Annotated in this window: 197 protein-coding genes, 1 pseudogene and 1 riboswitch (1 of these 199 cut by a window edge); of the genes and pseudogenes, 103 read left to right on the top strand and 95 right to left on the bottom strand. The window is 62.5% G+C overall.

The features are described from left to right. Both J2858_RS18135 and araD1 read right to left on the bottom strand, forming a co-directional pair. On the bottom strand, window positions 1-168 hold the start of the coding sequence (locus J2858_RS18135; protein WP_210106239.1) for a Gfo/Idh/MocA family protein. The gene continues 759 nt to the left of window position 1, outside the view; the window shows 168 of its 927 coding nt (coding positions 1-168); its start codon is at window positions 166-168; its stop codon lies off the left edge, out of view. Between the two features lie 11 nt (window positions 169-179). Further along, on the bottom strand, window positions 180-1,169 hold the full coding sequence (gene araD1 / locus J2858_RS18130; RefSeq protein ID WP_210106238.1) for an AraD1 family protein: 990 nt from the start codon (window positions 1,167-1,169) through the stop codon (window positions 180-182). A gap of 312 nt (window positions 1,170-1,481) precedes the next feature. On the opposite strand from araD1, the gene ytfQ reads away from it, so the two are divergent. From ytfQ to J2858_RS18100, 6 genes are all read left to right on the top strand, one after another. Beyond that, window positions 1,482-2,441: a galactofuranose ABC transporter, galactofuranose-binding protein YtfQ gene (gene ytfQ / locus J2858_RS18125; protein ID WP_210106237.1), complete on the top strand. Its 960-nt coding sequence runs from the start codon at window positions 1,482-1,484 to the stop codon at window positions 2,439-2,441. Window positions 2,442-2,628: 187 nt separating this feature from the next. Beyond that, window positions 2,629-4,155, top strand: coding sequence for a sugar ABC transporter ATP-binding protein (locus J2858_RS18120; RefSeq protein ID WP_210106236.1), 1,527 nt, complete (start codon window positions 2,629-2,631; stop codon window positions 4,153-4,155). Beyond that, window positions 4,155-5,276, top strand: coding sequence for an ABC transporter permease (locus tag J2858_RS18115; RefSeq protein WP_210106235.1), 1,122 nt, complete (start codon window positions 4,155-4,157; stop codon window positions 5,274-5,276). The genes J2858_RS18120 and J2858_RS18115 overlap by 1 nt, the downstream gene beginning before the upstream one ends. Continuing rightward, window positions 5,273-6,274, top strand: a complete 1,002-nt coding sequence (yjfF, locus tag J2858_RS18110) for a galactofuranose ABC transporter, permease protein YjfF (RefSeq protein ID WP_210106234.1) — start codon at window positions 5,273-5,275, stop codon at window positions 6,272-6,274. The genes J2858_RS18115 and yjfF overlap by 4 nt, the downstream gene beginning before the upstream one ends. Further along, window positions 6,261-6,992 carry a FadR/GntR family transcriptional regulator gene (locus J2858_RS18105; protein WP_210106233.1) on the top strand — a complete coding sequence of 244 codons (732 nt, stop codon included), beginning with the start codon at window positions 6,261-6,263 and terminating at the stop codon, window positions 6,990-6,992. The genes yjfF and J2858_RS18105 overlap by 14 nt, the downstream gene beginning before the upstream one ends. A gap of 156 nt (window positions 6,993-7,148) precedes the next feature. After that, window positions 7,149-7,292 (top strand): hypothetical protein, encoded by a 144-nt coding sequence (locus J2858_RS18100; RefSeq protein WP_210106232.1) that lies wholly within the window; start codon window positions 7,149-7,151, stop codon window positions 7,290-7,292. Between the two features lie 27 nt (window positions 7,293-7,319). On the opposite strand, the gene J2858_RS18095 is transcribed toward J2858_RS18100, so the two are convergent. Continuing rightward, window positions 7,320-9,071 (bottom strand): glycosyltransferase, encoded by a 1,752-nt coding sequence (locus tag J2858_RS18095; protein WP_210106231.1) that lies wholly within the window; start codon window positions 9,069-9,071, stop codon window positions 7,320-7,322. 314 nt (window positions 9,072-9,385) lie between these two features. Here J2858_RS18095 and J2858_RS18090 point away from each other — a divergent pair, with 314 nt between their 5' ends. Then, window positions 9,386-10,942 (top strand): DUF2235 domain-containing protein, encoded by a 1,557-nt coding sequence (locus tag J2858_RS18090; RefSeq protein WP_210106344.1) that lies wholly within the window; start codon window positions 9,386-9,388, stop codon window positions 10,940-10,942. 72 nt (window positions 10,943-11,014) lie between these two features. Here J2858_RS18090 and J2858_RS18085 read toward each other — a convergent pair. The 5 genes and pseudogenes from J2858_RS18085 to J2858_RS18065 all read right to left on the bottom strand — a co-directional run. Further along, a pseudogene (locus J2858_RS18085) lies at window positions 11,015-11,421 on the bottom strand (SDR family NAD(P)-dependent oxidoreductase); the annotation flags it as partial. A gap of 37 nt (window positions 11,422-11,458) precedes the next feature. Next, a complete protein-coding gene (locus tag J2858_RS18080) occupies window positions 11,459-12,628 on the bottom strand; it encodes a zinc-dependent alcohol dehydrogenase (RefSeq protein WP_210106230.1) in 1,170 nt (389 codons plus the stop codon). Between the two features lie 166 nt (window positions 12,629-12,794). Beyond that, entirely contained in the window at window positions 12,795-13,040 is a 246-nt protein-coding gene (locus J2858_RS18075; protein WP_210106229.1) for a PilZ domain-containing protein, read from the bottom strand. Between the two features lie 193 nt (window positions 13,041-13,233). Further along, window positions 13,234-13,854 (bottom strand): response regulator transcription factor, encoded by a 621-nt coding sequence (locus J2858_RS18070; protein WP_210106228.1) that lies wholly within the window; start codon window positions 13,852-13,854, stop codon window positions 13,234-13,236. Further along, window positions 13,847-15,745, bottom strand: a complete 1,899-nt coding sequence (locus J2858_RS18065; RefSeq protein WP_210106227.1) for a PAS domain-containing sensor histidine kinase — start codon at window positions 15,743-15,745, stop codon at window positions 13,847-13,849. Before J2858_RS18065 ends, J2858_RS18070 begins: the two co-directional genes overlap by 8 nt. A gap of 275 nt (window positions 15,746-16,020) precedes the next feature. Here J2858_RS18065 and J2858_RS18060 point away from each other — a divergent pair, with 275 nt between their 5' ends. Both J2858_RS18060 and J2858_RS18055 read left to right on the top strand, forming a co-directional pair. Further along, a complete protein-coding gene (locus J2858_RS18060; RefSeq protein ID WP_210106226.1) occupies window positions 16,021-17,007 on the top strand; it encodes an MBL fold metallo-hydrolase in 987 nt (328 codons plus the stop codon). Between the two features lie 110 nt (window positions 17,008-17,117). Next, entirely contained in the window at window positions 17,118-17,750 is a 633-nt protein-coding gene (locus J2858_RS18055) for a pyridoxamine 5'-phosphate oxidase family protein (RefSeq protein ID WP_210106225.1), read from the top strand. A gap of 17 nt (window positions 17,751-17,767) precedes the next feature. Here J2858_RS18055 and J2858_RS18050 read toward each other — a convergent pair whose 3' ends face one another. From J2858_RS18050 to J2858_RS18020, 7 genes are all read right to left on the bottom strand, one after another. Beyond that, on the bottom strand, window positions 17,768-18,607 hold the full coding sequence (locus J2858_RS18050) for a MurR/RpiR family transcriptional regulator (protein ID WP_210106224.1): 840 nt from the start codon (window positions 18,605-18,607) through the stop codon (window positions 17,768-17,770). A gap of 51 nt (window positions 18,608-18,658) precedes the next feature. Next, window positions 18,659-19,318, bottom strand: a complete 660-nt coding sequence (locus tag J2858_RS18045) for an aspartate/glutamate racemase family protein (RefSeq protein WP_210106223.1) — start codon at window positions 19,316-19,318, stop codon at window positions 18,659-18,661. 63 nt (window positions 19,319-19,381) lie between these two features. Beyond that, complete coding sequence (locus J2858_RS18040) at window positions 19,382-20,350, bottom strand: ABC transporter ATP-binding protein (protein WP_210106343.1); 969 nt, start codon at window positions 20,348-20,350, stop codon at window positions 19,382-19,384. Beyond that, window positions 20,347-21,420, bottom strand: a complete 1,074-nt coding sequence (locus J2858_RS18035) for an ABC transporter ATP-binding protein (protein ID WP_432443373.1) — start codon at window positions 21,418-21,420, stop codon at window positions 20,347-20,349. The genes J2858_RS18040 and J2858_RS18035 overlap by 4 nt, the downstream gene beginning before the upstream one ends. Further along, on the bottom strand, window positions 21,420-22,313 hold the full coding sequence (locus J2858_RS18030) for an ABC transporter permease (protein WP_210106221.1): 894 nt from the start codon (window positions 22,311-22,313) through the stop codon (window positions 21,420-21,422). Before J2858_RS18030 ends, J2858_RS18035 begins: the two co-directional genes overlap by 1 nt. A 4-nt stretch (window positions 22,314-22,317) precedes the next feature. After that, window positions 22,318-23,271 carry an ABC transporter permease gene (locus J2858_RS18025; RefSeq protein WP_210106220.1) on the bottom strand — a complete coding sequence of 318 codons (954 nt, stop codon included), beginning with the start codon at window positions 23,269-23,271 and terminating at the stop codon, window positions 22,318-22,320. Window positions 23,272-23,365: 94 nt separating this feature from the next. Continuing rightward, window positions 23,366-25,021, bottom strand: a complete 1,656-nt coding sequence (locus tag J2858_RS18020) for an ABC transporter substrate-binding protein (RefSeq protein WP_432443370.1) — start codon at window positions 25,019-25,021, stop codon at window positions 23,366-23,368. A gap of 672 nt (window positions 25,022-25,693) precedes the next feature. On the opposite strand from J2858_RS18020, the gene J2858_RS18015 reads away from it, so the two are divergent. Next, entirely contained in the window at window positions 25,694-27,721 is a 2,028-nt protein-coding gene (locus J2858_RS18015) for an autotransporter domain-containing protein (RefSeq protein WP_210106219.1), read from the top strand. Between the two features lie 94 nt (window positions 27,722-27,815). On the opposite strand, the gene J2858_RS18010 is transcribed toward J2858_RS18015, so the two are convergent. The 4 genes from J2858_RS18010 to J2858_RS17995 form a co-directional block, all read right to left on the bottom strand. After that, window positions 27,816-28,607, bottom strand: a complete 792-nt coding sequence (locus tag J2858_RS18010; RefSeq protein ID WP_210106218.1) for a transporter substrate-binding domain-containing protein — start codon at window positions 28,605-28,607, stop codon at window positions 27,816-27,818. Window positions 28,608-28,696: 89 nt separating this feature from the next. Then, complete coding sequence (locus J2858_RS18005; RefSeq protein WP_210106217.1) at window positions 28,697-29,353, bottom strand: amino acid ABC transporter permease; 657 nt, start codon at window positions 29,351-29,353, stop codon at window positions 28,697-28,699. Further along, a complete protein-coding gene (locus J2858_RS18000) occupies window positions 29,350-30,156 on the bottom strand; it encodes an amino acid ABC transporter ATP-binding protein (protein ID WP_210106216.1) in 807 nt (268 codons plus the stop codon). The genes J2858_RS18005 and J2858_RS18000 overlap by 4 nt, the downstream gene beginning before the upstream one ends. Then, on the bottom strand, window positions 30,153-30,779 hold the full coding sequence (locus tag J2858_RS17995; RefSeq protein ID WP_210106215.1) for a DUF1989 domain-containing protein: 627 nt from the start codon (window positions 30,777-30,779) through the stop codon (window positions 30,153-30,155). The genes J2858_RS18000 and J2858_RS17995 overlap by 4 nt, the downstream gene beginning before the upstream one ends. Before the next feature lie 404 nt (window positions 30,780-31,183). On the opposite strand from J2858_RS17995, the gene J2858_RS17990 reads away from it, so the two are divergent. Beyond that, on the top strand, window positions 31,184-32,359 hold the full coding sequence (locus J2858_RS17990) for a M24 family metallopeptidase (RefSeq protein WP_210106214.1): 1,176 nt from the start codon (window positions 31,184-31,186) through the stop codon (window positions 32,357-32,359). A gap of 232 nt (window positions 32,360-32,591) precedes the next feature. Here the strand turns inward: J2858_RS17990 and J2858_RS17985 are convergent, their stop codons facing one another. Genes J2858_RS17985 through pxpB (J2858_RS17950) form a run of 8 tightly spaced genes read right to left on the bottom strand, consistent with a single transcriptional unit; the run spans window position 32,592 to window position 39,434 of the window. Further along, window positions 32,592-33,005 (bottom strand): VOC family protein, encoded by a 414-nt coding sequence (locus J2858_RS17985; RefSeq protein ID WP_210106213.1) that lies wholly within the window; start codon window positions 33,003-33,005, stop codon window positions 32,592-32,594. Window positions 33,006-33,037: 32 nt separating this feature from the next. Then, a complete protein-coding gene (locus tag J2858_RS17980) occupies window positions 33,038-34,222 on the bottom strand; it encodes a M24 family metallopeptidase (RefSeq protein WP_210106212.1) in 1,185 nt (394 codons plus the stop codon). A 12-nt stretch (window positions 34,223-34,234) separates the two neighbouring features. Then, a complete protein-coding gene (locus J2858_RS17975; protein WP_210106211.1) occupies window positions 34,235-34,873 on the bottom strand; it encodes a GntR family transcriptional regulator in 639 nt (212 codons plus the stop codon). Further along, on the bottom strand, window positions 34,870-36,126 hold the full coding sequence (locus J2858_RS17970) for a Zn-dependent hydrolase (RefSeq protein ID WP_210106210.1): 1,257 nt from the start codon (window positions 36,124-36,126) through the stop codon (window positions 34,870-34,872). The genes J2858_RS17975 and J2858_RS17970 overlap by 4 nt, the downstream gene beginning before the upstream one ends. Then, entirely contained in the window at window positions 36,123-37,076 is a 954-nt protein-coding gene (locus J2858_RS17965) for a hydroxyacid dehydrogenase (RefSeq protein WP_210106209.1), read from the bottom strand. The genes J2858_RS17970 and J2858_RS17965 overlap by 4 nt, the downstream gene beginning before the upstream one ends. Further along, window positions 37,073-37,717 (bottom strand): GntR family transcriptional regulator, encoded by a 645-nt coding sequence (locus tag J2858_RS17960; RefSeq protein WP_210106208.1) that lies wholly within the window; start codon window positions 37,715-37,717, stop codon window positions 37,073-37,075. Before J2858_RS17960 ends, J2858_RS17965 begins: the two co-directional genes overlap by 4 nt. Continuing rightward, on the bottom strand, window positions 37,714-38,694 hold the full coding sequence (locus J2858_RS17955; RefSeq protein WP_210106207.1) for a biotin-dependent carboxyltransferase family protein: 981 nt from the start codon (window positions 38,692-38,694) through the stop codon (window positions 37,714-37,716). The genes J2858_RS17960 and J2858_RS17955 overlap by 4 nt, the downstream gene beginning before the upstream one ends. Continuing rightward, window positions 38,691-39,434, bottom strand: a complete 744-nt coding sequence (gene pxpB / locus J2858_RS17950; protein WP_210106206.1) for a 5-oxoprolinase subunit PxpB — start codon at window positions 39,432-39,434, stop codon at window positions 38,691-38,693. The genes J2858_RS17955 and pxpB (J2858_RS17950) overlap by 4 nt, the downstream gene beginning before the upstream one ends. Window positions 39,435-39,661: 227 nt before the next feature. Between pxpB (J2858_RS17950) and J2858_RS17945 the strand changes: the two genes are divergently transcribed. The 8 genes from J2858_RS17945 (at window position 39,662) to J2858_RS17910 (ending at window position 48,069) form a co-directional block, all read left to right on the top strand. Next, the gene (locus tag J2858_RS17945) at window positions 39,662-40,435 is read left to right on the top strand and encodes a LamB/YcsF family protein (protein ID WP_210106205.1); all 774 of its coding nucleotides are present in this window, start codon (window positions 39,662-39,664) and stop codon (window positions 40,433-40,435) included. A 12-nt stretch (window positions 40,436-40,447) separates the two neighbouring features. Continuing rightward, the gene (locus J2858_RS17940; protein ID WP_210106204.1) at window positions 40,448-41,302 is read left to right on the top strand and encodes a D-amino-acid transaminase; all 855 of its coding nucleotides are present in this window, start codon (window positions 40,448-40,450) and stop codon (window positions 41,300-41,302) included. 162 nt (window positions 41,303-41,464) lie between these two features. After that, window positions 41,465-42,373: a LysR family transcriptional regulator gene (locus J2858_RS17935; RefSeq protein ID WP_210106203.1), complete on the top strand. Its 909-nt coding sequence runs from the start codon at window positions 41,465-41,467 to the stop codon at window positions 42,371-42,373. A gap of 123 nt (window positions 42,374-42,496) precedes the next feature. Continuing rightward, window positions 42,497-43,657 (top strand): ABC transporter substrate-binding protein, encoded by a 1,161-nt coding sequence (locus tag J2858_RS17930; protein ID WP_210106202.1) that lies wholly within the window; start codon window positions 42,497-42,499, stop codon window positions 43,655-43,657. 195 nt (window positions 43,658-43,852) lie between these two features. Then, window positions 43,853-44,842, top strand: a complete 990-nt coding sequence (locus J2858_RS17925) for an ABC transporter ATP-binding protein (RefSeq protein WP_210106201.1) — start codon at window positions 43,853-43,855, stop codon at window positions 44,840-44,842. Further along, the gene (locus tag J2858_RS17920) at window positions 44,839-45,792 is read left to right on the top strand and encodes an ABC transporter permease (protein ID WP_210106200.1); all 954 of its coding nucleotides are present in this window, start codon (window positions 44,839-44,841) and stop codon (window positions 45,790-45,792) included. Before J2858_RS17925 ends, J2858_RS17920 begins: the two co-directional genes overlap by 4 nt. Further along, window positions 45,782-46,597 (top strand): ABC transporter permease, encoded by an 816-nt coding sequence (locus tag J2858_RS17915; RefSeq protein ID WP_210106199.1) that lies wholly within the window; start codon window positions 45,782-45,784, stop codon window positions 46,595-46,597. The genes J2858_RS17920 and J2858_RS17915 overlap by 11 nt, the downstream gene beginning before the upstream one ends. Before the next feature lie 47 nt (window positions 46,598-46,644). Next, a complete protein-coding gene (locus J2858_RS17910; RefSeq protein WP_210106198.1) occupies window positions 46,645-48,069 on the top strand; it encodes a gamma-aminobutyraldehyde dehydrogenase in 1,425 nt (474 codons plus the stop codon). 81 nt (window positions 48,070-48,150) lie between these two features. On the opposite strand, the gene J2858_RS17905 is transcribed toward J2858_RS17910, so the two are convergent. From J2858_RS17905 to pobA, 3 genes are all read right to left on the bottom strand, one after another. Next, window positions 48,151-49,389, bottom strand: a complete 1,239-nt coding sequence (locus tag J2858_RS17905; protein WP_245366574.1) for an MFS transporter — start codon at window positions 49,387-49,389, stop codon at window positions 48,151-48,153. Between the two features lie 5 nt (window positions 49,390-49,394). Beyond that, the gene (locus tag J2858_RS17900) at window positions 49,395-50,444 is read right to left on the bottom strand and encodes an NAD(P)-dependent alcohol dehydrogenase (RefSeq protein WP_210106197.1); all 1,050 of its coding nucleotides are present in this window, start codon (window positions 50,442-50,444) and stop codon (window positions 49,395-49,397) included. A 158-nt stretch (window positions 50,445-50,602) separates the two neighbouring features. Continuing rightward, window positions 50,603-51,772 (bottom strand): 4-hydroxybenzoate 3-monooxygenase, encoded by a 1,170-nt coding sequence (pobA, locus tag J2858_RS17895; RefSeq protein WP_210106196.1) that lies wholly within the window; start codon window positions 51,770-51,772, stop codon window positions 50,603-50,605. A gap of 123 nt (window positions 51,773-51,895) precedes the next feature. Between pobA and J2858_RS17890 the strand changes: the two genes are divergently transcribed. Together J2858_RS17890 and J2858_RS17885 are read left to right on the top strand one after the other, a co-directional pair. Then, window positions 51,896-52,789: a helix-turn-helix domain-containing protein gene (locus J2858_RS17890; RefSeq protein WP_210106195.1), complete on the top strand. Its 894-nt coding sequence runs from the start codon at window positions 51,896-51,898 to the stop codon at window positions 52,787-52,789. Window positions 52,790-52,825: 36 nt separating this feature from the next. Next, complete coding sequence (locus J2858_RS17885; RefSeq protein WP_210106194.1) at window positions 52,826-53,164, top strand: hypothetical protein; 339 nt, start codon at window positions 52,826-52,828, stop codon at window positions 53,162-53,164. A 3-nt stretch (window positions 53,165-53,167) separates the two neighbouring features. On the opposite strand, the gene J2858_RS17880 is transcribed toward J2858_RS17885, so the two are convergent. From J2858_RS17880 to J2858_RS17835, 10 genes are read right to left on the bottom strand one after another with little or no spacing between them, the layout of a single operon-like run. Further along, entirely contained in the window at window positions 53,168-53,584 is a 417-nt protein-coding gene (locus J2858_RS17880; RefSeq protein WP_210106193.1) for a hypothetical protein, read from the bottom strand. Window positions 53,585-53,596: 12 nt separating this feature from the next. Then, complete coding sequence (locus J2858_RS17875; RefSeq protein ID WP_210106192.1) at window positions 53,597-54,451, bottom strand: TIGR02587 family membrane protein; 855 nt, start codon at window positions 54,449-54,451, stop codon at window positions 53,597-53,599. A 6-nt stretch (window positions 54,452-54,457) separates the two neighbouring features. Continuing rightward, window positions 54,458-55,222 carry a TIGR04290 family methyltransferase gene (locus J2858_RS17870; protein WP_210106191.1) on the bottom strand — a complete coding sequence of 255 codons (765 nt, stop codon included), beginning with the start codon at window positions 55,220-55,222 and terminating at the stop codon, window positions 54,458-54,460. A 3-nt stretch (window positions 55,223-55,225) separates the two neighbouring features. Beyond that, window positions 55,226-56,275: a UDP-glucuronic acid decarboxylase family protein gene (locus tag J2858_RS17865; protein WP_210106190.1), complete on the bottom strand. Its 1,050-nt coding sequence runs from the start codon at window positions 56,273-56,275 to the stop codon at window positions 55,226-55,228. 16 nt (window positions 56,276-56,291) lie between these two features. Beyond that, entirely contained in the window at window positions 56,292-57,413 is a 1,122-nt protein-coding gene (locus J2858_RS17860) for a CgeB family protein (protein WP_210106189.1), read from the bottom strand. After that, window positions 57,410-58,498, bottom strand: a complete 1,089-nt coding sequence (locus tag J2858_RS17855; RefSeq protein ID WP_210106188.1) for a CgeB family protein — start codon at window positions 58,496-58,498, stop codon at window positions 57,410-57,412. Before J2858_RS17855 ends, J2858_RS17860 begins: the two co-directional genes overlap by 4 nt. Then, a complete protein-coding gene (locus J2858_RS17850) occupies window positions 58,495-59,625 on the bottom strand; it encodes a CgeB family protein (protein ID WP_210106187.1) in 1,131 nt (376 codons plus the stop codon). Before J2858_RS17850 ends, J2858_RS17855 begins: the two co-directional genes overlap by 4 nt. Window positions 59,626-59,627: 2 nt before the next feature. After that, on the bottom strand, window positions 59,628-60,713 hold the full coding sequence (locus J2858_RS17845; RefSeq protein WP_210106186.1) for a glycosyltransferase family 4 protein: 1,086 nt from the start codon (window positions 60,711-60,713) through the stop codon (window positions 59,628-59,630). 26 nt (window positions 60,714-60,739) lie between these two features. Further along, a complete protein-coding gene (locus J2858_RS17840; RefSeq protein ID WP_210106185.1) occupies window positions 60,740-62,770 on the bottom strand; it encodes an NAD-dependent epimerase/dehydratase family protein in 2,031 nt (676 codons plus the stop codon). Beyond that, on the bottom strand, window positions 62,767-63,876 hold the full coding sequence (locus J2858_RS17835) for an NAD-dependent epimerase/dehydratase family protein (protein ID WP_210106184.1): 1,110 nt from the start codon (window positions 63,874-63,876) through the stop codon (window positions 62,767-62,769). The genes J2858_RS17840 and J2858_RS17835 overlap by 4 nt, the downstream gene beginning before the upstream one ends. A gap of 244 nt (window positions 63,877-64,120) precedes the next feature. Between J2858_RS17835 and J2858_RS17830 the strand changes: the two genes are divergently transcribed. Continuing rightward, window positions 64,121-65,119 (top strand): MDR/zinc-dependent alcohol dehydrogenase-like family protein, encoded by a 999-nt coding sequence (locus J2858_RS17830; RefSeq protein ID WP_210106183.1) that lies wholly within the window; start codon window positions 64,121-64,123, stop codon window positions 65,117-65,119. Then, complete coding sequence (locus tag J2858_RS17825) at window positions 65,116-66,198, top strand: Gfo/Idh/MocA family protein (RefSeq protein ID WP_210106182.1); 1,083 nt, start codon at window positions 65,116-65,118, stop codon at window positions 66,196-66,198. The genes J2858_RS17830 and J2858_RS17825 overlap by 4 nt, the downstream gene beginning before the upstream one ends. A 39-nt stretch (window positions 66,199-66,237) precedes the next feature. On the opposite strand, the gene J2858_RS17820 is transcribed toward J2858_RS17825, so the two are convergent. After that, entirely contained in the window at window positions 66,238-67,158 is a 921-nt protein-coding gene (locus J2858_RS17820; RefSeq protein WP_210106181.1) for a LysR substrate-binding domain-containing protein, read from the bottom strand. 182 nt (window positions 67,159-67,340) lie between these two features. Between J2858_RS17820 and katG the strand changes: the two genes are divergently transcribed. Together katG and J2858_RS17810 are read left to right on the top strand one after the other, a co-directional pair. Then, window positions 67,341-69,560: a catalase/peroxidase HPI gene (gene katG, locus J2858_RS17815; RefSeq protein WP_210106180.1), complete on the top strand. Its 2,220-nt coding sequence runs from the start codon at window positions 67,341-67,343 to the stop codon at window positions 69,558-69,560. 213 nt (window positions 69,561-69,773) lie between these two features. Next, complete coding sequence (locus J2858_RS17810; protein WP_210106179.1) at window positions 69,774-70,940, top strand: hypothetical protein; 1,167 nt, start codon at window positions 69,774-69,776, stop codon at window positions 70,938-70,940. A gap of 83 nt (window positions 70,941-71,023) precedes the next feature. On the opposite strand, the gene J2858_RS17805 is transcribed toward J2858_RS17810, so the two are convergent. Together J2858_RS17805 and J2858_RS17800 are read right to left on the bottom strand one after the other, a co-directional pair. After that, entirely contained in the window at window positions 71,024-71,695 is a 672-nt protein-coding gene (locus J2858_RS17805) for a hypothetical protein (protein ID WP_210106178.1), read from the bottom strand. 10 nt (window positions 71,696-71,705) lie between these two features. Continuing rightward, window positions 71,706-72,215 (bottom strand): hypothetical protein, encoded by a 510-nt coding sequence (locus J2858_RS17800; protein WP_210106177.1) that lies wholly within the window; start codon window positions 72,213-72,215, stop codon window positions 71,706-71,708. Between the two features lie 1,187 nt (window positions 72,216-73,402). Between J2858_RS17800 and J2858_RS17795 the strand changes: the two genes are divergently transcribed. The 7 genes from J2858_RS17795 to J2858_RS17765 all read left to right on the top strand — a co-directional run bounded on the left by J2858_RS17795 (window position 73,403) and on the right by J2858_RS17765 (window position 81,674). Then, entirely contained in the window at window positions 73,403-75,274 is a 1,872-nt protein-coding gene (locus J2858_RS17795) for an ArnT family glycosyltransferase (protein ID WP_210106176.1), read from the top strand. 212 nt (window positions 75,275-75,486) lie between these two features. Continuing rightward, entirely contained in the window at window positions 75,487-76,947 is a 1,461-nt protein-coding gene (locus J2858_RS17790) for a UbiA family prenyltransferase (RefSeq protein WP_210106175.1), read from the top strand. Continuing rightward, window positions 76,944-78,281 (top strand): FAD-binding oxidoreductase, encoded by a 1,338-nt coding sequence (locus J2858_RS17785; RefSeq protein WP_210106174.1) that lies wholly within the window; start codon window positions 76,944-76,946, stop codon window positions 78,279-78,281. The genes J2858_RS17790 and J2858_RS17785 overlap by 4 nt, the downstream gene beginning before the upstream one ends. A gap of 11 nt (window positions 78,282-78,292) precedes the next feature. After that, window positions 78,293-79,030 (top strand): SDR family NAD(P)-dependent oxidoreductase, encoded by a 738-nt coding sequence (locus J2858_RS17780; RefSeq protein ID WP_210106173.1) that lies wholly within the window; start codon window positions 78,293-78,295, stop codon window positions 79,028-79,030. After that, window positions 79,030-79,962 carry an NAD-dependent epimerase/dehydratase family protein gene (locus J2858_RS17775; RefSeq protein ID WP_210106172.1) on the top strand — a complete coding sequence of 311 codons (933 nt, stop codon included), beginning with the start codon at window positions 79,030-79,032 and terminating at the stop codon, window positions 79,960-79,962. Before J2858_RS17780 ends, J2858_RS17775 begins: the two co-directional genes overlap by 1 nt. 9 nt (window positions 79,963-79,971) lie before the next feature. Further along, the gene (locus J2858_RS17770) at window positions 79,972-81,255 is read left to right on the top strand and encodes an NAD(P)/FAD-dependent oxidoreductase (protein WP_210106171.1); all 1,284 of its coding nucleotides are present in this window, start codon (window positions 79,972-79,974) and stop codon (window positions 81,253-81,255) included. After that, window positions 81,252-81,674, top strand: a complete 423-nt coding sequence (locus tag J2858_RS17765; protein ID WP_210106170.1) for a GtrA family protein — start codon at window positions 81,252-81,254, stop codon at window positions 81,672-81,674. Before J2858_RS17770 ends, J2858_RS17765 begins: the two co-directional genes overlap by 4 nt. A 204-nt stretch (window positions 81,675-81,878) precedes the next feature. On the opposite strand, the gene J2858_RS17760 is transcribed toward J2858_RS17765, so the two are convergent. Continuing rightward, window positions 81,879-83,327, bottom strand: coding sequence for an aminotransferase class V-fold PLP-dependent enzyme (locus tag J2858_RS17760; protein WP_210106169.1), 1,449 nt, complete (start codon window positions 83,325-83,327; stop codon window positions 81,879-81,881). A 98-nt stretch (window positions 83,328-83,425) separates the two neighbouring features. On the opposite strand from J2858_RS17760, the gene J2858_RS17755 reads away from it, so the two are divergent. From J2858_RS17755 to J2858_RS17740, 4 genes are all read left to right on the top strand, one after another. After that, window positions 83,426-83,905, top strand: coding sequence for an Lrp/AsnC family transcriptional regulator (locus tag J2858_RS17755; RefSeq protein WP_210106168.1), 480 nt, complete (start codon window positions 83,426-83,428; stop codon window positions 83,903-83,905). Between the two features lie 93 nt (window positions 83,906-83,998). Then, a complete protein-coding gene (locus J2858_RS17750; RefSeq protein ID WP_210106167.1) occupies window positions 83,999-84,397 on the top strand; it encodes an acyl-CoA thioesterase in 399 nt (132 codons plus the stop codon). 111 nt (window positions 84,398-84,508) lie between these two features. Then, window positions 84,509-85,039: a cytochrome b gene (locus tag J2858_RS17745; protein ID WP_210106166.1), complete on the top strand. Its 531-nt coding sequence runs from the start codon at window positions 84,509-84,511 to the stop codon at window positions 85,037-85,039. A gap of 28 nt (window positions 85,040-85,067) precedes the next feature. After that, window positions 85,068-85,907, top strand: a complete 840-nt coding sequence (locus tag J2858_RS17740; protein ID WP_210106165.1) for a RibD family protein — start codon at window positions 85,068-85,070, stop codon at window positions 85,905-85,907. Here the strand turns inward: J2858_RS17740 and J2858_RS17735 are convergent. Genes J2858_RS17735 through J2858_RS17720 form a run of 4 tightly spaced genes read right to left on the bottom strand, consistent with a single transcriptional unit; the run spans window position 85,833 to window position 89,141 of the window. Continuing rightward, the gene (locus J2858_RS17735; RefSeq protein ID WP_210106164.1) at window positions 85,833-86,630 is read right to left on the bottom strand and encodes a class I SAM-dependent methyltransferase; all 798 of its coding nucleotides are present in this window, start codon (window positions 86,628-86,630) and stop codon (window positions 85,833-85,835) included. The genes J2858_RS17740 and J2858_RS17735 overlap by 75 nt on opposite strands. Before the next feature lie 10 nt (window positions 86,631-86,640). Beyond that, window positions 86,641-87,684 carry a glycosyltransferase family 4 protein gene (locus tag J2858_RS17730; protein WP_210106163.1) on the bottom strand — a complete coding sequence of 348 codons (1,044 nt, stop codon included), beginning with the start codon at window positions 87,682-87,684 and terminating at the stop codon, window positions 86,641-86,643. Then, the gene (locus J2858_RS17725; protein WP_210106162.1) at window positions 87,681-88,079 is read right to left on the bottom strand and encodes a 6-pyruvoyl trahydropterin synthase family protein; all 399 of its coding nucleotides are present in this window, start codon (window positions 88,077-88,079) and stop codon (window positions 87,681-87,683) included. The genes J2858_RS17730 and J2858_RS17725 overlap by 4 nt, the downstream gene beginning before the upstream one ends. Window positions 88,080-88,136: 57 nt before the next feature. After that, the gene (locus J2858_RS17720; RefSeq protein WP_210106161.1) at window positions 88,137-89,141 is read right to left on the bottom strand and encodes a zinc-dependent alcohol dehydrogenase; all 1,005 of its coding nucleotides are present in this window, start codon (window positions 89,139-89,141) and stop codon (window positions 88,137-88,139) included. A gap of 155 nt (window positions 89,142-89,296) precedes the next feature. Here J2858_RS17720 and ribA point away from each other — a divergent pair, with 155 nt between their 5' ends. Beyond that, window positions 89,297-90,403, top strand: coding sequence for a GTP cyclohydrolase II RibA (gene ribA / locus J2858_RS17715; RefSeq protein ID WP_210106160.1), 1,107 nt, complete (start codon window positions 89,297-89,299; stop codon window positions 90,401-90,403). Between the two features lie 22 nt (window positions 90,404-90,425). Next, window positions 90,426-91,223, top strand: a complete 798-nt coding sequence (locus tag J2858_RS17710) for a CDP-alcohol phosphatidyltransferase family protein (protein WP_210106159.1) — start codon at window positions 90,426-90,428, stop codon at window positions 91,221-91,223. A 20-nt stretch (window positions 91,224-91,243) separates the two neighbouring features. Here J2858_RS17710 and J2858_RS17705 read toward each other — a convergent pair whose 3' ends face one another. Beyond that, window positions 91,244-92,152, bottom strand: a complete 909-nt coding sequence (locus tag J2858_RS17705) for a lysylphosphatidylglycerol synthase transmembrane domain-containing protein (RefSeq protein ID WP_245366554.1) — start codon at window positions 92,150-92,152, stop codon at window positions 91,244-91,246. Between the two features lie 206 nt (window positions 92,153-92,358). On the opposite strand from J2858_RS17705, the gene J2858_RS17700 reads away from it, so the two are divergent. Together J2858_RS17700 and J2858_RS17695 are read left to right on the top strand one after the other, a co-directional pair. Beyond that, a complete protein-coding gene (locus tag J2858_RS17700; protein ID WP_210106158.1) occupies window positions 92,359-94,029 on the top strand; it encodes a sulfatase in 1,671 nt (556 codons plus the stop codon). A gap of 98 nt (window positions 94,030-94,127) precedes the next feature. Then, on the top strand, window positions 94,128-94,376 hold the full coding sequence (locus tag J2858_RS17695; protein ID WP_210106157.1) for a WGR domain-containing protein: 249 nt from the start codon (window positions 94,128-94,130) through the stop codon (window positions 94,374-94,376). A gap of 55 nt (window positions 94,377-94,431) precedes the next feature. Here the strand turns inward: J2858_RS17695 and pcaF are convergent, their stop codons facing one another. The 3 genes from pcaF to J2858_RS17680 all read right to left on the bottom strand — a co-directional run bounded on the left by pcaF (window position 94,432) and on the right by J2858_RS17680 (window position 97,151). After that, window positions 94,432-95,637 carry a 3-oxoadipyl-CoA thiolase gene (pcaF, locus tag J2858_RS17690; RefSeq protein WP_210106156.1) on the bottom strand — a complete coding sequence of 402 codons (1,206 nt, stop codon included), beginning with the start codon at window positions 95,635-95,637 and terminating at the stop codon, window positions 94,432-94,434. A gap of 108 nt (window positions 95,638-95,745) precedes the next feature. Then, window positions 95,746-96,447 (bottom strand): CoA transferase subunit B, encoded by a 702-nt coding sequence (locus tag J2858_RS17685; protein WP_210106155.1) that lies wholly within the window; start codon window positions 96,445-96,447, stop codon window positions 95,746-95,748. Next, window positions 96,444-97,151 (bottom strand): 3-oxoacid CoA-transferase subunit A, encoded by a 708-nt coding sequence (locus J2858_RS17680; RefSeq protein WP_210106154.1) that lies wholly within the window; start codon window positions 97,149-97,151, stop codon window positions 96,444-96,446. The genes J2858_RS17685 and J2858_RS17680 overlap by 4 nt, the downstream gene beginning before the upstream one ends. Before the next feature lie 129 nt (window positions 97,152-97,280). Between J2858_RS17680 and J2858_RS17675 the strand changes: the two genes are divergently transcribed. Then, window positions 97,281-98,036 carry an IclR family transcriptional regulator gene (locus J2858_RS17675; protein ID WP_210106153.1) on the top strand — a complete coding sequence of 252 codons (756 nt, stop codon included), beginning with the start codon at window positions 97,281-97,283 and terminating at the stop codon, window positions 98,034-98,036. Between the two features lie 199 nt (window positions 98,037-98,235). Continuing rightward, window positions 98,236-99,600, top strand: coding sequence for an amidase (locus J2858_RS17670; protein WP_210106152.1), 1,365 nt, complete (start codon window positions 98,236-98,238; stop codon window positions 99,598-99,600). 294 nt (window positions 99,601-99,894) lie between these two features. Here the strand turns inward: J2858_RS17670 and J2858_RS17665 are convergent, their stop codons facing one another. After that, window positions 99,895-102,552, bottom strand: a complete 2,658-nt coding sequence (locus J2858_RS17665) for a nitrate reductase (protein ID WP_210106151.1) — start codon at window positions 102,550-102,552, stop codon at window positions 99,895-99,897. Between the two features lie 107 nt (window positions 102,553-102,659). Between J2858_RS17665 and J2858_RS17660 the strand changes: the two genes are divergently transcribed. Further along, complete coding sequence (locus tag J2858_RS17660) at window positions 102,660-102,854, top strand: type II toxin-antitoxin system HicA family toxin (protein WP_210106150.1); 195 nt, start codon at window positions 102,660-102,662, stop codon at window positions 102,852-102,854. A 5-nt stretch (window positions 102,855-102,859) separates the two neighbouring features. Then, a complete protein-coding gene (locus J2858_RS17655) occupies window positions 102,860-103,258 on the top strand; it encodes a type II toxin-antitoxin system HicB family antitoxin (protein ID WP_210106149.1) in 399 nt (132 codons plus the stop codon). Window positions 103,259-103,316: 58 nt separating this feature from the next. On the opposite strand, the gene nirD is transcribed toward J2858_RS17655, so the two are convergent. From nirD to J2858_RS17615, 8 genes are all read right to left on the bottom strand, one after another. Beyond that, window positions 103,317-103,649, bottom strand: a complete 333-nt coding sequence (gene nirD / locus J2858_RS17650) for a nitrite reductase small subunit NirD (protein ID WP_210106148.1) — start codon at window positions 103,647-103,649, stop codon at window positions 103,317-103,319. A gap of 159 nt (window positions 103,650-103,808) precedes the next feature. After that, complete coding sequence (gene nirB / locus J2858_RS17645; RefSeq protein ID WP_210106147.1) at window positions 103,809-106,256, bottom strand: nitrite reductase large subunit NirB; 2,448 nt, start codon at window positions 106,254-106,256, stop codon at window positions 103,809-103,811. A gap of 5 nt (window positions 106,257-106,261) precedes the next feature. Further along, the gene (locus tag J2858_RS17640) at window positions 106,262-107,059 is read right to left on the bottom strand and encodes an ABC transporter ATP-binding protein (RefSeq protein ID WP_210106146.1); all 798 of its coding nucleotides are present in this window, start codon (window positions 107,057-107,059) and stop codon (window positions 106,262-106,264) included. A 13-nt stretch (window positions 107,060-107,072) separates the two neighbouring features. After that, a complete protein-coding gene (gene ntrB / locus J2858_RS17635; protein WP_210106145.1) occupies window positions 107,073-107,984 on the bottom strand; it encodes a nitrate ABC transporter permease in 912 nt (303 codons plus the stop codon). Window positions 107,985-108,271: 287 nt separating this feature from the next. Continuing rightward, window positions 108,272-109,570: a CmpA/NrtA family ABC transporter substrate-binding protein gene (locus J2858_RS17630; RefSeq protein WP_210106144.1), complete on the bottom strand. Its 1,299-nt coding sequence runs from the start codon at window positions 109,568-109,570 to the stop codon at window positions 108,272-108,274. 897 nt (window positions 109,571-110,467) lie between these two features. Next, entirely contained in the window at window positions 110,468-111,742 is a 1,275-nt protein-coding gene (locus tag J2858_RS17625; protein WP_210106143.1) for a CmpA/NrtA family ABC transporter substrate-binding protein, read from the bottom strand. A 32-nt stretch (window positions 111,743-111,774) separates the two neighbouring features. Then, a complete protein-coding gene (locus J2858_RS17620; protein ID WP_210106142.1) occupies window positions 111,775-112,362 on the bottom strand; it encodes an ANTAR domain-containing response regulator in 588 nt (195 codons plus the stop codon). Window positions 112,363-112,484: 122 nt separating this feature from the next. Then, window positions 112,485-113,186 (bottom strand): GntR family transcriptional regulator, encoded by a 702-nt coding sequence (locus tag J2858_RS17615; protein WP_210106141.1) that lies wholly within the window; start codon window positions 113,184-113,186, stop codon window positions 112,485-112,487. Window positions 113,187-113,477: 291 nt separating this feature from the next. On the opposite strand from J2858_RS17615, the gene J2858_RS17610 reads away from it, so the two are divergent. The 8 genes from J2858_RS17610 to J2858_RS17575 all read left to right on the top strand — a co-directional run bounded on the left by J2858_RS17610 (window position 113,478) and on the right by J2858_RS17575 (window position 124,665). Continuing rightward, window positions 113,478-114,245: a LamB/YcsF family protein gene (locus J2858_RS17610; RefSeq protein WP_210106140.1), complete on the top strand. Its 768-nt coding sequence runs from the start codon at window positions 113,478-113,480 to the stop codon at window positions 114,243-114,245. Further along, window positions 114,242-115,897, top strand: a complete 1,656-nt coding sequence (gene pxpB, locus J2858_RS17605; RefSeq protein WP_245366543.1) for a 5-oxoprolinase subunit PxpB — start codon at window positions 114,242-114,244, stop codon at window positions 115,895-115,897. Before J2858_RS17610 ends, pxpB (J2858_RS17605) begins: the two co-directional genes overlap by 4 nt. Further along, window positions 115,897-117,669: an acetyl/propionyl/methylcrotonyl-CoA carboxylase subunit alpha gene (locus J2858_RS17600; protein ID WP_210106139.1), complete on the top strand. Its 1,773-nt coding sequence runs from the start codon at window positions 115,897-115,899 to the stop codon at window positions 117,667-117,669. The genes pxpB (J2858_RS17605) and J2858_RS17600 overlap by 1 nt, the downstream gene beginning before the upstream one ends. Further along, window positions 117,666-119,492 (top strand): ABC transporter ATP-binding protein, encoded by a 1,827-nt coding sequence (locus tag J2858_RS17595; protein WP_210106138.1) that lies wholly within the window; start codon window positions 117,666-117,668, stop codon window positions 119,490-119,492. Before J2858_RS17600 ends, J2858_RS17595 begins: the two co-directional genes overlap by 4 nt. Window positions 119,493-119,536: 44 nt before the next feature. Continuing rightward, on the top strand, window positions 119,537-121,072 hold the full coding sequence (locus J2858_RS17590) for an ABC transporter substrate-binding protein (protein ID WP_210106137.1): 1,536 nt from the start codon (window positions 119,537-119,539) through the stop codon (window positions 121,070-121,072). Between the two features lie 80 nt (window positions 121,073-121,152). Then, window positions 121,153-122,076, top strand: coding sequence for an ABC transporter permease (locus J2858_RS17585; protein ID WP_210106136.1), 924 nt, complete (start codon window positions 121,153-121,155; stop codon window positions 122,074-122,076). A gap of 5 nt (window positions 122,077-122,081) precedes the next feature. Beyond that, window positions 122,082-122,930: an ABC transporter permease gene (locus J2858_RS17580; RefSeq protein ID WP_210106135.1), complete on the top strand. Its 849-nt coding sequence runs from the start codon at window positions 122,082-122,084 to the stop codon at window positions 122,928-122,930. 4 nt (window positions 122,931-122,934) lie between these two features. Further along, on the top strand, window positions 122,935-124,665 hold the full coding sequence (locus tag J2858_RS17575) for a M14 family metallopeptidase (protein WP_210106134.1): 1,731 nt from the start codon (window positions 122,935-122,937) through the stop codon (window positions 124,663-124,665). Window positions 124,666-124,722: 57 nt separating this feature from the next. Here the strand turns inward: J2858_RS17575 and J2858_RS24135 are convergent, their stop codons facing one another. Continuing rightward, the gene (locus J2858_RS24135) at window positions 124,723-125,286 is read right to left on the bottom strand and encodes a hypothetical protein (RefSeq protein WP_245366532.1); all 564 of its coding nucleotides are present in this window, start codon (window positions 125,284-125,286) and stop codon (window positions 124,723-124,725) included. Between the two features lie 70 nt (window positions 125,287-125,356). On the opposite strand from J2858_RS24135, the gene J2858_RS17565 reads away from it, so the two are divergent. The 11 genes from J2858_RS17565 (at window position 125,357) to J2858_RS24335 (ending at window position 137,315) form a co-directional block, all read left to right on the top strand. Further along, window positions 125,357-126,871, top strand: a complete 1,515-nt coding sequence (locus J2858_RS17565) for an acetyl-CoA hydrolase/transferase family protein (RefSeq protein WP_210106133.1) — start codon at window positions 125,357-125,359, stop codon at window positions 126,869-126,871. A 74-nt stretch (window positions 126,872-126,945) separates the two neighbouring features. After that, on the top strand, window positions 126,946-128,622 hold the full coding sequence (locus tag J2858_RS17560) for a glycoside hydrolase family 13 protein (RefSeq protein WP_210106132.1): 1,677 nt from the start codon (window positions 126,946-126,948) through the stop codon (window positions 128,620-128,622). Between the two features lie 290 nt (window positions 128,623-128,912). Continuing rightward, window positions 128,913-130,019, top strand: coding sequence for a BMP family ABC transporter substrate-binding protein (locus tag J2858_RS17555; protein WP_210106131.1), 1,107 nt, complete (start codon window positions 128,913-128,915; stop codon window positions 130,017-130,019). A gap of 354 nt (window positions 130,020-130,373) precedes the next feature. Then, window positions 130,374-131,483: an ABC transporter permease gene (locus J2858_RS17550; RefSeq protein WP_210106130.1), complete on the top strand. Its 1,110-nt coding sequence runs from the start codon at window positions 130,374-130,376 to the stop codon at window positions 131,481-131,483. Continuing rightward, window positions 131,480-132,412, top strand: a complete 933-nt coding sequence (locus J2858_RS17545) for an ABC transporter permease (protein WP_245366523.1) — start codon at window positions 131,480-131,482, stop codon at window positions 132,410-132,412. Before J2858_RS17550 ends, J2858_RS17545 begins: the two co-directional genes overlap by 4 nt. A gap of 8 nt (window positions 132,413-132,420) precedes the next feature. Beyond that, window positions 132,421-133,155: a biuret amidohydrolase gene (gene biuH / locus J2858_RS17540; protein WP_210106129.1), complete on the top strand. Its 735-nt coding sequence runs from the start codon at window positions 132,421-132,423 to the stop codon at window positions 133,153-133,155. Then, complete coding sequence (locus J2858_RS17535; protein ID WP_245366521.1) at window positions 133,152-134,693, top strand: ABC transporter ATP-binding protein; 1,542 nt, start codon at window positions 133,152-133,154, stop codon at window positions 134,691-134,693. The genes biuH and J2858_RS17535 overlap by 4 nt, the downstream gene beginning before the upstream one ends. Window positions 134,694-134,706: 13 nt before the next feature. Beyond that, window positions 134,707-135,402 (top strand): cysteine hydrolase family protein, encoded by a 696-nt coding sequence (locus J2858_RS17530; RefSeq protein WP_210106128.1) that lies wholly within the window; start codon window positions 134,707-134,709, stop codon window positions 135,400-135,402. Continuing rightward, entirely contained in the window at window positions 135,395-136,174 is a 780-nt protein-coding gene (locus tag J2858_RS17525; RefSeq protein ID WP_210106127.1) for a 5-formyltetrahydrofolate cyclo-ligase, read from the top strand. Before J2858_RS17530 ends, J2858_RS17525 begins: the two co-directional genes overlap by 8 nt. A gap of 2 nt (window positions 136,175-136,176) precedes the next feature. Next, a complete protein-coding gene (gene hpxZ / locus J2858_RS17520) occupies window positions 136,177-136,551 on the top strand; it encodes an oxalurate catabolism protein HpxZ (RefSeq protein ID WP_210106335.1) in 375 nt (124 codons plus the stop codon). Window positions 136,552-136,664: 113 nt separating this feature from the next. Further along, window positions 136,665-137,315, top strand: a complete 651-nt coding sequence (locus J2858_RS24335) for a GntR family transcriptional regulator (RefSeq protein WP_210106126.1) — start codon at window positions 136,665-136,667, stop codon at window positions 137,313-137,315. A gap of 18 nt (window positions 137,316-137,333) precedes the next feature. Here J2858_RS24335 and atzF (J2858_RS17510) read toward each other — a convergent pair whose 3' ends face one another. The 4 genes from atzF (J2858_RS17510) to J2858_RS17495 all read right to left on the bottom strand — a co-directional run bounded on the left by atzF (J2858_RS17510) (window position 137,334) and on the right by J2858_RS17495 (window position 142,160). After that, window positions 137,334-139,067, bottom strand: a complete 1,734-nt coding sequence (gene atzF, locus J2858_RS17510; RefSeq protein WP_210106125.1) for an allophanate hydrolase — start codon at window positions 139,065-139,067, stop codon at window positions 137,334-137,336. Window positions 139,068-139,184: 117 nt separating this feature from the next. Further along, window positions 139,185-140,165, bottom strand: a complete 981-nt coding sequence (locus J2858_RS17505) for a threonine ammonia-lyase (RefSeq protein ID WP_210106124.1) — start codon at window positions 140,163-140,165, stop codon at window positions 139,185-139,187. A gap of 400 nt (window positions 140,166-140,565) precedes the next feature. Further along, window positions 140,566-141,555 carry a glutaminase gene (locus J2858_RS17500; RefSeq protein WP_210106123.1) on the bottom strand — a complete coding sequence of 330 codons (990 nt, stop codon included), beginning with the start codon at window positions 141,553-141,555 and terminating at the stop codon, window positions 140,566-140,568. A 98-nt stretch (window positions 141,556-141,653) separates the two neighbouring features. Beyond that, entirely contained in the window at window positions 141,654-142,160 is a 507-nt protein-coding gene (locus J2858_RS17495) for a MarR family winged helix-turn-helix transcriptional regulator (RefSeq protein WP_210106122.1), read from the bottom strand. Between the two features lie 258 nt (window positions 142,161-142,418). Between J2858_RS17495 and J2858_RS17490 the strand changes: the two genes are divergently transcribed. Continuing rightward, a complete protein-coding gene (locus tag J2858_RS17490) occupies window positions 142,419-143,078 on the top strand; it encodes a peroxiredoxin (RefSeq protein WP_210106121.1) in 660 nt (219 codons plus the stop codon). 78 nt (window positions 143,079-143,156) lie between these two features. Here J2858_RS17490 and J2858_RS17485 read toward each other — a convergent pair whose 3' ends face one another. The 3 genes from J2858_RS17485 to J2858_RS17475 are packed head-to-tail and all read right to left on the bottom strand — an operon-like array spanning window position 143,157 to window position 145,983. Next, a complete protein-coding gene (locus J2858_RS17485; protein WP_210106334.1) occupies window positions 143,157-143,891 on the bottom strand; it encodes an ABC transporter ATP-binding protein in 735 nt (244 codons plus the stop codon). 41 nt (window positions 143,892-143,932) lie between these two features. Then, window positions 143,933-144,958 carry a FecCD family ABC transporter permease gene (locus J2858_RS17480; RefSeq protein WP_348635505.1) on the bottom strand — a complete coding sequence of 342 codons (1,026 nt, stop codon included), beginning with the start codon at window positions 144,956-144,958 and terminating at the stop codon, window positions 143,933-143,935. Beyond that, a complete protein-coding gene (locus J2858_RS17475) occupies window positions 144,955-145,983 on the bottom strand; it encodes an ABC transporter substrate-binding protein (protein ID WP_210106332.1) in 1,029 nt (342 codons plus the stop codon). The genes J2858_RS17480 and J2858_RS17475 overlap by 4 nt, the downstream gene beginning before the upstream one ends. Before the next feature lie 192 nt (window positions 145,984-146,175). Next, window positions 146,176-146,416, bottom strand: a riboswitch (cobalamin riboswitch). A 1,128-nt stretch (window positions 146,417-147,544) separates the two neighbouring features. Here J2858_RS17475 and J2858_RS17470 point away from each other — a divergent pair. The 10 genes from J2858_RS17470 (at window position 147,545) to J2858_RS17425 (ending at window position 160,490) form a co-directional block, all read left to right on the top strand. Next, a complete protein-coding gene (locus J2858_RS17470; RefSeq protein WP_210106120.1) occupies window positions 147,545-147,760 on the top strand; it encodes a hypothetical protein in 216 nt (71 codons plus the stop codon). After that, window positions 147,757-148,902, top strand: a complete 1,146-nt coding sequence (locus tag J2858_RS17465; RefSeq protein ID WP_210106119.1) for an EAL domain-containing protein — start codon at window positions 147,757-147,759, stop codon at window positions 148,900-148,902. The genes J2858_RS17470 and J2858_RS17465 overlap by 4 nt, the downstream gene beginning before the upstream one ends. Further along, window positions 148,899-149,414: a hypothetical protein gene (locus J2858_RS17460; RefSeq protein WP_210106118.1), complete on the top strand. Its 516-nt coding sequence runs from the start codon at window positions 148,899-148,901 to the stop codon at window positions 149,412-149,414. The genes J2858_RS17465 and J2858_RS17460 overlap by 4 nt, the downstream gene beginning before the upstream one ends. Before the next feature lie 224 nt (window positions 149,415-149,638). After that, window positions 149,639-152,329, top strand: coding sequence for a LuxR C-terminal-related transcriptional regulator (locus J2858_RS17455; RefSeq protein WP_210106117.1), 2,691 nt, complete (start codon window positions 149,639-149,641; stop codon window positions 152,327-152,329). 120 nt (window positions 152,330-152,449) lie between these two features. After that, window positions 152,450-154,144 carry a hydantoinase B/oxoprolinase family protein gene (locus J2858_RS17450; RefSeq protein ID WP_210106116.1) on the top strand — a complete coding sequence of 565 codons (1,695 nt, stop codon included), beginning with the start codon at window positions 152,450-152,452 and terminating at the stop codon, window positions 154,142-154,144. Next, entirely contained in the window at window positions 154,141-156,216 is a 2,076-nt protein-coding gene (locus J2858_RS17445; RefSeq protein ID WP_210106115.1) for a hydantoinase/oxoprolinase family protein, read from the top strand. The genes J2858_RS17450 and J2858_RS17445 overlap by 4 nt, the downstream gene beginning before the upstream one ends. A 1-nt stretch (window position 156,217) precedes the next feature. Further along, window positions 156,218-157,303: an ABC transporter ATP-binding protein gene (locus J2858_RS17440; protein WP_210106114.1), complete on the top strand. Its 1,086-nt coding sequence runs from the start codon at window positions 156,218-156,220 to the stop codon at window positions 157,301-157,303. Window positions 157,304-157,367: 64 nt separating this feature from the next. After that, window positions 157,368-158,543: an ABC transporter substrate-binding protein gene (locus J2858_RS17435; RefSeq protein ID WP_210106113.1), complete on the top strand. Its 1,176-nt coding sequence runs from the start codon at window positions 157,368-157,370 to the stop codon at window positions 158,541-158,543. 283 nt (window positions 158,544-158,826) lie between these two features. Continuing rightward, window positions 158,827-159,693 carry an ABC transporter permease gene (locus J2858_RS17430; RefSeq protein ID WP_210106112.1) on the top strand — a complete coding sequence of 289 codons (867 nt, stop codon included), beginning with the start codon at window positions 158,827-158,829 and terminating at the stop codon, window positions 159,691-159,693. Further along, window positions 159,690-160,490, top strand: a complete 801-nt coding sequence (locus J2858_RS17425) for an ABC transporter permease (protein ID WP_210106111.1) — start codon at window positions 159,690-159,692, stop codon at window positions 160,488-160,490. The genes J2858_RS17430 and J2858_RS17425 overlap by 4 nt, the downstream gene beginning before the upstream one ends. A 6-nt stretch (window positions 160,491-160,496) precedes the next feature. On the opposite strand, the gene J2858_RS17420 is transcribed toward J2858_RS17425, so the two are convergent. From J2858_RS17420 to J2858_RS17410, 3 genes are all read right to left on the bottom strand, one after another. Beyond that, on the bottom strand, window positions 160,497-161,564 hold the full coding sequence (locus J2858_RS17420; RefSeq protein WP_210106110.1) for an HlyD family secretion protein: 1,068 nt from the start codon (window positions 161,562-161,564) through the stop codon (window positions 160,497-160,499). Between the two features lie 41 nt (window positions 161,565-161,605). Continuing rightward, complete coding sequence (locus J2858_RS17415) at window positions 161,606-163,213, bottom strand: MFS transporter (protein WP_245366519.1); 1,608 nt, start codon at window positions 163,211-163,213, stop codon at window positions 161,606-161,608. A gap of 61 nt (window positions 163,214-163,274) precedes the next feature. Next, window positions 163,275-163,733 carry a MarR family winged helix-turn-helix transcriptional regulator gene (locus tag J2858_RS17410; RefSeq protein WP_210106109.1) on the bottom strand — a complete coding sequence of 153 codons (459 nt, stop codon included), beginning with the start codon at window positions 163,731-163,733 and terminating at the stop codon, window positions 163,275-163,277. Window positions 163,734-163,939: 206 nt separating this feature from the next. Between J2858_RS17410 and J2858_RS17405 the strand changes: the two genes are divergently transcribed. Then, complete coding sequence (locus tag J2858_RS17405) at window positions 163,940-164,719, top strand: SDR family oxidoreductase (RefSeq protein ID WP_210106108.1); 780 nt, start codon at window positions 163,940-163,942, stop codon at window positions 164,717-164,719. Between the two features lie 11 nt (window positions 164,720-164,730). On the opposite strand, the gene J2858_RS17400 is transcribed toward J2858_RS17405, so the two are convergent. After that, complete coding sequence (locus J2858_RS17400) at window positions 164,731-165,588, bottom strand: DUF1194 domain-containing protein (RefSeq protein WP_210106107.1); 858 nt, start codon at window positions 165,586-165,588, stop codon at window positions 164,731-164,733. Between the two features lie 279 nt (window positions 165,589-165,867). On the opposite strand from J2858_RS17400, the gene atzF (J2858_RS17395) reads away from it, so the two are divergent. After that, window positions 165,868-167,673: an allophanate hydrolase gene (atzF, locus tag J2858_RS17395; protein ID WP_210106106.1), complete on the top strand. Its 1,806-nt coding sequence runs from the start codon at window positions 165,868-165,870 to the stop codon at window positions 167,671-167,673. Between the two features lie 53 nt (window positions 167,674-167,726). Here the strand turns inward: atzF (J2858_RS17395) and J2858_RS17390 are convergent, their stop codons facing one another. Both J2858_RS17390 and J2858_RS17385 read right to left on the bottom strand, forming a co-directional pair. After that, window positions 167,727-169,079, bottom strand: coding sequence for a histidine kinase dimerization/phospho-acceptor domain-containing protein (locus tag J2858_RS17390; RefSeq protein ID WP_210106105.1), 1,353 nt, complete (start codon window positions 169,077-169,079; stop codon window positions 167,727-167,729). Further along, complete coding sequence (locus J2858_RS17385; RefSeq protein WP_210106330.1) at window positions 169,069-169,737, bottom strand: response regulator transcription factor; 669 nt, start codon at window positions 169,735-169,737, stop codon at window positions 169,069-169,071. The genes J2858_RS17390 and J2858_RS17385 overlap by 11 nt, the downstream gene beginning before the upstream one ends. A 207-nt stretch (window positions 169,738-169,944) precedes the next feature. On the opposite strand from J2858_RS17385, the gene J2858_RS17380 reads away from it, so the two are divergent. Together J2858_RS17380 and J2858_RS17375 are read left to right on the top strand one after the other, a co-directional pair. Then, entirely contained in the window at window positions 169,945-170,223 is a 279-nt protein-coding gene (locus tag J2858_RS17380) for a PepSY domain-containing protein (protein WP_210106104.1), read from the top strand. A 1-nt stretch (window position 170,224) separates the two neighbouring features. Continuing rightward, window positions 170,225-170,764, top strand: coding sequence for a cytochrome b/b6 domain-containing protein (locus tag J2858_RS17375; protein WP_210106103.1), 540 nt, complete (start codon window positions 170,225-170,227; stop codon window positions 170,762-170,764). A 67-nt stretch (window positions 170,765-170,831) separates the two neighbouring features. Here the strand turns inward: J2858_RS17375 and J2858_RS17370 are convergent, their stop codons facing one another. Both J2858_RS17370 and J2858_RS17365 read right to left on the bottom strand, forming a co-directional pair. After that, the gene (locus J2858_RS17370; protein ID WP_210106102.1) at window positions 170,832-171,242 is read right to left on the bottom strand and encodes a diacylglycerol kinase; all 411 of its coding nucleotides are present in this window, start codon (window positions 171,240-171,242) and stop codon (window positions 170,832-170,834) included. Then, window positions 171,221-172,852, bottom strand: coding sequence for a phosphoethanolamine transferase (locus tag J2858_RS17365; RefSeq protein WP_245366517.1), 1,632 nt, complete (start codon window positions 172,850-172,852; stop codon window positions 171,221-171,223). Before J2858_RS17365 ends, J2858_RS17370 begins: the two co-directional genes overlap by 22 nt. A 395-nt stretch (window positions 172,853-173,247) precedes the next feature. On the opposite strand from J2858_RS17365, the gene J2858_RS17360 reads away from it, so the two are divergent. Next, on the top strand, window positions 173,248-174,039 hold the full coding sequence (locus J2858_RS17360; protein WP_210106101.1) for a Ku protein: 792 nt from the start codon (window positions 173,248-173,250) through the stop codon (window positions 174,037-174,039). A 25-nt stretch (window positions 174,040-174,064) separates the two neighbouring features. Here J2858_RS17360 and ligD read toward each other — a convergent pair whose 3' ends face one another. The 5 genes from ligD to J2858_RS17335 all read right to left on the bottom strand — a co-directional run bounded on the left by ligD (window position 174,065) and on the right by J2858_RS17335 (window position 179,647). After that, the gene (ligD, locus tag J2858_RS17355; protein WP_210106100.1) at window positions 174,065-176,572 is read right to left on the bottom strand and encodes a DNA ligase D; all 2,508 of its coding nucleotides are present in this window, start codon (window positions 176,570-176,572) and stop codon (window positions 174,065-174,067) included. A 3-nt stretch (window positions 176,573-176,575) separates the two neighbouring features. Beyond that, window positions 176,576-177,430 carry a Ku protein gene (locus tag J2858_RS17350; RefSeq protein WP_210106099.1) on the bottom strand — a complete coding sequence of 285 codons (855 nt, stop codon included), beginning with the start codon at window positions 177,428-177,430 and terminating at the stop codon, window positions 176,576-176,578. Then, window positions 177,427-177,738, bottom strand: a complete 312-nt coding sequence (locus J2858_RS17345) for a hypothetical protein (RefSeq protein ID WP_245366515.1) — start codon at window positions 177,736-177,738, stop codon at window positions 177,427-177,429. The genes J2858_RS17350 and J2858_RS17345 overlap by 4 nt, the downstream gene beginning before the upstream one ends. 70 nt (window positions 177,739-177,808) lie before the next feature. Next, complete coding sequence (locus J2858_RS17340) at window positions 177,809-179,401, bottom strand: S10 family peptidase (protein WP_432443368.1); 1,593 nt, start codon at window positions 179,399-179,401, stop codon at window positions 177,809-177,811. 87 nt (window positions 179,402-179,488) lie between these two features. Further along, a complete protein-coding gene (locus J2858_RS17335) occupies window positions 179,489-179,647 on the bottom strand; it encodes a YqaE/Pmp3 family membrane protein (protein ID WP_210106098.1) in 159 nt (52 codons plus the stop codon). A gap of 278 nt (window positions 179,648-179,925) precedes the next feature. On the opposite strand from J2858_RS17335, the gene J2858_RS17330 reads away from it, so the two are divergent. The 4 genes from J2858_RS17330 (at window position 179,926) to J2858_RS17315 (ending at window position 183,968) form a co-directional block, all read left to right on the top strand. Continuing rightward, window positions 179,926-181,089: a glycoside hydrolase family 25 protein gene (locus J2858_RS17330; protein ID WP_210106097.1), complete on the top strand. Its 1,164-nt coding sequence runs from the start codon at window positions 179,926-179,928 to the stop codon at window positions 181,087-181,089. A gap of 190 nt (window positions 181,090-181,279) precedes the next feature. Beyond that, the gene (locus tag J2858_RS17325) at window positions 181,280-181,639 is read left to right on the top strand and encodes an antitoxin Xre/MbcA/ParS toxin-binding domain-containing protein (protein WP_377298192.1); all 360 of its coding nucleotides are present in this window, start codon (window positions 181,280-181,282) and stop codon (window positions 181,637-181,639) included. Beyond that, on the top strand, window positions 181,605-182,132 hold the full coding sequence (locus tag J2858_RS17320; protein ID WP_432443372.1) for an RES family NAD+ phosphorylase: 528 nt from the start codon (window positions 181,605-181,607) through the stop codon (window positions 182,130-182,132). The genes J2858_RS17325 and J2858_RS17320 overlap by 35 nt, the downstream gene beginning before the upstream one ends. 147 nt (window positions 182,133-182,279) lie before the next feature. Then, window positions 182,280-183,968 carry a flagellin gene (locus tag J2858_RS17315; RefSeq protein WP_210106094.1) on the top strand — a complete coding sequence of 563 codons (1,689 nt, stop codon included), beginning with the start codon at window positions 182,280-182,282 and terminating at the stop codon, window positions 183,966-183,968. Window positions 183,969-184,011: 43 nt separating this feature from the next. Here the strand turns inward: J2858_RS17315 and J2858_RS17310 are convergent, their stop codons facing one another. The 4 genes from J2858_RS17310 to J2858_RS17295 all read right to left on the bottom strand — a co-directional run bounded on the left by J2858_RS17310 (window position 184,012) and on the right by J2858_RS17295 (window position 190,564). Further along, entirely contained in the window at window positions 184,012-186,297 is a 2,286-nt protein-coding gene (locus J2858_RS17310; protein WP_210106093.1) for an FdhF/YdeP family oxidoreductase, read from the bottom strand. A gap of 113 nt (window positions 186,298-186,410) precedes the next feature. Then, on the bottom strand, window positions 186,411-188,762 hold the full coding sequence (locus tag J2858_RS17305; RefSeq protein ID WP_210106092.1) for a mechanosensitive ion channel family protein: 2,352 nt from the start codon (window positions 188,760-188,762) through the stop codon (window positions 186,411-186,413). Window positions 188,763-188,935: 173 nt separating this feature from the next. Beyond that, a complete protein-coding gene (locus tag J2858_RS17300) occupies window positions 188,936-189,880 on the bottom strand; it encodes a 2-hydroxyacid dehydrogenase (RefSeq protein ID WP_210106091.1) in 945 nt (314 codons plus the stop codon). Between the two features lie 162 nt (window positions 189,881-190,042). Further along, window positions 190,043-190,564 carry a MarR family winged helix-turn-helix transcriptional regulator gene (locus J2858_RS17295; protein WP_210106090.1) on the bottom strand — a complete coding sequence of 174 codons (522 nt, stop codon included), beginning with the start codon at window positions 190,562-190,564 and terminating at the stop codon, window positions 190,043-190,045. A gap of 200 nt (window positions 190,565-190,764) precedes the next feature. On the opposite strand from J2858_RS17295, the gene J2858_RS17290 reads away from it, so the two are divergent. The 4 genes from J2858_RS17290 (at window position 190,765) to fhuB (ending at window position 196,362) form a co-directional block, all read left to right on the top strand. Further along, on the top strand, window positions 190,765-192,348 hold the full coding sequence (locus J2858_RS17290; RefSeq protein ID WP_245366513.1) for an AMP-binding protein: 1,584 nt from the start codon (window positions 190,765-190,767) through the stop codon (window positions 192,346-192,348). A 339-nt stretch (window positions 192,349-192,687) separates the two neighbouring features. Next, a complete protein-coding gene (locus J2858_RS17285) occupies window positions 192,688-193,503 on the top strand; it encodes an ATP-binding cassette domain-containing protein (RefSeq protein ID WP_210106089.1) in 816 nt (271 codons plus the stop codon). 7 nt (window positions 193,504-193,510) lie between these two features. After that, on the top strand, window positions 193,511-194,395 hold the full coding sequence (locus tag J2858_RS17280) for an ABC transporter substrate-binding protein (RefSeq protein ID WP_245366510.1): 885 nt from the start codon (window positions 193,511-193,513) through the stop codon (window positions 194,393-194,395). Beyond that, entirely contained in the window at window positions 194,392-196,362 is a 1,971-nt protein-coding gene (gene fhuB, locus J2858_RS17275) for a Fe(3+)-hydroxamate ABC transporter permease FhuB (protein ID WP_210106088.1), read from the top strand. The genes J2858_RS17280 and fhuB overlap by 4 nt, the downstream gene beginning before the upstream one ends. Before the next feature lie 57 nt (window positions 196,363-196,419). On the opposite strand, the gene fhuF is transcribed toward fhuB, so the two are convergent. After that, a complete protein-coding gene (gene fhuF, locus J2858_RS17270; RefSeq protein ID WP_210106087.1) occupies window positions 196,420-197,238 on the bottom strand; it encodes a siderophore-iron reductase FhuF in 819 nt (272 codons plus the stop codon). 11 nt (window positions 197,239-197,249) lie between these two features. Next, the gene (locus tag J2858_RS17265; protein WP_432443371.1) at window positions 197,250-199,391 is read right to left on the bottom strand and encodes a TonB-dependent siderophore receptor; all 2,142 of its coding nucleotides are present in this window, start codon (window positions 199,389-199,391) and stop codon (window positions 197,250-197,252) included. A 475-nt stretch (window positions 199,392-199,866) separates the two neighbouring features. Here J2858_RS17265 and repA point away from each other — a divergent pair, with 475 nt between their 5' ends. The 3 genes from repA (at window position 199,867) to repC (ending at window position 203,981) form a co-directional block, all read left to right on the top strand. Continuing rightward, the gene (gene repA / locus J2858_RS17260) at window positions 199,867-201,135 is read left to right on the top strand and encodes a plasmid partitioning protein RepA (protein WP_210106086.1); all 1,269 of its coding nucleotides are present in this window, start codon (window positions 199,867-199,869) and stop codon (window positions 201,133-201,135) included. Between the two features lie 33 nt (window positions 201,136-201,168). Continuing rightward, window positions 201,169-202,317: a plasmid partitioning protein RepB gene (gene repB / locus J2858_RS17255; protein ID WP_210106085.1), complete on the top strand. Its 1,149-nt coding sequence runs from the start codon at window positions 201,169-201,171 to the stop codon at window positions 202,315-202,317. 386 nt (window positions 202,318-202,703) lie between these two features. After that, on the top strand, window positions 202,704-203,981 hold the full coding sequence (gene repC / locus J2858_RS17250) for a plasmid replication protein RepC (RefSeq protein WP_210106084.1): 1,278 nt from the start codon (window positions 202,704-202,706) through the stop codon (window positions 203,979-203,981). A 68-nt stretch (window positions 203,982-204,049) separates the two neighbouring features. On the opposite strand, the gene J2858_RS17245 is transcribed toward repC, so the two are convergent. Next, window positions 204,050-205,555 (bottom strand): globin-coupled sensor protein, encoded by a 1,506-nt coding sequence (locus J2858_RS17245; RefSeq protein WP_210106083.1) that lies wholly within the window; start codon window positions 205,553-205,555, stop codon window positions 204,050-204,052. Window positions 205,556-205,809: 254 nt separating this feature from the next. Here J2858_RS17245 and J2858_RS17240 point away from each other — a divergent pair, with 254 nt between their 5' ends. The 8 genes from J2858_RS17240 to J2858_RS17205 all read left to right on the top strand — a co-directional run bounded on the left by J2858_RS17240 (window position 205,810) and on the right by J2858_RS17205 (window position 216,327). Beyond that, entirely contained in the window at window positions 205,810-206,541 is a 732-nt protein-coding gene (locus J2858_RS17240; RefSeq protein WP_210106082.1) for a helix-turn-helix transcriptional regulator, read from the top strand. 289 nt (window positions 206,542-206,830) lie between these two features. Then, window positions 206,831-208,540 carry a methyl-accepting chemotaxis protein gene (locus J2858_RS17235; protein ID WP_245366508.1) on the top strand — a complete coding sequence of 570 codons (1,710 nt, stop codon included), beginning with the start codon at window positions 206,831-206,833 and terminating at the stop codon, window positions 208,538-208,540. Between the two features lie 327 nt (window positions 208,541-208,867). Further along, window positions 208,868-211,069, top strand: coding sequence for an ATP-binding protein (locus J2858_RS17230; RefSeq protein WP_210106081.1), 2,202 nt, complete (start codon window positions 208,868-208,870; stop codon window positions 211,067-211,069). Further along, window positions 211,062-211,520: a response regulator gene (locus tag J2858_RS17225; protein ID WP_210106080.1), complete on the top strand. Its 459-nt coding sequence runs from the start codon at window positions 211,062-211,064 to the stop codon at window positions 211,518-211,520. Before J2858_RS17230 ends, J2858_RS17225 begins: the two co-directional genes overlap by 8 nt. Next, window positions 211,507-212,583: a sensor histidine kinase gene (locus tag J2858_RS17220; protein ID WP_210106079.1), complete on the top strand. Its 1,077-nt coding sequence runs from the start codon at window positions 211,507-211,509 to the stop codon at window positions 212,581-212,583. The genes J2858_RS17225 and J2858_RS17220 overlap by 14 nt, the downstream gene beginning before the upstream one ends. A 371-nt stretch (window positions 212,584-212,954) precedes the next feature. Then, window positions 212,955-214,097, top strand: a complete 1,143-nt coding sequence (gmd, locus tag J2858_RS17215; RefSeq protein ID WP_210106078.1) for a GDP-mannose 4,6-dehydratase — start codon at window positions 212,955-212,957, stop codon at window positions 214,095-214,097. Window positions 214,098-214,099: 2 nt separating this feature from the next. After that, the gene (gene fcl, locus J2858_RS17210; RefSeq protein WP_281067745.1) at window positions 214,100-215,062 is read left to right on the top strand and encodes a GDP-L-fucose synthase; all 963 of its coding nucleotides are present in this window, start codon (window positions 214,100-214,102) and stop codon (window positions 215,060-215,062) included. Next, window positions 215,059-216,327, top strand: a complete 1,269-nt coding sequence (locus J2858_RS17205; RefSeq protein WP_210106077.1) for a WcaI family glycosyltransferase — start codon at window positions 215,059-215,061, stop codon at window positions 216,325-216,327. Before fcl ends, J2858_RS17205 begins: the two co-directional genes overlap by 4 nt. Before the next feature lie 136 nt (window positions 216,328-216,463). On the opposite strand, the gene J2858_RS17200 is transcribed toward J2858_RS17205, so the two are convergent. The 6 genes from J2858_RS17200 to J2858_RS17175 all read right to left on the bottom strand — a co-directional run bounded on the left by J2858_RS17200 (window position 216,464) and on the right by J2858_RS17175 (window position 224,437). Continuing rightward, the gene (locus J2858_RS17200; RefSeq protein ID WP_210106076.1) at window positions 216,464-219,262 is read right to left on the bottom strand and encodes a hypothetical protein; all 2,799 of its coding nucleotides are present in this window, start codon (window positions 219,260-219,262) and stop codon (window positions 216,464-216,466) included. A gap of 256 nt (window positions 219,263-219,518) precedes the next feature. Beyond that, entirely contained in the window at window positions 219,519-220,187 is a 669-nt protein-coding gene (locus J2858_RS17195) for an acyltransferase (RefSeq protein WP_210106075.1), read from the bottom strand. Further along, a complete protein-coding gene (locus tag J2858_RS17190; protein WP_210106074.1) occupies window positions 220,184-220,990 on the bottom strand; it encodes a glycosyltransferase family 2 protein in 807 nt (268 codons plus the stop codon). The genes J2858_RS17195 and J2858_RS17190 overlap by 4 nt, the downstream gene beginning before the upstream one ends. Next, a complete protein-coding gene (locus tag J2858_RS17185) occupies window positions 220,991-222,253 on the bottom strand; it encodes an O-antigen ligase family protein (protein ID WP_210106073.1) in 1,263 nt (420 codons plus the stop codon). It abuts the gene before it with no gap. Between the two features lie 97 nt (window positions 222,254-222,350). Continuing rightward, complete coding sequence (locus tag J2858_RS24260) at window positions 222,351-222,716, bottom strand: CatB-related O-acetyltransferase (protein ID WP_281067744.1); 366 nt, start codon at window positions 222,714-222,716, stop codon at window positions 222,351-222,353. Window positions 222,717-223,111: 395 nt separating this feature from the next. Next, window positions 223,112-224,437: a lipopolysaccharide biosynthesis protein gene (locus J2858_RS17175; RefSeq protein ID WP_210106071.1), complete on the bottom strand. Its 1,326-nt coding sequence runs from the start codon at window positions 224,435-224,437 to the stop codon at window positions 223,112-223,114. A 1,139-nt stretch (window positions 224,438-225,576) separates the two neighbouring features. Here J2858_RS17175 and J2858_RS17170 point away from each other — a divergent pair. The 5 genes from J2858_RS17170 to J2858_RS17150 are packed head-to-tail and all read left to right on the top strand — an operon-like array spanning window position 225,577 to window position 230,458. After that, window positions 225,577-226,803 (top strand): glycosyltransferase, encoded by a 1,227-nt coding sequence (locus J2858_RS17170; RefSeq protein ID WP_210106070.1) that lies wholly within the window; start codon window positions 225,577-225,579, stop codon window positions 226,801-226,803. Then, window positions 226,800-227,972, top strand: coding sequence for a polysaccharide pyruvyl transferase family protein (locus tag J2858_RS17165; protein WP_210106069.1), 1,173 nt, complete (start codon window positions 226,800-226,802; stop codon window positions 227,970-227,972). Before J2858_RS17170 ends, J2858_RS17165 begins: the two co-directional genes overlap by 4 nt. Continuing rightward, on the top strand, window positions 227,969-228,532 hold the full coding sequence (locus J2858_RS24330) for a putative colanic acid biosynthesis acetyltransferase (protein WP_210106068.1): 564 nt from the start codon (window positions 227,969-227,971) through the stop codon (window positions 228,530-228,532). Before J2858_RS17165 ends, J2858_RS24330 begins: the two co-directional genes overlap by 4 nt. A gap of 25 nt (window positions 228,533-228,557) precedes the next feature. Then, window positions 228,558-229,550, top strand: coding sequence for a nitroreductase family protein (locus J2858_RS17155; RefSeq protein ID WP_210106067.1), 993 nt, complete (start codon window positions 228,558-228,560; stop codon window positions 229,548-229,550). Continuing rightward, complete coding sequence (locus J2858_RS17150) at window positions 229,550-230,458, top strand: glycosyltransferase family 2 protein (RefSeq protein ID WP_210106066.1); 909 nt, start codon at window positions 229,550-229,552, stop codon at window positions 230,456-230,458. Before J2858_RS17155 ends, J2858_RS17150 begins: the two co-directional genes overlap by 1 nt. Window positions 230,459-230,686 lie beyond the last annotated feature (228 nt).

The following is a 230,686-nucleotide window of genomic DNA, read 5'->3' as shown; positions in this document are numbered from 1 at the left end:
GGACGCCAGAAGCGCATCGATATCGGCAAAACAGTGGATGTTCTCAAGCTTGGCATTGCGGCTGGCAACGGCCACCAGATCGATGCCGTCCGTGGCTGCGATGGCACCGAGATGCTGGTCGCGGGCGATCTTTCCAAGGCCGACAATGGCAAGGCGGATAGAGGACATGCGCACGACCCTTACAGCTTGGCGATGCTGACCGGCGCCTCGGCGGCGACAGCAAGGCGGTTGACAAGCGTCAACTTGAAGGGGGCAGCCGAAATCTCGAACTGGTCGCCGGGCTCGGTCTTGATGCCGTCGGAGAAGGACAGCGTCGCCGTGCCGAAGAAGTGCACATGCAGGTCGCCCGGGCGGCGGAACAGGTCATACTTGAAGTTATGATGCTCGAGGTTGGCAATCGTGTGCGACATGTTCGCTTCGCCGGACAGGAACGGCTTTTCGAAGATCACCTCGTCGCCACGGCGCACCAGCGAGGTGCCCTCGACGTGGTCCGGCAGGTCGCCGACCAGGAGTTCCGGACCAAGCGCTGCTTCGCGCAGCTTGGAATGGGCAAGCCAGAGATAATTGCCCTTTTCCGTCACGTGGTCGGAAAATTCGTTGGCAAGGCAGAAACCGAGGCGGAAGGGCGTGCCGTCGGGGCCGATCAGGTAGATGCCGGCAAGTTCCGGCTCCTCACCGCCATCGAGCGCAAAGGCGGGCGAGACGAGATCCTCGCCGGTTGCCTTCAGCTGAGAACCGTCGCCCTTGTAGAACCATTCCGGCTGGACGCCCGTTTCGCCATCCTTCGGCTTGCCGCCTTCGACGCCCATCAGGAACATGCGCATCGAATCGGTCGGCTTTTCTTCCGACTGGGCGGCCTTGTGCATCTTGTCGCGGCCGGAGGCGGAACCGAGATGGGTCAGGCCCGTGCCGGCAACGATCAAATGGGCGGGGTCTGCATGGGTGATCGGCAGGCCAAGGCGCTTTTCGGCAACGGCGGCATCCAGATCCACCACGGCGCCCTTTTCGAGGCCGGCAAGCGCCTGCTCGAAGGTCTGCCCGGCGGCAATGGCCTTTTCGGCCAGTTCATAGGTCGAGGACACGCCTTCGACGATCCGGGCCTCGCCTTCGCCATCCCAGGCAACAACGCGCAACTGCCCACCAACGGTGACCTGCAAAAGTCTCAACATATTCTTACGCACCTATTTCAAGCCTGACATGGCAAGTGGCCATGCCCTCCTCCCGCGCCCATGACGCGGCTGTGTGAATAATATGACTATTTAACCGCAATGCCTGTTGTCAAGCAGCCAACTGCGGTTTCCCCGCGCCGCACAACAACAATGCACTGCAATAATTTGAGGCGGGCTGCACCAATTAAATCGTTGTAATTGGCGGGTGTGTCACATTTTTTTGCGTTACCGTTAAAATTGCGCTTTTCAAAAGTATTATAATATGATCAGTTCGCGTCGTTCATAACTGGCATCATCTCTGGGAGGATATAGATGAGACAGGTACTTGCGACGATCGCCGTCGCCTTCACTCTCTCTTTGGCATCGAGCGTTTCGGCGCAATCTCTGACGGTCGGCTTCTCGCAGATCGGTTCGGAATCCGGCTGGCGTGCCGCTGAGACGACCGTGACCAAGCAGGAGGCTGAAAAGCGTGGCATCACGCTGAAATTCGCCGATGCGCAGCAGAAGCAGGAAAACCAGATCAAGGCCGTTCGCGGCTTTATCGCGCAGGGTGTCAGTGCCATCCTGATCGCTCCGGTCGTCGCCACCGGCTGGGATGCGGTGCTGAAGGAGGCCAAGGAAGAAAAGATCCCGGTCATTCTGCTCGACCGTCAGATCGATGCGCCCGACAGCCTTTATCTCACCGCCGTCACCTCCGACCAGGTGCACGAAGGCAAGGTTGCCGGCGACTGGCTGGTGAAGGATGTCGGCTCCAAGGACTGCAAGGTGGTCGAGCTTCAGGGCACCACCGGCTCCTCGCCGGCCATCAACCGCAAGAAGGGCTTTGAAGAAGCCATCGCTTCGCACGCCAATATCAAGATCGTGCGCTCGCAGACGGGTGATTTCACCCGGACCAAGGGCAAGGAAGTGATGGAAAGCTTCATCAAGGCCGAAGGCGGCGGCAAGGGAATCTGTGCCGTATACGCCCACAACGACGACATGGCCGTCGGCGCCATCCAGGCGATCAAGGAAGCCGGCCTGAAGCCGGGCACCGACATCAAGGTCGTCTCCATCGACGCCGTGCCGGATATCTTCAAGGCCATGGCCGCGGGCGAAGCCAATGCCACCGTGGAACTGACCCCGAACATGGCCGGTCCCGCCTTCGACATCCTTGCAGCCTACCTCAAGGACAAGAAGGAACCCAAGAAGTGGGTCCAGACCGAATCGAAGCTCTACACGGCCAAGGATGACCCGATGAAGGTCTACGAAGCCAAGAAGGGCCTCGGCTACTAAGCCTTGGAAAGCCGGCGCGGTCGAACAGGCCGCGCCGCAGGCTCAATGCCATGGCCGCGCCGAAAACGGTGCGCCTTGGCCCCTCCCGGACGTTGTGAGACGCCGCCCGCGCCACCGTCCGCTCTCTCCCCGTAAAGCTTCCGGAAGCCCGTATCGTCCGGAGCGCAAGCGTCGCGGAACCTTAGCCATGTCCAGCCAGATCCCCCTTCTCGAAGCCCGCAATATCGGCAAGAGCTTCCTTGGCATCGCAGCCCTTGACGGGGTGGATTTCACCCTGGAGCGCGGCGAGATCCACGCGCTTCTCGGCGAAAACGGTGCGGGAAAATCCACTCTGATCAAGATCCTCACCGGCGTTTACCGGCGTGACCGCGGCAGCATCCAGCTGGAAGGCACCGAAATCCTGCCCGAAACGGTGGCCGACGCCCAGGCGCTCGGCATCGGCACCGTCTATCAGGAGGTGAACCTTCTCGAAAACCTCACCGTTGCCGAAAACCTCTATCTCGGCCGCCAGCCGCGCCGCTTCGGTCTTCTCGACCGCAAGGCGATGACCGCCGGCGCCCGCGCGCTTCTGGCGCGCTACGGGCTCGACATCGACGTGAATGCGCTTCTCTCCAGCTATTCGGTGGCCATCCGACAGATCGTGGCGATCGCGCGCGCCGTCGATCTCTCCGGCAAGGTGCTGATTCTCGACGAGCCGACGGCAAGTCTGGACGGCCAGGAGGTCGAGATGCTGTTTCAGGTGCTGCGTCAGCTGAAGGCAGAAGGGCTCGGCATCGTCATCATCACGCATTTTCTGGCGCAGGTTTATGCGGTCGCCGACCGCGCCACCGTGCTGCGTAACGGGCGCCTCGTCGGCACCCGCGCGCTGTCCGGCCTGCCGCGCATGGAGCTGATCTCCATGATGCTCGGCCGCGAACTTCTGGAAATCGAAAGCGAGCATGCGAGTGACCGTGCATCCGCGGGTGCTGCGGGCGAAGCACCGATTCGCTTTGAAAATTACGGTCGCCGCGGCAGCATTGCCCCATTCGATCTCTCGATCCAGCCCGGTGAAGTGGTGGGTATTGCGGGCCTTCTCGGCTCCGGCCGCACCGAAACCGCCTTCCTGATGTTCGGCATCGACCGTCCCGACAGCGGCGAGGCAAAGATCGACGGACGCGCGGTGGCGCTCAATTCGCCGCAGGCGGCGATTGCGAACGGTTTTGGCTTCTGCCCGGAAGAGCGCAAGACCGATGGCATTATCGGCGAGTTTTCGGTTGCCCAAAACATTGCCCTTGCGCTGCAGGCCCGCGACGGCTGGGCGCGCCCGATCTCCGCAAAGGCGCAGAGGGCGCTCGCGCAGGAGTTCATCCGCTCCCTTGATATCCGCCCGCCGGATCCCGACCGGCCGATCAAGTTCCTGTCCGGCGGCAATCAGCAAAAGGCGATCCTTGCCCGCTGGCTGGTCACGGGGCCGCGCCTCCTCATTCTCGACGAGCCGACACGCGGCATCGATATCGGTGCGCATGCGGAAATCCTGAAGATGATCGAGAAGCTCTGCGCCGACGGCATGGCGCTGGTGGTGATCTCGTCTGAACTGGAAGAACTGACCGCCGTTGCCCACCGCGTCATCGTTCTTTCCGACCGCGCCCATGTGGCCGAACTGAAAGGCGCCGAGGTGACGGCCGACAACATCATGCGCGCCATTGCCGCGCCCGCAACGACGGAGGCCGCGTGATGCAGACCACGCCGATTTCAGCCGCCCTCACCCGCAAGCTGCGCCGCCTTGGCCCCCAGCTTGCCGCCCTTTTCGCCATCCTTGCGCTGATCACCCTGATCTCCCCCGGTTTCCTCAGCATCACCGTGCAGAACGGCCGTCTCTATGGCAGCCTCATCGACGTTCTGGTGCGCGCCGCGCCGGTGGCGCTTCTGACCATCGGCATGACGCTGGTGATTGCGACACGCGGCATTGACCTCTCGATCGGCGCCGTTATCGCCATTTGCGGCGCCGTTGCCGCAAGCCTTGTGGCCGATGGTTATCCGCTGGTGGCCGTGCTTGTCGCCGTCACCGCCGTCGGTCTCGTCTGCGGCCTGTGGAACGCCGTGCTCGTCGCCTTTCTCGATATCCAGCCGATCATTGCGACCCTTATCCTGATGGTGGCCGGGCGAGGCATTGCGCAGCTCATCACCGAAGGCGTCATCCTCACCTTCAACAATGATGATTTTGCCGATATCGGCTCGGGCGCGCTGTTTGGCATTCCGGTGCCGGTGCTGCTCTGGCTTGCCACCGGCCTTCTCGTCGGACTTCTGGTGCGCCGCACGGCGCTTGGCTTTCTCATCGAAGCCACGGGCATCAACCGGCGCGCCGCCATGCTCGCCGGCGTCCAGGCGCGCTTCCTGCTGATCTTCGTCTATGCGGTGTCCGGCGTCATGGCCGCGATTGCCGGCCTGATCATCACCGCCGATATCCGCGGGGCAGACGCCAACAATGCCGGCCTCTGGCTGGAGCTCGATGCGATCCTGGCGGTCGTCATCGGTGGCACGTCGCTGAACGGCGGGCGCTTTTCCATCACCGCCTCGCTCATCGGTGCCTTGATCATCCAGTCGATCAATACCGGCATTCTCGTGTCCGGCTTTCCCCCGGAATTCAACCTCATCATCAAGGCGAGCATCATCATCGTCGTTCTGACGCTGCAATCGCCGGCGCTCGGCTTTATCGGCGGCTTCCTGCGCCCGCCGGGCAATGCCGGCCAACCGATCGGCAAGGCATCCGCTGAGCCGCGTGCGGGCGAGAAGGCGGGCACGACCCGCACCGACCGCGCGCCGACGACCTTCTCCACGCAAGAGCGCACCTCATGAAAAACGCCCGTAACCTGCCATTCCTGGCGACGCTGATCGTCTTCCTGATCGCCTACGCGCTTTGCACGCTGCAGTTTCCCAACATGCTCTCGACGCGAGTGGTGGCGAACCTGCTCTCCGACAATGCCTTTCTCGGCATTGCAGCGGTCGGCATGACGTTCGTCATCCTGTCTGGCGGCATCGATCTGTCGGTCGGCTCCGTGATTGCCTTTACCAGCGTGTTCGTGGCGGTTCTGGTCGGCTCCTTCGACCTGCATCCGATGACCGCCTTTACGCTGTCGCTCGTGCTGTCGACACTGTTTGGCGCCGGTATGGGGCTGATGATCCGCTACCTTGCCATTCCGCCCTTCGTCGTTACCCTTGCCGGCATGTTTCTGGCACGCGGCGCGGCCTATCTGGTCTCCACGCAGTCGGTTCCGATTACGCACCCCTTCTTTGAAACCATCCAGACGGTATCGGTGCGTCTTCCCGGCGGCGGACGGCTGACGGCGATGGCCATGCTGATGCTTCTGGTGTTTGCGATAGGCGCCCTGGTCGCTAGCCGCACCCGCTTCGGGGCCAATGTCTATGCCCTTGGCGGCAATGAACAATCGGCCGCGCTGATGGGCGTGCCGGTTGGGCGCACGATTATCGGAATTTATGCCCTTTCCGGCTTTCTGTCGGGCTTGTCAGGCATTGCCTACACGATCTACACGTCATCGGGCTATTCGCTCGCGACCGTCGGCATCGAGCTCGATGCGATTGCGGCCGTTGTGATCGGCGGCACGCTGTTGACCGGTGGCACCGGGCTTGTGGCAGGAACGCTGGTCGGCATTCTCATCCAGGGGCTGATCCAGACCTATATCGTCTTCGACGGCACGCTGTCGTCGTGGTGGACCAAGATCGTGATCGGCATCCTGCTGTTTGCCTTCATCGCTTTGCAGCGTGCCATCATCTGGTATTCAAACAGGCGCCTGGCCGATGGCGCTGCAAGAGGAGAATTGCGTGGGGCTGCTTGAGACGACGATCACCGGCAAGAAGCGCGGCAGCAGCCATGCGCATGTGGTGGCGGAACTGGGCAGCGCAATCGTTTCGGGCGCCATCGCAGAAGGCGAGATCCTGCCCGGCGATGCCGATCTGTCCCTGCGATTCGGCGTCTCGCGCACCGTGTTGCGCGAGGCGATGAAGACGCTGTCGGCCAAGCGGCTGATCGAGCCGAAGGCCAAGGTCGGAACCCGCGTGCTGCCGCGGTCCAACTGGAATTTCTTTGATCCGGACGTGCTCGGCTGGCGCTGCGATGCGGGCATGGATCTCACTTTCATCGAATATCTGGCCGAAATGCGCATGGCGCTGGAGCCGGCGGCAGCGGCGGCCGCCGCCGAACGGGCGACCAGCGACGATATCGTGGCGCTTTATGCCATCGCGGCGAAGTTCGATGATCTCAATCACACGCCCGAGACTATCGCCAAGGTGGACCTTGAATTTCACCTCGCCATCGCGCGCATTTCGGGCAATCCATTCATGCGCTCGGCAAGCGCGCTGATCGAAGCCGCCCTTGCCATTTCCTTCCGCCTCTCCTCGCCGGCCTCGTCGCCGGAAATGATCGACGAGGTAGCGACGAACCACTTGCGCATCGCCCATGCGATTGCCTCGCGCGATCCGGAAAAGGCCATTGCCGCCATGCGCCACGTCATCGATGTCGGCCGCGGCCGCATCCAGAAGTCTTTTGACGGCTAAAGGCCGGAAGCGACCGCCTGACGGCCCCCTTGGCCCTTGCCGCATAGCCCGTCCCGCGCCGCCCCGCGGCGGACGCTCGCGGAACATTCCCCTCTCCTGCCGGTTGCGTGCAAAGGGTCGCCACGACGCGGCGCCCACCACAAGGAGAGTACGGCCATGGACGCAGAAAATCACCGCCTACAGGACCAGCCTTCCGAAGGCGATCGCGACACGGTGGAGCGCGAACTGAAACGCCAGGACGACAAGCTCAAGCAGGAAAAAGCCGCCAAGGCCGCCGAGGATCAGGCAAAGCCCGCCTGACCAGCGGTGCCATTGAAGCCGGCACGATCATGACCGCCGGGCGACACGCGTGAAGCGCGGCGATAAGGCTTCATTTGCCATGGGCAGGGCCTTGTCGCCAGAGAGAGGGGCGGCCGGAAATGGTGCGAGCGTCGCTCCGGGCCAACTGACGTGTGTGGGACCGCGCTTGCCTTGCGCACTCTCTTCCGGCGCGCCCAGAAGCTCCCCGGACACGAGGATTTCCAGCTGCGGCAGACCAAGCGGGACCACGCCGGCATCGCGCGCCAGCAAGCCGAAACCTTCCGTATCGATCAGGTGTCGATAAGGCCGCTCCGGGAAAAGCAGGCCGGCGCGGTGGCAATCGGCATCGACCAGCAGCATCGTCCTGCCCACCCCGTGCAGCGGCACCGTATCAAGGTAGCGAAGGTCGTGGAGATGGCGGCGGAATTCCCAGCTGTGCGGCGGTTGCAGCAATCCTTGGCGCACATGGCCATAGAAATCCGCGCGCGCCGGCTCGGCGATCATCAGGAAGCTGCCGGTATCGGCACTCTGTCCACCGGGATCTTGCACCGCATGAGGAACGGCGATTCGCGCCCCGGATCGCGTCAGCTGTGCCACGATATCGGGCGGATAATCCATCGCCTCCGTGACGATCCAGAGCACACGGTCATGGCGCGCCTTAAGCGTTGCGGCGAGAAGTTCGTTGCGGATCGCGGCAAGCCTTGAAAGTGCGCCGCGCTTTCCCCGGCCAGGGCCCAAACGCTTGCGCGCGATCCTGACGACACCCGCCGAGGCGAATGTGCCGCCATGGCGGGCGATGAAGTCATCGAGCACATCCGGCCTTCCACCGCCGCCATGCCCGAACCACAGATGCAGCTTGTCGCGCGGATGGCCAAGCGACAGAAGGCGCTCGCAAAAGCTTGAAAGCTGAGGCCCGGCCTTCAGCATCGGCACAAGCACGAGCACGTGACCTTCCTCGGAAGGCTGGCGCGACGCGCGCGCAAGAAGCGCCCGGTCAAGCTGGCCAAGCACCCGGCCCGGAGCAAGCCGCGGGCCGCCCGACAGACGGTCGAAGATCTGGCGCACACGCGCCGTCTTGCGCCGCCACCAGGTTCTTCGGGTGCGCGCGTACCAACTGCCCTTCCAGAGATGGGTCGATAGCGTCAGATGCCCGTAAGGCCCATAGCGAACACTGTCTGAGGGCGCGCCGTGCACATCGGTATCGGCAAACACGCCGCAGGAATTCAGCGCCAGCCCCTCGCGATCGGCATAATCGCGCACGGCGGCCGTCAGAACCAGGGGTCCGGTGGTTTCCAGAACATCGCCGTGACGACGCTCGGCCATCAGGCGGCAAAGGTCGATGACCCCGGACCAGAACGGATGCCCCGGCGGGCTTGCCATGGTGCCATTGAACCACAGCCGGTCGAGGCCGCGCACCAGCGCCGGCTGCCAGTGACGCGCCGGCTCCTCGCACAGGATCACGCGCGGATCGCCGGCGAGCGGCTCGAGCGAGGCGAGGCAGCGCGTATCGACATCGGCATAGAGGCCACCGAAGCGCTGAAGAATGCAGTATCGGGCAAGATCTGCCCGCTGAACGGGCCGCCCATAGGACAGGTAGAGATCAAGAAGATCGGGCCTCTCCTTTTTGAAGAAGGCCAGTAGATCTTCGTCGGTCCAGAAGTGGTATTCCCAGCCGGGATTGTGCGTGATCCAGCTTTCCGGATCGCCCATATCCGGTGGCACCTGACGGGTCTTCCACGTCTGGTGAATGATCCGGGGAATACCGCTGGAAAACGTCAAGACTTTCATCCGGATGAGGTGCGCAGGTTGCTGTGGCGCCTTTCGGCGCCAGCCCCCCGCTTAAAGTGAAGTCCGATACACTGTCAATATTCGGATTTACTTCTGTCTAAGGGTGTTTTCGCAGACCCTTTTGCGCACAATGGTATCAATCTTCAAAATTATGTCTTGGAGATTAGGATTTATAATCGACAAAGCCTGTAAATTCTAATTTAGAACGATTTCTTACACTACCGTGGGTATATCGCGACGAGAATCATCTTGATGCAACACTCGTTTCCCGTCACTCTACCAAGATGAAGGCAGGGGGCGTGGCAATGCATCTTTGTGTGTTCAGTGATGGGACGTGGAACACGCCCGACCAGATGGATGCCGGCCTGCCGGCGCCGACCAATGTCGTCAAACTGCGCAATGCGCTGGTCGAAGAAGGCACGGACGGCGCAGAGCAGCGGGTCTATTATCATCCGGGCGTCGGCACCGATGGAAGCTGGTGGAACCGGGTGGTCGGCGGCGGCCTTGGCGAGGGGCTCGATCACAATATCATGAGCGCCTATGCCTGGCTCTGCCGCAATTACCAGAGGGAGGCCCGCATCTGGTTGTTTGGCTTCAGCCGCGGCGCCTATACGGCGCGCAGTCTTGGCGGCATGATTTCACGCTGCGGGCTGATCGATCCCGAAGCATCGGAGCTTGACGATTCCGCTCTGTGGAGCGCCGTCAAGGAGACCTTCGACCATTATCGCACACCTGCCGACCAAGTGCCGGACCTCGTGGCGAGCGATGAGTTGCATTTTCATGGCGTCGCCACCGGCTCTTCCACACGCCACAGCATCAGGATCCACTTCATCGGCGTGTGGGATACGGTGGGTGCGCTGGGCGTGCCCGATGACATGGGCCTTCTTAACCTCATCGACAATCCCGACAACTTCCGGTTCCACGATACCGATCTGAGCCCCGTGGTGCAGAACGCACGCCATGCCCTCGCGATTGACGAGATGCGGCAAAGTTTTACCCCGACGCTGTGGACGAATGTTGAGGATGATCCGCGGGTGAAGCAGGTCTGGTTTCCCGGCGTCCATGCGGATGTGGGCGGCGGTTATGGCCGGTGCGAGCTGAGCGACGGAGCGCTCGTTTGGATGATGGATGAGGCGCATCCGCTTGGTCTTGGCCTCCGCCCGACCGTTCGCGCCAAACTTGCGCCCCCGAAAGGGCAGGGCTTCCTGCATGATTCCGCCACCGGCATCTTCCAGTCGTTAAAGACACGGCCGCGCGATGTGCCCCTATTCGAAACCGGCAATCCGCACCTGCATACGTCCGCCCTTGCGCGTCATGACGATCCGCCGTTGTCGCAGGGGCCCTATTGGAAAACCCGATTGGTGGTGGCCGGCCAGTCCGAAAGCGTCGATATTTTCGCCCGGCCGCACTGGAATTTTACCGGCCTATATCTCGAAGCCGGGGTGCCTTACACCTTTTCCGCGCAGGGACAGTGGCTCGATTCCAGCCTGAAAAGCGGACCGGCCGGCACGCAGGACGGCCAGTTTCACCTCGGCGAAATTGCCCATGTCGCCTCCTCGCTGATCGGCAAGGGCGAGGCACTGTTTGCCCGCCTCTCCGGCAACCCACAGGTGGATTTCTGGTATACGAAACGCCAGGAAGCGATGCCGTGGTTCGCCTTGATCGGCTTGGTGGCAAATGGCGTCCACGTGCCGCCGGCCGGCACGAAGGTTCCTGACTTTCCGACCCACGAGGTCTTCCTCATCGGCAATGCGGCGCAATTTACGCCCTCGCGCAGCGGCTATCTCTATGCCTTCGCCAATGATGCCTGGCAGGCCTATGATAACAATGCCGGCAGTGTGAGGCTCACTGTCAGCCGGTAGCGTCCCCACCTGTCGACCCTGGCGGGCCATTGCCCGACATGCGATCCGTTTTGCGCGGCAAGCGGCAGGCGTTCAACCGGCCGGCTTGGGCTCCTCCTGCGGTTCGGCCATCTTGCGATGGGCCTTGGCCAGCGCGGCGGCCGGGGTGACATTGGCAAGGGCGGATTGCAGCTTGTTTTTCCAGCCGGTCACCACATCGCCGTCGCCCTCCAGCATTGCCTTGTAGCCAGTTCGGCAACCATGGCGGGATCGTCCTTCTTCATCTGGCCAAGCCGCTTGTCCTCAAGTTCGGCGCGGTCGAAGAATTCGGTATCCGTGGGGCCCGGCATCAGGCAGGTCACGGTGACGCCCGTGTCCTTCACCTCCTCGCGCAGCGCAAAGGAGAAGCTGTTGATGAAGGCCTTGCTGGCATTGTAGACCGCCTGGAAACTGCCGGGCATGAAGCCTGCGATCGAGCCCGTGAGCAGGATGCGGCCTTCGTCTTCGATGTCACCGCTGCGGGTGTCTGATCCGCGCTTACGGCTTCAGCACCACCTTGATGCAGCCGTCCTTCTTGTCGCGGAACGTCTTGTAGAGGTCCGGGCCGTCTTCCAGCGTTCCGCGGTGGGTGATGACGAAGGAAGGATCGATCTGGCCTTCCACGATGCGCTGCATAAGCTCCGGCAGGTAGCGCTGCACCGGCGTCTGGGCCATGCGGAAGGTGAGGCCGCGGTTGATGGCCGAGCCCATCGGCATCTTGTCGACAAAGCCGCCATAGACGCCGACGATCGAGACGGTGCCGAAATTGCGGCAGCAATGCACCGCCTGGCGCAGCACATGCGGACGATCCGTGCCCATGAAGGCGGCCACCTTGATGCGGTCCCAGCGGCTATCCCAGCTCGCCGATGCATCCGCTTCCGTGCCGACCGCATCGATACAGGCATCGGCGCCACGCCCGCCGGTGAGCTCCATGATCTCTTCATAGATGTCGTCTTCGAGGAAATCGAGTGTCTGGGCGCCGGAGGCCTGCGCCATGGTGAGCCGTTCCGGCACGGTATCGATGGCAATCACCCGCTCGGCCCCCAGCATGAAGGCGGATTTGATCGCCATCTGTCCGACCGGCCCGCAGCCCCAGATGGCAATCGTGTCGCCCGGCTGGATGTTGCAGAAGTCAGCCGCCATGTAGCCGGTCGGAAAGATGTCGGAGAGAAACAGAACCTGTTCGTCTGAAAGGCCCTCCGGCACCTTGATCGGCCCGACATCGGCATAGGGCACGCGCAGATACTCCGCCTGGCCGCCGGCATAGCCGCCGAGCAGGTGCGAATAGCCGAACAGGCCTGCCGGCGAATTGCCCCAGAGCTTGGAGACCTTGTCACGGTCCGGGTTCGAGCGCTCGCAGCCGGAAAAGAAGCCGCGCTTGCAGAAGAAGCATTCGCCGCAGGAAATGGTAAAGGGCACGACCACCCTGTCGCCAACCTTCAGCGCCTTGTTGTCTGCCCCCACTTCCACCACTTCGCCCATGGTTTCATGGCCCATCACGTCGCATTTATGCATCTCGGGCATGACGCCGTCATACAGATGCAGGTCCGAGCCGCAGATGGCGCAGGCCGTCACCTTGATGATGGCATCGCGACCATCGAGGATCTTGGGATCATCGACGCTTTCGCAGCGGATATCGTGTTTTCCATGCCAGGTGAGTGCTTTCATGGGGGCGGCTCCTTGTTGATCTCGGGAGTGGATCGAACAGGGGGCAGGAGGGATTGTTCCGAGAAAGATGGCGCGGGATTTTTTCGGACGTGCGCGGGAACGGTCATGGCGCGCGCCGCATCTGCGTGCAGACAGCACCGTCTGGCGCCGCAGCTGACAAGAAATCTTAAGGACCGGGCTGGTCGAGAAAATGCAGCCCGAGTTCCGTCAGCTCCCGGCGCGCCACCCGGCACTCGCGCCGCGTGCCATCGCCAAACAGCAAGGTGAGCGTATCGGGCACGTTGAGCGAGTTCTCCACGCTCACCCGCGCCCCTGTCTGCGAAATGTCCCGCAGCAGGCCATTCATCGTGCTGCGCCCTGCATTGAAGGCCAGCCGAACCCCCTTGAGGACGCGCCGGCGCGGCGCGGGCATCTGCTCTTCCTGCATTTCGGGTCCGTTCGGGCTCTGCATCGGGCCTTTCTAGCGCTGGCAGTTGTCATTGGCCAGAACGATAGGAAACCACGCTTTACCGAAGCTTAACTGGCGAGGGCAGTCAGGTGCGGCGGCGGATCGCCCGTTGGGGCAAGGATTTATCCCGGCGCAGGGTCTCGGGTGCCCCCGGGGATCACAGCAGACCCTCGGCGATCTTGACCAACTGGGCAACCGATGTGGCCTTCATCTTTCGCATCATGTGGCCGCGGTGGAGCTTCACCGTCGGCTCGGCAAGATGAAGTTCTGCGGCGATCTGCTTGTTCAGTTTGCCGGCGATCACCAGGGCCATGATCTGCCGTTCGCGCTCCGTCAACGTCAGATAGCGCGATTGGGTGAGGCCCTTGGCGGTTCGTTCCTCCCGGCGCGCCGCATCGCTTGCGATCGCCCGGTTGACGGCTTCCAAAAGGTCCTGTTCCCGCACCGGCTTGCTCAGGACATCAATAGCGCCGGCCTTCATGGCCCGCACGGCCATCGGAACATCGACATGCGCGCTGATCAGCACGACGGACCTTGGGCTGTTGCTTCTGGCCAGCACTTCCTGGAATTCCAGCCCGCTCTGGCCCGGCAGCCGGATGTCGAGAACGATGCATCCGGCCTTTTCCGGATCGTCCGCGGCGATGAACTCTTTGACCGAGCCATGGGTCTCGGCGCTCAACCCCACCGATTCGAACAATCCTTTCAGCGCCTCGCGCACGCTTTGATCGTCATCGATGACGATCACCGTCGGCCGCCTGTTCTTCCTGTCATCAATCAACGGCCATGTCCTTCAAGGTCGAGAGGGTGAAATGGATCGAGGTTCCGCAAGGCTGGTTGGCCGCAACCCAGATACGGCCGCCATGCGCTTCGACGATGGAGCGGCAGATGGAAAGGCCCATGCCCATTCCATCCGATTTCGTCGTGTAGAAGGGCTCAAAGACCCGGTCGGCCTGTTCGGCCGGGATCCCGTGCCCCATATCGGATACGCTGATCTCGATGTCGCCGGTGGGACCATACGCGCAGCGGACGGTGATGATCGCCTGCGCATCATGCCCGCTCGCCTCGGCGCTGTTCATGATGAGATTGAGAAGAACCTGCTGGAGCTGCGTGCGATCCCCCAGAACCTCGACCGGTTCCGGCGTCAGGTCGGTGACGACCTGGACGCCACGCGTCTGCATCTCTGCCTGGAGAAGAAAGAGCACGTCGCGAAGCGCCTTTTTGACATCGGTCCTCTCCATCCGCAGCGGCGATCTCTGGGCCATGGCGCGAATGCTGGAGACGATGTCGCCGGCGCGGTGGCCGTCCTGCACGATGCGTTCGGCCGCCAGACGGGCCTGCTCCAGGTCGAGATTGCCGTCCTTCAGCCAGCGCAGGCATGTTCCGGCATTGGTCACGATGGCCATGAGAGGCTGGTTGATCTCATGCGCGATGGAGACCGCAAGCTCGCCGATGGTCGTCATACGCGTCACCTGCGCCAGCTGGCTGCGGCTCTGGCGCAGGGATTCCTCGGCGCGTTTGCGATCCTCGATATCGACAACAACGCCATACCAGCGAACGACATTGCCGTCTGCGTCCAGAAGCGGGCTTTGCTGGAGATTGAACCATCGGTATTCGCCATCGTGCCGTCTGATCCGGGCATCCACCGGATTCGGCCGTTTGGTGATGACGATCTCCTCCCAGGTCACGCGCATTCGCTCGACGTCGTCGGGATGAAATACCCGGTAAAAGCCAAACCCTTCGATGTCTTCCATCTTGAGGCCGACGAAGTCGATCAGGTTCTTGTTCCAGTATTCCAGCTGCCCGTCGGGGGTGCAGGACCAGGCCATCGCAGGGATCGTGTTGATGATGAGGTTCAGTTTCTGCTCGCTGTCTCTAAGTTCTGCTTCGCTCGCCCGCAGCCGGTTTTCGGCCCGCTGCAGGTTTTCGATATCGATATTGCAGCCGAACCAGCGGACGACGCCATGGGCGTCGGTGAGCTTGCGACCGGAAAAGTAGAACCAGCGATAGTGTCCATCCGCCCCGCGAATGCGGCCCTTCAGCTGGGTATGGTCGGAGTGTTCGAGATCGCGCTTCCAGGTCTCGACCATCTCCGGAATGTCGTCGGGATGATACAGGTCCAGAAAGCCCCATTCGAGGATCCGCTCGGCAGGCAGGCCGACATAATCGAGCCAGCTCTGGTTGACGAAATCCGCGGCTCCATCGGGGCGCGCCGACCAGACGAGCACGGGAAGCGAATTGATGATGAGCCTTATATTTTCCTCGCTTGCCGCAAGAGCCGACTTCGTCTTCCTGAGCGCCTGCTCGGCCTGCTTGCGGTCTTCGATGTCGAGGACGATCCCGTACCATTTGAGCACATTGCCCGCCTCATCCATCTGCGGCTTTTGCCGCAGGGTGCACCAGCGATACTCGCCATCGGCGCGCCTGATCCTGCCGTCGACCTCCCGTCCCGTCTTGGAGGCCATGATGATCCGCCATTCGCACCCCAGATACTCCACGTCGTCCGGATGGAAGAGACGGTAGAAGTTTTCGCCGGCAATGTCGCAGAGGGAAAGGCCGATATAGTCCAGAAAGTGCTGGTTGGCGAAATCGAGCATTCCATCGGACGTTGTGGACCATGCCATGGCCGGGATGAGGTCGATGATGGCGTCGGAATTTCGCTGCTGTTCCAAGTCGATCCGCCTCCGCTCCCTGCCTGCGAAACAGGTCCTAGAATTACGCCTTTTCGTGGCCGGGCGTTAGCCAAGATTGCTAGACGAAGGTCTATTCGAGCAGTTCCTTCGTCTAGATCGGCGGCACCTAGATCGCAATTGAGCGCAAGCGCAAACCGCCTTACCCATGATGATGAAGCCAGGGGTTGAGTGCCGGGGTGGCCCTGAAGACGCTCCGGACCCGGCCGATACGTTCACCAGCACCCTCATCATCGACCCATCGGGAGGAAACGATCATGCCGCAACTTTCACGTCGTGCCTTTACCGGCGCCCTGCCGCTTGGCCTCCTCGGAGGCGGCCTTTTCACAACGGCGCTCACCTCAGCGATCCCTGCAACAGCTGCGGTGCAGCCGGCCGCCGTCGCGCCGGCCGGGATCACGCCGCTTGCGCAGATCCGCATTGGCCGCTTCACCGTGACGGCCTTGACGGACGGCTATGCCGATATGCCCTACGACTACTTTCCGGGGCGCAGCCCGGCCGAGGTGGAAAAGGCCGCCACCGCGCAGTTTACCGCCCGCAAGAGCGGCGTGCGGTTCCTCTTCAACCAGTATCTCGTCGAGGATGGGGAACGCCGGATCCTGATCGATGCCGGTGCTGCGGGCTCGATCGGACAGACCGGAAAGTTGCCACAGGCACTGCAAAGCCTCGGCCTCACGCCGGACAAGATCGATGCCGTCATCGTCACCCACCTGCATCAGGACCACATGGGTGGCCTGATCCTCGGCGGCAAGACCATCTATCCCAAGGCGGAGCTCTACATCGATCGCCGGGACGTGAAGCACTGGACCGATCCGGCCAAGCGCAGTGGCGCCCCCGATTATCTGCAGACCAGTTTCAAGATGGCGGAAGACGTGGTGCGGCTTTATCCGCGGCTGCAGGCAATCGACGGCGAGCGCGAGATCATCCGTGGCGTATCGATCGTCGACCTCACCGGCCATACGCCGGGCCATATCGGCGTGCGTGTCGAGGATGGCGGGCAGAGCCTGATCATGGTGTCGGACATGATCTTCCCGGTCGTCCATCCCGGCGCGACCGACGTGTTCTTCCTCTTCGAACAGGATCCGGCTGCCGCCAAGGCGATGCGTGACCGCTTCTTCCCTCGCGCTGCCTCCGAAGGTGCGCTGATTGCCGCCACGCACATGCCTTTCCCAGGGCTCGGGCGCGTCATCAAGGACCGGGGAGACCTGCGCTGGCAGGTCGCGGACTGGGCGCTTCAGGAATAGGACCTGCCTTCGACCGCCACGGATGTTTTAGCCAGCGCGTGCAAAGCGGACTGGACGGGGCCGGGCTTGCATTGCACTGTGATGCAAGCCGCCGGCAAGGGAGATCGGACATGCCTTATCATTTTCTCGAGGTCGCCGTGACACCGAGCGTCAGGGCCGCGCAGGCGGAGATGGGGGTCGAGCAAATCTGGCTGGGCCCGCATGACCGCCCCTCCGACGCGCTGACGGATGCCGAGGTGGCCTTCATCGCGTCGCGGGACAGTTTCTACATGGCGTCCGTCTCCGAAACCGGCTGGCCCTATGTGCAACACCGCGGAGGAAAGGCCGGCTTCCTCAAGGTGGTCGATAAGCAAACCCTCGCCTTTGCCGATTACCGCGGCAACCGTCAGTATATCAGTGCCGGCAATTTTTCGGCCAATGACCGGGCATGCCTGTTTCTGATGGACTATCCCCGCCGCGCCCGGCTCAAGATCTATGCGCATGTCGAGCGACTGACACTCGATGCCGACGAGGCGCTGACGGATCTCGTATCCGACGAGACCTACAAAGGCCGGGCAGAGCGCATCTTCAAGCTTCGGCTCGAAGCGTTCGACTGGAATTGCCCGCAGCACATCACCCCACGCTACACTGAGGATGAGGTCGAGCGCGCGATCGTTCCGCTTCGCCAGCGTCTGGCGGAACTGGAAGCAGACAATGCGGCCTTGCGTGCACGGCTGGGGGAACAGGTTCATGACGGAAGCTGACGCCGGATCGATGGACGTCAGAGTTCGTCGAGGCTGTCGTTCAGGAATTCGATGCGGCTGAGGCGCCTGCGGCCCTGGGCGCCGGCCTTTTCGATGCAGCGGGTGATGAGGAGATGCGTGAGCGCCATGACGGCGGTGTGGTTGAACAGCGGTCCCGGCGCCTGCGTGTAGCAGGACAGATGCCAGGTGGCGCGCTTGTCGAACGGGGCACCTTCGTCGCTGATATAAAGAAGCGTCGCCTTTGCGCGCACGATCTGCTCGACCAGCGGCTCGAAACTGGTGGTCCGGCGGCGCAGGCCAAACAGGATCACCACGTCCTCGGGCCTCAGGCTTGCCAGATGTTCGCCCATCGTTTCACCGCTTCCCGGAATGGCGCGGATGTCTTCGATCACCTGCGTCAGCTGCCATTGCAGATAGGCGGCAAACGGGTGGCTGCTGCGAAAGCCGATGACCCAGACCTTGCGGGCTTTCAGTAGCGCCTGCGCAATGAGATCGACCTGCGCGTCGCTGATGGCGCGAAAGGTTTCCTCGATATTGCGCTGACCCTGTGCGGCATGGGCACTCACCGATCGGCGCAGGCCGGCATCCTGTGCGGTGTCGAGAAAGAGCCGCGAGCCAGTCTGGCCTTCCATCCGCGCATGGCGGCGCGCGGCCTCGTAATTCTCATAGCCCAGCCGTTGCACGAAGCGCGAGACGGTGGCCTTGGAGACATGCGCAAGGGCTGCCAGCTCCTGCGCCGAATAGCTCGCAAGCTCGCCTGGAAAATCGGCGATCAGTTCACCAAGCCGCCGCTCGGCCGGATGAAGCTCCGGCAGCAGCTGGCGCACCCGCGTCAGAAATGATTTCTCCCTAGGCACATTCCCCTCCCCGTCTGCAGCCGGCCGGCCACGCCTCGGTGCCCGCCGTCCTCAGGCGCCCCTACCAGCAGCAAGCGCTGCCATCCGTTCCGCCGCGGCGCGAAGCGGCGCAATGACCGGACGCGCAAAGCGGGCCGTCAGCGCTTCGGCCGCCTGCCCGAGCGGCCCTCCCCCGATGATGACCGCGTCGGCCCGATCAAGCTCGAAGCACTGGCGCACGGCCTGTTCCAGAGCCTGTTGCAAGACATGCGGGTCGGATGCAAGCCCCCTTGGGTCGCCTGAGGTCAGGCGCGTGCCGAGATAGCGGTCGGACAGGCCAAGTTCCGCGGCCTTTGCGGCAAAATCATCGACAAGATCGGGCGTGACGGTTGCAATGGCAAAGCGCCGGCCGCCGGCCGCCGCCGCCTGCATGCCCGCCTCGCAGAGCCCGAGGACCGGAACATTCACAATGGCGCGAAGCTCTTTTACGCCCGGATCGCCGAAGGCTGCAACGAGGAAGCCTTGGGCCGTGGCGGAACATTCGATTGCCAGCTCCACGACGCCCGCGGCCGAATCCTTCAGTTCCCGGCTGTTGACGATCATCGGCACGCCGTGGCGTGCCGTCTTCGGCAGAAGCGTCAGAGAGGCCGGAAGAGAGGCGCGCACGATGCTCGTCATCATCTGCGTCGTGGCGGCGGACGTGTTGGGATTGATGAGCACGATCTCAGTCATCCGGCAGAAGCCGCCGCGATGCGCACGGCCTGCATCCGTCTTGCCGATCGTCTCTGCGCCACTCTAGGCATAGTGCAGGCAGGCCACCTGGCCTGCCTCTCCCTTGCCGATGAGCGGCGGCACGGTGTTTCCACAGACATCCATCACCCGGACGCAGCGCGGCGCGAAGGCGCAGCCCTTCGGCATGTCGGTAAGATCCGGCGGAGCGCCCGGAATGGTCACCAGCCGGTCGCGCTCGCCGGCAAGCTCGACGCGCGCACCGAGCAGGCCTTGCGTATAGGGGTGTTTCGGATCGCGGATGATGTCGGCCACGGCCCCCTCTTCGACGATCCGTCCCGCATACATCACCGCGATACGGTCGGCGACTTCGGCCGCAACGCCGATATCATGTGTGACGAAGATGACGGAGAGCCCGTATTCGGCCTGGAGTTCGCGGATCAGAAGCAGGATCTGGATCTGCACGGTCGCATCGAGCGCCGTGGTCGGTTCGTCGGCCAGAAGTACTTTCGGATTGCAGGCGAGCGCCATGGCAATCATTGCCCGCTGCAGCATGCCGCCGGACATTTCATGCGGATAGGTTTTGAGGCGCCGTTCCGGCGAGGGAATGCGTACCTTCTCAAACAGCTTCAGCGCCCGTTCGAACGCCGCCTGACGGCCAATCCTCTCATGGCGCATGATCGTTTCGGTGATCTGCTGGCCGAGCGTGTAGACCGGATCGAGCGCCAGGCGCGGTTCCTGGAACACCATGGAGGTGACGGCGCCGCGAAAATCGGCGATCTGGCGCGCCGATAGCTCCGTCACGTCCTGGCCCGCCACCCGCATGCGGCCGGTAATCGTCGTGCCTTTCGGGTGAAGGCGCAGGAGCGAGCGCATGGTGACGCTTTTCCCCGAACCGGATTCGCCGAGAAGCGCCACCACCTCGCCGGCCTTGACCTTGAGGCTGACGCCGTTCACCGCCTTCACCGGCTTGCGGCCCCGGTTGAAGGTGACGCTCAGATTGTCGATATCGATCATCGGGTCTGCCACGATCAGGCCTCCTCAAGGGCTGGGGCGCGGCTGTGCAGCGCGCCCGGGTCTCGCATGAGACAGGCTGCGGCGTGCTGGCTCTGTCCGGTCGCAAGCCCTGTCACGAGCCTTGGCGTTACCCGCGTGCAGATGTCCTCGGAAAAGCTGCAGCGCGGATGGAACCGACAGCCCTGCGGCGGGTCGATGGGATTGGGCGGATCGCCCGACAGCGGCGGCACCAGGGTACGCTCGCCGGGGTCCATCTTGGGCATGGAGGCGAGAAGCGCCGCCGTATAGGGATGGCCGGGCGCGTCGAAGATCGCATCGCGCGGGCCGATCTCGCAGACTTTTCCGAGATACATCACCATGACGCGGTCGCACATGAAGCGCACCACATTCAGATCATGCGAGATGAACATGTAGGTGAGGCCGAAATCGCGTTTGAGGTCGAGCAGCAGGTTGAGCACCTGCGCCTCCACCGATTTGTCGAGCGCCGACACCGCCTCGTCGAGGATGACAAGGCGCGGCTCGAGCGCGAGAGCCCGGGCAATGTTGATGCGCTGGCGCTGGCCGCCGGAGAGCTCATGCGGATAGCGCCCGGCAAAGCGGCCGGGCTCCAGTCCGACGCGGTGCAGAAGATCATGGGCGCGCCCGATCGCCACCTTGGCCGACACACCGTGCACGCGCGGACCGAAGGCAATGGAATCCTCGATGGTGAGACGCGGGTTCAAGGAGGCGTAGCTGTCCTGGAACACCATCTGCACCTGGCGGCGATAGTCGCGCAGCGGCAGCGTCTCGCCGACGCTTTCGCCGTCGAAAAGCAGTTCGCCGCGGTCGGGCCGCATGAGTTGCATCAGAAGCCGGGCCGTGGTCGACTTGCCGCAGCCGCTTTCGCCGACGACGCCGAGCGTTTCGCCCTTCAGGATATCGAAATCCACGCCGTCGACGGCGGAGACCACCTTCTTCGGCTTCAGGAAGCCGCTGCCCTTGACGGGGAAATGCCGCACGAGACCTCTCACGGAGACCAGCGGCTGGGCGGGGCCGCCACGATCGCGCGGGTCGTCCGACGCAAGCGGCAGGGGCGTGGCAGCATCCATCATGATTTCACATCCATGGCTGAGCGGAGACCGTCGGAAAACAGGTTGAAGCAGATCGAGGTGAGGAAGATCATCACGCCGGGAAGGGCTGCGACCAGTGGATTGACGTAGATTGCGGTGCGCAGCGTGTTCAGCATCAGCCCCCATTCCGCATCCGGCGGGCGAACGCCAAGGCCGAGAAAGGACAGGCCGGACGCAAGGATCATCGACACGGAAATCAGGCTGGTGGCAAAGACGAAGATCGGCCCCAGAACATTGCCCAGCACATGGACGAGGATGATCGTGTGGCCTTTCGCACCCGAAGCGCGGGCAGCATCGACGTAATCGAGGCGGCGCACCTGGGTCGTGACACTTTCGGCAACGCGGGCGATCTGCGGGATGAAAACCACCGTCAGCGATACGAGCGCATTGCCAAGCCCCGAGCCGAGCGTGCCCGACAGGGCCACGGCGAGCAGGACGGAAGGAAAGGCATAGAAGACATCCACCGTGCGCATGATCAGCGTGTTGGTGATGCCGCCGAGATAGCCGGCGATGATGCCGATGGCCGAGCCGATGATGAAGGCGACCGGCACCGGGACGACGCCCATGATGAGCGACAGGCGCGCGCCATAGATGAGGCGCGAGAGCATGTCGCGGCCGAGTTCATCGGTGCCGAGGAGGTAACCGGGCGTGCCGACGGGCTTCAGCCTGCGGATCATGCTCGCCTTGGTCGGATCGTAGGGGGCAAGGTATGGCGCAAGGATGGCCATCGCCACCAGAAGCACGATGAGGCCAAGCGCGATGAGGGCGACGGGATCGCGCGACAGGCGGCGCGCGACGCCGCTCCAGTAGCCCGGCGAGCGTGCGATGCTGGCGCGGGGAAGTGTCGTTTCCTGCGTGATGATGGCGGCCATCGGTTCAGCTCCTCTGGATGCGCGGATCGATGGTGCCCTGCACGACATCGACGATGAGGTTGACCAGGACGAAGAACATGGCAAGCACCAGGATCGTGCCCTGCAGCACCGGCAGGTCGCGGGTGAAGATGGCGCCGTTCAGCAGAAAGCCGGTGCCCGGCCAGGAAAATACCGTCTCGATGAGGATCGAGCCGCCGAGCAGGTAGCCGAGTTGCAGGCCCATGACGGAAATTGCGGTCGGCGCGGCATTGCGGATGACGTGGCGCAGGATCTGGCGCGTCATCAGGCCCTTGGCGGCGAGCGCCTGGGTAAAATCCTGCGACAGGATATCGGCGACCAGCGAGCGGATGGTGCGGGCAATGATACCCATCGGAATGACCGACATGGTGATCGCCGGCAGCACGAGGTAGCGGATATAGTCCCAGCCGACGGCACGGCCGTCCGAGCCGCCCGGCCCACCGCCCATGGCCGGCAGCCAGCCGAGATGGACGGAAAAGACGATGACGAGCACCATGCCCAGCCAGTAATGCGGCACGCTGACGCCGAGCATGGAAAGGCCCGAGGCGATGCGATCGATGATGCCGCCGCGAAAGATGCCGGCGAGGAAGCCGAGGAGCGAACCGAGCGTGAAGCCGATAAGGGTGGCTGCGAGCGCAAGGATGATCGAATTGAGCGAGGCTGCGGCAATCTCGCCGCTGACGGACCGGCCGGTTGCGATGGAGACCCCGAGATCGCCGTGCAGCGCCCGCCAGATCCAGAGCCCGTATTGCACCACGAGCGGACGGTCGAGCCCGTAGAAGCTGCGCATCTGCGCCTGCAGTTCGGCAGAGGCATCCGAGGGAAGGATCGCCGCCAGCGGATCGCCGGGCGCGATATGGATCAGCATGAAACAGACGACGCTGACCCCGAAGGCGACGGGAATGACGTGCAGCAGTCGCTTCAGGCCATAGACGAGCATGGGTGTCTATCCGTTCCGGTGATTGAGGGTGGCGGTTGGACGCCTGCGCCGGACAATCCGGCGCAGGCGCTTGTGGGAGGAGGAACGTTGCGGATCAGGGATCCATGGTGATCTGCGAAAAGTCCTGGAACCAGTTCTGCGCCTGGACATAGCCCTTGACCTTCGCCGACATGGCACGCGGGGCAACGTCATGCGTGACCATCAGGAACAGCGCGTCGTTGACGTATTTCTCGTGGATCGCTTGCAGAACCTTGTCCTGTTCGGCGGCATCAAACGTGTTGCGCACCTTGTCGAACAGCGCGTCCATGTCCGGATCGCAGTAATAGCCCCAGTTGGTGCCGGCCGGCGGAGCAAGGTTGCACTGCAGGTGACGGATGAGGCCGGTAAAGGGATCCTGGATGAAATAGGAATAGTTGATGGCCGTCGCACCCTTGGCGCTCGCATCCTTGGCGCCGGCGCGCCAGATGTTGATGACCGTGTTCCAGTCGGCGACCTCATACTCCACGTCGATGCCGATTTCGGCGAGCGTCTGCTGGATATATTCGTTCATGGCAAGCGGCAGCATCTGCCCCGAGCCGGACGAGGAGATGATGACCTTCGTCTTCATGCGCTTGTCCGGCCCGTAGCCGGCTTCCGCCATAAGCTTCTTTGCGGCCTCGACATTGTAGTCGAGCTTGAAGGCCGGCTTGCCGAACCACTGGTGGCCGGGCGGCAAAAAACCTTCGGCGGGAATGGACAGGCCGCCGAGCAGCTCGTTGATGCCCTGGCGATCGACGGCGAGGTTGGCGGCCTTGCGCACGCGGATATCGTTCCACGGCGAGCCTTCGACCCGCGAAAAATGCCAGGTCCAGTTATGCGGATAGGCATTGGTGACGATATTGAAGCCGGCCCCCTTCAGCGAGGCAACCGAATCCGGCGCCGGCGCTTCGATCCAGTCGACCTGGCCGGACCGCAGCGCCGCGACGCGCGTGTTCGGCTCCGGCAGCGGAATGAGCACGAGCTTGTCGAGCTTCGGCACGCGTTTGGTGTCCCAATAGGCCTTGTTCGGCGTCATCTCGACGCGTTCGCGCGGGGTAAAGCCGCTTTCGATCATCCAGGGGCCGGTGCCCGACGGCTTCTGCGCCACCGCATCCCAGTTCTTGCCCTGGGCTTCCCAATTGGCCTGCGAGGACATGAGGATCCAGCTCAGCTGGTAGGGCAGCGTCGCATCCGGAACCTTGGTGACGATTTCGACCGTCAGCGGATCGACCGCCTTGTAGCTGGCAACGGCGGGAATACGGGACTTGCCCTGCGCCGACTGGCGCTTGTCGAACTGCGGCGCGTCCTGCTTCAAAAGCTTGTCGAGGTTCCACACCACCGATTCGGCATTGAAGGCGCTGCCATCGTGGAATTTCACGCCATCGCGCAGCTTGAAGGTCCATTTCGTCTTGTCCGTGGCATCCACCGCCCAGGACGTGGCAAGGCCCGGCACGAGGCCGGAGGGCTTGTCGGCGCTGGTGAGGTCCCATTCCACGAGCGCATCATAGACCGTATAGCCCATGAAGCGCTGCCCCTCGCCGCCCTGGTCGGTCTGGCCGGTGGTCAGAGGAATGTCGGATGCGGTCATGCCGATGCGCAGCGTGCCGGCGGCAAGTGCTGTGCCGACGCTCAAGGCTGCCAGTGTGAATGCCGTTGCCCCGATGCGCAGTGTCCGCTTCAGGCGCGGCACGGCACCCTTCCATGGAAACACCTGTTTTGAAGTCGCAGTCATCTCGTTCCCTCTTCTGGATGCTGCTGGGTTGATCCCAGTCGCAGGAAGAGACGCAGATTTCGTGCCAGTTTTGGTGAAATTGAAATTTCACAAGGAAACCAGCCGACTCAGGCTCCATATGCCCACGCCGCCTGCATTCTTGCGCATCGTCAAGACATTTCAGCCCGCAGGGAGGTCAGTTTTTATGCATTCGGATGGGCAGGTGCGTTCCGCAAACCTCTTCCGGCGATTCGCAAGAGACCACTCGTACCGGTAAAGGCGCAAGGGTCCGCGAGGGCGAGAAGTCGTGGCGGGCGGCGTACATCCAGAACGTGCATATTTTTGGGGTGGCTGCCGCCATTCGGCTGTATGCCGCAGGCAAAACGTCGAACCTCCAAGGCGTGCAAGTGCGGCGAGTATTGTTTCCATGCAACGCCTTAACGAAAAGAAAAACAGATCCTTATTCGGTGTTGATGCGACGTTTTCCATTTGTTAGCCCGGTTGAAATCGAATGTGATACAGTTTCCGATTTGCGAATATAATCAACCTTTAATGGAGAGGGAAATTCTGATGGGGAGCATCAATAAATTGATATCAAGACGCTTTGTTCGTACGGCATCTTATCTTGCAATGGCACTCGTATGGGGTGGTAATGCTTTCGCCGCGCCGTATGCGGATAATGTTCTTGCCGGCTTGAGCGCAGATGGTTCGACCTATCTGGTCTATAGCAGCGGGTGGGATGACGAAGAGAGGAGCGCTGCGCCCGTCCCAGGCAGCATGAAGGTGGTGTCCACCACGACGGGTGAAGTCACCGACATTCCGCTGCCGGCGACGGCCAATAATGTGTCGGGACACATGAGCAACGACGGCAAGACCGTCGTCGGAGAATATCACGACACCGAACAAGATAAATACTATGTTTTCAGTTGGACAGCTGAAGGTGGGGTGGTCACGTCTGAAGCCTCCAACAGCGCCTCTGTTACGGGTGTCAGCGATAATGGCATCATGGTCGGCTCCTATTACAAAATGCAAGACAGCGTTAGTGTGATGGTAGCGTCCACCTTGGTCGGGGGGGTGAGGACGGATGCGCCAACCGCGTCCGGTTATTATGCCACCCAGGGCCTCGCCATCAGTCGGGACGGATCTACCGTCGCCGGGTCATTGCTGAGAACCGACGGGGATTACAGTTTTCATGCAATGATCTGGGATCTGGCGAACAATCAGGTCACGGATATCGATCCGCAGTTCTACGTTCAATCTGAAGCAAGTCTTGTCAGCGGCAACGGCACGGTCGTCGCGGGAAGAGGGGTAGACGACAACTCGTGGTCTCATGTCTTCCGCTGGACATCTGTCGGCGGAATGCAGGATATCGGATCGCTGGCCCAGAATGCGAATATTTACCTGTCGGCCATGTCGGATGATGGCGATGTTCTGGTGGGCGGTGCCACCCTGAGCGACGGCCATATCCACGCCTATCGTTACGTCGCGTCCGCGGCGACAGACAAGTTGACCGACCTCGGTGTTGTGAACGGCGGTATCGAATCCTGGGCAGCGGATGTGAGCGCCGATGGCCGCTATGTCGTGGGCTCGTCGCAAACCGCAGACTACCTTACTCACGGCTTCCGCTGGTCGCAAGAAACCGGCATGGTGTCGATCGAGGCCTGGCTTGCAGAAAGCGGCGTGACGGCTGACTACACGACCGCAACAGCCGACTTTGTTTCCGACGATGGCTCAGTGGTGATCGGCACGACCAGCGACAATGACGTCTACGTCGCACGCTCCGGCGGCATCGTGACGGCAGAAGAGTTTTACCCGACCCTTGTCCAGGTTGGCAGCAACACCGTGCAGAACAGTGTGTCGAGCGCCAACACCATCATGTTCGGCGCGCAGGGCAATCCCATGCGCAACCTGCTCGGTCTTGGCGAACGGTCCGCCTGGGGCACGGTGGACAGCGGCTATGACAATGGCGAGACGGCAAAGGGTGGTCTGGCGCTCGGCGAGTTCGGCCTTGCCTATGGCATTGCCGATGGCGTCACCGCCCGCTTCTCCGTTGGCGGCACCTATTCCAACCAGGATCTCGATGCCGGCGGCTCGGTCCGGCAGACGGGCTATTACCTGTCGCCGGAAGTGTCGGCCAATATGGGCTCCAACCTCTACCTCACCGTCGGCGGCTATTTCAGCCACGCCAGCATCGATACGGCGCGCGGCTATCTCAACGGGTCTGCCCAGGATTACTCCAATGGCAGCACCAATGCCGATACCTGGGGCGCCAAGATCCGTGTCGATTGGCTGAACGCGGCAACGCTCGCCGAGACCGACATCACGCCTTATGCGGGCCTCTCCTACGCGCGCACCAAGGTCGATGCCTATACGGAAGAGAACGGATCCTTCCCGGTGAGCTATGACGCCACGAGCGATCATTCGACGATCCTGCGCCTAGGTGCCGATTTCGTTCGCCCGATGAGCGATACGGTTCGCCTTCTGGCCAAGAGCGAAGTGAGCTACCAGTTCGAGGATCATGCCGCTGCCACCAGCGGCACGCTGATCGGTGTCAGCGACTTCTCCATTGATGGCCAGGACCTGAAGCAGCTTTGGGTTCGCGGCGGTATCGGCGCCGAATTCGACGTGGCCGGCGGCACCGCCTCCTTCATGGTCAACGCCACGACGCAGGGCCAGGACCCGACCGTCTGGCTGCGCTCGAACTTCACCGTGAAGTTCTGATCCACCACGCATTTGCCTGGACCACAAAAGAGCCGCCGGACCCAAAAGTCCGGCGGCTTGTTTTTGACGGGTCGACCTGAACCGTAACCGGCTCTTATTCCACGCTGCGGATCGGATCCTTCGGCGCCGGGTTGAAGCCGACGAGGTCCGTGGTGATCTTGGCGTAGGTGCCGTCTGCGACGATTTCGGCGAGCGTCTTGTTGATGGCCTTGACCAGTTCCGGCTTGCCCTTCTTGATGGCAAAGCCCTTTTGAACGTGGCTCACATATTCCGGCAGCATTTCGAAGGGCAGTTTCGACTGCTTGATGGCATAGCCGGCGGCGATCGCGTCCGTGATGACGAGGTCGAGATTGCCGTTCGCCATGTCCTGCAGCGCGTCGGATTCGGCCTTGTAGCCCTTCACGACGGCGCCTTTGTCTTCACCGATCTTGGCGAAGGTGGAAGAGACCAGCGCACCGGCGCGCTTGCCCTTCACGTCGTCGACGGACTTGATGGTCGAGCCCTTCGGCACCAGGATGACGCCGCCCGATTCCAGCCAGCCATCGGCGAAGGTCACCTTCTTCTGGCGCTCTGCCGTGATGTCCATGGAATCGCTCGTCATGTCGTACTGGTCGGCCTGAAGACCGATCAGAAGCGAATCCCACTTGATGAGCACCGGCTCGTATTTCAGGCCGAGGCGCTTGCAGATCTCGGTCATCAGCCGGATTTCCAGCCCGTCAAGCTCGCCATTGGGGGCGCGCATGTTGAACGGCGGGAACGTGCCCTCCGTTGCCACCATGAGCTTTCCCGGATGAAGCAATTCCAGCTCGGCGGCCGATGCCGGAACATGCGTGACCAGCGTGGCAAATGCCGCGAAAGCCAGACCCAAAAAACTGCTGCGTTTCATTGTCAGTTCCCTTTGTTATGAGAGTGTATTGCCTGCCTGGTTAAGGCCGGAATGGACGGGTGGAGGTGCAGTCCTTGAGTGGTTTCCTGTCAGGATTGCATCTTGTAGTGGCGCTCCAGCCAGGAGGCCAATTGGGTAAGCACGGTCGTCAGCGCGAGATAGATCAGCGCAACCGCGATGTAGAAGTCGAAGGGCCGGAACGTCATGGCAATCAGCGTCTGCGCATAGAGCGTCAGTTCGACCACGGTGATGGCGGAGAGAAGCGAGGTGTTCTTCAGCGTCGAGATCGCCTCGTTGGTGAGCGACGGCAGAATGATCCGTACCACCTGGGGCAGGATGATGCTGCGCATGGTTTCTCCCGGGCTGAAGCCGAGGGCAAGCGCGGATTCTGCCTGGCCCTTCGGAATGGCCGAGAGACCGCTTCGGATGATTTCGGCGATATAGGCGCCGCTATTGATGCCAAGCGCCAGAACGCCGGCGGTGAAGGGCGAGAGCCGGATGCCGATCTGCGGCAGGCCGAAATAGATGATGAACACCTGGATCAGCAGGGGCGTGCCGCGGATGAACCAGATGTAGAAGGCGGACGTGGCCCGCACGGCCCGCCATTTCGACCTTTGCCCGAGCGCAGCCAGCAGGCCGCAGATCCAGCTGACGACGATCGTCAGGATCGTCAGCCCGAAGACGGTCAGGGCCGCGTCCCAGAAGCCGGGTCCGTAGGTTTGCAGATCCTCGAGAAACCCGTTCATTGCGTCAAACCTTTGCTGTCGCTTTCGCCCGAGCGGGGAAGTTCGTCGTGAAGAATGCGGTGGAGAAACTGGCGCAAGCGATCGCTTTCGGGGTGCCGCAGAATATCCGGCGAGCCGGTTTCAGCCATCACACCCTTGTCGAAGAAGACGACGCGGGACGAGACGTCGCGGGCAAAGGCAATCTCGTGCGTGACCAGCAGCATGGTCATGCCATCGGCGGCAAGCGAGGCCATCAGGACCAGCACCTCATGCACCAGCTCCGGGTCGAGCGCGGAGGTGACTTCATCAAACAGCATGAGCCGCGGCTTCATGGCGAGCGCGCGGATGATGGCGACGCGCTGCTGCTGGCCGCCGGAAAGCCTGCCCGGATAGCTGTGGCGCTTTTCGAACAGGCCGATGCGCGCCAGAAGCGCCTCCGCCTCCTCGATCGCCTGGGCGCGCGGGATTTTGAGGAGCTTGACCGGCGCGTGCACGACGTTTTCGAGCACTGTCATGTGCGGCCAGAGATTATAGCTCTGGAACACCATGCCGACGCGCGCCCGCAATGCCTGCAACTGCGTCTGGCTGGGAAAGAAGCGCGATTCCGGGCGGAAGTCGAAGGACATGTCCTCGAAATCCATGAAACCCGACTGCGGCATTTCCAGCGCATTGATCGAGCGCAGGAAGGTGCTCTTGCCCGAACCGCTGGCGCCGATGATCGAGACCACCTCGCCCGCTGTCACGTCGAGCGAAACGCCCTTCAGCACCTCGTTGTCGCCGAAACTCTTGCGGATCTCCCGCAAGCTCAGAAGCGGTGCGCTCATCGGGCATGTTCCTCATCATAGGCGTCTGTGATGACGACCGCGACATCCTTCGGGGTGCGGGCGGCGCCATTGATCGGGGTAAGGTCCTGCGGGCAGGCCGACAGAACCAGCGTAAGGTCCATCTCGGCGCGCAGGACGACCATGTCGCCTGCCGTCGTTGCCGGCGGCAGGCGGTCCACCGTGCCGTCGGCCTCGACCGGTACGTTCATGAAGAGATTGAGGGAGGCCGGCGTGAACGGCACAGCAAGATCGAGCTCCGCCAGCGCCTCGTGGAAATTGTCGGTGCAGCTGCGGTGCGGCTCCGTGCAGCCGAGCTGCTCGTAGAGTTCGCGGCTGCAGGGGCACAGAAGCGTATCGTGCCGCACGCCTCCACTGTCGGCCACCATCGTGAGCATCGGCCGGCGGCGCGAGGACATGATGCGCATGCCTTGCGTCAGGAAGATATTGCTGTTGACCGAGCGCGTATGATCCATCGCCGCGGTCTCGGTGACATCGTTTTCGGCCACCGCCCAGGTGTCGACCACCTGGTTGCCATGCGTGTTGACGATCCGGGCATATTGCCCCGCTTTCATCGGAAAGGCCCGCCCATGGCTTGCAGCGACAGTCTTTGTATCGAGATCCATATCCATCGTCTTCCTGGTGCCGGGCGCCGAATGGTCGGCGCCTGCACGTCAAAAGCTCCGTCATCAATTTCGGTACACCAAGCCTATTCAGTATACCACTGGAGTTCAAGTAGCATTTTCAACAAATTAACGGTCAAATAATGGACGAAGAGCGCAGGGATTAAACACCGGAAGCCTAAATTTTAAGCGAAAAGGCCGTCGCGCGCCTTCCGTGACAGAAACTGCATTGTGACCGTTCCAATCACGATTGACGGAAGGATACAGCCGGTGTACCGAAATACGAAATGCGTCCAGCCCTTCGATAAGTCAAGCTGCAGGGGCGCGGGCGCGATCCACGGGGCACCGCCTTGGCCAGCATCCTGGCCGGGCTGAAGCCCGCCATCAGGCCGCATTCGGAGTGACGCATGCAACCCTATTTTCCCCTTGAAGAGTATGAAACGCGCTGGGCCCGGGTCCAGGAGGAGATCGCACGGCGCGGCTTCGAGACGGCCGTTGTGTTCGGTCGCGGTGGCGGCACCACGGACAATTGCGGCGACGTTCTCTATCTCTCCAACCACTATGCGATCAGCGGCGGAATGGATTCGCTGATCTGGACCGCCCGCTCCTTCGCCGGCGTCATCCTGCAGCCGGGCCGCGCGCCGCAGCTGCATATCGACGAGCCGGAAGTCCGCCATGACCTCGTCGCCATCGAGGATGTGGTGACGAGCAACCATCCCTTCGAAAGCGTGGCAAAAGCGCTTGTCGCGCGTGGCGTCACGGGCCGGGTGGCGCTGGTCGGCACGAATTTCATCCCGGTCAAGTATTACCGGCAGCTGGAAGCCATCGCGCCGGGGATCGAATGGATACCGGCCGACGACCTCGTGCGCAGCGTGCGCCGCATCAAGAGCACGCGGGAGCTGGACTGTTATCGCTATGCCGGCGAGACCGCGACGCTCGGCATCAATGCGCTGATGGAAGGCCTGGTCGGCGGTCTGTCGGAGCGCGAGGCGGCCGGCGAAGCGGCCCGCGTCGTCGTTGCCCGCGGCGGGCGCATCCAGATGATCGGCACCAATCACGGCGACACTCTCGGATTCGACCAGCGGTTTCCGCTGGCCGGCTATAGCGAGGACGTCCCGGCCATGGGCGACATGGTGACCGGCACGCTGCATGGCCCGCTCTACCAGGGCTATTACCTCGATCCCGGCCGCACCGGTGTCAGGGGGCCGGCCAATGGCGAGCAGAAGCGGTTGATCGAGGCGGCAAGCGGCATCGTGCACCGCCTGTCGGACATGCTGCGCCCCGGCGCGAAGCTGCTCGACGTTGCCGCCGAAGGCGACCGCATGACCGCAGCCTTTGGCGGGTCGATTTCACCGATCATGAAGAATTTCCCGTTTTACGGCCACGGGGTCGGTCTCGGGTTCGAGCTGCCGCGCATTTCCACCACCATGTCCCTGGCCGACGACGTGGTTGAGGAAAACATGGTCTTCGGCGTCGAGGCCTTCCTGTCGCTCGATGGCGTCGGAGCAGCCTTCTACGAGGACATCATCATCATCGGTGAAAAGGGCAACGAGCTCATCACCACCTCGCCCTCGATGTTCTGAAAGCCTTTTTACGCCCTATCTCGCCCGCCCGCCCGGACGGGTGAACGTCCTGCGCATGAAAGAGCCGGGCAGATCATGGATCTGCCCGGCTCAGACTGCTGACAAAAAGCCTTGCGCATCTTACGTCATGCTCGGGCTTGGCCAGAGCATCTTCAACCTAGTGATTTTATTGGCCTTTGGCAGATCCTCGGCACAAGGCCGAGGATGACGTCTTGGTGGGCGCTTTGCCGCCTCAGCGGGCAAACACGCCGTCGAAATCCTTAAAACCCTTGACCTCGATCGGGTTGCCGCTCGGATCGAAGAAGAACATGGTGCGCTGTTCGCCCGGCTCGCCTTCAAAGCGTACGACCGGCGGGATGTCGAAGGCGATGCCGCCCTTTTCGAGACGCTCGGCCAGCGAAAACCAGTCGTCCAGCGGCAGGATGACGCCGAGATGCGGCATCATCACCATGTGGTCGCCAACCTTGCCGGTGCGGGTAACCTCGAAGGGCTTGCCCAGATGCAGGGAGATCTGGTGCCCGAAGAAATCGAAATCGACCCAGGTGTCGGTCGAGCGGCCTTCCTCGCAGCCGAGGATGTCGCCGTAGAAGCGGCGTGACGCATCGAGATCCGTCACATGGTAGGCAAGGTGAAAGAGGGAACGCATGGCATGCTCCGTTTGTCGGGGTGGATGGAAAATCAGCGGATAGTGAGGTGGCGCGGCAGGGTGGAGAGCGGTTCGGCGCCGGTCTCGGTCACGATGACCGTTTCGGAGGCGCCGACGGTCCAGTGCCCGTAGCTGCGCAAGGTGGCCGGCAGGTGGAAGACCATGCCCGGTTCGATGATGCGGGTGACGTTCGAAAACAGGCTGAGGATTGCCCCCTCGCCCCAGTCGGGCGCAAAGGCGACGCCCATCGAATAGCCGATGCGCTTGCGAAAGGCGGCCGTATAGCCGGCAGCGTCGATCACCGCCTGCGCCGTATCGTGAATGTGGGCGCAGGTGGCCCCAGGCCTGATCTTAGCAATCGCCGCATCCAGTGCCCTCAGCGAACAATCCATCATCCGCTGCGCCTCGTCGGGGGCTGAGCCCATCCAGACGGTGCGCATCAGTGCCGCATGATAGCGCGCATGACTGCCGGCAAGTTCGAGGAAGATCGGATCGCCCGCCTGCAGGGCCCGGCGGCGCCAGGTCATGTGCGGCAGGCCGCTGCGCGGTCCCGACGATACGAGCGGTTCCATGGCCATCACTTCCGAGCCGGCGCGGGTTGCCGCCTGCAGCATGTCGGCGGCGATGGCATTTTCATCGGCGCCAAGCGCACAGGCTTCGATGCCAGCGATCATGCCCGCCTGCGCATAGCGCGCCGCGTGGCGGATCGCCTCAAGTTCGGCCGGCGACTTGATCATCCGCAGTGGCGGCAGGATCTGCGAGCCATCGGCAAGGGCCGCCACGCCCAGCCGTTCGGCAATCTCGCCGGCAAGTTTGGGCGACAGGAACCAGCCGGAAAGCTCGATGGCCGGATGTGCGATGCCGCGCCGCTCTAGCAGCGAAACCAGCGCTTCGGCCGGATTGTCGGCATCCTGGTAGGTCACGATATCGGAGAGGAACGTATTGGCAAGCGTGCCGAACAGTTCGAGCTGGCGCACCAGCAGCACCGGCTCGCCGACCGCCGGTAGGACGAGCGTCTGAAAGGCGAAATAGCCGGCCGTCTGGCGTCCGGTCAGCCAGTAGATGGTTTCCGGGCCGATGACGATCAGCGCCTCGTGACCGCTTTCCGCGATGGCGGCGCGGGCGCGCGCCTGCCTTTCGGCAAACTCTTCGGCCGGAAAGGCCGCCTCGATGCCGCGCTCTGCGGTTTCGATGTCGAATGTCGGGTGGAGTGTCATGCGATCAAAATCTCAATTGCGCGTCAGCCAGCCGAGAAAGCGGGTCCTGACGCTGTCGAAATGCACCTCGACAGCCGCACGGGCGGCCGCACCGTCCCGCGCCTCGATGGCATCGATGATGGCGATATGTTCCAGCGCCTGCTGGTCAAAGCGATCGTGGGTGCGGGTGATGGTGCAGCGGCGCGCGATACTGCGCATCTCGGTCAGCATGGTGGCGAGAAGCGGCATGTCGGCGGCATGGGCGAGCGCATTGTGAAAGGCGTCGTCGTCGATCCAGAAGAGGTCGAATTCGATATTGTCGCCGCTCACGAATTCGCGCATCCGCGCCCGCGATCGTGCAAGTTCCTCGGTAAACGGCAGGCTTGCCGCCTTTTCGGCAGCAGCACCCTCGAGAAGCCGGCGCACCTGCACGATCTCCAGCAATTGCTCGATGGTGACGGGGCGCACCATCAGCGCGCCGTTGGGCAGGCGCGAAATGACGTTTTCCTTTTCAAGCCGCGAAATGGCAGCGCGCAGCGGCGTGCGCGAAATACCCGATTCCAGGGCAAGTGTACGTTCCGTCAGCACTTCGTCCGAAGACAGCTGTCCTTCGAGGATACGCTGCTTGAGGTCGCGATAGACCTGCTGTGCAAGGGTTTCCCTGTCGCTCAATGACCGCCTCCTTTGCCGCCATCGCGGATCGCTGCGTGAAGCACCTCGACGGCTGCGGCAAGATCGGCCGGATCCATGCCCTCGTCGGGATTGTGACTGCCGTTCCAGTTGCGCAGGAACACCATGACGCTGTCCCAGCCGGCCTGGGCAAAGGCTGCCGCATCATGGCCGCCGCCCGACAGCATCCGGCGCGGGCTGTAGCCGAGCCTTGCCGCGCCGGCCGCGATCTGGTCGCCGAGCGCCACCGACAGCTTCGTCGGCTGGCTGCGCGATTGCGGGCCGAGATCGAAACGCACGCCGCGCGCTGCCTCGATGCCTGCAATCTGCGCCTTGAACAGGCCATCCAGTTCGTCGAGCACGCCGACGGTGTCGCTTCTCAGATCGACGCAGAAATCCACCCGCCCCGGCACCTTGGCGAAGGCATGTTCCGACGAGGCCGCATCGACACGGCCGAAGGTGACGGCAAGATCCTGCCCGCGGTCGAGCGCGTCCTGCCACTCTTTGTCCATGCCGACGATGAGGTCGGCGAGCGCAAAGACCGCATCGGACCGCTCCGAGCGCGCCGGCCCGCCGGAATGGGCCCAGGTGCCATCGATCCGCGCCTCGCGGTACCGCAAGCCGCCGCGCACGCCTGTGACGATGCCGAAGGGTTCCCTGGCATTGTCGAGCACATTGCCCTGTTCGATATGCAGTTCAATGAAACGGGCGGGCGCAAGGCCGGGCCCGGACAGGATATCGTCCGGCCGGCCGCCCTCTTCGAGGATATGGTCATAGAGCGTGCGGCCGGTGTCGGAACGCTTTGCCTGCAGTTCTGCCGCCGTCAGCCGGCCAAGGGCTGCGCGCGCGCCCGCATAGGAGACCGGAAACCAGACGCTCTCTTCGGCGCGCGTCACCGTCACGACCAGATCGACGGGCGGCGGCTCGCCGCTTTCGACGAAGGCTGCTGCGAGCGCCATGGCGCCCGTCACACCGGCCTGGCCGTCATAGGCGCCGCCCATGGCAACCGTATCGAGATGGGAGCCGATATGGATGGCCGGGGCGTCGCGATCGCGGCCCGGCAGGCGGGCAAAGAGGTTGAGGCCGGCATCGCGCGTCACGGCAAGGCCAAGCGCGTGGGCTTCTTCGGCAATCACCGCATGCGCCTGGCTTTCCAGCGGGCTGTAGGACGGGCGGGTGAAGCCCGGGCCGACATCGCTGATGGCGTTGATGCGCTGGAGCAGTCTGTCGATCGTATCCCTGATGACGGTGCTCATGCGCTCACCCCTTCCATCGCTTGCAATTCTATGGTCGTTTCTGGCCGGCGGCCGGACAGCGCCGTCAGCACATGGGAGGCGGCGGCGACCGCCACGCGCTCCAGCGCTTCCCCGGTCGTGCCGCCGAGATGCGGCGTGAAGATCACGCGGCCGCTTTCCCCGAGCGGGCCTTGCGCAGCACCCGGCGAATAGACGTCGAGGCCGGCGCCGAAAATGGTTCCACTGGCGATGGCTGCGGCAAGGGCTGCCTCGTCGATGAGGCCTGCGCGGGCCGTATTGACGAGGATCGCGCCGCGTTTGACCGCGCCAAACGCGGCCGCGTCGAACAGGTTGCGGGTTTCCTCGCGAAGCGGCGTGTGGATGGAAACGAGATCGGCGGCCGCAAGCCCCTCGTGAAGCGTCGTCACACGCTCATAGGGCAGTTCACCGCGGCTGCGGGGCGAATGAACGAGAATGCGCATGCCGAAGGCAATATCCAGCATCCGCGCCAGATCTCTCGCGATCGCGCCCCAGCCGACGACGAGCGCCGTCTTGCCGAACAGCTCGCGGAAAGTGGCCGTCTCGCGAAAGCCCGGCGTGCCGGAGCGCACCGCCCGATCGGCGGCCGGGATCAACCGGGCAACGGAGAGCGCAAGCCCGAGCGCCAGTTCACTCACCGAGCGCGCATTGGCGCCGGGCGTGTTGCAGACGAGAATGCCGCGTCGGCCCGCCGCCACCTTGTCGATGGAATCGTGGCCGGCCCCATGCGAGACGATCACCTTCAACTGATCGGCAGCGGCAATCGCTTCACCGCCAAGGCCCGCATCGCGGGTGATGACTGCCTGACAGTCGCCGATCAACCGCTTTACCGTTTCAAGGCTGCTGTCGGGGCACAGGACGGCGTCGATGCCGGCCTGTTCCAAGAGGGCGATGCCGGCTTTATGAATGGGCTGGACGATCAGGCATTTCATCGGGATGGTCTCTGTAAAGGCGCGGCAAGGCGGGCGAGGATCGCGTCGCGGGCATGCGCGATATGTGCTGCCATCAGCAGGCCTGCCTTTTCGCCTTCGCCGGCGCGAAGGGCGGCAAGGATGTCCAAATGTTCCTGGCAGCTCACGGTAAAGCGGGCCGGAACCTGTGTGTGGTCGAACATGCAGGTGCGCCGGCGCAGGTCTCCGATGGCGCGCACCATCATCTGGTTGCCCGCAGCGCGCGCCAGCGCATGATGCAGGTCGTCATCGAGACTGCGCTGTTCGTCCTCATCGCCCGGCCCCTCCTTCTGCAGGATCAGGACGCGGCGTTCCAGATCATCCAGAATATGGCGGGAGATGCCGGTCGCATGGCGCGCGCAATGGCTTTCCAGCTGCTGGCGCAGGAAGAAGATTTCCTCGACTTCGGGGATGGTCAGCGTCCTCACCTTGAGGAAGCGGCCTTCCTGAACGGCAAGCCCTTCCGCCTCGATGCGCTTGATCGCCTCGCGCACCGGCGTGCGCGACATGGCAAGCTCGTCGCCGAGCTTGGCTTCCTGCAGGAGGTCGCCGGGTCTCAGCGCCCCGGCAAGGATCATCTCGATAATCTTGCCATAGGCCTGCTTGGCGAGCGGCTTGTTCAAGGCATGCCTCCTTCACTCATCGTGGCACCGGCCCCATGATCGAGGCTCGTGAGAACCTCGTCGAGAGCGCGGGTGTGAGCGATCCACAGATCTTCCGCATGGTCCCGGCTGACACGCTTGAAGCGGATCTGGCAACCGGTCAGCGCCTGGGCGAGCCGCGGCAGATCGACGGAAGCGACGGTTGCGATCTTTGCGTAGCCGCCGCTCGTCTGGCGCTCGGCCATCAGGACGATCGGGCGCCCGGAGGCCGGCACCTGGATCGATCCCATCACCGTTCCGTCGGAGACGACGTCGTGGCCGGCGGCAGCCGTGATCTTCGGGCCGTCGAGCATCTGGGCCATGCGGTCGCGGCTGGCGGAGACGGTGAAGGGCCCGCGCAGGAACTGCTGCCAGGCGGCCTCGTCGAAATGCCCGGCCTGCGGCCCCTCGATCACCCGGATCGGCCCCGCCGAGCGCGACAGCGGCTTGCGCAGGATTTTGCGCGGGGCGGCAAGCGCCGTCTCCTGCGTTGCGCCAAGCGGCAGCACGTCGCCGGCCGAAAGGCGCCGGCCTTCGAGCCCGCCGATTGCCGAGCGCAGATGCGTCGAACGCGCGCCAAGCACCGGTTCGGTGCGGATGCCGCCGGACAATGCCAGATAGCCCCAGACGGCATTGGTGAGTGCGCCGATGCGCAGCGTCTGGCCGGGATCCAGCCGGTAGCTCTCCCAGGTGGCCACGGGTGTCCCGTCGATGGTGACGGACACGGCGCCGCCGGTGACGGCAAGGAGCACGGGCTCGCTTACCTCGAACTGGCCGCCGACATGGGCAAACTCGATCAGCGCATCGCCCTCGTCATTGCCGACGAGGCGATTGGCGATCCGCATGGCGGTGACATCCATCGGCCCGCAGCCCGAGACCCCCATCTGCAGGAGGCCGCTTCGACCGCGATCCTGCACCGACATCATCGGGCCGGCCTGTTTGACGATCAGGCGTGTCATGCCTCCTCCCATTCGATCGGCGGCGCACCGTCCGCGACGGCCGCATCGAGTGCTGCGGCTTCGTCCGCCTCGATGGCGCGAAAGCGGACATGGTCGCCTGCTCTCAAGAGAAAGGGGTCCTTGCGGGCGGGATCGAAAACGCGGATCGGCGTGCGGCCGATAAAGCGCCAGCCGCTCGGCCCCGGCACGGAATTGATGCTGGCCTGCTTGCCGCCGATGCCGATGACGCTTGCCTCGATCCTCTGGCGCGGTGCCGGAAGCCGCGGCGTATGTAGTTTTTCCGGCAGGCCGCCGAGATAGGCAAAGCCCGGCGCAAAGCCGATCATGTGGACGCGGTAATCCGCCGACCCGTGCAGCGCGACGAGGTCTCTGACACTCATGTCCTTCATCTCGGCTAGTTCCGACAGATCCATGCCGGCATCGCCGCCATACAGCACCGGCACGACAAGCCGGCGGGAGCCGGCCGCGTCGATACGGATCGTCGACAGCCGCTCGAGGAGACGGATAGAGAGATCGCGCCCTCGCACGATCAGAGGATCGTAGCACACCAGCAGAGACCGGTATGTCGGCACGGTCTCGACAATGCCGTCGATCGGATCGGCGTCCAGGGCCGCTGCAAGCGCCACGACACGCCTGTTCGTTTCGTCGCAGATCTGGTCGGACAGTTCGACGACGACCGCACGGTCGCCGCTTGCGGCGATGCGCGGATAGGTCAGGTGCGCGTGATCGGGCACGGTCATTCTTCGTTCCAATTCCGCCGGCGCCCTTGGCCTGTCTGCAATCAAAGCGAGCGGCGTTACACCTTGTGTCTTGTCTTCTCATCTGTTCAGTCTGCGCAAATTCGCAGAGCAAACAACGTCCTTGTCATTTCAGTACACCGACTGTATGTCAAGACTGCCGCGCGATTAAGGTTGGCGATATCGCCCTTGGCGACGTGATTGCCGACGACAGGATAAGGATGGGCCGAATGCCTCAGATCGATCTCAACTGCGACATGGGTGAAAGCTTCGGCGCCTACACGATCGGCGACGACGCGGCGATGATGGACATCATCACCACGGCAAACATCGCCTGCGGATTTCATGCCGGCGATCCGAGCGTCATGCGCGATACCATTCTTTCGGCGCGGGAAAAGGGCGTGGCGATCGGCGCCCACCCCTCTTTCATGGATCTTTACGGCTTTGGCCGGCGCCGCATCTATGGCGAGCGGCCGGAAGATGTCGAAGCGCAGATCATCTACCAGATCGCCGCGATCCAGGGCATGGCGGCGGCACTCGGCTGGCCGATCACCCATGTGAAGACCCATGGTTCGCTCGGCAATATCGCCGCCGAAGACGAAACGCTGGCGCGTGTCTGCGTGAACGCCATCAAGGCGGTCGATCCGCGCCTCGTCTTCATCACCCTCCCCTATTCTCAGACGATGCGCGCGGCGGAAGCCGCAGGCCTTGCCGTTGCCTGCGAAGTCTATGCGGACCGCCGATACCTCGAAAACGGCATGCTGGCGCCGCGGCAGATGGAGGGCTCGGTGATCCACGATCTTTCGCAAAGCGTCGATCAGGTCCTCTCCATGGTCTGCGACAACCGGATCCCGACGCTGAACGGCGGGCATCTCGCCGTCGAAGCGGCGACCGTCTGCATTCACGGCGACACGCCGGGCGCGCCAGTGACCGCACGGGCGCTGCGCGACAAGCTCACCGACGCCGGCATCACCATTGCCCCCTTTACCAAACCCGCACCCTGAAAGGCTCCTCCCTTGTCTCGTATTGTCTACCTCAACGGCGCGTGGTTGCCGGAAGCGGATGCCAAGGTCTCGATCTTCGATCGCGGCTTTCTCTTTGCCGATGCGATCTATGAAGTCACCGGCGTCGTCGGCGGCAAGCTGCTCGAATATGAAGGCCACGCGGCCCGCCTGCAGCGCTCCATGACGGAACTCGGCATCACCTGCCCGCTGTCGCCGGACGATCTGCTCGAGGTCCATCGCGAAATCGTTCGCCGCAACGCTCTCAACGAAGGCCTGATCTACCTGCAGATCTCGCGCGGCACCGCCGACCGCGATTTCGCCTATCCCAAGGATCCCACGCCGACGCTGACGCTCTTTACCCAGGCAAAGCCGGTGCTCGACAATCCAAAGGTCGCGACCGGCATTTCGGTGGCCCTGCTGCCGGATCAGCGCTGGGCGCGCCGCGACATCAAGACCGTGCAGTTGCTTTATCCGTCGATGGCCAAGATGGAAGCGGCCTCCAGGGGCGCCGACGACGCCTGGCTGGTGGAAGACGGTTTCGTGACCGAGGCAAGCTCGGCAACCGCGCATATCATCAGCAAGGACGGCAGGCTGATCACCCGGCCGCTGTCGCATGCGATCCTGCACGGCATTACCCGTGCAAGCGTCCTCGACATCGCCGAAGAGGCGGGCATCGCTTTTGAAGAGCGCGCCTTTACGCCCGATGAAGCCATGGATGCGGCGGAAGCCTTCATCACCTCGGCCACCAATTTCGTTCTGCCGGTGGTGTCAATCGACGGCCAGCCGGTCGGCGATGGCAAGCCAGGTCCGCTGACGCTGAAGTTGCGCGCGCTTTACATCGCCCGCAAGACGGCAAGCGCCATCTGAACGCAGCGGAGCTTTGCCTGGTCCTCCCCTCTGCCCATCTCGCGTGAGGGAAGCCCGAACTAGGTCCAGGGCGGAAGGCATGCTGCTTTCCCTTCAAAAAATTTGCCGCAGAGCCTGCTCTGCGGCCTTGTTGATGTCTACCGGGCAGTGTTTTAAGGGGGAATGGCTTTCACATTCCGCCAGCTGCAGTTCTTCATCGCCGTCGCCGAACAGGGCTCGATCACCCGTGCGGCGCAGAACCTCTCCATCTCGCAATCCTCCGTTACCGAAGCGATCAAGGAGCTGGAGGCGGATCTTGGGGTGGAGCTGTTCGAGCGCCATCCGCGCGGGCTGACGATGACGCATAACGGCCACCAGTTCCTGCGTCATGCCACGAAAATCCATGCCAGCGTCTCGGATGCCCGCAACGCTTTTTCCGGCCCAACGCAGATCGAGGGCGGAACGCTGAACATCGGCGTCACCTCCCTCGTGGCCGGCTATGTCCTTTCCGACCTGCTGGCCCGATATCGCCGCGCCTGCCCCGGTGTCGAGGTTTCGGCGGTCGAGGACAACGGCTCCTATCTGGAACATCTGCTGGTCGGCGGGGAACTGGATGTGGCGGTGATGGTGATCTCCAACCTGCGTGACCGCATGGCGCTGCAGGCGGAAATCCTGGAGACCTCCCCCTATCGACTGTGGCTTCCCATGGGCCATCCGCTGGTCTCGGCCGATATCATTACGCCGACCGACGTGGCGCGCGAGCCGCTGATCATGCTGACGGTGGATGAAATCGAGGAAAATACCGGAAAACTTCTCTCGGCGCTTGGCGCGCGCCCGCATGTGGCGTTTCGCACCCGCTCGGTGGAAGCGGTGCGCAGCCTGGTGGCGACCGGCGCCGGCATCGCGCTTCTGCCGGATCTGGTCTATCGCCCCTGGTCGCTGGAAGGCGACCGCATCGAAAGCCGCGATGTCTCCGGCTCGCTGCCGGTGGTGCAGGTGGGCATGGTCTGGCGCAAGGGGTCGAGCCTGCCCCAGTCGGCGCGCGATTTCATCGGCATTGCCGAGGCCATGCGCAGCGGACGCGGGCGTTAGGCTTCAGGTATCGGAAAATCCGATATCGACGTTCTGCCAAATGAATTTGCGAAGGCTCGCATTTCGTCGCAGGTTTCGTTCGGGAACAAAAGTCGAAAAATCGACATCGAACGGGAGCCTTCCATGACATCCTTCCTGAAGACGTGCACGACCCTTTCCGTATTCCTGAGCTTTACCACCGCATCGATTGCGCAAGAGCCGCTGAAGGCCGTCGGCGCCGGTGAAGGCGCGCTCTCCATCGTCGCCTGGGCCGGCTATATCGAGCGCGGCGAGACCGACAAGAACTATGACTGGGTGACGAAATTCGAAACGGAGACGGGCTGCAAGGTGTCCGTGAAGACCGCAGCCACCTCGGATGAAATGGTGTCGCTGATGAACGAAGGCGGTTTTGACCTCGTCACCGCCTCGGGCGACGCTTCGCTGCGCCTCATCGCCGGCAAGCGCGTACAGCCGATCAACACCGCCCTCATCCCCAGTTGGAAGACGCTGGACGAGCGTCTGCAGAATGCGCCCTGGCATACGGTGAAGGGCGTTCATTACGGCGTTCCCTATGTCTGGGGTCCCAATGTCCTCATGTACAATACCGATGCCTTCAAGGGCGAAGCGCCCAAGAGCTGGAAAGTCGTCTTCGAGGAAATGACCCTCCCGGACGGCAAGTCCAACAAGGGCCGCGTTCAGGCCTATGACGGCCCGATCTATGTGGCCGATGCAGCACTTTATCTGAAGGCGCACAAGCCGGAACTCGGCATCAAGGATCCTTACGAGCTCAACGAGGACCAGTACAAGGCGGCCCTCGAACTCCTGCGCGGCCAGCGCAAGCTGGTCGGCCGCTACTGGCACGATGCCATGATCCAGACCGACGATTTCAAGAATGAAGGCGTCGTCGCCTCCGGGTCCTGGCCGTTCCAGGTGAACCTCCTGCAGGCGGAAAAGGCAAAGATCGCCTCCACCTTCCCGGAGGAGGGCACCACCGGCTGGGCCGATACGACCATGCTGCATGCTGATGCCGCGCACCCCAACTGCGCCTACAAATGGATGGAGCACTCGCTGTCGGCCAAGGTGCAGGGTGACGTCTCTGCCTGGTTCGGCGCCAATCCCTCCGTTCCCGCCGCCTGCAAGGGCAATGCGCTGCTGACCGACGAAGGCTGCGCGACCAATGGCTACGACAATTTTGCCAAAATCAGCTTCTGGAAGACGCCGATCAGCAAGTGCGAAAGCCAGGGCGAGTGCGTGCCCTATCACCGCTGGGTGTCCGATTATATCGGCGTGATCGGCGGCCGCTGAGGCATTGCCCGCGGGTGCAATGCCCGCCAGCCTCTTCCCGTCAACGGGAAGAGGCGCCCTGCCCTGACGCCTCCGCGCCCGCTGTCGACGCTGAGCGCCGCGGGAGAGACCGGCGCGCGGTGCCGTCTCTTCATCGGGGGCGGACAGTGGCGGCGGCAGGCGAATGAAGGACACGCCAACAAAACTGGAGCTTCCATGACCGCAGCCGTTTCCTTTTCCGGCGTCTCGCGCCATTTCGGCAAGGTCCAGGCCGTCGATCGGGTGGATCTTGTCGTCGAGCCGGGCGAGTTCTTTGCCATGCTCGGCCCGTCCGGTTCCGGCAAGACCACCTGTCTGCGCCTGATTGCCGGTTTCGAGCAGCCCGATAGCGGCCATATCGAGATTTTTGGCGAGACCGCCGAGGGCGTGCCGCCCTATCGCCGCAACGTCAACACCGTCTTCCAGGACTATGCGCTGTTTCCGCACTTCAGCATTCTCGACAATGTCGCCTATGGCCTGATGGTCAAGGGCATCGGCAAGGCCGAGCGTCACCGGCAGGCTGAGGAGGCGCTGGCACTGGTGAAACTGCCGGATTACGGGGCGCGAAAGCCCGGCCAGCTCTCCGGCGGCCAGCGCCAGCGCGTCGCCCTTGCCCGCGCGCTCGTCAACCGTCCGCGCGTTCTCCTGCTCGATGAACCGCTCGGTGCGCTGGACCTCAAGCTGCGCGAAAGCATGCAGGAGGAGCTGAAAAGCCTGCAACGCAGCCTGGGCATTACCTTCATCTTCGTCACGCATGACCAGGGGGAAGCGCTGTCCATGGCCGACCGCGTGGCGGTGTTCAACAAGGGCCGGATCGTCCAGGCCGGCACGCCGCAGGAGATCTACAATCGCCCGAAGACCCGTTTCGTGGCGGATTTCGTCGGCTCCTCCAATGTCATCGATCCGGACGCCATGCGGTACTTCGGCGGTGAGGCGCGTTGTGCAAGCCTGCGCCCGGAAGCCATTTCTCTGGTGCGCGACGGTGGCGTGCGGGCCCATGTGCGCTCGGCCGCCTTTCTCGGCGCGGCGACCCGCCTTGGCGTCACGGCAGGCGATGTCAGCCTCAGCGTGATGCTGCCGGCCGGCCAGCCGGTGCCGGAACAAGGCACGGAGGTCGGGCTCACCTGGGCGCCCGGCGATGTGCATTACATGGACGATGCGGCATGACCGGAGCGTTTTCCCAAGGCGTCATCAGCGCGCGGCGCGCGGGCCTCTCGGGCCGCCTTTCGGATCTCTTCTGGCGGCGACCGCAGCTTCTGCTCATCCTGATGCTGACCCCGCCGCTTCTCTGGCTCGGCATCATCTATGTCGGATCGCTTTTGGCGCTTCTGGCGCAGAGCTTCTTTGCCATCGACGATTTTTCCGGTCTGGTGACCTATGAGCTGACGCTGGACACCTATCGGCAGCTGCTGAACCCGGCCAATCTCGACATCATCCTGCGCACGCTCGTGATGGCGGTCGCGGTCACGGTGGCCTCGGCCTTCATCGCCTTTCCGATCGCCTATTACGCGGCGCGTTATGCGAAGGGCCGCTGGAAAGCCTTCTTCTATCTCGGCGTGATGATGCCGCTCTGGTCGAGCTATCTGGTCAAGGTCTATGCCTGGAAGCTGATTCTCGCCAAGGAAGGCATCCTCACCTGGATCTTTGCACGGCTGCACCTCTCCTCTGTTCTGGACAGCGTGCTGGCACTGCCGGTGATCGGCGGCAATTCGCTCTCGGTCAGCTATATTGGCACCTTCCTCGTCTTCGTCTATATCTGGCTGCCCTACATGATCCTGCCGACGCAGGCGGCACTCGAGCGGGTGCCGAAAACGCTGGTGGAAGCCTCTGGCGACCTCGGTGCCACGCCGCGCCAGACGTTTTTCACCGTCCTTCTGCCGCTTGCACTGCCGGGACTGGTGGCCGGATCGATCTTCACCTTCTCGCTGACGCTTGGCGATTACATCATTCCGCAGATCATCGGATCGTCGCGCCTGTTCATCGGTCAGGCCGTCTATGCGCAGCAGGGAACGGCCGGCAATGTGCCGCTGGCGGCGGCCTTTTCCGTGGTGCCCATCGTCATCATGGGCGTCTATCTGGCGATTGCCAAACGCATGGGGGCTTTCGATGCGCTCTGATACAGAAGCCACGGCAAGCTTGCCGTTGAAGATTGCAGCCGGCGCCGGCATAGCCTTCCTGCATCTGCCGATCCTCCTCATTTTCGTCTATGCCTTCACCACGGAAGAGAAAAGCTTCCAGTGGCCGCCACCGGGCCTGACGCTCAACTGGTTTTCGGTGGCCTGGAACCGGCCCGACGTGTGGCAGGCGCTTTCCCTTTCGGTGAAGGTCGCAAGCGTTGCAACGGCGATTGCACTTCTCCTCGGCACGCTTGCCGCAGCGGCCGTCTCGCAGACCCGTTTCTTTGGCCGCGAGGCGATTTCGCTCCTGGTCATCCTGCCGATTGCGCTTCCCGGCATCATCACCGGCATTGCGCTGCGGTCGGCCTTTTCGCTGGCCGATATTCCCTATTCGCTCTGGACGATCATTCTCGGCCACGGCACCTTTTGCGTCGTGGTCGTCTACAACAATGCAGTCGCCCGGTTCCGGCGCACATCCGGCTCGCTGATCGAGGCGTCGATGGATCTGGGCGCCGACGGGTTCCAGACCTTCCGCCACATCATCCTGCCCAATATCGCAACGGCGCTTCTGGCCGGCGGCATGCTGGCCTTTGCGCTCTCCTTCGATGAGGTGATCGTGACGACGTTTACAGGCGGCCAGCAAGCCACCCTGCCGATCTGGATGCTGCAGGAACTGATCCGCCCGCGCCAGCGCCCGGTGACCAATGTGGTTGCCGTCGTCGTGGTGCTTGTCACCTTCCTGCCCATCCTTGCCGCCTATTACCTGACCCGCGACACCGACGAGATTGCCGGCAGCGGGAAATGACGGGACAGTCTGCGTCACTATCAACATCATACAAAAGGGAGCGCATCATGAACACGGACATGCTGATCGGGGCATCCTTCGTCGCAGGCACGGAGGTGGAGGAAAAGATCCTCAACCCGCGCACCGGCGAAACCATTCTGGAGCTGCCGGAGGCCTCGCTGACGCAGATCGATGCGGCTGTCGATGCGGCCGAAAAGGCTTTCGATCGCTTTGCCACCACGACACCCGCGGAGCGTTCGGCCTATCTTCTGGCGATCGCCGATGCCATCGAGCGGGATGCCGACGCCTTTGCAGCGCTTGAAGCGCTCAATTGCGGCAAGCCTATCCATGCGGTGCGCAATGACGAAATTCCGGCGGTGGTGGACTGCTACCGTTTCTTTGCCGGTGCGATCCGCACGCTGCAGGCCCCGGTCTCGGGCGAATATCTGCCGGGGCACACGTCGATGATCCGCCGCGATCCGGTCGGCATCATCGGCTCGATCGCGCCATGGAACTATCCGCTGATGATGATGGCCTGGAAGCTGGCACCGGCGCTTGCCGGCGGCAATACGGTGGTGTTCAAGCCCTCCGAACAGACGCCGCTGACCGCGCTCAAAATGGCAAAACTTCTGGCCGAGATTCTGCCGGAAGGCGTGGTGAACGTTGTTCTGGGACGGGGAGAAAGTGCCGGCAACGCGCTGATCAACCACCCGAAGATCAACATGGTGTCGATCACCGGCGATATTGCGACGGGCAAGAAAGTGCTGGTCGCAGCCTCGAAGACCGTCAAGCGCACGCATCTGGAACTCGGCGGCAAGGCACCGGTCATCATCTATGACGATGCCGACATCGAGGCCGCCGTCGCAGCCATCCGCACCTTCGGCTACTACAATGCCGGCCAGGACTGCACGGCTGCCTGCCGCATCTACGCCGCCGACAAGATTTACGACAAGTTCGTCGCCGATCTCTCAAGCGCGGTCTCCACCATCCGCTACAATCTGGGCGATGACACCCAGAACGAGATCGGCCCGCTGATTTCCAAGCGCCAGCGCGACCGGGTGGAAAGTTTTGTGGCGCGTGCGGCCGAACACAGCCATATCGAGGTGGTGACCGGCGGGACGGTGGCGAGCGAGAACGGCTTCTACTATGCGCCGACCGTGGTGGCCGGCGCCACGCAGGACGATGAAATCGTGCGCCGCGAGGTCTTTGGCCCGGTCGTGTCCGTCACCCGCTTCAAGGAGCAGGAGGAGGCGGTCAGATGGGCCAATGACAGCGATTACGGCCTTGCCTCATCCGTCTGGACCAAGGACATTTCCCGCGCCATGACCACCGCCACGCGGCTGCGCTACGGCTGCACCTGGATCAACACGCATTTCATGCTGTGCAACGAGATGCCGCATGGCGGCTTGAAGCAGTCCGGCTACGGCAAGGATCTGTCGCTCTACGCGCTTGAAGATTATACGGCCGTCCGCCATCTGATGATTGCGCACTGAGCCACAGCACTGAAGGATGTCGCCCGGTGGGCGGCATCCCCGGATGATCGACCAACCCAGGCCGATGGCAATCGCCAAGGGTCAGCCCCGGCGATTTCCCCGTTGTTCCAGCAGGAACAGAACCACGCCCAGCACACCGAGCAGGCTGCCGAAGGCGGCGGTGCCGGTCCAGCCGGCGGCGTGATAGGTGAGCGTGCCGAGCGTCGAGCCGATGGCGCCGCCGATGAAGGCAGAGGTCATGTAGATGGCGTTGAGGCGGCCACGCTTTTCCGGCGCGATGGCAAAGATGATGCGCTGGCTGACGATCTGGTTGGCCTGTACGCCGGCATCGATGAGGACGGCGCAGACCCCGAGAAGAACCAGGGCACCGGCGGCGACTGCATAGCCGCTGGCGGCAAAGAAGGCGGCAAGTCCGACCATGGCCGTGAGTGACAGAAGCCGTCCGAGGCCGCGATCGGCAAGCCGCCCGACGATGGGGGCGGCAAGCGCGCCGCCGGCGCCGGCAAGCGCAAAGAGGCCGATCTGGTGCTGGCCAAGGCCGAAGCGCTCGGACAGCGCAAACGGGATGGCCGTCCAGAACAGGTTGAAGGCGCAGAACACGATGGCCTGGTAGAGCGAGCGCCAGCGCAGAACCGGCGTCTCCCGGATGAGGCTTCCCATGGAGCCCAGGATCTGCGGATAGGTCATGCCGCTTTGCGGCTGCTGGCGCGGCATCATGCGGGCAAGCGACAGGCCGATCACCGCCATGAGGGCGGCTGATACGAAGAAAATGGCGCGCCAGCCAAAGCTTGCGGCGACAAACAGCGAAACCGGTCGGGCCAGCATGATGCCGGTGAGGACCGCTGCCATGACATTGCCGACGACGCGGCCACGGCGCGCGATCGGCACCCGGTGGGCGATGAAGGGGATCAGCACCTGCGCGCCAGTGGAGCAGACACCGATCAGGAAGGAGGCCAGCACGAAGGGGAGAACGGTGTTTGATAGCCCCATGGCGACAAGGCCGAGCATGGTGATGGTCAGCGTGATCAGCACCAGCCGCTTGTTTTCGACGAGATCGGCAAGCGAGACGAGGAAGAACAGGCCGACACCATAGCCGATCTGGGTGACGGAGGTGAGCGCGCCGGCAAGATCGGCATTGATGCCGAGATCGGCGGCAATCTCGCTCACCAGCGGCTGGGCGTAGTAGATATTGGCGACGAGCGAGCCCGCCGCCAATCCGATGACGGAGATCAACGCCGCCGAAGGGGCCTCGGGCTCCGCCTCCACCGTTTTGGGGCGGGGCGACATCCCGTTCAAACCTTCGGAGCGTTGGTCCATCATCTGTTTCAGGCCTTCGGCAGCGTTGCCATGTCGATCACGAAGCGGTAGCGCACGTCGCTCTTGATGACGCGCTCATAGGCTTCGTTGATGTCCTTGATGTCGATCAGTTCGATTTCCGGCAAGATGTCGTGCTTTCCGCAAAAGTCCAGCATCTCCTGCGTTTCCTTGATCGAGCCGATCATGGAGCCGGCAAGTGTGCGACGCCCACCGATCAGCGCGAAGGCATGAACCGGCACCGGATTTTCCGGAACGCCGAGCAGGACCATCGTGCCATCGACCTTCAGAAGCGACAGATAGGCGTTCCAGTCGATCTCGGCACTGACGGTGCACAGGATGAGATCGAAGGTGCCGGCCAAAGTCTTGAAGGTTTCGGCGTCCGAGGTCGCGTAATAGGCCTTGGCGCCGAAGGCCAAGCCATCGTCCTTCTTCGACAGGCTCTGCGACAGCACGGTGATATCGGCGCCCATGGCGGCACCGATCTTTACGCCCATATGGCCAAGGCCGCCCATGCCGATGACGGCCACCTTCTTGCCGGGACCGGCCTTCCAGTGGGCAAGCGGCGAATAGAGCGTGATGCCGGCACACAGAAGCGGGGCTGCCCGGTCCAGCGGCAGGTTGTCCGGGATGGAGAGGACATAGCCTTCCTTGACGACCATGCTGTCGGAATAGCCGCCATAGGTCGGCGTCGTGCCGTCGGCCTCATAGGCGTTGTAAGTGCCGACAAGGCCCGGCTGATACTGTTCGGTGTCCAGGTCGCGGCTGGCGCAATGGACGCAGGAATCGACAAAGCAGCCGACACCGACGTGATCGCCGACCTTGAAACGGGTGACGCCCGAACCGACCGCGGTCACGATGCCGGCGACCTCATGGCCCGGAACCATCGGATAGATCGAGCCGCCCCATTCGTTGCGGGCCTGGTGGATATCCGAGTGGCAGACACCGCAATATTTGATGGAGATGACGACATCGTCCTCGCGTGGCTCGCGGCGTTCGAAGGTGAACGGTTCGAGCGGCTTGGACGCATCCGTTGCCGCATAGCCTCGTGCAATAGCCATGGTGATGACCTTTCGGTAGAAGTGATCTCAGTCGTCGAAACGACAACGGCTCCACAGGGCGGGAGCCGTTGTCCTTCATAACGCCCGGGCGCGTCATTCGGTTTGTTTGATCCACCGGAATTCTTGCACGATCCTCCGGCAGTCGTGCCACCCTCCCCTCAGTAGGGCAGGCCGACGTAATTTTCCGCCATGGCGGTGGAGGCGGCCGTGGAATGGGTAAGATAATCCAGCTCCGCCTCCTGGATCTTCTGGCCGAACTCGCCGGTGTCGGGAAAGCGGTGCATCAGCGTCGTCATCGACCAGGAGAAGCGCACGGACTTCCACACCCGCTTCAGCGCGCGCTCGGAATAGACATCGATGCCGGCGGATGATCCATCGCCATAGTGTTCGCGCAGGCCTTCAAACAGATAGAAGACGTCGCTTGCGGCAAGGTTCAGCCCCTTGGCGCCGGTCGGCGGCACGATATGGGCGGCGTCGCCGACGAGGAACAGGCGCCCGAAGCGCATCGGTTCGGCGACGAAGGAGCGCAGCGGCGCGATCGATTTTTCGAACGAAGGACCGGTGACCATCGCCTCGGCGTGTTCTGCAGGAAGCCGGCGGCGCAACTCGTCGAAGAAGCGTTCGTCCGACCAGTTCTCCACCCTGTCGGTCAGTTCGCATTGCACATAATACCGGCTGCGGGTGGGCGAGCGCATGGAGCAGAGCGCAAAGCCGCGCGGATGGTTGGCATAGATCAGCTCGTGGCTGACGGGCGGAATTTCGGCGAGTACGCCGAGCCAGCCGAAGGGGTAGATTTTTTCGAAATTCTGGATGGCATTCTCCGGCACTGCCTTGCGGCTTGCGCCATGAAAGCCGTCGCAACCGGCGATGAAGTCACAGTCGATGCGATGGGTTACGCCATCCATCTCATAGGTGACGTAAGGGGCGGCGCCATCAAAGTCATGGGGCTCAACATTGTGCGCATCATAGAGGGTGACGGCGCCTGAGGCCTCGCGTGCCTCCATGAGGTCGCGCGTCACTTCCGTCTGCCCATAGACCATGACCTTCTTGCCGGTGAGGCCGTAAAGGTCGATGCGATGATCGCGCCCGTCGAAGGCGAGCGAGAAACCGTCATGCGGCAGGCCTTCGGCATGCATGCGCCGGCCGGCGCCCGCCTCGTCGATCAGCCCGACTGTTCCCCATTCCAGAACGCCGGCACGCACGCGGCCCAGGATATACTCCTTGCCCACCCGGTCGAGGATGATGTTGTCTATGCCGGCCTTCGTCAGAAGCTGTCCGAGCAGAAGGCCGGAAGGTCCGGAGCCGATGATAAGAACCTGCGTGCGCATGATGACGAAATCCTCCCGAATTTGCATTTGTCAGGAGAATTGCCCGCGCAAGGGCTCTCAAACAATGGACATTCCCGGCGCGTTCTGGAACAAATCGAACATTGCAAGGGGAGGTGCAAGCGCGTGTCCACGATCCCGACCTACCGGCTCTATGGCGAGCAGCCCGCCGATCCGCACGAGTTTTGGGTGCATTGCGAAACGATCGTCTCGCGCAGCAGCGGATATCGCTTCGAAATCGGCCTTCATCGGCATGAGAGTTTTCTGCAGTTCTTGTACATTCGAAACGGGTCCGGCGATGCCCTCCTGCCCTCGGGCACGGTGGTGCTGAAGCCGCCCTGCGTGATTGCCGTGCCGCCCGGCCCGGTTCACGGCTTTCGCTTTTCGCAGGATATCGACGGGCTGGTTCTGACGCTGGTGCCGGAGCCCATGGGCGCGGATCTGGCGGGCCCGCAGAACCCGCTGTCGGATGCCATGGTGATTGCGCTTTCGCCGGAAAGCCCCGATACGGCCTATCTGGAAGCCACCTTCTTTCGCATCGCCGCCGAATACGAGGCGCAGCGGCCGGCCCGCGACGAACTCCTGGAAGCCCATGTCGCAACCGTCATCCTGATGCTGGGGCGGCTGCTTGCGCCATCGCCGCGCGATTCCGTGCCGGATCTTGCCTTGAGACGGGTGCGGGCGCTGAAGGAACTGATCCTGTCGCATCACCGCGAGCAACTGACCGTCGAGACCTATGCGCGCATGCTCGGCATTACCTCCACCCATCTCAACCGCGTGGTGAAGGAGGTGACCGGCAAGACGGCGCATGACCTGATCATGGACCGGTCGATCGAAGAGGCGCGTCGTGCGCTGGTCTTTACCGGCCACAGCATCCAGCACATCGCTGAAAGTCTCGGCTATTCCGATCCCGCCTACTTTTCCCGCTGCTTTCGTCGCTGCACCGGGCAGACGCCGCGCGGCTTTCGCGACGAGGAACGCCAGCGCCTACGGAACAAAGACGAGCACGCTTCGGTTTAAGCTGCAGATCCCTTTGACCGAAACGGAGAATGTCCGATGAGCGAACACCTACAGGAAGCCTCCAGCAACGGAACGCTGGAAGTCGGCGGCGGCCAGTCGAATGTCGGCTACAAGCTTGTCGCCACCCGCGAACATGACGAGGCCGTGCGTGTGAGGATTTCCGTCATGGCGCCGCGCGACTGGCTGCTGAAGCAGGGCTTCAAGCATGACGCGACGCTGGTGCGCAAGGGCGGTGCAAGGCTTCCAATCATCTTCGACGGCACGCTCGACGTGGGCGACAATATTTCCGTCGAGCTCGACGCCAGCGATACCATCTGCCCGTCGATCGATGAGGCGCGCAAGACATTTCCCGAGCTTGGCCTGATGGCCGGCTGAGCCTCAGGGCTCGGCAAAGCCCGTCGGCCGGACCGTCAGCGTTCCGGCGGCGGGATCGCCTTCAAACAGCAGCCCGCCTTTGGTGCTGGAATGGGCCGGGGCATAGTCGAACGTCACGTCCGACCGCTCCGGCTCCGCCCCCTCGCGTCGCAAAACACCTTCCACTCTGACGGCGGCGGCGGTGGCGTCCGAGCGGTTGGCCAGTGCGAAATCGACGCGGAAATAGCGCCCGGCCTTCTCGATGCCCGTGATCTCGATGTCGAGCTGCGGTGGCGGGCTTTCCTGCATGATCGCCTCGCGCGCCATCCAGGCAATCAAAACGACGATCAGGAGGGCCGAGACGAGCCCGACCAGCCATTCGATGGGGCCGGGCGTCTGCTGTTCGCGGTGGCTGTGATCCTTGCGGCTGGTGATGGTCAAGTGGTCGCTTCCTTATAAAACCAGCCGGGCCGACGCGGCGCCAACGGCGCCCGGGAAATTGAGCACGACCATCGACATCATCACCTGCGTCCAGCCCGTGTCGTCGAGACGGCCGAATGTCCACAGCACGTAGAGGCTGATCAGCGACGTTACGACATAGCCCGGCAGCGTGAAGCGCACGAGCGCATGCCAGTTCGGCGTCTTCTCATCCAGCTGGTGCGTTCCGCGAAAGGCGACCGCATAGACGAAGCCGTGCATGAGCGCGATGGAGACGAGAATGGCGGCCAGACTGTGCCAAGGGGTCATCTTGTAGGAAATGAGGATGATTTCTTCCGTCGGCGCCACGTTGAGGCCGAGAAACAGCGCTCCGATGCCCATCATGAAGAGCTCGCCGAAATAGCCTGTGGAAAGCTCGGGTTCCGGCTCCTCGTCTTCTTCCTCGTCTTCATCCGGATCCGATCCACCAAGCTGCGAGCGGCCGAGCATGGCGCCGATGCTCGCCGGCACCGATTGCAGCGCCACCTTGCCCAGCCACTCATTGGCCGGCATGTCGACCGTGAGGATGCCGAGAAGCGACAGCACGGCAGCGCTGGTGACGATGCCGAGCCCATAGGCGATAGTTGCATCGCGCACGGCCTCGCGCAGGGTAAAGGTGCGTTCAAAGCCGATGCGATGCGCAAGCACCACGAGAAGCGGGATGTTGACGAGAAGCAGAAGCAGAAGTCGCTGGCGCGACATGCTGAAGCCCAGGGACCAGAGTTCCATGGTCATCAGCATGGGAATGCCGAAAATCAGTGCGCCCGCAGCACCCCGCAGCAGGCCGATGGTAAATTTCTGCGTGGGCGATCCGGACACGGACAGTTGCATAAGGGCTCACTGGGTCGATGGGCTGAGCGGCGCTGGCTCCACGGCGTAATGTCGGTCACATTTTTGTAAAAGGTAGACCTCCCGTTCGGGATGTTCGACGATTTTGAATCCCGACGAGCGCAGCATCGCCTCCATGGCTGCGGTATTGGGAATGAACCAATTGCTCGGATCGCCGGCGTAGCGCTCTTCCACGAAGAACAGCTTTGGAAAATCCGGCCTGTCGAACACGCCCCATTCGCCAAAGTCGTAATTTTCCGCAAGATCCGGAACGCGCTCGTCGCCGCGCTGCAGGCATTGAAACAGCATCTGGTCGCCGACCGCATGCTCCCATAAGAGATCGAGCGCCAGAAGCGGATGGCGCAAATGGTAGAAGACGCCCATGAAGATCACGAGATCGAACCGCTGGCCGAGGCTTGCCACGTCATAGACCGACATCTGCTGGAATTGAATGTCGAGGCCCGCCTGTTCCGCGGCAAAGCGCGCCTGCGCCAGATAGTGCGGATCGCTGTCGACACCGACGACGCGGCCGGCATTGCGCCGTTTCATTTCCAGCGAATAGAAGCCGGCATTGCAGCCGACGTCCAGCACGCTTCGCCCCTCCAGATCCTCAGGCAACACATGGGAAAAACCCTTCCACTTGAAGGCCGGGTAATCGCCGAGAAAATGGTCCGGCGCCGTCTTGATGCCGCCGATCTCCATGTTGTGGAACCACGGACCCAGTTCTTCGATCCGTCGGCGGATTTCGGCCGACGGCGCGCGTCTTGCATCCATCGGTCAGGCTCCAAGGCTCAAGGGTGCATCTGTGCGCGGCCGTGACGGGACGATCGGGGGCAGTCCGGCGCGGCGACGGATCTCCGGGGGCATGGTGGAGGAAAACCAATCCACCGTCTGGCGCAGGCCCTCGGCCAGTGCCACGCGCGGCTCCCAGCCGAGCAGTTCCTTTGCCCGGTCGATATCGGGACGCCGGCGCTGCGGATCATCCATCGGCAGCGGGTGGTGAACGATGCGCGAGCGCGTCGGCACCATGGCCAGCACCATGTCGGCCAGTTCGTTGATGGTGAACTCGCCGGGATTGCCGATATTGACCGGCTGGCCGGGATTGGGGTCCACCTCCATCAGCTTGACGAGGCCGGCGACCAGATCGCTCACGAAGCAGAAGGAGCGGGTCTGCTCGCCTGTGCCATAGATGGTGAGCGGCTCGCCCGAGAGCGCCTGCACGACGAGGTTGGAGACGATGCGGCCATCGTCCGGGGCCATGCGCGGGCCATAGGTGTTGAAGATGCGCACGACCCGCGCATCGACGCGGCCGGCGCGCAGCATGTCGAAGCACAGGGCTTCGGCGGCGCGCTTGCCCTCGTCATAGCAGGCGCGCGGGCCGGTGCAGCTGACATTGCCGCGATAATCCTCGCGCTGCGGATGCTCTTCCGGATCGCCATAGACCTCGCTGGTCGAGGCTTGCAGGAAGGAGGCGCCGTTCGCCTGCGCAATCGCCAGAAGATTGCCGGTGCCCACCACGCAGGTCATCATGGTGTGGACGGGATCGGCCTGATAGGCCGGCGGAGAGGCGGCGCAGGCGAGATTGTAGATCTCGTCCACCGGCTCATCGATCACCTTCAGGTCGCAGATATCCTTCTCGATCATCCGGAAATTCGGATGGTTCTTCAGCGGCCGGATATTGGCCTCCGATCCGGTCAGATAGCAGTCGACGGCGATCACCCGGCATCCCTTGGCCAGCAGCGCATCGCAAAGATGGGAACCGACAAAGCCGGCACCTCCAGCCACCAGGACCGTCTTCAATTGTCCGCGTTCTGTTCGTTGCAGCATTCTGGTTCCTCTCTCCTCATGCCGAAATTTTTTCTGGCGCATGATCAGCGCTGGATCTCCTGGACGCGGGCAGTGCCCGCAGGGCAGCTGCGAGTTCGCGCGCGCGTGCAACGCCGGTGTGACCTTCCAGAACCCGGGTCCGGGCAGCCTCTGCAATGGCAAGGCGCCGGCCCTCGTCCATGCCGGACAGGGCTGCCACGACATCCTCGCTGTCGCGGGCAATCAGCAGCGCCTCGCCATCCGGCAAAAGATCCGAAAGCCCCGGCCATTCGTCACTGATGATTGGCGAAGCACAGGCTGCCGCCTCAAACAGCCGCACGCTCGGCGACCAGCCGGCCGCGATCATGTCGGCGCGGGTGACGTTCAGCGTAAACCGCTGGCGGCTGTAGAACGATGCATGTTCGGTGGGCGGCAGATGGTCGATGCGCTCGACATTGTCCGGCCACTCTATGGTGTCGGGATATTGCGGGCCGGCGACGACAAAGCGCATCTGCGGCAGGCGTCGGGCCGGCTCGATCAGCAGTTTTTCAAGCGTCGGCTGCCGGTCGGGGCTGTAGGTGCCGAGATAGCCGAGATCCCAGACGGGCGCCTCGCGGGTCGGGCCGTAGCGGTCGGCGTCCACCGAGCAGTAGAGCGGAAGCGCCTTCGTCGCCCCGAAACGCCGTTCCAGCTGGGTGAGGATCGGGCCACCGGTAAAGGAAAAATAGGCGTCGAACAGCGGGATCTGCCGTTTTGCCAGAAATTCCTCCTCGCCGCGCTCCAGCATGGAAAGCGTAACGGGCGTGTCGATGTCGTAGAAGCCGAAGAGTTTCGGCTGCAGCGCCACGACCTTGTCGATCAGTTCCCGGCCGGAGGGCACGTAGGAACCGATGATGACCGCATCGGCTTTTCTGATCCGCGCGCCGTACTGCGCAAGCATGGCGTCGATATCGCTGTAATAGATGAGCTCGCAGAAGTCGGGCTCGGGCAGGTCGCGGTGGTCCGCATACCAGGGCACGTCGCGCTCCAGAAACAGCACCCGGTGGCCTTCTGCCCCAAGCCCGCGCAACAGGGCACGGTAGGTGGTGGCGTGGCCATTGCCCCAGGAGGAAGAGAGCGCAAGGCCGAGAATGACGATATCCAGCGGTTTCGTGCTCATTCGGCAGCCTCCAGTCGTGCGGCATGGCGCTTGAAGATGCGGTCGGCATCCTCGGCGCGGTGGCTATAGGTGTGCTCGGCCAGAACGCGCGCCAGCGCGGCGCGGCCGATGGCGGCGGCCCGTTCCGGCGTGAGAGCGGCCATGATCTCGGCGACATCCTGCCCGTCACGGGCGACCAGCACTTCCGCATCCGGTTTCAGGAAGAGATCGATGCCCTCCCAGTGATCGGTGATCAGGCAGGCGCCGGCGCCGGCCGCCTCGAACACACGGGTCGCCGGCGAAAATCCGTTCTGCGCCATGCTCTCGCGCGAAATGTTGAGCACGGCCTTCGGCGTCACGTTGAAGGCGTTATGGTCGCGTGTCGGCACATGGCCGACGGCGCGGATATTGCCGGCCATCGGCTTTCCCTCCCAGCCGGAGCCGCCGAGCAGAAAGCGCTCGCGCGGCAAACCGGCCGCAGGCTCCAGGAAGAAATGCTCGACGCGGGCCTCCCGGTCCGGCAGGCGGTTGCCGAGAAAGCCGAGATCGGCGGCAAAGCGCGGATCGGGCGCCACGGGATGATGGGTCTCCGGGTCAAGCGCGTTGTAGATCGGCACGCAGTCTTTCGCGCCAAGGGTGCGATAGGCCGACACGACCGGATCGCCGCCGCCATAGGTCAGCACCATGTCGAGGTTCGCAAGCGCGGCATGCAGCGGATGCGACGGGTCGGCCTTCAGCTCGCCAAGCGTTGCCGGGGCATCCACATCCCAGAAGATCTTGAGCGCGTCGGGTCGGGCATGGCGCAGGATTTCAGACAGGAGAAGATTGTCCTCGAAACCGACGCCGCTTGCCTTGACGACGATGTCAGCCTTACCCGCCTCTGCCGTCACCCGCTTCAGCGCCTCCACGGTTCCGTCATAGACGACGACGCGGGCCCAGTCCGGCGGGTCCATGTCGCGGTTCTTCTGGCGGTCATAGACGTCTGGCTCGTAAAAGGTGATGTCGTAGCCCTTGAGCGAGAGCGCCCGCAGCAGGCCGCGATAATAGGTGGCGGCGCCGTTCCAGTAGGCGGAAACGAGGCTTGATCCGTAAAAGGCGATTTTCATGCGGCGGTCTCCTGGGTCTTGAGCGCGGCGCGGACATCGGTGGTGCCGTGGTCGGCAAGGATGATGAGGAGTTCATCGACGCGGTGGCGGCAGGTGTGGCGCGCCGTGATCGTCTCAAGGCCTGCCGCCACCAGTTCTTCGGCGAGATCCGGATCGGTGAGAACCTGGCGCATCGCCGCCTTCATCTCGTTGCCATCGGCCACGGTCAGAAAATCGCGGCCCGGACGAAACAGCTGCTCGGCATCGTCCCAGGCTGCGGAAATCAGCGGGATGCCGCAGGAGAGCGCCTCGAACACCCGGATCGTCGGGATGCCGGGCAGGTTTTCGACGTAAGGGCGGCGCGGAATATGCACCGTCATGCGGTGGCGGGCGAAGGCCTGCGGCGCGTCGGCATTGGCGATCCAGCCGCCATAGGCGATGCCGGCCGCCTTCAATTCGGCAAGCGCGTGATCGGGATACCGCACGCCGCGCACGGTGGCGGAGAGCTTCAGGTCGCGGGCCGGGGCGATCAGGAATTCGGAAATTTCGGCCGAGCGCTCGTCATCGCCCCAATTGCCGACCCAGATGAGGTCGCCGGTCTTCTCCTCCTCCGGCATGGGGCGAAAGATCGTGTCGTCGGCGGCCTCATGCCAGGTAAACACCTGCTCGCCCCAGCCGGCCTTCAGATAGCGTTCCCGCAACGTCTCGCCAAACGCCAGCACCAGATCGTAGTTGCCAAGGCTCAAGCCGGCGATATCGCCGGCTGCCGAAACGGCACGGTGGTGCGTGTCATGGAAGATCAGCGTGAAGCGTCCGCCACGGCGGCGGGCCTTGCCGATCCGTTCGACAAGAGCCGGATCCGTCCATTCGTGAACCACCACCACATCGGCACCGTCGACGGCGGCCTCATGGTCGAAATCCTCGCTGTACACCTCGGACGTCAGATCGGGAAAAGTCTCGTGGAAAGCGGCAATCGGTGCCTCGCCCTGGTCCCTCACGAGGTTTTCACAGCTCCAGGAGCCTTCCGGCTCGAGAGCCCGTGTGTCGTGGCCGCGCCGCTTGAGGTCGCGCATGACGCCGCGCAGAAAATGCGCATTGCCATGGTTCCAGTCGGAGACGAGAGAATGGGTGTAAAACAGAAACTTCATGTCTACTCCGCAGTAGCGGCCAGGGGGACTGAGAGGGGTGCTGCAAGACCTGCATCGCCATAGATGCGGCCCATGGCGTCCACCTGCCGTTCAAGGGTGAAATGACGCGATAGATCGCGGGCATGACGGGAAAGGGATGAGCGCAGATCCGGTTCCGCAATCAGCCGGTTGATCGCACGGGCAAAGCCTTGCGCATCGCCCGGATCGGCAAATAGCGCCGCACCATCCCAGAGCTCGCGATAGGTCGGAATATCGGAGAGGACGAGTGCCGCCCCAAGACGCGCCGCCTCCAGGGCCGCCAGGCCAAATGGCTCGTAGATGGACGGAGAGACGAATATGGCGGCCCGGCTCATCTCATCCATGGTGGCGGCATGGCCCAGTTCATCGAGCGCGTCGGCATGGGTGAGCGTAATGCCATCGCCGCCTGGCGACCGGGTGGCGCCAGCCATCCGCACCGGCCAGTGCACGGTCTTTGCCGCCTCGTTGAGAACGCTGCCGTTCTTGCCCTCGTCCCACCAGCGGCCGGCAGCAAATACGACGTCTTGCCGGGGTTCAGCGCGCGGCTGAAGGTCACTGCCGTTATAGACCACCGACAGCTTCGTCATCACACCATAGGCGCGGTCCAGCATGTGGCCCTGCGCGCGGCTCGGAACCACCACCGCATCGGCTGCTGCAAAGCCTTGCGCATTCAGCCGGCGGTGAAACTGCCAGTCGGCCGGCACGTCCGATCCGCGCACGGCGGCAAACCACGTGACGACGCAGGAATGCGACACGACGACCACCGGCACATCCGTGGCAAGCCCGGCCGCCTGCGAGGGCAGGTTGAGATGAAGGAGATCGACGCCATGGCGATCGGCGAGTTCCCCGATGAGGCGCGGCACGGCATCAAGTTCGGCCCCGCTCGTCGCCATCCAATCGAGCGGTGCATTAAGCCAGACCAGTTGCCCGATGGATGCCGCTTCCTTTCGCTTGTCGTCGCCGGGCGGCGGGCCGAACCCCGCCAGAACGACCTCGATCCCCTTCTCCGAAAGCCCCTTCGCCAGGTCTATGCCATAGCGCCAGACGCCGCCGACGGCATCAATGGTCATCAGGATTTTACGCGGCGCGGCTGTCCTCATGCTCTCACCCGCAAATCGGGCAGCGCGGAGGACTCGTCTGCGAAGCGATGGGTCCGCAGCCAGTCGGCCAGATGCTGAAGCCCGCTTCTCCAGCGCATGCGCGCCTGCCAGCCCAGGCGATCGGCAAGCTTGCGGGTATCGGCCACGAAAAACAGCTGGTCGCCGGCGCGCCATTCGCCAAAGCCCGTCTCCAGGGGGCGACCGGTGAGCTTTTCGATCTCGCGCAGAACGGCCAGAATGCTGACGCAGTTCTGTGGGCCGCCGCCGAGGTTGAACACTTCGCCCTTAACATGTGCGATGGCCGCATGCACGGCCCGGTAGGCGCCAACCGCATCGTCCACATGCAGGATGTCGCGTACCTGGCGTCCGTCGCCATAGATCGAGACGCCCTCGCCTTTCAGCGCCTGGATGAGGAAATGCGCCACCCAGCCCTGGTCCTCCGTGCCGAACTGGCGCGGTCCGTAAATGCAGCTCATGCGCAGCACGGCGGTCGGGATGTCGAAGGATTTGGCGTAATCAAGCACATACTGGTCGGCCACGCCCTTGGAGCAGCCATAGGGCGTGCAGAAGGAAAGCGGCCGATCTTCGCCGATGCCGAATTCGCGCACACTTGCGTCCGCCGGCACATAGCGGTCGTCCATCGGCAGCATTTCGAGATCTTCCAGCGCGCCATAGACCTTGTTGGTGCTGGCGAAGATGACCGGCGCCTTGTGTCCCGCCTTGCGTACGGCCTCCAGAACGTTGATCGTGCCGCGGGCATTGGCTTCGAAATCATCGAGCGGCGACACCAGGCTTGTCGTCACGGCCGTCTGGGCGGCGAGGTGAAAGACAGCCTTGGCATCGGCAAAGGCCGCCTCGATGCCCCGCAGATCGCGCACGTCCGCGAGGACCGGATGCACTTTGGCGCCATGGTGCTGTTTCAGCCATTCGAGGTTCTGGTCGACGCCGGCGCGGGCGAGATTGTCGAGAACGATGACATCCTCGCCGTCAGCCAGAAAACTCTCGGCAAGATTGGAGCCGATAAAGCCGCTGCCGCCGGTAATGACGATCGGTGCGGCACCGGAGGCCAGGTTGGGGCTTGCGAGCCTTGCCACATCCTGCAGCCGCTCGATGCCACCCTCCATCAGCAGGCGAGCGAGAAGCTTTGGCTGATTCTCGTGGGTCACCATGCCCAGATGATAATGGCGCGGATCAAACCACAGGCCTTCCTGTACCGCGACATTCGGGGGCACGTCGGCGAAGGAATACCAGTAGAGCCGGTCGGCCTGCACCTGCAGCGCCTTCATGAAGCGGCGCGCCTGTTCCATCTCGTCATTGCGCCAGGTGGAATAGCCCGTTTCGGTAATCCAGATCTGCGCATCCGGGTTGTGCCGGTCGAGGATGGAGCGCATTTCGCCGAGATGCATGTCCCAGCCGCCCCAGCTGCCTTCCTCGCTGTCCCAGGTGCCGGGAAAGCCATGGAAGCCGACGGCATCGACCACGGAGAGCACGCCGCGCTCGCCCATCAGATCGAGCCACATCGGATCGAATGGGCACGGGCCGCCGAGCACCGGTTTCCAGCCGCGCTGCTTTGCCCAGTAGGCGGCGCCGCCCACCATTTCGCAGAACAGGTTGAAATCGGCGTCCTCTCGCCAGTCCCAGTCGAGCAGGTTATTGGGTTCGTTCCACAGCTCGACATGCCGGAAGTGCCGGCCGTAGCGCGTCAGCACATGATCGACGAAATCGGCATAGTCCTTCAGCACCACCGGCGCGCCGTTCGAACGGCCCGTGCGCGACAGCGACGGCGGCGTGTAGTGAAGGCACGGCAGGAGGTCGATTTCCTCTCCGAGCTTCGGGATCAGCCAGTCGAACCATTCCTCGCCGCCCGGCGCCAGATATTCGGCCCAGGAGAGATGGGTGCGCAGATAGCTTGCGCCGCTCTTCAGGATATCGGGCAGCAGGCGTTCGGTCCGCTCGAACTCACCCGGGCGGAACCATTCGACGAAGCCGAACTCCCCCTTGGCAGACTGAGCCGCTGTTGACGTCATGATACCAGCCCCCGCTGTTCGAGCTGGCGCTTCATTTCCGCGCCGCGGTCGATGGCGCCGGTTACGCGCACCCATTCGGCAAGCTCGCCGAGCGTGCTTTCCAGCCGGTGTTCCGGCTCGAAGCCCAGAAGCTCGCGGGCCTTGGAAATATCGGCAAAGCAATTGCGGATATCGCCGGAGCGGGCCTTGTTCATGATATCCGGCTGAAGCTCGGGCGCGCCCATCGCCTCGGCCAGCAGGGAGGCAACCTCTGCCACCGAATAGGACTGGCCGCTGCCGACATTGATCACATGGCCGGCGGCGGACGGCTTTTCGAGGGCAAGCCGGAAGGCGCGCGCCACATCGCGCACATGGACGAAATCGCGCCTCTGCTGACCGTCCTCGAAAATCATCGGTGACTGGCCATTGGCGATGCGCGAAGCGAAATTGGCAAGCACGCCCGTATAGGGGTTGGACAAGGCTTGGCCGGGGCCGAACACGTTGAACAGGCGGAGCGCCACCGCATCGACCCCGTAGGCCTCGCCCCAGATCAGCACGGCGCGTTCCTGCACATATTTCGTCAGTGCGTAGATGGAGGCCAGATCGACGGGCTTCTCCTCGTCCGTCGGCGCCGGCGTCAGCGCCTCGCCGTTCGGCCCCTGCGCTTCCCACTGGCCGGCCTTGATGCGGGCCGCCTTGCGGCGCACCTGTCCAAGCCGCGTTCCATCCGCCGTGCGGTAGAGGCCTTCGCCGTAAACGCTCATGGAGGAGGCAACGACGATGCGCCGCACGGAGCCACCGATCATGGCCTCCAGAAGAACGGCGGTGCCGAGATCGTTGCCACCCACATAGCGGGCGATTTCGTACATCGACTGGCCGACGCCCACTTCGGCGGCGAGATGCAGCACCGCATCGATACCGGCAAGCGCCGCGTCCACCGTCTGTCGGTCGCAGACATTGCCTTCGATGAATTCAACGCCGTCCGGAACCGCCACGCTTCCATCGCCATGCACCTGGTCGATCAGGGCATCGAGGATGCGCACCTGATAGCCGGATGCCAACAATTCCTGGGTAACATAGCGGCCGATGAAGCCGCAGCCGCCGGTGATGAGGACCTTCTGAGACACGGAGTTTTCACCTGATCGTTAGAGGGTTGATGCTGCTGCTTTCGAGGGCTGAACAAGCGGAACATGCGATAGTTCCAAACCTAAATTTCCCTTTTGTGCGAGGGTGCTAGGCGGCATCATCTTCAGCTGTCACTTCAATGACTTCATCAATGTCATCTTCTTCAGGAACCCTCACGCCCCTTCCTTGTTAGCCGTTGCGAGCAGGTTTCGTGATCGTGCGGGACGACAGGAAGAAGGGATCGGTATGGACATTTCCAACGCTCGAACAGGCACTGAAACAGCCACCATGCAGGCTGCCGTCGTGACAGGCGCCGGTCAGATGAGGGTTGAGCGCGTGCCGCAGCCGCTGCCCGGGCGCGGCGAGGTCCGCATTCGGCTGGAAGGCTGCGGCGTCTGCGCCTCCAACCTTACCCCCTGGGCGGGACCGGACTGGATGGAGTTTCCGACAGAGCCCGGCGGGCTCGGCCACGAGGGCTGGGGGGTGGTCGACGCGCTGGGCGAGGGTGTGACGGATCTTGCCGTCGGCGACCGGGTGGCCGCCCTCTCCTACCACGCCTATGCCACGCATGACGTGGCAAGCGCCGACGCCGTGGTAGAGCTGCCGTCGGCGCTGGCCGGCAAGCCGTTTCCCGCCGAGCCGCTCGGCTGCGCCATGAACATCTTTCACCGCTGCGATATTTCCGAAGGCCAGACCGTTGCGATTATCGGCATCGGCTTCCTCGGCGCACTGCTGACGCAGCTGGCGAAAAACGCCGGCGCGCAGGTGATCGCCATTTCGCGCCGTCCCTTCTCGCTCGATCTCGCCCAAAAGATGGGGGCGGATGCGGTGATCGAAATGCGCGACCACTGGGAGATCATCGAGGAGGTGCGCCGGCTCACCGACGGCGCGTTCTGCGACCGGGTGATCGAAGCCGTCGGCAAGCAGTGGCCGCTCGATCTGGCGGGTGAACTCACCCGCGAGCGTGGCCGCCTGATCATCGCCGGCTACCATCAGGATGGCCCGCGTCAGGTCAACATGCAGCAGTGGAACTGGCGGGGGCTCGATGTGATCAACGCCCATGAGCGCGATCCCAAAATCTATCTCAAGGGAATGCGCGAGGCGGTGGCAGCCGTTGCCGAAGGCAGGCTCGACCCCTCCCCGCTCTACACGCACAACTATCCGCTGGAAGGGCTCGGCGAAGCGCTGAACGCCACGCGCGACCGTCCGGACGGCTTCCTCAAGGCCCTGGTGACCTACCCATGAACCAGTTCACGACGCAAACAGATTTCACCGGCGCCCTTGCCGCCACAGCGGATACGGGCGCCGACCCTCGTGGAGCGAGCGAACATCGCCCCCTGCGCCTAGGCTTTCTCGGCACCGGCTGGATCGGCCGCCATCGCATGCAGAAAATCCTGGAGACCGGTGTCGCCGAGGCAGTCGTCGTCTCCGATCCGTCCGAGGACATGGCGCGCGAGGCGCTGGCGCTCGCACCGGACGCGCGCCGTGTCGAGCGGCTGGACGAGATGCTGTCCATGGATCTCGATGGCGTGGTGATTGCCACACCAAGCGCGCAGCATGCAGAGCAATCGATCCGCGTGCTTCAGGCCGGCAAGGCGGTGTTCTGCCAGAAGCCGCTTGGACGAACCGCCGGCGAAGTTCAGGCCGTGGTGGACGCGGCACGTGCCGCCGACCGGCTGTTGTCGGTGGATTTCTCCTATCGATTCACCAATGGCATGCGCCAGATCCGCGATCTGATCCGCGGCGGGGCGCTCGGCTCGGTGTTTGCTGCAGACCTCGTGTTTCACAATGCCTATGGGCCGGACAAGCCGTGGTTCTACGACAAGGCGCAGTCGGGCGGCGGCTGCGTGATCGATCTCGGCGTGCATCTGGTGGATGCCGCGCTGTGGTCGCTCGGCTTTCCGGCGGTGTCGCGCGTCGCAAGCCGGCTGATGAGCGGCGGCCAGCTGATTTCCGGCGACAGCGACCGCATCGAGGACTACGCCATCGCAACGCTTGATCTGGAAAGCGGCGCAACGGTTCGGCTTGCCTGCTCCTGGCGGCTGCCGGCAGGACAGGACGCGGTGATTTCCGCCAGCTTTTATGGCAGCGGCGGCGGGGCGAGCCTCTCCAATGTCGATGGCTCCTTCTACGACTTCAAGACCGAGCGCTTTTCCGGAACGACCCGCGAAACCCTGTCATCGCCGCCGGAAGACTGGGGCGGCCGGGCGGCGGCCGATTGGGCGCGACGTCTCCAGACGGGCGAAGGCTACGATCCGGAGGCCGATCGGCTGGTGGATGTCGCCGATATTCTCGACCGCATCTATGCCCGTCACCGCGACTGAGACCCGTGGACGGCCGTGCGAAACGCATGAGCCGTCCACCTAGACGGTAGCGGTTGCCATCCGCAGGCCTTCAGCGGCCCCGCGCACCACCTCCGCCACCTGCATCAGCTGGCGGGCGATGGGGCTGGTCTTTCGCCATACCATGCCGATGGTGCGCGACGGTTGCGGATCTTCGAAACGCGCGATGGAGACCGGTGCCGAGCGGGTTTCCACCGCAACAGCGATTTCCGGGATCAGCGTAATGCCGATGCCCGCCCCCACCATCTGGACGAGCGTCGAGAGCGAACTGCCATCCAGAAGCTCGCGGGGCTTGGGCGAACCGGCGCTGATGTTGCAGAAGGAGAGTGCCTGCTCGCGAAAGCAGTGCCCCTCTTCCAATAGCAGAAGCCGCATTTCGCGCAGCCGCTCGCGGTTCGGCACCGGTTTTGCGGCATCTTCGGCCGGACGCACCAGAAGGAAATTCTCCTCAAACAGCGCAATTTCCGTCAGCGACTCCTCCGAGACCGGCAGCGCGACGATGGCCGTGTCGAGCCGACCCTCCGACAATTCCTGCAGAAGCTTCGGCGTTACGGTTTCGCGCAGGTGAATGTCGAGGCCTGCATTGTCGCGGGTCAGCTGCGAGATCATCGCCGGCAGCAGATAGGGTGCGATCGTCGGGATGATGCCGATGCGAAGCCTGCCGGCGAGCTGGCTTTGTGCGGCGCGCGCCAGATCTCCCAGCTCATCGACCGCCCGAAGGATCTCGCGCACCCGCACGACGAATTCCTCGCCGAAGCTGGTCAGCCTGATCTGGCGGACGCTGCGTTCCAGAAGCGTCACGCCCAGCATTTCCTCAAGCTCCTTCACCTGCACCGAAAGCGCCGGCTGCGAGATGGCGCAGGCTTCCGCCGCACGGCCGAAATGGCCGAAGCGGGCCAGCGCCTCGAAATAGCGCAGCTGTCTGAGTGTCGGACTGATCATAACCCTAGCCTATTGAAACTATCATTTATTCCTAATTACATTAATCGATCCGCCTTGGTAGGGTTGTTGATGAAGATGATGAAGCGGTCGGGGCGAACTGCTTTGTCGCACCTTCTTGAAGGTGTCGCAAAGGGCATCGATCATCACGCAGACCAGAACAACCACTCTCGGAGGGATGGAAAATGGACGTTACCAAGACAGGCACGGGCGGCAAATGTCCCGTTGCGCACGGCGCGACCAGCCAGAGCATGCGCAGCAACCGCGACTGGTGGCCGAACCAGCTGAACCTGAAGATGCTGCACCAGAACACGGCGCTGTCGAACCCGATGGGCCCGGCCTTCAACTATGCGGACAAATTCAAGGCGCTGGATCTGGCGGCGCTGAAGCAGGATCTTTACGCCCTGATGACCGACAGCCAAGACTGGTGGCCGGCGGATTATGGCCATTACGGCCCCTTCTTCATCCGCATGGCCTGGCACAGCGCCGGCACCTATCGCACCGGCGATGGCCGCGGGGGCTCCACCTCGGGCACGCAGCGCTTTGCGCCGCTCAACAGTTTCCCGGATAATGCCAATCTCGACAAGGCGCGCCGCCTGCTGTGGCCGATCAAGCAGAAGTATGGCAACGCCATCTCCTGGGCCGATCTGATGATCCTCACCGGCAATTGCGCGCTCGAATCCATGGGTTTCAAGACCTTCGGCTTCGGCGGCGGTCGCGTCGACATCTGGGAACCGGAAGAAGACATCTACTGGGGTCCCGAAGTCGAGTGGATGACCACCAGCGACAAGGACCACAGCCGCTACACCGGTGACCGCGTGCTGGAAAACCCGCTGGCGGCCGTGCAGATGGGCCTCATCTACGTCAACCCGGAAGGCCCGGACGGGCATCCCGATCCGCTGGCATCGGCCCGCGACATCCGCGACACATTCGGCCGCATGGCGATGAACGACGAGGAAACCGTGGCGCTGGTGGCCGGCGGCCACACCTTCGGCAAGACGCATGGTGCGGGCGACGCCGCCCATGTCGGCCCCGAGCCGGAAGGTGCAGCGCTTGCCGAGCAGGGTCTTGGCTGGATGAGCACCTACAAGAGCGGCAAGGGCGCCGACACCATCACCTCCGGCCTCGAAGGTGCCTGGACGGCCAACCCGACGCAGTGGGACATGGGCTATTTCGACGTTCTCTTCGGCTATGAATGGGAACTGGTGAAGAGCCCGGCCGGCGCCTACCAGTGGCACGCCAAGAACCTTGCCGAAAAGGATATGGCGCCGGATGCAGGCGACCCCTCGAAGAAGGTGCCGATCATGATGTCCACCGCCGACATGGCGATGCGCATGGATCCGGCCTATGAAGCCATTTCGCGCCGGTACCACCAGAACCCGGAGGAGTTTGCCGATGCCTTTGCGCGGGCCTGGTTCAAGCTCACCCATCGCGACATGGGGCCGAAGGTTCTCTATCTCGGCCCGGAAGTGCCCTCCGAGGAGCTGATCTGGCAGGATCCGGTTCCCGCCGTTGACCATCAGCTTGTCGATCCGGCCGATGTCGCGGCGCTCAAGGCCGAAATTCTGTCGTCGGGCCTCACCCGCACGGAGCTGATCCAGACCGCCTGGGCCTCCGCCTCCACCTTCCGTGTCTCCGACAAGCGCGGCGGCGCCAATGGCGCCCGCATCCGGCTTGCCCCGCAGAAGGATTGGGCGGTCAACCAGCCGGAACAGCTCGCCCGCGTTCTGTCGACGCTTGAAGGCATCCAGTCGGCCTTCAACGCCGCCCAGGGTGGTGCAAAGAAAGTATCGCTTGCCGATCTCATCGTGCTGGGCGGTTCGGCGGCCGTGGAAGAGGCCGCCCGCGCCGGCGGCCATGCCATCGAGGTGCCCTTCACGCCGGGCCGCACCGATGCGACGGCCGAGCAGACGGACGTCGATTCCTTTGCGGTTCTGGAACCCGTGGCAGACGGTTTCCGCAACTATCAGAAGGCGGAGTTTACGATCTCGCCGGAAGAACTGCTCATCGACAAGGCCCAGCTTCTGACGCTGACCGCGCCGGAAATGACGGTTCTCGTCGGCGGCCTGCGCGTTCTCGGCGCCAATTACGGCGGAACGCCGCACGGCGTCTTCACCACCCGTCGCGGTGAGCTGACGAACGATTTCTTCGTCAACCTCCTCGACATGGGCGCCAGCTGGAAGCCGCTGTCTCCGGCCGAAACCCTCTTTGAGGCCCGCGACCGCAAGACCGGCGAGGTCAAGTGGACCGCAACCCGCGTCGACCTCGTCTTCGGTTCGAATTCGCAGCTCCGCGCGCTGGCGGAAGTCTACGCCCAGAGCGACAACGGCGAAAAATTCGTCCGCGACTTCGTCTCCGCCTGGGTGAAGGTGATGAACGCCGACCGCTTCGATCTGACGGCCTGACGGCCGCTCCTGCTCCGTTCGACGAGCCCCCGGCGCAAACCGGGGGTTTCCATATTGACTGAGCAATAGACTCTGTCGAGCTGTCCGGGCGCCATTGCTGACGCTTCGCTTGGAGGCAGGATTATCTCCTATGAGAGGATGAAATTTTTCTTGCGCCACCATATTATCTGAACAAGTGCAGCATAGAAAGCTTGTTGCCGAGAAAGGGTGACGATGAAACGGAAAGCGTATCTTACAGAGATCGGAAACATTCTCGGAGATGTTATTGAGGCCGCTGCTTATATCTTGGTTCACAAGCCGCTACTCAAGTCAATGGTCCGAATTCTCCTCGTCGGGGGCGTGACATGCCTCACAGTGACGCCTCTTACGTTGTTTCTTTATAAGATCCTTTTTAACGAACCACTCGACGCCTTGAGCTATCCAGTTGGTATCGCCCTCATAGCCTTGGCCGTTTGCCTTTATGCAGTCGATCGCGTCGTCGCGAAAATAGAAAAGCCGCATCTTGCGGCCGAGCCGGTGGGCTACTTTTTTAACGTCAGTCAGAAAAGTGATGATCGCCGCGATGCCAAATATGAAAACGATCGGGCTTTTAGTATCTGCGCAACCGTACGCCTCAAGGCCGGTCGCAAACCAGTCAAGATACTAAAAGTCGATCTCTTCGGCTTTCACCGAGGCATCCATCTGTTCCAGACAACCCAATCCTTCTTTCTCGGTCCAGAAAGGATCATTGGCGTCGATGCAAATCCTAAAAGCCATGACGAGCGGGTCAATACTGAGCATAGGATAGGCAGCAAATATGAAATTTGCCCGCCCCTCGCGATTGCGAACGACGATTTCGTAGCATTCAGCGTAGAACGGAAATTTGGGCCTCCGCTCCCGGGTAAAGGGGCGCCCATCGACTTTGTCAATTCAGAGTTAGAAATGCGAGTGATGTTCATCGTCGACGGTGAAACCAGAACCCAGTCCTTTTTCTATCGCTCCAACTACTACGCCAATGGTCTCGAACCGATTTTCCGCATTAGTGACGTATGCTATTTTAGCGACCGGCAATTCGCATTTTGGCGATCCCGCGGCGCTATTACTGATGAAGAGTATGCCGCTCTCATGGAGGTTGATCCGGAGGTTCGGATACGTCTTATGGAAGGTGACTACGAAGATAGTCGGGATGCACACGAACAATGGGGCGTTATGCCGTCCACCTATGACCTCATGATCCGATTGCGGAATGCAATTGATGCCCTTCCTGTCTTTGACCCAGATGCAATATGGAAAACCCCCGCAGGAAAAGTCTCCCGATGGTTCATAAGTCGCGCGAACAGTTACAATTGTGGTCAAGGTATGGGCGCCAGACCACAACCACGCAGCTTATCAAACTCATGACATGACGGCCGAAGGTTCAAATCCTGCCCGGTCCCGCACAGCTTACGAACTGGCTACTGATCGCCACCATGGCCTGTACAGCGTCAATAAAGGGTGCACTTCGTGCTGGGCGTCGCGTGATAGGTCACCGTCGTTTCGATGCGCCCGGCATAATGCCGGGACGTTTCGGGGCTGGTTTGCGTGTTGCGTGCATTGAGACGGAATGACTTCAAGGTGCATTTCTTGCCCGAGACCACCACCACAATGCTCTGCTCGTTGGACACGGAATAGCTCGTGGCGTAATCGGGCGCGCTGTTCATCGTATAGGTGCCCTCTTGAACCACCTTGCCCGACAATTCGAGCGTGCCCGCCTCGAACCGCCCCGTCCCCGTCACTCTGGTCCTGAAGCTGCCACGCGAAAACTCGTCCCTGATCGTGCAGTTGAAGGATTCGTTCTGATTGCCGCCGATCTTATAGGCGAAGCTCGGGCTTTGGGACGCTCCGTCTTGCTTGCATGACTCCGACAGAAAAGTGCTGGAGGTGAGCAATGTGCCGCGCTCAAACACCTGGAAGCCGACAGTCAGGTTCTTGCTCTTGCTGCTGTTGCGGGTCGCTCCCGCGTTGGGATTTCCCGCCGAATAATAGGTATAGTCCTGCGACAGATTGGTGATCATCAGGCCGTTGAAGCCGACGGGCTCCGCCCGGGCGCTGCCGCAGGCTGCGCCCAGCAGGATCAGGAGAGACAGCCCGGCGGGGCGTGCGTGCAGCATGGTCATGAGAATGGTCCTATTGGCAGCGCATGACGCCGTTGACGGTCGCGCAATACGAATCGGTCGGGATGACGTCCTTGGCTTTGCCCGACTTGACCGCTTGGCGTGCCAGTTTGTCGTGATGGTTTTGCAATTCCTTGACGAGGCGCTGATCTCCGACCGTTCCAGCCGCAACGATCGCCTGATGATAGGCCTTGCTGGCCGTTGAAACGTCGCCGTCGGTTTCGGCTCTGACAGCCGTCTGCAGGTGCTCGTGGGCCACCGCGATCGCCCAGTTCTTGTCGTTCTCGTCGGCCTCCTTCCAGTTCTGCGCCTTGCGCGCGCTCTCGGCCGCCAACTTGAACGACGTTGCAGCCCGCCGGAAATTGCCCTGCTGCATGTTCTGGAAGCCGCTTCTGTTCATCGCGCGGCTCGCATTTCCCGCTTCGTTGAGGTCCACCTCGGCGCGCCCCACATTGTCCGTGGGGGTCAGTTGCCCTGCCAGCGCTGCGATGACGCCGAGAACCCCCGAGGCCACGCCGACCATGGCCGCCGCATTATTGGAGTAGCCTCCGTTCGAACTCACGCGGGGCCGATTTTGCTTGGGGATACACGCCCACGCATTCGGCGCCAGCTCCCTGCCAGGGCCGCAGATGCTCTCGGCATGAAGCGAGACCGGGGCGACCAGGGACGCGACAACGGCAAGGGCTGCCCCTCGATAACGGATTGACCTTAAACGCACCTCATCCCCCTGAAGACAGTTTCAACGGCATGAACCGGACCCGCCGCCACGTGCTCCAGAGGGCAAAGGTCGACGCTCGTGACACGTCGCACGCCATCGGATGCAAGCGCGGCCATATCCGCACCTCTCTACCCCACGCTCTCACGGTATCTCCCGGCGCGTTAATGCACTCACGAACGTGTCCGGATCAGCTGGCAGCAGGCCCCGCCTGGTCAGGCTGGCCTTGGCTTTTCTGACGGCTGCCAAGGCATGACGGAACCCCGCCGGAAAGACCGGGACAATCCTGTTGTCCCGGATGTACTCCGCAACCGCGTCCATATCTTCTCGGTCGTCCATCATCTGATCCGACAGGCACAGCGAATCGGCCAGTTCCGTCTCACCGTGTGGGGCATGCCCGCAGGCGCGACATGGAGTCCAGCAGCCATGCTTCACCTCTCCGCACCGAATACAGATCGCGCGTGTCATCGTATCGGCGCCCCCCTCCTCCTGATGGTCAACTGACACCCCCGTCAGCTGCACGAAATGTCAAGTGAACATTGTGTTTTTAATTCCCAATGCAACGCAGAACTGAACGCGAACTCCAACCTGCCGATGACGACGCACTATAAATGAGATGAAGTGAACGGAACGGGAATTTCTCCGCCGGTCCATATTCGGAGAGAATAGTATTGCTATCAAGCATCCGCCGAATATTCGTCGTGAAACTTCAAATCACGGCAGTCTGTACTGATATCCAATCATCAATGTTGAAAAATTTCAACAGGAAACACGCGGCGGGGCAGCCCTCGTCCCTCACGCCGCCTGCGGAAAAGAGATCGCGCGGGACGGGGCAAAACGTGGCCCTGGCGTTGCGCTGGGGGCACACCGCCACAGGATATTCGTGTTTGTGTTCTAATTTGAGCTAGATGGCCTGGATGCAGGTCAGCGGGTCTTGACTTGAATCGGCACAGCAGAAAGGAACAGCTTTCCTGTCGCGCAATGCCGGTGAAACAATGACATTTGCAATCCGCTACCAGTCCGCCCTGGCTTTGGTCGTATTTGCCGTGACGGTGGTGTTTGCGGTTCGGTATGCTGCACAACCGCCGCTGGACATGTATGCGTTCCGGCAGACCCAGACGGCGATTTCGGCCTATTGGTTTTTGAAGGATGGCTTTCAGCTGGGCTATGAGACACCAGTGCTCGGCGCGCCCTGGGCTATTCCCTTCGAGTTCCCGATCTACCAGATCCTGGTCGCGCTTGTGACCAAATATCTGGGTGTGCCGCTGGATGTCAGCGGCCGTATGATAAGCTACCTGTTTCTTGTCGCCTGCGTCATTCCGGTAAAATATATCATTGACGCTCTGAAGCTGAACCGGGCGACATTTTTCATCTTTTCTGCGCTGTTCCTGTCGTCCCCGATCTACCTGTATTGGGGACGATCGTTCATGATCGAAACGGCGGCACTGTTTTTCACGCTGTGCTATATCGTTTATTTCACAAAAATATCCCAAGGCGATCGGTCGTGGCGCATCGTTGGATATGCCATCCTGTTTGCAACGCTCGGGATGCTGCAGAAATCGACGACCATGCTGCCGGTCTTCGTCGTCACCGCATGCCTGTTTCTGGTGCAGACGGTTGTGCAGGGCAAGATCCGTGAAGACATTTTTTCCAGGCGCAATTTCTGCCTGTTTTTCCTGCTGGCGACGCTTCCGATTGCGATCGGCGTTGCCTGGGTTTCGTACACTGACCACCTGAAGCTCCTCAACCAGTCTGCGGTTCGCCTGACCTCCGCCAACCTGAGTGCCTGGAACTGGGGAACCTTGGCGCAGCGCTTCGACCCTAAATTCTATGGGGAGGTGATCTGGTCACGGGTCATGCTCGGCAATATGGGCGGCATCCTTGGTCCGTTGCTGCTGATGGTCTTTGTGGGCCACACCTTGGAAAACCGGAGAAAAACGGCGCTTGTCGTTGCGATGAGCAGTCTCGCCATGGGTCTGCTGCCGTTTTTCATGTTTACCAACCTGCATATGGTCCACACCTATTATCAGTCCGCCAACGTGCTGTTTCTGATATTCTCCGTGGCAGTGGCCCTTGGGCACTTCTCATCTTCTGCGCGCGGATCCCTGATCATGTGCGCCGTCACCACGGTGCTGGTCATCTCGAACTACGTCATGTTTTCCGCTACCTATTATCCAGCAATGGCGCAGCGCTTCACCAGCAATGATCGCGACTATTCGATCGGCCTGACCTTGCGCGCGACGCTTCCGGATGCCGGTCAGTTTGTCGCCTATGGCAACGACTGGAGCTCGACCATCGGTTACATGGCGCAGAGAAAATCTTTGACTGTGCCAAACTGGCTCGCAGACAAGAATGAGCCTTTGGCGCATCCGGAAAAATATCTCGATGCCGATCGTTTCGGTGCCGTTGTCTCCTGCCCGCCTCAGGGATTGCAAAGGCAGGCGGTCCTGACATTTGCGCAACAGAAAGGGTGGAACGCGGCAGAAGTGTCTGGCTGCATTCTGGCGGTCGCCCCCGTTCAGCTCACGAATTCGTCTGCGGCCCGGCAGATCTGCCAAGGCGCGATCGACGAGAAAACAGAGGTTACCGAAAACGGCATCCGCTACATCAACATCAAGGGCTGGCTCTACAACAGCGCAAACCCGCAGACGAAGCAGTACACCGTATTTGCGAGCGTGGACGGTTCCAGCTTTGTCTCCGCCGTCCGCATGCCGCGCACCGATGTCAACGATGCTCTGAAATTGCCCGAGGACGACATAGTAGGCTATTCGGTTCTCATTCCGACTTCGCGGGGACTGGATGCGCCTGCCTCCATTCTGGTGGCCGACCCACAACAGCACAGTCCGATATCGTGCACATTCAATTGAACGTGGCGTGCGCGATGGCCCGCCGGCGGCGAGAATCCCTGCTGGGTCTTACCGTCGCGTGCCGCCTCGTTGGCTTCTGTGGCCTTCTATGGTTGCCGCATGACGTCAAACCCTACGCAATCGGGTGTGCTGTGGCATTTCCATAACGATCCCCTTATAGAAGATGTCTGAGATGTTTCATCTCTGAAGGCGAATAACAGATCAGGTTTTCCATGCAGACACCACATCCGCACGACATTGAAGACCCGGTCTTGCGACCGAAGTTGCCCATTGTTGTCGATCTGGATGGAACGCTGGTTCTTTCGGATACTCTGCATGAAACCGCAGCAATTGCGCTGTTCCGCAATCCTCTCGGCCTTGTCCGGGCGCTGCCTGAGTTGCGCCGGGGGCGCCATCTGCTCAAGGCTGCCCTTGCGAGAGAAGTGGATCTGACGAACGAGGTTCTTCCGTTGCGGGAAGATTTTGTCCTGTGGCTGCGCAAAAAAGCAGAGGACGGTCATGAGCTTCATCTGTGTTCGGCAGCAGACCAGACGGTGGTTGACAAGGTGGCGCAACGGCTCGGCATCTTTTCTTCAGCGACCGGTTCTGCAACAGCGAACCTGAAGGGAAAGGCCAAGGCCCTCTATCTCCAGGACCGTTTTCCAGACGGGTTCATCTATGCCGGAGACCACGAGGTGGACCTTCCCGTCTGGCAGGCCTCGCAAGGCATTGTCCTGGTCGGTGTGTCCAGTGATGTGCGGCAGCGGGCTGTCGGGCTCGGCAAACCCCTGCTGGGCGAATTCCACACGGCGCCCTTAACCCCAAAAGAGTTCATGAAGGTCATCCGCGTCCATCACTGGACAAAGAACCTGCTGCTTTTCGTTCCCATTACCCTTGCGCATGAATGGTTTAACCTTGAGGCCGTTCTGCAGACGCTGATTGCCTTCGTCTGCCTTCTGGCGGTGACGTCTGCCACCTACCTCTTGAACGATATCGCCGACCTCAATTCCGATCGACAGCATTGGACGAAGCGAAACCGGGCAATCGCAAGCGGTCGCCTTTCCATCCGGGCCGCGTTCCTTCTTGCGGGATGTCTGCTTGTGGGGAGCTTTGTCACCGCGACCATCCTCTCCTTGCAATTTGCCGCGGCCCTTGCCTCGTATTTCGTCATAACCGGCGCTTACTCGCTGGGGCTGAAGCGTATCCCGCTGCTCGACACATTGATCATCGGCGTGCTTTTTACCACCCGCCTGGTTATGGGGACGGTCCTGCTTGCCGATTCGCGTCCGGCCTGGTTGCTGACATTTGCCGTCTTCTTCTTCTTTTCCCTGGCAACCGCGAAGCGCCATACGGAGATCGTGCGGGCGGCGCTCAGCGGCGATTTCAGCATCAGGAGCCGCGGATACGAGGTTGAAGATGCCGCCTTGACGCTGGCACTCGGTATCGCCGCCGCGCTTGCGTCGCTGGTCGTGCTGATGATCTTCATCCTTCAGGAGATGATGCTTGGCAGGACATACGCACATCCGGAATTTCTAAATGGCATTCCGGTCTTTCTGTCCATCTGGCTTGGCCGGATCTGGTTCCTGTCGCACCGGGGAAAGATGAACGATGACCCCGTCAGCTTCGCCATTCGCGATCGCTCCAGCCTCGGGCTGGGGGGTGTCGTCGTAGCGTTATTTCTGGCCGCCCTATGACGGATTTCGCTCGAGAAGAGGATTTCCGATCCTGGGGCAATGTGGTGCAGGCTGCCCATGCGGTGGCGAGGCCGTTCTGGCGCGACCAGCTGACCGCCACCGTCTCAACCGGTCGTCAGCAGGGATTGGCTCTTCTCGCGACGGGCCTGAGGCGATCGTACGGTGACAGTGTTCTCAATCCGGCAGGGGGCATGATCGACATGACCGGACTTGACCGGATCATCGCTTTCGATCCGGATCGTCGTCTTCTGCGCGCCGAGGCGGGCCTGCCGCTCCACACCCTCCTGGATCTGCTCGTGCGCCGGGGTTTCTTTCCGCCGGTGACGCCCGGAACGCGTTATGTGACACTGGGTGGCGCTGTTGCCAACGACGTCCATGGCAAGAACCACCATGTGAACGGGACCTTCGGTCGATGGGTGCGGCTGCTGGGACTGTTGCGTTCCAATGGGGAGGAGCTGCAACTATCACCGACGGAGCATCCGGATCTGTTTGCCGCGACGATCGGGGGCCTGGGCCTCACCGGCCTTATCACCTGGGTGGAACTTGAGCTTACTCCCATCGACAGCGCATCGATGGATGTCGAAAACATTCCCTTCGACGGGGTCGACGGGTTTTTTGCCCTCGCCAGGGAAAGCGAGGGAAACTTCGACTATACCGTGTCATGGATCGACTGCCTGGCCGCAGGGCCATCGCTGGGGCGCGGCATCTTTTCGCGCGCAAACCATTCTGAGAGCGGCTCGCCCTTGCCGGACCGGGGCAATACACGCTTCAGCATGCCTCTCGATGCACCGCAGTTTGCCATGAACCGTCACACCATCAACGCGTTCAATGCCGCTTATTTCCGGAACGGAAAGCGCAAGAGTGGTCCCGCCCGCGTTGGGATACATCCGTTCTTCTACCCGCTCGATTCGATCGGGCGCTGGAACAGGCTTTATGGCAAGAAGGGCATGTATCAGTATCAGTCGGTCGTGCCGCCGTCGGTTCAGTACGACGCCACGAAGGAGATGCTGGCGGCCATTTCGGCCAGTGGCCAGGGATCGTTTCTCGCGGTCCTCAAGACGTTTGGCGACGAACTTTCGCCGGGTCTCCTGTCCTTTCCGATGGAGGGCACGACGCTGGCGCTGGATTTCCCCAACCGGGGCGAGGAAACATTAAGATTGATGGCGCGGCTGGATGAAATCGTGCTGGCTGCTGGCGGGCGGCTTTATCCCGCCAAGGACGGCCGAATGCCGGCGCGCCTGTTTCAGGCCGGTTACCCCGCTTGGCAGGCGTTCTCCAAACACGTAGACAGCGGGTTCAGCTCCCTGTTCTGGCAACGCGTGTCACAGATGTGAAGGAATATAAAGTGCGCGTCATAATCCTGGGTGCGACGTCGGCGATCGCAGTATGCACGGCCCGGCTCTATGCAAAGGAAGGCGCCAGCCTCCTTCTCGTAGGCCGGGACGAGAACCGGTTGTCGCAGATGGCTGCCGACCTGAAGGTGCGCGGCGCTGAACGGGTCGAGATTGCGGTCCATGATTTGGCGGCCGAAACCGATGTTGGGGCTCATCTGTCTGGTTTCATCACGCAGCTCGGCGGCGTTGATCATGTCCTCATCGCCTATGGCATACTCGGCGACCAGCACGCAGCCGAGCGCGATCTGGTGGCGGCCGCCGAGATCCTGAAGGTCAACTTCAATTCAGCCGCCGCCTGGAGCCTTGCAACCGCCTCTGTCCTCGAGCGCCAGGGGCGTGGCAGCCTCGTGGTCATCGGGTCCGTTGCGGGAGACCGCGGCCGGCGCGCCAACTTCATTTACGGCGCGGCCAAGGCCGGCCTTGAGACGCTTGTGGAGGGTATTGCCCACCGCTTTGCCGACAAGGGGCCGCGCGCCGTGCTGATCAAGCCCGGCCCGACCATCACACCGATGACGGAGGGAATGAACCGCAAGGGCCTTCTTTGGGCGACACCGGAGAAGATCGCCGCCATCACCCATGCCCGCGCCTATCGCGGTGGCTCGATTGCCTACGCACCCGGCTTCTGGCGCTACATCATGCTGATTATCCGCACTCTTCCAGGCGTGATATTCAATCGAATGGACATCTGATGCACAGAATCGTCATCACCGGGGCCGCGGGGCTTGTCGGCCAGAACGTCATTGCCCGGCTGAGGGGTATGCCCGGCGTGCAGATCGTCGGTATCGACAAACATCCGACCAACACGGCATTGCTGCGCCGGCTGCATCCAGAAATCGAGGTCATCGAAGCCGATCTTGCGGTGGAGGGGCCGTGGATGGATGCCTTTGCCGGCGCCCAGACTGTCTTGCTCAACCAGGCGCAGATCGGCGGGCTGGTCGAGCAGGAGTTTACTGCCAACAATGTCGTGGCGACCGAAAAGATCGTGGACGCGATGCGTCGCCACGCCACACCCTATTTCGTCCATATTTCATCGTCTGTCGTTCATTCCAAGGCTGATGACTTCTACACGCGCTCCAAGACCGCGCAGGAGCGTTTCATTGACACCGTCACCGACATTCCCCACATCGTTCTGCGCCCGACGCTGATGTTCGGCTGGTTCGATCGCAAGCATCTCGGCTGGCTTCGACGGTTCATGGATCGCGTGCCGGTCTTCCCGATCCCGGGAGACGGCCGCTTCGTTCGCCAGCCGCTTTATGTCGGCGATTTCGCCAATGTCATCATCTCCGCGCTGCACACGAAACCGGTCGGCACCTATGACATTTCCGGTCTCGAGCAGACCTATTACGGCGATCTGATCCGGCTGATCCACGAGACGGTCAAGCCAAGAGCCCGCATCGTTCACATTCCCTACCGGATGTTCTGGTGGCTGCTGTTTTGCTATGCCAAGATCAGCAGCAAGCCGCCGTTTACCACCAGCCAGCTTGAGGCGCTGGTGATACCGGAAACCTTCCCGGTGATCGACTGGCCGGACATCTTCAACGTCAAGGCGACGCCGTTGAAAGATGCCATTGCGGAGAGCTATCTCGACCCGCGCTATAGCCAGATCCTGCTGGATTTTTAGGAGAATACGATGGTTCGTGTGATTGTCATCGGCGCCGGTGCGATGGGACTGGCGGCAGCCCATCGTGCCGCTCAACTGGGCCACGAGGTCGATCTCGTCGAGGTTGATAGTGTTGCAGGCGGCATGGCAGCCCATTTCGATTTCGGCGGACTTTCCATTGAGCGGTTCTACCATTTCGTCTGCCGATCCGACGAGCCCACTTTTGCGCTGATGCACGAACTGGGCATTGGCGACAAGATGCGCTGGCGGCCGACCTCCATGGGCTACTTCATGAAGGGCAAGATCCATCCCTGGGGCGACCCGATTTCGCTGTTGCGCTTTCCGCATCTCAGCCTGATCGCCAAGATCCGAACCGGGTTGCAGATGTTCCTCACGACAAAAGCGTCGAGCTTTGCCTCCATTGAGGATAAGACCGCACGCGAGTGGCTGGAAAAGGGGTCCGGGCACGAGGTCTACCAGACGCTCTGGAAGCGCCTGATGGAGCTGAAGTTTTATGAGCTGGCCGACAGGGTGTCCGCCTCCTGGATTGCGACACGTGTGCGCCGGATCGGCAACTCGCGCCGGTCCATCTTTCAGGAAGAACTCGGCTATATCGACGGCGGCAGCCAGACCCTGGTTGACGCGCTGGTCCGTGCCTATACCGCCAAAGGCGGGCGCATGCATCTGGCGACATCGGTCGACAAGGTCGAGACCGAGGGTGGCAAGGTGACCGGCGTCATCGCCGGCGGGCGCTTTCTCGCCGGTGACGCGGTCATTTCCACCGTGCCCACCCCGCTGATTTCCAGCATGGTACCGGATCTGCCGGCGGCCTCGAAAGCGCAATACGATGCCATCCAGAACATTGGTGTCGTGTGCCTCATCTTCCGTCTCAAAAAGTCGATCAGCAAGCATTTCTGGATCAATATCGTCGATGACGAGATCGACATTCCGGGCCTGATCCAGTTTTCCAACCTGCGGCCGGTGGATGAGACCGTGGTGTACGTGCCTTATTATATGCCGACCACGCAGGCGAAATGGCAGTGGAGCGACGAGCAGTTTGTCAAGGAGGCCTTTTCCTACATCCGAAAGGTCAATCCGCAGATCACCGAAAGCGATTTGATCGATGCAAAGGTCGGGCGCCTGAAATATGCGCAGCCGGTCTGCGAACCGGGGTTTCTCGACAAACTGCCGCCGATCCAGACGCCGATCACCGGTCTTCAGATTGCAGATACCTGCTATTATTACCCGGAGGATCGGGGCATATCGGAAAGCGTCCGTTATGGGCGCATGATGGCGGAAGCCATCGCGCGATGAACACCGCTCTGAAGAGGGTGCTGTCGAGCCCGTTCATCCGGTTTGCCTTTTCCGGTGGTCTTGCCGCCGGGGTGAACATCCTGTCGAGGCTGGCACTCTCGCAGATCTTTCCCTATTCGGTCGCCATCGCGATCGCCTTCCTGTTGGGAATGGTGACGGCTTTTACCCTGATGAAATTGCTGGTGTTTGAAAAGACAGGTCAGCGGGTCCATCATGAATACCTGCGCTTCTGCCTCGTCAATGCCGTCGCATTTGTGCAGGTGTGGGCGGTGAGCCTTGTGCTTGCGCAATTCGTGCTCCCCGCTCTCGGCGTTCAGGCGTACAGTGAAACGATCGCCCATGTCATCGGGGTCCTAAGCCCCATCGTCACCAGCTATTTCCTGCACAAGCATTTTACGTTTTCGAAAACGGGTTCGTGAGGCGGTACCAGGGCTGATGGAGCGCGCGCTCTCGGAACCTCAGCCTGGTTCATCATCCTTGGCCCCGATACTAAATGTGTTCATAAAGAACAGCGCCTCTGATGCCTCTGCGGCATCGCGCGCGTTCATTCCCGACAATGCCCGGTTCTCTTCACGCATGAGAGAAACGGATCGGGCGCCGCCACAACTTCAAGCCCTTTCCCCTCACGCCGCCTCTGGATAAAAGATCGCGCGGGCCGGGTCGAAGGCGTAGCTTCCGCAAAACTCGGTGGCATCGAAGGCAAGCGCGCTGACGCTTTTGAGGATGTAATCCACCTTGTCCTCGCTCAGCAGCACGGAAAAGTTCAGCCGGGTGAAGCCGGGCTTTTCCATTTCGTGGCCGGCAAGGATGGCGGTACGCAAGAGTGCGGACTGGCTTTCGCTGATCTCGAGCAGCCGATGCACATAGGGGCCGGCGCAGGCGCAGCCGCCGCGGGCCTGGATTCCGAAGCGGTCCGATAGCATGCGGGTGACCAGCTGCTGGTGCAGGAAGCCGTCCTTGCCATCGCGGATGCGAAACGACAGGATCGGCAGCCGGTCTGCCGAGAGGTTGCCAAGAAGCTCAATGCGCGGGTGGTCCTTCCAGGCCGCCAGCGCCCGTTGCGTGAGAGTCCGGTTGCGCTCCGTCATGAGGCTTTCGCCGATCGCGTCCTTGACCAGGAAGGCAAGGCCCGCGCGAATATCGCCGATCACATTCGGCGTGCCGGCTTCCTCGCGCGCTTCAAGGCTTTCTGAATAGTCGTGGCCGGTGGACGAGACGAATTTCACCGTGCCGCCGCCGCTCCAACTCGGCTTGTCGATGACGACGGCATCGCGCCGGACGATCAGCACGCCGGAGGCGCCCGGCCCGCCGATGAACTTGTGCGGCGAGACGACAATCGCGTCGATCTCTGCCCCCTTGTCCGGCGTCATGGCAATCGGCAGGTAGGGGCCGGCGCCGGCGTAATCCCAGATGATCTTGGCGCCCGCCTGCTTTGCCCGCCGGGTGACGGCGGCCACATCGGTGACGATGCCGGTGACGTTCGAGGCGGCAGAGAAGGAGCAGATCACCTGCGAAAAATCGTGCGAGGCATCAAGAACCGCATCCAGTTCCTCAAGATCCGGACCACCCTCTTCAGCCTCCGACAGTTCGACGATGTCGGCGCCGCTTTCGCGCCAGGGCAGGATGTTGGAATGATGCTCATAGGGTCCGATGATGACGCGCGTGCGCGGTAACGTCGCGCCAAAAAGGGCGACCAGCCGGTTGAGGCCGGCGGTGGCGCCGGAGCCGGCAAAGATCACCGCATGCTCCTTAGTCGCGCCGCAGAGCCTTGCGATCGTCGCCCTCGCCTCGCGCCGCATCCGGGTCATCATGCCGCCGCAGAAGGAGGCTTCGGTGTGGCTGTTGGCGTAAAACGGCAGGACGTCTTCCAGGATGAAGCGTTCCACCGGCATCAGCGCCCGCCCGGAGGCGACGTAATCGGCATAGACCAGCGGCTTCGGCCCGAATGGGCCGTCGATCATAGCATCGCGGCCGATCAGCCCGTCGCGCAGCATGTCCAGGTTGTCGCCATGGCCGAGCGTGTCCCGAAACCGTTGAAGCCTGTCCGTCGTCTGTCCTGCTGCCTGCGCCATCACCTGATCCCCGTTCTTTCTGATTTGTTGAGGATAGCTATTGCGCGGTGGTGGTTTCATCTCCTATCTTTGCCGAATTAAGGGCAATGGCGGGTCATATGATCGAAGAAAATCAGAAAATCGACGCAATCGATCGGCGCATCCTGACCTTCCTGCAGCGCGACGGTTCGCTGTCGCAGCGTGAACTTGCGGAAAAGGTCGGGCTGTCGCAAAACGCCTGCTGGCGGCGCCTGCAGCGGCTCGAGGAGGCAGGCGTGCTGAAGGGCGCGCAGGCGGCGGTGGATCTGCCGGCGCTGGGGCTCGATCTCACCGTGTTTGTGATGATCCGCACCCGCCACCACTCGAAGGAATGGTCGGAAAGCTTTCGCCGCCACGTGGAAAAACTGCCCGAGGTGGTGGATTTCTACCGCATCGGCGGCGATTGGGATTATCTGCTGAAGGTCGTTGCCCCCGGCATGCGCGGCTATGATGCCTTCTACCAGAAGCTGATCACGGATTTCGATTTCTCCACCGTCACCGGTTTCTTTTCGATGGAGGCCATCCTGCAGAACCGCCCGACGGATCTGACACGGCTATGACATCCTGCAATACCGCCATGCAGGAACATCGCTTGAAGGTCTGACGGTGCGCGTCCATCTGTTGTGCATTGCACAATGGAGAATGACGATACCATGACGACGAAGCCGGACGACCTTTCCGATGGTCCCAAGGGCGACCTGACACTGCGCACCCTTGCCATGCCCGCCGATGCCAATCCGGCCGGCGATATCTTTGGCGGCTGGGTGATGGCGCAGATGGATGCCGCTGCCGGCATTGCCTCCTCCGAGCGCGCACGCGGGCGCACGGTAACGGCCGCCGTGCGCGAAATGATCTTCCGCCAGCCGGTGAAGGTGGGCGATACGCTCTGCATCTATTCGACCGTCACCCATGTCGGGCGCACCTCCATGACGTTGTCGGTGGAATGCTGGGTTCGCCGGCAGTTCTCCGAAACCCGCCAGAAGGTGACGGAGGCGAGTTTCGTCATGGTGGCGCTGGACGAAAGCGGCCGCCCTCGCCCCGTGGATCGCTAGCACCGCTTGCCCCTCGCGGCGAGTTGATCGAATATCAGCCATCCTTTTCGTTCGAAATCGCGTAACCTCCCCCGACAGGACCAGAGGGTGATGGAAGAGGGGGAGGCGCCGATGACACGGACGGGGCGAGAGGTGCGCTATCCGGCGGCGATGCGCGTGGTGCACTGGCTGGTGGCGGCCCTCGTGGCCGTTGTCTGGCCGCTCGGCATGGTGATCAAGTTTACCCGCGAGGATGTGAAGCTCGACTTCTACCTGCTGCATGAAAGCCTCGGCTTCATCGTGCTGTGGCTGATGCTGGTGCGCATCGGCACGCGGCTCACTGCCTCGTCGTCCCTCCCCTCCCCTGCCGCCGGCGTGGAGGGATGGGCGAGCCGGCTCGTGCACGGCCTCCTGTATTGCGCTCTGGTGGTCATGCCACTCAGCGGATTTCTGGCAACCAATGCGCATGGCTTTCCGCTGCGCTGGTTCAACATCGTGCCGATCTGGAGCCCGATCGGTAAAGCGCCTGCCATCGCGCCCTGGTTTTCCGCCATCCACAGCGTCAGCGCATGGATCCTTTTCGGTCTCATCGCGTTGCATCTCGGGGCGGTTTTATTCCATCATATTATCCGCCGCGACGAAACGCTCACCCGTATCCTGTGACCATCAAGCCGGCGGACACTTCAAAGACATGCGCAGCATCAAGATGACCGAACCGCTCTGGACACGCCTGCTCGGCCTCAGTGACGGCCGGCATCGTCCGACCCCATTTGAAGAACCCGGGCTGCAGCTCTATGGGCCGATTGCCGCTGCCCGCGGCCGTTTCGTGCTGGCGCAGGTCGGCCAGTCGCTCGATGGGCGGGTGGCAACGATTTCAGGCGATGCGCGCGATATTTCCGGTCCCGACGGTCTTGCCCATCTCCACCGCTGCCGCGCGCTGGTGGAGGCGGTCATCGTCGGCGTCGGGACGGTCAAGGCGGATAATCCGCGGCTGTCCGTGCGCGAGGTGAAGGGTCCTGATCCGGTGCGCGTCGTCATCGACTGCCGGGCCGAGCTATCGGGGGAGGAAGGCCTGTTTCATGACGGCGGCGCCCCCGTCATCCTCATCCAGTCGAAGGAGGCGCCGGAGCGTCGCTACCGCGCGCAGGTGATCCGGCTTGCGCAATCGCCGGCAGGGCTTTGTCCGCATGCCATCCTGGATGCGCTGTCTGCGCGTGGGTTGGAGCGCATCCTGGTCGAAGGCGGCGCACGCACCATCTCGCGTTTCATCGACCAGGGGCTTGTCGACCGGCTGCATGTGTCGATTGCCCCGCTCATCATCGGCTCCGGCCCCTCGGGTATATCGCTGCCGCCGATCGATGCGCTCTCGCAGGCGCAGCGACCGGCCGCCCGGGTATTCAGCCTCGGCAGCGACATCCTGTTCGATTGCGAGCTGACGCCGCGCTCAAGGGATGCCTCAGTCTCGCGGCAGCGCCAGAAGGTCGTGGTGGCCGACCTCACATCCGCCCCGCTCTCCCCGGACATAGGCTAGCCTGAACGCCATCCATTCGCCGATTTCTTCCGGCTGCAGCGTGCCGATCTCCAGCACCGGATCGACCAGACCGCGCAGGAAGGCGATGTGAAGATCCGCCTCGTCGCGGCCGATCCGCCAGACGCTCGGCGCAATCGAAACGTCATAGGAAAGAGCATCGAGCTTTGTCCGCAGGTGCTCGGTCGCGTTCGGTCCAAGCGCCGGCCCCAGCCCCTTGTCCGTCAGCTGATGGCGGTTGAAATCGGCCACCACGCGCTGATCGAGCGGATGCGGGCGCTGCCATTCCACGCGCCCGTCGTAGTTCAAGGCCGCATAGAGCCCGATGCGCCGCGCTGCAAGCACGCCGAGAAGCCGGTCGCAGAAGGCGGCGGAGCCGAGATCGAAGAAGGCGGAGGCGGTGACGATCGCCACGCCATCGAGCGGCATGCCGTCCGGCTGGTTGAGGTCGTGGCGGACAAATTCGATTCCGTCCGTCCCCAGCTGCTTTTCGGCGGCCGCAAGCAGGGAAGGATCATAATCCAGAAGCCGCCAGTTCGTGCCTGCGGGCAGGTGCTGCGACAGGCTGCGATAGGTGGAGCCGGTGCCGCAGCCGATATCGAGTACGGTTGCCGGCGGCGCACGGTCTGCGACGTAACGGCTGAAGGCATCGACCAGCGCTACGTCGCGCGCCAGACCATCGACAGGCTCGCGCAGGCGAAGCCATTTCGCATCGAAGCCGCTCATGGAGTTCCTTTCAGGAAAGGCGGTGGAGGGCAGAAGAGACAATTGCGGCCGTATCTGGCCAGCCCGGCAAATTTAAGCCCGCAATGAAGGCCGCATCGGCAAATTTTCGCCGTTCGGCAGAAGAAGTCAGAAGCCGGCGCAGCGCGGCGGCAAAAGCCTCCACATCATCCACCGCCACCAGAAGCCCTGCCGATTTCGGCACGACGTCGGGAATGGCACCCGCAAGGCATGCAACCACCGGCAGCCCTTGCGACAGCGCCTCGGCAAACACCATGCCATAGCCCTCGTAGCGGCTGGCAAGCGCGAAGATATCTGCTTCACTCATCGTCAGCCGCACATCCGCCCGCTCGCCGGCAAAGGTCACGCGGTCGGTGAGCTTCAGCTGGTGGCGCAGCATTTCCAATTCGGCGGTGGTGACCGGATCGAGATCGCGGCTGCCGACAATGGTGGCGTGCCAGGCGAGATCGCGCACGCGGTCGAGCGCCTTCAAGAGAACGTCATGCCCCTTGCGGCGGGTGAGCGTGCCAACCGTCAGAATATGCGGCGGCACATTATTGCCCTTGGCAACCGGCGCCCGCTCGGTGCCGGGAAGCGCCACCGTGATCTTCTCCTCGGCCACACCGTAATGCGCGGTGAGGCCGCGCGCGGTTGCGGGGGATGTCACGACGATATGGCGGACATGGGACAGCGCGCGCATTTCCACCTGCTGGAAAGTTGCCTGCTGCACCGGTGTCAGGCCCGTTTCAAGCGCCAGCGGATGATGCACCAGCGCCACCACCCGCAACCGTGCGGCAGAGCGTTCAGCCCACCGATCCATGACGCCGAAGGCGAGCCCATCGATCATCACCAGTGTCTCGTCTGGCAAGGCATCGAGCCGGGCTTCCGCTTCCTGAAGCTGTTCCGCGGACGGGTTCGGAAAGCCATCGCCGAGACCCAGCGTCTCGACGGTCCATCCGGCGCAGCGCAGCCCCTCGATCAGGCGGCGGTCATAGGCATAGCCGCCGGTGCTGGTTTCAAGCCGGCCGGGATAGGCAAGCACGAGGCGCCCGCTCAAAGATCGGCCTCGTACCAGCCGCGCGCCATATGGCTCTCATTGAGCAGCACGCGAAGGCGGCAGATGCGGGCGCTGCCGGGGCCGAGCTTGTTGTCCGCAACCGCCTGCTTCAAGGCATCGAAGATATGCTTGGCAATCACTTCGGTGGTCGAAATGCGGCCCTTGAACACCTCCAGCTCATCGAGGTTCTGGTAGTTGAGCGGCTTTAGCACCTCCGACAGAACCTGTGTGGCAAGACCGATATCGACGGCCAGCCCGTCCTCGTCGACGTCCTTGGTGAAGAAGGCGGCATCCACCACGAAGGTTGCGCCATGCATGCCCTGGGCGGGGCCGAAAACCGGCCGCTTCAGGCTGTGGGCGATCATGATGTGGTCTCTGACTTCGACTGCGAACATGAAACTCTTGGTCCTTCCTTCGGGCTCTATGGGGTAAAGGCGTGCGGGTGAAAGCGTTTAGGTGTAGCGGACGCGGTGGCAGAGCGTATCGGTTGCATCAAGGATACGCGGATAGGCCGCCTGCAGATCATCAAAGGCGGTTTCGCCGGAGATCAGGGCGTCTAGCCGTGCATCCTGCAGAAGGTCCATGGCCTTCTCAAGCCGACGCTTGAAGGTCCAGCGGGCGCGGCGATGCGGCGGAACGCTGCCGACCTGCGAGGAGACGATGGACAGCCGGCGCGAATGAAAGGCGCCGCCGAGCGGCACGGTGACCCGCCGCTCGCCATACCAGCTGGCCTCGACGATGCGGGCCTCGATGCCGGCAAGCGCGATTGCCTGCGCCAGTGCAGCCGGTGCGCCGGACGCATTGATCAGCACATCGAACTCGCCTGCAACGCCATCGCCTGGCGCAAAATCCAGCCCGAGCGCGCTGGCAAGCGCCGCCCGCTCTGGATCGCGGTCGATCAGTAGCGTTTCTGTGCCGGCAATCCGGCTGCTCAAATAGGCGGTAAGCGTTCCGACGACGCCTGCCCCGAACACAGCGACCCGGTCTCCGGGCTGGATCAGCGCATCCCAGACGATGTTGAGCGCGGTTTCCATATTGGCCGTCAGCACCGCCCGCTCCGCCGGCAGGCCCGGCGGAAGCGGCGTCACCATGGCGGCATCGATGTTGAGCCGATCCTGATGCGGATAGAGCGCAAAGACGGTTTTGCCGGCAAGCGTTTCCGGCCCCTCTTCCACAAGGCCCACCAGGGCGTATCCATATTTGACCGGAAACGGAAACTCGCCGCCCATATGGGGACCACGCATGCGCTCGCGCTCGCTGTCCGGCACGAGGCCCTTGAAGACGGTGGATTCGGTGCCGCGGCTGATGCCGCTGAAGAGCGCCTTCACCCGAGCCTCATGGCCTTGCGTTGGCGGAAGCGGCTCCTCGCGCACGGCACAGCGACCGGGCGCCTCGAACCAGAGCGCTCGTGCCGTGTCGTTACACTCCCGGCCGGCGCCTGCTGTCGAAAGGCCCATTCCGATGTTCTCCTGCGCTGTGCCACATTCTGCCTGTATCTAAGGCAGGTTTTCGAAAAGGCGCGCGCGAGATGCATCAATTTTAATTTATAATAGCCGGCGATCCGTTGTCTTTTGAAGGGCGTAGCGCCACCTAAGGACACAAGGAGGCCAGCATGACCGCAGAGAGCCCATTCTCGAAACACTTTTCCAATCCCGCCATCGCCGTTGAGCGCGCCGTCTCGGAATTGCGTTATGGCCGGCCTGTTCTGTTTTCGGATGACCACCGCAAGCTTGCCGTGCTGGCGCTGGATGCGGCCTCGCCTGCCGTCTACGACCAGTTTGCCGCAACCGTGCACAATGCGCACGACCTGCTGCTGACCCGCGAGCGCGCACGCCGGCTGGGCTTGAAAACCAATCATGATGTGGCCGTGCCGCTTGCCGGCCTGAATTTCGAGCAGGCCTCCCGCCTTTCCTATGCGCTCGATGCCGAGGTGCCGCGCACCTGCCGTCCGGCCGATGCGCTGTTGTCGCAGTCGGCTGAGCTTGCAAGCGTGGCCCTTCTCCTTCCGGCGATGATCTGCGCCGACGTGACCGGCCTTGAAGACCGTTTCGATGGCTGCTGCGGTCTTCATGCGTCCGAGCTTTCGAATCTGCGTCCGGCGCGCGAAACCTTCCAGAAGGTGGCGCGCACCCGCGTGCCTCTCAAGGATTTCGGCGATGCCGATTTTGTCGTGTTTCGCGGTGGCGTGGCGCAGAAGGATCAGGTGGCGATCGTCGTCGGCAAGCCGGATGTTTCAAAGCCGGTGCCGATCCGCATCCATTCCTCCTGCATCACCGGGGATCTCTGCGGCTCGCTGAAATGCGATTGCGGCGACCAGCTGCGCAACGGTCTTGAGCTTTTGCAGCAGGCCGGCGGCGGCGTGCTGGTCTATCTCGACCAGGAAGGTCGCGGCACAGGCATCGGCGCCAAGATGCGCGCCTATGGCTACCAGCATCTCGGCCTCGACACGATCGATGCCGATGCGGAACTGGGTTTCGGGCAGGATCACCGCCGCTATGAGGCGGCCGTTGCCATGCTGCGGCTTCTCGGCATCGGCGAGGTGGTGGTCTACACCAACAATCCGACGAAGATCGCAGCCCTTCAGGCCGGCGGCATCACCGTTCATGCCCGCACGCCCGTTCTCGGCCGCGTAACAGTGGAAAACCAAAACTACCTGCGCACAAAGACCCTGCGTGCCGGGCATATGCTGGACCTCGAAACGCTGGTTGCCGCAGAATAAGGCGCAAGGCGGGAGGCTTGTCATGTCCATCCACGATGAAAGGCACGGCGCAGGCTTTGCGTCGCGCCTGCGGCCGGCTTTCTTCAGCCACGATCCGCTGCTTCTCAATACCTTGAAAGTGCTCTGCGTCGTCTATCTGGCCTCGATTGCCAGCTGGGCGATGGCGGCAAGCCACCTGCCGCTGGAGATCCATGTGCCGATCATTGCCGGCATTCTTCTCGCCGGCATCTTCGCCGCTGTCGTGCATGGCCTGCCGTTCCACCGCCATCTTCGGTTCGGCTACGCCAATCTTGTCACGGCCTTGCGCGCCGGTATCGTGAGCTTTGTTGCGGCAACGGTTCTATTTTCTCAAAGTTTTGGGGGGCCTCATCTCGATGCGATGATCTGGTGGATGGTGGCTGCCGTCCTCTCTGCGCTGGCGCTCGATGGTGTCGATGGCTATCTGGCGCGCCGGTTCCGCCAGCAGTCGGCGCTCGGCGCCCGCTTCGACATGGAGGTGGATGCGGCCCTTATCCTCATCCTGTCGGTTGCGGCCCTCGTGCTCGGCAAGGCCGGCGCCTGGGTCGTCCTGATCGGGCTGATGCGCTACCTGTTTGTGCTGGCGCAGTGGTTTTTGCCGGCGCTGCGCGCCGAGCTTTCGCCGTCGCTGCGCCGAAAGACGGTCTGCGTGGTGCAGGGAGCGGCCCTTTGCCTGGTGCTGGTGCCGCAGGTGACAGCGCCGCTGTCGGCCTGGATCTGCGGCGGGGCGCTGGCGGCGCTGACCTATTCCTTCGGTGTCGATGTTCTGGCGCTGATGCGGCGCAAGGTGGATGCGACGTGAGACAGGCGGTCATGCCGCTGTCAGCCGGATTTTTCGACGGTTTTTCCACCGCGTCGCGAAAAGGCCATGACCAGAAAGCCCGGAGAGGCGCCGGCCATGGCAAGCGCGCCGTAAACGAGACTTGCCGAAACGCCGTCTGCACTGGCAAGACCGATCAGCGGCCAGAGGGCTGCCGCTGCCGCCTCGCGCGTGCCCCAGCCACCAAGCCCGGTCGGGATCAGCATGGCCGCCAGACAGAGCGGAACGACGGTGAAGGCACCGGCCAGCGGCAAGGGCGCACCCACCGCATCAGCCGCGAGCAGGAACAGCGCCACATAGCCGAGAACCACCAGCAGGCTGAGGCCGCCCTGCACGACAAAGGCGCCGCGCGCCAGAAACACCTGGCCGAACTCTGCCGCCAGCCCCTTGAACCGGCGCATCAGCAAAACCACACCGACGCAAAGCCCGGCGAACACTGCGCCCGCCACCAGCAGGCCTTTGCCGGTCATCAGGTTGCCGCCGATCAACAGCGGCCAGAACACCAGCCCCGGCAGGCAAATCACGATGAAGGCGAACTGCCCCGACAGCCGCTCGAAGAACACGGCCTTTGCCGAACGCTGCCAGCCGCCGGCCTCGCCATCTGCGCTGCGATAGGCGCGCAGCACATCGCCCGCCATGCCGCCCGGGGCGACCTGATTGACTGCGCTTGCCACGTAATATTCGCCGATCGCATGGGAAAGCGTCATCTCCTGCCCGAGCCTGCCGGCGGTGAACCGCCAGCGCAGGCCAGACAGGATGATCTGCCCCTCCACCAGCAAGAGCCCGACAATCACATGCAGGAGAGAGACATTCGACAGCGCCGCCAGAATGTCCTGCGGCTTCAGCCACCAGACGAGAAGCGCAAGACAAGCGAGCGCAATAGGCGTTGCAAGGGTCCGCAGAAGGTTCAAGCGCCAGCCTTTCCTGGTTTGGAGCAAAATGTCTCCTACCCGCTTTTCAGCCGGCATGCCATTTTCGGCAGAGGTCTGCATCGCACATCTTTGCGGGTCCTCCTCCCGCTGCCCGCTTCAGGCCATCGCACGCCTGTCTTGAGCGAGGGTAGGGCGATGCCGTGTCCGTTGTTGCTACGGAGAGGCTTCGCCTCCGGATTGCCCTCATGACCCAGCCCTCCCCTCCCCCGCCGCTTGTTCCTTCTGCGTCATCTTCCGCGCCCTCCCCTCCCCCGGCCCGTCTCAGACAGGCGGTCGTCGCGGGCTTCATCTTCTGCGCCATCACGCTTGTGGTGCTCAACATGCCCGATCACCCGGATGCCATGACGCCGGCCGCCTTTCTGCGGCTGCCGCTGGAAGTGCCGGCCCTTCTTGCGGTGCTGATCATGGCGCGCGACCGGCTGAACCGGCTGCTGGCCTTTCTCCTGACGCTCGTCTGCGGCGTGATGCTGTTCCTGAAGCTTGCCGATATCGGCACCCAGGCCGCCTTTCAGCGGCCGTTCAACCCCTATCTCGACGTGAAGATGCTGGGCGACGGCTGGAACATCGCCTCCGGCAACCTTGGCTTCCTTGCCGCATGTCTCTCATTGCTCGGGATCGTCCTTCTGCTGGCGGGCGTGCTCGGGCTCACTTTTTCCGCGATCCGCCGATTGGCCCCTGTTGGCCGGATGACCGGCCGGCGGGCCGGGCTCTCGGCGGGCCTCCTTGCCGTCAGCGCGCTTCTCCTTGCCACAACGAGCCTCCGTCCCGGGACCCTGCCGGTGACGGCGGATGCGGGACGTTATCTTGGCGCGCGCGTGACGCTTGGCATTGCGGCGGCCCGTGACCTCCGGCTTTTCGAACAGCAATTGGCGGACGGTGAAAAGGCAGGCCGCGCATCTGCGGGAAATAGCCAGCTGTTTCAGGCGGTCGCCGGGCGCGATGTCATCCTCGTCTTTGTCGAATCCTATGGTCGCAGTGCTGTGGAGGATCCGCGCTATGCACCCGTCACTGCTCCGCGCCTTGCCGCGATGGAGAAAGAACTCGGCCGCGCCGGCTTTCAGTCTGCCAGCCGCTGGATCACCTCGCCCACTGTTGGCGGCCTCAGCTGGCTTGCCCATGGCACGTTTCTGTCCGGCCTTCAGATCGACAGCCAGGCCCGCTATGACCGGCTGATGGCAAGCGAGCGCCCAAGCCTCAACCGGCTGTTTGCCGATGCCGGCTGGGAGGCCGTGGCGGTGATGCCGGCCATTACCATGGACTGGCCGGAGGCCGCCTATTACGGCTATGACCGGATCCTCGCCGCCAAGGATCTCGGCTACCGCGGAAAGCCATTCAACTGGATCACCATGCCCGACCAGTACACGCTGTCGGCGCTGCAGACCATGGTGCGGGCGAAAAAGCCGCGAAAGCCGGCGATGGTGGAAATGGCGCTGATTTCCTCGCACGCACCCTGGACGCCGGTCGCCTCGATGGTCGACTGGGACGCGATTGGCGACGGGAGCGTGTTCGATGCGCAGGCGACGAGCGGCGATCCGCCAGCGGTTGTCTGGGCCAATCCGGAGCGGGTGCGCCGGCAATATATCGAAACCATCGATTACAGCCTGCAGGCGCTGTCGAGCTATATTGCGCGCCACGGCGAGGATGCGGTGTTTCTCGTCATCGGCGATCACCAGCCGGCGGCCATCGTCACCGGGCCGGACGCCTCGCGCGCGGTGCCCTTTTCCGTGATCAGCCGCGATGGCGCGCTGATCGACCGCTTTCAGGCTGCAGGATTTGACGCAGGGCTGACGCCGAAACAGGAGGTCGAGCAACCGATGAGCGGCCTCTATAACCAGCTGATCGACCTTCTGCGCTGAAAGCCCCTCCCCACCGATCAACGACGTGAATCAATCACGCCCAATCGATTCCAAACATGCGTTGGACGGTATCCGAAGCGTTCGCCACAGTGGCGGCCATGACAGAACAACGATTTCACGTGCATCTGGCCCATCGCATTGACCCGACCCGCAACATGGCACGGTTCTATCATGTTGCCATCGAGGTCGATCTGTTCGGCGAAATCTGCCTCACCCGCAGCTGGGGTCGTATCGGTACGCTCGGGCGCGACCGCCAGCAGGTTTTTGATGATTGGACCGCGGCGGCAGAGGCCATGGATCGGCTGGTTTCCGCCAAGCGCCGGCGCGGTTACCGGTCGACAACGTAAGTCATTGCCGACGTTCTCTCTCCCTGGCGATAGTCAAGGAGAGAGCGCGAGAGCATCAGGCCCGTTCCAGCACCACGGCGATGCCCTGCCCGACGCCGATGCACATGGTCGACAGCGCGTAGCGGCCGCCGGTCTCCTGAAGTTCGAGCGCTGCCGTGCCGGTGATGCGGGCGCCCGACATGCCAAGCGGGTGGCCAAGGGCAATGGCGCCGCCATTGCGGTTGACGCGGGCATCATCATCGGCAATGCCCAGCTGACGAAGCGTGGCAAGGCCCTGGCTTGCAAAGGCCTCGTTGAGCTCGATCACATCGAGCTGGTCCTGGGTCAGACCCAACCGGTCGAGCAGTTTCTGGCTGGCGGGTGCCGGGCCAATGCCCATGATGCGTGGCGGAACACCGGCCGTTGCACCGCCGAGGATGCGGGCAATCGGTGTCAGGCCATATTTTTTCGCAGCCGCCGCGGAGGCAATGATGAGCGCTGCCGCGCCGTCGTTGACGCCGGATGCATTGCCGGCCGTCACCGTGCCGCCATCCTTGCGAAACGGCGTGGGGAGCTTGGCGAGCGCTTCGATGGTGGTGGCGCGGGGATGCTCGTCCTTCTCCACGACAATCGGATCGCCCTTGCGCTGTGGAATCGTTACGGAGACGATTTCCTTGGTAAGGCGACCATTGGCCTGCGCCGCCGATGCCTTGTTCTGGCTGCGCACGGCAAAGGCGTCCTGATCCTCGCGGCTCACATGGAAATCGGCCGCGACATTTTCGCCCGTCTCCGGCATCGAATCGACGCCATACTGTTTCTTCATCAGCGGGTTGATGAAGCGCCAGCCGATCGTCGTGTCATAGATTTCGGCCGCGCGCGAAAAGGCGGTCTCGGCCTTCGGCATGACGAAGGGCGCGCGGCTCATGCTTTCCACGCCGCCGGCAATCATCAGCTCTGCTTCGCCGGCCTTGATGGCGCGGGCCGCGGCAATGACGGCGTCCATGCCCGAACCGCACAGCCGGTTGATCGTGGTGCCGGTGACCGAGACCGGCAGGCCGGCGAGCAGGAGAGACATGCGCGCGACATTGCGGTTGTCCTCGCCCGCCTGGTTGGCGCAGCCATAGATTACGTCATCGACGGCTTCCCAGTCGACGGAACTGTTGCGCTCCATGAGCGCCTTCAGCGGCACCGCGCCGAGATCATCGGCGCGCACGGACGACAGGGCACCGCCGAAGCGGCCGATGGGGGTGCGGATGTAATCGCAGATATAGGCGTCAGTCATGTCAATCTCCCTCAGGCATGGCGTGCCGAGCCGCAGCGCGGTTCGCCCCTTGCTGATATGCTTAAAGCATAAAACAATTTCGGCCAGCGGCGATTTCGCCGCAGACGCTCAGAGTGTCGGCACGATCAGGTCGGCCACATCGCCATCGGTATGCAGCGGCGCGCCGGTCATCGCCTGCAACTCATCCAGCGTCATGCCCGGGCGCATCTCGCGCAGGACGAAATGCCCGGCGCGGATATCGATCACCGCATGGCTGGTATAGACGCGGGTGATGCAGCCGACGCCCGTCAGCGGAAAGGTGCAGGTCTCCACCAGCTTGGGCTTGCCGTCCTTCGTCATATGCTCCGTGATGACGAAGACCTGCTTTGCGCCATGCACCAGATCCATGGCGCCACCGACGGCGGGTACGCCCTTGGAACCGACGCGCCAATTGGCGAGATCGCCGTTCTGCGCCACCTGATAGGCGCCGAGAATGGCGACATCCAGATGGCCGCCGCGCACCATGGCGAAACTGTCGGCGTGGTGGAAGAAGGACGCACCCGGCTTCAGCGTTACCGCCTTCTTGCCGGCATTGATGAGGTTCCAGTCCTCCTCCCCTTCCGGCGGCGGCTCGCCAAAATTCAGGATGCCGTTTTCGGTGTGGAAGATCGCCTCGCGACCCGGCGGCTGGTAGCGCGCCACCATTTCGGGAAAGCCGATGCCAAGGTTCACATAGGCGCCATCGGCAATATCCTGGGCTGCGCGCCAGGCGATCTGCGCGTTCGTGAGCTTCAGGTCGTCGCGGGTGTTGAGCGTGCTGCTATCGGTCATGCGTAGGCCACTCCGGCGCGGATGAGGACTTCTTCCTGTTGCGGGTCGGCGACTTCCACGACGCCGTTCACGAAAATGCCGGGCGTGATGACCGCTTCCGGATCAATGCCGCCGGGGGGCAGGATTGTCGTCACCTGGGCAATGGTGGTCTTGGCGGCCATGCACATCAGCGGATTAAAATTGCGGCCGGCCTTGTTGTAGGTGAGGTTGCCGTGGGTATCGCCGAGTTCCGCCTTGACGATGGCGAAATCTGCTTTCAGCCAGCGCTCCTGCACATAGGGCCGGCCGTCGAATTCGGCGATCACCTTGCCGTTGGCAAGTTCGGTTCCGTAAGCGGTCGGCGTATAGAAGGCCGGAATGCCGGCGCCGCCGGCGCGGATGCGTTCGGCAAGCGTCCCCTGCGGCACCAGTTCCAGTTCGATTTCGCCGGCGAGATAACGATCGGTGAAAGCGCGCGGATCGGAAGAGCGCGGGAAGGAGCAGATCATCTTTTTGACCATGCCCGCATCGATCATGGCGGCAATGCCGATGCGGCCATTGCCGGCATTGTTGTTGATGACGGTGAGGTTTTTCACGCCCCGATCGATCAATGCGTGGATGAGCTCGATCGGTGCGCCGGATCCGCCGAAGCCGCCGATCATGATGGTTGCGCCATCGAAAATGCCGGAGACGGCTTCGGCCGTGCTTCCGATTGTCTTGTCCATAGGGGCTCTCTCCCGGAGTTTTTGCTGAGGTGCAGTTAGCGCCCGCCGGTTGCCAGCCGTCAACTTTTTTGTGCGTTATTTGACTTTTGTTCATATAGCGCACAATATCTGATGCCACAGGAGGCGCACATGCGGGAAACGGATTTCATCGGGAGCTTTGCAAAAGGCCTGCGGGTCATAGAAGCCTTTGCGGATTCAAGCCCTCGCCTGTCCATTGCGGATGTCGCGCGCGTGACGGGGCTAGATCGAGCCACCGCCCGGCGCTGCCTGCTGACGCTGTCCGAACTCGGCTATGCGGACTACGACGGAAAGTTCTTTTCGCTGACGCCGCGCATCTTGCGCCTCGGCCATGCCTATCTTTCCGCCACGCCGCTTCCGCAGATCATCCAGCCCTTCCTCGATCGCCTGTCGGAAGAGGTGGGGCAGAGCGCATCCGCAAGCGTGCTGGACGGGGCGGAAGTGGTCTATGTGGCGCGCGCTTCGCAACGGAGGGTGATGTCGATCAACCTCATGCCCGGCAGCCGCCTTCCCGCCTATTGCGCCTCCATGGGCCGCGTTCTGCTGGCCGCCCTTGCTGGCGATGAAGCCCGCCAACTGATCGAGGCAAGCGATCGGCGCGCCTACACCCCCTTCACCCGCACAGAGCCTGACGTGCTTATGGACGAGATTGAGCGGGTGCGACGCCAGGGCTTTGCAGTGATCGACCAGGAGCTGGAGCTCGGGCTACGTTCCATTGCCGTGCCGCTCTCGAATGCGCGTGGCAAGGTGGTTGCGGCGCTGAACATCGGCGCCCCGGCAGCCCAGGTCACGCCGGAGACGATGGCAGAGCGCTATCTGCCGCCGCTGCAAACGGTGGCGCGACAGCTGCGTCCGCTGCTCCCTTGAGGCTGTCGCGACTCGGTTTCCGCGGTGACGACCCAGACCCGTTGACAGCTGTCAACTGATTCCCTTGCTGTCACTGCCGGGCAAAAGTGCAGGGGAGCGGCCGCACGGCAAGCCGCTTTTCGCGCCATCGGGCTTGCATGGCGCGCCAAAAAATCCGAGCATCTGCTGCCCGTATTTTTCCCCATGCCTGGATGTTTTGATGACCAGACCTTTGACGATCCGCACCGCCGCCGCAGCGCTTGACGCCGGCACCACGACGGCCAGCACCCTGGCCGATGACGCCCTGTCCCGCATCAGCGATCCGGCCGGCGAGGGCGCCCGTGTCTTCATTCGCCGCAACGATCAGCGCGCCCGCCACCTCGCGGCCGCCTCGGAGAGGACCCGCGCGGCAGGCTTTTCGCGCTCGCCGCTGGAGGGCGTGCCGATCTCGGTGAAGGACCTTTTCGACATCGCCGGCGAGACGACGCTGGCCGGCTCGGTTGCGCTGAAGGGTAGGCCGGTTGCCACAGGAAATGCCCCGGTTGTCTCCCGCCTGATTGCCGCCGGCGCCGTCATCACCGGCACCACCAATATGAGCGAGTTTGCCTTTTCCGGCATCGGCATCAATCCGCATTACGGCACGCCAAAAAATCCCTACGACCGCGCCACCGGCCGCGTGCCCGGCGGCTCCTCGTCCGGTGCTGCCGTGTCGGTAACGGACGGCATGGCGGTGGCGGCCATCGGCACGGATACCGGCGGCTCCATCCGCATTCCGTCTGCGCTTTGCGGGCTGACCGGCTTCAAGCCGACCGCGCGGCGTGTGTCGGCAAAGGGCGTCGTGCCGCTCTCCACCTCGCTCGATTCCATCGGTCCACTCGCGGCCAGCGTCACCTGCTGCGCCATCATCGACGCCATCATTTCGGCAAGCGGTGAGGGCGTGCCGGAGGCCGCGCCCATCCGCGGTCTACGCCTCGCCGTGCCGCAGACCGTGGTGCTGGACGGCATGGACAAGACGGTTGCTGCCGCCTTCCAGCGAACGCTCTCGGCCCTCTCCGCAGCGGGTGCCGTCATCACCGAGATCGAGATCCCGGAGTTCGAAACGTTGTCCGGTATCTATGCGCGCGGCGGGCTGGTGGCGCCGGAAGCCTGGCACTGGCACCGCGCCCTGCTGGAGGAGGCGGGCGACACCTACGACCCGCGCGTCAAGGCACGCATCCTGCGCGGGCGGGATTTGAGTGCTGCCGATTATCTCGATGCGCTGGCGGCGCGGGCCGCATGGACGGCTGGCGTGACCGAGCGTGTGCGTGGCTATGATGCGGTGATCCTGCCGACCGTTCCGATCATCGCACCGGAGATTGCGCCGCTCGTGGCAGACGATACGGCCTTCTTTGCCGCCAACGGGCTCATCCTGCGCAACCCCACCTTCTTCAACTTCCTGGATGGTTGCGGGCTTTCTGTGCCCTGCCACCGGCCGGACGAAGCGCCCGTCGGCCTGATGATTGCCGGAACCGCAATGCAGGACCGACACATCCTGTCCGTCGGCCTTGCCATCGAAGCGGTGCTGGACGCAGTCCGCGGCGAATGATCGAGGAGGGGAGGGGGGGCTTGCCCCTCCCGTCACTCTCGGGGGAAGCCGCTTGCCGCGACCACCCCCGCTCCCTCTTGGCTCGGCGGTTCGCCCGGTCGACTGTGGTTCAAGAAAATTGGCTTTTTTCTTTCCCGGTCCCTGAAGGCCGTGTTATAAATCAACGCATGCAAAGCATAGGTCCGTTTGGCCGCCCTGCCGCATAACCTTCAGCCCGCGGAAAAATTATCGGACATGAATCATGGTCGCGAGGCCGTGCGGTTAACCTGCCGTTTACCATGATTTCCGCACGGATCATTCGGCGGCCAGAACCTGCAAACTCTCAACGATGCGGCGGATTTCCGGCCGGCAGGAGCCGCAATTGGTGCCGGCCGACACGGCCTTCCCGACCGCCTCCACCGAGCAGCACCCGGCTCTCACTGCGCCCGCGATCTGGTTTGCGCCGATGTTGAAGCAGGCGCAGACGAGCGCGCCGGGATCCGGCCGATCCAGGGCGGGGCGGCCGGCAAGAAGCGCATGGCGCTCGACCGGATCAAGCTGTGGTTGGCCCAGTTGCGAGACGATCCAGGCGCGCGAGACCTCAACCGGAGATGGGCTGACGAAGAGCGCACCCACCAGCCGGTCCCCGGCGAAGAAGGCAAGCCGCGTCCTTTTGCCATGGCGGTCCATAGCGCCGCTGGCGGTCGCCTCTGTGCCGATGCCAAGGCTCTGCCTTGCCCACGCCTCCCAGTCCTCGATCGGTTGGGCGAAGGCAAGTTCGATCCGGTAGCCCGCCTCGGTCTTGGCGAGCGCCCGGTAAGACGCGCCCTGCGGCTGAGGCTTCTGGTGCGAAACGGCAAAGGCATAGGCAGCCGGCGCCGCGCGCTTCACCGAAACGGCGCCATGTTTCAGCGCCGGCTGGCCCGAAACCGGATCGGTGCATGGTGAAACCAGCGCGTTGATGCGGGCAGGGGACGCCGTCTCCTCCGTCCAGTGCATGGCGACGAAGACGGCGCCGCGGCGCTGCCGCTCAGTGAGGAGCGCCCGCACGGTGACGCGCCCTCCGCCGGAGGCGGCAATCTCCACGAGATCTGCATCGTTGATGCCGCGCGCCTTTGCATCCAGCGGATGGATCTCGCAGAAGGGCTCGCCGATATGGGCAGAGAGGCGGGCGCTTTTTCCGGTTCGCGTCATCGTGTGCCAGTGATCGCGGATGCGACCGGTGTTGAGCACCAGCGGAAAATCAGCCTCCGTCCGCTGCGGCACGGCAGACGGCGTGGGCACGAAGCGGGCCCGGCCATCGCCATGGAAAAAGCCGCCATCGGCGAAGAAGCGCCGGTCGAAGGCTAGCTGCCCCTGGCGCTGCGGCCATTGGAATGGCGTAAGCTCACTATAGGCTTCGGCGCCGATGTCGGCGTGGGCGCCGATGTCGAAATCGCGCTCGCCGTCGTTTTCGAAGGCGGACAGTGCGGCATGTTCGGCAAAGATATCGGCCGCGCTATCGTAAGCAAAGGCTTTCGCAAATCCCATCCGCTGCGCCACCGCCTGAAGCTGCCACCAGTCCGGCCGTGCCTCGCCGGGGGAGGGGAGGAATGGCCGCTGGCGCGAAATGCGCCGTTCCGAATTGGTGACCGTGCCGGATTTTTCACCCCAGCCCGTTGCCGGCAACAGCACATGGGCAAAGCGCGTCGTATCGGTGGTCCGCTCGATATCGGAGACGACCACAAAGGGGCAGGCGGTAAGGGCGGCCTTCACCTGGTCGGCATCCGGCATGGAGACGACGGGGTTGGTGGACATGATCCAGAGCGCCTTGATGCGCCCGTCTGCCACCGCCTCGAACATCTCGACGGCCTTCATCCCGGGTTTCTCAGCCATCCTCGGTGCGCTCCAGAAGCGCTGGACCCGCTCTCGGTGCTCAGCGTTCTCGATCGCCATATGGGCGGCCAGCATATTGGCAAGTCCGCCGACCTCGCGTCCGCCCATGGCATTCGGCTGGCCCGTCAGCGAAAACGGCCCCATGCCGGGGCGCCCGATGCGGCCGGTGGCCAGATGGCAGTTGATGATGGCGTTCACCTTGTCGGTGCCGACCGAAGACTGGTTGACGCCCTGGCTATAGCAGGTCACCACCTTTTCGGTTCGGGCGAAAAGCTCGAAAAACTGCCGGATCTGCAGGGCAGGAAGCCCGGTTGCGGTGATAAGATCGGCCATGGAAAGATCGGCGGCGGCAAGCGCCTGGGCGAAACCCTGCGTATGGGCGCCGATGTAATTTTCGTCGACGGCACCGGTGCGGGCAAGATGGGCAAGGAGCCCGTTGAACAGCGCGACGTCGCCGTCGGCGTGGATGGAAAGGTGCAGATCGGCGATATCGGACGTCGCCGTGCGGCGCGGATCGATGACCACCACCGTCATTCCCGGCCTTGCCGCCTTGGCGGCGGCGATGCGCTGGAAAAGCACGGGATGGCACCAGGCCATGTTGGAGCCGACCAGCACGACGAGATCGGCAAGCTCCAGATCTTCGTAAGTACCGGGCACCGTATCGGCCCCGAAGGCACGGCGATGGCCGGCAACGGAGGAGGCCATGCAGAGGCGCGAATTGGTATCGATATTGGCCGAGCCGATAAAACCCTTCATCAGCTTGTTGGCGACATAATAATCTTCCGTCAGCAACTGGCCCGAGACGTAAAAGGCAACGGCGTCCGGACCATGCTCGGCAATCACGGTCGAAAACCGCTCCGCCACTCGGGCAATTGCGGCATCCCAGGAGGTAGGCTTCCCGTCCATTTCGGGTTGAAGCAGCCGCCCCTCCAGCCCGATCGTCTCGGCGAGCGCCGATCCCTTCGAGCACAGCTTGCCGAAATTGGCCGGATGATCCGGATCGCCGCGCACGCTGACGGCACCATCGTCTTCCACTCTTGCAATGACCCCGCAGCCGACGCCGCAATAGGGACAGGTGGTGCGCGTTTCAGTAGACATCCTGGTTGTGCCTTGCGAGTGTTGAAAGCTGAAGGCGATGCTGGTCTTGAGGTAGACCTTGCCGGAAAGCTCGCGGATGTGTATATAATTGCGCACTGGGTTGATCGATGACCGAACGCGACAGCCGAAAGATCATCCAGCGTCTCAAGGACGAAGGGTTTGTCGTCGTGTCGGTGCGCGGCTCACACCACAAGCTGCGCAAGGCTGAGCGGACGGTCATCGTTCCGCACCCGAAGAAGGATCTTCCGCTCGGCACGGCCCGCTCCATCGCGCGCCAGGCCGGCTGGATCGAGGAAGGATAGACCAGATGCGCCATTACATTGCCCTCGTCCACAAAGAAGCCGACAGCGCCTTCGGCGTGAGCTTTCCGGATCTGCCCGGCGTGTTTTCGGCAGCAGATGCGGAAAGCGATCTGGTTTCCAATTCCGTCGAAGCACTGCGACTGTGGGCTGAGGATGAGACGCTTCCCGATCCCACTCCGATAGAGGTGCTGCTGGCGCGAGATGATATCCGCGCGGAGCTTGGTCTCGGGGCTGTGCTCATGCGGATCCCGCTCATTGAAGACGACAGCCGCGTGGTGCGCGCCAACGTGACATTCGAGGCCGGCACGTTGAAGGCAATTGATGACGAAGCCGCCAGACGTGGCCTGACCCGCTCGGCGTTTCTGGCCAGTTGCGCGCGCAAGGAAATCGAAACCCGCGGGTAGGGAAGGGCAGGCGGCCCGACGAGAATTTCGCCACGGCGCATCGGCGCCAGCATCCGCGTCATTCCGCGGCCACCATCAGCGGCTGTTCCAGCCTGATCGACAACTGGCCGTCGATGTTGCGCAACGGAATGGTTTTGACTGCCCCTTCGTCTGCTCCCAGCGCCTGTCCGGTTTCCAGCGAGATCACCCAGTTGTGCAGCGGGCAGGTGACGGCCTTGCCATGGACGATGCCCTGGGAGAGCGGCCCGCTCTTGTGCGGGCAGTGATCCTCGATGGCAAAGACCTCGTTTTCGGCGGTGCGGAACACGGCGATCTTGCCGTTTGGTGTTTTCACGCAGCGCGCGCCGCGAAGGGGGATGTCGTCGATATGGCCGATGTCGATGAAGGTCATGCGATGCTTCTCCTGGTTGAAGTCCCCTCCCCAACCCCTCCCCACAAGGGGGAGGGGCTCACAGTGCCGAACCGTCACGCGGAAAACGAAGCGGTGCTGCAACGAGTCTCCCCCCTCGTGGGGGAGATGGCCGGCAGGCCAGAGAGGGTATTGCTTTGCCTATTCCGCCGCCTCGCCATAGCCCACAGTCGCCATCGGCTTGAACTCGTGCTTGTCCTTGCCCGAGACGCGCTCCGACCATGGATCGACCTGGGCAAACTTCTGGGAAAACACGAAGCGCTCGTAATAGGCGCGGCGGCGGTCGGGATCCTGCATGATCTGGCAGCGGATCTCGTCATGGCCGATGCGCTTTGCCCATTTATAGATGCGCTCGAGATAACGCCCCTGTTCGCGGTACATCTGGGTGAGCGCCACGATATGCTCCAGCGCCTCGTCCTCGGTCTTCACCAGCCCCAGAACGTCGGTGCCCTTGATGTCGAGACCGGCGGCACCGGCGAAATGAATCTCGAAGCCCGAATCCACGCAAATGACACCAATATCCTTGCAGGTGGCTTCGGCGCAGTTGCGCGGACAGCCGGATACCGCAAGCTTCAGCTTGGCCGGCGTCCACGAGCCCCACATGAACTTTTCGATGCGGATGCCAAGGCCGGTCGAATCCTGCGTGCCGAAGCGGCACCAGTCGGAGCCGACGCAGGTTTTGACGGTGCGCAGGCCCTTGGCATAGGCCTGTCCGGAAATGAAGCCGGCCTTGCCGAGATCGGCCCAGACGGCCGGCAGGTCTTCCTTGTCGATGCCGAGAAGATCGATCCGCTGGCCGCCGGTCACCTTCACCATCGGGATTTCGAACTTGTCGACGACATCGGCGATGGCGCGCAGTTCGGCCGCGTTGGTGACGCCGCCCCACATGCGCGGCACGACGGAATAGGTGCCATCCTTCTGGATGTTGGCGTGGACACGCTCGTTGATGTAGCGCGACTGGTAATCATCGGCATATTCGTCCGGCCAGTCGGAGACGAGATAATAGTTGAGCGCCGGCCGGCACTTGGCGCAGCCGCAGGAGGTTTTCCACTCCAGTTCCTGCATCACGGCCGGGATCGTCTTCAGCCCCTTGGCCTTGATCAGGCGGCGCACATCGTCGTGGCCAAGCTCGGTGCAGGTGCAGATCGGCGTGACGGCGGCAGGGTTGTAGGCGTCGCCCAGCGTCAGTGCCATCAATTGCTCGACAAGACCGGTGCAATTGCCGCAGGAGGCAGAAGCTTTCGTGTGGGCACGCACGCCGTCCAGCGTCGTCAAGCCCTTGCCGGTTATCGCCGCCGTGATCTTGCCCTTGCAGACGCCGTTGCAGCCGCAGATTTCCGCATCATCCGGCAAGGCTGCAACGGCCGCCATAGGGTCCAGCGGGGCACCCCCCTGGTAGGACTGGCCAAAAATCAGGGTATCGCGCATTTGCGAGATATCAGTGCCCTTCTTCAGAAGATCAAAGAACCAGGAACCATCCGCCGTCTCGCCATAGAGCACAGCGCCGATAATGCGGTTTTCCTTCAGGACAAGGCGCTTGTAGATGCCGGCGGAGGCATCGCGCAGAACGATTTCCTCGCGGTCGGGCGCTTCGGCAAAATCGCCGGCGGAGAAGAGATTGATGCCGGTAACCTTGAGCTTGGTGTTGACGACGGAGCCCTGATACTCGGCGGTGCCGCCGGTCAGCCGGTGGGCGAGAATGCGCGCGCTCTCGTAAAGCGGTGCAACGAGCCCGTAACAGATGCCGCGATGTTCGGCGCATTCGCCAAGCGCGAAGATCGAGGCATCCGAGGTCATCATGCCATCGTCCACCACGATGCCGCGGTTGACGGCAAGCCCCGCCTCTTTGGCAAGACCTGCAGCCGGGCGAATACCGACGGCCATGACCACCATGTCGCCGAAGATCACCCGGCCGTCTTCCAGCTCGATGCCTTCAACCTTTTCCGTGCCGAGAATCCGCTTGGTATTGGCCTTGGTGATGATCTCGATGCCGCGCTCGTTCAGCGCCTTTTCGAGAAGATAGGCGGCGGGCGGATCGAGCTGGCGGTCCATGATGGTCGGGTTGAGGTGAATGACGGTCACCTCCATGCCCTGTCGCTTCAGTCCGTAAGCCGCTTCAAGCCCGAGAAGGCCCGCACCGATGACGATGGCGCGGCCTTTGCCCTTGGCGATCTCCAGCATGGCGTCCACGTCATCGAGATCGCGGTAGGCGAGAACGCCGGGCAACTGGCGACCGGGCACCGGGATGATGAAGGGGAGGGAACCGGTGGCGATCACAAGCTTGTCGTAAGCGGCCGAGATGCCGTTTGCCGATGTCACGGTTTTCGCCTGCCGGTCGATGCCGGTGACTTTTGCGCCCTTGTGCAGCGTCACGCCATGCGCGGCGTACCAGGCGTCATCATGGATGACGATGTCACTATATGCCTTTTCGCCCGAGAGAACCGGCGAGAGCATGATGCGGTCATAGTTGACGCGCGGTTCGGCGTTGAAGATCGTCACGTCGTAAAGGCCGGGCGCCTTTTCAAACAGCTCTTCCAGCATGCGCCCCGGCGCCATGCCATTGCCGATGATAACGAGTTTTTCCGCCATGTCGGTTACTCCGCGGCTTCGACGAAGCGGTGGCGTTCGTAGAGGAACTTCAGCACGGCTTCGCGGGATTTGAGATAGGTGCGGTCGGAGGCAAGCGCGATGCGGTCGCGCCCGCGCGGGATCGGCACCTCCAGCACTTCGCCGATCCTGGCCGCCGGCCCGTTTGTCATCATCACGATGCGATCGGAGAGCAGCACCGCCTCGTCCACATCATGGGTGATCATGATCATCGTGTTGCCGAGCCGTGCGTGAATTTCCATCACCGCATCCTGAAGGTGGGCGCGCGTCAGCGCATCGAGCGCGCCAAAGGGCTCGTCGAGCAGCAGGATCTTCGGCTCCATGGCCAGCGCCCGGGCAATGCCGACGCGCTGCTTCATGCCGCCGGAAATTTCCGACGGGCGCTTGTCCTTGGCATGGGCCATCTGCACGAGGTCGAGATTGCGCATCACCCAGTCATGCTTTTCGGCGCGCGTCTTCTTGCCGGCAAAGACTTTGGAGACGGCGAGATTGACGTTCTCATAAACGGTCAGCCACGGCAGCAGGGAATGGTTCTGGAACACCACGGCGCGCTCCGGGCCGGGTGCATTCACCTCGGCATTGTCAAGCAGCACCGCGCCGGACGAGACGCGGGTGAGCCCGGCAATGAGGTTCAACAGCGTGGACTTGCCACAGCCGGAATGGCCGATGATGGAGACGAACTCACCCTTGTCGATGGTAAGCGAAATATCTTTCAGCACTTCAGTCTTCGTACCGGCGCGTTCGAAATTCTTGTCGACGTGATCGATTTTCAGGTAGGCGCTCATGGGGTCGTCTCCTTTAATTCTTGGCCGTGCCGCGGGTGACGATCGAGCCGACGAGGCCAACCAGTTTGTCGAGGACAAAGCCGGTCACGCCGATATAGGCGAGCGCCACGATGATGTCGGTGAGGCGCGAGGAATTCCACGCATCCCAGATGAAGAAGCCGATGCCGACGCCGCCCGTCAGCATTTCCGCGGCAACGATGGCAAGCCACGACAGGCCAACGCCGATGCGAAGACCGGTGAAGATGTAAGGCGCGGCCGCCGGCACCATGATGCGGACAAAAAATTCCAGCGGATTGAGGCGCAGCACGCGGGCGATGTTGCGGTAGTCGTCCGGGATATTGCGCACGCCGACAGCGGTGTTGATGATGACCGGCCAGATCGAGGTGATGAAGATCACGAAGATTGCCGAAGGGTTGGAATTCTGGAAGGCGGCAAGGGACAGCGGCAGCCAGGCAAGCGGCGGCACCGTGCGCAGCACCTGGAAGATCGGGTCAAGCCCGCGCATGGCCCAGACGGATTGTCCGACGACGGCGCCGAGGAAAACACCGGCCACGGCGGCAAGGCCAAAGCCCATCGCCACACGCTCCAGCGAGATCAGCACGCGCCAGGCAAGACCGATATCCTGCGGGCCATTGTTGAAAAAGGGATGGGCGATGAGGTCATAGCTCTCGCTCCACACCTGCGACGGGGCAGGCAGGTTGGCGCCCGGATGTGAACAGGCAATCTGCCAGATGCCGAGCAGCGCCAGAAGCACCACGAGCGGCGGCACGACATTGCGCAGCAGCGCCATCGCCACGGGCTTCAGGTTGAGTTTGGGCGCCGGACGGCGCGACAGCGCAACGACGGTGCCGCTTGTGCCGGCCGCTGCCTTTGCCATGGTCTTGGCCGTCATCTCGGTCTCGGCCTTGCGGGCTGTTGCGGTCATGATGTGGTCCTCTCGGGCGCAGTTATCAGGATCAGTCACAGGTCATCGGGTGGTTTCGGGCTGTCTCGATCCCTTGGCCCCTTCTCCCCGCAAAGGGGGAGAAGGGGTTTTGCATGGAAGAAAGTCCCCTCCCAAACCCTCCCCACAAGGGGGAGGGCTTAACCCGGCGCCCGCTCTACGGCAGGAACCGAACACCTGCCGCGTTGGGTCTCCCTCCTTGTGGGGGAGATGGCCGGCAGGCCAGAGGGGGTCTCCTTAGAAGGGCGCCAGCCTGGTGAGGGGCAGCCTCAGGCGCTTGCCTTGATTGTCAGGCTGTCGAGATAGGCTTTCGGATTGTCCGGATCGAAAACCTTGCCGTCGAAGAAGGTCTCTTTTCCGCGCGAGGAACTGGCCGGGATGTCGGCAGCAGCGACACCGAGATCCTTGGCGGCAGCGCGCCAGATGTCCTCGCGGTTCACCTTGTCGACCAGCGCCTTGATATCCGTGTCTGGCGCAAACTTGCCCCAGCGGATGTTTTCGGTGAGGAACCAGGCATCGTGGCTCTTGAAGGGATAGGAGGCGTGGTCCTTCCAGAACTTCATCTCGAGACCGGACTTTTCCACCACACGGTCATTGCCGTAATTGATGGTGCCCTTCAGGCGCCCGGCCACATCCTTCGGCGGCACGTTGAACCACTGGCGCTTGCCCAAAATGGCGGCCATCTCTTCCTTGTTGTCCATGCTGTCGGCCCAGATCTGGGCTTCCATCACGGCCATCATCAGGGCGCGGGCGGCATTCGGGTTCTTCTCGATCCATTCGGAGCGAAGCCCCAGCGCCTTTTCCGGATGGCCCTTCCACAGCTCGCCGGTGGTACAGGCGGTAAAGCCGATGCCCTGGTTGACCAGTTGCTCGTTCCACGGCTCGCCCACACAGAAGGCATCCATGTTGCCGACCTTCATGTTCGCCACCATCTGCGGCGGCGGCACGACGATGGTGGAGACGTCCTTGTCCGGATCGATGCCGCCGGCGGCGAGCCAGTAGCGGATCCACAGATCATGCGTGCCGCCCGGGAAGGTCATCGCGACCTTGATTTCGTTGCCGGCGGCCTTCTTGGCGGCAAAGGCCGCCTTCAGCTTGGAAGCATCCAGCTGCACGCCGGTCGATGCATATTCCTTCGCAACCGAAATGCCCTGGCTGTCGAGGTTGAGGCGGGCGAGGATCGACATCGGCACGGCGACATTGTTTTGCGTCACCTTGCCGGTCGACATCAGATAGGGCAGCGGCGTCAGGATATGGGCGCCATCGATGCCGTTGGCAGCGCCGCCGAGCACGAGATTGTCGCGCGTCGCCCCCCAGGAGGCCTGCTTCAGCACTTCGACGTCCGGCATGCCATGCTTGGCAAACAGGCCCTTCTCCTGCGCGATGATCAAGGGTGCGGCATCGGTGAGCGCGATGAAGCCAAGCTTCACGCCCTTCACTTCCGGGCCGGTTCCTGCGGCAAAGGCGCCTGAGGGAAAGGCCATGCGGACCGCGCCGATCAAGCCTGCGGCTGCGGTCGTCTTCAAAATTCCGCGGCGGCTCAACGCTCTGCCTGTCGTCTTCGTCATATGCTGTTCCCCTTTTTCGGTGACGGAGATGCGGAAAAACAAAAAAACGCCGCCCGGTATGATGCGCGCCACAGGCAAAATCCCATGGGTTGCAAAAACCAAGCGACGTCGGTGTCTCTGGTGAACGCGGTCTGGAGCGTTCTTTGTCTCCGGTCGCCGTTGACCGGATGCGTTAATCAATGCAAAGGCCGTGCCAGTTGCATGGGTAATTATCTATCTGGCTGAAAGAACTGGCTCTTCTGGAAAATATCCGTCGTTAATCCGCGGCAGCATTCGCGTCAAGCCTGCATAAATTGCGGGCATATGCTGCAATTGCCTAAAACATGCCGCACGGGAAATGGGCAGTGGGAGGGGCGGCGCAGATGGATTTGGCCTAGTGGAGCGGGCTGGTGACGTTACATTTGCCGTTTTACCCCCTCTGCCCTGCCGGGCATCTCCCCCACAAGGGGGGAGATACGATGCGGCAAGCGTCCCGTTCCCGCAGCAGAAGCTGCGGCCGGGTTAAGCCCTCCCCCTTGTGGGGAGGGTTTGGGAGGGGACTTTCTCCATATGCGATAGCCCTTGCACGCGGGGGAGATCAGCCCGAGGTTCATGCCGCGGTCACAATTGGTCGGGTGGCGCCGCATCTAGCCTTACCCCCCCCTCTGTCCTGCCGGACATCTCCCCCTCAAGGGGGGAGATCAGCGTGGGTTCATGCCGCAGTCCCACGTACACATCTTGCCGCCGCCGGGCGGGCGCCAAAACGCGGATTGGTGCCTGTTCGGCAGACACTTTGATTTCCGGGGATCGAGACCCCGTTTCCAGCTGATCTCCCCCCTTGAGGGGGAGATGCCCGGCAGGGCAGAGGGGGGTGAACCGCGAGCGCAAGGTCAGCGGTCACGCTCACCAGTCACGCGCTCAAAAATCCTGCTGATCACTCCCCGCAGCCCCACCGCTTCTGACGGCAAAGCCCGCGACGTATTCCTGCATTCGCGCCGGATCGAAAACATGGCCGTCCATGAAACGGTCGTTGTCCGCGACACCCTCAAGACCTTCGCCGCCATCGACTGGCGCAGCGTCAGCCCCGAGCGCCGACCGATAGAGATCCGGGCGAAACGCGCTTTTTGCCTTGGCAAGCGCTTGCTCGCCATAGCCGGTCTGGCCCCAGCGGATCATCTGGCTGAAAATCCACAGGGCCTGATTTTCGCGCGGCAGGTTGGCACTTTGCCGGTGGAACTGGAAGTAATCGGGGATCACCCGGCGGTTGCCCTTGGCATCCAGGCTAAACTCGCCGGCGAGCACATGGCGGATGATGTCCTTGGAGGCTGCAATATATCGCGGCCCCGCCAGCATGTCGGCGAGTGTGTCATGGTTGTCGGCATCGTCGCACCAGCGTGCGGCGGCATCGAGCGCCACGATCAGCCGCGAGACAGTGTCTGCATTCGCCTCGGCCCAGTCGGGCCGCATGCCGATGACCTTTTCCGGTGCCGAGGGCCAGATATCCTGTTTGGCCGCGACGATGCGCCCGACACCACGCTCGCAGGCCACCATGTTCCACGGTGCGCCGACGCAGAAGCCGTCGATGGCGCCGGCCGCCAATGCATCGGAGGTGAGGGGAGGGGGCACCACGACCAGCTTCACGTCGCGATCCGGATCGATGCCGCCGGCCGCCAGCCAGTAGCGGAATTCGTAGTTGTGCGAGGAAAAGGGATAGGTCATGCCAAGTGTCGGCGGCTGTTCGCGCCGCTCACGCATATCCTGAACGACGGCGGAAAGCGCCCGCGCATTTTCGAGCGCCGAGGCCTGCTCGCCAAGCCCCGTCAGCGCCTGCATGCGGGCAAAGAGCCGGGTGGAGAGCGTGATCGCATTGCCGCCGCGCCCCAGCGAAAACGGCGTGATGGTGGGCGAGGGGTTGGAGCCGAGGCCGAGCATGGAGGCAACCGGCATGGGCGAGAGCATATGGGCGATATCGAACTGGCGAAAGGCCAGCCTGTCGCGCACATTGGCCCAGGAGACATCCCGCACCAGATCCAGCGTCAGGCCCTCGCGCGCGGCAAAGCCGGCCTCGAGCGCGGCAATCAGGATCGAGGCATCCATCAGCGGAATGAAGCCGGCGCGCAGCACGCGCTGCTCGCGCCCGGCAAGGATGGCCGGGCCAGCCGGTGCGCCGATGTCTTCCACCTTCGTTGCCATGTCACCCGCTCCCGCATGTCCCGATCGTTCAATCACAGCAGCAACCCCGCTGCCGTCACGACGCTCTGGGCGATGTCGGCCAGTTTCTTCTTCTCGTTCATCGCCGTCTGGCGCAGAAGCGCAAATGCTTCTTCTTCCGACAGGCCACGCATCTTCATCAGGATACCCTTGGCGCGCTCGATCACCTTGCGCTCGCCAAGCTGGCTGCGCGCTTCGGCCAGTTCCCGCTGCAGGCGGCTGAAGGCGTTGAAACGGCTGACGGCCATGTCGAGGATGGGCTTCACCCGCTCCTTGCGCAGCCCGTCGACGATATAGGCAGACACGCCCGCATCCACCGCCGCCTCGATGGAGGCCGTATCGGAGCGATCGACGAACATGGCGATCGGGCGCGAGACGGTACGCGTCAGCTGGAACAGGTGTTCCATCATGTCGCGATTGGGGTTTTCGATATCGATGATGATCACATCGGGCGACAGCGTCTCGATGGTGCGGGCAATGCCGGTCATCTCGTGGGCGACGGTGACGCGCAGATGCCCCGCCTCGCGCAAGCCTTCCTCGATGATGGCCGCGCGCACGGCATTTTCATCGATCACAAGAATGGTGAGGTCGGGGGCTCGCATAGAGAAGTGATGCCGCAGCGCAGCATGCTTGGCAAGCCTGTTTCCTCGCAAAAGGTGCGGTCTCTCACTGTCGTGGAGCGGGCCGGCTCATGGTCCGTTGTGAGTTCGAATGGGGCCGCTGCTCAGCTGCTGCGGGGCGCAAGCCTGCCATAGGCGCCGAGGATGAACCGTTCGGCCTGGTTGAGATAGGTCTCCATGCTGTCTGCGGCCTTTGCCGCCTGTCCCTCCTCGAATTCGGTGAGGATCTTCAGGTTCTGGTCAATGAAGGGGGCGTGCAGGAATTCGGGATCGCGCAAGAGGCCGAAGACGAGGCGCAGTTCCAGCGAGACTTCGAAGAAGAAGGCCGACAGGCGCGGGCTGTCGGCGAGTTCCACCACGGCGGCGTGAAAGGCGATGTCGGCGCTGCCGACACCGAGCCAGTCTTGCGTGCTGCGGCAGGTTCGGGCCGCATCGACAGCGGCGCGCATCTTCTTGGCGCTCGGGTGGCTGGGATGCGCCTGTGAAAGGGCCGGACATTCGATCATCCGGCGCACCCGGTAGATGTCCATGATCGTTGCCATGCTGGGGGTGGCGACGAAGACGCCGCGATTGGCCTCGTGGCGCAGAAGCCCCTCTTTGGTCAGCAGGCGAAACACCTCGCGAAGCGTGTTGCGCGACACCTGCATTTCTTCGCTGAGCGCCAGTTCCGACAGGTGGCTGCCGGGCGTCAGGCGGCCGGACACCACCTGTTCACGGATCCGGTCCGCCACCGTTTCGGCAAGCGTCTGGACAATGGTCGATTGCGCCTCATTTGCCGCGTTGTGTGCCGCGTTGAGTATTTTCATCTCGTCCCGATCCGCCCTGACCCGACTTGCGCTGCCCTGGTCCGTCTTCAACTGCCCCGTCCCCGTCTCTCCCTGCCGGGCTCTTCCGCCCTGCTGGAATCGGCATGTTCCACAGCCATAGGCGCGAACGGGAGGCCACAGCAACAGGAAAGCGCCTGCGCAGTGTGATGCACTGCACAACAGAATGGCATTTGATTACATGTAGGGCAATGTGTAAATATTGTTCAACACTCTGGACATGATTGTTCTCCTTTGCTAGCGTTCTGTGGTCTTGGCCCGGGGGAGCTTCACATGCGTACAATCGATCTCAACAGCGATCTCGGCGAGAGTTTCGGGGCCTGGACGATGGGCGACGATGCGGCCATGCTGGACGTGGTGACGAGCGCTAATATTGCCTGCGGCTTTCACGCCGGCGATCCGGCCGGCATCCTGAAGACCGTGAAGGCAGCGGCCGCCCGCCACGTCGCCATCGGCGCCCATGTCGGCTATCGGGATCTGGCAGGCTTTGGCCGCCGCAACATGGATCCCTCAAGCGAAGAGCTGGTCGGCGACGTGATCTACCAGATCGGAGCGCTGCAGGGACTTGCGCGCGCCGCCGGCACCCGCGTCACCTATGTGAAGCCGCATGGCGCGCTCTACAACACCATTGCCGTGGATGCCCGTCAGGCGGAAGACGTGATCACCGCCATCAAGGCAGTCAACCCGGATCTGGTGCTGATGGCGCTTGCCGGTTCGCCGCTCGTCGAGCAGGCGCGCGCCGCCGGCCTTCGGGTCGTCGCCGAAGCCTTTGCCGACCGCGCCTATACGGCAGACGGGCAGCTGCTGTCGCGTCGCCTGCCCGGTGCCGTGCTGCATGATCCCGAAGAGGTGGCCGAACGGATGATCGCTCTGGTGCGCGACGGCACGATCCTCTCCGTTGATGGAACGCTGACCACTATTGCGGCCGACAGCATCTGCGTCCATGGCGACAGCCCCGGTGCGGTCGAGATCGCGCGCCGTCTTCGGCTTCGTCTGACCGAGGCAGGTCTTGCCATTGCCGCCTTTGCGGATGCCGCATGAGCGTGTGTCCGGCCCTGGAAACGTCGGCGGAGAGCGTGGGTGCGTGGCGCATCTTGCCGATGCGCCATGGCTCGGTGCTGCTGGAGCTTGCCGATCTGAAGCAGACGCTTGCGCTTTACGATGCGCTGTGCCGTGAAAACCTGGCCGGCATCCGCGAGATCATTCCGGCTGCGCGAACGCTGATGATCGAGTTCGATCCGGCTCTGCTGTCGCTTGAGGCCCTTGCAACCACCCTCCGCGGGCTCGACATCGCCGAGACCAATTCTGGAGCAGGCGCCTGCATCGAAATTCCCGTGCGCTATGATGGCGAGGATCTCTCGGACGTCGCAGAAGTTTTGAACATGTCTCCCGAGGAGGTCGTGCGCCGGCATACGGGCCATGACTATCTGGTGGCGTTTACAGGCTTTGCGCCGGGCTTTGCCTATCTCGCCGAGGGCGATCCGCGTCTTGTCGTGCCGCGCCGGAAATCGCCGCGCACGCTGGTGCCGGCAGGCTCGGTGGGGCTCGCCGGTGCCTTCAGCGGCATCTATCCGAAGGCAAGCCCGGGCGGATGGCAGCTGATCGGCACCACGCCGCTTGCCCTCTTCGATATCGACCGCCAGCCGGCGGCACTCCTGCAGCCGGGCCAGCGGGTGCGTTTCGTCGATATGGCAAAGAACGCCGCCTACGCCGTCCAGGGGGGCGGGCGCGAGACCTCGTTTTCGAAGCGCGCGACAGCGCCGGGTGCCCAGCCTGCGAATGCCATCGAGGTTCTGCACGTCGGGCTTCCGGTTCTGTTTCAGGATCTTGGCCGCGCAGGGCTTGTCGCCCAGGGCATCAGCCGCTCCGGCGCTGCCGACCGGGAAAGCCTCAAGGCGGCCAACCGTCTCGTCGGCAATCCGGCAGAGACCGCGGCGCTCGAAATCACGCTTGGCGGCTTTTCCTTCCGCATGCGCGGGCAGGGCGTGATGGCCGTTGCAGGCGCCCTGGTGGAGATCACCATCACCACGGCCGCCGGCGGTGTCATCAAAGCGCCGCATCACGCCGCCGTGGCGCTGGAGGAGGGCGACAGCGTCACCCTCTCGAGCGCCACCGCCGGCCTTCGCGCCTATCTTGCCCTGCGCGGCGGCTTTGATATCGCCCCGGTTCTCACCAGCCGATCGACCGACATGCTGGCGCAGATCGGCCCTGAACCGTTGAAGGCAGGTGAGGTGATCGGCATTGCCGATGCGTCCCACGGCAGCCCCGTTGCCCTTGCCGAAACCCCTGCCTTCGTCATGCCGCGCGCGGGCGAGGTGGTCACGCTCGATATCGTGTTCGGGCCACGGACCGACTGGTTCACCGAAGCCTCTGTTACGCGCTTTCTGTCGCAGGAATGGGCTGTATCGGCGCAATCGAGCCGCGTCGGCATCCGGCTTGAAGGCGAGGCGCTGGAGCGCAAGGTGACCGGCGAACTGCCGAGCGAGGCAACGCTGCGCGGCGCCATCCAGGTGCCGGCGAGCGGCCAACCGGTGCTCTTCCTCGTCGATCATCCGCTGACCGGCGGCTATCCCGTGATCGGCAATGTGGCCAGCCATCATCTGGATCTTGCCGGCCAGATCCCGCCTGGCGCGCGCATCCGCTTTCGCGCTGCCGCCCCCTTTGCTCCCCATTTCCTGCAAGGACAGCCGTGATGAAAAAGGTGCTGATTGCCAATCGCGGTGAAATCGCCGTGCGCATCATCCGGGCCTGCCGCGATTACGGGCTGACAAGCATTGCCGTCTATGCCGATGCCGATGTTGACGCGCCGTACGTTGCCATGGCCGACGAGGCCTATGCCCTCCAAGGCTCAAGCCCGAAGGACAGCTATCTTGCCATCGACAAGCTGATTGCCGTTGCCCAGCGCGCCGGTGCCGATGCGGTGCATCCGGGCTATGGGTTCCTGTCGGAAAATGCCGCATTTGCCAGCGCTGTCATGGCCGCCGGCCTCACCTGGATCGGACCGGACCCGGATGTCATCGAAGCGCTCGGCGACAAGCTGAAAGCGCGCGAGATTGCCCGCCAGGTCGGCGCACCGCTGGTGGCCGGCAGCGATGGCGCGATCTCCAATTCAGCCGACGCTTTGGCCTTTGCCAAAAAATTCGGCCTGCCGATTGCCATCAAGGCGGCCCATGGCGGCGGCGGGCGCGGCATGAAGATCGCCCGCCATCTGGACGAGGTGGAAGACTTGTTCAACTCCGCTACCCGCGAGGCGCTCACCGCATTCGGGCGCGGCGAATGCTATGTCGAACAGTTCCTCGACCGTCCCCGCCATATCGAGGCGCAGGTGCTGGCGGACCGGCACGGTTCGGTTCTGGTCGTCGGCACGCGCGATTGCTCGCTGCAACGGCGCAACCAGAAACTGGTGGAAGAAGCGCCGGCACCCTTCCTGTCGCCGGAGCAGCGCCACCTTATCCACAATGCCGCGCACGATATCTGCAAGGCCGCCGGTTATGTCGGCGCGGGCACCGTGGAATTCCTCTTGAGCGCCGATGGCCTCATCTCCTTCCTCGAAGTCAACACGCGGCTGCAGGTGGAGCATCCGGTGAGCGAGGAAACGACGGGGCTCGATCTCGTGATCGAGCAGTTCCGCATTGCCGAGGGTAAGCCGCTGACGGCGACGCAGATGCCGGAGCCGCGCGGCCACGCCATCGAGTTTCGCATCAATATCGAGGATCCCGCCCGCGGCTTCCTGCCCTTTGCCGGCAAGATCAAGGCGTTTATTCCACCCTCCGGCCCCGGCGTGCGGCTGGATGCGGGCGTGACAAGCGGCTCGGATGTCGCGCCGATGTTCGATTCGCTCGTGGCAAAACTCATCGTCTGGGGGCCGGATCGCGCCACGGCGATTGCGCGTGCGCGTCGGGCGCTGGCCGAGTTTCAGATCGACGGCGTGCCCTCCGTTCTGCCCTTCCACCGCGCAGTGCTTGCCCATCCGGATTTTGCCGGCAGCGCGTTCAACGTTCACACCCGCTGGATCGAGACCGATTTTGCCGGTGAACTTGAGACGCAGCATCGGCCGGAACCTGATGACGGCGAAGACATGCTCTCCGGGCATGTCGAGATCGACGGCAAGCGCGTGGCGCTTCGCCTGCCTCAGAGCTTGCTTGCGCGCTTCGGGGGAGGGGGTGTTGCAACGGCAGCAGAGCCTGCTGCGGCCCGGCCCGACGAGACGGCGCTTCTCGCCCCCGTGCCCGGCAATCTCGTCCACTGGACCCATTCTGATGGTGACGCGGTGGAAAAGGGAACCGTGGTTGCCATGATGGACGCCATGAAGATGGAAACCACGGTCACCGCAACGCAGGCCGGCATTCTCTCCATCACCGCCCAAGCCGGCACCTTCCAGCCGGCCGGTGCCGTTCTCGGCCATATCCGGCCTGTTTCCTCTTCCACCCCCGTTGCTGACGTTTTGCCGGAGGCGCTGACATGACACCGATCACCGAAACGAGTGCATTGCCGCTGATTGCCATCGAAAACCTCAGCGTCGAGTTTTCCGGCAACCGGGTTGTAGAAGATCTCTCCTTTTCCGTGGCCCCCGGCCGCACGGTGGCGGTCGTTGGCGAATCCGGTTCGGGCAAGTCCGTCACATCGCTTTCCATCATGCGGCTTGCCGACATGATGGGGGCGAAATTTGCGCAAGGGCACATCCGGTTTGGCGGACAGGATCTGCTCACACTGTCGCAAAAGGCCATGCGCAGCATTCGCGGCAAGGAGATCGCCATGATCTTCCAGGAGCCGATGACCTCGCTCAACCCGGTCTTCACCATCGGCGACCAGATCTGCGAAGTGCTGCTGCTGCATGAAAACATCGGCAAGGCAGAGGCGGATGCCGAAGCGCGCCGCCTGCTCGACATGGTGCGCCTGCCGGACTCCGCTGCACTCCTGAAGCGTTATCCGCACCAGTTGTCCGGCGGCATGCGGCAGCGGGTGATGATTGCCATGGCGCTCGCCTGCCGGCCAAAGCTGCTGATTGCCGACGAGCCGACGACGGCGCTCGACGTCACCATCCAGGCGCAGATCCTCACCATCCTGCGCGATCTGCAGGCCGAGCTTGGCATGGGCATGATCTTCATCACCCATGACATGGGTGTGGTGGCGGAAATGGCTGATGACGTCGTTGTCATGTGGAAGGGCAAAAAGGTCGAGGAAGGCCCTGTCGCCGAGATCTTCGCCAATCCGCAGCATCCCTATACGCGCACGCTGCTGGCCGCCGTGCCGCGCCTTGGCAGCATGGCGGGCGAGCCGTTTCCCAAGCGCATGCCGCTCACCGTCCTCCAGGATGGCGCACCGGTTCTGGTCGGCGAAGAGCGCGTACAGGACACGGCCCGTTACGACCAAAAGCCGCTGCTCACGGTGAAGGACCTCTCCGTCACCTTCGATATCCGCCGCACGCTGTTCGGCACGGTCACGCACCGGCTGAGCGCGGTGTCCAAGGTGAGCTTCGACATCCATCCGGGCGAAACGCTGGCGCTGGTCGGTGAAAGCGGCTCGGGCAAATCGACGATCGGACGCACCATCCAGCAATTGCAGACGAGCCGTTCGGGCGACATCGCCTTTCAGGGCAAGCTCTTGTCGAAAATGTCGGCGGCGGAACGGTTTCACCTGCGCCGCGATGTGCAATACATCTTTCAGGATCCGTTTGCCTCGCTCGATCCGCGAAAGACCGTGGGCTTTTCGATTGCCGAGCCGATCCACACCCATGACATTCTCTCCGGCCAGGCCGTGCGCCGCCGTGTTGATGAGCTTCTGGAGCGGGTGGGCCTCACCTCGGCCCATGCAGACCGCTACCCGCACGAATTTTCCGGCGGCCAGCGCCAGCGCGTTGCCATTGCCCGCGCACTGGCCGGTGATCCGAAGCTGATCATCGCAGACGAGGCGCTGTCGGCGCTCGATGTCTCGATCCAGGCGCAGATCATCGCGCTGTTCATGGATCTGCAGGCCGAACGCGGCCTCTCCTATCTGTTCATCAGCCATGACATGGCCGTGGTGGAAGAGATCAGTCATCGGGTGGCGGTGCTTTATCTCGGACAGATCATGGAAATGGGCAGCCGCGCCCAGGTGTTTGAAACCCCGCAGCATGACTATACCCGCCGCCTTCTGTCGGCCGTGCCGGTAGCCGATCCGACCCGCGCACGCCGCGGCGCGCTGATCGAAGGAGACATTCCCAACCCGGTCCACAAGGTCGGCGAGGAACCCGCCATTCTCCTTCACGAGGAGATTGAGACAGGCCATTTCGTCGCAAGACGCGCCTGAACACTGCGAGACAATCGCAAAGCCTGAAGAAAAGGAACAGCAGAATGCACAGTGTCACCCGCGGCCTTGCCGCAAGCTTCCTCGCGCTCGCCCTGTCGGGCACGGCCTTTTACGCCGGCCCCGCCGCGGCTGCCGGCAAGATGACGATTTCGACCCCGCAGGACCCGGGCAGCTGGGATCCGATCGATACCTTCCTCGTGCAGTGGGCCGCCGTTGCCACCAACATCTTCGATGGCCTGACCTATCGCGGCCCGGACCTGAAGATCGTGCCCGGCCTTGCCGAAAGCTGGGAAGAACTGGATGGCGGCAAGCGCATCCGCTTCAAGCTGCGCCAGAACGTCAAGTTCCATGATGGCGAGCCCTTCAATGCCGCCGCCGTCAAGTTCACCTTCGAGCGCCTGCTCGGCGAACAGGGTGCCAAGGGCCCGCAGCGTTCCAACTATACCGCCATCGACAGCGTCGAGGTGATCGACGACTACACGGTCGACATGAAGCTGAAGGCGCCCGATCCGGTGCTTTTGACCAAGCTTGCCGGTTATGGCGCCATGATCGTTCCGCCGAAATACATCACGGAAAAGGGCGAGGACAATTTCAATACGAACCCGGTTGGCACCGGCCCGTTTAAGTTCGTGTCCTACCAGCCGAAGGTCAAAATCAAGCTGGAAGCCAACGCCGATTACTGGGGCGGCGCGCCAAAACTGTCGGAACTGGAATACCGCTTCATTTCCGAGCCTGCGACCGCCGTTGCCGAACTGCAGGCTGGCCGCGTCGATCTCGTCATTCCGCCGACCATTCCGATCGGCATGATCCCGGTCATCGCGGGCGACAGCAAGCTGGACGTCGTCAGCGTTCCCGGCCCGACGGTCGATGCGCTGCGCTTCAACACGCGCGATGGCCTGACCGCCGATCCGAAGGTGCGCAAGGCCATCATCATGGCCGTCGATCGCGCCACCATCGTCAAGTCGATCCTCGCCGGCCAGGCCACCGAAATCGTCAGCTTTCAGGGCGCGCTGTCCTTCGGCTACGACAAGGACCTGAAGGGCCTGCCCTATGATCCGGCTGGCGCAAAGAAGCTGCTGGCGGAAGCCGGCGTCAAGCCCGGCGCCACGCTGCAGATCGATATCCGCGGCAATGATGCGACGATGAACGAAGTGGCGCAGGTCATCGCAAGCTACCTGCAGATGGTTGGCCTCACCGCCACCATCAAGCCGTACGAAACCAACGTACTCCTCAACGACATCATCCCGCAGGGCAAGACCGGCGCGATGTTCCAGCAGAAATGGGGCGGCTGGACCTTCGATTTCGATAACACGGCCTATGCCATGTACCACTCCGGCGAGAAGTGGAACCCCTACGACAAGGACGAAACGCTGGACAAGCTTCTGGAATCGCAGCGCCCGCTGACCGACAGGGCAGAGCGCGAAAAGATCCTGAAGGACGTTGCCAAATACGCAGCCGACCGGGCTCTCGAACTGCCGCTCTACAATTCGAAGTCGATCTACGGCATCTCCAAGCGCGTGAAGGGCTTTGTCGCACCGCCCGACAACCGCCTGAAGCTGACCGACGTCACCGTCGAGTGATCTGACCCGTCCGGTGCCGCCGACCTTGTGCGGCGGCACCGCTTTTTCCGATCCCGCCTGATCCTGAAGGACTGCAACACGTGGCCGGTTTTCTCATCAAGCGATTGCTGCAAGCGATCTTCGTCGTCATTGCCATTACCCTTGTCGTCTCGTTTGCCATTCGCCTCACCGGCGATCCGGCCCTGATGATGTTCCAGGGCGGCGGCAGCATGACGGAGGAGGATCTGGCGCGCATCCGCGTGGCGCTTGGCACCGACCAGCCGTTCATCGTGCAGTATCTGAATTTCCTCAAGGGCATGGTGACGCTCGATTTCGGCAAAAGCTTTACCGGTGGAACGCCTGTCTCGCTGCTGATCGGCAATGCGCTGCCGGCAACGCTGCTGCTCGCCTTCATCTCCATGGCCGTGTCGATCGTTCTCTCCATTCCGCTTGGCATCAAGGCGGCCACCGCCAAGGGCAAGGCCGCCGATCAGGCCATCCGCATCTTTTCCCTCGTCGGCCTGTCCTTCCCGAATTTCTGGCTTGCGACCATGCTGGTGCTGCTCTTTGCCATCACGCTCGGCTGGCTGCCGCCAAGCGGCATGTCGGGCGCGGAAAGCTACGTGATGCCGGCGATCACCATGGGCATCATCCTGACCGCTACCAATGTGCGTCTCGTGCGCAGCTCGATGCTGGAAACGCTGCAGTCGCAATATGTGATGGTGGCGCGCGCCAAGGGTTTGAGCGAAACCAAGGTTCTCTACAAGCATGCGCTGCGCAACTGCGCCATTCCGCTCATCACCTATTTCGGCCTGCAATTCGGCGGGCTTCTTGGCGGCATCGTCGTCATCGAGCGGGTGTTCAACTGGCCGGGCATGGGTTCGCTCGCCTTCGATGCGGTGGCAGGCCGCGATTATCCCGTTCTGCAGGCCGTCATCACCGTTTTGTCGCTGATGATCGTCGGCATCAATCTTCTGGTCGATATCGCCTATGGGCTTGTCGATCCGCGTATCCGGACGGAGTGATAGACATGGCCACCACGACCACACGCCGCTCGCGTTTTGCAAGCCTCGAATTCATCCTCGGCGCCACGCTCACCACCGTCATCTGCCTGGCCGTCATCTTTTCCGACGTGCTGTTTCCCGGCGGCGCCGACAAGATTGACCTGATGGCGCGACTGGCAAAACCGTTCGCCAGCGCCGCCCACCCCTTCGGCACCGATCCGCTGGGGCGCGATGTGCTCGCCCGCGTCGTGGCCGGCGGCAAGATCTCGCTGCTCGTCGGCTTCACCTCGGTGATCGGCGCCGTGATCTTCGGCGTCTTGATGGGGCTGATCGCCGGATATTATCGTGGCTTCTGGGATATGGTGGTGATGCGCTTTGCCGATATCCAGCTCGCCATGCCGTTCATCCTGCTTGCCATCACCTTTATCGCCATCGTTGGTGGCAGCCTGACCAACACCATCATCCTGCTGATCGTGTCGCAATGGGTGCAGTATGCCCGCCTCGTGCGCGGCTCGGTGCTGACGCTACGGGAACGCGAGTTCATCCTGTCGGCGCGTGCCATCGGCGTTGCGGACTGGCGTATCATCCTCCAGCACCTGCTGCCGAACCTCATCGGCCCGGTCATCGTGCTGATGACGCTCAACGTCGCCAACAATATCCTTCTCGAAAGCAGCCTGACCTTCCTGGGTCTTGGCGTCGATCCGACCATTCCGAGCTGGGGCGGCATGCTGGCCGATGGCCGCACCTATCTGCAGACCGCCTGGTGGGTGAGCGTCTTTCCCGGCCTTGCCATTCTCCTGACGGTGCTGGGTCTCAACCTTCTCGGCGACTGGTTGCGCGACAGCCTCGACCCGACCGGCAGAACCACGAGGTAATCCCATGACTGAGATTTTCGCAAGAACCTTCGAGCGCACGCTGGATCGGCTGGTGGCCGACGCAAAGCCGGGAGACAGCATCGAGGCCTGGACCTTCGATGACCGGAAAAGCCGCGAAGAGGCCGAACAGGCGCTCAAGCAAACGGGTGTCACCGCCCGCATCCGCAGCGCCTACAAGCCGCTTCTCTCCTTCTTCCTGGAGGAGGCGGATCTGAACGGCGTCGAGAGTATCGACATCCGTTATCCGGTGCATGCCGCAGCGCCCGAAAACCGCTTCCGGCTGGAGGCCTATCCGCTCGCCGGCCTGGTGTCCCCCGCCCGCATCACCTTTCTGGCGCGCAGCGACGACGCCATGTTCTACGAGGTGACGCTTCGTCGCAACGGCAAGCGCGAAACCCATCTGGTTTTTGCGCCCAACCGCGTCCATCAGGATGCCGTCGGCGAAACGAACCTCTCGCCCACCGGCTGGCTCAAGCGGGCAGGGGAAGCGGGCGATCGTCTTGAAACCGATTACGAGATGCTGTTCGACGCGGCCGTTTCAGCCATTGCCGGCCATGCCTGGGGAGCCGAGGAGCCTTACTTCGAGGAACTCAACATCCATGTGAACCATCCCGCCGCAGACGAGCCGCTGCCGCTGGGCGACGAGGTAGTCAGCCTGCGCGAGGCGCTGCACGAGGATTTCTACTTCTCCCTGCTTGAGTATTTCCAGAAGAAATCCGGCCGTCCGCTCGGCGACCGGGGGCTGAAGCCCGGCCAGATCGTGCCGGAGATCGTCAAAAGCACGGGCGAGATTTCCGTGCGCATCGCCACGCGCGGGCTGGAGACCGGTTTTCTCGATGGCGCCGACCAGGATCTCGATACCGCGCGGGAGCCGATCGCGACCCGTGAGATCGCAGCGGTCCTCGACAGCATCGGCGGCGAGGCCTTCGAGGCGCGCGCGCGGTCCGGCCGCGTGCTCTCCGCCCGCTATGTCCGCGGCACGGACTTGCCCGTGATGATCAGCGGCGGCCAGCATCCGAACGAAACCACCGGCATTGTCGGCGCGCTTCGGGCAGCCACGATCCTGAAGGCTCGGGAGGGCGCGCATTTCACCGTGTCGCCGCTCGAAAATCCGGATGGCTATGCGATCCATCAGCGTCTTCGCCGGGACAACCCCCGCCACATGCACCACGCCGCCCGCTACACGGCGCTCGGCGATGATCTGGAATATCGCACGGCGGAAAATGCCGGCAGCCACCTCAACGAGAAAGAGATCCGCCTTGCGGCGCAGACGCTGAGCGGCGCAGAGCTGCACATCAACCTGCACGGTTATCCAAGCCACGAATGGACACGCCCGCTTTCGGGCTATGTGCCGCGCGGCTTTGGCATGTGGACGCTGCCGAAAGGCTTTTTCCTCATCATGCGCCACCATCCGAATTTCGAGGGACATGCGGAGGCGCTGCTTGACCGCGTCACCCGCCATCTCGGCAAGATCCCCGGCCTGCTCGCCTATAACGACCGCCAGATCGCGCTTTACGAGATCCATGCCGGCGAAACCGGCTTTCGCATCATCAACGGCTTTCCCTGTCTTTCGTCCGTGGATGACCGCCATACCGTGCCGATGACGCTGATCACCGAATATCCGGACGAAACCATCTATGGCGAGGCCTTCATCGCCGGCCACACGGCGCAGATGGAAACGGTGCTGTCGGCCTATGAGGCCTGGCAGGATATCGGCGCAGAACAGGTTTCGTAAGCGACGGTTACGCCGCACGCACGTCCCGGTCGCTGGAGCGGCGACCGGAGGATCGGCTCAGCGGACGGGAGGGGTCGCGCCTTGCGTCCGGAACGTCTGCACAATCAGCGCATCCAGCGCGTCCGGGTTCCATGGCTTCGGCATCAACGGGACATCGCCCACGCGGGCCTTGAGTTCCGGAAGTTCGGCATAGCCGCTGCAGACGATGACCGGAATTGCCCGCTCCTTCAGACATTCGATGACCGGAAAGGAAAGCTCGCCATTGAGGTTCAGATCGACAATGGCACCCATCAGGTTAAGCCGGGGAATATCGGCAAGGGCCTGGGCGACGCGGCTATAGGGACCGCTGATCCGGTGGCCACGGTCGAGGAGATGATCCTCCATATCCATGGCCAGAAGCATGTCATCTTCCAGCACCAGGATGGAAGGTCGAGTTTGGCGAGAAGGCGTATCCACGCAAAATTCACTTTTCTGCATCACGTCGTCCGACGCGATACATGCGGCAGCATCTCTCCTTTTCAAGGGTTTAACACACAAGGTTCTGCGGATTTTCGTCCACTTCGCGGCTTGAAGAGACGTCGTTGCACCAGCGAACCGGTGCTGCGGCTTGATTTCGGTCAAGGCATCGCCATCATCTCCCGCTAGGTTTTGCCCCGGGAGGACTTTTGATGAAACGCCAGGACGCAAGGCCATGCTTGAAGACCGTATCAGACGCCCCTCCCTCATGGACAAGATTGTTAGCCCCGCGGCTGCCGCCGGTCTGATCCGTGACGGCATGATCATCGGCATGAGCGGGTTTACACGGGCCGGTGACGCTAAGGCGGTGCCGATTGCGATGGCCGAGCGGGCCAAGTCCGATCCCTTCCAGATCACGCTTCTCACCGGCGCCTCGCTGGGCCACGATATCGACCGCATGCTGACGGAAGCGCATGTGCTCGCCCGCCGCATGCCCTTCCAGACGGATGCGACCCTGCGCGCCGCCATCAATCGCGGCGAGGTGATGTTCATCGACCAGCACCTGTCGGAAACGGTGGAACACCTGCGCTCCAACCAGCTCGGGCCGATCGATTACGCGATCATCGAGGCCGCCGCGATCCGCGAGGATGGCGGCATCATTCCCTCCACCTCGATCGGCAATTCGGCAAGCTTTGCCATTCTGGCCAAGAAGGTGATCGTTGAGATCAACCTGTCGCAGTCGCTCGACCTGGAGGGCCTGCACGACATCTACATTCCGACGAAGCGCCCGACGCGCGAGGCCATTCCGGTCATCGCCTGCGATACGCGCGCAGGTCTGCCCTATATCCCGATCGACCCGGACAAGATCGCCGCCATCGTCATCACCAAGGAGCAGGACAGCTTTTCCACCATCGAGCCCGCCGATGCCGAAACCCAGGCGATTGCCGATCACCTGATCGGCTTCTTCGAGCAGGAGGTTGCGCTTGGCCGGCTGGATCTGACGCTGAACCCCTTGCAGGCCGGCATCGGCACGATTGCCAATTCCGTGCTGGCGGGTCTTTCCGACGGGCCGTTCCACCACCTTCGCCTCTATAGCGAAGTGCTCCAGGACAGCACCTTCGATCTCTTCGATGCCGGTAAGCTCTCCTTTGCCTCGGGCTCGTCGATCACGCTCTCATCAGCCTGCAGCGCCCGCGTCTATGGCGATTTCGAGCGCTACAAGGACCGGCTCGTGCTGCGCCCGCAGGAAATCAGCAATCATCCGGAAGTCATCCGCCGCCTCGGCGTCATCGGCATCAACACGGCGCTGGAAGTGGATATCTACGGCAATGTGAACTCCACCCATGTCAACGGCACGCACATGATGAACGGCATTGGCGGTTCCGGCGATTTTGCCCGCAACGCCTATCTGTCGATCTTCGTGACGAAGTCTCTGGTCAAGGGCGGGCGGATCTCCTCCGTCGTGCCGATGGTGGCACATGTCGATCACACCGAACACGACGTCGATATCATCGTGACCGAAAATGGTCTGGCGGACCTGCGCGAACTTGCGCCGCGCGAGCGGGCGGCCAAGGTGATTGCGCATTGCGCCCACCCAAGCTACCGGGATGCGCTTCAGGATTACTTCGATCGCGCGTCAAGCCGGGGCGGTCACACGCCGCATCTGCTCGAGGAGGCTTTCTCCTGGCACCTGCGAAGCCGCGACAGCGGCGACATGCGAAAGCCCGCGGCACGCGCCGCCGCCGAATAGGCAGATTGCCGTTTTTCGGGGATGACGTTCGGGAACTTGCTTCTAAATAATGGAGGACACAGAAGGAGAAGCCCATGCAGGATGTGACGCATCATTTGCCGCAAGCCGGTGTTTTACCACGCAAATGGTGGCACTCGGCCACCGTCTACCAGATCTATCCGCGCAGTTTTGCCGATAGCAATAGTGACGGGATCGGCGATCTTGGTGGGATCATCGGCAAGCTCGATTATCTGGAAAAGCTCGGCATCGACGTGATCTGGCTGTCGCCGATCTTTCGCTCGCCCATGGACGACAACGGCTACGACATTTCCGATTATCAGGACATCGCTCCGGAATTCGGCACGCTGGAAGAGTTCGACCGGCTGGTGCGGGCCGCCAAGGATCGCGGCATCGGCATCCTTCTGGATCTTGTCGTCAACCACACCTCGGATGAACATCCGTGGTTTGTTGAGGCGCGCGCCTCCCGCGACAATCCCTATCGCGACTTCTACATCTGGCGCGATCCGGCGCCGGATGGCGGGGTGCCAAGCGCGCTGCAATCCAATTTCGGCGGGCCGGCCTGGACGCTCGATCCGGCCACCGGCCAGTATTACCTGCACCTGTTTTCGCGTCGCCAGCCGGATCTGAACTGGGAAAACCCGAAAGTCCGCGCCGAGATTTACCGCATGATGAACTGGTGGCTGGATCGCGGCATTGCCGGTTTTCGCATGGATGTGATCGACCTCATCGGCAAGCAGGTGGATGCCGGCATTCTGAGCGACGGCGCGCATCTGCACGACTATCTCCAGGAAATGCACCGCGAAACTTTTGGTCCGCGCGACGTGCTGACGGTGGGGGAGACCTGGAGCGCGACGCCGGGTTCGGCGCTTCTCTATTGCGGGCGCGACCGCGGCGAGCTGTCGATGATCTTCCAGTTCGAGCATGTGACGCAGCGCTGGGACGAAAGTTTTGGCAAATGGCGCTCGAAACCGTTCGATCTCGTGGCGCTCAAGGCGTCGTTTACCAAATGGCAGCAGGCGCTTGCCGCCGATGGATGGAATTCGCTGTTCTGGGGCAATCACGATCTGCCGCGGGCGGTTTCCCGCTACGGCGACGATCGCCGTTTTCCCGTTCAATCTGCAAAAACGCTGGCAACCGTGCTGCATCTCATGAAGGGCACGCCCTATATTTATCAGGGCGAGGAGATCGGCATGACCAATGTGCCCTTCGAGCGGATCAGCGAATACCGCGATATCGAGACGCTGAACATGCATCGGCTGAGCCTTGAGGCCGGGCTTGCTGAGGACGCATTCATCAAGGGCGCCAATGAAAACAGCCGCGACAATGCGCGCACGCCCATGCAGTGGTCGGCCGCTCCGCAGGCCGGGTTTACAAGCGGCACGCCATGGATTGCGGTGAACCCGAATTATCGCCAGATCAACGCGGATGCGGCAGTTCGGAACGAACACTCGGTCTTCCACCACCATGCCAAGCTCATTGCGCTGCGCAAGAGCCACGATGTCATCGTCTACGGCAGCTACCAGTCCTTCCTCGACCAGCATCCCGACGTCTTCGTCTATACGCGCGTGCTGGAGGGTGAGCGGGTGACGGTGATTGCAAGCTTCAGCGGCACGCCGCTCGAGCTCGAACTGCCGGGGGAACTGCAGACCGCAGGCGAGGCCCTCATCTGGAATTATAGTCCGGTGTCCGAAGTGCGGGGCAGAATGACGCTGCAGCCTTACGAATCTTTTGCGGTGCTGACGCGCGGCTAACAGAATTTTCCGACTTTTGGCAGGGCGCGGCAAGCCGATCTCGGCCTTTGCCGTGCTCCGCACCTGTGTGTCAGTGGCCGCTTTCGTTGTATGCAATGTCGACCATGATGACTATAAAATAATCATGTTAAAATTTATGATGAATATTTAGCCTTATGGCGGAAAGCGCTCTTAATCCGCCGCTTCGAAGGATTTCAAGCACTTGATTGCCCAATTGCGCGTGGCACGCCCTTTGCATCGTTCTTTGCGGAGACCCGGACGGGGTTGAAGCAAAAACAAGGGGAGTGCCAATGTCTCGATACGAACTGTCCCGCCGCGCGCTGATCAAGGCCGGCCTTGCCGGTGCCGCTGCAACTACCCTGCCGATGCGATCTGCCAGCGCCACGGGCGCCGTGACCGTCGGCATCGTCTATGTCGGCCCGCGTGATGATTTCGGCTGGAACCAGGCTCATGCCGTGGCCGCCGCCGCGCTGAAGCAGGTGTCGGGCGTCACCGTCATCGAAGAGGAAAACGTGCCGGAAACGGATGCGGTCGCCAAGTCGATCGAATCCATGATCAATCTCGACGGCGCAAACCTTATCCTCGCCACCTCCTTCGGCTATTATAATCCCTTCGTCGTCGATCTGGCGAAGAAATATCCGGCCGTCGAATTCCGCCATGCCGCGCCGCTCTGGTCGAAGGACAAGGACCCGAAGAATGCCGGCTCCTACTTTCCCTATCTCAACCAGGCGCATTATGTGAACGGCGTGGCGGCCGGCCTGTCGTCGCCGACGGGCAAGATCGGCTTTGTCGCGGCAAAGCCTATTCCGTCGGTGCTGTCCAACATCAACTCCGTGCTGCTCGGCGCCCGTTCGGTCAATCCGGCCGCTACTGTCCGCGTCATCTTCACCGGCGACTGGTCGCTGCCGGTGCGCGAGGCGGAAGCGGCAAACGCGCTGGTCGATGCCGGCTGCGATGTCATCACCTGCCATGTCGACAGCCCGAAAGTGGTGATCGAGACGGCGGAAGCCCGCGGCGTAAAATCGCTCGGCCACAATGCCTCGCAGGCCCCGCTTGCGCCGAAGGGCTTCATCACCGGCGCCGAATACAAGTGGGAGACGATCTACAAGTCGTTCGCTGCCGATATCGGCGCCAAGAAGACCCTGCCGAACTTCCTCGTCGGCGGCTATGACAAGGATATGCTGCGCTCCACGCCTTACGGCGCCGGCGCAACCGATGCGGCCAAGAAGGCAGCCGATGCGGCCGTCGCCGCCCTCAAAGGTGGCGCGCCGATCTACAAGGGCACGCTGAAGGACAACCAGGGCAAGGTCGTGGTCGACAAGACCTATGACAATTACGACCCTTATCTCGACGGCATGAACTGGCTGCTGGAAGGCGTGCAGGGTTCGATCACCTGAGGCCGCCTGGAGACGGGCACGGGCGACTATCGGTGGAGCACCCCTCCCCAACCCCTCCCCACAAGGGGGAGGGGCTAACCCAGCCGACACGGGACTGCCCCATCTGGGCACACGGCGCGGCAGGTCTTCTCCCCCCTTGTGGGGGAGATGGCTGGCAAGCCAGAGGGGGTTTCGACGCACGCACCCTCGTTCAACGGATAGGAGCGTCGCCTCCGGCCGATGGTCGCCTGCATCCGTCCGGTCAAAAGGTTCACCCGGCGGCATCGGCCGCTCCAGCAGAAATGGCCTTCGGGAAGACAGGTTCGCCCAGCATCCGGGCAGATCTCCGGTGAGAGGAGAATGCAAGTGGCAGACATGACGGTTCAACCTCTTTCGGTGGCGGCGGTGAAGCGCCGTCCGAGCGTCGGCACGCTCAAACTTGCCGAATCCATCTTCATACCGCTGGCGGCGCTCATCGTGTCTGCGGCGCTGTTTTCGATTTTCCTGCTATGCCTTGGCAAATCGCCGCTGATGTTTTTTCAGCTGATCTGGGTTGGCGGTTTCGGATCGAGCTTCTCGTTCCAGAACTCGCTGCAGCGCGCCGCACCGCTGATCCTCACGGGCCTTGCCTTTGCCATTCCCGCCCGCATCGGGCTCACCATGATCGGCGGCGAGGGGGCGCTGGTGCTGGGCGGGCTTGCCGCCGCCGCCATCGCCATTCCGCTGGTCTCCGCCGGCGTGGCGCCTTTCCTCACCCTGCCGGTGATGGCGCTTGCCGCCATTCTTGCAGGCGGGGTCTGGATCGGCTTTGCCGGCTGGCTGCGCTATTATCGCGGCGTCAACGAAACCATTTCCTCGCTGCTCCTCTCCTATATCGCCATCGCCACGATGAATTTCTTCGTGGAAGGGGCGCTGCGCGATCCGGCCTCGGCCAACAAGCCCTCTACCATGCCGATCGGCGATGCCTATCGCATCGGTGCCATTCCGGGCACGCAGGTGCATTGGGGGCTGGCCGCCGGCCTTCTGCTGGCTGTCATCCTGCATGTGGCGATGACGCGCACCACCTTCGGTTTTGCCGCCCGCGTCACCGGCGGCAATGCGCGCGCCGCCCTGGCGCAGGGGTTGCCGGTCGGGAAACTTATCGTCATCTGCTGCATGCTGGCGGGCGGCTGTGCCGGTCTTGCCGGCTTCTACGAGGTCGCCGCGGTTCATGGGCAGGCGAATGCCTCGCTGGTCGCGGGCTATGGCTTCACCGGCATTCTGGTTGCCTTTCTCGCCCGCCAGGTGCCGCTCGCGGTGGTGCCGGTTGCGGTTCTCTTCGGGGCGCTTGCGGCGGCGGGCGGCGTCATCCAGCGGCGCATGGGCATGCCGGATGCCACGGTTCTGGTGCTGCAGGGCCTCATTTTCGTGGTGCTTCTGACCAGCGAGACCTTTTACGGCCGCATTCCCTTTTTCCAGCCGAAAAGCGCGGAGGACCGCACATGAATGCCACCATCAGCGACGGCGCAATGGTGACCGCCCTCATTGCCATGCTCGGTGGCGCCATCCGCGTCTCCACGCCCTTCATGTTCGTGGCGCTCGGCGAATGTCTGACGGAAAAGTCGGGCCGCATCAATCTGGGGCTGGAGGGAAGCCTGGTGCTCGGCGCCATGGTGGCCTATGCCGCCTCCTATCTCACCGGAAGCCCGTGGACCGGCGTGCTCTTTGCCGGCTGCGCCGGCCTCGTGCTCGGCGCGCTGCACGGCTTCATCTGCAAGCTGCCGAAGGTCAACGATATCGCCGTCGGCATTGCCTTCATGAGCTTCGGCACCGGCCTCGCCTTCTTTTTCGGGAAACCGTATATCCAGCCGCAGGCGCCGCGGCTCGAGGCCATTCATCTCGGCGACTGGACGGGCGATCCGCGCCTTGCCCAGGCGCTGGAGGTAAACCCGCTGTTCTTCGTCGGCGTCGGCCTTGCGCTTTTCATGGCCTGGGCATTTCGCAACACGCGCTTTGGCCTCATCATCCGCATGACCGGCGACAGCGCCGCCGCCGCCAAGGCCATGGGTGTCTCCGTCGATCTGGTGCGCTTCATCGCAACGGCGGTCGGCGGCTTTCTGGCCGGCATCGGCGGCGCCTTCCTGTCGCTCTATTATCCGGGCTCATGGAACCAGGGCCTGTCGTCCGGCCAGGGGCTGATGGCGGTGGCTCTCGTTATCTTTGCCCGCTGGGGGCCGCTGCGCTGCATTCTGGCAGCCCTTCTCTTCGGGGCCGCCGGCGCGCTAGGGCCCTCGCTGCAATCGGTCGGCATTTCGCAAGGCTATTATTTCTTCAACGCCGCTCCCTACATCCTCACGCTCTTCATCATGGTCGCGTCCGCCCGCTCGAAGGCGGCCGCCCGTGAGGCTCCGGGCGAACTTTCGATTACCAAGTGAGGTCCCCCATGAACACGCTCGACGAACGCATTGCCAAGGCCCTGGTGCCGGGTGGAAAAACGCTGGCGGCCGACCCCTATCCCTGGCCCTTCGACGGCGACTGGGGGCCGCACAACACGGCGCTGATCGTCATCGACATGCAGATCGATTTCTGTGCGCCGGGTGGCTATGTCGACAGCATGGGCTATGACATCTCGCTGACGCGGGCGCCGATCGAGCCGATTTCCCGCGTGCTGACTGCCCTTCGCGCAAAAGGCTATCCGATCATCCACACGCGGGAAGGCCACAAGCCGGATCTGTCGGATCTTCCCGCCAACAAGCGCTGGCGCTCGCAGCGCATCGGCGCCGGCATCGGCGATCAGGGGCCGTGCGGGCGCATTCTGGTGCGCGGCGAACCGGGCTGGGAAATCATTCCCGAACTGCAGCCGGAACCGGGCGAGGCGATCATCGACAAGCCCGGCAAGGGCTCGTTTCTGGCCACCGACCTTGAGCTGGTGCTGCAGACGAAGCGCATCCGCAATATCGTGCTGACCGGTGTAACCACCGATGTCTGCGTCCACACCACCATGCGCGATGCCAATGACCGCGGCTATGAATGCCTGTTGCTGGAGGATTGCTGTGCTGCCACCAAGCGCGAAAACCATCTTGCTGCCATCGACATGATCAAGATGCAGGGCGGCGTGTTCGGCGCCGTCTCCAATTCGGCCGATTTCATCGCGGCGCTGCCGGAGGAACGCGGATGAGCGCACTGCCTCTCGAAACCCCCTCCGCCAAAATGGCGCCGTCGCTCTCGGCCCATGGCATGACGAAGACCTTTGGCGCGTTTACGGCACTCGGCGACGTCTCCATCGATGTGGCGGCCGGTTCCTTCCACGCGCTGCTCGGTGAAAACGGTGCCGGCAAGTCGACGCTCGTCAAATGCATCATGGGCTTTTATTCGCCCGACAAGGGGCAGGTGACACTGGATGGCAAGGCGATTTCCATCCGCTCGCCGCGCGATGCGCGCGCCCATGGCATCGGCATGGTCTATCAGCATTTTACGCTTGTGCCCTGCCTGACGGCTGCGGAAAATCTCGTCATTTCCCGCGCCGATACTCCCTCCGTCATCAACTGGGCGAAGGAGCGCCGGGCGCTCGATGCCTTCATGGAAACCATGCCGTTCCGCGTGCCGCTGGATGCGCAGGTTTCCGCGCTCTCTGCCGGTGAAAAGCAGAAGCTCGAAATTTTAAAACTGCTCTATCTCGACCAGCGCTTCATGATCCTCGACGAGCCGACCTCGGTGCTGACGCCGGGCGAGGCCGACGAGATGCTCGGCCTTCTCCACGGCATGTGCGACCGCGGCGAGATCACCGTGCTGATGATTTCCCACAAATTCCGCGAGGTGAAGAGTTTCTGCGACCGCTTCTCCGTGCTCCGGCGCGGACGCCTGACGGGGGAGGGGGATGCCAAGACGGCAAGCGTCGAAGAGATGAGCCGCATGATGATCGGCGACACGCAGGTGCGCGAGCGCGCCACGCGCGCTGCTCTGCCCGAGCAGCCGATGGTGCTGGAGCTTGCGGGTCTCTGCGCCGAAGACGATGCGGGGCTTCCCGCCATCCAGGGGGTCAACCTCAAGATCCGCGGCGGTGAGATCGTCGGCGTCGCCGGCGTCTCGGGCAACGGGCAGAGCGCGCTGGTGGAGGCGCTGGCCGGCCAGCGGCCGCTCACCGATGGCGAGATGACCATTCGCGGCGAGGTGTTTACGCCCAAGCGCGGCAATTTCGACCGGTTTCGCGTCTTCGGCCTGCCCGAAGAGCCGTTGAAGAACGCCACGGTGCCACGCATGAGCGTGGCGGAAAACATTGCCTTCCGCTCCTTCGACAAGCCGCCAATCGCAAGCCTTGGCTGGTGGATGTCGAAAGCGCCGATGCGCGCCAAGGCCGAGGACCTGATTGCCCGCTACCGGGTGAAAACTACCTCGCCGGATGCGCCGATCGAAACGCTCTCGGGCGGCAATGTGCAGCGCGCGGTTCTGGCGCGCGAACTGTCGGGCGATGTCGATGTGCTGATCGTCGCCAATCCCTGTTTCGGGCTCGATTTCGCCTCCGTCGCCGATATCCGCAGCCAGATCATGGAAGCGCGCAACCGCGGGGCGGCCGTGCTGCTGGTCTCGGAGGATCTCGACGAAATCCTTGAACTGGCAGACCGGGTCGCGGTCATGTCCGGCGGCACGATCACCTATATCGCCGCAACCGAAGCGACGGACCGCAACACGATTGGCCAGCACATGGCCGGACATTGAGGGCAGACCGATCATGACCACGCCGACGACGATCCCCGTTCCCGCACGGCCCTACCCCTATCCGTTCATTCCCGGCCGGACAGCCCTTGTCGTCATCGACATGCAGCGCGATTTCATCGAGAAGGGCGGCTTTGGCGATGCGCTGGGCAATGACGTTCAGCGGCTGGAGGCGATCGTGCCCACCATTGCAAAGCTGCTTGAACTCTTTCGCCGCAAGCGCTGGCCGGTCATCCATACGCGCGAGGCGCATCTGCCGGATCTTTCCGATTGCCCGCCCTCCAAGATCGCGCGGGGGAACGCACCGCTGAAAATCGGCGAGACGGGATCGATGGGCCGGCTTCTGGTGCGCGGAGAACCGGGCAACCAGATCATCGAGGCCTTAAAGCCGGTGGCCGGTGAAGTGGTCATCGACAAGCCCGGCAAGGGCATGTTCTTTGGCACCGACATCCAGTCCATCCTCGACAACAAGGGCATCACGCATCTGCTCTTCACCGGCGTCACCACCGAGGTCTGCGTGCAGACTTCCATGCGCGAGGCCAATGATCGCGGCTATGAATGCCTGCTCATCGAAGATGGCACGGAAAGCTATTTCCCCGCCTTCAAGCAGGCGGCCATCGAGATGATGGTGGCGCAGGGCGGCATCGTCGGCTGGGCTGCCCCCTCCGTGGCACTTGAGGCCGCCCTTGCAGAGGCGCCGATCCATGCCTGATGTCGCAGGCCGCGGCCGATGGGCCGGACGCAATACGGGAAAAGACCGTGTGCGCAACCGCATCTGGGCCGCACTTGAAGAAAGGGGCGTCGCCATCGGCCCCGCCTGGAGCATGATCCCGAATTTCGTCGGCGCCGATCGCGCCGCCTATCTCCTGTCGCAGACACCGGCATGGCGGGCGGCGCGCACGGTGAAAACCAATCCGGATGCGCCGCAGATCCCGATCCGGCTGCGCGCGCTCTATGAAGGCAAGACGGTCTATGCGCCGGTGCCCTATCTCACCCGGGAATTCCCCTATCTGCGGCTCGATCCGCAAAAGCTGACGGAAAAGGGCATTTCCTTCGAATTGGCTGCGGTGTCGCAAGGCTTTGTCGAGCATGGCGAGCGGATCGGCTTTGAGGAGATCGAGCCGCTGGATTTCTGCGTCGTTGGCTCCGTTGCCGTGTCGCGCGAGGGCGGACGCACCGGCAAGGGGGCGGGCTTTGCCGATCTGGAAACGGCCATCTTTCGCGAGATGGGCATTATCGGCGATGAGACGCCGCTCGCAACCACCGTGCATTCGGTGCAGCTGGTGGAGGCCAAAGACGTGGTGATCGAAAGCCATGATTCCCCGCTCGACCTGGTGGCGACGGAAGGCGAACTGATCGTCACCGGCAACCGCCAGCCGCGTCCGCCAGGTGTCGACTGGGACCGGGTGCGCCCGGACCAGTTTGAAAACATTCCGTTTCTCACCGAATTGAAATCACGCATGATGAACAGCAGGAAGGCCTGATGATGGAGATCAACCATCCCGAAACACGGGCGGAGGTAGAGGAGATCTTTGCCCGGTACGAGACGGCGCTTCTCGCCAATGACAACGAGACGCTGCTGTCGCTGTTTCTCGATAGCCCCGTGACGGTGCGCTATGGGGTGTCCGAAGTGCAGCACGGATTTGAGGAGGTGAAGGGGTTTCGCGCCGTGCAGGCGCCGTTCACGCGAAAGCTGGAGCGCACGGTGATCACCACCTACGGGCGGGATTTCGCCACCGCCTCCACGCTGTTTCACCGGCCGGATTTTCCAGGGGCGATCGGGCGGCAGATGCAGACCTGGGTGCGCACGCCGCACGGCTGGAAGGTAGCGGCGGCGCATGTCAGCATGATGCCCGCGTGATGCCGGATTGATATCGGCATGATGTCCCGCTTTTCCGCTGCATTGCGCGCGCGAATCCGGCACAAGCGCAAGGACGAGAGAAGACAGGACATGACGGGGATAGTGAGCAGGCCGTGCTAGAAAAGACACCGCGCACATCGAGCGAGGATATCCGCCGGCAGCTGGCCGAGCGGATCATCACCAGCGAGCTTGCCCCCGGAACCGTGCTCGATGAAACGCAGCTTGCGGCGGAATTTGCCGTGTCACGCACGCCGGTGCGCGAGGCGCTGAAGCTTCTGGCGGCAAGCGGCCTTGTGGAACAGCGGCCGCATACCCGCACCGTGGTGGCAAGGCCCGATGACGAGAAGCTTGCCGGCATGTTCGAGCTGATGGGGCATCTGGAAGCGCTCTGTGCCGGCTTGAGTGCGCAGCGCATGACGGCCGCCGAACGCGACCAACTGGATGTGATGCATGGCGAAATGGCCCTGATTGTCTCGGCCGGCGATCGCGTCGCTTATATCCATGCCAATGAGCGGTTCCACAGTGCCATCTATCGCGGCAGCCACAATCCCTATCTCGATGAGATCACCCATTCGACGCGCCAGCGCCTGCAGCCGTTTCGCCGTGCGCAGTTCTCGACACTCGGGCGCCTTGCCCGCTCGCATGCCGAGCACGGGCTGATCGCCGAGGCCATCCTGCGCGGCAATCAGGCGCAGGCCGAAGAGATGATGCGCCAGCATATCACCAAGGTGGAGGATGCCTATCACAGGCTGATCGGCGGCTGACGGCGCGGTGGGTGGGGACTATCGGCGGGCGGACAGATAGGCGCGCCAGCTGCCATGCTCGCTGATGTCGGTTGCCGCTTCGACGGCGGCGGCATCGACAAGGCAGCCCTTGGCTTCCGTGCCATCGGCCAATGCCACGGTGCCCATGGTGCAGGGTCTTGGCAGATTGGCGCAGAAGGCCCCGAAGGCCGCGGGCTCGAGCGACCAGACTTCGGCCTCGATCCCAAACCCTTGCCCCGGCGCAACCGGCAGCAGGCCGGGCCGCGGCGGCACGGTTCCGGGAATGGCAAACAGCCGGTAGTCGGCTCGGGTGCGCGTCGCGCGCAGAAAATTCGCGCCCATAGCCTTCAGTTCGGCATTGCGCGGCAGGCCGGAGAGGAGGGGGCCGAAGATGGCAATCTCGATGCGGCCACGCACGGCGCGCGGTGGATGGGCGGGACGCTGATGGGCGCCGGCCATGCGGGCCAGGGCGGCCAGCGCCCCGTCGCTTCCGGCCGGTCCGATGAAGGTGAGGCTGGAGGGCAGGTTGTCCTCGCGCATGCCGACCGGCACGGTGATCGCCGCCAGATCCAGAAGGTTGACGAAGTTGGTGTAGACGCCGAGGTTGGAATTGAACACCACCGGCTCGCGGGCAAGATCCGACATGGTATAGAAGCGCGGAATGGTCGGCACAGCCAGGCAATCGAGCCCCTCCAGCACCAGTTCGCTGTGGCGCTTGAGATTTGCCAGCTGGTAGAAGGCCTCAAAGGCTTCGATGGCGCCGAGATTGCGCGCCTGGCTGATGATGCTCAAGGTGACCGGCAGCAGCGCTGAAGGGTTCTGCTCGATCAGGTCCTTGATCGCCACATAGCGTTCGGCAAGCCAGGGGCCTTCGTAGAGCAGGCGGGCTGCGGCATGAAACGGCTCGAAATCGATCTCGACAATCTCCGCGCCCAGACCCTTCAGGCTTTCAAGATCCGCCTCATAAGCCTTCTCCGAGGCCTCATCGCCAAAAAACTGCCGCTGCGCGGTGATCGGCACGCCGATGCGCGGGCGCGGCGGCACCGCGCCGATGGACGGCTCCGGCAGGCGCTTGGAGAAGGGGTCCTGCGGGTCGAAGCCGGCGCAGACGCTCATCACCTGAAAGGCCAGATCCACGTCGCGGGCAAAGACGGAGATGCTTTCGAGCGTCCGACAGGCGGGCACGACGCCTGTCGATGGCAAAAGGCCAAGCGTGGGCTTCAGCCCGACGATGCCATTCATGCCCGCCGGCACGCGCCCAGCGCCCGCCGCGTCCGTTCCCAGCGCAAAATCGACGTAACCGCGTGCCACGGCGACCGCCGAGCCGGAGCTTGAACCGCCCGGAATGAGGTCGGCCCGCAGCGCATTCTGGGGAATGCCGAAGGGCGAGCGCACACCGACGAGCCCGGTGGCGAATTGGTCCATGTTCGTCTTGCCGACGAGAATGGCGCCGGCCGCCTCCAGCCGTTCGACCACGGTTGCCGAGCGCTTGGCCGCATAGGAGAAGGCGGAACAGCCGGCCGTCGTCGGCATGCCGGCGACGTCGATATTGTCCTTGACGGCAAACAGCATGCCATAGAGCGGCTTGCTGCTGCCATCGCCGTCTTCGAGGCTTTGTGCTTCGGCAAGCGCCATTTCGCGCTTCTTCAGCGAGATGAAGACGGAACGGTCCCGCAACGCCTCCAGCGAATCGTAAAACCCGGCAACGACTTGGCTCACGGCAAAATACGACGACCGGACGGCTAAACGCATGGATAATCCCGTTTAAGATCTGGCAAATGCTGATTTGCGGCCGATCCTAGCGGATTCCTAAAACAGTTGCAGTTATTTTAGCGGTTTCCATCGGATTTTTGCCGGCTGATACTTCAACTAGACATGGCTGTAGCGCGACAGGGCGGCGGAAAATACCTCCGGATCGACATTGCCGCCGGTGCAGACGGCAATCACGCTGTCGCCTTCGATCTCTTCCTTTCGAAAGAGAGCAGCCGCCAGCGCCACGACACCACCCGGCTCCACCACGATCTTCAGCCGGTTATGGGCAAGGATCATGGCCTGCAGCGCTTCCTCCTCGCTGACCGCAAGGCCGGGGCCGCAAAGGCGCGCATTGATCGGGAAGGTGATGTTGCCGGGTTGCGGCGTCACGATCGCATCGCAGACCGAACCGCCGAGGCGCGCGTTGCGCTCGATCCGGCCGCTTTGGAGCGACCGGGCCGTATCGTCAAAACCTTCGGGCTCGGCCGGGCGGGCTCGAAGACCCGGGGCGTGCGCCTCAAGCGCCAGCGCCACGCCGGCGATCAGCCCGCCACCGCCGCAGCAGACGATGACATCCGCCTTCTCGATGCCCTCCTGCCTTGCCTGTGCGGCGATTTCCAGCCCGACCGTGCCCTGGCCGGCAATCACCTGCGGGTCGTCGAAGGGCCGGATCAGCGTCAGCCCGCGGGTCGTTGCCAGATGCGCGCCGATCTCGTCGCGATCTTCGTTTTCGCGATCATAAAGCACCACCTCGGCGCCGAAGGCGCGTGTGTTCTCGATCTTCAATTTCGGTGCATCCGCCGGCATGATGATGACGGCGGCAGTGCCGTGCATGCGCGCGGCGAGGGCAACCCCTTGCGCATGGTTGCCGGAGGAAAAGGCGATGACGCCGCGCGCGCGGACCTCAGGCGCAAGTGCAGACACGGCCGACCAGGCGCCGCGGAACTTGAACGACCCGGTGTGCTGCAGGCATTCCGGCTTCACGAAGACCTTTCGTCCGGCGATCTCATCCAGGAACGGCGAGGAGAGAAGCGGCGTTGCGCGCGCGCGGTTGCCGATGCGGGCCCGTGCCGCCTCGATCATCGTGATATCTGTCATGTCCGTTCCTGCGTGATGCGAATTCAGCTCTTGCCCGCTTTGGCGGACGCAGCAGGATTACGGGCCGATGAACCGTTCGGCAAGGCGGATCGTTCTCGAAATGGCGGGCAGGCAGGACGGCAGTCTGCCCGCGCCGGCGCGGGTGGCGCAAAATAATACGGGAGAGACGCCGGAACGTCTCTCCCGTTGCCGCATCTCCCTGGGAGAAGGGGGATGATCTCCAAAAATAACGAGGCATTCAAGGCCATGCGCGCGCGTCTGAAACCAGACCACCGCGATCGTCCAACGCCTCACACAACCTTCAAAATCACTTGAAAGTGAAAGTGTGTCACAAGCCGCAAAAGGCAACAACTGTAAAATATTATTTTTGGCCGAGGGTCGTTCCCGTGCCGCCCCGGGGTCAGGAGGACGGCGCCCCGAACACCGACCAGCCGGTTTTCGTCGCCAGCATTTCGAGCGCCAGCGACCCGATCAGTGAATTTCCATTGCCATTCAGGCCCGGAGACCAGACGGCAACCGAGGCGCGGCCGGGGGCGACCGCCAGAATGCCGCCGCCGACACCGCTCTTTCCCGGCAGGCCGACATGATAGGCGAAATCGCCGGACCCGTCATAATGGCCGCAGGTCAGCATCAGCGCATTGATGCGCCGCGCCCGCTGGCTGGACACGACCGTGTGGCCCGAGAGCGGGTTCTTGCCGTTTGCCGCCAGAAACAGGCCGGCGCGGGCGAGCTGCACGCAGCTCATGGCGAGCGCGCACTGGTGAAAATAGACGCCGAGCACATGATCGACCGGATGGGTGAGCTTGCCGAAGGACTTCATGAAATTGGCAAGCGCGATGTTGCGAAAGCCGGTCGAGGCTTCCGAACGCGCCACGGCCGGATCGATGGCGATCGTTGTGTCATCGGCGAGATACTGCACGAAGCGGACGATCTCGCCGATCGCCTCGCGCGGCGTATGACCGGCCATCACGAGGTCGGAAATGGCAATGGCGCCGGCATTGATGAAGGGATTGCGCGGCTTGCCGTTCTCGTGTTCGAGCTGGACGATGGAGTTGAACGCCGAGCCGGACGGTTCGCGCCCGACGCGGTTCCAGGTGGTCTCGCCGTGCTTGCCAAGCGCCAGCGTCAGCGTAAACACCTTGGATATGCTCTGGATGGAGAAGGCCTCGTCGCAATCGCCCACCTTGAACACGCGGCCCTCAAGGTCGATGATGGCAATGCCGAATTTCTTCGGATCGACATTGGCAAGTTCGGGGATGTAGTCGGCCGCCTTGCCTTCGCCGGTGCGCGGCACAAGCGCTCTATGGATGTCCTCGATGATGGCCTGGAGGTCGGTCGTCACGGTCTGGCGTCTCCCTGGGGCATGGTCTGGAACGGGTCCGCGGCGCATCGCGCAGCGATCACCTGCCGGGCAGGGACAGCGGCAATGGGCTCTTTATCCTGTATTGTCCATCCTCCCTTGCTTCGCAAGTGCAGCATGGACGCGCTTCAAGGGTCGGCAGGGCCCGAGAGGTGGTTTGCGGCAGAGGTCTTGACGCAGCCGATATCCTGCCAGAGGGCTGCGATCATCGCCTCGTCGACATCGCCCATCAGGTCGCGCAGCCAGCCTTCATGCGCCTCGGCCATGGCGGAAAAGGTTGAAATGCCGGCCTCGGTCAGCCGGGCAACGGTGACGCGCCGGTCGTCGGTCGGGGTTTCGCGGATCACCAGGCCATCGGCTTCCAGCCGCTCAACAAGGCCGGTGATATTGCCGTTGGTCACCATCGTGCGGCGCGACAGCTCGCCCAGCCGCAGGCCTTCCTTTTCGCGGTAGAGCTGCGCCATGAGGTCGAACTGCGGCAGCGTCGCGCCAAATTCGGCGCGCAGGCGCTTGCGGATTTCGGTGGAGATCAGCTTGGTCGTGGACAGCATGCGCAGCCACAGCCGCGTCTCCGGCTTGGAGCGGGCATGCGTGGTGATTTCAAGATCCATGCTGGTATCATCCGGTTCCGTCATGCGCAGGCGTCCCCTCGGCGCTTCTGTGACCAAAAGCTGTAAGGAGAGGTATTTTAATTGTCAAAGGTCTGCCGGCGTAAGATCGGCAGCCGCCGAGACAGGGCGCGTGTGGCAGGCTGCAGCGGGTCGGGGGATTTATCGGCAAAAAGAGAATGGATTTGCAAGCTTGGACGTTTTGCCGCAACAGACTCTCTCGTCTGCCGTAAAAATCAGCCTATCTTGAGCGCAACCTGTTTTCACTCTCATGGAGGATTTCCCTTGTCTCTGCGCATCAACGACATCGCCCCGGACTTCACCGCCGAGACCACGGTTGGCCCGCTCAATTTCCACGAATGGATCGGCAATGGCTGGGCGGTTCTCTTCTCGCATCCGAAGAATTTCACGCCCGTCTGCACCACAGAGCTTGGCACCATGGCCGGCCTTGAAGGCGAGTTCCAGAAGCGTGGCGTCAAGATCATCGGCATTTCGGTCGATCCGGTCGAAAGCCACGGCAAGTGGAAGGACGATATTCGCACGGCAACCGGCTATGACGTGGAATATCCGCTGATCGGCGACAAGGACCTGAAGGTCGCCAAGCTTTACGACATGCTGCCGGCGGGTGCGGGCGAAAGCTCGGAAGGCCGCACGCCGGCCGACAATGCCACCGTGCGTTCCGTCTATGTCATCGGCCCGGACAAGAAGATCAAGCTGATCCTCACCTACCCGATGACCACCGGCCGCAACTTCCACGAGATCCTGCGCGCCATCGATTCCATCCAGCTGACGGCCAAGCATCAGGTGGCGACGCCGGCCAACTGGCAGCCGGGCGAAGACGTCATCATCACGGCGGCCGTTTCCAACGAGGATGCGATTGCCCGCTTCGGCGCCTTCGATACGGTTCTGCCCTATCTGCGCAAGACCAAGCAGCCGGCCGCCTGATAACATTGCGAACATGCCGGGGGAGGGGACACCTGCCCCGGCCTTGAGATGAGCGCTTGATGAGGCTGGATCAGCGCCTCATTCGGCCGCCATCCGCCGCGCCGGTGCAAAGCGGATCGAGCAGGTGCCGCCCTCTGCGGCGTCCACCACCGCCTCCACGTCGAACACATCCCGGATGAGCCGTGTCGTCAGCACCTCGGCCGGTCGGCCAAGGGCGACAAGGCGGCCGGCCTTCATCACGGCAATCCGGTCGCAGAACATGGCGGCATGGTTGAGGTCGTGGAGGGCGGCGATCACCGTCAGATCCAGATGACGCACGAGATCGAGCAGGCCGATTTGGTGGCCGATATCGAGATGGTTCGTCGGTTCGTCCAGCACCAGCACTTTCGGCGCCTGGGCAAGCGCCCGGGCGATATGCAGGCGCTGGCGCTCGCCGCCCGACAGCGTATGCCACTGGCGCCCCGAAAGATGCGCCATGCCGACATTTCCCATTGCCGCATCGACGATGGCGTCGTCCAGTCCTGACCAGGGCGAAGACAGCCCGAGATAGGGCGTGCGGCCAAGCTCCACCGCCTGGCGGGCCGTCATGCGCTCGGAGGTGTCGGCCTGCTGCTCCACCAGGGCCAGACGGCGGGCGAGCGCGCGCCGGGCAAGGCCGGCAAGCGGCTCTCCATCCAGCGAAACGGTGCCCGTGCGCGGCTTGCGCAACCCGCAGAGCATGGAGATGAGGCTCGTCTTGCCCGATCCGTTCGGCCCGATAATGCCGAAGAATTCGCCGGATGCGACCGTGAAGGAGACGTCGCGCACCAGCATGTGGCCGCTGCTTGCAAGCGACAGGTTGTCGGCGTCCACCCTCACAGACTTGCCCTCCGCTGGCTCATGATCAGGGCAAAGGCGGGCGCACCGAAGAGCGCCGTTACCACGCCGATGGGCAGGACCTGTCCCGGGACCAGAATACGCGACAGGACATCCGCCGCAATCATGAAGATGGCGCCGACAATGGCGGCGGCCGGCAGGAGAACCCCGTGACGCACGCCGACCAGCATGCGTGTCGCATGGGGAATGACCAGGCCGACAAAGCCGATGGAGCCGACAAGCGACACCATGACGGCGGTCATCATGGCCGTCGTGGCAATGAGGATGACCATAACCCGGCGCACGGGAATGCCGAGCGAGGCGGCCGATTCCTTGCCGAAGGCAAAGGCATCGAGAGCGCGCGCCTGGGCAAGGCAGATGACGAGGCCCACGAGCGCCACCGGCAGCGCCAGCGTCACATCCGGCCAGCGCACGCCTGACAGATTGCCGAGCAGCCAGAACATGATGCCGCGCGCCTGTTCGGCATTGGCGGCTTTCGTGACGACAAAGGAGGTGAGAGCATGAAAGAGCTGGGAGCCCGCAACGCCGGCCAGAATGATCGCGGCCGAGCCGCGCCCGGCGCGCAGGGCAAGCAGGCTCACCAGCACGAAGGCGATGACGGCGCCGGCAAAGGCGCCCAGCGGCAGGCCGATCATGCCGCCGCCAAGGCCCAGGATCGCAACCGAGACCGCGCCGGTGGAGGCGCCGGCGGAAATGCCGAGCACGTAAGGATCGGCCAGCGGATTGCGCAGGAGCGACTGCAGCACGACGCCCGACAGCGACAGCGCCGCCCCGCAGCAGGCCGCAACGACGACGCGCGACAGCCGGTAGCTCCAGACGATGCCTTCGTCGATCGCCGCCAGGGGATAGCTCGCGCCAAACAGGCGGTTGGCGGCGGTCTTTGCCACCACATCGAAGGGAATGGCGGTTTCGCCGATCGCTGCGCCGAACCAGAGCGCCAGCAGAAGGGCGGCAAGGGCGCCAAGGGCTGCCCCCGCCGCCAGACGGATGCGGCTGTGTTTCACCGCGAAAGGCCCGCCTTTTCAATCGCATCCGCCAGCTGTTCGATGCCGTCGATGGTGCGAATGGTCGGGTTCATCGTCTGCGCATCCATCTCCACCACATGGCCGGCCTTCACCGCCGGCATCAGGCTAACGACCGGATCCTTCTGAAGGAAGGCGGCCTTGACGGCACTGTCATCGGCCGGATAGCGGCGGCGCTCCATGCGGGCGGCCACGATGATCGAGGGGTTGGCGCGCGCGATCGTTTCCCAGCCGACGGTTGGCCATTCCTCGTCGCTGTCGATGACATTCGTGATGCCGAGCGCCTTCATGATATAGCCGGGCGCGCCATTCCTGCCCGCCACGTAGGGATCGGCGGCAAGCGTTGCGCTGGAAAACCAGAAGACGGCCGACAGCGTCGATTTTGCACCGGCCACCTTGGCGCGGGCGGCCTTTTCGCGCGCCACGAGATCGGCCACCACCTGCTCGCCGCGATCCTGAACATTGAAGATCCGGGCAAGATCACGGATCTCCTCGTAGATCAGGTCCATGCTGAAGGCCTCTGCCCGCACGCCGTCGCCGCCGGAGGAATTGTCCTTGCCGATGCAATCGGACGGCGAGGTATAGACCGGAACCCCGAGATCCTCGAACTGGGCAATCGTACCGACGGTGCCTTTCGGGCCGACATGCCACTGGAATTGCACGGTCACAATATCCGGCCTTGTGGCGATGACGCTCTCGAAGCTCGGATCGTTATCGGCAAGCCGCGGCACGGAAGCATTGGACTCCTCGTAGCCCTTGAGCACCGGGCCGATCCAGACGGCGGTGCCGACGACCTGCTTGGAAAGCCCGAGCAGATAAAGAATTTCCGTCGTGCTCTGGCCAAGGGACACCGCGCGCTGCGGTGGCTTTGAGAAGGTGATCTGGCGTCCGCAATTCTGCAGTGTCAGCGGATAGGTGGTTTCTGCGGCAAAGGCACCGGAAGCGGGAAGCACTGCTCCGGCAACAATCGCCCCGGCCGCAACGGCCTGGCGCAACGCGTGCGTCATACGAATAAACATGTGGTCGAACCCTGGTGGCTATGGGGGCCATTCGGCCCCTGCGATAAAGGCATCTCAGCTGCAATCAGCCCTGATGGACGGATGTTAGGCGTTTGGGGCGCTTGAGGGTTCGACAACCGGTGCTCGCAAAGCGAGAAATAGTCATGTCAGCTCCTGTTCCGGGCATCCCCGCCCGTGACGTTGGACTTCAGTGCGATGGCAGGTCTCCTGGCTCACGGTTGGCGCCTCTCATCTGCCTTCCCGCACAAAATTTCGTGCAGTGGCATGGTGCCTGGTCGGCACCACGAGGATGATTGGCATCCGCTTACAGTTGCGGGGGCAGCCACGGCATTGGGACCCTGATGGAGGTTCCGCACCGTGTTCCCTATTAATCCCCTTCTCCGGCGAACCGGCTTGGGGAACCATCAACCGCCAGTTAAGCCGGGCAACGGCACCGCGTCAAGGCAGGCGACCGCGGTCGAGAGATCCTGTCGTCGTACGTTATGTAATATCATTACAATTAGAATCGCAAAATCCGTTTGTAAAGTCGTCCCCGGCGGATTTTGCGGTACGCGGGTAGCGAGGGTGGGCGCGTTAAGATCGCTGCTGGTGTTCGTCTTTTTCGCAGCCGTTGACGTCCGGCGCTCGCTGGAGCATCGGCCAGCGCCGGATGTGCGGCTGGTTCCAGTCGTGTGGTGCCGTCGGCGACACACCATTTTCTGCGCCAGCCTGATGCCGGTTTCACCGTCTCAGAATGGGGCGCGAGGGAATTTCACCCAAAGATCCCTGTCTATTTTGGCACATAACGGTCCTCAGGTGGCACTGGTGGTTGATCGTCCGTTTCATTTTGGCGCGTTCCGCGATCTATAATACTGGCGCGTCCCGGAGTTATTCTCTGACGTCGCCCGCTTATTTTCCAATTGGGAGCGAATTTGCCTTTTTCTCGTCTCATTCGGGGCGAATGCTTGACTTCACGCGGTTGAAAAATACACGTTTGGCGTGTTTTTGCGCGGGCAGTAGCGGAATGTCGGTCCGGTGCGCCATCTGCCGCATTGAGGATTGTCTGCCCCGGATGTGTGGCTTGAACAGTCGTTTCAGGCATATTTATTCGCAGCTTCGAATATAAATGAATTTTCTTTTCATTTGCAGATCAGTGCGCTAGACGGCCTTTCGCATTGATTTGCCTGCTCCGGCCGGCGGATCCGGCACAACCTCCTTCAGCCGTCGTGAGACGGCTCGGGACCAATGGCGACGGATCCAGAAGGCGAGGCGCGATCGGGTGGCGACTCTCCGGAAGGATAAATTCGCAGACGGCATAGGGTTTTACGTGGGCAGGACGATTCAAGATTGAAAAGCCTTGTTTTTCGACTTGAAGAGCTTAACCTAATCGCTGACCGCTTCGCAAAGGGCGCGCAAAATGCTTCTGCGAACTAAAAGTGTTACTATTGACAATAAGATGAGAAGCCGAGTAAAAATAAGTTTCTGATTTCACTCGGTTGAATGCCCGTAAGGCACTGAAAATTTTAACGGCTTATTAGTACAAATCACCGTCGGAAAAAGGGTTCCCTTCATGCAGGGTGAAATCAGCTATGATGGCTGTGAACCGGGGTATGGCGAAGCAGATGGTTGCACGTCCGCTCGCTCGTCGGTTCGGGATGGTCTCGATTTCGTTGTTTCTTCCAACGGTGTCTTCAAACCATTTCTCAACGAGACCGGCGGCGCATCCTGTTATGCCGGCGGCGTTGCGGGCCGCGTCTACATGATCAGCTGGGGAGCACTGTCATGAATGCCACGGCTGCCATGTGCATTACGATCGATAATCTCGGAGATATTTCGACCTATTTCGGCGAGGGTGTCGCCGGCCGCGTCCTGGCGGAAGTCGCCCGCCGGCTGGAGCGGTCGCTGCAGGTGCCCTTCACCATTGAAAGCTGGGGTGTGGCGGCGTCGCCCTTCCAGCTCGAGGATGGCCTGCCGGTCTGGTCGCGCGTCGATGAGGCGCTTTGTGCGGCAGCCGCTTTGCCGATCCCGGTTGGCAATAACCGCATCGTCGTGTCGCTGAGCTGCCGCAACACCGTGCCGGACGCGCAAGGGCTCCACACCGCCTCGCAGAACAGCGCACAGGATTATCGCATCGACATGAGCGCCGCGGCGCTGGCTTATGAGGCGCTGTTCAACGCCCGCTTCACGCTGGTCGAGCAGCCGGTCTGCAGTGCGTCCGAGCCTGCGTCGGTTCTTTACAGCGAATGCGTCGTTCGCCTGTCGGATGAGGATGGCCGCGTGGTCATGCCCGGCGTCTACATGCCGGCGCTGGAACGCCTTGGCCTCACCCAGGTGTTTGATCGCCGCATTGCGCAGTCGGTGGTCGAGGAGCTGGTGCGTCGCCCGGATGTCGTTCTGGGCTGCAACATGTCGGCGCTGTCGGCCTCGGTCGATCTCTGGTGGCGGCTGGTGTTTCCCCGTCTCGTGCGCGAGGCCGGTGTCGGCCAGCGCATGGTCATTGAGATTTCGGAATCGGCGCGTCCCTACAGTTTTGAAGCGGTGGCGGAATTCGTCTCGCACATCCAGCAGGCCGGCTGCCGCGTGGCGCTCGACGATTTCGGCACCGGTTTCAGCTCCATCGGCTATGCCCGCCACACGCGCTTCGACGTCATCAAGATCGATGCCGGACGCATCCGCACGCGCGGCTCGGATGCACCGCAGCTGCTCGGCCATCTGATTTCACTGGCCCGCCACGTCGCCAACGAGGTCGTGGTCGGGTCGGTTGAGAGTGAGGCGGACCTTCTGATTGCGCATGCCGCCGGCGCCCGCTGGGTTCAGGGCTTCCTGTTCGGCCATCCGCAAAACTTGGCCCCGCAGCTTGCCCGTCAGGCGCAGGTCGCCTCGCTGGATGCCCGCCGGCCCGCCGCCCGCGCCGGAGGCGCCCGATGAAACCAGGAACGGCCGCACTTCTTCTGATCGCGGCCATCCTGCAGGCCAGCCTCTCCACGGCCCTTGTCACGGAGCATTATGCGCTTGCGCTGGAAATCGGCCTGTTCGGCTGTCTGCTGATCTGGGCCGTTCTGGCGTTTTTTGCCCGGGACCTCCTGTCCTCCGGCCGCGAGCCCCTGCCGCCGCGGCTCCTGAAAGCCGTCGAGGAGCGCTACGCGCGTTACGGCGTCTATGCCATGCCGGTCGCTACGGACCTCTTCTCCGATCGACATGTTCGGGTGGCAGGCCGCAGGATCTCGGTGGATTTCCTGCCTCTGCTGGTTGCCACGCTGTCTGCCGCAACCGTGGTCGGGTCTTCCTTCGGCTTTGCTTTGTCCGGTGACATGGCCATGGCGGCGGCGATCACCGGATCTGCCGGTCTTGGCGCGCTCGTGCTGTATTGCTGCCACACGCCACCGGCAACCGATAAGGTTCAGGCGGCGGACATGAAGCAGCGCGCTGGCCGTCGCTGAGCGGCTACTCCCCTTGATCCCCTGTCTCGGCGCTATTCATCACGCCGGCTCGCGGTGCAATCGACCGGCTGCTGCATCGCGCCATCTCCTCCTGACGGGGCTTGCGCAACGGCCAAAGTTTTTCGGCAAAAATCCCCATCAGATCTTATGGATTTCATGGCGTTACGGGGTTTGGTGGCCAGGGGGAACTTGCCAAGTGCGCCGCAACTCAGCAAGCTGGCGCCATGAACGATCAGAACCGATATGCGCCACCGATCAGTGGTCAGCGCCCGATCAAGCGGCGCGGGCTGCTTCTTGGCCTGCACCGTTCCGGTCTTCGCCGGCTGACGACGATCATCGGTTCGGCCGGCTATGGCAAGACCTCGCTTGCGGCGCAGTGGCATGAAATGCTGGTGGCCGATGAGGTCCGTTGCCTCTGGATATCGCTGGAACAGGAGCATTGCGACCAGCGGCAGTTCCTGCTGACCCTGCTCGATGCCTTGCAGCCGCTTCTGGCCGATGACACCGGCGGTCTCGATGCGGCAAGCATGCCGGTCGCTTCGCTTTTGTCCATTCTGACAACGCGCCTGCGCCGCATCGAGCAGCCGCTGGTCCTGTTCCTCGATGATTACCATCTGGCGCAGACCGATGCGACCGAGGCGCTGATGGCAAAAATTCTGGCCGATCGTGGCCTCGATCACCTGAAGCTGGTGCTGATTTCGCGAAGCCCGCCGCGCTTCCCGCTGTCGGCGCTACGCCTGCACGGCGAGTTGAAGCAGATCGGCGTGGCGGATCTCGGCTTTTCCGATGACGAGGCGCTGGAATTCTTCTCCGACGACAGGCTGGGGCTGAACCCTGAGCAGATCGGCGCGCTCAACCGGCGCACGGAGGGCTGGGCCGTTGCGCTGCAGATGGTGCGGCTGCTGGTTCACGACAATCCGCACGGCGAGGCGGTGCTGGCCTCGTTCGACGGCAGCAATGTCGAAATGGGGAATTACCTGTCGGAACAGGTGTTTGCGCAGCTGCCGGACGATATCCAGCAGTTCCTCCTGAAGACGGCGGCTCTGCCGGCCTTCAGTCGCGATCTGGTGGCCGCGCTCTTCGAGGGCGAGGCGAGCGCCCTTCTGATGGATCGCCTGGCCGACCATGCGCTGCCGATCACGCTGCTGGCGGGGGAGGGCGGCTGGATGCGCTCTCACCCGGTCTTCAATGCGTTTTTGCGCCAGAAAGCGCTGCGCCAGGGGTTCGATACGCAGTCGGCGGTGAGGCGCGCAGCGCGCTGGTTCGAGGTGCAGGGCGATTTCGACCAGGCAGTGCGCCACGCGCTCTCAGGCGGCAGCGCCGATCTGGCCGCCCGCATCGTCGAACGGGCCGGCGGCTGGCGGCGGGTCTATGCCACCACGCGCGGCGGCACCATGCTGTTCCAGATGATTTCCGCGCGCGCCGCCGGCATCGATCTCGATGGTTTTCCACTGACGACGCTTGGACTTTCGGTGGTGAGCGCCAAGGCCGGCCAGCTGGAAGCGGCCAATCACTACCTGTCGATTGCCGAACGGGCGGTCGGCACCTTGAAGGCCTATGCGGCGGATCTGCGCGTGGTGAAGGTGCTGCTGTCGCTCTACCTCGATCACTGGGCAACATCCGCGGATCTGGCAGCGCTGGAAGACGATCTTTTGAAGCCGGAGGGCATGGAGCTGATCCACCGGGCGCTGGCGCTCAACATGCTCTCCTACAATTACCTGATCCGCAGCGATCTGGAGCGCGCCCGCCACTACGGGCATCTGGCCATCCGCACCTTCCGCGATGGCGGGGCGGATTTCGGCGCCATGCACCTTTATACCCATATCGGTCAGGCGGCCTTCTTCAGCGGCGATGCGGCGGGCGCTGAGGAAGCCTATGACCACCTGATCAGCGAGGCGCAGGCCAATATCGGACCGAGAAGCGATCTCGATGCCGTGGGCCAGGTGCTGAAGGCCGAACTCCAGTCGATGCGCGGCGATCTTTCTGCGGCGGCAGCACCGCTCTCCTGGGCGCTGCCGCATCTGGAGCGCCATGATACCTGGTTTGATCTTCTGGCCGCGGGCGTGATGGGCCAGCAGCGCGTGCTGCGGCTGGGCGGCGATGTCGTCGGTGCGCATGCCTCCATCGACCGGGTGCGCTCGACCGCCAAGCGGCGCGGCTTTGATCGCCTGATTCGGCTCATCGATGGCGAATGCTGCGGGCTGCTGATCTCGACGGGCGATATCGAGCATGCCATCCGCCATGCGGAGCTGTCGGGCTTTGGCCGCAGCGTCATCCAGTCCGACCGCCTTAACACGCTGCAGACCCATCTGCGCGGCACAACGCCCGCCTTGTTGTGGACGCGGATCTTTCTGGCTGAGGGCAAGGCGGAGCGCGCGCGCGACACGCTGGACTGGTTGATGACGCGCCAGTCGGAGCGGCCGCATCTCGTGCGCTCTCTCGAGCTGCAACTGCTGGAAATCCGCATTCTGGCGGCCGAGGGGCGCAAGGATGCGGCATCCGCTTGCCTCTGCGATCTGCTGATGACGATGCCGCTTGCCGATTACGCATCGCTGCTGCAGCTGGAAGCGGCCGATGTTCCGGATCTCCTGCGGGAGCTGTCCACCTGCAGCCAGTTTCCCGCCGTGGCGCGCCAGCGGCTGTTGCACTGCCTCGATCGGGTCCGCCCGGCAGATCTGGCACACGTAGCACCCCTTGCCGAGATGGTCGCCCCCGGCGGGGACCTCACGGAGCGCGAGCGCAGCGTACTCTCCCTGCTGAGCGCCGGCCTCAGCAACAAGGAGATCGGCCGCCGGCTTGATCTCAGCGACAATACGATCAAGTTTCACCTGCGCAACATCTTCACCAAGCTGAATGTTTCGACCCGCACGGCCGCCGTGACGACCGCCCGCGACAAGGGCGTGCTGCAGCGGTGAGCACCTACCCGAACGGGTAGGTACGCGCGCCTGCCTGCCTACCCTTTTGGCAGGCTGTCGCCCTTTTGCGACCCGCCATATCTTCAACCGTCAGGGAACGGGCAGAGGGCAGGTCAAGACATGCAGGCAGCCGGTGGTCGGATCGATGCCGTCACGCAGGAGATCATCGAGGGAAAGCTGCTGGCCACCGTTGACGAGATGGGCATCGTCATGGCCCGCACCAGCATGAGCCCTGTCATCTATGAGGTTCTGGATTTTGCCTGCGGCGTGCTGACCGCCGAGGGCGAACTGGTGGCGCAGATGAACGGCATCACACTGTTTACCGGCACGTTCGGCGCGCAGGTGAAGGCGCTGATCGCCCGTTTCGGCGACAGTCTTGCCGATGGCGATATTCTTCTGACCAACGATCCTTATGCCGGCGGCACCCATGCGTGCGATTTTGCCATCGTCAAGCCGATCTTCTTTGAGGGCGTGCTCCTTGCCTATGCGATCAATGTGGCCCATTATCTCGATGTCGGCGGCTCCGTTCCGGGAAGCCTTGCACCGGATGCCACCTCGGTGTTCCAGGAAGGGCTTCGCCTGCCGGGCGTGAAAATCGCCCGCGCTGACGCCTTCTGCGACGATATCCTGCACATCATCCGCGAAAACGTCCGCCTGCCGGATGTGGCGCTGGGCGATCTCACGGCGCAGGTCGCAACAGTCCGGGTGGCGGCTCGCCGCATGGGCGAGATTGCGGAAAAATACGGCGCCTTAACCGTACGCGGCGCCTTTACCCAGCTGCTGTCGACCAGCGAGCGGCTGAGCCGGGCGGCGATTGCCGCACTTCCCGATGGCATCTACCGCGCCGATGACGTGATCGATGGCGATGGCGTCAGTGCCGCGGCCATCCCCGTGACGGTTGCCGTCACCATCGATGGCGATCGCATCACTGCCGATTTCACCGGTTGCCCGCCGGCCGTTGCCGGGCCGATCAACTGCGCCCGCGGCGCATTGGAATCGGCCGTGCGCACCATCGTCAAGGCGCTGGTCGGGCCGCAGGCGCCCTCCAACGAGGGCTGGTTCCGGCCGCTCTCGGTCGTTGCGCCCCCCGGCACGATCTTCACCGCCGAAAAGCCCTCGCCGACCGGCTGGTATTACGAAGGCTCCGTGCATGCCTCGGAACTGGTGTGGAAGGCGCTCGCACCGCTGATGCCGGCACGCTTTTCCGCCGGCTCCTATTCCAGCCTCTGCGTCGTCTATATTTCCGGACGTGACGATCAGGGCGCGCCCTTCATCCATATCGAGCCGCAGCATGGCGGATGGGGTGCGAGCGAAGGGCGCGACGGCGCCAATGCGCTGATCGCGCTCACCGACGGCGATACCTATAACTACTCCGTCGAGGCGATCGAGGCACGGTTTCCGCTGATCGTCAGGCGCTATGCGCTGAACGTCGAGGGCGGCGTCGGCGCCGGGCGCCGGCGCGGCGGCTTTGGCATTATCCGCGAATATGAAATCCGCGCCGAGGGTGCTGAAGCCTATTGCAGCTTCGGCCGCACGGCGACAATGCCCTGGGGCATGGCGGGAGGGCTTTCCGGCACGGCAAACAGCCTGCAGGTTCGCTGCGGCGCCAGCGGTCACACCCGGGAATTCGGTCGCGCGCCGCATATCTCGCTTTCCCCCGGCGACGTGTTGCGCATCGTGACCGGCGGCGGTGGTGGCTGGGGCACGCCCACCGAGCGCGAAAAACATCTCATCGAACAGGATCTGACCGACGGACTGCTCAGCGAAGCGGCCGCGCGGGACACCTATGGATACCAGAAGGAACTCAACCCATGATCAGGCTTGCAACCGATGTCGGTGGCACGTTTACCGATCTTGTCGGCTATGACGAAGTGACCGGCGAAGTCTTCACCGCCAAAAGCCTCACCACTGTCGATGATCAGTCGCGCGGCGTGCTGCAGGCGATTGCCGAAGCCGAGGACCGCGACGGTCTGCGCCGGCGCGACGTGACGTTTTTTGCCCATGGCGGCACCACGGTGATCAACGCCATTACCGAGCGCAAGGGCGTCAAGACGGCACTCGTGACCACCGCCGGCTTTCGCGACGTCTTGGAAATCGGCCGAGGCAACCGGCCGGATCTCTACAATCTGCAATTCCACAGCCCCGAGCCCTTCGTGCCGCGCCATCTGCGCTTTGAAGTGCGCGAGCGCATCGATGCCAGGGGCAAGGTGCTGACCCGGCTGGAGCTGGACGACCTGAAGCCGATCATCAAGACCTGCCTGGCAGAAGGTGTCGAGGCGGTCGCCATCCTCTTCCTGCACAGCTATGCGAATGCCGAGCACGAGGCGCTGTGCGCCGATATCCTGGCCGATGCGCTGCCCTGTGCCACCATTTGCGCAAGCCATGAAGTGTCGCGCCAGTGGCGCGAATACGAGCGCTCCAACACGGTGGTGCTGAACGCCTATGTGCAGCCGATCATCGAGTATTATTTCGAACGGCTGGAAGAGGCGCTCACCGAAACCGATCTCACCTGCCCCTATTATGCCATGCAATCGAACGGCGGCATCGCGACCTTCGATCAGGTGGTGAAAAGTCCGCTGACGCTGGTGGAATCGGGCCCTGCCGGCGGTGTTGCGGGGGCAGCCCGCATCGGAGCGCTGCTGTGCGAAAGCGAGGTCCTGTCGCTTGATGTCGGCGGAACCACCGCCAAATGCTCGCTCATCAAGAACAGCCGCCCGACGCTCGACAGCGAATACCGGTTGGAGCGCAGCCGTATCAACCCCGGTTACGCCGTGCAGGTGCCAGTGGTGGATATCGTTGAAATCGGCGCCGGCGGCGGCTCGATTGCCCGCATCGATCAGCGCGGCACGCTGTCGGTCGGCCCGGAAAGCGCAGGCTCCCTGCCGGGACCGGCGTGCTATGGCCGCGGCGGCAGCCGACCGACGATCTCCGACGCGCTGCTGACAGTCGGCATTTTCGACCCCGACACCTTTGCCAACGGCACGATGCCGCTTCATCTTGATAAGGCGCGGGCCGCCATCGAAACGATTGCCGTGCCGCTCGGCATGTCGATCGAGGATGCGGCCCTTGCCGTCATCGACATTGCCCATGCCAACATGATCAACGCCCTGAAGCTCGTCACGGTGCAGCGCGGCCATGATCCGCGCGATGCAGCCTTCGTGATCAGCGGGGGCGCGGGCCCGGCGCTTGCGGCGCGGCTGGGGCGTGATCTCAACGTCAAATCGACCGTCGTGCCGCTGCATCCGGGCATTTTTTCCGCCTGGGGCATGCTGGCGGCCGAACCCCGCGCCGATTTCCGCTCCACCTGGTTCTCGCCGCTCTCGCCGGAGGCGCTTGCCACGGCAGCAACGCGCTTTACTGCTCTTGAACAGGACGCGGTGGAGTATTTTGCCAAGGGCGCCGAGGTGGAGATCCGCTTCGCCTACAGCATCGAGGCGCGTTACCGTGGTCAGGAACACGGTGTCTTCACCCGTTTCGAACGCGCCGATACCGAGGCGGATTTCGCCGAACGGTTCCATGCCGCCCATGAGAAGGCCTATTCCTTCCGCCTGCCGCATTCGGCCATCGAGATTACTATGCTGCATCTGGAAGCCATTCTGAGCGGCCCGGTGATTGCCATTCCGAAGATGAACGGCGATCTTCAGTCGAAGGAGGCGGCGATCAGCGGCCACCGCGAGGTCTATTTCGGCGGGGACGAAGGCTGGCTGTCCTGCCCGGTCTACCAGCGGGCAAATCTTTGCCCGCAGATGAGGCTTTCCGGCCCATTGATTGTCGAGGAGCCAACGGCCACAACTCTTGTGCTGGCCGGCCAGCAGCTGGCGTTGACTGAGGAGGGCATCATGATCATCACCGAGCAGGCCGCAGAGCGGGCGGGCGAGGCAGGCTAGCATGGCGATTGCGATCGGGATCGAGGCTGTCACGCGTGAATTCGGCCCTGTCCGGGCCGTGGACGATGTGACGCTCTCGATCGGGGCCGGCGAGTTCTTCACCCTCTTGGGCTCGTCCGGTTGCGGGAAAAGCACGCTGTTGAAGCTGATCGGCGGCTTCGACCAGCCGACCGCCGGCCGCATCACATTTGATGGACGCGACATGGCGGGCATCCCGGCCAACCGGCGTCCGGTCAATACCGTGTTCCAGGGGCTCGGCCTTTTTCCGCACATGAGTGTTGCGAAAAATGTCGGCTACGGGCTTTCCCTGCGCGGCCTCTCCGGCAAGGCGCTGGCCGTCAAGGTGGAGGATGCGCTTGATCTGGTGGAGCTTTCGGGCTTCGGACCGCGCGACGTGAACCTCTTGTCCGGTGGCCAGCGGCAGCGTGTGGCGCTCGCGCGTGCGCTGGTGATGGAGCCCGGCATCCTTCTCCTCGACGAGCCGCTGACGGGGCTCGACGAGCGGCTGCGCCAGCAGATGCGCGATGAATTTGCCCGGCTGCACAAGCGCACTGGCGCGACCTTCATCCTCGTCACCCACAATCAGGACGAGGCGCTCAGCCTCTCTGACCGCATGGCCGTGATGCATCAGGGCAGACTGCAGCAGATCGATCGGCCGGCGCTCTTTTTCGATCAACCGGCCAATGCCTTCGTCGCCCGCTTCGTCGGGATCGACATTCAACTGAAACACCAGGGTGTTACCGGGCATGGGGATGCCGCATACGCCCTGATCTGCGGACAGAAAGTGCCGGTCCGGATCGGCGGACCCGCGGCGCCCTCGCAAACGGTGGTGGCGCTGCGCCCGGACCGGCTCTTTTTGCAATCGCAGGACGAAATCCCTTTACAGGAACACGCCGGCCGGATGATGCTGACCATGGTGGAGAGCCGCTTTCGCGGCCTGCATCACGACGTGACGCTGGCCTTTGCCGACGGGCAGACGGTCGTGGTCACGCAGGCGGCTGACCGCCCGGTGCCGGAGCCGGGCCAAACCGTTGCCGTGACAATCGCAGCCGGTGGCGCGATGCTTATTCCAACCGCCGATCCCTGATCGGCGCCGCATGACTGAAGACTGACTGTGTTCACCAAGGTTTTTTAAAAGAAAAGGGGATGACATGACAGGGGACAGACACTCGGCTTCGGCCGCAGCGAGCAATTTCAAGCGCCGCCAGTTGTTGCAGTTGATGGCAGGCGGCGGGGCGGCATTTTCCATGGCGGGCCTTGGCGCCATGCCGCGGGCGATGGCGCAAAGCCCGGCAAGTGTCGCCTTCTGGGCGACCGCCACGCTCGATATCGGGGAAAAATGGGCGCAGTTTGCAAGCCAGGTGGGCGTTGCGCCCGAATTTACCGATAACGGCAACGATGTCGGGCCGGTGCTTGCCCGCCTTGCCGCCGGCAATGCCAACGAGCTTTTCGATGTCGGCGGCTTTCAGGGCGGTGCAGAAAAGGAAATGGCGCGCCAGGGCGTCATCATCCCCTGGGATCTCTCCAAGATCCCCAACTACGAGAGCATCTGGCAGTGGGCCAAGGACATTCCCTATCTGCGCCAGAACGGCAAGCAATACAGCATCCCGACCGTCGTCAACGCCGATTCGATCATCTACCGCCCCGACAAGCTCGGCAAGGTCGACAGCTACGGCGTGATCTTCGACAAGAAGCTCAAGGGCCGGGTCGCCATGGAAGATGCCTGGATCAACAGCGCCATCTTCACCGCCATGTATCTGAAGGAATCGGAAAACAAGCCGATCAAGGATCCCGGCAACCTGTCCGAATCCGAACTTGGCCTCGTCATGGAATTCCTCATCAAGCACAAGAAGGACGGCCAGTTCCGCACCTTCTGGAACGGCTGGGAACAGGGCGTACAGCTGGTGGCGGATCAGGAAGTCGACGCCATGACCGGCTGGGAACCGATCGTCTACGAGGGCCGCAAGCGCGGGCTTCAGGTGGAATATGCCGCGCCCGTCGAAGGCTATGAGGGCTGGGGCAACAACACGGTGCTTCTCAAGGGCGCCGGCGATCGCGGCGTCACCGACGCTGCCCACACCTTCGTCAACGGTCTGCTGGCCGGGCTCTATGGCTGCGAACTCGGCAAGTCGCGCGGCTATCTGGTTCCGACCGACAACAATGTCGCCTATGCCAAGAAAAACCCGTCGGAATACAAGCCGGAAGAGGTCCAGGCGCTCGGCGACCACGTCAAGGCCAAGTTCGCCGGCAAGGTCTACTGGCAGAACTGCCGCCCGGACAATTTCCAGCTTTACGAGGAATGGTGGCAGAAGCTGCGCAACGCGTGAGTGTCGGGTTTTCGGGAGGTTGAGGGAAGCGTGGTGCGTGCCTTCCCCCTCTGGCCTGCCGGCCATCTCCCCCACAAGGGGGGAGACCTGCAGAACGGTTAATCCCTCAAGCCGACTGGAAAGCTTTGTGCATCAGCAAAGACTGGCGCGAGGCCAGACAGGATTGATCTCCCCCCTTGTGGGGGAGATGGCCGGCAGGCCAGAGGGGGATAAAGCCACGGCACAGCCTTAACCACCGCAGAACCGACAGCCTGAAACCCATCCGCCGAACCCAGGGAACCCCATGAACCGCCGCCTCCCCCCAGCCTTTGCCCTCATGGCGCTGCCGCTTCTGGCCATTCTCGTGCTCGGCTTCCTGCCGCTGATGGTGGTGGTGGTGTGGAGTGTCTGGACCTGGGATCCCTTGACCTACTGGATCCGGCCGGATTTCAACCTCGGCTCCTACGCAGCGATCCTGGAAGCCGGGCGCTGGATGGTGATCGTCTCGACGCTGGGAAAAGCGCTTCTGACGGCGCTGATCTGTCTTCTCATCGGCTGGCCCACCGCCTATGCGGTGCATTTTCTCGCCGGACGGCGCCTCTCTCTTATCCTTCTGGCGCTGATGACGGTGCCCTTCTTTACCTCCTACCTCATCCGCTCCTTCTCGTGGCGGCTGGTGCTGGGGCGAACCGGGGTGGTCAATGACCTCTTGATCCATCTGGGCCTTCTATCGGCGCCGCTCGACTGGCTGTTGTTTTCCAATTTTGCCGTCCTCGTCGGGCTTGTCGCCTCCTGCCTGCCCTTTGCCACCTTTCCGCTGCTGCTGTCGATGCGCAGGGTCGATCCGGTGCTCTTGGTTGCCGCAGAGGATCTGGGCGCCGGCTTCTGGACACGGCTTTCGACGATTGTTGTGCCGCTGACCATGCCCGGCATCTTTGCCGGCTTTCTCTTCGTCTTCGTCATGGTGGTGGGCTCCTCCACCGAGGTGCAGATGCTGGGCGGCGCCGGCGCCAGCATCGTCTCCGTCATGATCAACGACGTGATGCGGGTGGCCAATTATCCGCTGGCCTTTGCCATCTCGTCGGTGGTGCTTCTCGTCATCTTTTCCGTGGTGCTTGCCGGCAATGCCCGCTTCGGGCTGGCCCGGCTGTTCGGGGAGGGGCAGTCATGATGAGGGGCGAAGGCACGCTGTCGCGCGCGCTGATCTGGACGATTACCTGTCTCGGTCTTGCCGTCATCTACGCGCCGCCGCTCTACCTCCTCGGGGTCTCGTTCAACCCGGCTCTGCAGCCGGCGCTGCCGCATGTCGCAGACGTGACGCTGAAATGGTATCTGGCGCTTGCGGGCGAAAAGCAGCTGATCGCAGCGCTCGAGCAATCGCTGCTGATTGCCGCCGCCACGGCCTTTGCCGCAACACTCCTTTCCCTCATGGCCGCACTTGCCTATGTGGAACTGCATGCGCGCCGCGCCGCCTGGTTTCTGACGGTGCTGTTGCCGATGTTCGTGCCGGGCGTCATCCAGGGGCTGGCGCTCTCGGCCGTCTTCCAGCGCGCCGGCGTCAAGGCCGGCCTGCTGACGGTGATCGGCGGGCACCTGCTCTGGGCGCTGCCTTTTGCCTTCATCGTCATTCTCACAAGCTTTGGCGTGGTGCGCCGGTCCTATCTGATGGCGGCGGCTGATCTGGGGGCGAACCGCTGGCAGCAGTTCCGGGATGTCACCCTGCCGCTCATCCGCCCGGGCCTTGTCAGCGCCTTCATCTTCTCGTTTCTTCTGTCGCTCAACGAGTTTACCCGCGCCTTCTATCTGGCCGGCCGGCAGAACACGCTGCCGGTGGTTCTGTTTGGAAAGATGAATTCCGGCGCATCGCCCACCATCTATGCCATGTCCGGCGCGATCTTCCTGCTGTCGGTCTTCTGCGTCGGGCTGGTGCTCGCCAATGTGCTGCTGAAACGGCGCCAGCCGGCCTAGGCGTTCTCAGCGGGCCGCAACCGCTTCTGCCGGTTGCGCCTGCGCCAGATCGATGCGGGCAACGACCGACATGCCGGGCACCAGCCGGTCCTTCAACGGCTGGTCCGGATCGATGGCGATGCGCACGGGAATGCGCTGGGCGATCTTGGTAAAATTGCCCGTCGCGTTATCCGACTTGATGACGCTGAATTCCGAGCCCGTGGCCGGCGCAAAGCGCTCGATGCGGCCCTTGAGCGTCTGGTGGCCGAGCGCGTCCACGGTAAAGGTCACCGCCTGGCCGGCCTGCATGCCGGCAAGCTGGGTTTCCTTGAAATTGGCGACGACCCAGATCCGCTCCGGCACGAGAGAGGCGATCTGCGTGCCAATCGAGACATACTGGCCGATGCGAGCCGATATTTCGCCGAGCGTGCCATCCTGCGGCGCGGTGATGCGGGTGTTCTGCAGGTCGATTTCGGCAAGTGCCACGGCGGCGCGGGCGCTGTCGACGGCGGCTTCCAGCGACCGGCGCGAGACGATGGTGGTGTTCAGGTCCTGTTCGGCCACCAGTTCGGCCGCTTCCGCCTGATGGAGCGCTGCCTGCGCCTGATCGAGTGCGGCGCGGTTCTTCTCCGATTCGCTCTGGGTTGAAATATTGCGCTCGAGAAGCGCCTGCGTGCGCTCATAGGTGGTGCGCGCCGCCGTGAGGCTCGCATTGGCGCTTTCGATGGCGGCCTTGGCCGAGACGATCTTGGCCTCGTTGGATTTGCGCGCCTGCTCGGAATTGGCAAGCGCTGCCTCCTCCTTGGCAAGTGCCGCCTTGGCCTGGGCAAGCTTCTGCACGTAGATGCGGTCGTCGATCTGCGCGATCAGGTCACCGGTCTTGACGGTTTGATAGTCCTTGCGCGGCACATCCACCACATAGCCGGCAAGCTGCGGGCTGATCAGCGTCACCTGGCCGCGCACATAGGCATCATTGGTGGTTTCGACACTGCCGTGGAAGGGCGGCAGGTTGAAGACGAAAAGGACGATGATCACGCCGGCGGCGCCAATGGCAAGCGCGACATAGGTGGCGATGGAGCGAAAGAACTGGGTCATGGCAGGTTGTTCCGAAGGGGGCAAAGGGGGCAAACGAGAGATCAGGCCGTGGCGTCGGCTGGGGCCTCAGCCGGCCGGCCGGGCAGCCACCGATCTCTGTGGCGAATGAGGAGATGGAGAACGAGAACGACGAGGGCGGCGCACGAAAGCAGGGCCGTCATCAGGAAGGCGTCGTTATAGGCGAGCACATAGGCCTGCTGCTGCACTTGCTTGGAAAACAGGCTTGCGCCCTGCGCATTGCGCAACACGGGATCGGTCGTGACCCGCGCATAGGCGCCGACATATTGCTGCAGTCGGGCGGCCACCAGCGGATCGGAGCCGGCAAGCCGGGACACAATGCGGAACGAGTGAAACTGTTCGCGCCATTGCACGAAGGTTCCGTAAAGCGCGCTGCCGAGATAACCGCCGACCTTCTGGGTGGTGAGGAAAACGATGATGAAGCTGAGGATATAGTTCGGCCCGCGCTTCAACGCCGCCGAAAAGCCGATTGCCAAGGCCGGCGGCAGGAAAAGCCCGCTCGCAAAGCTGATCAGCATCTGGCTGACATAGACCTGTTCCGGTCGTGTGAGCACGGTCGATCCGCTGTCCATGTAGCTGCCGATGGCCAGCATGATCAGCGCTGCGGCATGGATGGCGGGCTCGCGGCCGGGCTTCATCAAGAGAGCGCAGAGAAGGCCCGAGACGACGCTTGCGGCAAGAATGACGAGGTATAGGCCCTGCATCTGGTCGCTGAGCAGGCCCATGGTGCGGAACATGCCGATCGCCCCGCTCGACTGTTCCGAGAGGATCAGCCGGAAGACGAGCAGCACGCCGGTGAAATGCACGATCTCGCGTGAAGTCAGCCAGCGGATGTCGAGAAGCTGGTTGCGGCGGTTGAGCTCGATCAGGGCCATCACGGTCAGGCTTGCAAAGCCGATAACCAGCAGCCAGCCGATCCACGGCGCTTCCATCCACCAGTAGAGCCGCCCGACGGTGAGCACGACGGCTACAGTGCCAAGCCCGATGGCCAGAAATCCGTAGCTTACGACATCGAGAAGACTGATCACCTTGGCGCGCGGCGGGGAGTTCAGCGGCAGCCGGTAGATGAAGGCAAGGCAGACGAGCGCCAGCCCGAGTTCGAGCAGGTAAAAGGCATGCCAGCCGCCGAGATCGAGCAGCGTCGGCGACAGAAGACCGGCAACCGGCGTCGGCAGGGCAAGCGCCGTCAGCGCCAGACACAGGCCAAGGTTCAACTTGCGCGCCGGCGGCACGGTTTCCAGCATGTAGAGGAAGGCAAGCGACGACATGGGCGCGGCGGCCGCCCCGGCAAAGAAGCGCAGCACCAGCGCGCTTTCAAAACTTCCGGCCCAGAGATGACCAAGACTGATGACGGCATAGGTCACGATGGAAATTTCGGCAAATTTGCGCAGGCCGAACTGGGCCCTCAGCTTGAACAGCATCAGCGTCAGGCTGGCATTGGGGATCATGTAGGCGGCAATCAGCCAGGTGGCTTCCACCTGCGTGACTTCAAGCGGGCCCGCCACCTGCTGGATATTGTTGGACAGAAGGCTAAGCCCAAGCCCCTGCGTCAGCGCAATCAGCGTGGCGGCCAGCATATAGGCTGCCATCAGCGCCGGCGGGCGCGGCTGAAACGGTGCCGGCGCCGGCATCGGTTCCTGGCCGGGGCGCTTTTGCACGTCTTGCCGCAGAGGCTTTTGATCAGGCTCGTCATTAGGGTGCGACATCAAAAATCTCCAGATCGGCCACACGCTCGGAAAGCAGTTCCAGAACGTTGATCGACGTGCTGAGTTGCTCAGGGTCGAGACCTTCGAAAATCCGCTCGCGCAGACGCTCGCCGATGGCTTGCACGAAGGCTGCCTGTTCGCGCCCATGGGCCGTCAGCGCCACCTGCTTGACGCGGCGGTCGGAGAGATCCGGTCGCCGCTCGATGATGCCGTTTTCTTCCATGCGATCGAGAAGGCGAACGAGTGTCGCCTGTTCCAGTTCCAGTTCCAGCGCCAGTTCGCTCTGCGTCATGCATTCGCGCCGCGACAGCCGAAGCAGTGCGCGAGCGCGCGGATAGGTCAGGCCATTGGCCGTCACCTGCTGGTTGAAGGCAGTGCGGATCTTGCGGCTGGCCTTGGTCAGCGATTCAAGAAAGTCGGCGGTCAGCTTGCGGTCATTTTCCATGGGGCACTTAAGGTTAGTATGCTAATGAAAAATAGATAGTGCGCTAACCTTTCTTTTCAAGACCCCTCGCGCTCCTGTCCGAGGAAACCGCATCTCATCCCCGCGCGGTCGGATACGGGTGCAGCGCTGCCTCGATCAGGAACCATTTGCGGCGTCTTCCCGTTCGCCCGCCAGACCGCAGGGACGGATAGAGAAAGGACAGGTTCATGGACCTCACATCGAAAGTTGCTCTCGTCACCGGCGCTGGGTCCGGCATTGGCCATGCGGCTGCGCGTTTGCTGGCAGGGCAGGGTGCCAAGGTGGCGCTTCTCGGCCATACGGAAAGCGAACTCAAAAAAGCCGCAGACGCGCTGCGCGCCGAGGGTGGCGATGCGCTGACCATTACCGCCGACGTCTCAAGCGACATCGAGATGAAGGCGGCCCTGCAGATGCTGATCGACCATTACGGCCGTCTCGACCTGGTGGTGGCGAATGCCGGGATCAACGGCGTCTGGGCACCGATCGATGACCTGAAGCCGGAGGAGTTCGACAAGACGATTGCGGTCAACCTGCGCGGCACCTATCTCACGCTGCATCATGCCGTGCCGCATCTGAAGAAACAGGGCGGCGCCATTGTCGTCGTCTCGTCCATCAACGGCAACCGCACCTTCACCTCGCCCGGTGCCACCGCCTATACGGCGACGAAAGCGGCGCAGGTGGCGATCGTCAAGCAGCTGGCGCTGGAACTCGGCCGCCACCACATCCGTGTCAACGCCGTCTGCCCCGGCCAGATCGAGACGCAGATCGACGACAACACCGACAAGCGCCATGTCGAGGAAACGAAGATCCCGGCTGAATTCCCGGCCGGCGAGATTCCCCTGCGCGACGGCAAACCCGGTGCGAGCGCCGATGTTGCCGAAGTCATCGTCTTCCTCGCCTCGGACGCCTCGCGCCATGTGACCGGCACGGAGATCTATGTGGATGGCGGGCAGGGGCTCCTGCGCTAGGGGCGTCCGCCTTACGGATCGAAAAACTCGCGCCATTGCTGCTCGCCCAACAGACAATCGGTCGTTGCGGGGCGGGCGGCGGTTGCGATGCGGTGAACTTTGGCGGGCGTGAGGCCGCTTACTTCCATCACCAGCTTGCGGCGGATGGCAACGGCAAAATCCTCTGCGTTGTGGACCGGCAGCACGAAGGAGCCGGGCCCGCCGATGACGCAGTCGCCATAATATTTGTCGAGACCGCCCATGGTGGCGGAGGGGCGCAGCATGATGGCGAGCCCGTTGATGATGACGCCGGCCTCCACCGCCTTGTCGCGCATCGGCGCCACCGGCTCCCCGATATTGTTCGGCCCGTCGCCGGACACGTCGATCACCTGGCGCATGCCGCGATAGCGGTTGGAGACGAGGCTTGTCGTGCCATAGGCAATGGCGGCGGAGATCGAGGTGCGCCGCTGCGTGGCAATCGGCCGGGCGGCAAGCTTTGCCGCAAAGGCTGCCGCATCTTCCGGCGTTTCGATCACCTGCCAGTCGATGACCGAAGACGGATCGACCTCTCCGGCCCATTCGAAATAGGAAATGGCAATCCTGCCGAGGAGGCCGCCGCGCACCGCGGTGATGAATTCGCCGTGCTGGAGGGCGCTGATATAGCCCTCGCGCTGGACGCGCATCTCGTCGTAATCCATCGAGCGGGAGGTATCGACGGCCAGCACCAGTTCCACATCGACATCTCCGCCGCCTGCGCCAGGGGCTGTTCCGGCTGCGTGAAGGCCCGGCGCGGTCGCGGCAACAGGCGTGGCCGTTGGATTTTTGTCTGGCAGGTCCGCCGGCGGCGCACCTGCACTTAGGGTCAGAAGCATGGCAAGTGTGGCAAGCATCGCAACCTCGTCACAACCGGGCGTCAGTGTCGAAGTCTAGCACAGCGGTAAAGGACGGCTATGGGATTTGCGGGCACGTTTCAGTGATTGCTTACGGGTAAGAAATCGGAGGCTCTTGCGACTCAGCAAAAAAAGATTAAAAAATAGGCATTGTGAGGGTGATTGTATGCAATAGGCGCTGTCTGTCAGTGTCGATGTCCCGCAATTGCGGCATTTCGGGTTGGCATGTCGATTGCTGCGAAGGTTTTGAATGAAGCTTTCTGTTCTGGAGGAAATGAGATGATCCCCGCCATTCTCGATCTTGCTGCGCTGAAGGCGCTTTATGCCGAAGGATTGTCTCCGCTCGATCTCGTGGAAGAGGTGATTGCCCGCCGCAAGGCCTCGGACGATCCGGCCGTGTTCATCACCGAGACGCCGGATGAGGATCTGCGTGGCGCAGCGTGCGATCTGCTCGTCTCCCACCCGCAACCAAACAGCCTGCCGCTTTGGGGTATTCCGTTTGCGGTAAAGGACAATATCGATGTGGCGGGCCTGCCGACGACGGCGGCCTGCCCGGCTTTTGCCTACGCGGCACAACAGGATGCGACCGTCGTGGCGCGCCTGAGAGCCGCGGGCGCCCTCGTGATCGGCAAGACCAATCTCGACCAGTTCGCAACGGGCCTCAACGGCACCCGCTCGCCCTATGGCGCGCCGCGCTCGGTCTTCGACAAGGCCTATGTGTCGGGCGGCTCTTCCTCCGGCTCGGCCGTTGCGGTGGCGTCGGGTCTTGCAAGCTTTGCGCTCGGCACGGATACGGCAGGCTCCGGCCGCGTGCCGGCCGCCTTCAACAATCTTGTCGGCATCAAGCCGACGCCGGGGCTGGTGCCGAATGTCGGCGTCGTGCCGGCCTGCCGCAGCGTCGATGTGGTGACCGTCTTTGCCGCGACCGTCGGCGATGGCGCAGCCATCCGCAAGGTAATGGAGGGCTATGACGCGGGCGATCCCTATTCCCGCAAACCCACGCCCGTTGCACTTCCGACAAGCGGCCTGCGCATCGGCGTGCTGGACGGGGCGGAGCGCGAGTTCTTCGGCAATGTCGCCGTCGAGGCGCTCTATGATGCGGCAATCGCCCGGGCGAAATCCCTGGGCGCCACCATCGTGCCCTTCGATTATGCGCCGTTTCGTCAGGCGGCCGAACTGCTCTACAATGGCCCCTGGGTTGCTGAGCGTCTGGCGGCGGTCAAGGATTTCTTCGGGACGAACGCCGATGATGTCGACCCGACGGTGCGCAAGATCATCGAGGGCGCGAAGGCCTACGATGCCGTCGATGCCTTCGAGGGACAGTATAGGCTCGGGCACCTGCGCCAGAAAGCGCTTGCCGAATGGGAAAAGCTCGACCTGCTGATGCTGCCGACGTCGCCCACCACCTATACGGTGGAGGCGATGCTGGCCGATCCGATCGTCAGGAACAGCCATTTCGGCCGTTATACCAACTTTGCCAACCTCTTCGGCTATGCGGCCATTGCCGTTCCCGGCGGTTTTGGCGCGGATGGCCTGCCAAGCGGCGTGACCCTTTTCGGTCCCTCCTTTTCCGACGATGCGCTGGCGCCGTTTGCCGATGCCCTCCACCGCGCCGCCTCCTGCGGCATGGGCAAGGACAAGGTGGCAGTCCTGCCGGAGGCCTCGAAAGTGGCCGCAGCCGATGACGGCCTCGTCACCATCATGGTGGTCGGCGCGCATCTGACGGGCATGCCGCTCAACCACGAACTGACCGGGCCCGGCGGCACGCTGTTCAAAACCTGCCGCACCTCCGGGGATTACCGGCTTTACGTGCTGCCCAACACCACGCCGCCGAAGCCCGGCCTCATCCGCGACCCCGGTTTTAAGGGGCAAGGGCTCGAGGTCGAGGTCTGGAAAGTGACGCCCGCCGCCTTCGGGCGCTTCGTGCAGAACATTCCGGCGCCGCTTGGCATCGGCAAGGTGACGCTGGAGGATGGCAGCCAGGTGTCCGGCTTCCTCTGCGAACCCTATGCCATTCAAGGTGCGCAGGAGGTGACGGCGCTTGGCGGCTGGCGCGCCTATATCGCGTCGCGCAAATCCTCCTAGCGGCAAAAGACTGGAGGCTGGCATAATCAGGCCCGCCCCTTGCTCTCATTGTCTCAGGCGGCCGGTTCGCCAAATTGCACGGTCGCGTGAAATACGTGGTCGCGGCCATTGCGGCTCCTGCAGGACAGGACGAGGCTTGCGCCCATCTGCGTCACCAGCCGGTCGGCGATCGCAAGGCCGAGGCCGGAGCCGGGGGCGCGGTCATTGCCGCGGGCAAAGCGCTGGCGAAGCTGCGAAAGCTCGGCATCGGAGAGTGCCGGCGAGGCGTTGCTGACGCGCACCGATTGGCCGTCCTCGACAAAGACGTCGATGGGCGCCTCGCCAAGCCCGTGCAGGCCGGCATTTTCGATGAGATTACGCAGCACGATGGCAAAGGCGTCCGGATCCGCCGGCCAGTGCAGATGGTCGTCCGTGCCGCGGTGGTAGCGGATGCGGCCCTTCAGCGGCCCGGAGCGGTTGAACTCATCGACCATCATGTCGACGATCGGCACGAGATCGTTGGTTTCGCGGCCGGCGCCGATGCCGGCCTCGGCGCGTGACAGCTGCAGCAGCTTTTCATTGAGCGCCGCCAGCCGGCGAAGCGCACCATCGGCGCGCTTGGCATGCTCGCGGGCGCTGCCTTCCGGCAATTCTTCGAGCAGCACTTCCACCTGCGCCCGCGCGCCGGCAATCGGCGTGCGAAGCTCGTGGGCGCTGTTGGCCGTCAGTTCCCGTTCCGCCTCGAGCGCCGACGTCAGACGTTGCAGAAGCACGTTGACAGACTGGCTGATCGGCTGGATTTCCTGCGGCAGGTCGTCGAGTTCGACAGGGGAGAGGTTGCCGCTGTCCTTCATGGCAATTTCCGCCCGCAGCCGGTCGACCGGCAAAAGGGCGCGCCGGACGATCCACCAGATCGCCGCGATGCTGATCGGCAGCAGCACCAGGATCGGCATGAGAAGCGCGGTCATGCCTTCCAGCGCCGCCTCCTGGCGATGATCGAGCGAATCGGCCACCTGCACGAAAAGCGAACTGCTGACGGCGGACACCGTGAAGATGCGCCGGCTCTCGTCTTCCCAGAAACCCGGCGTGAGCGGCGCCGGATAGGGATCGGGCGTGACATTGTGGGAATGCATGAGGACGCGGCCATCGGCATCGCGCACCTGATAGGTGAGATATTCATCCGGCACGCTGCCGCGCAGCGCCGTCAGCTTGCGCGGCGTCGTTGTATCCTCGCGCAGGTAAAGATCGTCGACGACCAGCGGCACCAGCCGCTCGGCCGTCTCTTGCAACGAGCTGTCGAAGATTTCGCCGAACTCTTCGCGCATGACCGACACGCCGAGACCGACCGCCAGGAGCCAGAACAGGAACAGGGCACCCGAAAGCCAGAGGATCAGCTGTTTTGCAATGCTGCGGCTCTTAACGCTCATCGCTCACCATCCGGTATCCGATGCCGCGCACCGTTTCGATCGTGGCGCGTCCGAGCTTGCGGCGCAGCCGGCTCACATAGACTTCCACCGTATTGCTCTCGATTTCGGCGCCGAAGGAATAGAGCGCCTCTTCGATCTGGCTTTTGCCGACAATGGCGTTGCGCCGCACCGACAGCATTTCGAGAACCGCCCATTCGCGCGCCGAAAGCGCCAGCTGTTCGCCATTGCTGCGGGTCACCCGGCGCTCCGAGGGAAAGATCTGCAGATCGCCGATCTCGATCATCGGCACCTGGTGGGCGCCGTAGCGGCGGGCAACGGCGTGGATGCGCGCTTCCAGTTCGCCGAGATCGAAGGGTTTGACCAGATAATCGTCGGCGCCGGCATTCAGACCCTCGATACGGTCCGACACCTGGTCATGGGCGGTGAGGATGATCACCGGCGTCTTGTCGCGCCTCGCCCTCAAGGCTTTCAGGATGTTCAGCCCGTGTCCGTCGGGAAGGCGCAGGTCCAGAAGGATGAGGCCATATTGCACGGCAGCGAGACAGGCTTCTGCATTGTCCTGATCCTTGGCCCAGTCCACCGCATGGCCCTGGCGAACCGCATGCGTCTTGACTGCGTCGCCCAGCGTCTGGTCGTCTTCCACCAGAAGAATTCTCAAAGGCTCGTCTCCCCCCAGTTCGTCACTGCCGCCTTCACGCTCCGCCATCAGCCTTCGTCCTGCCCCGGTTGTTCATGCCGGCGCTGTGGCGCACCAGGCTGACGGGGGCCTGAAGAGGATGGCGTCGTTTGCCTTATTCTGGCCCTTCAGGTCCATGTCAGCAAGCGGTTCCACCTTGCAGCTTGTCATCAACGCATGGAGAAACCAATGAGATTCTTGATCACCGTAACGGCGGGCGCGCTTGGCGCGGTGCTGGCGTTTGCCGGCGTGGCCGCCGCCAAGGACAAATGCAATGTGCCGGTGGCTGAGTGGCAGCCGCGCGCAGCACTCCAGAGCAAGCTGGAGGCCGAAGGCTGGAAGATCCGCTCCATCAAGACCGAAGACGGTTGCTACGAGGCCTATGCCATCGATGCCAAGGGCCAGAAGGTCGAAGCCTATTTCGACCCGAAGACGCTTGCCTCCGTCGACATGAAGACCGGTAACTGAGATGCCGGCGACGGTCAGGGTCTGGGACCCTTATGTGCGGGTGTTCCATTGGGGACTGGTGACGAGCTTTGCCGTTGCCTGGTTTTCGGCGGAAGACCTGCGGCAAGTGCATGAATTTGCCGGATATACCGCCGGCGGCCTGATTGCCGCGCGTCTCGTCATGGGCATTGCGGGCTCGCGTTACGCGCGTTTTTCCCAGTTCATCCGTCGTCCGACCCGCGTGATCGCCTATGCCAGCGACGTGGTGGCCCATCGCGAGCGGCGCTATCTCGGCCATAATCCGCTGGGCGGGCTGATGGTGTTAGCGCTGATCATTCTGGTCGCGTCGGTTGCCTTTACCGGCTGGCTGCAGACCACCGATGCCTATTGGGGCATCGAATGGGTGGAAGACCTGCACCGGCGGCTGGTCAATGTGATGATCGGTTGCGTTATCCTGCATCTTGCCGGCGTTCTCGTGGCAAGCCTCAGGCACAGTGAAAACCTCGTTCGTGCCATGGTCACCGGCGTCAAGCGCCCGCCCGCTCCCGGCGACGTGATCTGAGACAAGAGACATCAAAGCAGATGAGAGGCGAGGCGCCGTGGTTCTTCCCACGGCGCCCGCAGCGGTTTCAGAGCCCGGGCAAAAGCCCGAGCCGCGTCGCAAGCGTTGTGATGAGCAGTAGGGCCCAGGCCACAAGCCCGCAATAGACGGCCAGCGAGCCCAGATCCTTGGCATGCCTGCCGGTCAGCGATTGCTCCGGCGAGATGCGGTCGATGATTTCTTCGATCGCGGTATTGATCGCCTCCACCGCCACCACCAACAGAAACAGCATGACCAGCGCCACGTAGCTCAGCGCCTGGGCGCCGATTGCGGCAAAGAACATCAGCGAAGCGGCAAGGGCTGCCACTTCATGGCGAAAGGCCGTTTCCTGCCACAGCCGCCCAAGCCCGCTCAGCGAGTAGCGCTGGGCGGCGGCCAAGTGCTTCAGGCCGCCGATCTTGTGCGATGGTTCCGCGCTCAACTGTTGGCCGCCTGGCATACGCTCATGAGGTCGAGCTTCGGATTGCGCACCTCGGTGTCCACCTGCATCATGCCGAGGACCGTGTGGAACAGGTTGTCATGCGATTGCGGCAGCGAGACCTGCTTGGCCCAGCAGGCGGGGTTGGTGCGGCGTTTCGCCTCCTCGCCCAGCCACAGCACGAAGGGGATGTGGGTCTGCTGCGCCGGCGCCACCACCCAGGGGGCGCCGTGCAGGAAGAGACCCTTTTCACCCAGCGATTCGCCATGGTCGGACATGTAGATCATCGAGGGCGAAATCCGGCCCTGCTGCGCGTTCAACATGTCGATCACGCTGGCGAGGATATGGTCGGTATAGGCGATCGAATTGTCATAGGCATTGACGATATCGTCGCGGTGGCACTTGGAAAATTCCGACGAGCGGCAATCGGGCGTGAACAGGCGGTATTCGTCGGGATAGCGGGCGTAGTAGGCCGGGCCATGACTGCCGAGCTGGTGCAGGACCAGCACGCTGTCGCCGGTCACCGAGTTGAGCCACGCATTCAGCTGGTCGAGCAGGATGGCATCCTTGCATTCGCCATTTTCGCAGAAGCGCGGGTCATCCGAGCGGTAAAGCTCCTTGTAGGGAATGCGCTCTGCCATGCCCTTGCTGCCGGTATTGTTGTCCCACCATTCGGTGCGGATGCCGGCATGCACCAGCACATCCATGAGGTTTTCGCGCGCCAGACCCTTGCCATGCGAATAGCTGCCGCGGCCGAGGCCGGAGAACATGCAGGGCACCGAGACGGCTGTTGCCGTGCCGCAGGAGGATGTATCGGTGAAATACAGGATATCGCGCTTGGACAGTTCCGGGTTCGTCGCACGGGCATAGCCGCCGAGCTGAAAACTGTCCGCACGCGCCGTTTCGCCAACGACGACAATGGTGACGCGCGGCTTGCGGTTGGCAGCCGTTGCGGCATCGCGGACCTTGGCATCGGTGCCGATCGGTTGCGCGACGATATCGCGCTCCTTGGCGGAGCCCGCCAGATAGCGTCCGGCGCTCACCATCGGGAAGATCGGATTGAGGGTGTCGAACCAGTCGCGGTGCTGGCGCGTGGCAAAGGCAAAAATGCCGGCCTGCGCCAGTCCCGCGCCGAGGAGGAGCGCGAGGCAGGGGACGATGATCGCCATGTTATAGGCGAATTTCCTAGGAAAATTGCGATGACGGATCCGCACCCAGGCAACCAGCGCCGACGGCAGGAGGCCGTAGAGAACCATATGCAGGACAAAGCCTGCCGTAATCAGGTGGTTTGCTTCCGGCATGGAGGTTTCGGCCGCATTGCGAATCATATCGAGATCCACGATCACGCCGAACTGATCCATGAACCAGGCCGTGGCGGCGGCAGTAAGGATGAAGAGGATCAGGACCGGCTTCATCAGGTACTTGACCGACACCGTCACAAACAGCGCGACATAGCCGCCGGAAAGGCCGACCATCAGGCACGCGAGCGCCAGGTTCTGCCCGGACAGATAAGTGAAGGTCTTGCCCCAGAAGGACTGGTTCAACGCGAACAGCACATAGAGTGCCGTTACGATCGCAAGCGTGACACTGCCAATGCGCGGCCGGCGGGCCAACAATGCCTCAAGTTTCAATGCGATGTCCTTCCCGAGGCATTGGCTGGACCGACGTCCAGGGTTGATGTCTGTTCATGAGGCAGTGGGAAAAATTCCTGACAGCAGCCTGAACGCGGCCTTACAGCCGGCTCGGCGCTTGGTCGCAGCAGCGCGTCACGTCGCTCTGCGCCATTGGCCGGCGCGCCGTCCGAACAGCCCGGAACTTCCGCCATTCTCGACCATTGTCAGGTTCTGGTGGGAAATAGCGGTGCTGAGATCGGCATCACTCAAGATTGTGGCTCGTGTATAGGTGGTACGGTTTGTTTTATGCAAGAATTGATACTCTTGTCGCGCGGTCTTCTAAGATAAAACGGCGCGACTTTCCACAAGAATTCGAAGAACGATACTTGGCGTCATGAAGCGGGAGTAAGGCATTGGCGAGGCAAACGTTCTGGAAAGGTCATTTGCGGCTTTCGCTTGTCACGGCGGCTGTTTCGTTGACGCCGGCCGTGTCGCAAAGCGGCAAGATCCGCTTCCACGTTCTCAACCGGCAGACCGGAAACCGCGTCGAAAGCCGCTATGTCGACAGCGTGACCCACAAGCCGGTATCGGACCGCAACCAGGTTCATGGTTTCCCCAAGGAGGACGGCGAGTTCGTTCTTCTGGATGATGAGGAGATCGATGCGGTGGCGCTGGAAAGCACGCGCATCATCGATATCGAGACCTTTGTGCCGGCCGGTTCCATCGACTGGATCTGGTACGACCGGCCGCATTTCCTCAAACCCGAGGACAAGATCGGCGCAGAGGCTTTTGGCGTCATTCGCGAGGCGATGAAGGCAAACGGCGTCGTGGGTATTGCGCGGCTCGTTCTTTACAAGCGCGAACACGCGGTGCTGCTGGAGCCGTCGGGAAAGGGCATCATTCTGTGGACGCTGCATTATGCGGAAGAAATGCGCGAGGCCGTCGATGCTGTTGAGCGTGAGAGCGGGATCGACAAGACGCTGATTGCGGATCTAGGCAAGCGCATCAGGTCAAAGAAAGCCGACTGGACGCCATCGCTGGTTCAGGATCCGATCCAGAAGGCGATCAAGCGCCTGTTGACGAAGAAGACGAAGGATAAGCCCGCTGCGAGCGCGAAGAAGACGCAAGGTGCGGCAAAAACCGGCGGCAATGTCGTCAACATCATGGATGCGTTGAAAAAGAGCCTGCAGGCGGAGCGCAAGTAAAACGCGCCGCCCGGCCGGGGCTTTCTTACTGCTTGCCTTTCGGAAGCGGCCTTGCGGTGGCGAAAAAGCCTTCCCACGGATCGGCAGACAGCCCGTGCAGCCGTTTTGCCATCGTTGCAACGGTAAAATAGTCGGGTCCGATGGCCGGCGTCAGCTCCGACCAGTCGATGGGGGTGGAGATCGCAGCGCCCGGCCGTGCGCGGGTGGAATAGGCCGCAACCGCCGTATTGCCGCGGCCATTGCGCAGATAGTCGACGAAAATGCGTCCGCCGCGCTTGGCCTTGGTGGCGACAGCCAGATATTTGTCCGGTTCGGATTTCGCCATGTCGCCGGCAAGCGTCTTGGTAAAGGCCTTCACCTCGGCCCAGGTCGCCGCAGGCTTGAGCGGTGTCACCACGTGAAGCCCCTTGCCGCCGGAGGTTTTGACGAAGGCTGCGAGCCCCATCTCCTCCAGGCGCCGCTTCAGCTCCAGCGCGCCCTCGATCACCGCCGGCCAGCCGACATCGCCAGCCGGATCGAGATCCATGGTGATCATGTCCGGCTTCTCGAAGGAGCGGGTCGTGGCGCCCCAGGGATGGATTTCGAGCGTTGCCGATTGCACCAGCGCCATCAACCCGTCAAAATCGGTAATGCGGATCAGCGGTTCGCCGCCCTTGTCCTTCGGGTCGGCGATCTGGCCGATGGTCTTGCTCATGCCGCGCCAGGCATGTTTCTGGAAGAAGCGCTGGCCGTCGATGCCCGACGGGCAGCGCAGCAGCGACAGTGGACGGTCGACGATGAAGGGCGCGATATGACGCCAGACGCTGGCATAGTAATCGGCAAGCCCCTCCTTGGTCACGCCGTCCTTCGGCCAATAGAGCCGGTCGGGATGGGTGAAGCGGATCGAGGAGGTTTTCGGCTTTTCCTCGGGCACGGTCTCATCCTCCCGGTGGATCTCGTCTGCCGGCTTGTCTTCGCGAAGGCCGCGGAAGGAGGCATGGCGCAGGTTGCCATCGCCGGACCAGCCGCGAAACTCCACTTCCGCCACCGCGATGGGCGTGACGTAATGAAGGTCACGCCGGGCAAGGGCAGACAGCTTTTCGGAAAACGGGCTGTCCTTGGTGGTCGTCTGCTCGAGGCGTTTGAACAGCATTTCGGCCACGGATGCGGTAAAGCCCGTGCCGACACGGCCAACATGGGACAGCTTGCCCTCCTTGTAGACACCGAGCGCCAGCGAGCCGATCGCCTGGTCGGATGTGGAGGAGAGCGTATAGCCGCCGATGACGAATTCCTGCCTCAGCGAGCATTTGGACTTCACCCACTCTCCGCTGCGGCCTGAGGCATAGCGGCTGGCGCGCTGCTTGGAAATGACGCCCTCGAGGCTGAGCCTGCAGGCATGATCCAGCACAAGATCGCCGTTCTCATTAAAATGCTCGCTGTAGCGCAGGGCGTCGTCGCCGGACGGCAGAAGCTTTTCCAGAAGCGCCTTGCGCTCCACAAGCGCTGAGTTCCTGAGGTCCATGCCATCGAGGTGCAGAAGATCGAAGGCATAATAGACAAAGCGATCGCTGCGGCCTTCGCTCAGATCCTGTTGCAGGGCGGAGAAATCGGAGGCGCCGTTGTCGCGCTGCACGACGATTTCGCCATCGATCAGCGCCTCGCGTGCGGGAAGGGCGGCGATGGCCGCGGGCACGGCCGTGCCGAATTTTTCCGTCCAGTCGAGGCCGCTCCGGGTCAGCAGCTTCACCGCGCCGTCTTCAAGATGCGCCTGCAGCCGGTATCCATCGAACTTGATCTCGTGCAGCCAGCGCTCGCCGCGCGGCGGCTTCGGCTTCAGCGTGGCAAGCGCGGGCGCGACGAAATCGGGCAGTTTTGCCTTCTTCGATCCTTTGGGAAAGGCATGCGCCTGTTCCTCCCCGGCCGAAGCCTTGCGCGCCTTGGCAGACAGCGGCTTTGAATTCCAGGTATCGTCCGGCTTTTTCGCCACCTCCTCGATGCTGCGGCCGGTCTTTACCGATAGCGGCAGTTCGTCCAGAAGATCGGCGCCGCTGCCGGGACGCGCCACCTCATCCTCCACCTTGATCAGCAGCCAGTTCTCACGCTTCTCCTCGGGCTTTCCATGCATGCGCACCAGATGCCAGCGCCCGGAGAGCTTTTCGCCATCCAGAGTAAATTCCAGATGCCCCTTGCGGTAACCGGTCCTGGCATCGCCCACCGGCTGCCAGGTGCCGCGATCCCAGAGGATCACCGTGCCGCCGCCATATTGCCCGCGCGGGATGACGCCTTCGAAATCGCCATAGCTCAGGGGGTGATCTTCCACATGCACGGCAAGCCGCTTCTCGTCCGGATCAAGGCTTGGACCGCGTGTTACCGCCCAGCTTTTGAGGACGCCATCCATTTCCAGCCGGAAATCGTAATGCAGGCGGCGCGCGGCATGTTTCTGGATGACGAAGCTTGCGCCTTCCGAAGCAGCGCTCTTTTTCGCCGCCTCATCGCCGCTCGGCTCGGGCGTGGCATCGAAGCGGCGTTTGGCCTTGTAGCGCTGCAAGCCCATGGATCAGCCCGCCTTCTTGCTCTTGCTCTTGCTATTGCGCGGCGCGTTCGCCTTTTTCGCGCTCGGCTTGGATGTCTTGGGGCTTGCGGCGCCCGCACTTTCGCGCAGCGCCTGCCTGAGGTCGATGACATTATCCCGCTTTTCGGGAGCGCGCTTCTCAATGGGGCGGCCCTCGATCTTCGCTTTCACCAGTTCCCCCAGCGCATCATTGTAGCGGTCCGTATAGGCGCTCGGATCGAAGGTGCCGGAGCGCTTGGCGATGATATGGCCGGCGAGTTCCAGCATCTCGTCGTCGAACGAGACGTCCGGAATGCCCTTGAACACGGTTGCCTTGGCGCGCACCTCGTAATCGTAGTTCAAGGTGGTGGCGACCAGCGCATCGGCCTGCGGGCGTATGAGGAGAATGCGGTTGCGGCGAAACAGCACCGCTTCGCCAAGCGCTGCCACGCCCTCCTTTTTCATCGCGCGGGCAAACACAGAGAGGCCTTCGTCATCTGCCGGCGAGGACGGGCTCAGATAATAGGGGCGGTCGAAATAGAGCTTGTCGATCTCGTCGCAATCGAGAAAGCCGGTGATGCGGATCACCTTGTCATTGTCGGGCATCAGCTGCGAAAGCTCGTCGCCCTCGATGATCAGGTGCTCGCCGTTTTCCAGCTCATAGCCTTTGACCTGGTCGTCCCTGTCCACCGCATCTCCGGTATCGCTATCGACATATTGCCGTTCGACACGGTTGCCGGTGCGGCGGTTGACGATGTTGAAGGATATCTTTTCCGTCGAGGTCAGCGCCGAATAGAGCCCGACATCACAGACAAGGTCACCGAACTTCAGATGACCTCTCCAGCTCGCCCGCCGCGTCATGGGGTGTCTCCTTGAGGGGCATGATCATCGGCTGCAGCGCGCTCGCGGGCGAGAAGCCGCTCGACGGCGGCAACGTCCACATCGGTGATGACGGGCACAGGATCGCCCGCCATCGCCGCCAGAACCTCGCTGGAGAGCCCGCCGTTGCGGGCGGCCCATTCGATGGCTTCGCGCGTTTCCCGCTCGGCTTTCAGCTGCGCGTAGAGCGCAAGGATCAGCCGGTCGCGTCCATCGGGGCCTTGCCCGGATGGCCGGGGCGAGGGTGACCGGGTCGAGGTTGAAAAGGGCGTGCGCTCATGATCTGCCATTCCCCTTCAAGTGGCAAAGGGGGGCGAAAGTTCCCGCCCCTTCGTGTGGAATCTGAAGGCGGCGAAAAATTCAGTTACCGGCTTTTCCACCCTCGTAAAAGGCGCGGGCATCCTCAAACATTGCCCGGCGGTCGTCCTCACGGGTGTAGAACATGTGTCCGCCGCGATAGAGCTTCAGGCTAGCGCGGTCTGTGACGAGATCCGCCGGCAGGTGGTTCAGCACATAGCGGCTCATGCCATAGGGTGTGAGGATATCGCTATAGCCATGCGCCACCATCAGCCTGAAGGAGGGGATGACGGAGAAGAGATCGCGCAGATCAGTGGAGATGCCGGCCGTGACGCGGTTGTTTTCGCTGCCGCGACCGCCGTTCCATTCCCACTTGCGGTTTATCTCTTCGTTCAGCAGCGTGTAGGTCATGTCGGTGCGAAAGCCCAAAATCTCGCGGGCATAGGCGGCGAAGGCCGAGCCGTAGGCGCGCGTATACCCTTCCAGAACCGGATCGTCATTGCGCCCGTAGGGTGCTTCCGGATAGGCGTCGGGCAGTGCAATGCCGGCGTCATAGGGGCTGACAATGTGCCCCGTACCGGCGGCCTGCTTGGCATAGACATTGCCGACGAAGCCGCGCGTGCGTGCCGCGACGTCCGCCGGCACGCCGGTCAGCTGCGCAATCCTGCCGTAGAAGCCTTTTGCCCGCTCGCCCTGCGGCTCGGCGCCGGCAAGGGTGGTGAGGTATTCACCCATGGCAAAGCTTTCGGCATCGGCGAGGTTTTTTGCGTCGAATTGCCCCTTCCGCTCCAGTTCGGCCGCCCCAAGCGAGGGAAGCTGCAGGGCAGCCGCCAGCGGATCGTCATCGGCGCCGAACAGGAAGCGGCCCTCCATCAGCGGCGAGACCATGATGATGCCGGACGGGATCATGTTCTGGCTGTTCTTCAAGGCAATCGCCACTTTGGCGGCGCGAAAGCCGCCATAGCTTTCGCCGAGAAGATATTTGGGCGCTGACAGAAGATCGTTGGCCTGAACGTAGAGCGTGATAGTCTTCGCAAGGCTTTCGGCATCCTGGCGCACGCCAAAGAAACGGGAAGCCGCCTCTTCGTTTGCAGCCCGGCTCCAGCCGGTGCCGACCGGGTCGATCAGCACGAGATCGGTAAAGGCAAGCCAGCTTTCGGGATTGTCCTTGAGAACCGGCTGCGTGCCATCGGCATTGTCGCCGGAAAACGGCAGGATTTTGGGGCCGACGAGGCCGAGATGCAGATAGGCAGAGGCGGCCCCCGGTCCACCGTTGAAGGCAAAGGTGACGGGCCGGCCCGGCGCCCGGTCGCGGGCGCCGTAGGCGGTATAGAAGATCTTTGCGGTCACCTTGCCGTCCTGCCCGCGCAGCGACAGCGTGCCGGCGGTCGCCGTATAGGCAAGCGGGCCGGCTTTCGTTTGCAGCACATGATCGGTGGTGACATCGGCCGGCAGGAGGCTGAAAATGCCGGCGGCATCCTCCTTCGCCGACTCTTGTGTGTTGCGTTCAGCCTGCGCCTGCTCCGGGCGCTGATTGCCGCCGTCCTCGGCCTCGGCAGGCGCCTGCGCGAATGCCGGGGCGGTGAGGAGGCAGAGGGTAAAGAGCGGCAGAACAGGGATCAGGCGCACACGGTCGTCCTTTTTCATCGTCGTCATCCGGCAAACACCCGGCGGCAAGCACTGTAGGGTGAATTGGCGTGAGGCAAACTCAACTCGGCTTGATCGACGACCGGGCCGGGCCCGTTACTTCCGCACGATCACCCAGATGGCATGGATGATGCCGGGGATATAGCCGCAGAGCGTCAAGAGGATGTTCAGCCAGAAATGCAGGCCGAGACCCACCTGCAGGAAGACGCCGACGGGCGGCAGCAGGATGGCGAAGAGAATACGGATGACGTCCACGGGAATTCCCCCTTTTGTTCCAACAGAGGACCCACAACGCGGCTAGGGCGAATTGGTTCACGGCGGATTTCGGGGAGGCAAGATGCCCGAGCGCCATGCCTGATTTCCCGGCGATAAACTTCCGGACACATTCCGGTGAGCGCATGCACGCGAACCGGGCCTTCGATGCCCTGTAAAGATTGCATTCAGCTTTTGCCGGTAAAACTCTGTTAGCGATAAATGCGGGGACCCATGGCGGTGCCTCGTCCGGCCCGTTCGTGTACAGAGTATCCGGTTTCATGCGTATTTCTGCCCTATCGACGATCCTCCTCGCGAGCCTGGCAATTGCCGGCTGCCGATCCAGCACGACGGAAGACGTGCTGTCGATCGCGCCCTCCCAGGAAACCACCGGCGCCATTCTGGCGCCCGTGCCGCCGGCTTCCCTTGGCAGCAATGAAGCGCCTCGCGCCATGGCGAAGACGGCCCGCGCGCAGCGCCCGCCGGCGGCCGTGCCGGCCGACCGGCCCTACGTCGTCGACCAGCCGATGGCCGATATCGGCGCCGCCCGTCCCGCCGTTGCTCCTCCCCGGGCCGCCCAACCGGACGCCCCGCATCCCGACGCCCTGGCCTGGGCCGGCGACAACGGCCGGCCGCAGCAGCTGGAAGAGGTGGCCTTTGCGGCCGGCGCGCCGCTTCCGATGGAGCGGCCGGTGATTGCCCCGGCCCTGCGGGAGCCGTCTGGTGCCCGCTCGCGCATCTATCGCCACCGTTTCGGCGATGCCAAGCCGATCAATTTCGGCCGCGTGTCGCCGCGCAACCACGCCGTCCACGGCGTCGATGTCTCGCGCTGGCAGGGCGATATCGACTGGGCGAAGCTCAGGTCGCAGGGCGCCAACTTCGTCTATATCAAGGCAACCGACGGCGGCGACCATCTCGACCCGATGTTCAGGCAGAACTGGCGCGGCGCCGATGCCGCCGGCATCAAGCGCGGCGCCTATCACTTCTTCTACTGGTGCCGGGTCGCCAGCGAACAGGCCGCCTGGTTCATCCGCAACGTGCCGCGCGATCCGAACGCCCTGCCGCCGGTCATCGACGTGGAATATAATGGCGATTCCAGCTGCAAGCGCCGCCTGTCGCCGGAAAAGGTGCGCGAGAAGATGCAGGTCTTCATGGATCTCCTGGAGCGCCATTATGGCAAGCGCCCGGTCATCTACACCGCCCCCGACTTCTATGCCGACAACCTGCGCGGCGCCTTCCAGGACTATCCCTTCTGGCTGCGGGCAGTCGCGCAGCATCCGTCAAAGGTCTATCCGGGCCGCCGCTGGCTGTTCTGGCAGTATTCCGGCTCCGGCCTGTCGCAGGGCGTCTCGGGCAAGATCGACCTCAATGTCTTCCATGGCAGCGAGGAGGAATGGCATCGCTGGTCGGGCGGGCGTTCCGGCGGAGCGATTGCCGCGCGCTGATCGGGTCGTCACACCCGCTTCGCCTCCGCGCCCGCCTGTTCGCCGATTGCTGTCTTCAAAATCCGGTCTGGGCGGAGGGCTGTGCCTCATTGGGCCGGTTACGGGCGCTGCTTGCATTGCGCCGATGATGCGCCTATCTTGAGCACTGTTAGATCAAATTGTGCCCAGGAGATGTGCCTTGTCTGCGCTGATGTTCGAAAAGGCTGCCATGTCCTTTGGCGATCCGCAATCGCCCTTCCTGTCGCCGCGTCGGGTGTCGGAGCTTCTCGGCCTGACGCAGGTGGAGCTTGCCCGCATGATCGGGGTTGCCCGCAACACGCTGTCGGCCAAGGCCGGCCAGCGCAAGGTGGATCAGGCGTTGAGCCCCGTCGTGCGGATCCTCGCCATGGTGGCCGAGATGGCCGGCGACGAGCAGCGCGCAGCGATCTGGTTCAAGCATCAGCCGATCCCCGGCTGGGCCGGCAAGACGGCATATGATCTCGTCTGCGAAGGTAAGGCGGAAAAAGTTCTCCAGTATCTCGAAGCGGTCCGGTCCGGCGTCTATGCCTGACATGATTTTATGGCGGGCCTATGTGCCGCAATGGGCGCACGCGCCGCTTTCAGGCGAGGGCGCTGCCCGGTTCGGCGGGCGCTGGAACCCCGTCGGTCAGCCGACGATTTACGCCGCGCGCGAGCTTTCTACTGCCTGGGCGGAATATAATCAGGGGTTCGTGCAGCACCCGGCGCTGATTGCGCAGCTGACGCTGTCCGGTGCGCGGCTGGCAGACCTCACGGATGCGGCGCAGTGTGCCGCGCTTGGCATATCCCCAGCCATCCACAGCTGCGAATGGCGGGCCGATCTCGATGCCGGGCTGTTGCCGGAAACCCATGCCACGCAGGCGCGGCTGAGGGCGGTCGGCTTCCATGGCGTGATCTATCCGTCCTTCATGTCGCCGGGCGGCAGTTGCGTGGCGCTCTGGCGCTGGAACTGGCCCGGCGCCCCGACGCTGTCCGTCATCGATCCCGACGGCCGCCTGCCGAAGACCGCCGCTTCCTGGCTCTAGCCATTCAGACCCGCGTGACACGTTCCGGTACGAATGTGACATCTCGTCATGTCGGGTTAATCTCCGGTTAACCACGATTTTGCAAGTTGCGATTGTCAAGACACATCGCCCCCATATGATTCTGCGGGGCCTTCTGCCGAGGTTTCCGTGACATCCATCCTGACCAATACCGGCGCGATTTCCGCGCTGCAGACGCTGCGCGCCGTCAATGCGCAGCTCAGCCAGACGCAAGGGGAGGTCGCCTCCGGATTGCGGATTGCCGACGCCGCCGACAATGCCGCCTACTGGTCGATCGCCACGACCATGCGCTCGGATAGTCAGGCGATCTCGGCCGTCGGCGATGCGCTGAACCTGGGTTCGGCCACCGTTGGGGTAGCCTATGCCGGGCTTGATTCGGCTATTTCCGTGCTCGACGAGTTCAAGGCAAAGCTGGTGGCGGCAAGCGAACCGGGTGTCGATCGCCGAAAGGTGCAAAAGGAGCTCGACCAGCTGAACGGCCAGATCGAAAGCATTGCCGCCTCTGCCAGCTTCAACGGCCAGAACTGGTTGAAGACGACCTACACGGACAATCTCCTCGACACCACGCAGAACCTGAAGACCGAACTCGTGGCCTCGTTTGCCCGCACCGGCGGCAGCGTCGAGATCTCCACCATGGCGGTCGATCTAGGAAAGACCAGCCTGCTCAACACCGGCGGCGGCGGCATTCTGCAGAAGGAACCGTGGGCGCTGGGCGACATCGGCGGTTTCCGCGACGTCTCGATCAACAGCTTTGCCCATAACGGCCACGAGGACCATAACTTCACCGGCCCCGCGACACTCTCGCCAACCGATTCGATCAGTTTCGACATCACGGTGGATTCCGGCACCCATTCGCCGGGCGTAACGGCAACGGTGACCCTGACCAAGGCCGATGTCGATGCAGCTCTTGGCACCACCACGGGCACGATCCAGACGGCGGAGGATTACCGGCGGGTTCTCGAAACCTATTTCCAGGCCAATAGCATTCCGGCGACCGCCTATTCGAACTGGTCGCATGGGGTAAACGGCATCGAAATCGGCAGCAAGGAGACGTCGGGCGAGCCGGGATCGAGCATCTTTCTCTCCAACTTTTCCTCGACGCTTCCGGGCAACACGGCGCTTGGGCTCGAGAACCCGGCCGGCCTCGACCATGATAATATGTATCCGTCGGGTTCCCTGTCGTTTTCCGGCGCCTTCCAGGTCCACCGCACCGCCTCCATCTCCTTCGATGTGGCAATCGGCCCGCATGCAGTCAGCACCGTTACCATCGACCGCGATATGGTGAATACGGCGCTGGGCATCACCAATGGCACGGTCTCAACGGCCGCAGATCTCGCAACCGTCATCAATTATGCCGCATCCGGCACGGACCTCTTTGCGAGCGCCACCGGCAATTTCATACAGTTCGGCGCTGACCAGACCGTGTTTCCCGATGCCGGCAATCGCGCCGCCCATGTCTATCTCGGCAATGTACGCGACAATCTCGGCTACGCGCTCGATTTCGATCTGGCCGAAGTCGACATCACCACGCCGAAGGCCGATATCGCCCATTACCTCGAAGGCGTCGACTTCATGCTGCAACGGATGACGGATGCCGCCAGCAATCTCGGCGCCACAGAGAACCGGCTTTCCCTGCAGACGGAATTTGCTAAGGGGCTGGTCGAAACCCTGGATACCGGCGTTGGCCTGCTCGTGGATGCCGATCTCGACGAAGCATCTGCCCGGCTGAAGGCCGAACAGACCCGCCAGCAGCTTGGCATCCAGGCGCTCTCGATTGCCAATAGCAGCACGCAGAACCTGCTCAAGCTGTTTCAGTAGCCAATAAGCGTAGGGCGAGGGGCCGGAGAATCCGGCCGCCCGGTCAGCCGGCCTCAGGGCCGGGGACGATGCGCACCGGCACGGCTTTGGACGCCGGTGTCTTCGACTGGATATCGTGGTGGGAGAGCGGCACCAGCACGTTCAGCTCCGGATAATAGCCGCCGAGACAGCCGTCCGGCAGGTCGAAGGGGGTCACCTTCAGCCCGCCGACGAAGCGGTTCTTGCCGTCTTCGGCATCCGAGGAAAGGCCGACGACCTGCCCTTCGGAAAGCCCGGCGCGGGCCATGTCGTCCGGGTTGATGAGGAGCACATCGCGCGTGCCCTCGATGCCGCGCAGGCGGTCGCTATAGCCATAGATCGTGGTGTTGAACTGGTCGTTGCTGCGCAGCGTGATCAGCCGGAAGCGCCCCGGCGCATCGTCAAAGCCTGCGGCCGAGAGTGCCGGCGGGACGGAGAACTCGGCCCGTCCGCTCTTGGTTTTCCAGATGCGTTCGCGCGCGCTGTTGCCCCGGTAAAAGCCGCCGGGGGTGAACATGCGGCCGTTGAAATCGTGAAACTGGTCCGGATAGGTCTGTTCGATGAGGTCGCGCACCAGCCCGTAATCGCCGACCCATGCGTCCCATGTGACCTTGGGATTGGGGGAGAGGGTTGCCTTGGCGATGCCGGCAACGATGGCCAGTTCCGACAGAAGATCGGGGCTTGCCGGCTTGCGCCGTCCAATCGAGCCGTGGATGCAGGAAAACGTGTCCTCCATCGTCACCGTCTGCGGACCGGTTGCTTGGGCGTCTTCTTCGGAGCGGCCAAGGCAGGGCAGCAGATAGGCCACCTCGCCATTGACGAGATGGCTGCGGTTAAGCTTCGTGGCAATCTGGACGGTGAGGCGCATATTCGTCCACGCCGCTTCCATCACATTTGTATCTGGCACCGCGCGCAAAAAATTGCCGCCTAGGCCGATGAAGCCTTTCACGGTTCCTTCCAGCATGCCCTCGCAGGCTTCGACAGTGTTCATGCCCTTGTCCATCGGCGGCTCGAAACCGAAAAGCTCGGCCAGCCGGTCCATCGGCACCAGCTCCGGCTTTTCGGAAATGCCGACGGTGCGCTGGCCCTGCACATTGGAATGGCCGCGCACCGGCGAGATGCCGGTGCCATCGCGCCCGATATTGCCCTTCATCAGCAGGAGGTTGACGAACATGGCGATATTGTCGAATCCGTGCACCTGCTGCGTCAGCCCCATGCCGTAAACGCCGATGACGCGCTCGGCTTCGACATAGACTTGGCCCGCCGCCTGAAGCGCCTGCCGGGTGAGACCGGAATTCTCTTCGATTGCCTCCCAGCTGGTGGCGCGCACCGTATCGAGAAAGGCATCGAAGCCGGATGTGTGGCGCTCGATGAAATCGAGGTCGAGAACGCTGCGACCCTCTCGCTGCGCCTCCTCGTGCTTTTGGAGCACATGCTTGCAGAGGCCCATCAGGGCTGCGATATCGCCGCCGGCTCTTACCTGCAGATACTGGCAGGAGATCGGCGTCTCGTGGCCGGTCAGCATTTCGGTCGGGCTTTGCGGGTTGATCATCGCCTCCAGCCCGCGTTCGCGGACGGGATTGAAGGTGACGATGCGACAGCCACGCTTCACCGCCTCCTGCAGCGGGTGGAGGAAGCGCGGGCTGTTGGAGCCGGTGTTCTGGCCGAAGAAGAAGATCGCGTCGCAGGTGGAAAAATCGGCGTAGACGGAGGTGCCGACGGGCTCGCCGATCACCGTCTTCAGCGCCACCGAGGTCGTCTCGTGGCACATGTTGGAGCTGTCGGGCAGGTTGTTGGTGCCGTAGAGCCGCGCCATCAGCTGATAGAGATAGGATGTTTCGAGACTGGCGCGCCCGGAGGCGTAGAAAATGACGGATTTGGGATCGAGCGCCTTCAGTTCCGCGCCGATGGCCGAAAAGGCCTCGTCCCAGGAGCAGGGCACGTAGCGGTCGCTTGCCCGGTCGAACCGCATCGGATGGGTGAGGCGGCCCTGATGTTCGAGGTCATGGTCGCTCCAGCCTTTGAGTTCCGTCACCGTGTGCTTTTCGAAAAAGGCCGGCGTACAGCGGCGGTGGGTCAGTTCCCAGATGGTGGCCTTGGCGCCGTTCTCGCAAAATTCCAGCACATTGGGGTTGGCAGGCTTCGTCCAGGCGCAGGACGTGCACATGAAGCCACCGGGCTTGTTCTGGTGCGCCAGCGTGTCGAGCACGGCTGGCGTCGGCCATTCATCGCCGAAAATGCGGGTGATGCCGCGCAGCGAACCCCAGCCGCCCGCCGGCCCCTTGTATTCCACGGTGCTCTGGTCGGACATGGTTTCTCTCCCTTGGCTGCTGCGGGTCTTCGACCCTGCGGCAACTCGGGGAAGCTCCTATGGTTCCAAGCACCATGTCCTGCCGGTGAAGACAGCGACGCAATGTCGCGCACTCAGCCAGCCTGGCTGACCGGCAGCGGCACGACGGTTGCGGCCGCGCCGCTTTCTGCGACCGTGCTGGTGCCCGAGCGCACCACCACCGCATTGGAGGCAAGCGGCAGGCCCGCCTCGCGGCAGGCGGCGAGCAGCCGTTTCATGCCCTCGCGCTTGATGAGGCTCGGCTTTCCGGGCCGTGCGGTGAACTTGAAGCGGATGACCATGGAGGTTTCGTTGACGGTCTGGATGCCCTGCATCTTCAGCGGCACGAGGAAATCGCCACCGAATTCCGGATGTTCCAGAAGCCCGATGCCGACCTTCTTGGCGGTCTTGCGGATGGTTTCGAGATCCGCATCGCGGTCGAAGCGCAGCTCGAATTTCGTCGTGCCCCAGTCGCGGCTGTAATTGGTGACGGAGGCGATCTGGCCGAAGGGGATGGTATGGATCGGGCCGTTGTGGTGGCGCAGACGCACCGAGCGCAGCGAGATCTGTTCGACCGTTCCCATCAGCTTGCCGCAATCGATATATTCGCCGATGCGAAAGGCATCTTCGGCCAGGAAGAAGATGCCGGAAACGACATCCTTCACCAGCGTCTGAGAGCCGAAGGAAAGGGCAAGGCCGAGCACGCCGAAGCCGGCGAGAAGCGGGGCGACATCGATGCCGGCAGACGAAATCACCACCAGTGCCGCAATCGCCATCACGGCGCCGAGGATGAGGTTGCGCACGATGGGCAGCACCGTCGTCAGCCGGCTTGTCGCCTTCTCATGCGCCTCGTCTTCCGTTCCGGGCAGGATGACGGCGGTGGTCGGGGCAATTGCCTCGAAATACTTGATGAGGAAGCTGCAGAGGCTCCAGCTGACGATCAGCGAGAAGCTGAGCTTTTCGAGCCAGACCAGCCAGGAGGTGATGAGCGTGGTGGCGCCCATCATCAGCGGCTCCCACAGCTCCACGATGAGATGCAGGCCGGTCAGCCAGACGGCGCCGGCAAGCGGCGTGCGCAGGCTCCACAGTAGCACGGAGGGAAGCCCCGTGCCGTATTTCTGCTCGCGTCTGCGTGCCCTTGCCGTCACCAGCGACACGATGGAGAGATCCAGGATGGGGATCATGATGATGAGGAATTGCGTGGTGCCGGCTGCGCGCGCCCAGGCGGCATTGTGCGCCGTGCCTGCGACGAGAAGGCCGGCAACCCAGATCAGCACGGCCGAAACGATATAGAAATCGGCAAGTGCCGTGCCGACCGCGCGCCTGAACGGGCTTGCATCGCGTCCGGCAAACACCTCGGCAATGTCGCGCCTGCCGGCGATGAACCACCAGAGCTTGACCACCGTCAGCACCGAACTGGTGAGGAACAGCCAGCTATCGGCGGCCTCCGGCGCCAGCATCCGCACATCGGCGAGCCGCACCGAATTGCCAATGAAAGCATTCAGCGTGCCATAGAGCGTCATCATGGCGAAATGCCAGTTCGGCCGGTTGATGTTGATGAGCGGTGAGCGCCCGGCAAGCGCCGGTTTGAAGGCAAAGCGCGCCACGGCCATATAGATCAGCATGCCGGTGAAGGTCGCGACGATGGCAAGCGCCACCTGATGGGAAAACAGCCCGCGCGGCATGGCCTTCTGTAGCACGCCATGGGAAATGGACAGGAAAAGCGAGATGCTGATGGCATCGATGGCCAGCCGCACGCTCGCGCGCCAGAAGGGCTGCGCCGGGACATGCGGCAGGATGAGGCGTCCAAGGCCGAGCGTCACGGCTGCGGCAACGGCAAACCCGCAAAGGCCGGCAAACAGCGCGTAAAGCAGTGCGTCGCGCGGGCCATAACGATCTGCCTCGAGCGTTGCCCAGCTGGAGCGGAAGGCTGCCGGCAGGCCGAGAACGCCCTGCGCCGACATCTGCGTGCCCTTGGCAAGCGCCTCCCAGACATCGGAGACCACCCACATTTCCGTCATGGTGACGGTCGGCGCCGGGCGGGCGTCGGCAGGCGCGGGCACGGTGGCTGCGGGGGCGGCTGACGAAGCGGCTGCGGGCGCTGCTTGCGACGGGGCGGGGGAGGGCTGGCCCGCCGGCGCACTGGCAGCGACTGTCGGTGCGGGGGGAGCGGGTGCGGGTGGCTGTGTCGGGATGGTTGCCGCTGCCGGCGTCTCGGCCGGAACGCCCGAAGACGTCGGGGCTGCAAGGCGGATCTCGACGGGCCGGCCGCCGGCGCCCGCCGCTTTGACCGCCGCATCGATATCGGTCGGGTTCTGGCCCGGATTGACGACGATCGTCACCGCCTCGGCCGCCCGGGGCACACCCGGCGCTGACAGGCTGAGGAGCGAAAATGCGGCAGCCGCAAGGGCGCGGCAGGCGAAAGGCAGGCAACGCGGTTGCGTCATGCGTCATATCCACGGGCGCGCGGCCCGGTTCTTGGCTAAAGCTTCGCCCGCTGCCGCCTTGATGGGCGGCAGATAGGTCCCCAACTGCGATGATGCCTCAGAATACGCCCCTTTGGCAACGGTTTTGCGGGCGGCGCAACAGGGCGGCCTCGACGTTCGGGAGGGTGGCCCGGTCAGTAGCCGCGCTGGCGATCCACCGTCTTCGGCAGCGTGCCGCTTGCCCGCCACGCAGCGATGTTGCCAGCCACGATGCGCGCTGCCGTCACCGGCGTCGTCGGGGCCGAAATATGCGGCAGCACGGTGACGTTCGGATGGGCCCAGAACGGTGAGCCTTCCTCGAGCGGTTCCTTTTCGAACACGTCGAGCACGGCATGCTCGAGATGGCCGCGATCAAGGGCGGCGAGGAGATCCTCGGCCACCACCACGGCGCCGCGGGCAAAATTGATCAGGGACGCCCCTTGCGGCATCAGCGCCAGCCGCTCGGCCTTCAGAAGGCCGCGCGTCTCGGCCGTCAGCGGCAGCAGGCAGACGAGGATGTCGCTGGAGGCAAGAAGCGTCTTCAAGCCCTCCTCGCCGTGATGGGTGACGACGTTCTCCAGCATCTTTGGCGAACGGCTCCAGCCCTCGACGCGAAAGCCCGCCTGCGTGAGCCGGGCGGCACTTTCCGTGCCGAGCGCGCCAAGGCCGAGAAGGCCGATCGCCACATCGCCTGGATGGCGATATTCGCGCGGCGCCCAGACCTTCTCGCTCTGGGATTTTCGGTAGGCCGGCATGTCGCGCTGCAGGTAATAGGTCCAGGCGAGCACTGCTTCCGCCATCACCCGCGACAGTTCCGGATCGACGAGGCGCACGATGGGCGGCGCCGTGACGCCGAGTTCCATGACGAGCCGCTCGACGCCTGCCCAGAGGCTGTGGATGAAGGAGAGGCCCGGCAAGGCGGCCACATCTGCGGGATCGGGATTGGCGACGATGGCGATTTCGGCAAGCCGGCGCTCCTGCGGTTCAAGCTCGCCGAACGGCAGGATGCGCTCCTCGGGCATCGCCCGGCGCAGCACCTCCAGCCAGGCCTGTTCCTCTTCGCGGTTAAGACGCGTGACGAGTGCAATGGGCGGCAGCATGGCAGGAGACTCCGAATCCAGACGTGGTGCAGAACAGTTAGGCTGGAGCGCCTTGTGGGCGCAGCCCCCCGATGCGTCAAGCCGCGCAAGCCATTGTCCAGCCGCAAATCACCCGGAAAACCCGGTTTGGGGCGCAGGTGACGGCGCTGGTCGGCGGGAAGCTCAGGCGCTGCGCCGCTCATAGAGCCGGCGCAGCAGCGTGATGAGCTGCGCCCGCTCCTCGCCCGAAAGCACGGCCAGAAAACTGTCCTCGTGGTGGTCGATAATGCCGTGGACGCGCTCGAGCGTGGAAACACCCTCTGGCGACAGCCGGATTTCGTGCCGCCGCCGGTCGATCTTCGATGCACGCCGTTCGATCAGGCCGCGCGACAGCAGGCGCTTGACCATGCTCATCATCGTGGCGCGGTCCATCGACAGCGCTTGGGCAATATCCACCTGCGAGGCGCCCGGATTGGTGGCGATCAGCTCCAGTGCCGCAAGCTGTTTCTGCGTGAGGTCGTAATCGGCAACGGCTGCGGCAAAATCCCGGTAGAGCGCCAGATGCGCCATGCGCAGGTGATAGCCCACAAGCTGCTGCAGCCAGCTGCGTTCCAGTTCGTCCTCTGAACTATCGGCGGCCACGGGGGATGGCGCGGGCTGTTTGTCCCGCCTCCTGCCAAGAGACCGCTTTTCATCCGGCGCCATCGATTCGTCCTTCTTCTGTCGCGCTAAAGTCTAGCGGCATGAGACCCGGGCCGCCATGGCACGCAACCTCTTTAAAAACAGGACGGGCACACGCCTTTCCGGCCGTCCGCGGCCCGCGTCCATCTTGCCAAGGCCATGGTAAAATCGTATGTCTTGCATACTATTTGATCGTGGAGGCGATCTGCCGGAGGAGGCAATTCATGCATGTGACCGAAGTGGATATGGCAGGCTTTGCCGCGGGCAATTCCTTTACGCTGGTAGCAGAAGATCCGGTCGGCTACCGCGCCAGGGTCTCGCCGGAGCGGGTGGCGACGCGCCTTCTGCCCGAGGGCAAGACGCTCACCTATGCGCAGCTGGACGACCGCATCGCCCGCTGTGCCGCCTTTCTGTTTGAGAAGTTTCAGGCGCGCGGCGAGGGGTTCCGCGTGGCGGGCCTTGGGCGCAACAGCGTCGATCTTCTGGTCATGGCCTTTGCCTGCCAGCGCATCCGGGCGATCTTCGTGCCGCTCAACTGGCGCCTCGGCATTGGCGAACTCACCGGCATCGTTGCCGATTGCACGCCCGAACTGGTGGTCTACGAAACGGAATTCGAGGCGGCGGCGCAGGCGCTGAAGAATGCAGCGCCCCATCTTGCGATCCTGCCTTATCTTGGCGGTGACGGCAGTCTCGATGCCCGTCTTGCGCAGACGGCGCCGATGAAGCGGCTGCGCGGCGATGCCGACAAGCCGGCGATCCTGCTTTACACATCCGGCACCACGGGCACGCCGAAAGGCGTCATCCTGACGCGGCGCAACCTCTTCTATTCCGCAGTGAATTTTTCGTTCGTCGGCGAGGTCGTGCCCGGTTCCGTCACCTTCTGCGACCTGCCCTTCTTCCACACGATCGGCCTTGTGGCGATTGCCCGCACCACGCTGATGATGGGCGGCACACTGGTGATTTCAGACCGGTTTCTGCCCGAGCGCACGATTGCCTGCCTGAACGATGACGAGATCGGCGTGACGCATTATTTCGCCGTGCCGCAGATGGCGTCCATCCTGCGCGACCAGAAGGGCTATTCGCCCGAACGCATGGCACGGCTGAAGGCGATCTTCATCGGCGGTGCGCCGCTGCCGCCGCCGCTCGTGGATGCCTACCTGAAGGATGGCGTGGCGCTGGTCAACGGCTATGGCATGAGCGAGGCGGGCACCGTCATGCACATGCCGCTCGACGAGACGGAGATTGCCCGTCGCCACGGCAGCGTCGGCTTCCCGGCCCCGCTCATCGAGGTGAAGATCTGCGACGAGGAGGGCCGCCACTGCGACAGCGGCGAGATCGGCGAATTGTGGATCCGCGGTCCCTCGGTCTCGCCCGGCTACTGGCAGAAGCCGGAGCAGACGGCAGCCGCCTTCGTGGATGGCTGGTTCCGCACCGGCGACATGGTGCGCTGTGACGAGGACGGCTTCCATGTCATCGCCGACCGGCTGAAGGACATGTATATTTCCGGCGGCGAGAACGTCTATCCGGCAGAGGTGGAAGCTGCCATCGGCAGTCATCCGGCAGTCGGCGAAGTGGCCGTGATCGGGGTTGCCGATGACCGCTGGGGTGAGGTGGGGGCAGCCTTCATCGTGCGCCGCCCGGATGTGAACCTCGACGCCGAAACCGTGAAGGCCCATTGCGGCGAGCGCCTTGCCGCCTACAAGCGCCCGACGCATGTGATCTTCGTCGACGCCATTCCGCGCAATGCGGCCGGAAAGCCGATGAAGCATGTGCTGCGCGCCGAGTGGAAGACCCGAAGCGCCGCGTGAGTTTCATTGCGGACGGGGGCAGGCGGTATGGGCGGCCCCGGAGGCCCTTCGCCCGTCTTGACGAGGTGAAGATGGCGGCAGCCGGATGAGGGGCTAACTCATGAACTTTATCAAATGATTAGCCCCTCACCCCGGCCCTTTCCCCGCACGCGGGAGAGGGAGAGAAGGCGTTGAGGATGCGGCTCTCAGCTACGTCCTGGACTTGATGAGCAGTCGGGGAAGGCAAGCGTCTGTCAACGCGTCTTCCGTTTCCCGCATGGCCGCGCAAATATACTTGATAAACTTATTCATATTTAGTAGGCCCGCTGCTGTTCCCATCCCTGCCGACAGGAGACAGCCATGGACGCGCGCTCACCCGATCTATCGCCCGGTTCCCGTCCGGCGGCGGCCTTTCGCACCGAGGCGCTGGGCTTTGCGGTGGAGGGACGCTCGCTTCTGGCGGATATCTCCATTTCCTTTGCACCCGGCACGATCTGCGGCCTCGTCGGCCATAACGGGTCGGGCAAGTCGACGCTCCTGAAACTGCTCGCTCGCCAGCAGGCGCCCACCGCCGGCAGGCTGTTCTTTGGCGAAAAGCCACTGGAAGCGATGGGCGCCCAGGCCTTTGCCCGTCAGGTGGCTTATCTGCCGCAGGATGTGACGGCGGCCAATACGATGACGGTGCGGGAACTGGTTGCCTGCGGGCGCTATCCCTGGCACGGCGCGCTTGGCCGTTTTTCCGATCTTGATGCCCACAAGGTCGAGGAGGCGCTGGCGCTTACCCACATGGAGCAGCTTTCCGATCGCCTGGTCGATACGCTTTCCGGCGGCGAGCGGCAGCGCGCCTGGCTTGCCATGCTGATGGCGCAGGATACCGGCTGCCTTCTTCTGGACGAGCCGACCTCGGCGCTCGACATCGCCCACCAGATGGAGGTGCTGGCCCTGGTGCGGCGCCTGTCGCACGAAAAGGGCCTTGGCGTCGTCATCGTGCTGCACGACATCAACATGGCGGCGCGCTTCTGCGACCGGCTCTATGCGCTGAAGGCCGGCCGCCTGATCGCACAAGGTGAGCCACAGGCGCTGATGACGGCCGACACGCTCCACGACATCTACGGCATCGAGATGAACGTGACGCGCCATCCGGCGCTCGACATTCCGCTTGCCTATGTCTGCTGAGAAGCCGATGTCCCTTGCCTTGACCCGACGCGGCTTCATCGCCGCCGGTGCCGCCTGTGTCCTGAGGCCCGATCTCGCGCTTTCGGCCGGCCCGCAGCGGATCGTCAGCCTCGATTACGGCCTTGCCTCGACGCTTCTGTCGCTCGGCATCGTGCCGAAGGCGGTCGCCTCGCGTGCGGACTGGGATGTCTGGGTGATCGAGCCGGACCTGCCGGCAGAGGTTGTCGATCTCGGCAGTTCCTGGGAAATCAATTTCGAGGTTCTGACCAGCCTGCGGCCGGATCTGATCCTCACCACGCCGTTCAATGCGGCCCTGACGCCACGGCTGGAGGCGGTGGCGCCGACGCTGAGCCTCGGTGTGTTTACCGCAGACGGCGGCGATGTGCTGCCAAAGGCCTTTGCCGCCACGCGGGCGCTGGCCGCCCGGGTGGAGAGGAAGGACGAGGGCGACGCCTTCATCGCCCGCACGGAAGCCTTTTTCGATGAGTGCCGCGCGCGCATTGCCCGCATCGGTGCGCCGCCGCTGGCGCTTCTGAGTTTCCTCGATGCCCGCCATGCCCGCATCTATACGGCGCCCGGCCTCTATCACAACGTCATGCAGCGGATCGGCCTTGCCAATGCCTGGACGGCGCCCGGCAATTTCTGGGGCTTTGAAACCATCGGCATCGAGCGGCTGGCGGAGATGAAAGATCCCGCGACGCGCCTGATCATTTTCGAGCCGGTTCCGGCGGATGTGATGCCGAAACTGGAAGAAAGCCCGCTTTGGCAGGCGCTGCCCTTTGCGCGGCCCGGCCAGCTTGCGGTGCTGCCCGGCGCGCTGATGTTCGGTATGCTGAACGATGCCATGCGTTTTGCCCGTCTGATCACCGACCATCTGGAGCAGGCGGCATGAGCCTCAAATCGCATCTCGGTCCGGCCGCCATCGTCGTGATGCTGCTTGGCCTGTCGCTTGTCCTCGCGGCCCCGCAGGCAGCCGTGCTGATGGGGAATGCGGACGCAGCCACCGGCTCTGCCATGCATCGCCTCGTCTTTTTGAATTCTACACTGCCGCGCATGGCAACCGCGCTTCTGGCCGGCGCCTCGCTTGCGCTGTCGGGCGCGCTCTTCCAGCAGGTGCTGCGCAATCCGCTTGCTTCTCCCACCACGCTTGGCATTTCGGCCGGTGCCAATCTGGCACTGGTTGCCGTGACGCTGTTCGTCCCCGGTCTCCTCGGCTTCGGGCGGGATCTGGTGGCGCTTTGCGGCAGTGCGGCCGCTGCCGGCCTCGTCTTTCTGATGGGAGCGCGGCAGAAGTTTTCCCCCATCTCGCTCGTCATGTCCGGTCTCGTCGTCAGCCTCTGGTGCGGTGCCCTCTCGGCCGTGCTGATGCTCCTCAACGAGCGCTATCTGGTCAGCCTCTTCATCTGGGGGGCCGGGTCGCTGTCGCAACAGAGCTGGGCGATCCCGCTGTCGCTTGCCCCGAAGCTTGCCCTCGTCTGCCTTGTCGTTGCAGCCATCCTGCGCCCGCTTCTGCTCAATGAACTGGGCGATGCAGGTGCGCGCGCGCTCGGCGTCCATATGGTCCGGCTGCGGGTGGTCGCGGTCATGGCGGCCGTGGCGCTTGCCGCCTTCGTCACCAGCGCCGTCGGCGTCATCGGCTTTATCGGGCTGGTCTCGCCCACCATCGCCCGCCTTGCCGGTGCGCCACGCGCCGGTCAGCAACTCGTCTGGTCGACGCTGATCGGGGCGGCCCTCCTGTTCTTGACCGACACCGCCCTTCTTGCCACGGCCGGTGCTTTTGCCGATTTCCTGCCGACCGGCGCCGTCACCGCCATCTTCGGCTCGCCGCTTCTGCTGATCCTGCTGCCGCGCCTCAAGATCCGCCACCGCTTGATGGAGGCTGAGGCACCTGTGTCGCTTAACCCGGCAACGGCCCGTCTTGCCAAGCGCCTGATGTTGCCGGCAGCCGTTCTGGTTCTTGCCGTCGCGCTCGTCTTCGGCCGCAGTCCCGATCTCGGCTTTACGCTAATGCCGCCGGATCTCTCCGGCGATCTTCTGGCGTTGCGGCTGCCGCGCATCGCCGCTGCCTTCTTTTCCGGCGCCATGCTGGCCGTTGCCGGAACGATCCTGCAGCGGCTGACGGGCAATGAAATGGCAAGCCCGGAAGTGCTCGGCATCAGCGCTGGCGCGACGCTTGGCGTGGCGGTTGCGGTGTTTCTGGTTGCAGCGCCCGGTCTTGGCGCGCAGCTCGGCTTTTCGGCACTCGGGGCGTTTGCCGTGCTCTCGGTGATCTTTCTTCTCGCCGCGCGCTCGGGCCTGCAGCCGGAACGGGTGCTTCTGGCCGGCATTGCGCTGAGCGCCATGGTGGATGCAGTGATCGGCGTGATCGGTGCCACCGGCGATCCGCGCGCCGTCTTCCTCCTGCGATGGATGAGCGGCTCCACCTACAGCGTGTCGGCCTTCGGCGCGCTGATGGCGGCGGTTCTCGCCGTGCTGCTGATTTCCGGTAGTGCGTTCATGCGCCGCTGGCTCGAGCTTCTGCCGCTCGGCTCGTCTGCGGCCTCTGCGCTCGGCGTGCCGGTCGGGCGGGCCCGCTTTCTGCTTCTGACCCTTGCGGGCCTGCTCAGTGCCGCTGCCACCATGAGCGTCGGGCCGCTGAGCTTCGTCGGGCTGATGGCGCCGCATCTTTCCCGCCAGCTCGGTTTCGTGCGCGCCACACCGCAACTCTTTGGCGGGGCGCTGATCGGCGGCATGTTGATGGTCGCGGCAGACTGGCTGGGCCGCAGCCTTGCCTACCCTTACGAAATTCCGGCCGGTCTCGTCTCGGCGCTGATCGGCGCGCCTTTCCTCATCCTCCTGATGCGTCGCGCGCGGGCCTGACGGAAAGGCGTCGCAGCGGCGGGGTGAGCTGAATACAGAAACGGGGCCGGGGAAAAATCAGGGGCCGGTCGCGCGCCCTTCCGGCACCGGGCAGATCGCGCCGCAGCCGCCGACGCCCTTCACCGCATAGCGCAGGCAACAGATGCGCCGGTTGCCGCAATATTCGCCCTTCTCGGTCAAGGCGACGGTCACGAGCCGCGCCAGCGGATTTCGCCAGCCGTCCGGCCAGGCCTGGCTTTCCGTGATCAGCCGGCCCTCGTCGCCAAGCGGGGAGCCCGCCTGCTGTCCGATCTCGTGGATGATCCAGGAGAGATAGGCGGACGTGTTGGTCCAGAAGGTTTTGCGGCCAAGGCCGGTATGGGCGGCAAGCTGCGTGAACAGCGGATCGAAATGATGGCGGATGACGGGCGCCATGCCCGCATAGACATCCGCCTGCGCATCGACATGGCCGGCATGCGGCAGGAGAAAGCCGCGCGGCGTGCCGCTCTGGCGGTCGATGATGAGGCTCGCCTCGTCAAGCGACAGCGGCAGCACGCGGCGCAGTTCCAGAAAGGTGATGGCCGCCCCGATCACGAGGTTTGCGCAGTAAAACAGCGACCAGAGCGAAACAAGCGCCCGACGGTCGGTGTCGGGCGCATGGTTTTGGGCATAGCGGTCGATGAGGGTGTCGAAGGTGCCAGGGTCCGTCAGGCTGGCGCAGGGCACGATATCGGCATCCGCAGGCGCCTCGAGCAGAAGGCGGCCGCGGCAATAGGCGGCATAGCGCTTGCCCGTTGCCGCAACCACCAGATCGCCGATATCGGTGACGGGTGCGCAGCCGTCGTCCAGCGTCTGCGCGTCCGTCACCTCTTTCGCCTTTGTCGTGCCCTGCTGCACTCTTAAGCCCCTTACCAGGTGTATTTCACCGTGCCGAGGACGCTGCGCCGGTCGCCGTAGAAGCAGTTGCCGTAGTAGCAGGTGGTCTCGTATTCCTTGTCGAACAGGTTCTTCGCCGTCACCTGCAGGCTCAGATTGTCGGTGACCTTGTAGAGCGCCGATAGATCAAACAGCGTATAGCCGGACACTTTGGTGGTGTTTGCGTTGTCGCCGTAGCTCTGGCCGACATAGCGCACGCCGCCGCCAAGCGTCAGGTCGCCGCGCTTGCCGTCGCCGGGCAGCGTGTAGGAGAGCCAGGCGGAGGCCAGATGATCCGGCACGCGTTCGGGCCGGTTGCCGACATTTGCGCCGCCCTCGCCCCGGGTGATTTCGGCATCCCAGTAGGAATAGGCAAGCGTTGCTGACCAGTGGTCGGTGAGCGCGAACTTGCCTTCCAGCTCGATCCCGCGCACGCGCACCTCGCCGATCTGCACCTGGACGCTGGGGTTGACGGTGCTTGGCACATTGGTCTGCGTCAGGTCGAAATAGGCGAGCGTAAAGAGGCCGTCAAAGCCCTCCGGCTGGTATTTCACGCCCACTTCATACTGTTCGCCTTCCTGCGGCTTCAGGCTGACGCTTGCGCCGTAATTGACTGTCGGCGTCACCAGCGGCTGGAAGGAGGTGGAGTAATTGGCATAGGCGGCAAATTCCGGCGTGACCTTGTAGGTGAGCCCGATGCGCTTGGTAAACTTGCTGTCGGTATTGTCGTCCTGCGTGCCCGTGAGAAGGTAATCCGCCTTGGTGTTGACGTGGTCCCAGCGGCCGCCGAGCGTCAGGATCCACTTGTCGTCGAGTGTCAGCTGTTCCTGCGCGTAAAGGCCGAGCGCCTTCTGCTTCACCTTCCAGTCGACATAAGGTCCAAGATTGATGCAGGAGAGGCCGCAATAGACGGGATTATAGATGTCGAGCGGGCCGGCAGTGCCGATAAGGATGTTCTCGTGCGTGTCGTCATAGGCGTAATCGAGGCCGATCAGCGTCTTGCTCTCGTATCGCTCGCCGCTCATGTCGTATTGCAGCTGGTTGTCGATCGCATAGCGATCGGCCACGCCGTCGACCGAAAAGGCGCTGCGGCTCGCCGCCGGATTGGTGGAGGCGCCGTAGACGTCCGCATAGTCGAGGCTGACATGGGTGTAGCGAGCCGTCTGGCGGAACGTCAGGCCCTCCGCCAGTTCGTGGCTGAAGATATAGCCGACATCCTTCTGGATGGTATTGAAGTGGTTGAAATCCGGCTCGCCGAGGAAGGTGTCGATATCGATGTTGGATCCTTGCGGGATGCCGCGGGCGGTCGACGAATCGCGCTTGCTGTAATCGGTGAGGATGGTCAGCGACGTGCCGGCATCCGGGCTGATGGTCAGCGCCGGCGCAATGTAGAGCCGGTCGTCATTGGTATAGTCCATGCCGAGATCGGCATTCTGCCACTTGGCCGTCAGGCGATAGGAAAAGACACCGTCCTTGTCGATCGGGCCGCCGAAATCCGTCCCGGTTTCCAGGTGGCCATCGCCGAAGGTTGTGTAAAGCTCGGCATGGGCTTCATCCTGCGGCTGTTTGGTGACGGCATTGATCAGGCCGCCGGGGCTGTTCAGGCCAAACAGGCTTGAGGTAGAGCCCTTCAGCACCTCGACGCGCTCCTGCCCATAGGGCTCGATGCGCTGGGCGGTGTACCAGGCCGGCACGCGGGCCGAAAGCCCGTCGCGATAGGTGCCGAGCGTCGTGCCGTCGAAACCGCGAATGCGGAAATAGTCGTAGCGCGAATCGGAGCCGAATTCGTTGACGGAAACGCCGGCGGTATAGGCGATCACATCCTGCACATTCTGGGCGTCGCGGGCGCGGAATTCCTTGGCGGTGACGACCGAGACGGAGGCTGGCACGTCAATCAGCGGCGCATCGGTCTTGGAGCCGACGCGTGCCTGCTTGGCAACGATCGAGCGGTCGGTCTGGCCTTCGCGGGCCGAACCTTGCACCAGCACCGGCGCAAGCACAGTTCCGTTTGCGCTGTCGTTTGCTGCGTCCTGAGCGGTCGCGCCGGTTGCGGCAGCCATCAGGCCAAGCGCTGCCACGCTGGCGCAAAGTGCGGCGCGACGACTATAAGAGCGGTCAAACGGCTGTGCCTTCATTGACGGCGAGACGGCTCGCTGTCCGGATAATCCTGCGATCATCGTCATACATTCCCCTGTCACATCCGCTGGTTTTGTCCCCCGCGGGTACTGCGGCGTGAAAATATAAACATGCAAACATGAGTCAACTTTAAAGTTGATGGATTCAGTCATATTCCAGGGGCTGTGGCCGGGGAGTGGCGTTCGGTCGAAAACGGGTGTCGGCGTCAAGTGGTTAATTCACGTTAACCAAAAAAAACTTGACGCGACTCTCTGACTGCATCAAGCCTGTAACGGCGAGAAGGCGGATATGAGGTCTTTCAGCGTTAGAGGGTTTCCCCTCTGTTAGCGATCGAGACGGGCGTATAAGATCACCAGACAGAATCGTCTCCGCCTGACGCGGGGAAGTGTCATCCGGTCTTTCAGATTGCAGGGCAGTCTCTGGAAGGCAAGAGGGCAGGGGCTGCCGCACAGCGGCGGATTGACGGAGAAAAGCATGGCGTCCACGGCGCGCGACACGGCAAAGACAAAGACGGCAGGCGGGCTCGAGGAGACGCGTCAGCCCGCTGACGTGACGATCGCCGCCGATGCGCAGGCGCTGTCGGAGCAGCTGAAGGCCATGCGCGAGCGGCTGTTTCCGCCGGCCGCCTCCAAGACGCTGCGCGCCTTTTCGTCCGGCGAGGCTGCGAAACTGATCGGCGTCTCGGATGGCTATCTGCGCCAGCTGTCGCTGGCAGGCGAGGGCCCGCAGCCGGAGACGGGCGCCGGCGGGCGCCGCTTCTATTCGCTGTCCGACATCAATGCGCTGCGGCTCTATCTGTCGGAACAGGCGATTTCCAAGGGCAATCTGCAAAAGGCCCGCACCTATCTGCCAAGACGCGACGCAGCCCGCGGCGAGCATCTGCAGGTCATTTCCGTCACCAATTTCAAGGGCGGCTCGGGCAAGACCACGTCGGCCGTGCATCTGGCGCAATATCTGGCGCTGTCGGGCCATCGGGTTCTCGCCGTCGATCTCGATCCGCAGGCGTCGCTTTCGGCGCTCTTCGGCTATCAGCCGGAGCTCGACCTCACCGGCAATGACACGCTCTACGGCGCCATCCGCTATGATGGCGCGGCACGACCCCTGTCGGACGTCATCCGCAAAACCTATTTTCCCGGCCTCGATCTGGTGCCCGGCAATATCGAGCTGCAGGAATTCGAGCACGAGACGCCGCAGGCTCTTTCGCGCCGCCAGGGCGGCGAAGAAAACGGTCCGGTGTTTTTCGCCCGCATCCAGGCCGCCCTCCAGACGGTGGAGGACGACTATGATGTCGTCGTCATCGATTGCCCGCCGCAGCTTGGCTATCTGACGCTGTCGGCGCTCTGCGCCTCCTCCTCGGTTCTGGTGACCGTGCATCCGCAGATGCTCGATGTCGCCTCGATGAACCAGTTTCTGTTCATGACCTCCGATCTTCTGTCGGTGGTGCGCGAAGCCGGCGGCACGCTTAATTTCGACTTCCTGCGCTATCTCGTCACCCGTTACGAGACGAATGACGGTCCGCAGGCGCAGATCGTCGGCTTCATGCGCTCGCTGTTTGGCGATCGGGTGCTGACCTCGCCGATGGTGAAGTCCACCGCCGTTTCGGATGCGGGGCTGACCAAGCAAACGCTTTACGAGGTCGGCCGCGAAAACTTCACCCGCGCCACCTACGACCGGGCGCTGGAAGCGATGAACGCCGTCAATGGCGAGGTCGAGACACTGATTCATTCGTCCTGGGGCTGGTGACCGCGGGATGGCGAGACGGAAAGGCATGATGTGATGGCTGGCAGCCGCAAGAACGAGTTGAAGGCCCTGTTCGGGGGCGGGCTTGCGCCCGCGCCGCAGGGCACGCCTCAACCCGCGGGACCGGCATCCGGTAACGGGGCCGGCACGGGGCAGGGCAAGGGCAAGGGCGATAAGGGGGCACCGGACGCGCCGTCTCCAACGACAACGCCCGAGGCCGCACGGCTGCCGGCTTCGCCGTCGCTGCTGTCAGGGCGCAGCGCATCGGGGGCCGTGAAGGCCATGGGCCTCTCGCTCGGCTCTATGTCGCGCGATGCCGATGAGGTGCGCGCGCTGCGCCAGGCGCTGTCGGAGGGCGAGCGGGTGATTTCGGTCGCGACCGACCGCATCGAGGCCTCCTTCGTGGAGGACCGGCTGCGGCTGGAAGACCGCGACGACGAGGATTTTGCAAGCCTCGTGGAGAGCATGCGCGACAGCGGCCAGCAGGTGCCGGTTCTGCTGCGCCCGCATCCGACCCACGAGGGCCGCTACCAGACCGCCTATGGGCACCGCCGCATCCGCGCCGCCGCCCGCCTCGGCATCGAGGTGAAGGCGGTGGTGCGGGCGCTCACCGATGATGAGCTGGTTCTGGCGCAGGGCAAGGAAAATGCCGAGCGCCGCAACCTCTCCTTCATCGAACGCGCGGTCTTTGCCCGCAATCTGGCCGCCCGCGGCTTTGACCGCAAGGTGATCGGTGAAGCGCTGTCGGTGCAGAAAAGCGAGCTGTCGCGCCTGATGCAGGTGGTGGACAGCGTGCCGGAAAAATACATCCGCCTCATTGGTGCCGCGCCGAAGGCCGGACGCGACCGCTGGATGAAGCTTGGCGAATTGCTGCGCGAACCCGAGCGCCAGACGGTGGCGGACGGGGAAGTTTCACAGCGGAATTTTCTCTTAAGTGATAGCGACCAGCGGTTTCAAACGCTCTTTGCAGCGCTTGCCGCAGGCCCGCGCAAGGCTGCCGCTCCAGCAGCTGAACCCCTCGAGCTGAAGGACGCGCAAGGCGTTGTTTTTGCACGCCTTCGCCGCGACGGAAAGGCACCGAGGATCGAATTTCAGGGGACCGTGGACGATGCCTTCTTGACCGAGGCCGCGGCCCTTTTGAGTGAAAGATACCAGGAGTTTCTGGCAGCCCGAAAGACCGGCTGAGCGGAAACGACAACAGAGTTCGTCCCCAGGTGCTGATCTGGTGGCATACTACCTGCAGAAACCCTGCGGCCATTCCGGTCGGGAGGGGTGCGTCGTGCAGGATGTGAAAGCGTGAAGGCACAGACAAAGCGTCTGAAGAACGATGGTCTGTGCACAATCCGGCCTTGCTGCCGGGCGACCGACGAAGCTTGAAAGGACGAAACGAGAGCAAGAAAAAAAGGCCCCCAAAACGTTACCATTTCGGAAGCCCTCTTCAATGTAGCAATTCAAGAGAATCACTTCCACGCGTCAAAGTCAAGAGTCGGCGGCTGCAATGCTGTTTCCGACCGTGGATTTTGTTGCCTACGGTGTCGTTTTAGGCCGCTTGCCTCCTGACGGAGAGGAACATGGCCGAAAGATTGGCAACGACGCCGTTTGGCGGCGCGCCTTTGCGCGCAAAAAATTTCGCTCGGATGACGCAGGTCGAAGGGCAACAGAAGAAGCTGCGCGATGGTGGCGGCGGCAACGAAACGGGCACGGCCGAAAAGTGGCAGCTGATCCGCGCACTGACCGAGGCTCGCGATGTCTACGGTCTCTCCGACCGGTCGATTGCGGTGCTCGAGGCGCTTTTGAGCTTTCACCCGGAACGTCAGCTGGATGGCCGGTCGCCGATCATCGTCTTTCCCTCCAATGCAGAGCTTTCGCTGCGCTGCCGCGGCATGTCCGCCCCGACGCTGCGCCGGCATCTCGCGGCGCTCGTCGATGCAGGACTGATCTTTCGGCGCGACAGCCCGAACGGCAAGCGCTTTTGCCAGCGCGACGAGCGCGGCGTGGTGGAAAACGCCTTCGGCTTTGATCTCGCACCGCTCGCGCTCGCCGGCGACGAGATCGCAGCCCATGCGGAAGCCGCACGCGATCTGGCGCGGCGGATCGCGCGTGTGCGGGCGGAAATCAGCCTGCATCTGCGGGACATCGCAAAGACCATCGAGGCGGCGCTCTCTGAGGCGCGGCGTGGCGACTGGCAGGATTTTGTGCTGAGGCTCGCGAGCCTGTCGGGCAGGGTTGCCCGCAATGGCGCGCTCAGTGACCACCTGAACCGGGCATCCGAGCTTCTGCGGCTGCGTGCAGAGGTGGAAAGAGCCTACCTGGACAGTCTTTCAGAACAAGAAATGAGCGCCAATGAGTCCGTTTCTGAGCGCCACATTCAGAATTCAAATACAGATCCATCCTTTGAATTAAAAGGCCACAGACAAAATGAAGGGGTGGAACCGCAGCGCGCTCTCGATCCGTCTCTCTCTGGGATGACGAAGGGCAATGAGGAAGCGACAGGAAGAAAGGCGGATACAGCAGCACCGCCGGCTCCGGAGCGCAAGTCGGTGGGCGTCAGCCTGCGGCACTTCCTCGACTGCTGCCCGCAGATTATCGATTATGCCCGCGACGGCATTCGAAGCTGGAAGGATGTGGTGGCAGCGGCCGAGATCGTGCGCTCCATGCTCGGCATCAGTCCGAGCGCCTGGGCCGAGGCGCGCGCCGCCATGGGCAACATCGAGGCGGCCATCACCCTCTCTGCCATATTCGAGCGGGCGGAGGCCATCCGCTCGCCCGGAGGCTATCTGCGGGATCTGACCCGCAAGGCCGAGCGTGGACGGTTTTCGATCCATCCGATGCTGAAGGCGCTGCAATGAAGCTTTGCTTCACGGCAAACAGTCGGATGAGCAGGCCGCTCCCAGGCGTGAGAACGGCCTGTCACCCGTCAGGCCCGCTTGCGCAGGCGCTGCTCCGTGCTCCGGTGCTGGCTTGAGCCGCTGGTGCGAAAGCGCGACAGAAGCTCGAAGAGACCGGAGGAAATGCCGACAAGATTTTGCGTCGAGGCGTTGGTTTCTTCCATCAGCGCGGCGTTGCGCTGGGTGATCTGGTCCATGCTGCGCATGGCCGCGTTGATTTCGTCGATGCCCGAGGCCTGCTCCTTGGCGGAACGGGCAATGAGGGCAATATGCTCGCTGATCGCGTTCACCCGGTCGCCGATGGTCACCAGCGCCTCGCCGGTGCGGTTGACGAGGCTGACGCCGCGGTTGACATCGTTGGAGGACTGGTCGATCAGCGACTTGATTTCGCGCGCCGCATTGGCCGAACGCTGGGCAAGCTCGCGCACTTCCTGCGCGACGACCGCAAAGCCCTTGCCCTGTTCGCCGGCACGGGCGGCTTCCACGCCGGCATTCAGCGCCAGAAGATTGGTCTGGAAGGCGATATCGTCGATGACGCCGATGATCTGCGTCATTTTGCGCGACGAATTCTCGATTTCGCCCATGGCGCTGATCGCCTGCTGAACCACTTCGCCCGAGCGTACGGTCTCTTCGGCCGATTCCTTGACGATTACCTGCACCTCATTGGTGCGCTGCGCCGAATTGGTGGAAATCGTGGTGATTTCTTCGAGCGCTGCGGCCGTCTGTTCGAGGGCGGAGGCCTGCTGCTCGGTGCGTTTGGCCATATCGTCGGTGGAGGACGAAATGCCGCTGACTTCCGCCCGCACCTGCTCGACGGCCGAGCGGATCTCGCTCATGGCGCCGTCCAGTTCGGAGACGGAGAGATTGTAGTTGGCCTTGATCTTTTCGAACTCCGGTGACAGTGCCTGGTGCACCTCGGCCGTGAGGTCGCGTCCGGCAAGGCCACGCAGCGCCGTATCGAGCGCGTCCAGGGCAACCTGCTGCTCCTCTGTCGCCTTTGCCTTTTCCGCTTCCACCCGCGCCCGTTCGTCGGCCAGCACATCCAGATAGACGGAAATGGCGTAATCCATGTCGAGGAGCGCGGCTTTCACCACGGCGCACAGCTTGTCTTCGGCTGCTTTCGCCTTCTTGTCGACGAAGAAGCCTTTGAGTTCGGAGGCGATGACGGCCTTGATGATGCCTTCGATGATGAGCGCATATCCGCCGATATACCAGCGCGGCTCAAGCCCGAGGCGGGCATGGGTGCGCCCGACGGCTCCTACGGCATCGACGTAATGCTCGTTGAACTCGCCGGATGCGATGGAGTCCCAATGCTTGATCTGGCGGCCCTTGGCATGCGCGATATGGGCCGGATCGGCAAAGAAGCTCGCCGTATGCGGGTGTTTCTTGGCCTTGTCGTAGAAGGCGTCGAGAGCCGGACCGATCGAGGCGGCAATCATCGGACGCAGTGTTGTCAGCGTGCGCCGCTGGGCTTCATCGAGGCCGATAAAGTCCAGGCGTTCTTTCAGTTGTTGAGTTTTCGCATGTGCCGACATCAAGTTCTCCAGGGGCAAGATCAGTGCATAAGCATGATCGAATGTACCCGCGGAATACTTAATGTCGTCTTAGCGATAGGTGAGACCTTTTCGGGTGCAATCGGGATGCGCATACAATAGTATGGTTGTCTTCCCCAGACGCTCTCCCCATAAATCTGTCTATGTGTCAGAATGCGAATCACACGATTTGCCCTGTGCCGCTCTCTTTTTATTCATGTCTCGATCCTTAAGGTCGAGAAAGCCCAGATTGTCCTATGCTGACCAGACCCATGTTCCGACGCCTCGACGAACTCGATCAATATGTTGACCTTGCCTCCGTCCCCCGCCATCGCTTCATCCAGGGCCATCCGTTCATCGAACGCCTGCGCCGGGCGGTGCCTTTCGACTTTGTGATGGTGAGCGGGCTTGATATCGACAAGTTCCGTTTTGGAACGGCGCAGTCGATCGACACCGACTTTCCCCCGGCCTTTCTGGAGGCCTATTACGAGGAACGCTATCACCTGGCCGATCCCTTCGTGAAACTCTCCAGCGTGTCGGATGGCGTGGTGATCGAAAGCGAGGTTTTGAAGGATGTCCAACTGCCGGCAAGGCTGACCTACCTTCTCGACACCTTCAACGTCAAAAACCGCACCCTGTTTCCCATTCGCCGGGGCGAGACGACCTATGGCTGCGTCGGCTTTACCCGCACGACGCCGTTCCTGCCGGAGGAAGTGCAGTTCTTTGCCGCCATTGCCGAGGCAACGCATGCCGAGATCACCCGTCCGCTGGTCGAGCGATTTGCCGCCGTCGAGTTGAAGCTGTCGGCCGGCGAACTGATCTGCCTGCGCCTTGCGTCCCGGGGGCTCACCAGCGAGCAGATTGCCCGTGAAAGCGGCTATCAGGTCGATACGGTGAATACCTATATCAAGCACGCCACCCGCAAGATCGGCGCGAGCAACCGCACGCAGGCCATCGCCGAAGGCATCCGTCGCCGCCTGATCGACTAGCGGCGGACAGGCGGCATTCCGGGACGCAAGACAGAGTCCCGGGGTTGCCCTAAGGGCGGTTTGAACCCACCCTGGTCGGGCGCCTCGTTCGTCGGTCCTAATTTACGCATTGGTAATTTCGGAAGCCTACATAATGGAGCGGTAGCGGCTGTGTTCCGGCCGCCCCGGGCATGAAGCCCAGCACCCACACTTTCCCGATGCATTTCCAGTCCTGCCCTCTCTTCGCAGACGCAGTCTTCCGATGCGGACGATGCGGTGCAAGCTGCGGCAGGCCGGATGGAGACCCCTGATGCCGCTGCCCAACCTGTTGTCATCTGATGCCCATCGCGTTCTGGAGGCCATGAGCCGTTCGTTTGCAGTGATCGAATTCGATCCCTCCGGCAAGATCCTCTCCGCCAACGAAAATTTCTGCACCGCGCTCGGCTATCGGGCCGACGAGATCATCGGTCGGCACCATAGCCTCTTCGTCGACCCCGCCGAGGCGAGCAGTGACGCCTACCGGCAGTTCTGGGCGGGGCTTGCCGCCGGGCGCTTCGACCAGCGCCAGTACAAGCGCATTGCCAAGGGCGGCCGCGAGATCTGGATCGAGGCTTCCTACAACCCGATCGTGAAGAACGGCCGGGTCTACAAGGTGGTGAAATTTGCAACCGACATTACCGCCATCAAGCTGGCGGCGGCCGAAAATGCCGGCAAGCTCGCCGCCCTGTCGCGCGCCCAGGCGGTCATCGAGTTCACGCCGGACGGAAAGATCCTTGCTGCAAACGAAAACTTCCTGTCGGCCATGGGCTATGAACTGCCGGATATCGTCGGGCGCCATCATTCCATGTTCTGCGACCAGCGCTTTGTCGAGACACCGGAATATCGCAAACTGTGGCAGGACGTGAAAAGCGGCGCTTTCGTCGGCGGCGAGTTCATGCGACTGGCCCGCGGCGGCACGCCGGTTTACATCCAGGCCTCCTACAATCCCATCATCGACATGGACGGCAAGGTCTTCAAGGTGGTGAAATTCGCAACCGACGTGACGGCCCGCGTCAACAATGTCGAAACGCTCGGCGCCTGCCTCAAGGGCATGGCGGGCGGCGATCTGTCGTCCCGCATCGACCAGCCTTTCATAGCCTCGCTGGAGCCGCTGCGCGTCGACTATAATGAGGCCTGTGCCCGGCTTCGCGATGCCCTGTCGGCGGTGTCGCGCAATGCGGCAGCCATTGCTGCCGGCGCCGATGAGGTGCATGGCGCCGTCGATGCCCTTTCGCGCCGCACAGAACAGCAGGCGACCTCCGTTGAGGAGGCCGTCGCAGCCCTTGGGCAGATTACGACGACGGTCGGCGATTCCAGCAGGCGCGCCCAGGAGGCGGGCGTTCTTGTGGAGAGTACCCGCAGCGAAGCGGAACAATCCGGCCTCGTCGTGCGCCAGGCCATCGATGCCATGGGCCTGATTGCCGCCTCTTCCGGAGAGATTTCCTCGATTATCGGCGTGATCGATGAAATTGCCTTCCAGACCAATCTTCTGGCGCTGAATGCCGGCGTGGAAGCCGCTCGTGCGGGGGAGGCCGGCAAGGGTTTTGCGGTGGTCGCCCAGGAAGTGCGCGAGCTTGCGCAGCGCTCGGCAAAGGCTGCCAAGGAGATCAAGAGCCTCATCAATACCTCGGCCGGCCAGGTGCAGAAGGGCGTCGAACTGGTGGCGCAGACCGGGGACGCGCTCGAAGAGATCGTGGCGCGCGTGCGCGAGATTTCGTCCAATGTCGCAGCGATCGTCGAGACCTCGCGGGCGCAGTCGACGGGGTTGGGCGAGATCAATCAGGCGGTCAATACCATCGATCTCGGCACACAGCAGAATGCCGCCATGGTGGAGGAATCGAACGCGGCAAGCCATGCCTTGGCACAGGAAGCAAGCGAACTTTTCCAGCTGACATCGCGCTTCCGGCTGGGCAGCGAGGCAGAGGGGGCACGAGACAATCGACCGGCGATGCGCACGGCAGCGGTCGGGGCGCGCCGATAAGCACCGGGCGTCTGACGCCGCTGGATCCGCAGTTCAGCGTCTTTTCGGGAGGGGGTGGGCCGAAGAGGACGCTCCTCTCTCGGGCGCTCCACCCGTTATGCGTAAGTCTTCGGTGCGCGGTTCGCGGGCTGGTCGCAGACATGGCCGTGCCGCGACAGAATCTTGCCAAACTAAATCACCTTCCGGCGTTTACATTCGCCGGCGCGCGACTATGTCTCACGATGAAATCGTCGGCCTCGACGCATCACGCCCTTTCTCCCCGGCAGAACCAGAGCCCGCGGGGGCGGGGCGGCGTGGCAGGCCCTGCATGACAGTCGGAGATCTCTTTTGACCCCATCGGACCTGGATCTGGAAGCCTGCGCGCGTGAGCCGATCCGCGTTCCGGGTGCCATTCAGCCGCATGGCGCGCTCTTCGTGCTGCGCCCGCAGGATCAGGTGGTGATGCAGGTCAGTGCCAATCTTTCGGATTATCTGCAGGATGACGTCGTGCTGGGGCAGTGCCCGTCGGCGGCGCTGGATGCGGCGATCACGGCTTTGCTGAACTGGCATGCCGGCCGTCAGGCCTTTTTCCAGACACGGCTTGCCGGGCAGGGACTGACGCTTCTCGCCCACCGCGCCGGACCGCTCATCGTCTGCGAGGTGGAGCCTGGCGGGCCCGAGCAGATGGACGAGGTGTTTGGCCAGTTGCGCAGCTTCGTCCAGAAACTGTCCGACGAAACCGATATTTCCCGCTCGCTTGTGCTGGTGACGCAGTTCATTGCGGAGCTTACCGGTTTCGACCGGGTTCTGCTTTATCGCTTCGATGATGAGTGGAACGGTCAGGTGGTGGCCGAAAGTGGCAATGGACGTCTGCCATCTTATCTTGGCCTGCGGTTTCCGGCGAGCGATATCCCGGCTCAGGCCCGGGCGCTCTACGCCTCCAACCGCTTGCGCATTATTCCGGATGTGAATTACACGGCCGTGCCGCTGGTGCCGCCGCACAATCCCCAGACCGGCGAGCCGCTTGACATGAGCTTTGCCCAGCTGCGCAGCGTATCGCCGGTGCATCTGGAATATATGCGCAACATGGGCACGGGCGCTTCCATGTCCGTGTCGATCATGATCGACGGTCGGCTGTGGGGATTGATCTCCTGCCACAGCGCCGGCGCCCATACCGTGTCGCATGCGCTGCGCGAAACCTGCGATTTCGCAGCCCAGACGCTTGCGATGCGCATCGGATCGCTGGCGCGCGCCGAGGATGCGGCGCGCCGGGTTGAACTGTCGCAGGTGACGACCCGGCTGCTGTCGGCGATGTCGGCCGAGAACGACTGGCTGGACGGCCTGGTCTCCCAAGGTGAGGGGCTGCTCGAGCAGGTGACGGCCACCGGCGCCTGCGTGATCACGCCGACCGAGCTTCGCAGCTTCGGCATCACGCCCGCAGAAGAGGATTTGCGCCGGCTCGTTTCCTTTCTGGAAGCCCGCCCGGAGGGACGCGACCTGTTTGCGACCCAGTCGCTCGCCGCAGACTATCCGGCAGGCGAAGCCTTTGGCGCCATTGCAAGCGGCGTGCTTGCCATCGGCATATCGGAACTGCATGCGAGCTGGCTGATCTGGTTTCGGCCGGAACTGGTGCGCACGGTGCAATGGGGCGGCAACCCGCACAAGCGGGTGGGCGAAAGCGGCCGCATCCATCCGCGCAAATCCTTCGATGCCTGGCGGGAACTGGTGCGCCTGCAGGCCGAGCCCTGGAACGAGGCCGAGCTTGCGGCGGCTCGCAACCTGCGCGCCGCCATTGTCGGCGTGGTGCTGCGCAAGGCGGAGGAGATGGCGCAGCTTTCGAGCGACCTGCAGCGCTCGAACAAGGAACTGGAAGCCTTTTCCTATTCGGTCTCGCATGATCTTCGCGCACCCTTCCGCCACATCGTCGGTTTTGCCGAGCTGCTGCGCGAGCGCGAAACGACGCTGGACGACAAGTCACGGCATTACCTGCAGACCATTTCGGAAGCGGCCATTTCCGCCGGCCGGCTGGTGGATGACCTGTTGAGCTTTTCCCAGCTCGGCCGCGCCTCAATCGTGCCCAAGCCGATGGACATGAACAAGCTGGTGGCGGATGTCGTCAAATCGGTGACCCTGGACAATGGCGGGCGACGGATCGAGTGGTCGGTATCCGACCTGCCGCCGGCGCTCGGCGACGTCACGCTCATTCGCCAGGTGTGGTTCAACCTCATCGACAACGCCGTCAAATACACCCAGCCGCGGTCGGTTGCGACGATTGCCATCCGCGGCTATGTCCGGGACGACATGACGATCTACAGCGTCTCCGATAATGGCGTTGGTTTCGACATGGCTTATGTCGGCAAGCTGTTCGGCGTGTTCCAACGTCTTCAGCGGGCCGAGGATTTTGAAGGAACGGGCATCGGCCTTGCGCTGGTGCGCCGTATCATTGAACGTCACAATGGAAGCATCGAGGCGGAAGGGGAGGTGGACCAAGGCGCCACCTTCACCTTCTATCTGCCGAACGAGATGAGGAAAGGTCGCGCCATTGCCTGAATTGCGTCCCATATTGCTGGTCGAGGACAGTCCCCGCGATCTCGAGCTGACGCTGGCCGCGCTGGAGAAATGCCAGCTCGCCAATGAAATCGTTATCGCGCGCGATGGTGCCGAAGCCATGGATTATCTGCGGCGCACCGGCACGCACGGCAACCGCATGCAGGGCGATCCGGCCGTCGTGCTTCTCGACCTCAAACTTCCCAAGATGGACGGGCTGGAGGTTCTGGAACAGGTGAAGAGAAGCCCGCAGCTTCGCCATATCCCGATCGTGATGCTCACCTCCTCACGCGAGGAGCAGGATCTGGTGAAGAGCTACGAGCTCGGCGTCAACGCCTTCGTGGTCAAGCCCGTCGAGTTCACCGAATTCTTCAAGGCCATTCAGGACCTCGGCGTCTTCTGGGCGCTGCTCAACGAACCGCCACCGGGAAATCTCCGTAATGCCAAGGTCTGATCACGCTGCCCGAATCCTTCTGCTTGAAGACAGCGCGCTGGATGCCGAACTGATTCGCGAACACCTGGAGCGGATGGAGCCGCTGCCTGCCATTCACCGGGCGGCACGCCGCGCCGATTATGTGGAAGCGCTCTCCACCATGGAGTTCGATGTCATCCTGGCGGATTACTCGCTGCCCGATTTCGACGGCATGGCGGCGCTGGAGCTTGCCCATGAGCGTGTGCCGGAAATCCCCTTCATCTTCGTGTCGGGCGTGCTTGGCGAAGAGGCGGCCATCGAGAGCTTTCGCCGGGGCGCGACCGATTACGTGCTGAAGCAGAGGCTGATCCGGCTTGCGGCAGCCGTTGAGCGGGCGCTGTCGGAAGCGCGCGAACGCGCCGAACGCCGGCGCGTGGAAGAACACCGCGAGCTTCTGGTGCGCGAACTCAGCCACCGCGTGAAGAATACCATGGCGATGGTGATGTCGATCGTGCGGCGCACGGCGCGGACGGCCCATACGATCGACGATTATGTCGAAAACCTTATGGGGCGCCTGCGCGCCATGGCCGACGCCCATGCACTTCTGTTCGAAACCAACTGGAACGAGGCCGACCTCAACGACATGATCGTGCGCACGGCCGCCGCCTACCGGCTGGACGGCGGCCGCATCGAGATGGTGCCCGGACCCTTGACCCTGCTTGACCCGCGCGCGGCACTTTCCGTGTCGCTGGTGCTGAACGAGTTGATGACCAATGCCGTGAAATATGGCGCGCTGAGCAATCATGAGGGCCATGTGCGCATCGGCTGGTCGCAGGAAAAGGACGCAAAGGGTAAACCGATGCTCTTGCTTTCCTGGTGCGAAACCGGCGGGCCTGTGGTCACGCCGCCGCACGACAAGGGGTTCGGCATGACGCTGATCCAGCGCACGATCGAATATGAACTCTTGGGCACCGTGTCGATTTCCTATCCGCAGACCGGCCTGGTCTGCGATATCAGTTTTCCCTTGGAAAGAACCGGCGAACCGATTCTCGGACCTGCCATGGCCGCTGAAGCCCCTGACGGCATCCGGGACGGCCGCGTCTGAGGGCGAACGGCCGGGCCAACCCTCTTCATCGGCTTACGTATTTTCAGACGATTTCGACCTCCCGCGTTCGTCTCAAGGACGCGCGGCAGGGCTGAATTTTGCGCGCCCACTCGGGAGGGCAGTAGCCGCCATTTCATCCGCCGATTGCGTGAAATCCTGGACATGACGATGCTGCGGTTGCCGATGCGCCTATATTGAGCTTTTGCAACACTGGCCGGCCAGTTAACTGCGATAGAAATATATTGTTGCCATGCAGCAAAGCGTACTTTACTAAAATTCGCAGACGATTGGACCAGTAAACAGAATTCGTTTGGGCAAAGCGAACGTGACTTTGACCATCGTTATTGGCATGAATTTTATTCGGGGATGCTATGACCTTTAATGCTGCTGGCAACGGTAAAGTTGCGCTTATCACCGGTGTAACCGGCCAGGATGGTTCCTATCTTGCGGAATTGCTTCTCGAAAAGGGGTATGAAGTCCACGGTATCAAGCGGCGGGCATCCCTCTTCAACACGGCGCGGGTCGATCATATCTACGAAGATCCGCATGTCAGCAATTCGCGCTTCAAACTCCATTACGGCGACCTGTCCGATACGTCGAACCTCACGCGCATCATTCGCGACATCGAGCCGGACGAGGTCTACAACCTCGGTGCCCAGTCGCATGTGGCCGTAAGCTTCGAGGCACCGGAATACACCGCCGATGTCGACGCGATCGGCACGCTTCGCCTGCTGGAGGCGATCCGCTTCCTCGGTCTTGAGAAGAAGGCGCGCTTCTACCAGGCGTCCACGTCGGAGCTTTACGGCCTCGTCCAGGAAATTCCTCAGCGCGAGACGACGCCCTTCTATCCGCGTTCGCCTTATGCCGTCGCCAAGCTTTACGCCTACTGGATCACGGTCAACTACCGCGAAGCCTATGGCATGTATGCCTGCAACGGCGTGCTGTTCAACCACGAGTCACCGCGCCGCGGCGAAACCTTCGTGACGCGCAAGATCACGCGCGGCATGGCCAATATCGCGCTCGGGCTGGAATCCTGCCTGTTCATGGGCAATATCGATTCCCTGCGCGACTGGGGTCATGCCAAGGATTACGTGCGCATGCAGTGGATGATGCTGCAGCAGGACGAGCCAGATGATTTCGTCATCTCCACCGGCCTTCAGTATTCGGTACGCGAATTCATCCAATGGAGCGCCAACGAACTCGGCGTGACGCTGGAGTTTACCGGCTCGGGCGTCGACGAGGTCGCAACCGTCGTTGCCATTACCGGCGATCTGGCGCCGGCGATGAAGGTTGGCGATGTCGTGATGCGGATCGACCCGCGCTATTTCCGCCCGGCGGAAGTGGAAACGCTGCTCGGCAGTTCGGAAAAGGCCAAGCAGAAGCTCGGCTGGGTTCCCGAAATCACCGCGCAGGAGATGTGCGCGGAAATGGTGGCGGAAGATCACAAGTCGGCACGTCGTCATGCGCTTCTGAAGCAGCATGGCCTCAGCCTGCCGGTAAGCCTGGAGGGCTGATCATGGCTTACGACCTGAAGGGCAAGAAGGTCTATGTGGCCGGTCACCGCGGGATGGTCGGTTCGGCGATCGTTCGCCGGCTGGCGTCGGAGGGCTGCGAGGTGCTGACCGCATCGCGCACTGAAGCGGACCTGACGCGTCAGGTCGAGGTCGAAGCCTGGATGGAGAAGAACCGTCCGGACGCCGTCTTCCTTGCCGCTGCAAAGGTCGGCGGCATCCTGGCCAACGACACCTATCCGGCCGATTTTCTCTACGAGAACATGATCCTCGAAGCCAATATCATCCATGCCGCCCACAAGGTCGGCGTGGAAAAGCTTCTGTTCCTCGGGTCTTCCTGCATCTATCCGAAATTTGCGGAGCAGCCGATCACCGAGGATGCGCTGCTGACCGGGCCGCTCGAGCCGACGAATGAATGGTATGCGATCGCCAAGATTGCCGGCATCAAGCTTTGCCAGGCCTATCGCAAGCAGCATGGCCATGATTACATCTCGGCCATGCCGACCAATCTCTATGGTCCCGGCGACAATTTCGACCTGAATTCCAGCCACGTCATGCCGGCTCTGATCCGCAAGGCACATGATGCCAAGACCCAAGGCAAGCCGAACGTAGTGGTCTGGGGCACGGGCACCCCACGCCGCGAATTCCTGCATGTCGACGATTGCGCCGATGCCTGCGTGCATCTGATGAAAACCTATTCGGCCGACACACATGTGAATGTCGGTTATGGCGACGACGTGACCATTCTGGAACTGACGCAGATGGTCTGCCGGGTCGTCGGCTTCGAGGGCGACATCATCAACGATCTGTCGAAGCCCGACGGCACGCCGCGCAAGCTGATGAGCGCCGACAAGCTGCGCGGCCTCGGCTGGACGCCGAAGATCGGCCTCGAAGATGGTATCCGTAGCGCCTATGCGGCCTTTTTGAGCGGCCAGTATGCGGAGCGTCGGCAGGGAACGGCTGCATGACAACGGTTATGCTCGATGGGGAGGAGCTAACGGAGGCTGCCGCGACCGTTTCCCTTACGCGCAAGCGTATCGTTATCTATGGCATGAATTATGCGCCGGAACTGGCCGGCGTGGGAAAATATACCGGCGAGATCGGTGAGTATTTGGCGGCTGAAGGCGCCGATGTCACGGTTGTCACGACACCGCCGCATTATCCCGGTTGGACGGTCCAGCCCGGTTTCCGAAACGCTTATTCCAGGACCATGGAGAACGGCGTGAAGGTCTTGCGCACGCCGCTCCTGTTGCGCGCGAAGATGAAAGGCATCTGGCGGTTGCTGGCGCCCTTGAGCTTTGCCGTCACCTCGGCTCCGGTGGTGTTCTGGCAGATTGTGCGTCATCGGCCTGCGACGGTCTTCTGCGTCGAGCCGACGCTCTTTGCAGCACCCGTAGCACAGCTCGCTGCAAAGCTGGTCGGCGGCAGAACCGTTCTACATGTGCAGGATCTGGAAGTGGATGCCGCCTTTGCCGTGGGCCATCTCGGCGCGCTCGGCTTCCTTAAAAAGCTCGGCTTCGCGTTCGAGCGCTTCACGCTCAAACGTTTCGACAAGATCATCACCATTTCCAATCGCATGGCAGAAAAGCTGGTGGAAAAAGGCGTTGCGGGCGAGGATGTCACCATCGTTCGCAACTGGGTCGATCTCTCCCACATCTATCCGATGACGGAGGAAAGCCCCTACCGCGCCGAACAGGGGTTCACCAAAGACGATTTCGTCGTTCTCTATTCCGGCAATGTCGGTGCAAAGCAGGGGCTCACCGTTCTGCTCGATGCGGCCGAGCAATTGCGCGGCGAGAAGAACATTCACTTCGTGATTGCCGGCGAGGGCCCGCTGAAGGCCGAACTGCAGGCGAGATATGGCACGCTGCCCAATCTGCGCTTTCTTCCGTTCCAGCCCTATGCGCGTCTCAACGAATTTCTCAACATGGCCGACCTGCACGCCCTGCCGCAAGACAGAGGGGTTGCGGATCTTGTTCTTCCGTCGAAAGTTGCAGGGATGCTTGCGAGCGGGAAGCCGATACTGGCGATGGTGGAGAACGGAACAGAATTGGGGCAGTTCCTCAAGGGCGTATCCATTATCCTGCCGCCGGGGAATGTTGATGCCCTGTGCCAGGCAGTGAGAGCTCATATTGAGCATCCGGAACAGCGGCGCAATGCAAATGATATACGAGAGCGGTCAACACATCTTAGTAAAGTAAATATCAAGCTTATAGGCCAATGTTGCATGTAGCCGGGGGTCGAGGAGCGACGGTCATCGCGCGGGTGGCATGCGGTAAACATGCTTTGATAAGCATGCCTCTGGCGATGTTGGAGGCATCGGCAGAATGGCGGATGCTTTGTCCAATGTTGCGATAGGGTAGACGAGATCATCCACCAGTCTTATCCGGTTGAACGGTTTCCTTGACTTCCCCTGTTAGAGAAATCGGGGACTTGTCGGCGCGGAAGGCACGGATTTCATAGGCCTGAAGGGTCAGGTTTAGGCTGCCGTCAGTGCCCGATACTGTTTTCACATCTGTCAACTGACGCACCATGCCCGCACTTTCGGTCCGAATGAGAGCTTGGACGGGCTTGGGCGAAACATTGACGACATAGAACATTTCGCCATGTTGGCGCAGTATGAGCTTATCCGAGCTGGACGCGCGACGGTCGAAGGGCACTCGTGGCAATGCCGTGAATTCGCGCATGAAGGCAGCGGTCTGTTGATCTCCAAACACGTAGCCGTTGCCGCCGTCTCCGAGTTGGAACACATCGAACAATCCAACAAGTTCGGCGAAGCGCGCCAGTCGCTCCCGCCCGGACGGCTCTGACGATGCGCTGATCCATGGTTCGCCCCTCGTATTGGGCAGGCCGATCCTGGCACTCGGCCAGACTCTGGAACCTGGGATCTCCATATATTGCATCGTCACCATCGTCTCCGGACGTCGATCGGCTGGGGCGAGTGCCGAAAGAGCATCCGGCGCGAGTGCCGCCGTGCGCAGATAGTTTTGCCATGCCGTCCCGCTCTCCTTGTTTCCGTAGCTGAAACGCCCGTCGATCAGGTGCAGTCCGGGAATGGCGGCCAGAAGTATCGAATCGATGCCAATCTCGCGCAGTTCCTCGTAACCGGGTTGTTGGCCATGGCCCATAGCAGAGACGTTGATGGAAACGGTGAGGTCAGGTCGAATTGCGCGAACGGCTGCGGTGATGTCAGCGAAGATGTCGCGGATCTGGACACATCGCCAAGTCACCCAGCGCGCTCGAAATTTACCGGTGAGGATTGCATAACGAGCATGGGCCCCATCGGGGGTGTCGTTGCTGAGATCAAGGCCTGCGGGTGGAACCAGCCCGGTATCATGGAAGAAACGTGAGACAGTGGCTGCATCATAGCCCCACTCAAGCGACACGAAATTGTTCAGAGACGAATTGACCCATTGCGACACGCGCAGCTGAACTCCGCCAAAATTGGGGAATTTCTGGTAGCGTTTGGTGAATTCGACGATCATATCCCGATACCAAGCGCGAACGTCCGGATCGATCGGATTGTAGTGGGGTGGCCTGCGGATTTGGTTCGTTGCCTGATACAGGTTTGTCTCTCCGCTGCCAGAGAGCAACAGTCGCCGCCCGATCTCGGCCTCCGTGCGTGCGGGCCACAGCAGTTCGTCAGCGCGCGGGTGTAGCTCTGGCATGACCCGCATCCCGTAATGCTGCGCGCCGAGAAGAAAAGCGGCGGTCAAGTCCTGACGTTGCCTGTTGAACGCGATATTGAAGTGGGACGGAGAGAGCTGTGACCCGTAGATCACCACCGTCGGCGAGAAGACTGTGGTCCCCGCTGCGCGGGCAAGCCGTAGATAGCGATCGACCGGTCCAACGATGACATTTGGAGCGGAGCTGAGGCCCACGACGGCGCGAAAACTGTCGCCCTCTTCGTTCCAGATCACCATATCACGGTTGCCCGGATTCGGTGGTGCTGCGGGCGCCTCGTCCGTCGCCATGCTGTAGACGCGGACACGCGACACAGCCGCCCGCATGCCGTCATGCATCGTGAAGACGATGACGCGCGCCTCGGAACTGCTTGGCCAAAATACGGCTTCCCGTGTTTGCATCTGATGGGACAGCGGCCACTGCGCTCCGGTTTCCATGCCAATCGATGTGGGATAATTGCGTGTTGCTGTATCTCTTATCGCGGCGACCATAACCCGCTGGGCATCGTCGGGATAGGTCACCTCGAACAGGGCCGGTTGCCCCGGGGTGAGGCCGCGGACGGTGTAGGCGAACCAGCTCGGTTCACCGAAGAGAGCCTGCTTGCGGGCAAACCTCGTGACCCCGTTCGAACCGCTCTCGCGATACGCTTCCGGGCCATTTCCCGTCACCGTGGTTTCTCCCCCGGACGTATAATCCGGGGCTTGCGCCACCGGATCGATGTCGATCAGGAGGTCACCACGGTGGAAAGACGGCTCGACGATGCGAGAATCGAAAACGCTGTATCGGTAGCTGCTCTCCAGCCGGGCATTCCCTCGCCCGCCGGGCATGGTGACAACAACGGACACGTCACCGGCAGCATCGCAGGGCAGATCCAGAGACAGCGTGACAGGCGCAGGTGTCGCGGGGACATTCAGGTCCTGTTTGCCGATGAAGGCATTGCCTCTTCGAAACAACGCCGAAATGCGCGCCGCCTTGCCTGTCCCTCCGGTCACGATTTGCATTGGTTGGCAGGCACCGACACTGGCCACGGAGGAGTCTGCCGATACCAAAACGCGGAAGGCCCCGGGCTGATCGTCATCCGGCGCGACGAGCCGGATCCTGTCGATCTTCTTCAATCCATGCCAGAAGTAGTTACCGATGCGCAGCCGGTGCGTCCCCGCATTCAGCCAAACCCAATCACCTGGACGCAGAGCCCCTGGGATGGCCTTGGCACCTTGCGGCGGCTCAGGCGCGTCGATGTCAAGTTCATGCCAGTCAAGATCCTGGTCGCGGCTGCCGATATCCAGCCGTCGCCAACCGGCGCTTGTGACTTCAAACGAGAACTCAAGCCAGCCAATCTGTCCACTTGGCAGGTCTTGGAAACCCTTTTCGGGTTTCGCTGGCAGGAGTTGTGCCGTCGCAGCGGCGAACCAAGTATCCGACGGTGTCGTTGGGTCGATGACGATGTCGTCCGACGAAGCAGCGGCTGTACCGGCAAAAAGCAAGAGGCATGCACACAGCGTCGAGCGAAACCGGTTCGGCGCACTTGCCTCGCCAAACCCATGCCACGCCGCCCTCGCGGAAAAGCGAACCCGTTGTGAACGCCCCCGCGAGCTCAAGCCAAACCATACGGCAAACGAGGCGCAACCTGGCGGCATGGCATTCGCCTCCTTCAATCCAGCACTATTTGTTCGGAGCGTAATACCAAGTGTAGATGATTGGAACCTATAGGTTTCTATTTTCGACACTTGGTATAAGCTATCAGCTGACAAACCCGCTCTCACGCCGGAAATAGGCCGCACCTTCTCGCGTTTTCTTTACAAAGACAGCGGGAACTCCACCATAAATGCCATCCGGCTCGAGACCAGGACGCGCAAGCACCGAACCGGCAGCCAGCACGCTGCGATCCGGGAGCCGTGCGCCCTTGAGTATGACGACGCGCGTGCCAACAAAACAATATTGGCCGATTGTCACAGGGGCGCAGCTTTGGCGGCAGGTATCCAGATCTATGGCGTGCGTAAGAATCTGTGATCCCCATCCGGCGAAGGTGGTAAATGCCTCGATGGTGACCAAGTCAGTGCAGTCGATGAGATGGCGGTGAGTAACCGCCGCGTGCGGCCCTATTATGAGGCCTGGAAAGCGGTCCACCTCTTCATGAAAATGCCGCCGGTTTCCGTCGGGCATACCGCCAATCCAGTTGAGATTACCCAACAGCGCCGAGTCGGCCATCTCGACACGGCGCAGCCGCGTGATGACCGTCAAATGGCCAATCCGCGCGCCACTGCCCATCTGCAGATGCCGAGCTAAAACGATCGAGAAACCTATACGGGCGGTCGGCGCAATTTCGAAACGGAATATAGCCATGATTAGCCTGCGCCTGATAGTCCAGGGCAGTATCCACAGCGCAACCTGAATGAGGGCTCCAATCATTGCACGCTCCGGCGATAGATCGGCCCGAACCGAAGGCGTTCCAGCAACGCCTTCGGATGCATCAGATGGTTTACCATGCGCAGGACCCGAGAAATATACCGATCGTTACGGCCATACGGACGTCCCATGATTCGCTCGAACCTGTGCCGGGAGAAGGCAAGTATCTTCTCATTCAGCTTTCCGCTGCTGGTGATGCTCACCGGATGCAGTCTGTAGCAACTGAGGAAAGCATCAATGATCCCAAAGCGGGCGCCCGTCTGCGAGAGGTCTACGAGCAGTTCGCCGTCCCAGTTGCTCCGGTTGGCAACTTTGAAACCTCCCGATCGAATAAAGGCTTCCCGTCGGATGAAGGTCGATGGCTGTATCTGTGTGGATGCGCCATAGGCGACCATCAGCGGCCGGAAGGGCTCGGACCATGTCCGCCGCAACCGGCGATCGTGGTGATCGATGATCAAGGCATGTCCCATCACGACATCCACGTCCGGATGGGTGTTGAAATATGCGGCAACGCGCTTCAGCGCGTCCGGTTCAAACGTGTCATCCGAGTTCAGATAACAGTAAATGTCCCCGGTCGCATGGCTGAAGCCTTTGTTAAGACCGTCGGCCGGCCCATCATCCGGCTCGAAAACTGTGTGTGCCAAACGATCGGCATGACTAAGGATGAAGTTCCGGCTGCCGTCGGTCGAGCCCGGATCGACGACAATATATTCTACATCGACGCCAGTTTGGTCGAATACGGATTTCATCGTCCGCTCCAGAAACTCCGCCTGGTTGAATGAAATCGTAACAACAGAGAACTTCATCTAGTGGCCTTTAACTTTCGACGCGGTGAAAAATTTGTTTGTGATTACCTTTGGGCTCGCCGGTGCCGTCGCCTTACCCCGATCTGCATAGAGGATCATGAGGTACAGCCAAACGGCTGTCACCATCCGCCGCTCCAGGCCAAACGGTGAGAATGGAATATCCCACAAGAGGCTGATGCCAATGAACACGACGAAACCGGCGAGGGGATCAGGACGACGCACGGCCGCAAGTATCCCTTTTATGGTGATATACAGGGCCCAGAACCAGAATGTTGCACCCAGGATGCCGTGCTCGACCCAGGCGCCCAGCAAATGTGAATGGGTCGGGATAAGGTCGCTCTGAACGTTCATCCAATTGACTTGGAGCCCTGCCTCCTCCATTCGGCTCAACATCAGAAAAACGTAATCGATATCGTGAGCCCAGGAACCATGGCCAAAGATTGGGGCATCGATGATGGCTTGCGTAGACGCCAGCGATTCTGTCCGCCCCGCCAATAGGAAGTTCAGTTTCCCCTCATTTTGCGCGATATATTTGTCCTGGGCTTCGCGGCCGAGAAGTCCCTCGCTTGCCGTATACTTGTAAAGGTTGACAACGGTCATCCCCACGACCAGAGCCGCGGCGAGAATCGTCAAAAGATACGGAGTTGACAGCGGTCGGCGACGCCCGCCGATGAATGCTACAACGAGACCCGCGAGTGCCGTTAGGCCTGTGAGGTTGCGCGCATTCAGCATCAGGGCGATGAACGCAGCGGCAAAAGGTGGCAGGCTGCTGAATGGCCGTAGCCAGACCGATCGCAGGGCATAGGCCGATACCAGCAACGACGCCATGCTGAACAACTGTCCATAGCCGAATTTCCACGCGTTTCCGAGCGGGTCTTCCGCCAGCTCGTCGCCGTTTAAGCCCAAAGCAAGGCGCAGGGAACTGGCGACTGCCAAGGCAAATATGAGCAGCACGGCTCGGCTCCGGTCAGTGCCGACTAGGCTTCGAAGTGCCGTGACGTTCAGTACGAAAAAGATGATCTTCGCTTGTCCGCGCACCGCGTCTTCGAAAGTTGACTGGTTTATCAGGTCTGACGAGATGGCACCGATAAACCATAGTCCCGCAAGGATGTAGAAATGGCGGATCGATGGAAGGTCTGATTTCCCTTGGGCCAGTGCTTTGATGGCAAACGGAATCATTAACAATTCTGCACCGGTCAGACGGCCGCCAGAACTGAATTCAACGATCATCGCCAAGGCGATCAGTACGAGGAGCAAACGCACAGAAACTCTGGTCCTTACATCGCCGGTTCAAAAAGTTCCGCAATTACAGCAAATGGTCGCGGGACCATCGTCGAGAATCATGTTCTCTTAGTCTATGTCAAAGTCGATCACCTTCGGCATCTTCAAGCGCTATTGCTTCGGCCTTGGAACGCAACGCGTCGACGTCGTTGACGGTCCATTCTTCCTTCGTTGAGAAATGCTCCGCGATCTTCGATAGGATATGATCCGGGTAGTTCCACCACTCAAGGGCAAGAAGCGACGCTCTCACATCCTCAGCAAAACGGTATCCTATGACTTTGGCCGGAACACCTCCGACGATTGCATAAGCATCTACGTCTTTGGTGACAACAGCGCCAGCGGCTACAATTGCTCCATCTCCAACCCTTACTCCATCCAGAATAACAGCGCGGACGCCGATCCACACATCATTGCCGATATATGTCTCGTGAATTTCGTCAAACATATTGGTCGTCACAAAGGTCCGACCAGACTGCATTCGGGTTGAGTAAAACGCCGGATGCGACGAAAGCCAACGTGATGGATGCTTGCCGAGGCCCCCAATGACCACATCCGGGCCTATGCTACAAAATTTTCCGACATGTGTCTTGGAAAGTATCGACCCTGCGGAAATGTATGAATAGTCACCCAGGGTAGATGCCATAACCTTCGAGCGCCGACCGATACGGCAGTATTTACCAATTTTACTGGTATGACCAACGAAGGCGTTTATTGGAGCATAGTATATGTCGGAGCCTGTTCTGCGGCGCCAATGTCCGGAAAGCAGCCAAGTTACTCGTTGTAGTATACCCATGGGGAGCTTGTTCCAATGCCTGTGACTGAGATCTTCAAAAAGCTAATTCAGAGCACTTGTTCCCGGACATGATGCGGAACGTTTTTCTCAATATAAAATACCGCAAAATACCGGAAGAAATAAACAAAGGCCGTCACCAGCGGCAATGCAAAAATTCCGAAGAGCCATATTGAGGCGATCTTTGAAGGGATAAGCACGGCAATAAATACAATTTGCAGGTAAAAAAGCCTTTTTGGCCCTTCTGTGGCTAGAATGCTGCTTTGCCGAAGACCTATGAACGAAATGGACACAGCCACGAACCCAAATGCAGCCAATGACAGCATAGGAAAGACTATTTCCAAACCCGTCCAGAGATGGAGGACCTGCGTATGAAAAATCGCCAGCAGAATTGTGGGAATAATTGTGACGACCAGCAACGCTACCGATGACAAAAGTCTGATCTTTTCGGCCCACTGGGCATTGCCGCTGGCGATCGCACCAGCTATGGCCGGCCAAAGCGGCATCACCCCGACGCTCGCCAATGCCGGAATATAGTTGAAGGCGCGCGTGATCAGATCGTACGACGTTGCTTGAGAAGGGCCCAGCATGGAGCCGATCAGCACGACATCGAAGCCGGTTTCGATGTAGGGACCGATCTGGAGAATGGTGTAGCGCAGCCCTTCCGGCATCAGGCGGCGCATCGTGGCGGCCGAGACGCAGAAAGTCGGCGAAATGTCCCGGCGATTGTATCGGAACAGGCGGGCCGTATTGAGCCAACCAACCAGTGCCGGCAGGCACAGCATGGCGAAAACGTAGGCCCAAAGGCCCAAATGGAGCTGGTAGGCTGCATAGACGCCTCCCAGCGATGCGACCCGTCCTGCGCTCATCCACAGGTTGGCTTCATAGCTGCGCTGGAGCGCAAACAGAACGCGCTGGGTAATGGCCGCCGGCAAACCGATCACAACGCCGGCCAATAGCACCAGCCAGGCAAGAATATTGTCGGCGATCAAGGTTTCCGTCAGAACGAAAGCACCGATCGTCACCGCGCCGACGACGAAGATCACCGCTGCAATACACAGAAGCAGGCTCCAGGTATCGCTGATCAGTCGCCGCGTTTCCGCGTGATCTCCGCGTGCTTCGGATGTCGCAATCGGGTTGACCATCGCCAGACCCATGCCGAAATCCGCATAGGCGATAAACGTCGCTGCCGACAGGATTACCGCGAAGATTCCGTAGTCGTGCGCGCCAAGTCCTGCCAAGGCCAGGGGTACTGTCAGAAATGCAATGACGAGATTGATGCCGCGTGCTCCAAAGGCTCCGGCGACATTGACCAGCAGACGAACTCCGTGACGCGCCTTGTTGTTAGGTATCGGCTTGACCAAATTTACTACCATGAAATTCCGTATACACGTCTCAAGAGTGGACTTGGCAAACTACATCTTCATGCAATCGGTTTATCCTCGATGGCTCGCTCGACTATAGCTTTAGCGACTAGTTTTTTGGAGCTTGGTTCTAGTGTATGCGCTTGTGTTAAGGTCAGGCAAGTGGCTGAGGCGTGCGATTTGGATCAGAGATGAAAATATGCAGCGATAGCCGCGCTTGCGTCACACAGCATGCGCCGCTTCATCATGCGGGACTTGCAGTCACCATCACGCGGCCAATACGAACGGGCGCAGGATGATCGGCAGCGGAGGGCGGCTGGTGGTTCACGCTGGAGGGGCGCGGCTATTGGCCGTGTAGCATGGTAGGCTTTTGATCCATAGCCTGCTGATGCCCAGCTTCCTTGGCCTTGCAGTATGGCCAGCGCCGCTTTCGTCTGTCTTCAGCGCTCGCCGAGGGTGGAACGGGAGCGCCCAGCCTGCTTTGACTGATCGCGGCAGGCCAGAAAGATCAAGCGCATCAAACGGATAGCGCAATGCTGCGAGAAAAGAAACACAATTTCTCCGCTCTTGTTTTCCTCGCCGCCGTATTCATCTTGATCAACTTCACCCGTATCGCCTAGTATCGTTTAGTAAATAAAATCGATTTTGATGATGTTTTTCGGCCCGCTGGTGTGGATGTATTTAGATTTCGCGGGTAGGAGGCAGGTGACGTTGCGGATATCGGCAATCGCTGTCGTCACTGTTTTCCTGCGGCTGTTTCTTCGTCATCCGAAGAGCAGCTTGGCTGGAGGCGTGAATTGAGTGCCTTGCAAAAGGCGAGGAGCTTATGGTGATGAATTGTTCGTGCAGTTACAATCTGGCTTTGGGGGCGGCGAATGCTACACGGGCTTCGGATTCGATGGCGTCGCGCTCTTCAAATTTTTCGTGAGTTGTGTCTATTTTAGTTTTTTAATAAACGGATCCTGTTCGCTCATGTCACTGGTTAAAGAAATTTGCTGCTATTTCAGCAGTGCATGTCTTCGTTCGCGAACCAATCGACCTAAACCTGGGCGAACTGTTATTCGATTGTATATGCTGGCTTTCTATATTTCTTTTATCTGCCGCTGTTGGCAGCGACGCAGCCTGATTTATTCTGGAATGGTGCAAAAAATATGAGGATCTTGCGGGTCGTATCCAGTTTGAACCCCGCCGCTGGTGGGGTGGTGGAGGCTGTTCGCTCAACCACCATAGGCCTTATGGATTTGGGTCATGAGGTTGAAGTCGTAACTCTCGATAAAGAGGGACAGGCGTTTTTATCAGATTTCCCATGTCTTGTTCATCCGGTTGACCGGTGGTTTCGAAAATATGGATATACGCCGAAGCTGACGCAGTGGATTGCGCAGCATGGCGGTGAATACGATGTCGGGGTGATCGAAGGCCTCTGGAATCACGCCTCCATTGGCGGTTATCAGGGTATGAAGTCTGCAAACTTGCCATATATAGTTTTTCCCCATGGGATGATGGACCCTTGGTTTAGGGTGCAATCCCCCGTTAAGCACGTTGCCAAACAGTTTTTCTGGTGGGTGTTCCAAGGGCGTGTCCTGGGTGGCGCCAAGGCGGTGGCCTTTACTTGCGACGAGGAGAGGCGCTCCGCGCGGAACGTGTTTTGGGGGCCTGCCTACACGGAGGAAACGATCCCGTTGGGAATTCCGGATGTCCCCCCGTTTTCGCAAAACCAGGCAAGGTGTTTTCTCGAACTGGTGCCAGCGGTAAAAGGGCGCCGTTACGCCTTGTTCATGAGCCGAATCCATCCCAAGAAGGGTTGCGATCTTCTCATTGAGGCGTTTTCGAAAGTCGCTGACGAACACCCCGATCTGGATCTGGTTATGGCGGGACCAGACCAGCTCGGGTGGAAAGCTGAACTCGTGGAACTGTCGCATAAATTGGGAATAGCAAGTCGCATCCATTGGCCGGGGATGCTGGAAGGCGACGCAAAATGGGGCGCGGTTTATGAAGCGGACGTCTTTGTCTTGCCGTCGCATCAGGAAAATTTTGGTCTCGTCATACCGGAAGCAATGGCGTGCGGGACACCTGTATTGACCACACGTCGCGTGAATATATGGCGAGAGGTCGAAGAGACGGGAGCGGCTATCATCAAGGAGGATACGAGGGAAGGCGTCCTTGATCTTCTTCAATCCTGGAACAGGCTGCCCATCTTGGAAAAAAATAATTTCAAGATCGCAGCTAGGCAGGGCTTCCTGAATCAGTTTCATATTGATGGTTCTGTTCGGAGATTAGCAGATCTTCTGGAAAAATCGGCTAGGCCACCGTCCGGTGCAGATAGAACGTTATCCGCTCTCAGCCAGTCAATGCATTTGAGCAAGGGATTTTCGGCGTGACTTCGAAACGTATTGGTATTCTGACTTATCATTTCTCCGAGAATTTCGGCGCGTTGATGCAGGCTTATGGTTTGCGTCAATGGCTTCTCGATCAGGGGCACCAGGCTGAGTTCGTCAACTACCATCCAAATTACGTTGAAGAAGGGGGCGATTTTGAGAATCTGCTTAGCCCTGCTGCTTTCCGCCGCAATCTGAAGGTGGCCTATCTTCGTCTCTCGACGCTCCAGCGCAAGCTGTTCGGCAGCAGGCTCCAGGCAGAAAGGTTCGAAACTTTCCGCCGTGATGTGCTTGGTGTAAATAGTGATCGTTTAAAGAACCAGGCCGAGGTCGAGGCATTCTTCGCTAGCGCCTCCGGCAGGTTCGATGCGCTTGTCTGCGGCAGTGACCAGATCTGGAACCCATCGCCACAGAAAGGACTTGACCCTGTTTATTTCCTGGCGTTGAAAAATACGGGGAATGCCCGGCATATCGCCTACGCACCGAGCTTCGGCAAGGGCAGCCTGGAGTCTTCCTTCGAGGGCGACATGCGCCAATTTCTCACCGGTATGCACGGTCTTTCCGTTCGTGAGGAGAGCGGCGTCGAGATTGTTCGGCGCATCACCGGTCGCGCTACCGTCTGTGTTCCCGATCCGACGATCCTTCTCGGTGACTTTTCCAAACTTCTCGCACGCGCCGAGCCTGTGGGGCGGGGACATGTCTTCTGCTATGCACTGCGCACGGGGGACGGAATTCGCGAGGTTACGACGCGGGTATCGCAGACGCTGGGAGCGGAAATTGTGTCGCCCTACAATGTCCACCGTCGCTGGCGCGAGATTGGCAAGACCGTGTACCCTTCGCCGGCCGGCTGGGCGGCAATGATCGATCAGGCGTCATTTGTCGTCACCAACTCGTTCCACGGTACCGTATTGAGCGTCCTCCTTCGTAAGCCGTTCCTTACCGTCGGTCTACCTGGTTCAAAGGGCGGCCTTAACGAGCGAGTGCGCAATCTCCTGGGCCAACTCGACCTGATGGACAGGTTCGTGCAGGCTGGTGACGTGGAAACAACGCGCCGCCGGCTCGGCGAAGAGATCGACTGGGAAGCTGTTCATGGCAAACTGCTCGCCATGCAGGCAACCGGACGGGACTATCTCTCCGCACAACTGCTGGAAACAGCAGGAGCGACCCTGTGACTGACTTCTCAAGTCTGCGTTATGTCGACACCATTCCCAGGTCGCTGAAAATAAAGCGTGGGATCTGGGTTCTGGTTTGGCTCATGTTGTTCCGGCCGACGCCCCGCGGTTTCTGTAACGGCTGGCGGATCTTCTTGCTACGTCTCTTTGGCGCGCGCATTGGCAGAGGCTCCAAGGTGGCCGCCTCCTGCTTCGTCTGGGCCCCGTGGAACCTGGAGATGGGCGAACTGTCGGTGCTTGGAGATGGTGTCGATTGTTATACGATGGAGAAGATCGTGATCGGCTCGAAGGTTGCCGTCAGCCAGAGAAGCTTCCTGTGTACGGGGTCGCATGACATCACCTCGTTGCGTCGCCCACTTATAACCCGGCCGATCATGATTGGTGATCATTGCTGGATTGCCGCTGAATCCATGGTGATGCCCGGGGTCACGATCGCAAGCGGCACGGTTGTAGGCGCTCGCTCGCTCGTCACCAAGGATTTGCCGGCTTGGTCCGTGTGTGCCGGTCACCCCTGTGTTGTCATCAAACCCCGCCGCGTGGCCTCGGAACTCGCCGCATGAAACGGTATGTCTACGGAGATCGTCTATGGTGGAACTCGTGAGCAAGATCCAGAAGGTAAGCATGTTCCTAACGGAATATTTTGCCGATGCCGCTACTTATTTCCGCTACTGTGGGATCTCGCCTTTCCAAGATAAAACGCGCAAGCTGTTTTACAAGATCCTGATCGAGGCACATGCCCTCGAGAAAGGGCTTTCGCTTGCCAATCCGCGTTCGCTATTCGGGGCGGCCAAGATCCGCTTTCTGATGAAGGCGGTCGATAGGTACGATTTGACTTTCTCTCGCTTGCCGGGTGAGAAGGTTTGCGGGATTTTTCATGCCTATATCGACTTGCATAGCAAGCGTGCTGTCAACGATCCGCTGCTGGTGGAGATGGCGGCCTTTCTCGATCGCTACGAGAAGGTCAACTCCATCAGTCCCGATGGTGGACTGAGGCGGTTGGACGACGAGACCTATGACGAGTTTCCGCCAGCAGCACGCCTTCTGGTGTCGCGCCACAGCAACCGTATGTTTGCCGATGAGACGCTGGCGCGTTCCGATGTTGAGAACATTGTGCGCATTGCCCAGTCCGCGCCATCACAATGTAATCGTCAGTCCTGCAAGGCATATTTCTTTCAAAACCGGGATGATATCGATAGACTCCTTAAACTACAGGCGGGCTCGACGGGCTTTTCTGCCGATGTCAACAACCTATTCGTCATCACATCCGATCTCGCCGCCTGGGGCGGCGCGCAGCAGCGCAACCAGGCCTATGTCGATGGCGCATTGTTTGCGATGAATGTAATGCTTGCTTGTCATGCGTTGGAAATTGCATCCTGCCCGCTTAATCTCGCGGTCACTCATAAGGTGGAAAACGCCATCAAGCAGGTCGGCTCCATCAACGAGGGCGAGCGGTTGATCATGATGATCGCCGTTGGTCGACCCGTGTCGCGCGGTGCGTTGAAGGTGGCCCGTTCGCCGCGGCGTCCGCTTGCAGAGATCCTCGTGACAAGGATGGCCAACGAAAGGCACGCGTTGTGATGCTTTCTCTATCCGTAGTCATTCTCACCTACAATGAGGAACGGCACATCGCGCGGGCGATCGGCAGCGTCAAGCCGTTCGCCTCCAATATCGTTGTCATCGATTCGTTTTCGACTGACCAGACGGTTGAAATTGCGCGCGCGCTGGGGGCAACCGTCTTGCAGAACCGCTTCGTCAACCAGGCCAAACAGTTCCAGTGGGGAATGGACAATGCGATCATAGAATCGGATTGGGTGATGCGTCTGGATGCCGACGAGGTCATCGAACCCGAACTAGCAAAGGAAATTTCCGAGCGCATTCCTGCACTTGGTCCGGACGTCGCGGGAATCAATCTTAAGCGCAAGCATGTGTTCTTGGGAAAATGGATCCGACACGGCGGGCGCTATCCGCTGATTCTGACCCGTATTTGGCGTAAAGGGCAGGGCCGCGTTGAAGATCGTTGGATGGACGAGCACATCGTCGTTTGGGGTGGGGAGACAATTACATTTGATGCGCCGTTCGTCGACGATAATCTCAACGATCTTAGTTTCTTTACTGAGAAACATAATAAATATGCAAGTCGTGAAGCTGTTGAAGTTCTCGGTCGTCGTTATGGTTTGCTTGAAGATAAAACACTGAAAGACGACAGGTTATCGCGACAGGCCTTTGTGAAGCGCTTCGTAAAGGAAAAGATATACGATCGTATGCCATTCTCGGTGTCTGCGCTTGGGTATTTTGTAATGCGTTATGTATTCCAATTGGGTTTTCTTGATGGCCGCGAAGGGCTTATCTATCACTTCCTTCAAGGGTATTGGTATAGATTCCTTGTCGGATCTAAAATATTGGAATTTGAGAGATCTATTTCAGGAATGGACACTTCAGAACAGAAAAGAGATGAATTGTCGAGAATTAGTGGATGTCGATTGTAGCGTTGATTTATATTTTCATGGGCTTCATTGAAGATATTTTTTTGTATTTTATAGTTTTTCTATTTTGACCGTTTTATTTGATCGATGATTTCTTCTGTCCTATATTGAATTGAGCTCTGGTCTGTCGAAGAGGTGAACTGCTCCCAGACATTGGGCCAGCGGAGGCTGGAGTTTTCCGGCTTCAGTCAGGGAGGCGGACTGGTTACGCTTCCCGGATTCATCAGTGCG

Source organism: Neorhizobium galegae (assembly GCF_017877135.1).
Classification (GTDB): domain Bacteria; phylum Pseudomonadota; class Alphaproteobacteria; order Rhizobiales; family Rhizobiaceae; genus Neorhizobium; species Neorhizobium galegae_A.
Note: the sequence above shows the minus strand (reverse complement) of the source record. Positions and strands in the feature narration are given on the sequence as shown.

Coding starts and splice junctions, on each gene's coding strand:
- J2858_RS17575 (WP_210106134.1), top strand. CDS start 122,935: ATGACTGAGATTTTCGCAAGAACCTTCGAGCGCACGCTGGATCGGCTG.
- J2858_RS17755 (WP_210106168.1), top strand. CDS start 83,426: ATGATCGAAGAAAATCAGAAAATCGACGCAATCGATCGGCGCATCCTG.
- J2858_RS17350 (WP_210106099.1), bottom strand. CDS start 177,430: ATGACGCGGCGGGCGAGCTGGAGAGGTCATCTGAAGTTCGGTGACCTT.
- pxpB (WP_245366543.1), top strand. CDS start 114,242: ATGAGCGTGTGTCCGGCCCTGGAAACGTCGGCGGAGAGCGTGGGTGCG.
- J2858_RS17985 (WP_210106213.1), bottom strand. CDS start 33,005: ATGCGTTCCCTCTTTCACCTTGCCTACCATGTGACGGATCTCGATGCG.
- J2858_RS17905 (WP_245366574.1), bottom strand. CDS start 49,389: ATGATGGACCAACGCTCCGAAGGTTTGAACGGGATGTCGCCCCGCCCC.
- J2858_RS17970 (WP_210106210.1), bottom strand. CDS start 36,126: ATGAGCACCGTCATCAGGGATACGATCGACAGACTGCTCCAGCGCATC.
- J2858_RS17855 (WP_210106188.1), bottom strand. CDS start 58,498: ATGAAAATCGCCTTTTACGGATCAAGCCTCGTTTCCGCCTACTGGAAC.
- J2858_RS18080 (WP_210106230.1), bottom strand. CDS start 12,628: ATGAAAGCACTCACCTGGCATGGAAAACACGATATCCGCTGCGAAAGC.
- J2858_RS17915 (WP_210106199.1), top strand. CDS start 45,782: ATGCGCTCTGATACAGAAGCCACGGCAAGCTTGCCGTTGAAGATTGCA.
- J2858_RS18100 (WP_210106232.1), top strand. CDS start 7,149: ATGGACGCAGAAAATCACCGCCTACAGGACCAGCCTTCCGAAGGCGAT.
- repA (WP_210106086.1), top strand. CDS start 199,867: ATGGCGTCCACGGCGCGCGACACGGCAAAGACAAAGACGGCAGGCGGG.
- J2858_RS17245 (WP_210106083.1), bottom strand. CDS start 205,555: ATGTCGGCACATGCGAAAACTCAACAACTGAAAGAACGCCTGGACTTT.
- J2858_RS17290 (WP_245366513.1), top strand. CDS start 190,765: ATGCATGTGACCGAAGTGGATATGGCAGGCTTTGCCGCGGGCAATTCC.
- J2858_RS17150 (WP_210106066.1), top strand. CDS start 229,550: ATGCTTTCTCTATCCGTAGTCATTCTCACCTACAATGAGGAACGGCAC.
- J2858_RS17295 (WP_210106090.1), bottom strand. CDS start 190,564: ATGGCGCCGGATGAAAAGCGGTCTCTTGGCAGGAGGCGGGACAAACAG.
- J2858_RS17660 (WP_210106150.1), top strand. CDS start 102,660: ATGACCGAACGCGACAGCCGAAAGATCATCCAGCGTCTCAAGGACGAA.
- katG (WP_210106180.1), top strand. CDS start 67,341: ATGGACGTTACCAAGACAGGCACGGGCGGCAAATGTCCCGTTGCGCAC.
- J2858_RS17675 (WP_210106153.1), top strand. CDS start 97,281: ATGCGGGAAACGGATTTCATCGGGAGCTTTGCAAAAGGCCTGCGGGTC.
- J2858_RS18055 (WP_210106225.1), top strand. CDS start 17,118: ATGCCTTATCATTTTCTCGAGGTCGCCGTGACACCGAGCGTCAGGGCC.
- J2858_RS17640 (WP_210106146.1), bottom strand. CDS start 107,059: ATGAGCGCCTACCTGAAAATCGATCACGTCGACAAGAATTTCGAACGC.
- J2858_RS18030 (WP_210106221.1), bottom strand. CDS start 22,313: ATGGCCGCCATCATCACGCAGGAAACGACACTTCCCCGCGCCAGCATC.
- J2858_RS17545 (WP_245366523.1), top strand. CDS start 131,480: ATGAATGCCACCATCAGCGACGGCGCAATGGTGACCGCCCTCATTGCC.
- J2858_RS17925 (WP_210106201.1), top strand. CDS start 43,853: ATGACCGCAGCCGTTTCCTTTTCCGGCGTCTCGCGCCATTTCGGCAAG.
- J2858_RS17370 (WP_210106102.1), bottom strand. CDS start 171,242: ATGCCAGGCGGCCAACAGTTGAGCGCGGAACCATCGCACAAGATCGGC.
- J2858_RS17265 (WP_432443371.1), bottom strand. CDS start 199,391: ATGAAGGCACAGCCGTTTGACCGCTCTTATAGTCGTCGCGCCGCACTT.
- J2858_RS17190 (WP_210106074.1), bottom strand. CDS start 220,990: ATGAAGTTCTCTGTTGTTACGATTTCATTCAACCAGGCGGAGTTTCTG.
- J2858_RS17220 (WP_210106079.1), top strand. CDS start 211,507: ATGCCAAGGTCTGATCACGCTGCCCGAATCCTTCTGCTTGAAGACAGC.
- J2858_RS18010 (WP_210106218.1), bottom strand. CDS start 28,607: ATGAAACGCAGCAGTTTTTTGGGTCTGGCTTTCGCGGCATTTGCCACG.
- J2858_RS18020 (WP_432443370.1), bottom strand. CDS start 25,021: ATGACTGCGACTTCAAAACAGGTGTTTCCATGGAAGGGTGCCGTGCCG.
- J2858_RS17865 (WP_210106190.1), bottom strand. CDS start 56,275: ATGCTGCAACGAACAGAACGCGGACAATTGAAGACGGTCCTGGTGGCT.
- J2858_RS17450 (WP_210106116.1), top strand. CDS start 152,450: ATGCAGGCAGCCGGTGGTCGGATCGATGCCGTCACGCAGGAGATCATC.
- pxpB (WP_210106206.1), bottom strand. CDS start 39,434: ATGACCGTGCCCGATCACGCGCACCTGACCTATCCGCGCATCGCCGCA.
- atzF (WP_210106125.1), bottom strand. CDS start 139,067: ATGCGTTTAGCCGTCCGGTCGTCGTATTTTGCCGTGAGCCAAGTCGTT.
- J2858_RS17205 (WP_210106077.1), top strand. CDS start 215,059: ATGACAACGGTTATGCTCGATGGGGAGGAGCTAACGGAGGCTGCCGCG.
- J2858_RS17980 (WP_210106212.1), bottom strand. CDS start 34,222: ATGACACTCCACCCGACATTCGACATCGAAACCGCAGAGCGCGGCATC.
- J2858_RS17170 (WP_210106070.1), top strand. CDS start 225,577: ATGAGGATCTTGCGGGTCGTATCCAGTTTGAACCCCGCCGCTGGTGGG.
- J2858_RS18120 (WP_210106236.1), top strand. CDS start 2,629: ATGTCCAGCCAGATCCCCCTTCTCGAAGCCCGCAATATCGGCAAGAGC.
- J2858_RS17965 (WP_210106209.1), bottom strand. CDS start 37,076: ATGAAATGCCTGATCGTCCAGCCCATTCATAAAGCCGGCATCGCCCTC.
- pobA (WP_210106196.1), bottom strand. CDS start 51,772: ATGCGCACGCAGGTTCTTATCATCGGCTCCGGACCTTCCGGCCTTCTG.
- J2858_RS17240 (WP_210106082.1), top strand. CDS start 205,810: ATGCTGACCAGACCCATGTTCCGACGCCTCGACGAACTCGATCAATAT.
- J2858_RS17930 (WP_210106202.1), top strand. CDS start 42,497: ATGACATCCTTCCTGAAGACGTGCACGACCCTTTCCGTATTCCTGAGC.
- J2858_RS17760 (WP_210106169.1), bottom strand. CDS start 83,327: ATGGCGCAGGCAGCAGGACAGACGACGGACAGGCTTCAACGGTTTCGG.
- J2858_RS17505 (WP_210106124.1), bottom strand. CDS start 140,165: ATGACAGATATCACGATGATCGAGGCGGCACGGGCCCGCATCGGCAAC.
- J2858_RS17440 (WP_210106114.1), top strand. CDS start 156,218: ATGGCGATTGCGATCGGGATCGAGGCTGTCACGCGTGAATTCGGCCCT.
- J2858_RS17790 (WP_210106175.1), top strand. CDS start 75,487: ATGCAGACACCACATCCGCACGACATTGAAGACCCGGTCTTGCGACCG.
- J2858_RS17475 (WP_210106332.1), bottom strand. CDS start 145,983: ATGACGCACGCGTTGCGCCAGGCCGTTGCGGCCGGGGCGATTGTTGCC.
- J2858_RS17500 (WP_210106123.1), bottom strand. CDS start 141,555: ATGCGCCGCGGACCCGTTCCAGACCATGCCCCAGGGAGACGCCAGACC.
- J2858_RS17565 (WP_210106133.1), top strand. CDS start 125,357: ATGCTTGAAGACCGTATCAGACGCCCCTCCCTCATGGACAAGATTGTT.
- J2858_RS17900 (WP_210106197.1), bottom strand. CDS start 50,444: ATGGCTATTGCACGAGGCTATGCGGCAACGGATGCGTCCAAGCCGCTC.
- J2858_RS17485 (WP_210106334.1), bottom strand. CDS start 143,891: ATGCTGGTGCGCGACGTCTCCTTCACGGTCGCATCCGGCGAATTCTTC.
- J2858_RS17740 (WP_210106165.1), top strand. CDS start 85,068: ATGCGCAGCATCAAGATGACCGAACCGCTCTGGACACGCCTGCTCGGC.
- J2858_RS17870 (WP_210106191.1), bottom strand. CDS start 55,222: ATGGATGCAAGACGCGCGCCGTCGGCCGAAATCCGCCGACGGATCGAA.
- J2858_RS17610 (WP_210106140.1), top strand. CDS start 113,478: ATGCGTACAATCGATCTCAACAGCGATCTCGGCGAGAGTTTCGGGGCC.
- J2858_RS17885 (WP_210106194.1), top strand. CDS start 52,826: ATGAGCGAACACCTACAGGAAGCCTCCAGCAACGGAACGCTGGAAGTC.
- J2858_RS17785 (WP_210106174.1), top strand. CDS start 76,944: ATGACGGATTTCGCTCGAGAAGAGGATTTCCGATCCTGGGGCAATGTG.
- J2858_RS17330 (WP_210106097.1), top strand. CDS start 179,926: ATGCGTATTTCTGCCCTATCGACGATCCTCCTCGCGAGCCTGGCAATT.
- J2858_RS17470 (WP_210106120.1), top strand. CDS start 147,545: ATGCAGGGTGAAATCAGCTATGATGGCTGTGAACCGGGGTATGGCGAA.
- J2858_RS17560 (WP_210106132.1), top strand. CDS start 126,946: ATGCAGGATGTGACGCATCATTTGCCGCAAGCCGGTGTTTTACCACGC.
- J2858_RS18115 (WP_210106235.1), top strand. CDS start 4,155: ATGCAGACCACGCCGATTTCAGCCGCCCTCACCCGCAAGCTGCGCCGC.
- J2858_RS17795 (WP_210106176.1), top strand. CDS start 73,403: ATGACATTTGCAATCCGCTACCAGTCCGCCCTGGCTTTGGTCGTATTT.
- fcl (WP_281067745.1), top strand. CDS start 214,100: ATGGCTTACGACCTGAAGGGCAAGAAGGTCTATGTGGCCGGTCACCGC.
- J2858_RS17580 (WP_210106135.1), top strand. CDS start 122,082: ATGGCCACCACGACCACACGCCGCTCGCGTTTTGCAAGCCTCGAATTC.
- J2858_RS18090 (WP_210106344.1), top strand. CDS start 9,386: ATGCATCTTTGTGTGTTCAGTGATGGGACGTGGAACACGCCCGACCAG.
- J2858_RS17830 (WP_210106183.1), top strand. CDS start 64,121: ATGGACATTTCCAACGCTCGAACAGGCACTGAAACAGCCACCATGCAG.
- J2858_RS17555 (WP_210106131.1), top strand. CDS start 128,913: ATGTCTCGATACGAACTGTCCCGCCGCGCGCTGATCAAGGCCGGCCTT.
- J2858_RS17300 (WP_210106091.1), bottom strand. CDS start 189,880: ATGCTGCCGCCCATTGCACTCGTCACGCGTCTTAACCGCGAAGAGGAA.
- J2858_RS17435 (WP_210106113.1), top strand. CDS start 157,368: ATGACAGGGGACAGACACTCGGCTTCGGCCGCAGCGAGCAATTTCAAG.
- J2858_RS18005 (WP_210106217.1), bottom strand. CDS start 29,353: ATGAACGGGTTTCTCGAGGATCTGCAAACCTACGGACCCGGCTTCTGG.
- fhuB (WP_210106088.1), top strand. CDS start 194,392: ATGAGCCTCAAATCGCATCTCGGTCCGGCCGCCATCGTCGTGATGCTG.
- nirB (WP_210106147.1), bottom strand. CDS start 106,256: ATGGCGGAAAAACTCGTTATCATCGGCAATGGCATGGCGCCGGGGCGC.
- J2858_RS17625 (WP_210106143.1), bottom strand. CDS start 111,742: ATGGCAACGAAGGTGGAAGACATCGGCGCACCGGCTGGCCCGGCCATC.
- J2858_RS17425 (WP_210106111.1), top strand. CDS start 159,690: ATGATGAGGGGCGAAGGCACGCTGTCGCGCGCGCTGATCTGGACGATT.
- J2858_RS17410 (WP_210106109.1), bottom strand. CDS start 163,733: ATGGAAAATGACCGCAAGCTGACCGCCGACTTTCTTGAATCGCTGACC.
- J2858_RS17445 (WP_210106115.1), top strand. CDS start 154,141: ATGATCAGGCTTGCAACCGATGTCGGTGGCACGTTTACCGATCTTGTC.
- J2858_RS18035 (WP_432443373.1), bottom strand. CDS start 21,420: ATGGATGCTGCCACGCCCCTGCCGCTTGCGTCGGACGACCCGCGCGAT.
- J2858_RS17695 (WP_210106157.1), top strand. CDS start 94,128: ATGACAGAACAACGATTTCACGTGCATCTGGCCCATCGCATTGACCCG.
- J2858_RS17535 (WP_245366521.1), top strand. CDS start 133,152: ATGAGCGCACTGCCTCTCGAAACCCCCTCCGCCAAAATGGCGCCGTCG.
- J2858_RS17530 (WP_210106128.1), top strand. CDS start 134,707: ATGACCACGCCGACGACGATCCCCGTTCCCGCACGGCCCTACCCCTAT.
- J2858_RS17665 (WP_210106151.1), bottom strand. CDS start 102,552: ATGTCTACTGAAACGCGCACCACCTGTCCCTATTGCGGCGTCGGCTGC.
- repB (WP_210106085.1), top strand. CDS start 201,169: ATGGCTGGCAGCCGCAAGAACGAGTTGAAGGCCCTGTTCGGGGGCGGG.
- J2858_RS17175 (WP_210106071.1), bottom strand. CDS start 224,437: ATGGTAGTAAATTTGGTCAAGCCGATACCTAACAACAAGGCGCGTCAC.
- J2858_RS17680 (WP_210106154.1), bottom strand. CDS start 97,151: ATGGACAAGACAATCGGAAGCACGGCCGAAGCCGTCTCCGGCATTTTC.
- J2858_RS17415 (WP_245366519.1), bottom strand. CDS start 163,213: ATGCCGGCGCCGGCACCGTTTCAGCCGCGCCCGCCGGCGCTGATGGCA.
- J2858_RS17775 (WP_210106172.1), top strand. CDS start 79,030: ATGCACAGAATCGTCATCACCGGGGCCGCGGGGCTTGTCGGCCAGAAC.
- J2858_RS17325 (WP_377298192.1), top strand. CDS start 181,280: ATGTTCGAAAAGGCTGCCATGTCCTTTGGCGATCCGCAATCGCCCTTC.
- J2858_RS17770 (WP_210106171.1), top strand. CDS start 79,972: ATGGTTCGTGTGATTGTCATCGGCGCCGGTGCGATGGGACTGGCGGCA.
- biuH (WP_210106129.1), top strand. CDS start 132,421: ATGAACACGCTCGACGAACGCATTGCCAAGGCCCTGGTGCCGGGTGGA.
- J2858_RS17805 (WP_210106178.1), bottom strand. CDS start 71,695: ATGACCATGCTGCACGCACGCCCCGCCGGGCTGTCTCTCCTGATCCTG.
- J2858_RS17305 (WP_210106092.1), bottom strand. CDS start 188,762: ATGACGCAACCGCGTTGCCTGCCTTTCGCCTGCCGCGCCCTTGCGGCT.
- J2858_RS17750 (WP_210106167.1), top strand. CDS start 83,999: ATGACGACGAAGCCGGACGACCTTTCCGATGGTCCCAAGGGCGACCTG.
- gmd (WP_210106078.1), top strand. CDS start 212,955: ATGACCTTTAATGCTGCTGGCAACGGTAAAGTTGCGCTTATCACCGGT.
- J2858_RS17845 (WP_210106186.1), bottom strand. CDS start 60,713: ATGACCATTGATGCCGTCGGCGGCGTCTGGCGCTATGGCATAGACCTG.
- J2858_RS17615 (WP_210106141.1), bottom strand. CDS start 113,186: ATGAAAATACTCAACGCGGCACACAACGCGGCAAATGAGGCGCAATCG.
- J2858_RS17945 (WP_210106205.1), top strand. CDS start 39,662: ATGCCTCAGATCGATCTCAACTGCGACATGGGTGAAAGCTTCGGCGCC.
- J2858_RS18000 (WP_210106216.1), bottom strand. CDS start 30,156: ATGAGCGCACCGCTTCTGAGCTTGCGGGAGATCCGCAAGAGTTTCGGC.
- hpxZ (WP_210106335.1), top strand. CDS start 136,177: ATGGAGATCAACCATCCCGAAACACGGGCGGAGGTAGAGGAGATCTTT.
- J2858_RS24260 (WP_281067744.1), bottom strand. CDS start 222,716: ATGTTTGACGAAATTCACGAGACATATATCGGCAATGATGTGTGGATC.
- J2858_RS17390 (WP_210106105.1), bottom strand. CDS start 169,079: ATGAGCGTTAAGAGCCGCAGCATTGCAAAACAGCTGATCCTCTGGCTT.
- J2858_RS17620 (WP_210106142.1), bottom strand. CDS start 112,362: ATGCGAGCCCCCGACCTCACCATTCTTGTGATCGATGAAAATGCCGTG.
- J2858_RS17155 (WP_210106067.1), top strand. CDS start 228,558: ATGGTGGAACTCGTGAGCAAGATCCAGAAGGTAAGCATGTTCCTAACG.
- J2858_RS17285 (WP_210106089.1), top strand. CDS start 192,688: ATGGACGCGCGCTCACCCGATCTATCGCCCGGTTCCCGTCCGGCGGCG.
- atzF (WP_210106106.1), top strand. CDS start 165,868: ATGATCCCCGCCATTCTCGATCTTGCTGCGCTGAAGGCGCTTTATGCC.
- J2858_RS17380 (WP_210106104.1), top strand. CDS start 169,945: ATGAGATTCTTGATCACCGTAACGGCGGGCGCGCTTGGCGCGGTGCTG.
- J2858_RS17735 (WP_210106164.1), bottom strand. CDS start 86,630: ATGAGCGGCTTCGATGCGAAATGGCTTCGCCTGCGCGAGCCTGTCGAT.
- J2858_RS17375 (WP_210106103.1), top strand. CDS start 170,225: ATGCCGGCGACGGTCAGGGTCTGGGACCCTTATGTGCGGGTGTTCCAT.
- J2858_RS18045 (WP_210106223.1), bottom strand. CDS start 19,318: ATGACTGAGATCGTGCTCATCAATCCCAACACGTCCGCCGCCACGACG.
- J2858_RS17710 (WP_210106159.1), top strand. CDS start 90,426: ATGTCCATCCACGATGAAAGGCACGGCGCAGGCTTTGCGTCGCGCCTG.
- J2858_RS17745 (WP_210106166.1), top strand. CDS start 84,509: ATGACACGGACGGGGCGAGAGGTGCGCTATCCGGCGGCGATGCGCGTG.
- J2858_RS18075 (WP_210106229.1), bottom strand. CDS start 13,040: ATGCCCGCGCCGCGCCGGCGCGTCCTCAAGGGGGTTCGGCTGGCCTTC.
- J2858_RS17630 (WP_210106144.1), bottom strand. CDS start 109,570: ATGACGAAGACGACAGGCAGAGCGTTGAGCCGCCGCGGAATTTTGAAG.
- J2858_RS17495 (WP_210106122.1), bottom strand. CDS start 142,160: ATGACGGAACCGGATGATACCAGCATGGATCTTGAAATCACCACGCAT.
- J2858_RS17725 (WP_210106162.1), bottom strand. CDS start 88,079: ATGTTCGCAGTCGAAGTCAGAGACCACATCATGATCGCCCACAGCCTG.
- J2858_RS17465 (WP_210106119.1), top strand. CDS start 147,757: ATGAATGCCACGGCTGCCATGTGCATTACGATCGATAATCTCGGAGAT.
- J2858_RS17685 (WP_210106155.1), bottom strand. CDS start 96,447: ATGACCGATAGCAGCACGCTCAACACCCGCGACGACCTGAAGCTCACG.
- J2858_RS17310 (WP_210106093.1), bottom strand. CDS start 186,297: ATGTCCGACCAGAGCACCGTGGAATACAAGGGGCCGGCGGGCGGCTGG.
- J2858_RS17875 (WP_210106192.1), bottom strand. CDS start 54,451: ATGCAACTGTCCGTGTCCGGATCGCCCACGCAGAAATTTACCATCGGC.
- J2858_RS17600 (WP_210106139.1), top strand. CDS start 115,897: ATGAAAAAGGTGCTGATTGCCAATCGCGGTGAAATCGCCGTGCGCATC.
- J2858_RS17995 (WP_210106215.1), bottom strand. CDS start 30,779: ATGGATCTCGATACAAAGACTGTCGCTGCAAGCCATGGGCGGGCCTTT.
- J2858_RS17195 (WP_210106075.1), bottom strand. CDS start 220,187: ATGATTGGAGCCCTCATTCAGGTTGCGCTGTGGATACTGCCCTGGACT.
- J2858_RS17235 (WP_245366508.1), top strand. CDS start 206,831: ATGCCGCTGCCCAACCTGTTGTCATCTGATGCCCATCGCGTTCTGGAG.
- J2858_RS17550 (WP_210106130.1), top strand. CDS start 130,374: ATGACGGTTCAACCTCTTTCGGTGGCGGCGGTGAAGCGCCGTCCGAGC.
- J2858_RS17595 (WP_210106138.1), top strand. CDS start 117,666: ATGACACCGATCACCGAAACGAGTGCATTGCCGCTGATTGCCATCGAA.
- J2858_RS17340 (WP_432443368.1), bottom strand. CDS start 179,401: ATGACGACGATGAAAAAGGACGACCGTGTGCGCCTGATCCCTGTTCTG.
- J2858_RS17430 (WP_210106112.1), top strand. CDS start 158,827: ATGAACCGCCGCCTCCCCCCAGCCTTTGCCCTCATGGCGCTGCCGCTT.
- nirD (WP_210106148.1), bottom strand. CDS start 103,649: ATGACCTTCATCGACATCGGCCATATCGACGACATCCCCCTTCGCGGC.
- repC (WP_210106084.1), top strand. CDS start 202,704: ATGGCCGAAAGATTGGCAACGACGCCGTTTGGCGGCGCGCCTTTGCGC.
- J2858_RS17860 (WP_210106189.1), bottom strand. CDS start 57,413: ATGAGCACGAAACCGCTGGATATCGTCATTCTCGGCCTTGCGCTCTCT.
- pcaF (WP_210106156.1), bottom strand. CDS start 95,637: ATGACTGACGCCTATATCTGCGATTACATCCGCACCCCCATCGGCCGC.
- J2858_RS17405 (WP_210106108.1), top strand. CDS start 163,940: ATGGACCTCACATCGAAAGTTGCTCTCGTCACCGGCGCTGGGTCCGGC.
- J2858_RS17455 (WP_210106117.1), top strand. CDS start 149,639: ATGAACGATCAGAACCGATATGCGCCACCGATCAGTGGTCAGCGCCCG.
- ligD (WP_210106100.1), bottom strand. CDS start 176,572: ATGGGCTTGCAGCGCTACAAGGCCAAACGCCGCTTCGATGCCACGCCC.
- J2858_RS17345 (WP_245366515.1), bottom strand. CDS start 177,738: ATGGCAGATCATGAGCGCACGCCCTTTTCAACCTCGACCCGGTCACCC.
- J2858_RS17840 (WP_210106185.1), bottom strand. CDS start 62,770: ATGACGTCAACAGCGGCTCAGTCTGCCAAGGGGGAGTTCGGCTTCGTC.
- yjfF (WP_210106234.1), top strand. CDS start 5,273: ATGAAAAACGCCCGTAACCTGCCATTCCTGGCGACGCTGATCGTCTTC.
- J2858_RS17920 (WP_210106200.1), top strand. CDS start 44,839: ATGACCGGAGCGTTTTCCCAAGGCGTCATCAGCGCGCGGCGCGCGGGC.
- ntrB (WP_210106145.1), bottom strand. CDS start 107,984: ATGACCGCAACAGCCCGCAAGGCCGAGACCGAGATGACGGCCAAGACC.
- J2858_RS17700 (WP_210106158.1), top strand. CDS start 92,359: ATGACCCAGCCCTCCCCTCCCCCGCCGCTTGTTCCTTCTGCGTCATCT.
- J2858_RS17525 (WP_210106127.1), top strand. CDS start 135,395: ATGCCTGATGTCGCAGGCCGCGGCCGATGGGCCGGACGCAATACGGGA.
- J2858_RS17400 (WP_210106107.1), bottom strand. CDS start 165,588: ATGCTTGCCACACTTGCCATGCTTCTGACCCTAAGTGCAGGTGCGCCG.
- J2858_RS17825 (WP_210106182.1), top strand. CDS start 65,116: ATGAACCAGTTCACGACGCAAACAGATTTCACCGGCGCCCTTGCCGCC.
- J2858_RS17460 (WP_210106118.1), top strand. CDS start 148,899: ATGAAACCAGGAACGGCCGCACTTCTTCTGATCGCGGCCATCCTGCAG.
- J2858_RS17850 (WP_210106187.1), bottom strand. CDS start 59,625: ATGAAGTTTCTGTTTTACACCCATTCTCTCGTCTCCGACTGGAACCAT.
- J2858_RS17820 (WP_210106181.1), bottom strand. CDS start 67,158: ATGATCAGTCCGACACTCAGACAGCTGCGCTATTTCGAGGCGCTGGCC.
- J2858_RS17990 (WP_210106214.1), top strand. CDS start 31,184: ATGCAACCCTATTTTCCCCTTGAAGAGTATGAAACGCGCTGGGCCCGG.
- J2858_RS17720 (WP_210106161.1), bottom strand. CDS start 89,141: ATGGGCCTTTCGACAGCAGGCGCCGGCCGGGAGTGTAACGACACGGCA.
- J2858_RS17800 (WP_210106177.1), bottom strand. CDS start 72,215: ATGGTCGGCGTGGCCTCGGGGGTTCTCGGCGTCATCGCAGCGCTGGCA.
- J2858_RS18060 (WP_210106226.1), top strand. CDS start 16,021: ATGCCGCAACTTTCACGTCGTGCCTTTACCGGCGCCCTGCCGCTTGGC.
- J2858_RS17280 (WP_245366510.1), top strand. CDS start 193,511: ATGTCCCTTGCCTTGACCCGACGCGGCTTCATCGCCGCCGGTGCCGCC.
- J2858_RS17810 (WP_210106179.1), top strand. CDS start 69,774: ATGAAACGGAAAGCGTATCTTACAGAGATCGGAAACATTCTCGGAGAT.
- J2858_RS17420 (WP_210106110.1), bottom strand. CDS start 161,564: ATGACCCAGTTCTTTCGCTCCATCGCCACCTATGTCGCGCTTGCCATT.
- J2858_RS17910 (WP_210106198.1), top strand. CDS start 46,645: ATGAACACGGACATGCTGATCGGGGCATCCTTCGTCGCAGGCACGGAG.
- J2858_RS18025 (WP_210106220.1), bottom strand. CDS start 23,271: ATGCTCGTCTATGGCCTGAAGCGACTGCTGCACGTCATTCCCGTCGCC.
- ribA (WP_210106160.1), top strand. CDS start 89,297: ATGACCGCAGAGAGCCCATTCTCGAAACACTTTTCCAATCCCGCCATC.
- J2858_RS17670 (WP_210106152.1), top strand. CDS start 98,236: ATGACCAGACCTTTGACGATCCGCACCGCCGCCGCAGCGCTTGACGCC.
- J2858_RS17935 (WP_210106203.1), top strand. CDS start 41,465: ATGGCTTTCACATTCCGCCAGCTGCAGTTCTTCATCGCCGTCGCCGAA.
- J2858_RS17590 (WP_210106137.1), top strand. CDS start 119,537: ATGCACAGTGTCACCCGCGGCCTTGCCGCAAGCTTCCTCGCGCTCGCC.
- J2858_RS17655 (WP_210106149.1), top strand. CDS start 102,860: ATGCGCCATTACATTGCCCTCGTCCACAAAGAAGCCGACAGCGCCTTC.
- araD1 (WP_210106238.1), bottom strand. CDS start 1,169: ATGTTGAGACTTTTGCAGGTCACCGTTGGTGGGCAGTTGCGCGTTGTT.
- J2858_RS17955 (WP_210106207.1), bottom strand. CDS start 38,694: ATGACACGCCTGATCGTCAAACAGGCCGGCCCGATGATGTCGGTGCAG.
- J2858_RS17765 (WP_210106170.1), top strand. CDS start 81,252: ATGAACACCGCTCTGAAGAGGGTGCTGTCGAGCCCGTTCATCCGGTTT.
- ytfQ (WP_210106237.1), top strand. CDS start 1,482: ATGAGACAGGTACTTGCGACGATCGCCGTCGCCTTCACTCTCTCTTTG.